Annotated in this window: 175 protein-coding genes and 1 pseudogene; 103 read left to right on the top strand and 73 right to left on the bottom strand. The window is 64.4% G+C overall.

From position 1 onward, the window contains the following. Nucleotides 1–101 precede the first annotated feature (101 nt). From GL300_RS14520 to GL300_RS26700, 7 genes and pseudogenes are all read right to left on the bottom strand, one after another. Nucleotides 102–539 carry a hypothetical protein gene (locus GL300_RS14520; protein WP_246195189.1) on the bottom strand — a complete coding sequence of 146 codons (438 nt, stop codon included), beginning with the start codon at nt 537–539 and terminating at the stop codon, nt 102–104. 76 nt (nt 540–615) lie between these two features. After that, complete coding sequence (locus tag GL300_RS14515) at nt 616–1,875, bottom strand: glycosyltransferase (RefSeq protein ID WP_155040369.1); 1,260 nt, start codon at nt 1,873–1,875, stop codon at nt 616–618. Continuing rightward, nucleotides 1,872–3,440: a hypothetical protein gene (locus tag GL300_RS14510; RefSeq protein ID WP_155040368.1), complete on the bottom strand. Its 1,569-nt coding sequence runs from the start codon at nt 3,438–3,440 to the stop codon at nt 1,872–1,874. Before GL300_RS14510 ends, GL300_RS14515 begins: the two co-directional genes overlap by 4 nt. Before the next feature lie 55 nt (nt 3,441–3,495). Then, nucleotides 3,496–4,047 (bottom strand): hypothetical protein, encoded by a 552-nt coding sequence (locus GL300_RS14505; protein WP_155040367.1) that lies wholly within the window; start codon nt 4,045–4,047, stop codon nt 3,496–3,498. Beyond that, nucleotides 4,047–6,719, bottom strand: coding sequence for a glycosyltransferase (locus GL300_RS14500; RefSeq protein ID WP_155040366.1), 2,673 nt, complete (start codon nt 6,717–6,719; stop codon nt 4,047–4,049). The genes GL300_RS14505 and GL300_RS14500 overlap by 1 nt, the downstream gene beginning before the upstream one ends. Further along, entirely contained in the window at nt 6,716–8,128 is a 1,413-nt protein-coding gene (locus tag GL300_RS14495) for a DUF6212 domain-containing protein (protein WP_155040365.1), read from the bottom strand. Before GL300_RS14495 ends, GL300_RS14500 begins: the two co-directional genes overlap by 4 nt. A gap of 711 nt (nt 8,129–8,839) precedes the next feature. Continuing rightward, nucleotides 8,840–9,214: pseudogene (locus GL300_RS26700) on the bottom strand (transposase); the annotation flags it as partial. Nucleotides 9,215–9,492: 278 nt separating this feature from the next. On the opposite strand from GL300_RS26700, the gene GL300_RS14485 reads away from it, so the two are divergent. Continuing rightward, entirely contained in the window at nt 9,493–9,945 is a 453-nt protein-coding gene (locus GL300_RS14485; RefSeq protein ID WP_155040363.1) for a hypothetical protein, read from the top strand. Nucleotides 9,946–10,420: 475 nt separating this feature from the next. On the opposite strand, the gene GL300_RS14480 is transcribed toward GL300_RS14485, so the two are convergent. Continuing rightward, the gene (locus GL300_RS14480; RefSeq protein ID WP_155040362.1) at nt 10,421–11,509 is read right to left on the bottom strand and encodes an AI-2E family transporter; all 1,089 of its coding nucleotides are present in this window, start codon (nt 11,507–11,509) and stop codon (nt 10,421–10,423) included. 24 nt (nt 11,510–11,533) lie between these two features. Further along, entirely contained in the window at nt 11,534–12,637 is a 1,104-nt protein-coding gene (locus GL300_RS14475) for a porin (RefSeq protein ID WP_155040361.1), read from the bottom strand. Nucleotides 12,638–13,129: 492 nt separating this feature from the next. Between GL300_RS14475 and GL300_RS14470 the strand changes: the two genes are divergently transcribed. From GL300_RS14470 to GL300_RS14450, 5 genes are all read left to right on the top strand, one after another. Next, nucleotides 13,130–14,851, top strand: a complete 1,722-nt coding sequence (locus tag GL300_RS14470) for an amidohydrolase (RefSeq protein ID WP_170297674.1) — start codon at nt 13,130–13,132, stop codon at nt 14,849–14,851. Between the two features lie 141 nt (nt 14,852–14,992). Next, nucleotides 14,993–16,492, top strand: a complete 1,500-nt coding sequence (arfA, locus tag GL300_RS14465; RefSeq protein ID WP_155040359.1) for an arabinosylfuranosidase ArfA — start codon at nt 14,993–14,995, stop codon at nt 16,490–16,492. Nucleotides 16,493–16,496: 4 nt separating this feature from the next. Then, nucleotides 16,497–17,564, top strand: coding sequence for an ABC transporter ATP-binding protein (locus GL300_RS14460; protein WP_155040358.1), 1,068 nt, complete (start codon nt 16,497–16,499; stop codon nt 17,562–17,564). A 45-nt stretch (nt 17,565–17,609) separates the two neighbouring features. Then, on the top strand, nt 17,610–18,890 hold the full coding sequence (locus GL300_RS14455) for an extracellular solute-binding protein (protein WP_155040357.1): 1,281 nt from the start codon (nt 17,610–17,612) through the stop codon (nt 18,888–18,890). A 60-nt stretch (nt 18,891–18,950) separates the two neighbouring features. Continuing rightward, complete coding sequence (locus GL300_RS14450) at nt 18,951–19,835, top strand: carbohydrate ABC transporter permease (RefSeq protein ID WP_155040356.1); 885 nt, start codon at nt 18,951–18,953, stop codon at nt 19,833–19,835. Here GL300_RS14450 and GL300_RS27445 read toward each other — a convergent pair. Then, nucleotides 19,805–20,038: an autoinducer binding domain-containing protein gene (locus tag GL300_RS27445; protein WP_394207360.1), complete on the bottom strand. Its 234-nt coding sequence runs from the start codon at nt 20,036–20,038 to the stop codon at nt 19,805–19,807. The genes GL300_RS14450 and GL300_RS27445 overlap by 31 nt on opposite strands. On the opposite strand from GL300_RS27445, the gene GL300_RS14445 reads away from it, so the two are divergent. After that, a complete protein-coding gene (locus GL300_RS14445; RefSeq protein WP_394207359.1) occupies nt 19,925–20,662 on the top strand; it encodes a carbohydrate ABC transporter permease in 738 nt (245 codons plus the stop codon). The two genes, GL300_RS27445 and GL300_RS14445, sit on opposite strands and share 114 nt — an antisense overlap. On the opposite strand, the gene GL300_RS14440 is transcribed toward GL300_RS14445, so the two are convergent. Next, nucleotides 20,652–21,422 (bottom strand): FadR/GntR family transcriptional regulator, encoded by a 771-nt coding sequence (locus tag GL300_RS14440; RefSeq protein ID WP_170297673.1) that lies wholly within the window; start codon nt 21,420–21,422, stop codon nt 20,652–20,654. The two genes, GL300_RS14445 and GL300_RS14440, sit on opposite strands and share 11 nt — an antisense overlap. A gap of 285 nt (nt 21,423–21,707) precedes the next feature. Here GL300_RS14440 and GL300_RS14435 point away from each other — a divergent pair, with 285 nt between their 5' ends. From GL300_RS14435 to GL300_RS14410, 6 genes are read left to right on the top strand one after another with little or no spacing between them, the layout of a single operon-like run. Further along, nucleotides 21,708–22,850: an amine dehydrogenase large subunit gene (locus GL300_RS14435; RefSeq protein ID WP_155040353.1), complete on the top strand. Its 1,143-nt coding sequence runs from the start codon at nt 21,708–21,710 to the stop codon at nt 22,848–22,850. Then, nucleotides 22,850–23,380: a MauE/DoxX family redox-associated membrane protein gene (locus GL300_RS14430; protein ID WP_155040352.1), complete on the top strand. Its 531-nt coding sequence runs from the start codon at nt 22,850–22,852 to the stop codon at nt 23,378–23,380. Before GL300_RS14435 ends, GL300_RS14430 begins: the two co-directional genes overlap by 1 nt. A gap of 13 nt (nt 23,381–23,393) precedes the next feature. Beyond that, entirely contained in the window at nt 23,394–23,984 is a 591-nt protein-coding gene (locus GL300_RS14425) for a thioredoxin domain-containing protein (protein WP_155040351.1), read from the top strand. A 20-nt stretch (nt 23,985–24,004) separates the two neighbouring features. Then, the gene (locus tag GL300_RS14420; protein WP_155040350.1) at nt 24,005–24,529 is read left to right on the top strand and encodes a methylamine dehydrogenase light chain; all 525 of its coding nucleotides are present in this window, start codon (nt 24,005–24,007) and stop codon (nt 24,527–24,529) included. Further along, nucleotides 24,529–24,996, top strand: a complete 468-nt coding sequence (locus GL300_RS14415; RefSeq protein WP_155040349.1) for a c-type cytochrome — start codon at nt 24,529–24,531, stop codon at nt 24,994–24,996. The genes GL300_RS14420 and GL300_RS14415 overlap by 1 nt, the downstream gene beginning before the upstream one ends. Beyond that, a complete protein-coding gene (locus GL300_RS14410; RefSeq protein ID WP_155040348.1) occupies nt 24,996–25,430 on the top strand; it encodes a c-type cytochrome in 435 nt (144 codons plus the stop codon). The genes GL300_RS14415 and GL300_RS14410 overlap by 1 nt, the downstream gene beginning before the upstream one ends. Before the next feature lie 35 nt (nt 25,431–25,465). Here the strand turns inward: GL300_RS14410 and GL300_RS14405 are convergent, their stop codons facing one another. From GL300_RS14405 to GL300_RS14385, 5 genes are read right to left on the bottom strand one after another with little or no spacing between them, the layout of a single operon-like run. After that, on the bottom strand, nt 25,466–27,247 hold the full coding sequence (locus tag GL300_RS14405; protein WP_155040347.1) for an acetyl/propionyl/methylcrotonyl-CoA carboxylase subunit alpha: 1,782 nt from the start codon (nt 27,245–27,247) through the stop codon (nt 25,466–25,468). Then, the gene (locus GL300_RS14400) at nt 27,244–28,800 is read right to left on the bottom strand and encodes a 5-oxoprolinase subunit B/C family protein (RefSeq protein WP_155040346.1); all 1,557 of its coding nucleotides are present in this window, start codon (nt 28,798–28,800) and stop codon (nt 27,244–27,246) included. The genes GL300_RS14405 and GL300_RS14400 overlap by 4 nt, the downstream gene beginning before the upstream one ends. 2 nt (nt 28,801–28,802) lie before the next feature. Then, nucleotides 28,803–29,594, bottom strand: coding sequence for a putative hydro-lyase (locus GL300_RS14395; RefSeq protein ID WP_343043054.1), 792 nt, complete (start codon nt 29,592–29,594; stop codon nt 28,803–28,805). Next, the gene (locus GL300_RS14390; protein WP_155040344.1) at nt 29,591–30,361 is read right to left on the bottom strand and encodes a LamB/YcsF family protein; all 771 of its coding nucleotides are present in this window, start codon (nt 30,359–30,361) and stop codon (nt 29,591–29,593) included. Before GL300_RS14390 ends, GL300_RS14395 begins: the two co-directional genes overlap by 4 nt. A gap of 55 nt (nt 30,362–30,416) precedes the next feature. Next, nucleotides 30,417–31,646: an NRAMP family divalent metal transporter gene (locus GL300_RS14385; RefSeq protein WP_155040343.1), complete on the bottom strand. Its 1,230-nt coding sequence runs from the start codon at nt 31,644–31,646 to the stop codon at nt 30,417–30,419. A gap of 276 nt (nt 31,647–31,922) precedes the next feature. Between GL300_RS14385 and GL300_RS14380 the strand changes: the two genes are divergently transcribed. Continuing rightward, entirely contained in the window at nt 31,923–32,567 is a 645-nt protein-coding gene (locus GL300_RS14380; protein WP_155040342.1) for a GntR family transcriptional regulator, read from the top strand. Here the strand turns inward: GL300_RS14380 and GL300_RS14375 are convergent. Further along, a complete protein-coding gene (locus GL300_RS14375; protein ID WP_155040341.1) occupies nt 32,564–32,953 on the bottom strand; it encodes an ACT domain-containing protein in 390 nt (129 codons plus the stop codon). The two genes, GL300_RS14380 and GL300_RS14375, sit on opposite strands and share 4 nt — an antisense overlap. Nucleotides 32,954–33,331: 378 nt before the next feature. Between GL300_RS14375 and GL300_RS14370 the strand changes: the two genes are divergently transcribed. From GL300_RS14370 to GL300_RS14360, 3 genes are read left to right on the top strand one after another with little or no spacing between them, the layout of a single operon-like run. Beyond that, nucleotides 33,332–34,915 carry a flavin monoamine oxidase family protein gene (locus tag GL300_RS14370; RefSeq protein WP_155040340.1) on the top strand — a complete coding sequence of 528 codons (1,584 nt, stop codon included), beginning with the start codon at nt 33,332–33,334 and terminating at the stop codon, nt 34,913–34,915. A gap of 11 nt (nt 34,916–34,926) precedes the next feature. Further along, nucleotides 34,927–35,319, top strand: coding sequence for a c-type cytochrome (locus GL300_RS14365; RefSeq protein ID WP_155040339.1), 393 nt, complete (start codon nt 34,927–34,929; stop codon nt 35,317–35,319). A gap of 25 nt (nt 35,320–35,344) precedes the next feature. Continuing rightward, nucleotides 35,345–35,827, top strand: a complete 483-nt coding sequence (locus tag GL300_RS14360) for a RidA family protein (RefSeq protein WP_155040338.1) — start codon at nt 35,345–35,347, stop codon at nt 35,825–35,827. 203 nt (nt 35,828–36,030) lie between these two features. Here the strand turns inward: GL300_RS14360 and GL300_RS14355 are convergent, their stop codons facing one another. The 7 genes from GL300_RS14355 to GL300_RS14325 form a co-directional block, all read right to left on the bottom strand. Further along, nucleotides 36,031–36,279 carry a DUF1127 domain-containing protein gene (locus tag GL300_RS14355; RefSeq protein ID WP_155040337.1) on the bottom strand — a complete coding sequence of 83 codons (249 nt, stop codon included), beginning with the start codon at nt 36,277–36,279 and terminating at the stop codon, nt 36,031–36,033. A 126-nt stretch (nt 36,280–36,405) separates the two neighbouring features. Continuing rightward, nucleotides 36,406–37,473, bottom strand: a complete 1,068-nt coding sequence (locus tag GL300_RS14350) for an HlyD family secretion protein (RefSeq protein WP_155040336.1) — start codon at nt 37,471–37,473, stop codon at nt 36,406–36,408. Next, on the bottom strand, nt 37,470–39,086 hold the full coding sequence (locus tag GL300_RS14345; protein WP_155040335.1) for an MFS transporter: 1,617 nt from the start codon (nt 39,084–39,086) through the stop codon (nt 37,470–37,472). Before GL300_RS14345 ends, GL300_RS14350 begins: the two co-directional genes overlap by 4 nt. After that, nucleotides 39,083–39,514, bottom strand: coding sequence for a MarR family winged helix-turn-helix transcriptional regulator (locus GL300_RS14340; RefSeq protein WP_155040334.1), 432 nt, complete (start codon nt 39,512–39,514; stop codon nt 39,083–39,085). Before GL300_RS14340 ends, GL300_RS14345 begins: the two co-directional genes overlap by 4 nt. Before the next feature lie 120 nt (nt 39,515–39,634). Beyond that, a complete protein-coding gene (locus GL300_RS14335; protein ID WP_155040333.1) occupies nt 39,635–40,972 on the bottom strand; it encodes a sensor histidine kinase in 1,338 nt (445 codons plus the stop codon). Then, nucleotides 40,969–41,631 carry a response regulator transcription factor gene (locus GL300_RS14330; RefSeq protein WP_155040332.1) on the bottom strand — a complete coding sequence of 221 codons (663 nt, stop codon included), beginning with the start codon at nt 41,629–41,631 and terminating at the stop codon, nt 40,969–40,971. Before GL300_RS14330 ends, GL300_RS14335 begins: the two co-directional genes overlap by 4 nt. Nucleotides 41,632–41,634: 3 nt before the next feature. Continuing rightward, nucleotides 41,635–41,985, bottom strand: a complete 351-nt coding sequence (locus GL300_RS14325) for a PepSY domain-containing protein (RefSeq protein WP_155040331.1) — start codon at nt 41,983–41,985, stop codon at nt 41,635–41,637. A gap of 106 nt (nt 41,986–42,091) precedes the next feature. Here GL300_RS14325 and GL300_RS14320 point away from each other — a divergent pair, with 106 nt between their 5' ends. The 9 genes from GL300_RS14320 (at nt 42,092) to nadC (ending at nt 52,329) form a co-directional block, all read left to right on the top strand. Beyond that, nucleotides 42,092–42,331, top strand: coding sequence for a PepSY domain-containing protein (locus GL300_RS14320; protein WP_170297672.1), 240 nt, complete (start codon nt 42,092–42,094; stop codon nt 42,329–42,331). A gap of 148 nt (nt 42,332–42,479) precedes the next feature. Further along, nucleotides 42,480–43,481, top strand: coding sequence for an iron-siderophore ABC transporter substrate-binding protein (locus GL300_RS14315; protein WP_155040329.1), 1,002 nt, complete (start codon nt 42,480–42,482; stop codon nt 43,479–43,481). Then, nucleotides 43,478–44,518 carry a FecCD family ABC transporter permease gene (locus GL300_RS14310; protein WP_155040328.1) on the top strand — a complete coding sequence of 347 codons (1,041 nt, stop codon included), beginning with the start codon at nt 43,478–43,480 and terminating at the stop codon, nt 44,516–44,518. The genes GL300_RS14315 and GL300_RS14310 overlap by 4 nt, the downstream gene beginning before the upstream one ends. Further along, nucleotides 44,515–45,552 (top strand): FecCD family ABC transporter permease, encoded by a 1,038-nt coding sequence (locus GL300_RS14305; RefSeq protein ID WP_155040327.1) that lies wholly within the window; start codon nt 44,515–44,517, stop codon nt 45,550–45,552. Before GL300_RS14310 ends, GL300_RS14305 begins: the two co-directional genes overlap by 4 nt. After that, nucleotides 45,549–46,358 carry an ABC transporter ATP-binding protein gene (locus GL300_RS14300; RefSeq protein WP_155040326.1) on the top strand — a complete coding sequence of 270 codons (810 nt, stop codon included), beginning with the start codon at nt 45,549–45,551 and terminating at the stop codon, nt 46,356–46,358. Before GL300_RS14305 ends, GL300_RS14300 begins: the two co-directional genes overlap by 4 nt. A gap of 161 nt (nt 46,359–46,519) precedes the next feature. Continuing rightward, entirely contained in the window at nt 46,520–48,670 is a 2,151-nt protein-coding gene (locus tag GL300_RS14295; RefSeq protein WP_155040325.1) for a TonB-dependent siderophore receptor, read from the top strand. 205 nt (nt 48,671–48,875) lie between these two features. Beyond that, nucleotides 48,876–49,928, top strand: coding sequence for a quinolinate synthase NadA (gene nadA / locus GL300_RS14290; protein ID WP_155040324.1), 1,053 nt, complete (start codon nt 48,876–48,878; stop codon nt 49,926–49,928). Then, on the top strand, nt 49,925–51,481 hold the full coding sequence (locus GL300_RS14285; protein ID WP_155040323.1) for an L-aspartate oxidase: 1,557 nt from the start codon (nt 49,925–49,927) through the stop codon (nt 51,479–51,481). Before nadA ends, GL300_RS14285 begins: the two co-directional genes overlap by 4 nt. Next, a complete protein-coding gene (nadC, locus tag GL300_RS14280; RefSeq protein ID WP_155040322.1) occupies nt 51,478–52,329 on the top strand; it encodes a carboxylating nicotinate-nucleotide diphosphorylase in 852 nt (283 codons plus the stop codon). The genes GL300_RS14285 and nadC overlap by 4 nt, the downstream gene beginning before the upstream one ends. A gap of 30 nt (nt 52,330–52,359) precedes the next feature. On the opposite strand, the gene GL300_RS14275 is transcribed toward nadC, so the two are convergent. The 5 genes from GL300_RS14275 to rocF form a co-directional block, all read right to left on the bottom strand. Continuing rightward, nucleotides 52,360–53,835, bottom strand: a complete 1,476-nt coding sequence (locus GL300_RS14275; protein ID WP_155040321.1) for an amino acid permease — start codon at nt 53,833–53,835, stop codon at nt 52,360–52,362. Nucleotides 53,836–53,879: 44 nt separating this feature from the next. Then, nucleotides 53,880–54,605 (bottom strand): GNAT family N-acetyltransferase, encoded by a 726-nt coding sequence (locus tag GL300_RS14270; protein ID WP_343043053.1) that lies wholly within the window; start codon nt 54,603–54,605, stop codon nt 53,880–53,882. Next, nucleotides 54,602–55,726, bottom strand: a complete 1,125-nt coding sequence (gene menC, locus GL300_RS14265; protein ID WP_155040320.1) for an o-succinylbenzoate synthase — start codon at nt 55,724–55,726, stop codon at nt 54,602–54,604. Before menC ends, GL300_RS14270 begins: the two co-directional genes overlap by 4 nt. A gap of 64 nt (nt 55,727–55,790) precedes the next feature. Next, nucleotides 55,791–56,840, bottom strand: a complete 1,050-nt coding sequence (locus tag GL300_RS14260; RefSeq protein WP_155040319.1) for an ornithine cyclodeaminase — start codon at nt 56,838–56,840, stop codon at nt 55,791–55,793. 6 nt (nt 56,841–56,846) lie between these two features. Beyond that, entirely contained in the window at nt 56,847–57,773 is a 927-nt protein-coding gene (gene rocF, locus GL300_RS14255; protein WP_155040318.1) for an arginase, read from the bottom strand. A gap of 108 nt (nt 57,774–57,881) precedes the next feature. Between rocF and GL300_RS14250 the strand changes: the two genes are divergently transcribed. From GL300_RS14250 to GL300_RS14240, 3 genes are all read left to right on the top strand, one after another. Beyond that, on the top strand, nt 57,882–58,316 hold the full coding sequence (locus GL300_RS14250) for an Lrp/AsnC family transcriptional regulator (RefSeq protein ID WP_155040317.1): 435 nt from the start codon (nt 57,882–57,884) through the stop codon (nt 58,314–58,316). Between the two features lie 579 nt (nt 58,317–58,895). Further along, nucleotides 58,896–59,102, top strand: coding sequence for a cold-shock protein (locus tag GL300_RS14245; RefSeq protein ID WP_155040316.1), 207 nt, complete (start codon nt 58,896–58,898; stop codon nt 59,100–59,102). 52 nt (nt 59,103–59,154) lie between these two features. Next, nucleotides 59,155–59,364, top strand: coding sequence for a hypothetical protein (locus GL300_RS14240; RefSeq protein ID WP_155040315.1), 210 nt, complete (start codon nt 59,155–59,157; stop codon nt 59,362–59,364). Between the two features lie 59 nt (nt 59,365–59,423). Here the strand turns inward: GL300_RS14240 and GL300_RS14235 are convergent, their stop codons facing one another. Continuing rightward, entirely contained in the window at nt 59,424–60,029 is a 606-nt protein-coding gene (locus GL300_RS14235; RefSeq protein WP_155040314.1) for a pyridoxamine 5'-phosphate oxidase family protein, read from the bottom strand. Between the two features lie 86 nt (nt 60,030–60,115). Beyond that, the gene (locus GL300_RS14230) at nt 60,116–60,358 is read right to left on the bottom strand and encodes a hypothetical protein (protein WP_155040313.1); all 243 of its coding nucleotides are present in this window, start codon (nt 60,356–60,358) and stop codon (nt 60,116–60,118) included. Nucleotides 60,359–60,590: 232 nt separating this feature from the next. Here GL300_RS14230 and GL300_RS14225 point away from each other — a divergent pair, with 232 nt between their 5' ends. Both GL300_RS14225 and GL300_RS14220 read left to right on the top strand, forming a co-directional pair. Further along, nucleotides 60,591–61,802, top strand: coding sequence for an efflux RND transporter periplasmic adaptor subunit (locus GL300_RS14225; RefSeq protein WP_155040312.1), 1,212 nt, complete (start codon nt 60,591–60,593; stop codon nt 61,800–61,802). Nucleotide 61,803: 1 nt separating this feature from the next. Then, a complete protein-coding gene (locus GL300_RS14220; RefSeq protein WP_155040311.1) occupies nt 61,804–63,732 on the top strand; it encodes a MacB family efflux pump subunit in 1,929 nt (642 codons plus the stop codon). Nucleotides 63,733–63,784: 52 nt separating this feature from the next. Here the strand turns inward: GL300_RS14220 and GL300_RS14215 are convergent, their stop codons facing one another. Further along, nucleotides 63,785–64,216 (bottom strand): hypothetical protein, encoded by a 432-nt coding sequence (locus GL300_RS14215; protein WP_155040310.1) that lies wholly within the window; start codon nt 64,214–64,216, stop codon nt 63,785–63,787. A 244-nt stretch (nt 64,217–64,460) separates the two neighbouring features. Between GL300_RS14215 and GL300_RS14210 the strand changes: the two genes are divergently transcribed. Next, on the top strand, nt 64,461–65,174 hold the full coding sequence (locus GL300_RS14210; RefSeq protein ID WP_155040309.1) for a response regulator: 714 nt from the start codon (nt 64,461–64,463) through the stop codon (nt 65,172–65,174). A gap of 4 nt (nt 65,175–65,178) precedes the next feature. Then, nucleotides 65,179–66,423 carry an ATP-binding protein gene (locus tag GL300_RS14205; protein WP_155040308.1) on the top strand — a complete coding sequence of 415 codons (1,245 nt, stop codon included), beginning with the start codon at nt 65,179–65,181 and terminating at the stop codon, nt 66,421–66,423. Here the strand turns inward: GL300_RS14205 and GL300_RS14200 are convergent. Both GL300_RS14200 and GL300_RS14195 read right to left on the bottom strand, forming a co-directional pair. Then, nucleotides 66,420–67,301: a dihydrodipicolinate synthase family protein gene (locus GL300_RS14200; protein ID WP_155040307.1), complete on the bottom strand. Its 882-nt coding sequence runs from the start codon at nt 67,299–67,301 to the stop codon at nt 66,420–66,422. The genes GL300_RS14205 and GL300_RS14200 overlap by 4 nt on opposite strands. A 66-nt stretch (nt 67,302–67,367) precedes the next feature. Further along, the gene (locus GL300_RS14195) at nt 67,368–68,879 is read right to left on the bottom strand and encodes an ABC transporter substrate-binding protein (protein WP_343043052.1); all 1,512 of its coding nucleotides are present in this window, start codon (nt 68,877–68,879) and stop codon (nt 67,368–67,370) included. Between the two features lie 309 nt (nt 68,880–69,188). On the opposite strand from GL300_RS14195, the gene GL300_RS14190 reads away from it, so the two are divergent. Genes GL300_RS14190 through GL300_RS14180 form a run of 3 tightly spaced genes read left to right on the top strand, consistent with a single transcriptional unit; the run spans nt 69,189 to nt 72,468 of the window. Continuing rightward, on the top strand, nt 69,189–70,385 hold the full coding sequence (locus GL300_RS14190; RefSeq protein ID WP_155040305.1) for a sialidase family protein: 1,197 nt from the start codon (nt 69,189–69,191) through the stop codon (nt 70,383–70,385). Continuing rightward, complete coding sequence (gene pdxA / locus GL300_RS14185; protein WP_155040304.1) at nt 70,382–71,332, top strand: 4-hydroxythreonine-4-phosphate dehydrogenase PdxA; 951 nt, start codon at nt 70,382–70,384, stop codon at nt 71,330–71,332. Before GL300_RS14190 ends, pdxA begins: the two co-directional genes overlap by 4 nt. Before the next feature lie 23 nt (nt 71,333–71,355). Beyond that, a complete protein-coding gene (locus GL300_RS14180; RefSeq protein ID WP_155040303.1) occupies nt 71,356–72,468 on the top strand; it encodes an iron-containing alcohol dehydrogenase in 1,113 nt (370 codons plus the stop codon). Nucleotides 72,469–72,471: 3 nt separating this feature from the next. On the opposite strand, the gene GL300_RS14175 is transcribed toward GL300_RS14180, so the two are convergent. From GL300_RS14175 to GL300_RS14145, 7 genes are all read right to left on the bottom strand, one after another. After that, nucleotides 72,472–73,191, bottom strand: coding sequence for a FadR/GntR family transcriptional regulator (locus GL300_RS14175; RefSeq protein WP_155040302.1), 720 nt, complete (start codon nt 73,189–73,191; stop codon nt 72,472–72,474). Next, complete coding sequence (locus GL300_RS14170) at nt 73,191–74,213, bottom strand: four-carbon acid sugar kinase family protein (RefSeq protein ID WP_155040301.1); 1,023 nt, start codon at nt 74,211–74,213, stop codon at nt 73,191–73,193. The genes GL300_RS14175 and GL300_RS14170 overlap by 1 nt, the downstream gene beginning before the upstream one ends. Nucleotides 74,214–74,402: 189 nt before the next feature. Further along, entirely contained in the window at nt 74,403–75,407 is a 1,005-nt protein-coding gene (locus GL300_RS14165) for a LacI family DNA-binding transcriptional regulator (protein WP_211595095.1), read from the bottom strand. Nucleotides 75,408–75,475: 68 nt separating this feature from the next. Beyond that, nucleotides 75,476–76,981 (bottom strand): tripartite tricarboxylate transporter permease, encoded by a 1,506-nt coding sequence (locus GL300_RS14160; protein WP_155040300.1) that lies wholly within the window; start codon nt 76,979–76,981, stop codon nt 75,476–75,478. 3 nt (nt 76,982–76,984) lie between these two features. Beyond that, complete coding sequence (locus GL300_RS14155) at nt 76,985–77,446, bottom strand: tripartite tricarboxylate transporter TctB family protein (RefSeq protein ID WP_155040299.1); 462 nt, start codon at nt 77,444–77,446, stop codon at nt 76,985–76,987. A gap of 63 nt (nt 77,447–77,509) precedes the next feature. Beyond that, nucleotides 77,510–78,487: a Bug family tripartite tricarboxylate transporter substrate binding protein gene (locus GL300_RS14150; RefSeq protein ID WP_155040298.1), complete on the bottom strand. Its 978-nt coding sequence runs from the start codon at nt 78,485–78,487 to the stop codon at nt 77,510–77,512. A 272-nt stretch (nt 78,488–78,759) separates the two neighbouring features. Then, entirely contained in the window at nt 78,760–79,323 is a 564-nt protein-coding gene (locus GL300_RS14145) for a nuclear transport factor 2 family protein (protein WP_155040297.1), read from the bottom strand. A 400-nt stretch (nt 79,324–79,723) separates the two neighbouring features. Here GL300_RS14145 and GL300_RS14140 point away from each other — a divergent pair, with 400 nt between their 5' ends. Genes GL300_RS14140 through GL300_RS14105 form a run of 8 tightly spaced genes read left to right on the top strand, consistent with a single transcriptional unit; the run spans nt 79,724 to nt 86,412 of the window. Beyond that, entirely contained in the window at nt 79,724–80,872 is a 1,149-nt protein-coding gene (locus tag GL300_RS14140) for an amidase (RefSeq protein ID WP_155040296.1), read from the top strand. Further along, nucleotides 80,869–82,014, top strand: coding sequence for an acyl-CoA dehydrogenase family protein (locus GL300_RS14135; protein ID WP_155040295.1), 1,146 nt, complete (start codon nt 80,869–80,871; stop codon nt 82,012–82,014). The genes GL300_RS14140 and GL300_RS14135 overlap by 4 nt, the downstream gene beginning before the upstream one ends. Nucleotides 82,015–82,036: 22 nt before the next feature. Continuing rightward, nucleotides 82,037–82,399, top strand: a complete 363-nt coding sequence (locus tag GL300_RS14130; protein WP_155040294.1) for a hypothetical protein — start codon at nt 82,037–82,039, stop codon at nt 82,397–82,399. Between the two features lie 14 nt (nt 82,400–82,413). After that, complete coding sequence (locus tag GL300_RS14125) at nt 82,414–83,679, top strand: aromatic ring-hydroxylating oxygenase subunit alpha (RefSeq protein ID WP_155040293.1); 1,266 nt, start codon at nt 82,414–82,416, stop codon at nt 83,677–83,679. 5 nt (nt 83,680–83,684) lie between these two features. Further along, nucleotides 83,685–84,173, top strand: coding sequence for an aromatic-ring-hydroxylating dioxygenase subunit beta (locus GL300_RS14120; RefSeq protein ID WP_246195188.1), 489 nt, complete (start codon nt 83,685–83,687; stop codon nt 84,171–84,173). Nucleotides 84,174–84,184: 11 nt separating this feature from the next. Continuing rightward, nucleotides 84,185–84,931 (top strand): SDR family NAD(P)-dependent oxidoreductase, encoded by a 747-nt coding sequence (locus GL300_RS14115; RefSeq protein ID WP_246195187.1) that lies wholly within the window; start codon nt 84,185–84,187, stop codon nt 84,929–84,931. A gap of 8 nt (nt 84,932–84,939) precedes the next feature. Next, nucleotides 84,940–85,905 (top strand): PDR/VanB family oxidoreductase, encoded by a 966-nt coding sequence (locus GL300_RS14110; RefSeq protein WP_155040290.1) that lies wholly within the window; start codon nt 84,940–84,942, stop codon nt 85,903–85,905. 12 nt (nt 85,906–85,917) lie between these two features. Next, complete coding sequence (locus GL300_RS14105) at nt 85,918–86,412, top strand: flavin reductase family protein (protein ID WP_155040289.1); 495 nt, start codon at nt 85,918–85,920, stop codon at nt 86,410–86,412. A gap of 6 nt (nt 86,413–86,418) precedes the next feature. Here the strand turns inward: GL300_RS14105 and GL300_RS14100 are convergent, their stop codons facing one another. From GL300_RS14100 to GL300_RS14090, 3 genes are all read right to left on the bottom strand, one after another. Next, nucleotides 86,419–86,904, bottom strand: coding sequence for a MarR family winged helix-turn-helix transcriptional regulator (locus GL300_RS14100; RefSeq protein WP_155040288.1), 486 nt, complete (start codon nt 86,902–86,904; stop codon nt 86,419–86,421). A gap of 87 nt (nt 86,905–86,991) precedes the next feature. After that, nucleotides 86,992–87,375 (bottom strand): VOC family protein, encoded by a 384-nt coding sequence (locus GL300_RS14095; RefSeq protein ID WP_155040287.1) that lies wholly within the window; start codon nt 87,373–87,375, stop codon nt 86,992–86,994. Between the two features lie 24 nt (nt 87,376–87,399). After that, nucleotides 87,400–87,915, bottom strand: coding sequence for a MarR family winged helix-turn-helix transcriptional regulator (locus GL300_RS14090; protein WP_155040286.1), 516 nt, complete (start codon nt 87,913–87,915; stop codon nt 87,400–87,402). Between the two features lie 476 nt (nt 87,916–88,391). Between GL300_RS14090 and GL300_RS14085 the strand changes: the two genes are divergently transcribed. From GL300_RS14085 to GL300_RS14055, 7 genes are all read left to right on the top strand, one after another. After that, nucleotides 88,392–89,582 carry an acyl-CoA dehydrogenase family protein gene (locus GL300_RS14085; RefSeq protein ID WP_211595089.1) on the top strand — a complete coding sequence of 397 codons (1,191 nt, stop codon included), beginning with the start codon at nt 88,392–88,394 and terminating at the stop codon, nt 89,580–89,582. Beyond that, nucleotides 89,579–90,079 (top strand): V4R domain-containing protein, encoded by a 501-nt coding sequence (locus GL300_RS14080; RefSeq protein ID WP_155040284.1) that lies wholly within the window; start codon nt 89,579–89,581, stop codon nt 90,077–90,079. Before GL300_RS14085 ends, GL300_RS14080 begins: the two co-directional genes overlap by 4 nt. Nucleotides 90,080–90,116: 37 nt before the next feature. Continuing rightward, nucleotides 90,117–91,064, top strand: a complete 948-nt coding sequence (locus GL300_RS14075; RefSeq protein WP_155040283.1) for an ABC transporter substrate-binding protein — start codon at nt 90,117–90,119, stop codon at nt 91,062–91,064. A 4-nt stretch (nt 91,065–91,068) separates the two neighbouring features. After that, nucleotides 91,069–91,860, top strand: a complete 792-nt coding sequence (locus tag GL300_RS14070) for an ABC transporter ATP-binding protein (protein WP_155040282.1) — start codon at nt 91,069–91,071, stop codon at nt 91,858–91,860. Beyond that, on the top strand, nt 91,857–92,663 hold the full coding sequence (locus tag GL300_RS14065; RefSeq protein WP_155040281.1) for an ABC transporter permease: 807 nt from the start codon (nt 91,857–91,859) through the stop codon (nt 92,661–92,663). The genes GL300_RS14070 and GL300_RS14065 overlap by 4 nt, the downstream gene beginning before the upstream one ends. Before the next feature lie 88 nt (nt 92,664–92,751). Continuing rightward, entirely contained in the window at nt 92,752–93,669 is a 918-nt protein-coding gene (locus GL300_RS14060; RefSeq protein ID WP_170297671.1) for a LysR family transcriptional regulator, read from the top strand. Nucleotides 93,670–93,732: 63 nt separating this feature from the next. Next, entirely contained in the window at nt 93,733–94,650 is a 918-nt protein-coding gene (locus GL300_RS14055; protein WP_155040279.1) for a LysR substrate-binding domain-containing protein, read from the top strand. Here the strand turns inward: GL300_RS14055 and GL300_RS14050 are convergent. The 11 genes from GL300_RS14050 to GL300_RS14000 all read right to left on the bottom strand — a co-directional run bounded on the left by GL300_RS14050 (nt 94,619) and on the right by GL300_RS14000 (nt 105,153). Further along, nucleotides 94,619–95,248 carry a glutathione S-transferase family protein gene (locus GL300_RS14050; RefSeq protein ID WP_155040278.1) on the bottom strand — a complete coding sequence of 210 codons (630 nt, stop codon included), beginning with the start codon at nt 95,246–95,248 and terminating at the stop codon, nt 94,619–94,621. The genes GL300_RS14055 and GL300_RS14050 overlap by 32 nt on opposite strands. A gap of 3 nt (nt 95,249–95,251) precedes the next feature. After that, nucleotides 95,252–96,424, bottom strand: a complete 1,173-nt coding sequence (locus tag GL300_RS14045) for a muconate/chloromuconate family cycloisomerase (protein ID WP_155040277.1) — start codon at nt 96,422–96,424, stop codon at nt 95,252–95,254. 62 nt (nt 96,425–96,486) lie between these two features. Then, nucleotides 96,487–97,359, bottom strand: coding sequence for a dioxygenase family protein (locus GL300_RS14040; RefSeq protein ID WP_155040276.1), 873 nt, complete (start codon nt 97,357–97,359; stop codon nt 96,487–96,489). Nucleotides 97,360–97,514: 155 nt separating this feature from the next. Continuing rightward, nucleotides 97,515–98,120, bottom strand: coding sequence for a flavin reductase family protein (locus GL300_RS14035; RefSeq protein ID WP_155040275.1), 606 nt, complete (start codon nt 98,118–98,120; stop codon nt 97,515–97,517). 10 nt (nt 98,121–98,130) lie between these two features. Beyond that, entirely contained in the window at nt 98,131–99,120 is a 990-nt protein-coding gene (locus tag GL300_RS14030; protein WP_155040274.1) for a 3-hydroxybutyryl-CoA dehydrogenase, read from the bottom strand. Continuing rightward, a complete protein-coding gene (locus tag GL300_RS14025) occupies nt 99,117–100,211 on the bottom strand; it encodes an NAD/NADP-dependent octopine/nopaline dehydrogenase family protein (protein WP_155040273.1) in 1,095 nt (364 codons plus the stop codon). The genes GL300_RS14030 and GL300_RS14025 overlap by 4 nt, the downstream gene beginning before the upstream one ends. Nucleotides 100,212–100,239: 28 nt before the next feature. Next, entirely contained in the window at nt 100,240–100,995 is a 756-nt protein-coding gene (locus GL300_RS14020) for an ABC transporter permease (protein ID WP_155040272.1), read from the bottom strand. Further along, nucleotides 100,992–101,759 carry an ABC transporter permease gene (locus tag GL300_RS14015; protein ID WP_155040271.1) on the bottom strand — a complete coding sequence of 256 codons (768 nt, stop codon included), beginning with the start codon at nt 101,757–101,759 and terminating at the stop codon, nt 100,992–100,994. Before GL300_RS14015 ends, GL300_RS14020 begins: the two co-directional genes overlap by 4 nt. Further along, on the bottom strand, nt 101,756–102,526 hold the full coding sequence (locus GL300_RS14010; protein WP_155040270.1) for an ABC transporter ATP-binding protein: 771 nt from the start codon (nt 102,524–102,526) through the stop codon (nt 101,756–101,758). The genes GL300_RS14015 and GL300_RS14010 overlap by 4 nt, the downstream gene beginning before the upstream one ends. 30 nt (nt 102,527–102,556) lie before the next feature. Further along, entirely contained in the window at nt 102,557–103,561 is a 1,005-nt protein-coding gene (locus tag GL300_RS14005; RefSeq protein ID WP_155040269.1) for an ABC transporter substrate-binding protein, read from the bottom strand. A gap of 314 nt (nt 103,562–103,875) precedes the next feature. Beyond that, entirely contained in the window at nt 103,876–105,153 is a 1,278-nt protein-coding gene (locus tag GL300_RS14000) for a solute carrier family 23 protein (RefSeq protein WP_155040268.1), read from the bottom strand. A 179-nt stretch (nt 105,154–105,332) separates the two neighbouring features. Between GL300_RS14000 and GL300_RS13995 the strand changes: the two genes are divergently transcribed. Further along, nucleotides 105,333–105,728, top strand: a complete 396-nt coding sequence (locus GL300_RS13995) for a hypothetical protein (RefSeq protein WP_155040267.1) — start codon at nt 105,333–105,335, stop codon at nt 105,726–105,728. Here the strand turns inward: GL300_RS13995 and pdxR are convergent. Continuing rightward, nucleotides 105,725–107,203: a MocR-like pyridoxine biosynthesis transcription factor PdxR gene (gene pdxR / locus GL300_RS13990; protein ID WP_155040266.1), complete on the bottom strand. Its 1,479-nt coding sequence runs from the start codon at nt 107,201–107,203 to the stop codon at nt 105,725–105,727. The genes GL300_RS13995 and pdxR overlap by 4 nt on opposite strands. A 139-nt stretch (nt 107,204–107,342) precedes the next feature. Between pdxR and tauA the strand changes: the two genes are divergently transcribed. The 8 genes from tauA to GL300_RS13950 all read left to right on the top strand — a co-directional run bounded on the left by tauA (nt 107,343) and on the right by GL300_RS13950 (nt 116,103). Next, entirely contained in the window at nt 107,343–108,371 is a 1,029-nt protein-coding gene (gene tauA, locus GL300_RS13985; protein WP_155040265.1) for a taurine ABC transporter substrate-binding protein, read from the top strand. Between the two features lie 62 nt (nt 108,372–108,433). Then, a complete protein-coding gene (locus tag GL300_RS13980) occupies nt 108,434–109,249 on the top strand; it encodes a taurine ABC transporter ATP-binding protein (RefSeq protein WP_155040264.1) in 816 nt (271 codons plus the stop codon). Beyond that, entirely contained in the window at nt 109,242–110,069 is an 828-nt protein-coding gene (locus GL300_RS13975; protein ID WP_155040263.1) for an ABC transporter permease subunit, read from the top strand. The genes GL300_RS13980 and GL300_RS13975 overlap by 8 nt, the downstream gene beginning before the upstream one ends. Before the next feature lie 99 nt (nt 110,070–110,168). Beyond that, a complete protein-coding gene (locus GL300_RS13970) occupies nt 110,169–110,579 on the top strand; it encodes a nuclear transport factor 2 family protein (protein WP_155040262.1) in 411 nt (136 codons plus the stop codon). Between the two features lie 9 nt (nt 110,580–110,588). After that, nucleotides 110,589–111,980: an NAD(P)/FAD-dependent oxidoreductase gene (locus GL300_RS13965; RefSeq protein ID WP_155040373.1), complete on the top strand. Its 1,392-nt coding sequence runs from the start codon at nt 110,589–110,591 to the stop codon at nt 111,978–111,980. Between the two features lie 12 nt (nt 111,981–111,992). Then, nucleotides 111,993–113,774: a sulfoacetaldehyde acetyltransferase gene (gene xsc / locus GL300_RS13960; RefSeq protein ID WP_155040261.1), complete on the top strand. Its 1,782-nt coding sequence runs from the start codon at nt 111,993–111,995 to the stop codon at nt 113,772–113,774. Nucleotides 113,775–113,895: 121 nt separating this feature from the next. Next, on the top strand, nt 113,896–115,008 hold the full coding sequence (locus GL300_RS13955) for a YeiH family protein (protein WP_155040260.1): 1,113 nt from the start codon (nt 113,896–113,898) through the stop codon (nt 115,006–115,008). 114 nt (nt 115,009–115,122) lie between these two features. Then, entirely contained in the window at nt 115,123–116,103 is a 981-nt protein-coding gene (locus tag GL300_RS13950; RefSeq protein ID WP_155040259.1) for a phosphate acetyltransferase, read from the top strand. Here the strand turns inward: GL300_RS13950 and GL300_RS13945 are convergent. Beyond that, nucleotides 116,088–117,485, bottom strand: a complete 1,398-nt coding sequence (locus tag GL300_RS13945; RefSeq protein ID WP_155040258.1) for a helix-turn-helix domain-containing protein — start codon at nt 117,483–117,485, stop codon at nt 116,088–116,090. The genes GL300_RS13950 and GL300_RS13945 overlap by 16 nt on opposite strands. A gap of 113 nt (nt 117,486–117,598) precedes the next feature. On the opposite strand from GL300_RS13945, the gene GL300_RS13940 reads away from it, so the two are divergent. The 5 genes from GL300_RS13940 to GL300_RS13920 all read left to right on the top strand — a co-directional run bounded on the left by GL300_RS13940 (nt 117,599) and on the right by GL300_RS13920 (nt 125,802). Beyond that, nucleotides 117,599–119,131 (top strand): acyl-CoA carboxylase subunit beta, encoded by a 1,533-nt coding sequence (locus GL300_RS13940; protein WP_155040257.1) that lies wholly within the window; start codon nt 117,599–117,601, stop codon nt 119,129–119,131. 47 nt (nt 119,132–119,178) lie between these two features. Next, a complete protein-coding gene (locus GL300_RS13935) occupies nt 119,179–121,176 on the top strand; it encodes an acetyl-CoA carboxylase biotin carboxylase subunit (protein WP_155040372.1) in 1,998 nt (665 codons plus the stop codon). Between the two features lie 14 nt (nt 121,177–121,190). Continuing rightward, the gene (gene scpA, locus GL300_RS13930) at nt 121,191–123,326 is read left to right on the top strand and encodes a methylmalonyl-CoA mutase (protein ID WP_155040256.1); all 2,136 of its coding nucleotides are present in this window, start codon (nt 121,191–121,193) and stop codon (nt 123,324–123,326) included. Between the two features lie 8 nt (nt 123,327–123,334). Then, the gene (mce, locus tag GL300_RS13925; RefSeq protein ID WP_155040255.1) at nt 123,335–123,751 is read left to right on the top strand and encodes a methylmalonyl-CoA epimerase; all 417 of its coding nucleotides are present in this window, start codon (nt 123,335–123,337) and stop codon (nt 123,749–123,751) included. A 152-nt stretch (nt 123,752–123,903) separates the two neighbouring features. Further along, nucleotides 123,904–125,802, top strand: a complete 1,899-nt coding sequence (locus tag GL300_RS13920; RefSeq protein ID WP_155040254.1) for a tyrosine-protein phosphatase — start codon at nt 123,904–123,906, stop codon at nt 125,800–125,802. Between the two features lie 40 nt (nt 125,803–125,842). Here GL300_RS13920 and GL300_RS13915 read toward each other — a convergent pair whose 3' ends face one another. Further along, a complete protein-coding gene (locus GL300_RS13915; RefSeq protein ID WP_155040253.1) occupies nt 125,843–126,520 on the bottom strand; it encodes a GntR family transcriptional regulator in 678 nt (225 codons plus the stop codon). A 140-nt stretch (nt 126,521–126,660) separates the two neighbouring features. Between GL300_RS13915 and GL300_RS13910 the strand changes: the two genes are divergently transcribed. The 11 genes from GL300_RS13910 (at nt 126,661) to GL300_RS13860 (ending at nt 139,525) form a co-directional block, all read left to right on the top strand. Next, the gene (locus GL300_RS13910) at nt 126,661–127,287 is read left to right on the top strand and encodes a flavin reductase family protein (RefSeq protein ID WP_155040252.1); all 627 of its coding nucleotides are present in this window, start codon (nt 126,661–126,663) and stop codon (nt 127,285–127,287) included. A 1-nt stretch (nt 127,288) separates the two neighbouring features. Then, nucleotides 127,289–127,990, top strand: coding sequence for an aspartate/glutamate racemase family protein (locus GL300_RS13905; protein ID WP_155040251.1), 702 nt, complete (start codon nt 127,289–127,291; stop codon nt 127,988–127,990). A gap of 345 nt (nt 127,991–128,335) precedes the next feature. Next, nucleotides 128,336–129,304 (top strand): ABC transporter permease, encoded by a 969-nt coding sequence (locus GL300_RS13900; protein ID WP_155040250.1) that lies wholly within the window; start codon nt 128,336–128,338, stop codon nt 129,302–129,304. 14 nt (nt 129,305–129,318) lie between these two features. Continuing rightward, on the top strand, nt 129,319–130,254 hold the full coding sequence (locus GL300_RS13895) for an ABC transporter permease (protein ID WP_155040249.1): 936 nt from the start codon (nt 129,319–129,321) through the stop codon (nt 130,252–130,254). Between the two features lie 3 nt (nt 130,255–130,257). Further along, nucleotides 130,258–131,451, top strand: a complete 1,194-nt coding sequence (locus GL300_RS13890; protein WP_155040248.1) for an amidohydrolase family protein — start codon at nt 130,258–130,260, stop codon at nt 131,449–131,451. Further along, nucleotides 131,448–132,959 (top strand): amidohydrolase family protein, encoded by a 1,512-nt coding sequence (locus tag GL300_RS13885; RefSeq protein WP_155040247.1) that lies wholly within the window; start codon nt 131,448–131,450, stop codon nt 132,957–132,959. The genes GL300_RS13890 and GL300_RS13885 overlap by 4 nt, the downstream gene beginning before the upstream one ends. Beyond that, nucleotides 132,952–133,938: an ABC transporter ATP-binding protein gene (locus tag GL300_RS13880; protein WP_155040246.1), complete on the top strand. Its 987-nt coding sequence runs from the start codon at nt 132,952–132,954 to the stop codon at nt 133,936–133,938. Before GL300_RS13885 ends, GL300_RS13880 begins: the two co-directional genes overlap by 8 nt. Further along, nucleotides 133,935–134,897 carry an ABC transporter ATP-binding protein gene (locus GL300_RS13875; protein ID WP_155040245.1) on the top strand — a complete coding sequence of 321 codons (963 nt, stop codon included), beginning with the start codon at nt 133,935–133,937 and terminating at the stop codon, nt 134,895–134,897. Before GL300_RS13880 ends, GL300_RS13875 begins: the two co-directional genes overlap by 4 nt. Before the next feature lie 47 nt (nt 134,898–134,944). Further along, entirely contained in the window at nt 134,945–136,522 is a 1,578-nt protein-coding gene (locus GL300_RS13870) for an ABC transporter substrate-binding protein (RefSeq protein ID WP_155040244.1), read from the top strand. Between the two features lie 59 nt (nt 136,523–136,581). Continuing rightward, nucleotides 136,582–138,048: a chlorohydrolase family protein gene (locus GL300_RS13865; protein WP_155040243.1), complete on the top strand. Its 1,467-nt coding sequence runs from the start codon at nt 136,582–136,584 to the stop codon at nt 138,046–138,048. 13 nt (nt 138,049–138,061) lie between these two features. Further along, nucleotides 138,062–139,525 carry an amidohydrolase family protein gene (locus GL300_RS13860; RefSeq protein WP_155040242.1) on the top strand — a complete coding sequence of 488 codons (1,464 nt, stop codon included), beginning with the start codon at nt 138,062–138,064 and terminating at the stop codon, nt 139,523–139,525. Nucleotides 139,526–139,547: 22 nt separating this feature from the next. Here the strand turns inward: GL300_RS13860 and GL300_RS13855 are convergent, their stop codons facing one another. From GL300_RS13855 to GL300_RS13830, 6 genes are all read right to left on the bottom strand, one after another. Next, on the bottom strand, nt 139,548–139,874 hold the full coding sequence (locus GL300_RS13855) for a GNAT family N-acetyltransferase (protein WP_155040241.1): 327 nt from the start codon (nt 139,872–139,874) through the stop codon (nt 139,548–139,550). 36 nt (nt 139,875–139,910) lie between these two features. Continuing rightward, nucleotides 139,911–141,332: a flagellar biosynthesis protein FlgA gene (locus tag GL300_RS13850; protein WP_155040240.1), complete on the bottom strand. Its 1,422-nt coding sequence runs from the start codon at nt 141,330–141,332 to the stop codon at nt 139,911–139,913. Then, nucleotides 141,329–142,846, bottom strand: coding sequence for a tripartite tricarboxylate transporter permease (locus GL300_RS13845; protein ID WP_155040239.1), 1,518 nt, complete (start codon nt 142,844–142,846; stop codon nt 141,329–141,331). The genes GL300_RS13850 and GL300_RS13845 overlap by 4 nt, the downstream gene beginning before the upstream one ends. A 12-nt stretch (nt 142,847–142,858) precedes the next feature. Next, nucleotides 142,859–143,356, bottom strand: a complete 498-nt coding sequence (locus GL300_RS13840; protein WP_155040238.1) for a tripartite tricarboxylate transporter TctB family protein — start codon at nt 143,354–143,356, stop codon at nt 142,859–142,861. Between the two features lie 69 nt (nt 143,357–143,425). Beyond that, nucleotides 143,426–144,418: a Bug family tripartite tricarboxylate transporter substrate binding protein gene (locus tag GL300_RS13835; RefSeq protein WP_155040237.1), complete on the bottom strand. Its 993-nt coding sequence runs from the start codon at nt 144,416–144,418 to the stop codon at nt 143,426–143,428. 76 nt (nt 144,419–144,494) lie between these two features. Beyond that, nucleotides 144,495–145,538: a 4-hydroxythreonine-4-phosphate dehydrogenase PdxA gene (locus GL300_RS13830; RefSeq protein WP_155040236.1), complete on the bottom strand. Its 1,044-nt coding sequence runs from the start codon at nt 145,536–145,538 to the stop codon at nt 144,495–144,497. Nucleotides 145,539–145,646: 108 nt separating this feature from the next. Here GL300_RS13830 and GL300_RS13825 point away from each other — a divergent pair, with 108 nt between their 5' ends. The 8 genes from GL300_RS13825 to GL300_RS13790 all read left to right on the top strand — a co-directional run bounded on the left by GL300_RS13825 (nt 145,647) and on the right by GL300_RS13790 (nt 155,813). Then, on the top strand, nt 145,647–146,321 hold the full coding sequence (locus tag GL300_RS13825; RefSeq protein WP_155040235.1) for a GntR family transcriptional regulator: 675 nt from the start codon (nt 145,647–145,649) through the stop codon (nt 146,319–146,321). A 187-nt stretch (nt 146,322–146,508) separates the two neighbouring features. Further along, a complete protein-coding gene (locus GL300_RS13820; protein ID WP_155040234.1) occupies nt 146,509–147,243 on the top strand; it encodes a FadR/GntR family transcriptional regulator in 735 nt (244 codons plus the stop codon). Nucleotides 147,244–147,294: 51 nt separating this feature from the next. After that, complete coding sequence (locus tag GL300_RS13815) at nt 147,295–148,803, top strand: ABC transporter substrate-binding protein (protein WP_155040233.1); 1,509 nt, start codon at nt 147,295–147,297, stop codon at nt 148,801–148,803. Nucleotides 148,804–148,920: 117 nt separating this feature from the next. Further along, entirely contained in the window at nt 148,921–149,868 is a 948-nt protein-coding gene (locus tag GL300_RS13810; RefSeq protein WP_155040232.1) for an ABC transporter permease, read from the top strand. Beyond that, nucleotides 149,865–150,734, top strand: coding sequence for an ABC transporter permease (locus GL300_RS13805; RefSeq protein ID WP_155040231.1), 870 nt, complete (start codon nt 149,865–149,867; stop codon nt 150,732–150,734). Before GL300_RS13810 ends, GL300_RS13805 begins: the two co-directional genes overlap by 4 nt. A 15-nt stretch (nt 150,735–150,749) precedes the next feature. Next, nucleotides 150,750–152,531 (top strand): gamma-glutamyltransferase family protein, encoded by a 1,782-nt coding sequence (locus tag GL300_RS13800; protein WP_155040230.1) that lies wholly within the window; start codon nt 150,750–150,752, stop codon nt 152,529–152,531. A 1-nt stretch (nt 152,532) separates the two neighbouring features. Beyond that, nucleotides 152,533–154,344, top strand: a complete 1,812-nt coding sequence (locus GL300_RS13795) for an ABC transporter ATP-binding protein (protein ID WP_211595086.1) — start codon at nt 152,533–152,535, stop codon at nt 154,342–154,344. A 134-nt stretch (nt 154,345–154,478) separates the two neighbouring features. Beyond that, nucleotides 154,479–155,813 carry a metal-dependent hydrolase family protein gene (locus tag GL300_RS13790; RefSeq protein ID WP_155040228.1) on the top strand — a complete coding sequence of 445 codons (1,335 nt, stop codon included), beginning with the start codon at nt 154,479–154,481 and terminating at the stop codon, nt 155,811–155,813. Between the two features lie 39 nt (nt 155,814–155,852). Here the strand turns inward: GL300_RS13790 and GL300_RS13785 are convergent, their stop codons facing one another. The 3 genes from GL300_RS13785 to GL300_RS13775 form a co-directional block, all read right to left on the bottom strand. Beyond that, nucleotides 155,853–156,482 (bottom strand): YiaD family glycine zipper/OmpA-like lipoprotein, encoded by a 630-nt coding sequence (locus GL300_RS13785; RefSeq protein ID WP_155040227.1) that lies wholly within the window; start codon nt 156,480–156,482, stop codon nt 155,853–155,855. A 71-nt stretch (nt 156,483–156,553) separates the two neighbouring features. After that, complete coding sequence (locus GL300_RS13780) at nt 156,554–157,930, bottom strand: M20/M25/M40 family metallo-hydrolase (protein WP_155040226.1); 1,377 nt, start codon at nt 157,928–157,930, stop codon at nt 156,554–156,556. Between the two features lie 66 nt (nt 157,931–157,996). After that, nucleotides 157,997–159,802: an SLC13 family permease gene (locus GL300_RS13775; RefSeq protein ID WP_155040225.1), complete on the bottom strand. Its 1,806-nt coding sequence runs from the start codon at nt 159,800–159,802 to the stop codon at nt 157,997–157,999. Between the two features lie 442 nt (nt 159,803–160,244). Between GL300_RS13775 and GL300_RS13770 the strand changes: the two genes are divergently transcribed. The 6 genes from GL300_RS13770 (at nt 160,245) to GL300_RS13745 (ending at nt 169,034) form a co-directional block, all read left to right on the top strand. Further along, nucleotides 160,245–161,756 (top strand): AbgT family transporter, encoded by a 1,512-nt coding sequence (locus tag GL300_RS13770; RefSeq protein ID WP_155040224.1) that lies wholly within the window; start codon nt 160,245–160,247, stop codon nt 161,754–161,756. A 42-nt stretch (nt 161,757–161,798) separates the two neighbouring features. Continuing rightward, nucleotides 161,799–162,893 carry an efflux RND transporter periplasmic adaptor subunit gene (locus GL300_RS13765; protein WP_155040223.1) on the top strand — a complete coding sequence of 365 codons (1,095 nt, stop codon included), beginning with the start codon at nt 161,799–161,801 and terminating at the stop codon, nt 162,891–162,893. Next, nucleotides 162,890–165,946 (top strand): efflux RND transporter permease subunit, encoded by a 3,057-nt coding sequence (locus tag GL300_RS13760; RefSeq protein WP_155040222.1) that lies wholly within the window; start codon nt 162,890–162,892, stop codon nt 165,944–165,946. The genes GL300_RS13765 and GL300_RS13760 overlap by 4 nt, the downstream gene beginning before the upstream one ends. Next, nucleotides 165,939–167,141, top strand: coding sequence for an MFS transporter (locus GL300_RS13755; protein ID WP_343043048.1), 1,203 nt, complete (start codon nt 165,939–165,941; stop codon nt 167,139–167,141). Before GL300_RS13760 ends, GL300_RS13755 begins: the two co-directional genes overlap by 8 nt. A gap of 89 nt (nt 167,142–167,230) precedes the next feature. After that, nucleotides 167,231–168,232: a glutaminase A gene (glsA, locus tag GL300_RS13750; RefSeq protein WP_155040220.1), complete on the top strand. Its 1,002-nt coding sequence runs from the start codon at nt 167,231–167,233 to the stop codon at nt 168,230–168,232. 103 nt (nt 168,233–168,335) lie between these two features. Next, entirely contained in the window at nt 168,336–169,034 is a 699-nt protein-coding gene (locus GL300_RS13745) for a glycosyltransferase family protein (protein ID WP_155040219.1), read from the top strand. Nucleotides 169,035–169,049: 15 nt separating this feature from the next. On the opposite strand, the gene GL300_RS13740 is transcribed toward GL300_RS13745, so the two are convergent. Beyond that, nucleotides 169,050–169,781 (bottom strand): hypothetical protein, encoded by a 732-nt coding sequence (locus tag GL300_RS13740; protein WP_211595084.1) that lies wholly within the window; start codon nt 169,779–169,781, stop codon nt 169,050–169,052. Between the two features lie 70 nt (nt 169,782–169,851). Between GL300_RS13740 and GL300_RS13735 the strand changes: the two genes are divergently transcribed. Then, nucleotides 169,852–170,805: a glycosyltransferase family 8 protein gene (locus GL300_RS13735; RefSeq protein WP_170297670.1), complete on the top strand. Its 954-nt coding sequence runs from the start codon at nt 169,852–169,854 to the stop codon at nt 170,803–170,805. Next, entirely contained in the window at nt 170,795–171,643 is an 849-nt protein-coding gene (locus GL300_RS13730) for a hypothetical protein (RefSeq protein WP_211595082.1), read from the top strand. Before GL300_RS13735 ends, GL300_RS13730 begins: the two co-directional genes overlap by 11 nt. Here GL300_RS13730 and GL300_RS13725 read toward each other — a convergent pair. Next, complete coding sequence (locus GL300_RS13725) at nt 171,640–172,029, bottom strand: cupin domain-containing protein (RefSeq protein ID WP_155040216.1); 390 nt, start codon at nt 172,027–172,029, stop codon at nt 171,640–171,642. The genes GL300_RS13730 and GL300_RS13725 overlap by 4 nt on opposite strands. Nucleotides 172,030–172,170: 141 nt before the next feature. Here GL300_RS13725 and GL300_RS13720 point away from each other — a divergent pair, with 141 nt between their 5' ends. From GL300_RS13720 to GL300_RS13680, 9 genes are all read left to right on the top strand, one after another. Next, nucleotides 172,171–172,671 carry a cell wall hydrolase gene (locus GL300_RS13720; RefSeq protein WP_155040215.1) on the top strand — a complete coding sequence of 167 codons (501 nt, stop codon included), beginning with the start codon at nt 172,171–172,173 and terminating at the stop codon, nt 172,669–172,671. A gap of 93 nt (nt 172,672–172,764) precedes the next feature. After that, complete coding sequence (locus GL300_RS13715) at nt 172,765–173,727, top strand: AAA family ATPase (RefSeq protein ID WP_155040214.1); 963 nt, start codon at nt 172,765–172,767, stop codon at nt 173,725–173,727. Continuing rightward, nucleotides 173,724–174,569 carry a DUF58 domain-containing protein gene (locus tag GL300_RS13710; protein WP_343043047.1) on the top strand — a complete coding sequence of 282 codons (846 nt, stop codon included), beginning with the start codon at nt 173,724–173,726 and terminating at the stop codon, nt 174,567–174,569. Before GL300_RS13715 ends, GL300_RS13710 begins: the two co-directional genes overlap by 4 nt. After that, nucleotides 174,556–174,894 carry a hypothetical protein gene (locus GL300_RS13705; protein ID WP_155040213.1) on the top strand — a complete coding sequence of 113 codons (339 nt, stop codon included), beginning with the start codon at nt 174,556–174,558 and terminating at the stop codon, nt 174,892–174,894. The genes GL300_RS13710 and GL300_RS13705 overlap by 14 nt, the downstream gene beginning before the upstream one ends. Beyond that, nucleotides 174,891–175,817: a VWA domain-containing protein gene (locus GL300_RS13700; protein ID WP_155040212.1), complete on the top strand. Its 927-nt coding sequence runs from the start codon at nt 174,891–174,893 to the stop codon at nt 175,815–175,817. Before GL300_RS13705 ends, GL300_RS13700 begins: the two co-directional genes overlap by 4 nt. Next, nucleotides 175,814–176,695: a VWA domain-containing protein gene (locus GL300_RS13695; protein ID WP_155040211.1), complete on the top strand. Its 882-nt coding sequence runs from the start codon at nt 175,814–175,816 to the stop codon at nt 176,693–176,695. The genes GL300_RS13700 and GL300_RS13695 overlap by 4 nt, the downstream gene beginning before the upstream one ends. Then, complete coding sequence (locus GL300_RS13690; RefSeq protein WP_155040210.1) at nt 176,692–177,303, top strand: hypothetical protein; 612 nt, start codon at nt 176,692–176,694, stop codon at nt 177,301–177,303. Before GL300_RS13695 ends, GL300_RS13690 begins: the two co-directional genes overlap by 4 nt. Then, a complete protein-coding gene (locus GL300_RS13685; RefSeq protein WP_155040209.1) occupies nt 177,297–178,448 on the top strand; it encodes a BatD family protein in 1,152 nt (383 codons plus the stop codon). Before GL300_RS13690 ends, GL300_RS13685 begins: the two co-directional genes overlap by 7 nt. 66 nt (nt 178,449–178,514) lie before the next feature. Next, nucleotides 178,515–178,790, top strand: coding sequence for a hypothetical protein (locus tag GL300_RS13680; RefSeq protein ID WP_155040208.1), 276 nt, complete (start codon nt 178,515–178,517; stop codon nt 178,788–178,790). 3 nt (nt 178,791–178,793) lie between these two features. Here GL300_RS13680 and GL300_RS13675 read toward each other — a convergent pair whose 3' ends face one another. Further along, the gene (locus GL300_RS13675; protein ID WP_155040207.1) at nt 178,794–179,183 is read right to left on the bottom strand and encodes an amino acid-binding ACT domain-containing protein; all 390 of its coding nucleotides are present in this window, start codon (nt 179,181–179,183) and stop codon (nt 178,794–178,796) included. A gap of 7 nt (nt 179,184–179,190) precedes the next feature. After that, nucleotides 179,191–179,535 carry an antibiotic biosynthesis monooxygenase family protein gene (locus GL300_RS13670; protein ID WP_155040206.1) on the bottom strand — a complete coding sequence of 115 codons (345 nt, stop codon included), beginning with the start codon at nt 179,533–179,535 and terminating at the stop codon, nt 179,191–179,193. Nucleotides 179,536–179,636: 101 nt separating this feature from the next. On the opposite strand from GL300_RS13670, the gene GL300_RS13665 reads away from it, so the two are divergent. Continuing rightward, complete coding sequence (locus tag GL300_RS13665; protein ID WP_155040205.1) at nt 179,637–180,302, top strand: ArsR/SmtB family transcription factor; 666 nt, start codon at nt 179,637–179,639, stop codon at nt 180,300–180,302. Here GL300_RS13665 and GL300_RS13660 read toward each other — a convergent pair. Further along, nucleotides 180,259–182,163, bottom strand: a complete 1,905-nt coding sequence (locus GL300_RS13660; RefSeq protein ID WP_155040204.1) for a sigma-54-dependent Fis family transcriptional regulator — start codon at nt 182,161–182,163, stop codon at nt 180,259–180,261. The two genes, GL300_RS13665 and GL300_RS13660, sit on opposite strands and share 44 nt — an antisense overlap. A gap of 259 nt (nt 182,164–182,422) precedes the next feature. On the opposite strand from GL300_RS13660, the gene GL300_RS13655 reads away from it, so the two are divergent. Continuing rightward, nucleotides 182,423–184,225, top strand: a complete 1,803-nt coding sequence (locus tag GL300_RS13655; protein ID WP_155040203.1) for an NAD(P)/FAD-dependent oxidoreductase — start codon at nt 182,423–182,425, stop codon at nt 184,223–184,225. An 87-nt stretch (nt 184,226–184,312) separates the two neighbouring features. Here the strand turns inward: GL300_RS13655 and GL300_RS13650 are convergent. Next, a partial coding sequence (locus tag GL300_RS13650) for a carbohydrate kinase family protein (RefSeq protein WP_246195186.1) occupies nt 184,313–184,663 on the bottom strand: 351 nt, incomplete at its 5' end.

Here is a 184,663-nt window from a genome sequence, read left to right as displayed (position 1 = left end):
GACCATCCAGAACCGCCGCTTGAACCATCAGCGTCAGGCGGCATAATCTCAAACCGGTGCGCCAGGACCCTCTCGTCCAAAATCAGGCCGCCTGTTCCAAATCATTCGACGACGGACAGCCCACGCGTATAGATGTTCTGGATGCCGAAGCGCTGGCCATTCTCGATCAGCACGTCCAGCCAGGCGCGCGTCCCCTCGGTCAGTTCGACGTCCGAGTCGAAGCCCTTGGCCTGAGCGCCAAGACCGATTGCGACGATCGGCTTGTTCACCTGCGCAAGATTTTTTGCCAACCCGCCCAGATCGGTATGCTGACCCAGTTGGTTCGCACAGGGAATGACCACGAAATCGACGTTTTCATTCAGCACTTTCGGGCTGACATGCCAGGGATAGTACTGGATCTCTGCCTGGATCTGGCTGCGTACAGCATGCACGAATGCCAGATTGCCGTTGTTATGGCCAATCTGCCGATAAAGCGTGTCAAAGGCGGCGTTCGAGTAGAGACCGCAATCCTTGCTTTCCCAGAGTAGTCCGATCTTCATGAACCTGCATTCCTTTTACTAAGTGCTGTGAGCGCTAACTTCATTGAGGTTTTGCTGCCGTGGGGCCCGAAAGATTTCAGGCCCCGACGAGCTTTCTTGCTTTGACGGACTTGCGCAATTCGCACGCTTCCATCCACTCTGCGGCGAATTCCTCCAGTCCAAGCGGTGGTGTGATGCGGGATTTATGGACCAGCAGCGCATCCGGCTGGCCATGGACCGACATGATGGCCGAAGCCAAAGCGGCCGGGTCACCGACACGGAACTGCAGGCCCCAGCCTGCGGTCTTTTCTGCCATGCCGCCAATGTCCGAGGCGATCATGGGCGTACCTGCGGCGCGCGCCTCCTGGATCACCACCGGCGAGTTTTCCCACCAGACCGAGGGAATGATGATCCAGCCATAGCCACGCATGATGTCGACGCAATCCTGCGGGCGGTAGCGGCCGCGGAAGTGGATGCAATCGGGAATTTCCAGATCGGGCCACATGCGGGTGAAACTGTCCTTGTCCACGCCGTGGATCTCGATGCTCAGTGGCAATTCCGGGGCCTCGTCCCGTGCCTCGATCAGCGCGGCCGCGCGGATCAGAACATCCAGACCCTTGGTCGGCGTCGCCTGCCCGAAGAAGGCGAAGCGACCGGATTTGGCCAGAAGCTCGGCCTCGGTCTCGGGACGGAAGCTGGCATGGTGGTCCAGACCGTTCTCGATCACCGCGATCCGGCCCTTGGGCACGCCCCAATCCTCGAAGCGTTCGCGCAGGAATTCACTTGGCGAAAGCAAGTGGTTGAACAGGCCCAGCATCTCCAGCATGCGCGTCTTGCGCAGGACGAAATCGATCGGCGGACGCGCGACGCAGGCGGCGCAGGCGACCTCGCTGGACGCGTAACAAAGCTCGCCCGAACGCTTCACCATCTGGCCGTGGTTGGCGCAGATCGCGGTCAGTTCATGCAGCGTGCAGATGAACTTCGCTTTCGGCAGCGCCGCACGCAGGCGGCGGATGGTGCCCGCGCCGATGTTCCAGAAGTGGTGGAAATGATAGACATCGCCCTGCAACGCCAGCAGAAATTCAAAGATCCAGTCCTCGTCGCGGACCTCGGCATGTTCCATGGTAAAGGAATCCATACCACGCCCGCGCAGACAGAAATCGCGCGGACCAAAGCTCAGGACCTGCTGGCTGGGACCGAAGAACTTGGCGCTGTCCTCGGGGCCAATGGTTGAGCCGACGAAAATGACATCCTCGTCCTGCGCCAGCAAGTGTTCGAACTGACGATAGGCTGCAACCTCGCCCCCACCATAGCGCAGGTTCGGATGTGAATGGGACACGATGACCGTGCGGCTCATGCGCTGGCCTCCTCGATCAGCTGGCGGCTATGGGCGTCGAAGGCATGCCAGTCGCGGCCATCGACGAAGTTTTCGCAATGCGGGCCCGATTTGCCCTCGAAGTAGCGATAGATATCAGCGCGGGAGAGCTCGGCCGCGCCCTGCAGGACCAGCGCCTCGGCCAGCAGCCGCAAGCGCGCCTCTTCGGTCAGGAAGCATTCCGGGACCTGACCCAACTGCGCGAAAAACTGCGCGGCGGGCATCGACAGGGCGAAGGGCAGCAGATCGCGGGCAAAGCGCTCGGCCTGAGCGGTGCGGGTTGCCAGAACCGTGCCGATCGGGTCCAGCAAGGTGACGCGCGCGCATACGGGTTCGCGGGCGAAGATCGGTTTCAGGTCGAACTGGAAAAGCACCGAACTGCGCGCAAAGACGACGCGGTCGGGCATCACCTCCGGCCGGGCGATGTTCAGCGAAACCTCCTGCAGGTCCAACCCGGCGGAGATCTCGCGCGCAGCGCCGTTGATGGCGTTCTGCAACACGCCGGTCAGGCGCGGGCGCAACAGTTGCAGGCTCAACCGGCCCGGAAGATGCGGCCCGATGCGGCGCAGCACGTCGCGCAGATCGCCGTCGGCCAGATCATGGTCGAGGATCAGCAGGGTCTCGCCGTCGCCCGGTTTGTCGTCCTCCGTCTCAGTCGGACGCGGCATGGACAGCATATGAGGCAGCATTGCGCGGCGCAGGCGATCGCGATCGGAAATGTCGTCGATCCCCAGCGTGGCCAGCGTCACATGCTGGGCCAGATCGGCAGCAGGGACGGTTTCGATCGGGACCAGAACGCCGGGCAGGAAATCCTCGCCCGGAACCATCAGCAGCAAGCGCGCCGCACCCGAGGGAGGGCTGGGGAATCGCCAGCCACCGCAATAACCGTCATGGCCGCTGAAACGATAGCGCGGCGCGTAGGCTGATAGATCGGCGCGCGCCATGCTGCCGGGCAGCAGATCGACGGGCACAATCGTTTCGTCCTCGATGGCAAGCGCGCAAAGCGGCTCGGCCGAGGCGTTTGCCGGCAGGAACCAGCCGATGACCGCGCCCTGCCCGGATGCGGTCATCTGGCAACGATCAATCGCCAGAACATGTTTTTCGGTTTCGCGCGCGGCCGAAGGGGCCACGCGCAGGCGAGCACAGATATCGCGCCCGAGCCGTTCATCGGACAGCACCAATCGCCGTTGGGCGATCAGGCGCAATAGCGCAAAGAACACTTCGTCCACGCCGACTTCGACCAGATGGGACGCATCTTCGATCAGCCGAGGATGGTGGATCTCGGTGAAGTCATAGCCGTCGGCCAAGTGGATGCTGGCTTTTTCGAAGCCACTTCCCCCGCTCAGTTGGGACAGGTCGAAAAGCGCGACCAGTCCCATCGGCTCATTGCTGCGCAGATCGCGGCGGACATGCCGCGTGACCGCGATCGGGGTCAGGACCTTGTCATCGACATGCAGGCGCAGATGGGGCCGGGGCTGGGTGGTCCAGCCCGCGACCGCCACGATGCGTGCATCGTCCATGAAGCAGAAATCCAAGTTCATCTGCATGGCTGAAAGCCTTTCGCGTTGCAGAAGGTCTTTGTCGCTGTCGGCATCGGACCGGTCAGGTCAGGGTGATGGCGAGACGGTCGAGGATGAGGCGCGCCGCAGGCTGACGCAGGTGAATGATCACGCGGCGGCTGGTGACGTCATCCTCGATCTCGGGCAACGGCAGCTTGCAGACCGAGACCGCGTCCAGATCCAGATGGCATTCCAGATGGCCCGAGTCGCGCACCGACCCGTCTTCGATGAACTCGCGCAGGAAGACGTCTGCGATCTGCGGCCGATCAGAGGTGACCTGCATTTCGATGTAGCAAAGCTCGGCGGGGACCGGCTCGGCCAGCGTTCCCTCAAGGGTAAGCCAGTCGATGCCGGTGCAGCGCAGCTCGACCCCGGTGCCGCTGTCGGCGATCAGCAATTCTGCCCGGCCATTGGTCGGCAGGCAGGCACCGAATGTCGGCGTCACGTCATTGTAGCCCCCGCTCAGGGCCAGACGGGGCCGACCGATCAGGCCGCTGCGGGCCTCGCCGACCAGGTCGAGACGTGTGGATTGAAGTGCTTCCAGAATATCTGCGGCCGCCTGGAAGTTTCGCATCGCGGCTTCATAAAGGGTCATTACATCTTACTCCTGCAAACATCAAATTCTCCCATCTCGTCCCTCTCGGCGGTCAAACCGCCCTCCTGCCTTTTCAACCAGGCCAGCAAGGGTGCGACGGCCAGTGACCAATCGCGCGCCATGCGTGAGGCATTCTGCGAGACCTGCCCCAGAAGGGACCGGTCCTCGTCCAGGGTCATAATCATATGGACAAAGCTGTCTTCGCATCCGATCTCGGGCAGGACGAAGCCTGTGCTGCCATGCTGGATCGCCTCATCCATGGCACCGACATCCGTGGCCAGCACCACGACCCCGCAACGCTGGGCTTCCAGAACGGACAGCGGCAGGCCCTCGTAATGCGAGGGCAGAACCATCACGTCCGTCGCGGCCAGCAGCCGGGTCAGCGCCTCCTGACCACGTACCGGACCCAGCATCTGGGTCTCATGCGGGAATGAGAAATCGGCCTCGGCCGTATCGACGACCGAGCCACCGGCGATGGTCAGGCTGATCTGAGGCGCATGCAGCGCCAGCCCGTGATAGATCGCCGACAGGCGGTGCACGCCTTTTTGCGGGTCCAGCCGCCCCATGAACAGGACGCGAAGCGGTGCCTCGGGATCACGCTTGGCGCGATCCTCCATGACCGTGCGAGCGGTGCCGGCGGGCAGCGGATAGCCCGGCGCATTGACCACCGCCATCAGCTTCTCTCGCGGGATGCCGTGGCCATGCATCCAGATCCGCAGCGCCTCGGAGCAGGTGATGATCAGGTCATAGGCATATTCGTAGGCCAGGGCCAGTTTCGGCGGACCATAGCTCCGGCCATAGGTGCTGCGTTCCAGCAGGTGTTCGTGATCGATCATCGTGATCCCACGACGGCGCAGGTGGTCGGCCACCTTGTGCAGCGCGCCGGAATGGGCGTTGATCACCACGTCCATCGACGAGAGCAGCCCCATCAGATCGGCTTTTTCATCCCCATTGCCCCAGCTGGGCTCCGACGTCCCCAGGAACTCGGTGCCGGTCCAGTCGATGGCGCTGGGATCGGGCATCCAGTTCACGGTGGTGAACGCCTGCAACGCCCAGCCATCAGGATGGATCGGCCGGTCGCTGACCACGACCAGATGGCAGCGATAGCCGTTCTGCGCCAGTTCGCGCGCCATCGAGGCCACGACCTTTTCGACGCCGCCGAAATCGAAGATCGGCAAGACAAAGGCGATGTCGCGGATGCCGGGCCGCTTGAGCAGCGGAAAGACCACGCCCCCGCCCGAGATCTTGCGCGGGATCTGGACCGCCGTGCCGCGATCAATGGCACCGCCCTGCTCGCGCCATTCCCAGCGCTGCCCCAGCGCATTGCGGAACCGGCTGCGGCTGAGCTGCAGAATGAAGCTGCGCAACAGTTCGGGTCCGCTCGCGGACTTGAGATCGAGCCGCGCCATATGCTCGAGCGACATCGACCAGCTGCGCACGCGGAAGCCCGAGGAGGTCTGATCGATGCGCCGCAGCGCCTCTTCGTCCGAGCTCATGAACAGGTCATAGACCGCATTCAGGTCGATCACGATCCCGTCCGCCAGACGGTCGGGAGTGCCGCGGTCATTGCTGATCCGATGGCCGCTGGCCGAGGTCTCCAGATAGAACAGATCGAAGCTGGGCCGCTTCTCGGCCCGCGCCCAGCGACGCTCGGCATTCCAGAAGAAGCTGTGTAGCAGCCGATTTTCCAGCAGCCGGGCCGAGACGCCCTCACGCAGGAAGACCAGATAGGCGGGCGCGTGATTGGCAAAGGGCTCGGCGAAATGCGCCATGATCTGGCGCTCAAGCTCTTGCGGGGTGATCTCGCGGCTCTGGTCGGGATCGGTCTGCAGTCGGACGGTGCTTCCGTGGCCCTCGATCACCGCGAAGCGCGGGAAACGCGCGGCCTCGAGTGCAAGCAGCTTCGGGGTGTTGAACAGCCACGCATGTTTCTGTTCCAGATAACGGCGCAGATCGGCATCGGCATCATGCGAGTTGCTCAGCATGCTGACGGGGCGCTTGCGGTAAAGCAGCAGGGGCTGGGCCGCGGACTGGCCGCTGAACCCGGCCTGCGCCGCCGAAAGCCAGAAATCCCAATCCTCGTAGCCGCGCTTCATATCCTCGTCGAAACGGATGCCCGCATCGAAGACCCGGCGACGGATCAGACTGCCCGCCTCGCAGATGTTGATCTGGGCGTGAAACAGCAGCTCATGATTGCGGTCCGTAATATAGTGACCATTCTGCCCGAAGAAATCGAAATCGGGATAGAACCAATCGGCCTGCGGGTGGCTCTTGAGCAGGCGACGCATGGCCTCGCCCGCGTCCGGCGCCAGAATATTGTCAGCATCCAGCAGGAAAACCGCATCCAGCTTGGGATCGGCCTTCAGCGCGGCGTCAATCCCACGATTGCGGGCCGCGCTCAGTCCGGCGTTACGACAGTGAAGAACCTGCATCCCCTTGCCCAGCAAGGCCTGCCAGGCGGCCAGGCTCTCCAGCGTTTCGGCATAGCTGCATCCGTCGTTCACGACGATCAGCCGCTGGATGGTCCCGGCCTGAATGTCACGCTGCACCGATGCGATGGCATCGTCGAGCAGCACCGGATGGCCCTTGATCGGGATGACCACGCTGATGGCCGTTCCCTTGCGGCTGCCCGCCGCGCTGACCGAACTGAGAGTGCGTTTGCCGCGGCTCATGCTTGCCCCGCATAGGCTGGAGTTGCCTGCTGCTGCCAGGCGCTTGCCTGGTCGCCGCGTGAAAAGCGGAAGCCCCGGAACAGACCCCAGCTCAGATCATTCGGCACATCGGTCGCCAGCGAGACCGCCAGCAGGATATCGGCCTTGCCGGTGATCGGCTCGACCGGGATGCAATGCGCCTGTCCCCAGCCGCGGGGTGGCATGCCCGTCACCCACGACCCCATGCGCCGCTGCCAGAAACCATCCTCGTCGACCAGCCCGTGCGGGGCGACGCCGACGGCAAAGTTCAGGCTGGGCGCGCGGACATGGCCCACGGTCACCAGCGCCGAAATATGCGACAGTCCCGCCAATTCGACGCCACGGATGATCGCGCAGGCCGGCCCGCTGCGGGACGGGTGGACAAGGATTGCATCCTCGTTTTCCCAGAAAGCCGTTGAAACATGATCCGCTGCCATCATCGGCAGGGCGAATAGCTCGGGCACTGGCAATGCCGAAGGCCCGACGAACTCGGCCTCGCGTATGGACAGGCCGCGGCCCCTTGAATAGGCGGGGGCACAGCTGGGCAGGCGCACGCCGCCAAGCGACTGCCAGACCCGGATCGCAAGCGTTGAGTCGGGCGAGGTCCCGGAGTTCAGCGTGGCCCGGAAACGATAATCCGGGACAGGTTGTCCCAACCCAAGGGTGATGGTGCCGCTGCCGGTCCAGACAAGCCGCAGACGGCAGTCCCGGCCTGCGCCCGCAATCGGCTCGGGCAGAGCGAAGCGCATCCAGCCGGTTTCGATCCCCATGTCGGGACTGACGGCCTGCATCGGGTAGATCTGGCCTGCGGCATCCTCAAGCGTGACCTCCAGCTCATCGATCACAGGCAGGACAAGATGCGGGAACCACAGATCGACAGCGGTCAGGCTGACCGCGTTGATCGGCAGAACCTGAAAAGCCGATTGCCCCTTGGCCAGCACCAGCATGCTGCCGGTCGGCTGCCAGGCCAGAGCATTGGACAGCTGCGGGTTGCCCAGACTGTAAAGCAGGTTCTCGATCTCGCGCAGGCGCGTCTTGACGCCGATGCTCTCCGAGCGCAGCTGCGCGGCAATCGAACGCGCCTCGCCGACCTCGCGATGCGAGGCGGTCAATTCGTTCATCAGCAGCCGTAGCAATGCCCCTGACGCCAGATCGGGCTGGGCGGGGTCAAGTTCCACCAACCCAAGCTTGGCAAAAGGCCCATCGGCCAAGGCCGCACGCAACTTTTCCGTGTTTCCGGCCAGTGCGATTGCACCGGTCACCGCACCGCTGGCCGGGTACGCAATTTGTTCCTGATCGCGCTTCAGATCGAGCGCTGCAATCTCGACGTTTTCGGGCAGAAGGCCACGAGCAAGATCCAGCGCATGGCTATCGACGATGAACGTAGGCATTCCAACTCTCTGTGCATAATATATTCCATTAAAAACAACATACTAATAAACGAGGTCGTCGACCTCTTACATATGGACGCTTAGGACGACAGGGATATGACAACTTTCCCTGGTCGTATGACACGGTCTAGCTGGACAATCGGGATAGCTTGACCCCCTCCCCCTACCGAGAAAGTTAACATCGCGCTAGAGGCGAGCGACCGAAGATGTGACGATCAAAATTAAAAAGCTAAAATATAAGCAAAAAAAGTTTTTCCTGCCTGTCGAAATAAGCGTCAGCGGCTTCCGGAGCGTGGAACATATGCTAGGTTGGCGCGGCTCAGTCCGGTCCTTTGGCCGAAAAGGAGCCATGGCAAGACGGCTCGCAGGGGGCGCGTCTTGGTGAAGCCCATGATTGTTGCCGACTTTCTGTGCGAATAGGACAAAGGACGGCGCGGTGCAGTAAGGTTGCGGAATGTATGGCCAGAGCAGCCGCCTTTGCGCGTCGTTTCAGTCGCCGGGCGTCAAATTGAGCCGCTTAAACGGGCTTTTGGTTCCCCGAGCGCCCCCCCTCACCCGCACGGGCACCATGGTCAGACCGGGGCCAGCTTCTGAAGCCGTCCCGGTCCGATTAATTCCCCCCGCACCGAAAACGCTTTGAAAATCGCGGCCATCGCGCGGAATTGGCAGGGCGTTTCCACGCTTTTGGCAAGGCTTCAGATTCATTGAATTTCAGAGCCAGAACATGAGGGTGGCAGCGAGGGGGATGGCTGAAAACGATTGATCGTAGCGGGTGGCGATCTGTCGCCAGTCCTTCAAGCGACCGAACATGATCTCGATCCGGCTGCGCCTTTTGAAGCGTCGCTTGTCATATTTCAAGGGTTTCTTGCGGGATTTTCGGATCGGGGATGCAAACTTTTATCTCTTTGTCTTTCAAGGCTTTCCGCGGGAAGTCGGTGTGATAACCACGATCTGCCAAGAACTACTCTGCCTTCGGCACGCTTCCAGAGGAATCTCCGCGCCGGTGTCGTCGCCAACCAGGTCGGCAGATATGAAGAACCAGACTGAGGCCCCCTCGGCGCGGGTGACGGCGCGCAGCTTGGTATCGTTGTGGGGAAACCTCAGTCTCACGGGCCACACGCCTTACAGCGTTTCACATCCGGGACCCGCTGGAACCCTTTCTGCTCGACTTCAACATCGAGCCGGAAACCTTTCGCGCCGGCGACCCATATGAAAGGCCATCTCTGCGAACTCACTTGTGAGTCGCCGATGGACATTTTTAACAACACGCTCGATCGGTCGGATTGGCGCATGGCTAGGGTTGGCTAAAAGAGATTACGATGCAACCTGCGTCGGCCCAACCAAGCCGTGCCTGCCCTCTATGCTTGGCAGACGATGACGCGTCGGGTTATTCGGCAGCGCTGCGATCTGCTGATCTGGTGGATCGCAACAGTTCGGACCTGCTTCCGGCACAGCTTGCCGCTCATCACGCGGCGAAAGGCGCGGGCGACCACAATGCGCCCGGGAATCTCGTTGAGGAATTTACTGATGGTTGTGGCGAGCTTCGGATGATGGCCTCCAGTTTAAAGAAACGACCGGTGTCTCTCCTTCAGAACTACGTCATCCGGCGGCTCGGGCGACACCAAGGGTTGGCATGGCTCGATACTCAAGCCCTTGATGCAGCCATCCGCGCAGCTGAAATGCTGGGAACTCTCGCCGAGTTCGGCAGCGGGGGTCACCTCGACGACCAATCTGAGACAGAACGGGACGTCGCCTCGATCTCTGCTGTCAGGATCACAGCGAGCGGTCAGGTCAGAATGTTGAGTTCGTCGGCGTGATGAACGCAACCCATCAGATCGTCCAGCGCGAACTTCAGCGTAGACTCGATAGACGTCGCGACGCGGCCCGCTCGAACCGCGGGACAGTCCCCCGAGGCATTCGAAAGCCGCGTTCGAATGCAATCGAAGCGAGAACTATGCTCGGCGGGGCATATTGCGTTGCCTGCAGACCGCAGCATCGCGACACCAAGGGGCGTCTATCAAGTGACTTCTGCCAAAGCCTGAATATCCGACTTATCCGGTCGCAACGCCAATCTGAGAACGGTCGCAACCGATATTTTCCGCATTCCGCCTGTTGGCAGGTCTGTCCGACCCAATGACGAGCTACATCACTTGAAGACCGCCCTTCGGGCGGCTTCTTTCGTTTTGTGGCCACCCTTTTGGTAGGCATTTGAAATGTGGAGAACAAACAAGTTATGTTGAATGCAGTATTATAAATATCAATGCGTTAGTTGTGAAAATCGCCACTCAAAAGTCATTTAATGTGTGGAGTTCCATCCTCTGGCTCATATTGCAGCCAGGTCATCAGCAGGTCGTGGAAGACCGCGAGTACCACCGGACCCAGAAATAGCCCGGTCAGGCCAAAGCTGAGCGTGCCGCCCACCAACCCCAGGAAAATGACGAATGTCGGCGTGGACAGACCCCGGCCCATCAGCATCGGTTTGAGCACATTGTCCAGAAAGGTCAGCGGCAGCAGGATGACGGTCAACAGCAGCGCATGCCCCGTCGTGAACGAAAACCATGCCCAGATCAGCAGTGGCAGCACGACCAGCGCCGGGCCAAGCTGCAGGATGCACAGGATCAGGATCACCAGCGCCAGCAGCCCGGCACTGGGCAGCCCCGCCAGTTGCAATACCAGCCCGATCAGGCTGGCCTGCACCATCGCGACCCCTACCACCCCGCGCGAGACGTTGCGAACTGTCACTGTAGCCAGATCGACGAACTTGTCGCCACGCGGGGCGACAAGGCGGCGGGCCACGCGTCGTCCCCAGATCGCCAGCTCGGGGCCGGGAACCAGCAGCAGCCCGGCCATCACGATCGAGATGATGAACTTGATCAGATCGAAGCTGAGTTCGGATACCCGGCCAATCGCCCTTGCGCCAAACGGCGCGATGAACTCGCGATAGCGGACCAGGAAGGTTTCGAGGCCGGTTGAGGCATGGCCCCAGAACTCGCGGATCTGCGCGCCGATCAGCGGCAGGTCCAACAGGCGTTGCGGCGGTTTAGGCAGGTGCAGGCTGCCGGTGCGGAAGCCCTCGACCAGTTTGTGGACGGTCTCGAACAGGCTGCCCATCAGCGCGGCAACCGGCCCCAGGACCATGGCCAAAGCGGCCAGAGTCAGCAGGATCGCCGCCAGCTTGCGCCTGCCGCCCAGCAGCTGGGCCAGCCATACATGCAAGGGGGCCAGCGCCACGGCCAGCACGATCGCCCAGATGATGATCGGCAGAAATGGCCGCAGCATCGCCAGCGCCAGTATGGTGAAAAACCCCAGCAGGACCAAGCGGATGACCAGATCGGTCACCCGCGCGTCAAACTGTTCCGGCCTGTCCTTTGGGTTGTCCAACCGGCGTCTCCTTGTGGGGCGCGTTTAGAATTTCCAACGCGTTCCCAGCAGCAACGCGCTGATATCCTGATAGTCTGCGCCGGTATCGTCGTCGAATTGGTACTCGCGATAGCCCAGATAGGCCTCGAGATTGTAATCGTCGAATTTCTGGACCGCCTGAATGCCCCAGGATTTCGAATCCGACCCCGAAATCACGTAGTCAGAGCCGTCGAAATAGTCGATGGACACGGCGGTGCTGCCGTAATCGATCAGGTCGCCCGCCCAGCCCAGCTTGATATAGCCGTAGCTGCCATTGTCATCCCGCCCGTCCCCCGCAGCCAGCGTCGCGCTAAGGCCCGTCGGCAAATGCTGGATCGAGGTCGAGGCGACCAGCTGTTCGGTATCGTCGTCATCGTCGCTTTTCCACGCATAGCCGATCCCGGCAGCGGCCTTGTAGACGTCGGTGTCATAGGCATAGCGCAGAGCCACGTCGTAGTAGGTGGCGTCGTCATCCTCGGCCAGAATTTCCTCGCCATAGGCGGCCGAGAAGGTGAAGCCGGAAAACTCGGGCGTGTCATAACGGACGCGGAAACGCCGCGAGCCGTCGAAATCCTTGAAGGTGTCCCCGATCGAAACGCCGGACAGGGTATCGCCATCGCGGAATTCATAGCCACCGGCGGTATCGGGCAGGTTGGCGTAGCCGACAACGCTGGTGCCGGAATTGTCGATCTCGGCCACGCCATCGGTGGCCATGCTGCCCTGACCAATCCAGACCGAGCCGAAGTTCGCAATATAGACCGCCTCGAATTTCCGCAGATCGGTCCTTTGCCAGTCGATCCAATCGGGATCGTCGATCTGGTTGGTATCCGAGGTGGTTTTGAAGCCCAGCCCGGTTTCAAAATTGAAGCGCAGCTTGTTTTCACCCATCGGCACGTCGACCCAGAAGCCCAGACGGCTGACCGAGTTGCCGTTGTCGACGAAATCGTCAAAGGACTCCTCGCCATCATCGACGCGCTGATAGGTCAGGTTCAACTGGCCATAGAAGGTCGCGGTCGCGCCCGAGGGATGGGTGAAGGTCAGGTCCTCGGCCCAGCCCGGCAGCGCGGCAAGGCAGAGACCCGGAGCAAGTATAAGAAGCTTCTTCTGCATCACTGTTCTCCGTTTCTGATGTCATCGCCTTGCCGAGGGCGGGCATCCCCTGCCCCTGCAAGGTGAAATCACGGCTTCCCTCGCAACATGAGGAACTTCTGAACAAGGACGGTCCGGGCCTTGGCTGTCGCCGGGTCGAAGGGACCGGATATGCGCGTGTCGTTTCGGTAAGCCACGGTCAGCTTGCGGTGCCACGCCTGAGTTGTGGATTCCGGGCTGACGTTTGGTGCCGCCTCCTATGATACCTGAATATAGTGCGAAAATCAGCGTGTGATGCGTTTGGAAAAAGGTCACGCCCGGCTGTAACCGCCGAAGCACACCCCTTCCGATATGGACCCGTTTGCAGGGTAGGCCGCATGACGCTGCGGCACGGCGCCGTTCCATTCCATCCGGATGGCGCATGGAGCCAAGGCAGTGACGCAGCAGTCCAAGACGGCTGGCCCAAGGATCGGCATTCATGTCGTCAAAACGTCATCTTCAGGGAAATTATCCATGATCTCGCGATCCCGCCTTCGGGCCGCATTTTTGACTTCGGCCATGGGCGCGGTCATTGGCTTTGCGCCGCTGGCTGCAATGGCAGCCGAGGAAGCGGCTTTGGTCCTGAAGGGTGGCCGCGTCCACACCCCCGCCGGTGTCGAACAGGCCATTGCCGTCGATGCGCGCGGCCAGATCATGGCCATCGGGGACGATGCCGTAATCGCACCCGCGATAGGAGCCGCGACCAAGATCATCGAACTCAACGGTCGCACGGTGATGCCGGGCCTGCATGATATGCATGTTCATTCGCTTTCTGCCGGGATCGAAAGCCGGAACTGCAACTTCGCCCCCGATGCGACGGTAGAAACCGTGCTGAAGGCCGTCGCCGATTGCGCCAAGACCCGCAAGGAGGGCGAATGGATCGTCGGCGGCTACTGGAACGAACCCGCGCTTGGCGAGAAACCCACGCGCGCGCATCTGGACAGCGTCGCGCCGAACAACCCGGTGGTGCTGCGCGACACCAGCGGCCATAACCGCTGGGTCAACTCGAAGGCGCTGGAACTGGCGGGTTATGCCAAGGACACGCCGAACCCCGAGGACGGCATCATTGAGCGCGACGCCAATGGCGAGCCTACCGGCATGTTGCTGGAACGCGCGGGCTATCTGGTCGACCGTCTGGTTCCGGCACCGAACAACGAAGAACTGGCCGCCGCGCTGAAATGGTCGCTGAACGAGATGCTGTCCTATGGTATCACCTCGTTCACCGAAGCCTCGGCCGGGTCCGAGCGTGGTGAGGCCGAGCTTGCCGCTTGGGCCGAAGCCGCCGATAGCGGCGTGCTGAAGCAGCGTGCGCAGCTTTGCCTGAACTGGCATCCCGCCGAGGCCGCGGCCTCGGACGCGCTGCTGGCGCATCGCAACCGCTATGCCCGCGACAAGGTTTCGCCCAATTGCGTCAAGCTGTTCCTCGACGGCGTGCCGACCGAGGGTCACACCGCCGCCATGCTGGAACCCTATGCCGATGCCGATCCGAAAGCTCATGACCATGCCGGGACGCATGGCATGTTGCTGATCGAGCAAGACGAGCTGACCGCGCTGGTCAAGCGCTTCGACGCGATGGGGCTGAAGGTCAAGATGCACGCGGCGGGCGACGGCTCGGTCCGGGCCGCGCTGAACGCCATCGAGGCGGCGCGCCAAGCAAATGGCTTTGGCGGCACGCTGCATGACGTGGCCCATAGCAATCTGGTCAAGCCCGAGGATATGGCCCGCGCCAAAGCGATGGGCGCGACCTTCGATGTCTCGCCCTATTTGTTCGCCCCTGCCCCGATCAATGAAAGCATCATGACGGCGGTCGGCCCTGATCGCGCCAACCAGTCTTGGCCGGTGCGCGCGCTGATCGATACCGGCGCTCTGGTCATTCCCGGCTCGGACTGGCCGGTGATCCCCTCGGTCAACCCGTGGATCGGCATCGAGACCATGGTGACGCGCGAGGTCGAGGGCGGCAGCGCCGAGAAATTCGCGGCCGCCGGTGCGGTGACGCTGGAAGAAGCCATTGACCTTTACACGATCCGTGCCTCGCGCGGCAAAGGCCTGTCGAACCTGACCGGCAGCCTTGAGGTCGGCAAGGCCGCCGACATGATCGTGGTCGAAAAAGATCCCTTCGAGGTCCCGCTGCGCGATGTCCACGCCACCAAGGTCGATCAAACCATCATCGGCGGAGAGATCGCATATAGCCGCTAACTATTTAATAAAACTGTAAATTCTACTGACGGCCGGCCGATCCATGATCGTGCCGGCCGCTTCTTTTTCCTCATCGTCAGATTCCCTTTGACAGCGCTTGGGTCGCTTTCTATTTGTAGGACAAATAGAGGGGGAGTGAGCATGCGGGTTAACGCCGCCATCCATCGCGATTTCGCGATTTCCAACATTGATGACCGGCTTTATGCGGCTTTCATCGAACATATGGGCCGCGCCATCTATTCCGGCATCTATGAGCCGGGACATCCGCAGGCCGACCAGCACGGTTTCCGCCGCGATGTGGCGCAGTTCGTCCGCGATCTGAAAATCCCGGCGATCCGCTATCCGGGCGGCAATTTCGTCTCGGCCTATAACTGGGAAGACGGGATCGGACCCAAGGCGGACCGCCCGGTGCGCCTTGACCTTGCATGGCGCAGCAAAGAGTCCAATCAGGTTGGGATCAACGAATTCGCCACCTGGGCCAATGATCTGGGCATCGACATGATGCTGGCGGTTAACCTTGGTTCGCGCGGGATAGAGGAAGCCCGCAACTTCATGGAATATGTGAACCATCCCGGTGGCACCTATTGGTCGGATCTGCGCCGCAGCCACGGGGTCGATAAGCCCTACAACGTCAAGATGTGGTGCTTGGGCAATGAGATGGACGGCCCGTGGCAGATCGGTGCCAAGCCCGCCCGCGAATATGGCCGTCTGGCCGATGAGACCGCGAAGGCGCTGCGTGCGATGACGCCGGATGCCGAGCTGATCGTCTGCGGATCGTCCAACGACCAGATGCCGACCTATCCCGAATGGGAGCGCTCGGTGCTGGAGGAATGCTACGAGCATGTCGATTACATTTCTTTGCACAAGTATTTCGGCAATTCCTCGCGCGATACGCTGAACTTCTTTGGCAAGATCGAGGAGACCGGCCGCTATATCAACGCGATTGGCGGCGTCATCGATTTCGTCAAGGCCAAGAAGCGGGCCAAGAACGACGTCCATATCTGCTTTGACGAATGGAACGTCTGGTATCATCGCCGCGAAGAGGACTCGCGGCGCTGGCGGACATGGGACTGGCCCGAGGCCCCCGATCTGCTGGAGGAAAACTACACCTTCGAGGACACGCTGTTCGTCGCGGGCCTGCTGAACGAATTCATACGCCGTTCGGACCGGGTCAAGATCGCCTGCATCGCGCAGCTGGTGAACGTGATCGCCCCGATCCGCGCCGACAAGGGCGGCAAGGCGTGGCGGCAGTCGATCTACTGGCCCTATCAGCTGGCCTCGCTTTACGGGCGTGGCACCGCGCTGCGGGTCGCGGTGGATGGGCCGAAATACGATTGCGAGGTCGCCTCGGATGTCGATTTCCTGGACATCAGCGCGGTTACGAAAGACGGCACGGTGACGGTGTTCATCGTCAACCGCCACCTGACCGAGACGCTGGACCTGCGCCTGTCGCTGACCGGCTACAAGGATGCCTCGATCGAGTTCCACAAGGTGATCGAGGGCCATGACCTGATGGCGACGAACGGCCCGGATGCCGAGCCGATTGCCCCCGCCGACGGCAAGGGGCTGGCGGTCGATGACGGGACCCTGGGCGGCAAGCTGGCCCCCCTGTCCTATCACGTCGTCCGGCTGAAGGTCTGAGCCGATGTCGGGCGTGGTCCTGCGCAATGTGCGGAAATCCTTCGGCGCGGTAGACATCATCAAGGACGTGTCGCTGACCGTGCAGAAGGGCGAGTTCGGCGTCTTTGTCGGCCCTTCGGGTTGCGGCAAGTCCACGCTGCTGCGGATGATCGCCGGGCTTGAGGACACGACCTCGGGCATGATCGAGATCGGCGGCCGCGATGTCACCGCGGTCGAACCGTCCCGACGCGGGGTCGCCATGGTCTTTCAGTCCTACGCGCTTTACCCGCATCTGTCCGTGGCCGAGAACATGGCCTTTTCCTTGCGGCTGGCCAAAAAATCGCGGGCCGAACGCGAGGAGAAGGTGCGCGAGGCCGCCCGCATCCTGCAACTGACCGATCATCTGGAGAAACGCCCCGCCCAACTTTCGGGCGGGCAGCGCCAGCGCGTCGCCATCGGCCGCGCCATCGTGCGCGAGCCCGAGGTATTCCTGTTTGACGAACCGCTGTCGAACCTTGACGCGGAACTGCGCGTGCAGATGCGGCTGGAACTGTCGCGCCTGCATAACCAGATCGGCGCGACCATGATCTATGTGACCCATGATCAGGTCGAGGCGATGACGCTGGCCGACGACATCTTCGTGCTGAAGGGCGGCGTCGTGCAGCAATCTGGCGCTCCGCTGCGACTATATGATGATCCGGACAACCGCTTTGTCGCGGGGTTCATCGGCTCGCCGTCGATGAACTTCCTGAGCGGGACCGTGACCGGGCACAGCGCGCAGGGCATCGTGGTGGCAAGCGAGGAAGGTGCGCTGGAAGCACACCTTACGGAACGTCCCGCTCTGGGCACCACGGTCATCCTTGGCGTCCGTCCCGAACATTTGGCCCCGGCCGAAAGCGGGATTCCCGTCACCGTCGAGATGGCCGAGGAACTGGGCGGCAACGCCTATGTGCATTGCCGCCTGAATTCGGGCGCGGACATCGTGTTCGAGCGGCGCGGGCTGCGCGACCGGCTGGATGGGCAGCGGGTCCGCCTCTCGGCCGATCCGTCACAGATCTACTGCTTCGCACCCGAGGGGCTTCGGCTGCGCTGATTTGAACCGGACTGGGAGGTCCGGCCAATGGAGGAGGGAAGAAAAATGAAACTGTTTACCTCGCTGGCCATGGCGGCACTGCTGTCGGGTGCGATGCCGGTCATGGCGCAGCAACAGACGATCACCTGGTGGGATTTCTTCGCCGGCGGCGACGGCGCGCGGATGAAGGCGCTGATCCAGCAGTTCAACGACGAAAACCCCGACATCAAGGTCAATGCGACCACGCTGGAATGGGGCACGCCCTTTTATACCAAGGTGCGGACCTCGGCCGCTGTGGGGCAAGGCCCGGATGTGATGACCTATCACCTGTCCCGGCTGCCGATGGGGTTGAAGGAAGGCATCCTGACCCCGATCACGGACGCCGACCTGCAGATAGCGGGTCTGGCGAAGGACGATTTCTACACCCCTGCGCTGGAGGCCGCCAAGGGTCCGGATAGCACGCTTTACGCCGTGCCGTTCGACATCCATTCGACGGTTCTGTTCTATAACAAGAACCTGCTGAAGGGGACGCCCTTCCTTGACGCCGAGGGCAACCTGACCGGCATCGACTCGCTCGAGAAATTCGAGGCCGCCCTTGCCGCCGCCAAGGCCAATGGCTCGACCGCGCCGATTTCCTACGCGACCGGCGACGATGGCGGGGTCTATCGCGTCTTTTACACCCTGCTGGCCCAACAGGGCGGAGAGCTGATCTCGGCCGATGGGCAGGTCCTGCCCGGCGACAGCGCCGACAAGGCCGTGCGCGCCGTCGAGATCATGACCAAATGGGCCGAAAATGGCTGGCAGCCGGAACAGGCGCTTTACGAGGCTTCGGTCGCGCTGTTCACCTCGGGGAAGTCGGCCTTCTTCTTCAACGGCGCGTGGGAGGTTCCCACCATGGTCGATCTGTCGGCCAAGAATGAGCTGGGCTTTGAATGGGGCGTCGCCGAGATCCCGACCCTGCTGGAGAAGCACACCAACTGGGCCGACAGCCATGGCTGGGCCGTGCCGATCCAGGGCAAAGCCGAAATGGCCCCGGAAAAGCGCGAGGCCGTGATGAAGCTGATCGGCTGGATGGAGAAGCACTCGCTGGACTGGGCGGCGGCGGGCCATATTCCGGCCTATAAGCCGGTGGCGACCTCGCCGGAATTTGCGGCGATGAAGCCCAATTCCAACTATGCGGGCCTGGCCGACCGCGCCACTTATGATCCGCGCAGCCCGGTCGCGGGCGTGGCCTCGCCCACCTATGACGCGGCGGTCAATATCATCGCGCCGGCGATCCACGGCTATATGCCCGCCACTGACGCCGTCGACCAGCTGCGCGCCGAGCTGGAAAAGGCGATGAAGTAACGACACTCGCGGCCCCCGGACATCGCTCCGGGGGCCGCGCGCCTTCGGAAAGGACCCTTCATGGCGATGATACGCAACCAGCGACGCCACCGGCTTGTCGCCTATTCCCTGATCCTGCCCTTTGTCGCGATCTTTTCGCTGGTCTTTGCCTATCCGATCGTCGAGGTCATCCGGCTAAGCTTCACCAATGCCACGCTGATCGGCGGCGGCGAATGGGTGGGCCTGCAGAACTACCGCGAGCTGCTGTCCGACAAGCTGTTTTATACATCATTGAAGAACAACGGCTATTTCGTCCTTCTTACAGTTGTTCCGACCACCGCCATCGCGCTTGGCATCGCGCTGATGGTCCAGCGCCTGTCGGGGCGCTTGCAGGCCTTGGCGCTGGCGCTGTTCTTTCTGCCCTACATCCTGCCGGTCTCGGTCGTGACCCAGATCTGGGCATGGATGCTGGATTTCCAGTTCGGCGTGCTGCAACCGGTTCTTGAACTGATCGCCGGCAAGCCGATCCCGGTCTTCAAGAACCCGCATTGGGTGATGCCGATGGTCGCGCTGGTGACGATCTGGTGGACCAACGGCTTCAACGTGCTGCTGCTGCTGGCCGGGCTGCGCAATATCCCGCAGGACCTGTATGAAGCCTCGGCGCTGGACGGGGCGAACCGCCGCCAGCAATTCGCCCGCATCACCTGGCCGCTGCTATGGCCGGTCGTGGCGCTGGTGCTGACGCTGCAACTGATCCTGCAACTGAAGCTGTTCGATCAGGTCTACCTGCTGTCCGAAGGCGGGCCGTTCAATTCCAGCTATGTGCTGCTGCTGATGGTCTATCGCGAGGCGTTCCAGCAGAACAACGGCGGCTATGCGGCGGCGATCTCGCTGGTGGTGTTCCTGCTGATCGTGACGGTCTCGGTCCTGCAATATCAGCTTCTGCGCATCAGGGGGCGCAAATGATCGCTCAAAAACGCATCGAGAACGCGGCGCTGACCGCGCTGACGCTGGTCGCGGGCGCGATCTGGATCTTTCCACTGTATTGGGCCTTCGTGACCTCGATCCGCACGGAAAACCGGGTCGTGTCGGATCAGGCCGGGCTGTTGCCCGATGAATTCAACCTGAGCGCCTATCACGACGCGCTGTTCAATTCGAGCCTGGTGCATTGGTATGTGAACTCGATCGGGACGTCCCTGATCATCACCGCCATCGTGCTGCTGACCGGGATGATGTGCGCCTATGCCATCAGCCAGATGAACTTTCCGGGGCGGCGGCTGCTTTACGGCGTCGTGCTGGGCAGTTTCATGGTTCCGGCGCAGGTGCTGGTGGTGCCGCAATTCATGCTGATGAACGATCTGGGCCTGATCAACAAATGGGGCGGGATCATCCTGCCGCAGCTGGTCGTGCCGGTGGTGATCATCGTCTACAAACAGTTCTTCGACGCCGTGCCCAAGGAAATGAAAGAGGCCGTCGTGCTGGACGGGGGCAGCGATTACACCATGCTGTTCAAGGTCTATCTGCCGCTGAACTGGGGCATCACCACGGCGCTGGCCATCATCACCTTCATTTCCTCGTGGAACGCCTTTCTGTGGCCCTTCCTTGTCATCACCACCGAGGACATGATGACCATTCCTGTCGGGCTGACACAGGTGAACGACGCCTTTGGCGTGGCCTATGCGCGGCTGATGTCGGTGGCGCTGCTGGGCGCGGCCCCGGTCGCCATCGCCTATCTGATCTTCCAGAAGCGGGTGACCGAGGCGGTGATGATCTCATCCGGCGTCAAGGGGTAAGCTGGCGCAGGTCGAATACCGTCCGCCCCGAGGTATCCAGCAGCGCCGTATCGGCCAGTTCGGCCATCAGGCGCTGCGCCCCCTCGGCGTCGCGGGCCTCGATCCGCTCAAAGACAGCGGCATGTTCCTCGACCGGGTTTCGGGTGTGGGGATTGGGCATGTCGCGGTAACGGAAGGCGGTGGTGAAGGCCACCGCCGCACAAATTCCAGCCTCAAGCGTCGCCAGAATGGGATTGTGCGAACTGCGCAAAAGTGAGCGGTGGAAGCTGGCATCGGCCTGATGCCAGCTTGTTTCCGTCATGTCGCAGGTCCGCATGGCATGCAGCGCAGTGCGGAACGTCGCCAGATCCTGTTCGGTCCGCCGTCCCGCCGCCAGCGCTGCGGCAGGTGGTTCGACCATGGCGCGCAATTCGTAAAGCGAGGTGATGAACCAGTCGGGCGGCGTGCCCGATTCAAAGAACCAGCGCACCACGTCGGGGTCCAGCAGCGTCCAGTTCTCGCGCGGGGCGACACGGGTGCCGCTGCGGGTGCGGCTGATCAGCATGCCCTTGCCCGCGACCTGACGCAGCGCCTCGCGGTAAGCCCCGCGCGAGACCCCGGCATGTTCGCCGAACTCCATCTCTTTCGGCACCGGCTCACCCACGGCCAGCGCGCCCGAGACGATCTGGCGGCCCAGCCAGTCCGCGATCGAGCCATGGATGCGGCGCGTCGAATGGGTCGAAAAGACGGGCGGGGCGTCGGAATGCACAGAGATTTTCATGTCCCTTGTGATAGCCGATCCCGGCGCAAAGTTCAGCGAAAATAATCGACTGCGGCGGCAATTCGCTGTGGACGCCCACGGTTTTCGCACGACCAAGCGGATTTCACCGCGCGGTGTCCGGCAATCTTGGGATGGCGAAAACTGTGGCAGCACACGCCACTGCTGGCAGCAGGCTGCAATCTGGTATGGCAGGCGTGTATTTCTGCGCGTCCTGCCCCCTCGCCATGGATGAAAATCGCACGGGCGACTGCTCTGGATCGAGATAGTCAATTCTAGGAGCAGTAAATGAGATCCTGCACGGTCCTGCCATTCATCCTGGCAAGCCTTGCCCTGCCTGCGGCTGCGCAAGACACCTTCACGCCCGAAAAGCTGGGCGTCGAAGCCCATATTGCCGAGGGGCCGAACGTCCTTGTCCTTGACCAGTCATGGAACGGTCCCAGCAAGATCGACGTGCTGGGTGCCGATGAGGGCCTGAAGATGAAGGGCAACATGGGCCCCGGCACCACCGCCCAGATGGTGCTGAGCCGCGACGGCAAGTCGCTTTATACCGGCTCGGTCTATATGCAGCGCTTCGTCTATGGCCCGGTCACGGTGATCTTGCACGAATGGGATCTGGCGACCTTGTCGCGCAAGCGTGAATTCGAGATCCCGACCAAGTTCGCCCATGTCGAAAGCCAGCCCGGCCTGTTCGCGCTCAGCGATGACGAAGCCTATCTGCTGGCCCAGAACGCGACGCCCGCGACTTCGGTTTCGGTCATCGACCTCAAGGCCGAAAAGGCGATTGCCGAGATCCCGACCCCCGGCTGCTGGACCGCCATTCCCGCCACGGGCATGAAATTCACCACGATCTGCGGCGACGGCACGCTGGCCAGCTATGCCTGGGCCGCGGACGGCAGCTTTGCCGAGCCCAAGAAATCCGCCAAGATCTTTGATCCCGACGCGGACGCGCTTTTCGCCAACCCGGTCCGCGCCGAGGGCAAGCTGATCTACCTGTCCTTCAACGGCAACCTGTATGTCGTCGATGACAGCGGCGAAGCCCCGGTTCTGGCCGAAACGGTCAAGCTGACTGACGGCGTCATCGGCAAATGGGCACCGGGCGGGTCCGAGGCCATCGCCTATAATGCCGCCACCGGCAAGCTGTTCATCCTGATGCATTCCGGCGCCAAGGAAGGCAGCCACAAGGACCCGGCTCAGGAAATCTGGACCGTCGATCTGGCCTCGAAGAAGGTCGTCGGCCGCTCGCCCGCGCATCACGAAAACACGCTGGCGGTCAGCAAGGGCGACGCGCCCGTCCTGTTCGCGGCGTCCGAGGAAGGCAACCTGACCCGCTACGCCTATGCCGAGGCCGATGGCGAGGTGACGCTGACCAAGGCTGGCGAGTTCGAAGGTCTGTCGAGCTTCCCGGCGCTGATCACCACGGATTTCTGATGATGACGCAGCTTGCCCCGATCACGGCGGTTGCCTGCTCGACCTTCGTGGCGCTGATCCTGATCCGTTCGGTCTGGCATAAAAGCCATGCCTTTCTGGAGACGGTCGGCTTTGCGCAGGGTTATGGGCTGGTCCCAGATGCTTGGACACCCGCCATCATCCGCGCCCTGACCGTGGTCGAGGCCGCCACGGTGCTTGGGCTGCTGATGCCCGGCACCCACGCATGGGCGGGCTGGGCGGCTGCGGGGATCTTCGCGGGATATGGTCTGCTTATGGCGCTGGCCTTGGCTCGTGGCCAGACCCGGATCGATTGCGGATGCGGTGGCGCACCGCAGCGCATCTCGGGCCTGACGCTGGGGCGCAATGCGGGTTTCACCGCGCTGGGTCTTGGCATTGCCCTCCTGCCCTCGGGCGGGCTGGGGCCGCTGGCGGTGCTGACCGGCATCGCCATGGGACTGACTTTCGCTGCGCTGCAAGCCGTGGCCGAGCGTCTGGCCGCGCATCTGCCGAATATCCGCCGGGCAAGCTGAGAAAGGAAAAGCAATGGAAATCATGACATTCGCCCTGATCGCGCTTTGGGTCGTGGTGCTGGTCCAACTGGCCCTGACCTATGTCCTTGCCCGCCAGATCGGCATCCTGTTCGAGCGCGTCTCGCCGGTCGGCGCGATGATCTCGAGCAGCGGGCCGGAACTGGGCAGCCCGGTTCCGGCACTGGCGCTGCCGAACCTGAATGGCCCCGGCCTGACACTGGGCAATTCGGGCAAGGCGCAGCTGGTGTTCTTCCTGTCCACCACCTGCCCGATCTGCAAGGTGCTTCTGCCCGTGCTGGCCGGGATCCGCGAGGATGAAGGCCGCTGGCTGGACGTGATCCTTGCCTCGGACGGGCGCGAGGCGCTGCATCGCCGCCTGATCGAGACCGAGCGCCTGCAGGACTTTCCCTATGTCCTGTCCTCGGAACTGGGGATGAGCTTCAAGGTCGCGAAACTGCCATTTGCCGTGCTGATCGGGCCGGACGGAACCGTCCGCGCCAAGGGCCTCGTGAACTCGCGCGAGCAGCTCGAAAGCCTGTTTACCGCATCTGAAACCGGCGTGCCCTCGCTTCAGGCCTCGATGGGCCTGAACGCCGCCGCCTGACACCCCTTCAAGGAGCAATCATGCCCCGTTTCATCGACAACCTGTTCAAATCCATCGACAAGGCCGCCGAGGGCCGTGTCCGCGGCGCGGCCCGGACCCATGGCCGCCGCAGCTTTCTGGCCAAGGCCGGGATCACTCTGCTGGGTGCCGCAGCCGCGACCCCGATCCTGCCCTTTGACCGCCGCGCCAATGCTGCGACCCCCCTGCCCGAGGACGATTGCGGCTACTGGAAGCACTGTGCGCTGGACGGCAACCTGTGCTCGACTTCGGGCGGTTCGCTGACCACCTGTCCGCCGGGTTCGTCGGCATCCTCGGTGTCATGGGTCGGGACCTGCACCAACCCGGATGACAACAAGGATTATCTGGTTAGCTACAACGACTGCTGCGGCAAGCCTCAGGTCAATTCCGCGAAATTCTGCTACACCTCCAAGGGCGAACGTCCGGGCTATCGCATGGGCCTGTATAACGACATCAACTGGTGCATGGCCAATACCGACAAGGGTTATCACTGCACCGTCTCGGTCGTGGTCGGGATGGCCGAGTGATGCGGTTTGCCAGAATTCGCCCGATGGCGGTTCCGGCCCTGCTGGTGGCGGCCTTTGCCGCCCCGGCTTTGGGGCAGGACGCGACGGGTGCCCAGCTTTTCGCCGATCACTGCGCCGCCTGCCACAATGAGGGCGGTGCGGGGAATCCCGGCCTTGCGCCGGCGCTGAACCGTCCGGGTTTCTGGGATGCCTTTGGCGACAAGGGGCCGGATTACCTTGCGGGCGTGATCGCCTCGGGGTTGATGGGAACGATCGTTGCTGGGGACGAGACCTATGCCGGGCTGATCATGCCACCGCAATCGGGCCTGAGTGACATCGAGGCCGCCAGCGTCGCCAACTGGGTGCTGCTCGAGGTGGGTCGCGATGCACCGGGCGCAGGACCCAAGGTCACGCCAGATCTGATCGCCGCGACCCGCGCTGCCGCCCCCGCCGCCCATGACCTGATCGCCATGAGGCCCGAAGGCTGATGCTGCGCCCCGTTTCGCTGGCCGCCATGTTGCTGACCCTTGCCGCCCCTGTCGCCGCTGCGGATGGCAAGGCGCATCGCGACTACATCCTGCGCTGCGCGGGTTGCCACGGCATGGACGGCGTGGGCACGGTCGAGGGCGGCATCCCGACCTTTCCCAACTCGGTCGGGGTGATCGCCGCCGATGATCTGGGCCGCACCTACATGATGCATGTGCCGGGGGTGGTCTCGGCCTCGCTTGACGATGCCGAGATTGCCGAGGTGATGAATTACGTGCTGGGCGAATGGGCGCCGGGAGAGGCCGAGCCCTTTACCGCCGCCGAAGTCACCCGCCTCCGAGCTGTGCCGGTGGCCGATGTCGTGGCCTTGCGCCGCGATGTTGCGGCCAAGCTGATGGCCAAGGGGCATCGGATCGCCGATTACCCCTGGCCGTGACGAAATCCCGGCCCGAATGACGGGCCGGGGGCATTTCAGACGATCCGGGCCAGTGCTGCTGCAAAGCCCAGCACCGTCCCGGCCTCGGCCAGACGGGTCAGACGCCCGGCGCGATGCGCCTCGATCCGGGTCTCCATCTTCATCGCCTCGATGACGGCGATGACCTGCCCGGCCTCGACCTGCGCGCCTTCTTCGGCTTGCCACAGGGTCAGCGTGCCTGCGACCGGGGCGGTGACGGCGGCCTCGTCGAGTGCCTCGGTTTCGGCGACTGGCAACGCGCCGCCGCCCGCGGGCAACGCCGCCAGCAGGTTCGCGGGCAGGCCCAGTTCGACCCGCTTGCCGTCGATTTCAACCGCAAGACGCAGCATCGGCGCGGTGGCTGCCGGGGTCACGCGAGCATGGGGTGCCATCGCGGCGGTCAGGGTGTCGGCGAAATCGGTCTCGATCCAGCGGGTATGGACGCGGAAATCGCCATCCTCGGCACGGAAATCCGGCTGCTCCAGCACCAGTTGGTCGAAAGGCAGGACCGAGGCCACGCCCTGAATGCGGAATTCGCGCAGGGCACGGGCGGCACGGGCCAAAGCCTCGGCACGGGTCGCGCCAGTGACGATCAGCTTGGCCATCATGGAATCGAAACTGCCCGGCACCACCGACCCCGAGGCCACGCCGCTATCCACGCGGATGCCCGGACCCGAGGGCGCGTCAAAGACCTCGATCGGGCCGGGCGTGGGCAGGAAGCCGCGCGCCGGGTCCTCGGCATTGATACGGAATTCGATGGAATGGCCGCGCGGTTCGGGCACCGTTTCGTCGGTCAAACGTGCGCCCTGCGCCACCCGGATCATGCCGCGCACCAGATCGATGCCGGTGGTTTCCTCGGTCACCGGATGCTCGACCTGCAGGCGGGTGTTGACCTCGAGGAAGGAGATCGTGCCATTGGCCGAGAGCAGGAATTCCACCGTGCCCGCCCCGCTGTAACCGGCATGGGCGCAGATCGCGCGGGCGGAATCGTGGATGCGCGTGCGCTGTTCGTCGGTCAGGAAGGGGGCGGGGGCTTCCTCGACCAGCTTCTGGTTGCGGCGCTGCAGCGAACAGTCACGCGTGCCGATTACCTTGACTGTGCCGTGCTTGTCAGCCAGCACCTGCGCCTCGATATGACGGGGGCGGTCAAGGAACTGCTCGATGAAGCATTCGCCGCGACCAAAGGCGGTCAGGGCCTCGCGCGTGGCGGATTCGAACAACTCCTCGACCTCTTCCAGACGCCAGGCGACTTTCATGCCGCGACCGCCGCCGCCAAAGGCGGCCTTGATCGCGATCGGCAGGCCATGCGCCTTGGCAAAGGCCAGCGCCTCGGCCGGGGTCTCAACGGGTCCGGGCGTGCCCGTGACCAGCGGCGCGCCCACGGCCTCGGCGATGCGGCGGGCCTCGATCTTGTCGCCCAAGGCCTCGATTACCTTCGGATCGGGACCGACCCAGATCAGCCCGGCATCCTGCACGGCCTGCGCGAATTCGGCGCGTTCGGAAAGGAACCCATATCCGGGATGGATCGCATCTGCACCCGCTTCGCGCGCGATGGCGATGATCTTGTCGGCGTTCAGATAGCTGTCGGCGGGCTTTTCGCCCCCCAGCGCATGGGCCTGATCGGCCATGCGTACGAAAAGCGCATCGCGGTCGCTATCGGCAAAAATGGCGACCGAGGCGATGCCCTCATCGCGGCAGGCGCGGATGATGCGGACGGCGATCTCGCCGCGGTTGGCGATCAGCAGGCGCTTGATCGGGCGCTCGGGGGCAGCGTCGGTATTTGCGGCGAAAAGGGTCATGCGGACCTCGCAGGGGTAATCGGGACAAAATCTTGGGCGGCGGTAAAGCGGATGCGGGCGCCGGGCGGGATCTGGCCTGCCAGATCCAAAGCCTGTGGCAGCAGCGTCGCGATCACCGGATAGCCGCCGGTCAGCGGGTGGTCGGCCAGAAACAGCACAGGCTGGCCTGAATGGGGGATCTGGATGGCGCCGGTCTCGGTCCCTTCCGAGGGCAGCTCCAACGCATCCTCGCGCGTCATCGGCTGCGCCCCTTCAAGGCGGATCCCGACCCGAGAGCTTTGCGGCGTCACCAGCCATTCCTGCGTCAGGAAATGCTGGACCATCTGCGGCGTGAACCAATCGGTGCGCGGTCCCAGAGTCACTGGCAGCGTGACCAGATCGCCAGCCTTCGGCAATGCAGGCTGATCCTGCGGCTCGGCCACCGATGTCGCGGGGCGATTGGCGCAACCCAGCACCGCGCCGGGCTTCAGCGGATCAGGGCCGACAAAGGCCAGCGTATCGGTGGCGGCAGAGCCCAGCACCGGGGCGATATCGAAACCACCGCGCAGGGCCAGATAGCTGCGCATCCCGGTCTCGGGTGGCAGGATCGTCAGTTCATCGCCCGCATCCAGAGCGAAAGCTGCGCCTTGGGGTTGGGGAATGCCCGCGACACTGGCGGAGGCCGCGCCGGTCAATGCCAGCGTCACCGGCTGGTCTGCGCGCAACCGGACCGGGCCAAGAGTAATCTCCAGCGCAGGCGTATTCGACGGGTTGCCGACCGCGCGGTTCGCTCGGTGCAGCGCCCCCATGTCCAGCGCGCCCGAGGCCGAAACCCCCTGCCCGCCCTGTCCCGGTCGGCCATCATCCTGAAAGACAATCGGAAAGGCCGAGGAGAGGACGGTCAAGGCAGGCTCGGTGACCGGCGCAGGGATCGCCGCCGAGCGGTGGAAATCCGCCGCGCCTTCGACAAAGCGTGCGCGGACGCCCGGACGCAGCAGCGCGGGCGGGTCGCGGCTCAGGTCCCACATCGGGACTTTGGTCGTGCCGATCAGCTGCCAGCCGCCGGGGGTTTCCTGCGGATAGATGCCACAGAAGCGTCCGGCCAGCGCGACCGAGCCCGCCGGAATCTTTGTGCGCGGCGCAGGACGGCGCGGCAAGTCAAAGCGCGGATCGTCGCAGGTCATATAGGCGAAGCCCGGCGCAAAGCCGCAAAATGCCACCTGCCACGTCGTTGCCTGATGGGCGGCGATGACCTCGGGGACGGTCAGGGCCATCAGCCGTGCGACATCGTCGAGGTCCTCGCCGCTATAGATCACCGGGATCTCGACGGTCTCAATCGGGCCTTCCTCGCGCCTTGTGCCGGGGGCAGGTTGGCGGGCCACCACCTGCCCGGCCAGCACCGCATCGGCGGCAAAGCCGGGGCTCATGCGGATCATCAGGGTACGAGCGGCGGGCACGATCTCGGCCACGCCCTCGATCGGGTCGGCCAGCAGCGCATCGAACAAAGCCAGCGTCTGGTCGAGATCGGCCAGTTCGACCAGAACGGTGCGGGGACCGACGGGAAGGAAGCGCATGGTCACACCTGCCATTGGCTGTCGGGCACGTCGGTAATGAACATGTGTCCCGGCGCATGGGTAATGGCGAAAGGCGGCTTCGAGGCCATGACAGCGGCCTGCGGCGTCACCCCGCAGGCCCAGAAGACCGGGACCTCACCGTCGCGGATCTGCACTGGGTCTCCGAAATCGGGTTTGGACAGATCCGCAATGCCCAGGGTTTCAGGCGAGCCGATATGGACCGGTGCGCCGTGAACGGCGGGGAAGCGGGCGGTGATGGTCGCGGCCTCGGCCACGCGGTCGGCGGGGACCGGGCGCATCGACACGACCATCTGCCCGTGCAAGCGGCCCGCCGGGCGGCAATCGCGATTGGTCAGATACATCGGCACATTGCAGCCCTGCGCGACATGGCGGACCTCTATCCCGGCCTGCATCAAGGGGGTTTCAAAGGTGAAGGAGCAGCCGATCAGGAAGGTGACCAGATCGGCATGCTCGGCCCAGACCTGGGTCGCGTCAGCCAGTTCCTCGGTCAGAACGCCATCGCGCCAGACGCGGTACAGCGGCAGGTCGCGGCGCAGGTCGGCATCAGGCGCAAGCGCCGTGCGATGGCTGCCGGGATCGGTCACGTCCAGCACCGGGCAGGGCTTCGGGTTGCGCTGCCCGTAAAGCAGAAAGTCCCATGCCCAATCGCGCGGCAGCGAGATCATGTTGCATTGAGTGAAACCGGGGGCCATGCCTGCGGTCGGCGCGATCAGCCCGCCCCGGCATTGCAGGCGGGCCGCGGCGGCGGTGGCGGGATCGGGACGCAGCATTATTTGGTCTCCGTGAAAGGGGTGATGGACACGCCAGCGGCCAGCAACTCCTCGCGGATGCGGCGGGCCATGTCGACGGCGCCAGCGCTGTCGCCATGGACGCAGATGCTGTCGGCGTGCAGTCGCAGGGTCGAGCCGTCAATGGCCTCGATCACGCCTTCGGTCGCCAGCCGCACCATGCGGGCCGCGACCAGTTCCGGGTCATGCAGCACCGCCCCCGGATCGCGGCGCGAGACCAGCTGGCCCTCGGGTGTATAGGCGCGATCGCCAAAGGCCTCGGCCACGGTTTTCAGCCCGGCGGCCTTAGCGCGCTCAAGGATCGGCGCGCCCGCCAGACCCATCAGCACCAGCGACGGGTCGATGGCCTTGATGCCCGCGATCACCGCATCGGCCTGCCGGGCGTCATTGGCGATGGTGTTGTAAAGCGCGCCATGCGGCTTGACGTAGCTGACCCGTGTGCCGACCGAAGCCGCCAGCCCCTGCAGCGCGCCGATCTGATAGATCACGTCTGCGGTAAGTTCGGCCGAGGTCACGTCCATCGGACGGCGACCGAAACCCACGCGGTCGGGATAGGACACATGCGCCCCCACTGCGACACCTCGGGAAACCGCGTCGCGCAGCGTGGCAAGGATCGTCAGCGGATCGCCCGCGTGAAAGCCGCAGGCCACGTTGGCCGAGCTGACAATCGCCAGCATCGCCGCATCATCGCCCATGGTCCATGCGCCATAGCCTTCGCCAAGGTCGCTGTTAAGGTCGATCTGGTGGGTCATGTTGTCCTCCGAAATTCCAGAATGCGGCGGCCATTTCGGGCCGCCGCGAGGGTCATCAGGCGCCGAGGAAGGCGAAGATCGGGCCGACCGACTTGATCCCCATATACCAGGTCAGGGCACAGACGATGGCCGAAAGGGTCAGCAGCACCCGGTTGTAGACATGGCCGCCCATCAGGTCGGGCCGGGCAAAGCCGACATAGGTGAAGATCGTCAGGCCGATGGGCAGGATCAGTCCGTTGAAGCCGCCGACAAAGATCAGGATTGCCGCCGGGGCCGTGCCGATCGCCATGTAGACCGCCAGCGAGAAGGCGATGAAGATCACCGTCGCGATATTGCGGCTGCGCTCGGTCATGGTCGAGAACACGTTGAGGAAGCTGACCGAGGTATAGGCCGCCCCGATGACCGAGGTGATGGCCGCGGCCCAAAGCACCACGCCAAAGATCCGCATGCCCGTGTCGCCAAGTGCCGCGGCAAAGGCCTGCGCGGCGGGGTTGGCGGCCTGGCTCGACAGGTCCAGCGTCACACCCGAGGCGACGACGCCCAGGATCGCCAGGAACAGCACGAAGCGCATCAGCCCGGTCACCGCAATCCCGGTCAACGAGGCGCGTGTGACGGCGGCAAGATTTTCCTCTCCGACCAGACCCTTGTCCAGCAGGCGATGCGCGCCGGAATAGGTGATATAGCCGCCGACCGTGCCGCCGACGATGGTGGTGATGGTCGGGAAGTCGATCACATCGGGCAGGATCGCCTGACGCATCGCATCGCCCACCGGCGGGTTCGAGGTGATGGCGACGACCAGCGTCATCGCGATCATCAGGACGCCCAGACCGATCAGCGAGCGGTCCAGCAGCAGCCCCGCGCGTTTCGACAGGAAGACGCCGATCGCCAGCAGCGCCGAAATCGCGCCGCCGATCTTGGGATCAAGGCCGAACATCGCGTTCATGCCCAGACCCGCACCCGCGATATTGCCGATGTTAAAGGCCAGCCCGCCGATCAGGATCAGCACCGCCAGCAGATAGCCCGAACCGGGAATGGCCGCATTGGCCGTGTCCGAGGCATTGCGCCGGGTCAGCGCGGTGATGCGCCAGATGTTCAACTGCACCACGAAATCGATCAGGATCGAAGCGAGGATGGCAAAGGCGAAAGCCGCGCCCAGTTTCTGCGTGAAGGTCGCCGTCTGGGTAATGAAGCCCGGACCGATGGCCGATGTGGCCATCAGGAAGATTGCCGCCAGAAACCCGCCACGAAGGCTGGCATTGGCAGCGGTGGGAGCGGAATCGCTCATTCTGACATGCTCCTGTTGGAATATTTCTGATCTTGGATGACGGGACTGTGAGATTGGTATGGCAGTACGTCAACGATTATTTGACACTTGGTATATGATTGTCGAACAATCATATCAGTTGAAGGGGACGATCTGCCCGTCAATCAGGCAGAATGCACCCCGGATGACATTTGAAACGGCAAAATGGCGGGCGCAGGATGGCTCGAATCATCCGCGCCCGCTTGTGTGGGATGGCCGGCCTGTGGAATATGCCCGGCACTTCAGACGGAACGCCCCATGAGCTCAGAACCCAGCCTGACCGAAGAAATCGCCTCGCAATTGCGCGATCAGGTGACGGGGGGCGCGTTGACCCCCGGCCAGCGCCTGTCCGAGGCGCGGTTGGCCGCTGATCTGGACATCTCGCGCAATACCTTGCGCGAGGTATTTCGTCTGCTGACCCGTGAAGGGCTGTTGCGCCACGAACCCAACCGCGGGGTGTTCGTCGCCGTGCCCTCGATGGCGTCAATCCTGGACATCTACCGGGTGCGCCGCCTGATCGAGGTTCCGGCGCTGGCGCAGGCCTGGCCCCGGCATGAGGGCGCAGGCCGGATGCGTGCCGCGGTCGTACGCGCCAAGAACCTGCGCGACATTGGCGATTGGCGCGGCATCGGCAGCGCCAATATGGAGTTTCACGCGGCGATCGTCTCACTCAGCGACAGCCCGCGGCTGAATGCGTTTTTCGCCCAGATCATCGCGGAATTGCGGCTGGCCTTTGGCCTGCTCGACAGCCCCGAGATGCTGCACGCCCCCTATATCGACCGTAACGCCCAGATCCTTGAGCGGCTGGAAGCGGGCGATGCGGCGACGGCTTCGGTGATGCTGGACGAATATCTGGGCCAATCCGAGCGGGTCGTGCTGCAGGCCTTTGCCCGGCTGGGCTAGTTTACAGCAATCTCGGCCAGAATCTGCATCGCCTCGGCCGCGCGCGGCTCGGGGACGAACAGATGGTCGTGATGGAAGCCCGAGACCGGATTGACCGCAATGCCGCGCCGGGCCAGTTCCGTGGCGATGCGGGCCATAAACCCCACCGCAGATAGCGAGGAATGCACCTCCAGCGTGATCATCCGGCAGGGAAATTCCCAAGGCAGGCCCAGCCTGTCCGCCTGATCGCGCAAAAGGATCATGGTGATGCCCTCGGCCTCGTGAAAGATCATGCGCGGATGCAGGCCGGACGGAAGCTCGGCCACAGTGACAAAAACATAGAGCCCGTCCTCCATCCGCGGTGAAAGCGTGGCCAGAAGCTGTCCCAGATCCGTTTCCCCACTCATCTTCGCCCCTTTTGCGACCCAGCCAGCCTAGACATGTGTGCTGTCGAAACCCGAGGGAAATCATCGCGCGATCCGGTTCCGCAGCACAGTACCGAAAAACGCGATGCACTCTGCGCTGCCCGCCAATCATGCGGCCCGTGCCGAATTTCTGCTCAATCAGCTCGTATGGTAGTCAACCAGTTTCCCGCATGACGCGAGATGTTGCCGCGCTATGGCCAATCCTGCGCGCCACAGTTGTAACGGTCGGCATGGACCCACGGCCGTATCCGACCCGGTCCAAGCTTCGATGATGACCTGCCTGCACGCCCGCCCTTGCCAATCTGGCAGGCGGGAACGGGCTAACAACTGCCACAGGCCCAGCCTGTGCCGGAGGAAGATATGAGCAGTCAACCAAAGGGCATGTCGCGCCGCGATCTGCTGGCAATGGTCGGAATGGCCGCCGGCGCTTCGGCCATGTATTCGGCGATGGCCGGGATGGGCTATGCCGGGACCTCGGACTACAAGGGGCCGGTCAAGCTGGAGGGCGACCCCAAGGGTGCCTCGGTTCTGGTGCTGGGCGCGGGGCTGGCGGGAATGACCGCCGCCTATGAACTGCGTCGCGCCGGCTACAAGGTCCAGATCCTTGAATACCGCGAAAAGGCAGGTGGACGCTGCTGGACGCTGCGCAGCGGCGACAGCTACACCGAACTGGGCGGCTACACGCAAAAGGTCGGCTTTGCCGAGGGCAATTACCTGAACCCCGGCCCGTGGCGCATCCCCTCGGATCACTATGCGGTGCTGGATTACTGCAAGCGTTTCGGCGTCAAGCTGGAGCCCTTCATGCAGGTCAACTACAACGCCTATGTCCACAATACCGAAGCTTTTGGCGGCAAGCCCCAAAGGTTCAAGGAAATTCAGGCCGATTACCGCGGCCAGATCGCCGAACTTCTGGCCAAGGCGGTCAAGCAGGACAAGCTGGATGAGGCGGTCACCGACGAGGATGCCGAACTGCTGGTCGCCTCGCTCAAGCGCTACGGCGTACTGAACGACGATCTGGAATATGTGAAATCGGAAAAGGTATCGGAACATCGCGGCTGGGAAAAGCAACCGGGCGGTGGTGTCGGGGCGGAACCCGTGCCCTCAAACATCATCTCGCTGTCGGACATCCTCAAGGGGAAGCTCTGGAACAACCTGATCACCGGCGAATCCATCGACCATCAGGCGGCGATCTTTCAGCCGGTCGGCGGGATGGACATGATCGCGCAGGCCTTTGAGCGCGAGGTGAAGGACCTGATCACCTATAATGCCAAGGTCATCCGCTATGAGGGCGGCGAAAACGGCGTCACGGCCACCTATGTCGACGCAAAAGCAGGCGGCGCGGAACAGACGGTCTCGGCCGATTACTGCATCTGCACCATCCCCTTCTCGGTTCTGGGCCAGATCGAGCATAATTTCTCGGCCCCGATGACGGCGGCGATCGAGGATGTGTATTACGAAAGCTCGATCAAGGTCGGGCTGGAGTTCAAGCGCCGGTTCTGGGAACAGGACGACCATATCTATGGCGGCATCAGCTATACCAACCTGCCGATCACGCTGATCTCCTATCCGTCGACGAATTTCTTCAGCGACGGGCCGGGGGTGCTGCTGGGCACCTATTCATGGGGTGCTGCCGCCTATCAGTTCAACGCCATCGCGCCGGAAGCGCGGATCGAAAAGGCGCTGGAATTCGGCGCACAGATCCATCCGCAATATCGTGACGAGTTTTCGAATGGCGTCGCCGTCGCATGGCATCGCGTGCCGTGGACTTTGGGCTGCTATGGCGAATGGCGCGACAAGGAAAAGCACTATCCTGCGGCGACCGCCATGGACCAGCGCACCTTGATGGCGGGCGAGCATATCTCATTCCTGCCGGCATGGCAGGAAGGGGCGATCCTCTCGGCGCTGAACGCCATCGAGCGTCTTCACAAGCACATCATCGGCTGAGGTTCCCAGACATGAAACGCCACCTTGCACAGGCCGCTGTCGCGGCTGCCCTGTCGCTGGCCGCCCCGGCATTCGCACAGGATTTCGTCACCACCTCGGCTGCCAAAACCATTCCCGGCACCGAGGGCAAGGACATCTACAACGCCATCTGCTCGGGCTGCCACATGCCGGATGGCACCGGTGCCACCGGCGCGGGGCATTATCCGGCGCTGGCCGGCAATGCCATGCTGGAGGGGCCGGACTACCCGATCCATATGATCATCCATGGGCAAAAGGCGATGCCTCCGGTCGGCGATGTCATGACCGACGACCAGATCGCCGCCGTGGTGAACTATATCCGCCACGATCTGGGCAATGCCTTTGAAGGCGAAACCACCGCCGCCGACGTCGCCGCGGCCCGCTGAATCCCCCACTAACAGGAGTTTACCAATGAAACCATTCGTTTTTGCCGCGGCCCTTGCCGCCCTGCCGATGATCGCACAGGCCGATGACGTCATCCGCCACAAGACCCCCGGCTCGGACTTCCCGATCGCCCGTGCGGTCGAAATCCCCGCTGGCAAGACCACCGTCTATGTCAGCGGCATGGTGCCTTCGGTCGCGGATGAGGCCGCCGACAAGAAGACCCCGGCAGCCTGGGGCGATACCAAGACCCAGACGCTGAGTGTGTTGGGCAATATCGACACCGCGCTGAAGGATATCGGCCTGACCATGGGTGACGTGGTCAAGATGCAGGTGTTTCTGGTGGCCCCCGAAGGTCAGCCCGCCGATTTCGCGGGCTTCATGGAGGGCTATACCCAGTATTTCGGGACCGAGGCCCAGCCGAACCTGCCCGCCCGCTCGGCGATGATCGTCGAGAAGCTGGTCAATCCGAACTGGCTGGTCGAGATCGAGGTCACGGCGGTCCGCCCGTAAATCCCACCACCGGGGGGCCACGGGTCGTCCTGTGGTCCCTCATCCGTGGCGGTGGGGGCGAATGCCCATGGCCACCGATCGAAGCGCGGACCGGATCACCGGTCTAAAGGCGCTTCGCAATCATTCCGACACCGCCCTTTTGGGCAGTCATCGTCCGCATTCCGGGTCGGCGCCTTCTGACGCGGCCCGGTCGTTCTGCCGGTTCAGGCCGACAGGAACTTTTCGGCGGCCTGACGACCGGCCAGCGCGGCGATGCGCGGAACGTCGTAGCGGCTCAGACCCAGATCGGCCAGTTCGCGGTTGGTGGTCATGCCCAGTTCTTCCAGCGTGCGACGCTCAACCCGGCGGCCAGCGAAATAGGCGCGGACGCGAAGAAGAAGGCCGTGGTTGGTGTTGTTGGCGGCGGTGGTGGTCCGGCTGCGGGCCGGGCCCGAGAGTGCTGCTGCGTGCATTGTCTTGCTCCTTATGTTTGCGCTACCAATCTAGACGCCGCAGCGCAGCATTTGCAGACCCGTTTCTGTCATTGCAGCTATGTCGTCACGTGATGGCAGAACCGGAAAGGGTTATGCCCCAACGCGTTAACCGTTGCCTTTCGTGCCCTGCCCCTGCGCGACCGAGGTTTGATCGACGGTCACGACCACCGACAGGCCGGGCTCCAGCAACTCGGACAGCTCCTGCCCCGGATCGATGTCGATGCGCACCGGCAGGCGCTGCGCGACCTTGGTGAAGTTCCCGGTCGCGTTCGACGCCGACAGCAGGCTGAACTCGGACGCCGTAGCAGGCGAGAAGGAGGCGACCGTCCCGGTAAAGGCCCGCCCCTGCAGCGCGTCCACCGTAAAGCGCGCCTGATCGCCGACCTGCATGCCGTGCAGCTGCGTTTCCTTGAAGTTCGCGATCACCCAGACCTGCGGCGAAACCAGACTGACCAGCGAGGTGCCAGCAGACACATATTGCCCCAGCCGCACGCCGACCTGACCCAGCCGCCCATCGGCAGGGGCACGGATCTGGGTATTGGCCAGATCGATCCCGGCCAGTTCGACTGCAGCCTGCGCCGAGGCGATGTCGGCATTGCTGGCATTGATACCGACCCGCGCGCCGTTCAGATCCTCACGCGCCACGTCGATGGCGCTGCTGGCCTGAATCATCGCCGCCTCGGCCCGGCGCAGGGCCAACTGGCTTTCATCGGCCGAGCTTTGCGGGGTGATGCCGCGTTCATGCAGCTTGCTCGTGCGGGTCCAGTCCTGCTGGGCGGTGTCGCGCACGGCCTCGGCGGCGCGCAGCGCAGCTTCGGCCGATTGCAGTCGGGCCTCGGCGGAATTGACACCCTGTTCCTTGATCTTCAGCGCGGCCTCGGCCCCTTGCAACGCGGTCTGGGCTTGCGCCAGCTTCTGGCGATATTGGCGGTCGTCGATCCGGGCAATGACCTGCCCCTTGGTCACGGTCTGAAAGTCCTGCACCTCGACCTCGGCGACATAGCCCGAAAGCTGCGGCGCAAGCGTCGTGACCTGCCCGCGGATATAGGCGTTTTCCGTGCGCGGACTGGCCGGGGCAAAGGGCGGCAGATGCCATGCGAACAGCATGATCAGGATGCCTGCCAGCCCGGCAAGCAGGGCGATGACGGTCGGGATGATCTGGGACTTGGTCATTTGAGGGGCTCGGGAACATGAGGGGAGGTCAGGGGCCAGCGCGCCGCCAGCCAGTCGCGGAACAGGTGCAGGAGCAGCGCGAAAAGCGCCCCCGCCGCGACAAGGAATGTCAGGAAATAGGCATCGTTATAGGCCATGACATAGGCCTGCGCCGAGGCGTCCTGCGCGATGGCCGCCATCGCCTGCGCGCGGGCCAGCGCGGTGTCGGGAAATTGCCGGATCAGGGTGGCAGCACGGCTGGCAATATCCTGCATCAGCAGGGGATCGGTGGTGGCCAGATCCTCGCGCAGAACCTGCAGATGCAGGGCCTGCCGATGGTTGATGAAGCTGGAAAACAGCCCCGACCCCGCGGCACCGCCGATGCTTTGCGTCGACAGGAACACGATGACGAAGGACAGGATGTAGTTCGGCCCCCGCGCCATCGCGGCCATTAGCCCGCGCATCATGGCCGGGGCCATGAACAGCGACCCGGCAAAGGCGATCAGGGCCTGACTGGCCATCATTTGCGCCGGGCGGGTATCAAGGGTCGAATTGCTGTCCATCCATGCCCCCGCCGCGATCATCACCAGCGCGACCACGTGAAAGCGCGCGACGCGTCCCGGCTTCATGAAGGGGACCAGCGCCAGCCCGCCCAATATGGTCGCGGCCGAGATCACCGCAAACAGCGGCACAAGCTGGCCCTGCGTCACCCCCAATTGCTGGAACATCCGCGGTGCGCCGGCGCTTTGCTCGGACAGGATCAGTCGGAACAACAGCAGCGTGATGGTCAGATGCAGCATGGCGGGACTGACCAGCCAGCGGATATCGACCAGCGGCGCGGCGCGGTTCAGTTCGATCGCGACCGCCAGGGTCAGACAGGCAATCGACAGCGCCATCAGCCAACCCAGCCACGGAACCTCGGTCCACCAATGGATCGGGCCCATGACGAAACCCACGATCAGCCCGCCGAACCCGACCGAGATCAGCACCCAGCTGACCAGATCCAGTGGCGCGATGACCTTGATCTTGGGCGGCGATTGCAGCGGCAGGGCATAGACCAGCCCCAGCGACACCGCCGCCATCCCCAGCCCCATCACATGCAGCCCCTGCCAGCCCGCATCGCCCATCAACGCGGGAGAGATCACCCGCGCCAGATGCGAGCCGACGGCAATCACGCTCAGCGACAGCGGCAGGCCAAGGCGCAGCTTCCATGCAGGCGGCAGCGGCTCCAGCATGTAAAGAAAGGCCAGCGTCGACAGCGGGGCCGAGGCCATGCCTGCAAAGAACTGCCCGGTGATCGCCGAGCGCAGGTCAAAGATCGAAAACGACATCAGCGCCACCGCCAGATAGATCACGATGGCGATTTCCGCGAAACGGCGCAGGCCGTATTGGGTGCGCAGCTTGATCAGCAGCAACGGCATGGTCGCGCGCGGGATCAGATAGGCCGCCATCAGCCAGCTGGCCTGCGTGGTGGTCGCCCCCAGATCGCCAGCGATCTGCGGGATATTCGTGCTGATGAAACCCTGCGCAAGACCCTGGGTCAAAGCGATGACCGTAGACGCGCCGATATAGGCCAATGCCCGTGGCAGGGGCATCAGCGGCGCGGGTGCAGGTGTGGCGGGCGCGTCGCTCATTCCCGGCGCAGCTTTTCGGCGTTCACCGTCATCCGGCCCAGAACGCGGCGCGCGGCGGCAAGGTCCTCGGGCGCGATGCCCTCGACCAGTGCGGCCTCGACCTCGTCACGGAAACGCAGCAGCGGCTCGATCCGGGTGGTGTCGGTCAGAAAGATCGCGTGCTTGCGGGCGTCGCCCTCAAGCGGGCGGCGCTCGGCCAGACCCTGCCCTTCAAGGGCGTCCAGCAGGCGTTTCAGGGTCGGCGTCTCGATCTCGAGAGCCGTGGCGAGTTCGGACTGACTGGCACCCGGATTGCGGCCGATGGTGGTCAGCAGCCGGGCGCGGGCAAAGGTCAGGTCCAGCTTCTTGACGCGCAGGTCGAAGCCCGCGCGGATCGAGCGGGTCAGCGTGACGAGTTCGTCGAACAGGGTAAGGGGACGGTCGGCCATATCAATTATGTTAGCTTGCTAATGATCTTGGTTAGCAAGCTAACAATACCGCGCGAATAATCAAGGCCCCGCGCGCCGGGCCTGATGAAATATCGCGAGGGGTGGCAGAGTTTGGCCGGTTTAGCCGCTGGTCGCCCGCCAAAGCGTCAGGGTGACGCGGAAACCGGGGGTCAGGTTTTCAAGCGTCAGGTCGCCATCGGCAGCATGGACGATGTCCATGGTCAACGACAGGCCAACCCCGGTGCCGCCCGTATCCAGATAGCTGCCGCGCCGCGTCACCTGATCCAGTTGCTCGGGCGGGACGCCCGGCCCGTCATCCTCGACGATCAGCTTCACCCGGCGGCCCTGCGGCACGGCGCGGATGATGACCTTGGCACGGGCATGACGCAGGGCGTTTTCGGCAACGCTGCCAATGGCCTCGGTCAGGTCATAGGGGTCGATCCGCACCCGTAATTCGGGGGGAATCTCGGTGTCGATGGCAATATCCTCACCCCGCGCGGTCCGCTTCAGGACGGCGACGATCTTGGCGACGACCTCGGCAGGATCGGCCTGTCCCTCGGCCCCGATGCGGGCCCGGCCCAACTCGCGGTCGACGCTGGAGCGCACGGCATCGGCGATCTGGTCGATGGAATCGGCGGCTTCAAGCTGGCCCGACTGGCGCAAACGGCTGGTTTCGCCGCGCAGCGCCTGCAGCGGAGTTTTTAGCGTATGGGCCAGATCGGCGGCGCGGTGGCGGGCGCGCTCGATCCTTTGGTCGCGGTCATCCATCAATTCGTCGATGGCGGCCGCCAGCGGGCGGACCTCCAGCGGCAGGTCCTGACCCAGCCGTGCCAACTGCCCGTCCTGCAACGCGCTGACCTTGCGATGAACATGGGCAAAGGCCCGCATCCCGATCGCGACCTGCACCACCGAGGCCAGGGTCAGCAGCACTCCAAGGACCAGCAGCGCCGGGACCAGATCCCGCGCGAACAGCTTCTGCGCCTCGTCCAGCTGGGCGCGGCTGACTGCAACCGCGATCCGCACCGGATGCGCGTCTGCGCCGACAAGGATCGAGCGGTCAAGGATCAGCAGGCGCTGGCTATCCGGCCCCTCGCCGCCATAAAGCGCGACCTTGCCGCCAGCCGGCGCGGCAGCGGCCAGTGGCAGCACCGTGTCCCACAGCGATTGCGAACGATAGCTGCGCCCGTCCATCTCGATCTGCCAATACAGGCCGGAATAGGGCTGCAGATAGCGCAGATCGCCGCCGATCTGATCATGAGGTGCGGCGGCGGGCTGGTCACCCTCGAACCCGGCGACAAGGGCCAGACTTTTCGCGTCCAGCTCCTGATAGGTCAGGCGAGTCACTTGCCGGTTGAACATCACGCTTAGCGCAAGGCCCGCCAGCAGCAGTGCCAACGCGATGGCAAGGATCGCGCCGATGCTCAGCCGCAGGCGGATCGAGCCGCGCGAAGCGTTCAAGGCGACTGCTCCAGAAAATAGCCAAAGCCGCGCCGCGTCCCGATCACCCCCGGCCCGGTCTTGCGCCTGAGCCGGGCAATCACAGCCTCGATGGCGTTCACGTCGCGGGAATCGTCATCGCCATAGATTTGCTCCAGCAATTCGACCGGCGGCACCACCCGCTCGGCATTCATCACCAGACAGGAGATCAGCCGGAATTCCAGCTGGGTCAGGTTGAGCATGCGCCCGTCGATCGAGACCGTCTGCCGGTTGGTGTCCAGCGCCAGCCGCCCGACCTGCTGGACCGGATTGACCCGCCCCGAGGCGCGCCGGACCAGCGCGCGGGCCCGCGCCACCAGTTCCTCCATACGGAAAGGCTTGGGCAGGTAGTCGTCGGCACCGGCATCGATGCCCTCGACGCGCTCGTTCCAGCTGCCGCGCGCGGTCAGCACCAGCACCGGAATATCGACGCCCTCGGACCGCCAGCGCTTCAGCACGGTCAGCCCGTCGATCCGCGGCAGGCCCAGATCCAGCACGATCAGCGCGTAATCCTCGGTCCCGCCCATGAACCACGCGGATTCGCCGTCCGCCGCATGTTCGGCGCGAAAGCCCGCCTGCTCCAGCGCCTGCGCGATATCGGCGGCGATGCGGGCGTCATCTTCGACTATCAGGCAGCGCATGGGTCAGTCGTCATCCTCATCCTCGACCTCAAGGATCTTGCCGCTTGCCGCGTCGATTTCCACCTCGAAAAGGCGTCCGTCGGGGCTGAGGATGTCGAATTCATAGGTCAGAATGCCCTCCTCCAGCTCCAGCTGGATCTCGACGATCTGGCCGTCGAACTCGGCGCGCAGGATCTTGAGGATCTGGTCAAGGGGCAGGATCTCGCCGCGCAGGACGGCACCGCGGGCGAATCCGGCATCCAGCCCGTCCTCGGGTTCAAGCTGCGGCAGGGCCTGCTGAGCCATGGGGGCGACGGCGGGCGCCAGAAGGGCAAGGGCGGCGCAGAAAAGGATTGAGACGGGGCGGGTTGTCATCGCGCGACCCTAGCCCATGTCCGCTGACAATTCCCTGACAGACGCGGTCAGGCCGGTGTCAGTGGACTTGTGCAAGACCGGCAAAAACAATCCTCGGAGCCGCAACATGATCCGCATCACCCTTCTGTCCGCGCTTGCCGCCGTGCCGCTTGCGGCGAATGCCGCCCCGATCCGCCCGCTTTCGGTCAGCGTCACCGATTTTGAAAGGCGTGGCTATATCGTGCGCAGCGCCGAGGATGACGGACGCACCCATGAGATCGAGGCCATCGCCCCTGACGGGCGCCGGATCGAGGCCGTGATCGAGGCTGCCACCGGCGAGGTCCTGACCGAGCGGCCCGATGACTGACCCAATGGTGCCGCAGCTAAGATCTGCCGCCTTAGGTCTGAGCATCGATGATGGCGTCAATCTGCTGCAGGGGCATCAGGCCGGCTTTGGCTTGACGTGACGGACAGAAAGTGAAAAGCCGACATAAATTGTCAGCCGTCGGTCCGTGATGAAAACTGCATCCTTCTCAACTCTTTCCGCCTTTGGCCTGCTGCTGGCGACGGCGATGCCCTTCAGCGCATGGGCACAGGATGCGGGCGCGCAATTCCCGATCAAGATCGAACATGCCTTCGGCACCACCACGATCGACAAGAAGCCCGAACGAGTGGCGACCGTAGCCTGGGCCAATCACGAAGTGCCGCTGGCGCTTGGTGTCGTTCCCGTGGGCTTTGCCGCTGCCACCTTTGGCGATGATGATGGCGACGGGCTGCTGCCTTGGGTCAGTGAAAAGCTGAAAGAGTTGGGTGCCAAGACCCCGGCCCTGTTCGACGAAGGCGACGGCATCGATTTCGAAGCGGTCGCGGCATCGGACCCGGATGTGATCCTCGCGGCCTATTCCGGCCTCAGCCAATCCGACTATGACACCCTCAGCCAGATTGCCCCGGTCGTGGCCTATCCGGAATCGCCCTGGGCGACCGACTGGCGCGAGATGATCTGCCTGAACAGCGCCGGGCTGGGCATGCAGGCCGAAGGCGACGCACTGATCACCCGGATCGAGGCGCAGATCGCCGACGCCGCCGCCAAGCACCCCGAGATCCGGGACAAGAAGGCGATGTTCATCACCCATCTTGATCCGACCGATCTCAGCCTTGTGCGCTTCTATACCGCCAATGACACGCGGGTTAAATTTTTCGAGGATCTTGGCCTCAAGTCCCCGAAAAGCGTGATGGAAGCGACGAAGCCCGGCCAATTCTCGGGTGAGGTCAGCGCCGAGCAGATCGACCAGTTCAACGATGTCGACATCTTTGTCACCTATGGCACGCCGGAACTGCTGGCGCCGCTGAAGACCGACCCGCTGGCCTCCAAGATGACCGCGATCGCCAATGATGCGGTGGTCATGCTGGGCGGCAATCCCGTCGCCACGGCGGCCAACCCGACGCCGCTGTCGATTTCCTGGGTGCTGGACGACTATGTCGCCATGCTGGCCGAGGCGGCGCGCAAAGCGCAATGACGGAACGGACGGTAGATAATGGCGCGCGGTCCGGATCGGGCCGCGTCCGGCTTTTCCGGGGCGCGGGTCTGGCGATCTTGGCGTTGATCGTTCTGGGGTTGTGCTTCCTGTCGGTCGCCATCGGCACACGCTCGGTCGCATGGGCCGATATCTGGGCCGGGCTTCAGGGCCAGACCGAGACCATCGGGCAGGCCGCCGTCGCCGTGCGCATCCCGCGCACGATCATGGCCGCCTTGGTCGGGGCGGCGCTGGGGTTGGCGGGGGCGATCATGCAGGGCGTGACGCGCAATCCGCTGGCCGATCCGGGCATCCTTGGCGTCAACATGGGTGCCTCGTTGGCCGTGGCGATCGGGCTTGCATGGTTCGGGATGGACATGGCGCAGCTATATGTCTGGACCGCGATCTTTGGCGCGGGGGTGACGGCGGCATTCGTCTATGTCATCGGCTCGCTGGGCCGGGGCGGCGCAACGCCGCTGAAACTGGCGCTGGCCGGGGCGGCGACCTCGGTTGCGTTTTCCTGCTTCACCATCGCCGTCATCCTGCCCCGCAATGATATCGCCGGGGGCTTCCGGTCGTGGCAGATCGGCGGCGTCGGCGGCGCGACATTCGACGGCATCCGGCTGGTCCTGCCGTTCCTGCTGGTCGGTTTCGCGGTCTCGCTGCTGTCGGCGCGCAAGCTGAACTCGCTGGCACTTGGCGATGATCTGGCCGCCGGATTGGGCGAAAACGTCGCCGTCGCGCGGGGCATGGCGGCATTCGGGGCGATCCTGCTTTGCGGCGCGGCCACGGCGGCCTGTGGTCCGATCGGCTTTGTCGGGCTGATGGTGCCGCATCTGTGCCGCCTGCTGGTCGGGGTCGATCACCGCTGGCTGCTGCCTTTCTCGGCGCTGACCGGAGCTGGGCTGCTGATACTTGCCGACGTGCTGGGCCGCATCATCGCCCGGCCAAGCGAGCTGGCCGTGGGCATCGTCACCGCCTTTGTCGGCGCACCCTTCTTTATCTGGATCGTCCGTCGCCAGCGGGTGCGCGAGCTATGACATCTGAAACCCTTTCCCTGACCGTCACTGCCAACCGCCATGCCCGCGCCCGCCGCTCGCGACGCGTGGTAGCCGCGCTGGCGCTGGTGCTGCTGGCGGGTTTTGCCCTGACGCTGATGCTGGGCCAAAGCTTCACCCCACCCGGCGACGTCCTGCGCGTCCTGATGGGCGGGGACGTGCCGGGGGCCAGCTTCACCGTCGGCCAGTTGCGCCTGCCGCGTGCGGTCATGGCGGTGCTGGTCGGGCTGTGCTTCGGCATGGGGGGCGTCGCCTTTCAGATCATGCTGCGCAATCCGCTGGCCAGCCCCGACATCATCGGCGTCAGTTCCGGGGCCAGCGCGGCGGCGGTCTTTGCCATTGTCGTGCTGTCGCTGGACGGGCCTGCGGTGGCGGGCTTTTCGGTGGTAGCCGGGCTGGCCATCGCGCTGTTGGTCTTTGGCCTGTCCTTCAGGAACGGCGTCGCCGGAACCCGGCTGATCCTTGTCGGCATCGGCGTCGCCGCGATGATCGACAGTTTCATCGCCTATCTGCTGTCCCGCGCGCCCTCATGGGACCTGCAAGAGGCGATGCGCTGGATCACCGGCAGCGTCAACGGCGCCAAGCTGGATCAGGCTGTGCCAGTGCTGGCGGCTCTGCTGCTGTTCGGCGGCATCCTGCTGTCCCGCGCCCGCGATCTTGAGGCCCTGCGCATGGGCGACGACACCGCCGCAGCGCTTGGCGTCAGGGTGGGCGCGACTCGGATCATCGTCATGCTGTCCGCCGTCGGAATGATCGCCATCGCCACCGCCGCCGCCGGACCCGTGATGTTCGTGGCCTTCCTGTCCGGACCCATCGCCTCGCGTATTGTCGGGCCGAATGGCTCGATCCTGATCCCCTCGGCGCTGGTGGGGGCGGTGCTGGTGCTGGCGGGCGATTACATCGGGCAATTCGCTTTGCCCAGCCGCTACCCGGTCGGCGTCGTCACCGGGGCGCTTGGTGCCCCCTACCTGATCTATCTGATCGTGCGCGTGAACCGCGCCGGAGGTTCGCTATGACCGCCCAGCACAGCCTGATCGCCGAGGATCTTGCCGCAGGATATGGCGAAAGCCTGATCCTTGACGGGCTGGATCTGCAGGTTCCTTCCGGCCAGATCACCGCCATTGTCGGCGCGAATGGCTGCGGCAAGTCCACGCTGCTGCGCACCATGTCGCGCCTGCTGCAACCCAGCCGGGGCCGCGTGCTGCTGGACGGGAAATCCGTCCATCACCGCCCGACACGCGAATTGGCGCGCACCTTGGGACTGCTGCCGCAATCGCCCATCGCGCCCGAAGGCATCACCGTCGCCGATCTGGTCAGCCGGGGCCGCCACCCCCATCACGGACTGATGACCCGCTGGAGCCGCCATGACGATCAGGCGGTGGCCAACGCCCTTGAGGTCACCAAGACTGCCGATCTGGCCGAGCGCGCCGTGGACGAGTTGTCCGGCGGCCAGCGTCAACGCGTCTGGATCGCCATGGCCCTTGCGCAGGAAACCGAACTGCTGCTGCTGGACGAACCGACGACCTTCCTTGATGTCTGCCATCAGGTCGAGGTGCTGGACCTGCTGACCGACCTGAACCACTCGCGCGGCATCACCATCGTCATGGTCCTGCATGACCTGAACCTTGCCGCGCGCTATGCCGATTGCCTTGTCGCCATGGCCAAGGGCCGCCTGCACGCCCATGGTCGCCCTGAGGAGGTGCTGACCGAGGAAAACGTGCTGGGCGTATTCGGCCTGCACAGTCGGGTCATCCCCGATCCGGTTTCTGGAAAGCCGCTGATTTTGCCGATCGGCCGCCACCGGTTGAAGAGCGCGAACTGAACTCTCGGGTTTTGGATGACGCCAGTTGCAGTTCGGCAACAATCCGACAAGATACATTAAAATAGTCAGACTATTTCCCGCGCGTTTCTTGATCCCGCGCCGGCACAGGGATAACGCCCCTGTGACAATTCATACTATAACACTAAGGTAAAGGGACAAGTATGGCCGAGAACCAACTCGCCGGCCTCGCGCGGATGTCGCGCGGCTGCCTGACCACGCTTCTTCTGGGATGCACCGCGCTTGTGGCAATTCCGGCATATGCACAGGATGCAACCGAGGCGACCCCCTACCGCCTGAACCCCGTCACGATCCAGGCACGCGGCAATGCCGATGACGATCAGAACACCATCGTCGCGCGTGAGATCTCGGTCGGTGGCAAGGTCGCGACCAGCATTCTGGACACGCCGGCCTCGGTCTCGGTGATCACCGCCAAGGAAATCGAAGTCCGCAATGCCGAGACGGTCGAGGAAGTCCTGCAATACTCGCCGGGCATCGTCACCGACTTTTACGGCAGCGATGACCGCAACGACTATTTCCTGGTCCGCGGCTTCCAGGCGACGACCTTCCGCGACGGGCTGACGCTGGGTTCGATGCGCGGCGTGCGCGAAGAGCCCTTCGCCTATGAGCGTGTCGAGGTCCTGCGCGGCGCGAACTCAACCCTGTTCGGCGTCTCTGATCCGGGCGGCTCGGTCAACTTCGTGACCAAGACCCCGAAATTTGAGCGCATCGCCGAAGCCTATCTGTCCTATGGTTCGTTCAACCATGCCGAGGTCGGGGTCGATTACGGCGACGTGCTGAATGCCGACCAGACCCTCGCCTATCGCTTCACCGCCAAGGTGCAGAACAGCGATCTGGAATACGACCATTCGCGCGACGACGAGACCTTCCTGATGGGCGGCCTGACCTGGCAGCCGACGGACGCGACCTCGCTGAGCGTCGTTGTCGATTATCTGGACCGCGATGGCACCCCGAACAGCGGCGGTTACCCGAAAGATCGGGAATATGACCGCAGCGACTTCTTTGGTGAGTCGGATTTCAACTACCACGATGTCGAGCGCACCAGCCTTACCGCGCTGCTGTCGCATGATTTCGGCGACGGCCTCAGCCTGCAGGCCAACATGCGCTACAGCGATCTGACCGATAATTACGGCTATCTGTATCTCAACGACTATGTTGGTCGTGCCGGAACCGTGGTGCCGCGCGATGCCCTGAGCTCGGACAGTTCCGCCAAAGAGCTGATCGGCAACGCAATCCTGAAATACGACACGAGCTTCGACCGTTGGGACAGCAGCACGCTGGCCGGGATCGAGTTCCGCGACGCCTCGACCGAGAACGTGTCGAACTATGGCTCGGCCAGCCCGATCGATATCGCCAATCCGGTTTACAGCGGCGCGCCGAGCGCAGTTGATCCCTATCAGACGCGGAACACCGACTATTCGACGCAATCGGTGTTCCTGCAGCAGAACCTTGCCTTTGACGATCGCTTCATCGCGACCATCGGCGTTCGCCACGACTGGCTGGACATCGAAACCAGCGGTGCCGACAAAGACTGGAGCACCGGGGCCATGGTCCCCTATGCGGACAGCGATGATTTCTCGGAAACCTCGTGGCGCGGCGCTCTGACCTACAAGGTCACGCCCGAGATCTCGACCTATTTCAGCTATGTTGAATCGGTTGCCCCGCCGTCCATCGGCGTCGAACCCGAGCGCGGCGAGCAGTACGAAATTGGCGTGAAATATGAGCCCGCCGGGACCAACGCGCTGCTGTCGGCCTCGATCTATGACCTGACCAAGAACAACGTCACGGTCGCGGTCGTTCGCGATGACGGTGTGATCGAACAACAGCTGGTCGGCAAATCCCGCGTCCGTGGTCTTGATCTGGAAGCCAAGGCCGAGCTGAACGACAGCATCGACGTGCTTGCCTCCTATTCCTATCTGGAATCGGAAGTCGTGCGCTCGGGCCCGATCTATGGGGTCGATGTCGAAGGAAACGAATTCGCCTCGACGCCGAACCATCTGGCCTCGATCTGGGTGAACTACACCGTGCCCGGAACCGAAACCCGTGGCGACATGACCTTTGGTCTGGGCGCGCGTTACACTGGCTCGTATTACTTCAACCTCGCCAATGACAGCGGCAAGAGCGAAGCGACGACCCTGCTGGACTTCGCCTTTACCTATCAGGTGCAGGAAGCCACCGATCTCGCGTTGAATGTCAGCAACCTGCTGGACGAACAGCATGTGGTCGGTTCAGGTACCGCCAACTACTACAACCCCGGCCGCACCATCTCGGCCACGCTGCGTCACCGCTTCTAAGCGCTGCATCTCCCATCCGCCGACTGCGGGTGGGAGACCCTTGACCGGGGTCTGACCACCCCAAGCTGCGGTGCGGCATCCAAATGCTGCCTTTCCGCGCAAAGATCTCCAAAATTTACACCCTTTTGCGCAATCATGTTGCCCCGCCCGTTCCGCGACGATAAGGAGCGCCCACTTGGAAGGGGCGGCAAGGGAGGGAGCACTCATGCTGGACATGACCGATATCCGCAGCGAGTTGCGGGCGCATTACGATCTTGAGCCGTCGCTGGAACTGGCACAGGAAATGTCCGATATCCATGCGCGCATGGGACGGGTGATGCCGATCGTCGACTGGGCCATCCACGCCCCCTATGTCCGCGCCATCAATGCGCTGAAGAAGCAACGCAATGCCGTCGTGCTGGCGCATAACTACATGACGCCGCAGATTTATCACGGCATCGCCGATGTCGTCGGCGACAGCCTGCATCTGGCGATCAAGGCGACCGAGGTCGAGGCCGAGGTGATCGTGCAATGCGGCGTGCATTTCATGGCCGAGACCTCGAAGATCCTGAACCCCGCCAAGACCGTGCTGATGCCCGACATGGATGCGGGCTGCTCGCTGGCCGAAAGCATCACCGCCGAGGGCATCGCCCAGATGCGCGCCATGTATCCCGGCGCGCCGGTGGTCAGCTATGTCAACACCACCGCCGAAGTGAAGGCGGCATCTGACATTTGCTGCACCTCGGCCAATGCGGCCCAGATCGTCGCGGCGATGGACAGCGACACCGTCATCATGACCCCCGACAAATGGCTGGCGCAGAACGTCGCCAATCAGGTGCCGCAAAAGCGCGTGGTCTGGTGGGACGGCGCCTGCATCGTTCATGAGCAATTCACCGCCAAGGATCTGCGCGATTTCCGCGACTGGAATCCCGGGCTGAAGATCATCGCCCATCCCGAATGCCCGCCCGAAGTCGTGGCCGAGGCCGATTACGCGGGCTCGACCGCGAATATTCAGGGCTGGGTCGAAACCGAGCGCCCGAAACAGGTGATGCTGGTCACCGAATGCTCGATGGCCTCGAACATCTCGGATGCGAACCCGGATGTCGAGTTCCTCGGGCCCTGCAACATGTGCCCCTATATGCAGAAGATCACGCTGGAAAAGGTCCTGTGGTCGCTGCATTCCATGACTGGCGTGGTCGAGGTCGACCCAAGCGTCGCCGAACCCGCGCGACTGGCGGTGCAGCGGATGATCGACCTGTCGCGGCGGCTGGCGGGATGAAGGCGCTTGCCACCGGGCGCGTCGTCATCCTTGGGGCCGGGCTGGCGGCGCTGACCGCCGCCTTGCGGCTGGCGCCAAGACCGGTGCTGCTGATTTCGCCCGAGCCGTTGGGTCAGGGCGCAAGCTCGGCCTGGGCGCAGGGCGGCGTTGCCGCTGCCATGGACCCCAGCGACAGCCCCGAGGCCCATGCCGAGGACACCTTGCGCGCCGGGGCCGGGCTGGTCGATGCGGCGGTCGCGCATCTGGTCACCGCTGCTGCGCGCGACGAGATCATCGACCTGACCGATTTGGGGGCGCCCTTCGACCGCACCGCGACAGGCGGCTATGTCCTGTCGCGCGAGGCGGCGCATGGCGCGGCGCGCGTGGTTCGGGTCAAGGGCGATCAGGCCGGGGCCGAAATCACCCGCACCCTTGTCACAGCCGTCCGCGAATGCGCATCGGTGCAGGTGCTGGAAGGCGTGTTGGCGACCGGTATGCACATGACCGGGGATCGGGTCAGCGGCGTGCGGCTGGCCCTGACCAGCGGCTCTGAAGAAATCCTGTTGACCGCGCCCGCGGTGCTGCTGGCGGCGGGTGGCTCGGGCGGGCTTTACGCGGTCACGACCAATCCTCCGCGCATCTCGGGTCAGGCCATCGGCATGGCAGCACGGGCGGGGGCGGTGATCTCGGACCCGGAATTCGTGCAGTTCCACCCGACCGCGATGGATGTCGGCATCGATCCCGCGCCGCTGGCCACCGAGGCGCTGCGCGGTGAAGGCGCGCATCTGCTGAACCGTCTGGGTGAGCGGTTCATGCTGGCCGAGCATCCCGATGCCGAGCTTGCGCCCCGCGACGTGGTGGCCCGCGCCGTCTATCGGCAATCTCAGGCCGGGTTGCGACCGGCGCTGGACACCCGCGCCTGCCTTGGCCCCCGGATCGTGACGGATTTCCCGGCTGTTGCGGGGGCGTGCGCGCAAGCGGGGATCGACCCCGCATGCGCGCAGATCCCGGTGGCCGCCGCCGCGCATTATCACATGGGTGGGGTGGAAACCGATGCGGATGGCCGGACCAGCCTGAAAGGCCTTTGGGCCTGTGGCGAGGCAGCCTCGACCGGGCTGCATGGCGCGAACCGCCTGGCCTCGAACGGGCTGCTTGAGGCGCTGGTCTTTGCCGGGCGCTGCGCGGGTTCGATCGCCGCAGAAATCCCGATGGGCGACACGGCCCCGGTGTCACTGCCCGAATTGGCCCCCGCCGCCCCGCCCGATCCGGCGCTGGTCCTGCGCTTGCGGCAGGCGATGACCGCAGGAGCAGGTGTCGTCCGCGATGCAACGGGCCTGACGCGATGCCTGCACGAGATTGCCGCGATCGAGGTCTCGCAGCCCGATTGCGCGCCACTGCTGAACATGACCGCGACCGCCACCCTGATCGCCGCCGCAGCATTGGAGCGGCGCGAAAGCCGCGGCGCGCATTGCCGCAGCGACTATCCGCAAACCGAAGGGCAGACCGGCACGCGCAGTCGCCTGACGCTGGATCAAGCCCTTGCCTTGCGACCCTGCCTTGAGGAAACGCCATGAATGCCCAACCGAATTTCCCTGACCTGATCCTCGAGCCGCTGGTCCGCGCCGCGCTGTCCGAGGATCTGGGCAGCTATGGCGACCTGACCACCCGCACCGTCATTCCCGCCGGGACCCGCTATGGCGCCTGCATCGTCGCGCGCGAGGCTGGCATCGCCTCGGGGATGCAACTGGCGGCGATTGCGTTCCGCCTTGTCGATCCGGCGCTGGCCTTCCGCCTGCATGTTCCCGATGGCACCCCCTTCAAGGCGGGCGCGGTTCTGGCGGAAATCTCAGGCGATGCGGCATCCATCCTGACCGGAGAGCGGGTGGCGCTGAACTTCGCCGGCAGGCTTTGCGCGATTGCCACCATGACGGCCGGGTTCGTTGCCGAGACGCAGGGCACGCGCACCCGCATCACCTGCACCCGCAAGACCACGCCGGGCCTGCGCATTGTCGAAAAACAGGCGGTACTGCATGGCGGCGGTTTCAACCACCGTTTCAGCCTGTCCGATGCGATCCTGATCAAGGACAACCATATCGCAGCGGCAGGTGGCATCCGCCCGGTGCTGCAGGCGGTCAAGGCGCGGGCCTCGCATATGGTTCGGGTCGAGATCGAGGTCGACCGGCTGGACCAGCTGGCCGAGGTGCTGGACGAAGGCGGTGCCGATGTCGTGCTGCTGGACAATATGGATACGCCGACCCTTCGCGAAGCGGTGGCGATGACCGACGGGCGGCTGGTGCTGGAAGCCTCGGGGAACATGCGGCTGGAACGCATTGCCGAGGTGGCAGCGACCGGGGTGGATTACATCTCGGTGGGGGCGCTGACCCATTCGGCGGGAACGCTGGATCTGGGTCTGGACTTCTGAAGCGGCGGGCCTTGCGGCCCGCCTTTTTCGTTACTCGGCCGGGTCCATCCCCGCCTGATCGCCCCGCTCCAGCGCCGAATTCCGCGAGGAATAGGTCACATAAAGCAGCGCGGCCAGAACAGCCCAGACCGCCGTCAGCTTGAAGACAATCGAGGACAAGCTGGAGATCAGGTAAAGACAGCTGACGATGCTGAGGATCGGCAGCAAGGGGAACAGCGGCACCGTGAAACCGCGAGGCGCGTCCGGGCGACGATAGCGCAGAATGATCACCCCGGCCGAAACCACCGTAAAGGCGATCAGCGTGCCCATGCTGGTCAGATCCCACAGCACGGCCGAGGGCATGAAGGCGGCAATGGCCGCCACGGCGGTCGCCACGATGACGGTATTCGCGGCGGGTGCCTTGGTCCTTGGGTTCACGCGGCTGAAGATCTTGGGCAGCATCCCGTCGCGCGACATCGCGAACAGCACCCGCGTCTGGCCGTAAAGCACCACCAGCGTGACGGAAAACACCGAGATCACCGCCCCCGCCGACAGGATCACCGACGGAATGGCCGAGCCAGTGACGTTCTGCAGGATCACGGCCAGACCGGCCTCTTGCCCCTCGAACATGAATTGCGGCTGTGCGCCAAGCGCGAACAAGGCCACCAGCAGATAGAATGTCAGCACGATCACCAGCGCCATGAGGATGGCACGCGGCAGGTTGCGACGCGGGTTTTCGACCTCTTCGCCCGCCGTCGACACCGCATCCAGCCCGACAAAGGTGAAGAAGATCGACCCCGCCGCCGCACTGATCCCGGCAAAGCCATGCGGGGCAAAAGGCGTCAGGTTCTGGCCGTCATAGGCGGTCATTGCAAGGGCGATGAACAGCGCCAGCACGCCCAGCTTGACGATGACCATGATCGCATTGGCGCGGGCAGATTCCTTGGAGCCTCGCATCAGCAGGATGCAGCACAAGAACACCAGCACCGCCGCCGGCAGGTTGATCAGCCCGTCGCCGCCGAAATGCAGCGAGTAGCCCTCGGCGACCAAGGGGGCGTGCAACAGCGCCCGCGGCAGTTCCAGCCCGGTGGTGATCAGCAGCAGATTGTGCAGATACTCGCTCCAGCCGACAGCGACTGCGGCAGCAGAAACGCCGTATTCCATCACCAGACAGGCCGCGACCAGAAAGGCCAGCCCCTCGCCCAAGGTGGCATAGGCATAGGAATAGCTGGAGCCCGCGACCGGGATCATCGAGCTCATCTCGGCATAGCACAGCGCGGTCAACGCGGCGGCAAATCCGGCGATCAGGAAGGACACCAGCACCGCCGGTCCGGCAACGGGCACCTGTTCGGCCAGAACGAAAAAGATGCCGGTGCCGATGGTCGCACCGACACCGAACATGGTCAGTTGAAACAATGAGATATTGCGCCTGAGGCCGTCACCCTCACGCGACCGGGATTCGGCCAGGAATTGCTCGATGGGCTTTCGGCGCAATAGGCGCTGCCCAAGGCTGGGCTCTGTGTTCATTCGTCCTCCCTTGAATTTCGTTCCCCGCTCTTGCGGGGCAATGTTCAGTCGGGCCGATCCGGCATGGGCCGGTTCAGCAGGTATTCCGCGGTCTCGGGGACAAAGCCGGTTATGGCCAGCCCTTTCGCAAATGCTGTGGTCAGGCCGTCGCGCAGGCTCAAACGAGCCTGCAGCGCGGCCTGCGCGTCGTCGCGCATCATCGCATCGATGTCCTTGGGGATGGCGATGCGTTGGGCGGTGGGGTCGGGATCGGGGCGATGACCTGCGGCGCGGGTGGTGACCGGGGTGCTGTTCAGATCCCAGTCCAGCAGCAAGCGGTCCGAGGGCAGGCCGGCGTTGATGCCCTCCATCGCGCCGTAATAGTCGTTCAGGTAGGTCGCGGACGTCGCCCCCAACGCGCCGATATTCAGCCCGGCATTGACCGCGCGCAGCGGATCAAAGGTCCAGCGCACGCGGGTGATACCGCGTACCAGACACCAGTCGCGCTGGAACCATTTCAGCCGCAGGCCCAGCTTTAGCCCGCGCGCCTGCGGCAGCACCGCCAGGCGGTGCGAATGCTGCACCCCCGGCGTGGCGCTGGGAAAGGCGAACAGGAAGGCCAGCATCTGCGGCCCCTCAAAGGCGCCGGCGACCAGCCCGCCCTCATGCTGGATCGCCAGCATCAGGTCGGCATTGTCGGCCGGATCATCCGCGCCCCAGACCGCGCGTTGCAGGTCCTCCGAGGCGCGCAGTTCGGCCAATGAGGCCAGTTCGCGTAAGGTCACACTCACCGGAAGTCCTCGCGCGCGCCGGTGACCTGATCGAGGAAGCTGCGATCCAGCGTCACCCCCAAGCCCGGCCCATGCCGCGGCACCGCCATCAGGCCGTTATCGGACTCAAGCTGCTGCTCGGTGATATCCCTTGCAAAATAACGGCTTGCGGATGATGTATCACCCGGTTTCGAGAAATTCGGCAGGCTGGCCAGATGGATATTCTGCGCCCGGCCAATGCCCGATTCCAGCATGCCGCCGCACCAGACCGGCACGTCGAAGGCCGCGCACAGGTCATGGATGGCGCGGGCCTCGGCAAAGCCGCCGACCCGGCCGACCTTGATGTTGATGACCCGTGCGGCCTCGGCCACCAGCGCCTTGCGCGCATCCGTGGCCGAGCGGATGCTCTCATCCAGACAGATCGCCGTGGTCAGCCGCGCCTGCACCTTGGCATGATCGTGGATGTCGTCGAAAGCCAGCGGCTGCTCGATATAATCCAGCCCGAAACGGTCCATCTGCGCCAGCAGCGGCAGGTCCGGCAGGCGGTAATCGGTATTGGCATCGACGGTCAGCTTGATGTCGGGGAAACGCCCGCGCACCGCCTCCAGCAGTTTCAGGTCGTGGCCGCGCTTGATCTTCAGCTTGACCCGGCGATAGCCCGAGGCAACGGCGGTCTCGACCCGTTCCAGCGTGGTCGGGATATCGGCAATGCCAAGGCTGACGCCAACCTCGACCGCATCGCGCACCCCGCCCAGCAGCGCCGAAAGCGGCTGGTTCAGCGCCTTGGCCCACAGGTCCCAGAAGGCCATCTCGACCATGGCCTTGGCCATGCGATGACCGCGCCACGGGGCAAGCTCGGCCGCAATCTCGGCGGGGTTCGAGAAGCACCGCCCGATCAGCCCCGGCAGCACCGCCTGCCGCAGGAAGTCCAGCGCGCCGCCTTGAGTTTCCTCAAGATAGTCGGGCAGCACGTCCATGACGCCCTCGGCGTAGCCCTCCAGCCCCTCGCCGCGCAGCGTCAGCAGCGGGAACACCTTCTCGGTCATCGTCCCGGTCGAGATCACGAAAGGCGTCAGCAAAGGCAGCCGCACAAGCCGCAATTCCGCCGAGTCAATGCGAAGGCCAAGGGGGGAAGTCGTCATATTGTTCTCCGCTGGGGGAAATGCGGCGCGAAGGGGCTCGATGCCCCGCCGCGCCGCGGCCTTGTCAGGCGGATTGCGCGCGCAGGATCATCCCGAACAGATCGCGCGGATCATCCGGGTCGGCGATCATGTCCAGATCGACGAACAGGCCCGATTCCTTCAGGCGCGAATGAACGTAGCGCAAAGCCGAGAAGTCCTCGATCGCAAAGCCCACGCTGTCGAACAGCGTGATCTGGCGTTCGTCCTTGCGGCCTTCAGCGGCGCCGGTGATGACCTCCCACAGCTCGGTGACGGGATGGTCGGCGTCCAGCTGCTGGATTTCGCCCTCGATCCGGGTCTGCGGCGGGTATTCGACGAAGATCCCCGAGCGCAACAGGATGTCGCGATGCAGTTCGGTCTTGCCGGGGCAGTCGCCGCCGACCGCGTTGATATGGACGCCGCTGCCGATCATGTTGTCGGTCAGGATCGTCGCATATTGCTTGTCGGCGGTGCAGGTGGTGACGATCTGCGCGCCCAGCATCGCCTCTTCCGAGGTTTTGCAGGACACGACATTCAGGCCCAGCCCCTGCAGGTTGCGGGCGCATTTCGCGGTCGCCGCCGGGTCGATGTCGTAAAGACGGACCTCGGTGATGCCGCAGACGGCCTTGAAGGCCAGCGCCTGGAACTCGGCCTGCGCGCCATTGCCGATCATCGCCATGGTGGTCGAGCCCTTGGGCGCCAGCCATTTCGCGGCCATCGCGCTGGTCGCGGCGGTGCGCAAAGCCGTCAGAATCGTCATCTCCGACAACATCAGCGGATAGCCCGTCGCCACATCGGCAAGCAGGCCGAAGGCGGTCACGGTCTGCAGCCCGCGCTTGGTGTTCGACGGGTGGCCGTTCACATATTTGAAGCCATAGGTCTCACCGTCCGAGGTCGGCATCAGCTCGATCACCCCGATATCGGAATGGCTGGCGACGCGCGGCGTCTTGTCGAACAGCGGCCAGCGGGCAAAGTCGGCCTCGATCTCGGCGGCCAGCTCGGTCAGCATCTTTTCGATGCCGACATGCAGGACCAGCCGCATCATGTTCTCGACGCTGACGAAGGGGACGTAGGCGGTTTGGGAAGGTTTCAGCATGATGCCTCAGAGAAAGCTGCGGGTGGGGAGGTCGAACACCTTCTTGCCGAAAAGCGAGCCGGCAAGATCGACCATCAGGCGCGCGGTACGGCCGCGCTCATCCATGAACGGGTTCAGCTCGACCAGATCGAGCGAGGTCATCAACCCGGATTCATGCAGCAATTCACAAACCAGATGCGCCTCGCGGAAGGTAGCGCCGCCGGGAACGGTCGTACCCACGGCAGGCGCGATCGAGGGGTCAAGGAAATCCACGTCAAGGCTGACATGCAGCATACCATTCGCGGCGCGCACGCGGTCAAGGAATTCGCGCAGCGGCGCGACAATGCCACGTTCGTCCAGAACCCGCATGTCGTTGACGGTGATCTTGGTCTCGCGTAGCGCCGCATGTTCCGCAGCATCGACCGAGCGGATGCCGAACATGCAGATATTCTCGGCCGGGATCGGGGCCGGGAATGCCGGGAAGGCGTCGAAGCCCTCGCGACCGGCGATATAGGCGACCGGCGTGCCATGCAGGTTGCCCGACACGGTGGTCAGCGGCGTGTGGTAATCGCTATGCGCATCCAGCCACAGCAGGAACAGCGGCCGTCCGGCCTGCGCGGCATGCTGCGCCGCACCCGCGACCGAACCCAGCGCAAGGCTGTGATCGCCACCCATGACCACCGGCATCGTGCCACCATCCAGCGCGTCGGCGACGCGGGCGCGCAGCGCGCGGGTCCAGCCCAGCGTCTCGGGCAATTGGTCCACGGCGGGGTTCGGGCATTCGGCCTGCGGCAGTTCGCCGGGTGCGACATCGCCCAGATCGGTTACCTCATGGCCCAGCTCGGCCAATTCGCGTTCGATCCCGGCGACGCGATACGCGATCGGTCCCATCAGGCAGCCGCGGCGGCGTTGCCCGGAATCCACCGGCGCTCCGATCAGTGAAATTCTGTTCATTCCAGTCTCCTTCGTGGAAGGATTTCCCGCCGCTTCGTGGTGACTTCAATGAGAATTTCGACTAATTTGGTAAGTCGACTGACCAAACTGGAAAGCATAACTGCCGAAATGGACGAACTGGACCACGGAATGATCGCCGAGCTGCGCCGCGACGGACGCGCCTCGATCTCGGAACTGGCCGAGCGGCTGAAGGTCAGCCGCGCCACCATCCGCACGCGGCTGGAGCGGTTGAAATCGACCGGAGAGATCGCGGGATTCATGGTGTTGACCCGATCGGACGTGTCCGTCGCGCCGGTCCGCGGGCTGATGATGATCGGGATCGAAGGGCGCGGCGGCGACCGCATCACCGCGCGGCTGACTGGGATGCCCGCGGTGATGGCCGTGCATTCGACCAATGGCAAATGGGACATGATTGTCGATCTGGCGACGGATTCGCTGGCCGATCTGGACGAGGTCATTCGCCGCATCCGCAACATGGATGGCGTGATGACATCCGAGACGAACCTGATCCTGTCGACCCGACGCGCCAGCGGCTCTCGTTGAACGCCAAGTGGCGAGACCTTGCAACACAGCCGCAAGGTCCTGAAAACGCTTATCCTGCATCAGCACACGCCCGGATATGATCGTCCCCATCGTGGCCGTCCCGCGCTGATGGATCTCGCAGCGCTGATGGATTGCTGAGGCTTTAGCGCCGAGGATCGGCCGATCCATACTTCGCTGCCGCGAATTTGACCTTCCCGTCAGAGGCAACAATTATTTTCCTGACCATATCCTATGCCTAGAAACTTATAGCGCAGGGTTCCTGGGGCGGCCGGGAATGGCCGTTTCCGACACTCCGGAAAGCGGAAAATATTGAGAAACACATCATATCATATTATTTTTAATAATAAAATTAACTCATCCTCGCTTGTTGAGAGGCCGTGGGTAAAGCAGCCTCACAGCTCCAATCCGACCTGTCCATGACAACCAGACTTGAAAGACGACCGCGCACATCCCATCTTACCTGAGCAACGTTTTTTCCCTTTGCATCCTGTCTCCTTTCGGGGCTGCAGTCTGCGGTTTGATCTGACTGTGCCTGATCGCCGCATGTTGCGGGCGATATCCACTAAAGGAGACATCACGATGGCCAATGGCACCGTGAAATGGTTCAACACCACCAAAGGCTTCGGCTTTATCGCACCCGCAACTGGCGGCAAGGACGTGTTCGTCCATATCTCGGCCCTTGAGGCCGCGGGTATCCGCCAACTGAATGACGGTCAGACCGTGACCTTCGATATTGAGACCAACCGCGACGGCCGTGAGTCCGTGCGCAACCTCGCCATCGCCTGATCCTGCTGCTTGGTCCGGCCGATCATGGCCGGACCAAATTTCGGAGGCCCGCATGGCACCCAAGGATAAGTACAATAAGATTTTCAGTCCGCAGGCGCCGCAAACCGCGCTGGACCGGACAACGACCGAAGCACGTCTGATCATTGCCGATCACAACCAGCGCCGTGACGAGCTGACCGCAAGCCTCAAGGAAGCGCGTCTGGCCAAGGAAGCGGCCGAGCTTGCACAAGGCAAGCCAGCACCCACAAAGCGCAAGAAATAATGTAACTTGCGGCCACGGGCCATCACCAAAGTCATAGGGGCGTCGGTGAACCGGGGCCCCTATTTTTTATCGCCCGTCGCTGGCGCGCGTGGCGGCACGGCATCGCGGAATTCGTCAAAGCCTTTCCAGGCAGGTTCAATCGGGGGCACGCCCGGACGCGGCGCATAGATCGAGGGGCCGTCCTGACCCGGAATATAGCGCGGGCAGTTCGGAAAGATCGCCTGCGCCTCGACACGGATCAGCAATTGCGCACCGATGAAGTCACCGATCAGCGGATCGTCGCGGTTGATCCGGGCGGTGCCGTTGACCCGCAGGCGGCGCGGCGCTTCCCCCATCGCGATGAACAACATCCCCACCGCCGGATTGACCGCGATATTGCCAAGGCTTTTGAACATGCCGTTGCCGTCGTAATCGGGAAATGCCAGCTCGGACGGACCGACCACCCGGACAAAGCCCGGCATCCCGCCCTTGAACGAACAATCCGGCCTTCCTTGCGCATCTGCGGTGGCCAGAAAGAAGAACCCGACGCCCTCGATGAAGGCGCGGTCGCTGTCGGTGAAGGCCGCGCGCAGGGTCACGCCCTCAAGCCGGTCGGCAATGCGGCGGCTGTCGAACATGTCCTGCAGTTCCCGATTGCCACGATGATAAAGCCGGGTCGTTTCCATCACGCCAGCCTCGCTGCATGACTCTGTCAGACCGGCAGAGTCGCGGGCATGATTATACCACTTTGCGCGCGAAAACGCGAAAGGGCTCAGGCCGGCGGCAGACGCTTGGCAAGAGTAATGCAGTCGCGCAGGGCCTCGGCCACCACGGGGTTCAGCGACAGATCCAGCAGCCGCCCCTGCCCGTCGACGAACCGCACGCGCAGCCCGTCAGCATCCAGACCCAACAGGCAGAATGACACGGCCTCCAATCGGTTCGTCCCGGTCGTGTCAGAGCGCGGCACCGAAAGCAGCATACGGCGCCGGGCAATGGCCCTTTCGCAGTCGGTCATGTCCCGGCCCCCTTCTGTGACCGTTCGATGATGCCCGCGCCGCGGGGTGGGCCGCACCTGCGGATTTGTAAGGAAATGTTGCCAGGCCAGCCGTGGCAACATTTCCTTACAAATTTCCCCGACGTGGAAACACTTGCTCACCCACAGGACCTAACCACGACATGTCCCCTGCCTAGATCATGATCGACGTGGCAGCCGCACGATGCGCGCTGCCCTGCATGGGAAAGGACATATGCGCAAAACCGTGACCATCCTTGCGGTGCTGGTGGCTTGCCTGCTGACCGGGGGCGGCCTGCTGCGACTTAGCGGGATCACGCCGGGCCTTGCCGCGACGCCCAGCTATCAGACCGCCATGGTGACCCGTGGCGATGTCGAGGAAACCGTCATGGCCGAGGGGCAGTTGAAGCCCGAGCGGCTGGTGGCTGTGGGGGCGCAGGTCTCGGGGCGGATCACGTCGCTGGCGGTCGAACTGGGCCAGCAGGTGAAGCAGGGTGACCTGATCGCCGAGATCGACTCGGTCACGCAGGAAAACGCGCTGCGCACGGCGCAATCCTCGCTGGCGAATTATCAGGCCCAGAAGGCCGAACGTCAGGCCGCGCTGGATCTGGCCGAAAAGACCCTGTCCCGCCAGCAACGCCTGTTGAAGACCAACACCACCGCCCATAGCGATTATGACAGCGCCGCCGAGGAAGTGGCCGCCGCCAAGGCCCAGATCGACGCGCTGGACGCGCAGATCGACGGCGCGCAGGTGGCGATCGAGACTGCTCAGGCCAATCTGGCCTATACCCGCATCACCGCCCCCAGCGATGGCACGGTTCTGGCCATCGTCAATCAGGCCGGGCAGACGGTGAACGCGGCGCAATCCTCGCCGACCATCGTGGTGCTGGGACAGCTGGACCGGATGAGCGTCCATGCCCAGATTTCCGAAGCCGACATCACCAAGGTGGCACCGGGCCAGAAGGTGCGCTTTCACCTGCTGGGCGATACCGCGCGAACTTACGAATCCGTGCTGGGCGACATCGCCCCCGCGCCGCAAAGCATCGTCAGCGACAGCGCCATCGACGCGGACAGCACCTCGGACAGCACCAGTGAGGCGGTCTATTACACCGGCCTGATCCCGGTCGAGAATCCGGACGGCAAGCTGCGCACCTATATGACTGCGCAGGTCAGCATCATTCTGGGCGCGGCCAAGGACGCGCTGACCATCCCCTCGGCGGCGCTGGTCGCGGGGGCTGACGGCCAGCAGGTCCGCGTCCTTGGCCTGAACGGCAAGGTCGAGACGCGGCAGGTCAGCATCGGATTGAACGACAAGGTCTTGGCCGAGGTGCTGTCCGGGCTGACCGAGGGCGAGCAGGTCGTGACCGGAGAGGCCAGCGCCACCACCACGCCCGCAACTGCTGGCCCCGGCGGCATGATGGGCGGCCCGCCCCCGATGGGAGGCTAGGATGGAACCGCTGATCCGACTTTCCGGCGTCACCCGCAGCTATCCATCCGGCGATGGCGACCTGACCGTGCTGCATGGCATCGATCTGGATATCGCACAGGGCGAATTCGTCGCGATCATCGGTGCCTCGGGTTCGGGGAAATCAACGCTGATGAACATCCTTGGCTGTCTGGACCGGCCCAGTGGCGGCAGCTACCGTCTGGATGGGCGCGAGGTCGCGACGCTCGATCCGGGCCAGTTGGCCGGGCTGCGCCGCGAGTTCTTTGGCTTTGTCTTTCAGCGCTATCACCTGCTGTCGGAAATGACCGCCTTGGGAAATGTCGAGGTTCCCGCGATCTATCGTGGCATCCCATCATCCGCGCGACGCGACAAGGCGGCGGCGCTGCTGGGGCGGTTGGGCATGGGCGACCGGCTGGGCCACCATCCGGGCCAGCTTTCCGGTGGCCAACAGCAGCGCGTGTCGATCGCGCGGGCGCTGGTCAACGATGCCCGCGTCATTCTGGCCGATGAGCCGACCGGTGCGCTGGACAGCCGCAGCGGCGAGGAAGTTCTGACGATCCTTGAGGAACTCAACGCCGAGGGCCGCACCGTCATCCTTGTCACCCATGACCCCAAGGTCGCGGCCCGCGCCCGCCGCGTCATCGAGATCGCGGACGGTCGCATCCTGTCGGACAGTGCGGATAGCGTTGTCGCCACCCCTGCCCCGCAACCCGCCACTCCCTCGGGCGTGCCGCGCATCGGGCGGCTGGCCGAGGCGCTGCGCATGGCCGTGCTGGCGATGCGCGCCAACAAGCTGCGCAGCTTTCTGACCATGCTGGGGATCATCATCGGCATCGCCTCGGTCGTGTCGGTGGTGGCGCTTGGCGAAGGCTCGCGCCAGCAGGTGCTGGAAAATATCTCCGGTCTGGGCACGAACACGCTGCAGATCTATCCGGGGCAGAATTTCGGGGATACCCGCTCGGGCAAGGTCACGACGCTGGTGCTGGAGGATGGGGTGCAACTGGCGCGACAGGCGCATGTCGCCTCGGTCAGTCCGACAGTCAGCACCAGCCAGACCCTGCGCCACGGCTCGACCGAGGCAACCGCCCAGATCAGCGGCGTGGGCGAGCAGTATTTCGACGTGGCGGGCGTGACCCTGACCCAAGGGCGTGCTTTCGACGCGGCTGATGTGACCGCGATGAGCCAGGACGTGGTCATCGACGAAAACACCCGCCAAAGCCTGTTCCCGACGGGCGACCCGCTGGGTCAGACCTTCATGGCGGGCAAGGTGCCGCTGCGGGTGATCGGCGTGGCCGAAACCCAAAGCCGCGGTCCGGGCGGCAGCACCAGCCTGACCATCTATGCCCCCTACAGCACGGTGCAGGCGCGCTATCTGGGTTCGACCAGCGTCAGCGGACTGACGTTGCGCGTGGCCGATGATGCCGATATGACGATTGCCCAGCAGACGGTCACCGATTTCCTGACCCAGCGCCACGGCACCAAGGATTTCTTCATCGTCAACAATGACGAGATCCGCCAGACGATCACCAGCACTACCCAGACCATGACCATGCTGATCGCGGCCATCGCGGTGATCTCGCTGTTGGTCGGCGGGATCGGGGTGATGAACATCATGCTGGTTTCCGTGACCGAAAGGATCGGAGAGATCGGGCTGCGCATGGCGGTGGGTGCACGGCGCTCTGACATCCGGGCGCAGTTCCTGATCGAGGCGGTGCTGGTCTGCCTGATCGGCGGCGTCGCGGGCGTGCTGGCGGCCTTGGGCTTTGGCGCGATCTTTGCGCAGGTCGGGGGCAGTTTCCAGCCGGTCTATTCGACCGCCTCGATCATGGCGGCGATGGCCAGCGCCTGCGGGATCGGGCTGGTTTTTGGCTATATGCCCGCGGTCAGCGCGTCGAAACTGGACCCGGTCGCGGCACTGTCGGCGGGCTGACAAGAAAACGGCGGCCGGGTGATCCGGCCGCCGCATACCGCATGTCGCGAATTTACTGGCGTGGCGCGGGACCGATGACCCGCACGATCTTCTTGTCCTTCTTATTCACCAGAACCAGCTTGTCGTCGATGACGCGGTATTCCTTGCCGCGCGGGGCTTTCTCCAACCGGCTGTCGCGGCCGGGCTTGAAGACGCGGCCGTGATCACCCACTTCGGCGCGGCGGATATGTTCAGGGCCGTCACCATGGCGCGGGCCACGATGGGCCTGATCATTGCCACGCGTCTCGGCGGGTGGCGGCGGGCCGCGACGGTCTTCGCGCGGAGCGTCCTTGCGCGGCTTCACGCCATGCGGCGCTTCGGGGCATTTCTTCTGGTCAGGCCGGCAGACCGGGGGCGGGCCATCGGGCCGGGCATCGGCCTGCGCGACCTGGGCCGCGCCCAGGGTGGTTGCCGCGATCGCGGTCATCATCAGAAATCGACGCATCCGTCATGTCCTTCATACTGCTCTTTGGTTGTACCAGCCCGTCTTGGGGAACAGGCTGGCCAGCCCAGCCTTACGGACGGGTCATGTCGCACTTAGGTCCGCGATGTGACGAAAGGTCTCTGGCGGGGCGGGATTTGTAACCGGGCGTTTCCGCGCCTGTGGCAGCAAAGTTTCGTCACAAATTTGGCGCAGCGCGACGGCGGAAACCGGGCTAGAAACGACCCGAAGCCCCAAGGTGATGGCAATGAAGCATATCCTGATCGTCGACGACGATCCCGAAATCCGCAACCTGCTGCGCCGCTATCTTGAGGGGCAGGGCTTTCGCATCTCGGTCGCCGCCGACCGCCGTGAATGCGAGGCGCGGATTGCCGACAGCCGCCCCGACCTGATCGTGCTGGACGTGATGCTGCCCGACGGCTCGGGTCTGGATATCTGCCGCGCGCTGCACGAGCACCGCCCGGACCTGCGTGTGATTCTGCTCACCGCGCTGAAAGAGGATGTCGACCGTATCGTCGGCCTGGAACTGGGTGCGGACGATTATCTGGGCAAACCCTTCAACCCGCGCGAACTGGTCGCCCGGATCAAGGCCGTCCTGCGCCGCGCTGGCCCCGAGGAGCCCCCCGCCCCCGAAGCCCGCGTCTATGGTTTTGCCGGTTTCGAGGTCGATCCCGGCCAGCGCCGCGTCATCGCCGCCGACGGAGCCGAGGTCGATCTGACCGGGGCCGAATTCGACCTGCTGCATGTGTTTCTGGAACGTCCCGGCAGGCTGCTGTCGCGTGACCAGCTGCTGGACCTGACCCAGGGCCGGGGCCGCGATCCGCTGGACCGCTCGATCGACGTGCTGATGAGCAGGCTGCGCCGCAAGCTGGCTGAAAAAGAGCCCGGCGCGATCTTTCGCACCGTCCGCAATGGCGGCTACCAGCTGGCGGTTTCGGTGACTGTCGGGACCGGTGGCTGAGCCGATGAACTCGCTGACCACCCGCATCGCCGCGCTGCTGATCATCGCCATCGTCTCGGTCGCGGTGCTGGCGACCTTTACCGCGACGCAGGTGATGCAGCCGCCCTCGCCGCAATCGACGATGGAGCCGGTGGCGCGGCAGATCCACATGACCCTTGCCCTGATGGGTCAGGGGCGGTCGCAGGATCTGCCCGCGCCTTTGCAATCCGGTCCGGCTGATGGTGTCGCCGATACAAGGATGACGGATTTCCTGCGCCATGCGCTGGAACGGACCGGCGATCCGGTCGCCGTGGTCGTGACCCATGTTCAGGGGCAGGCCGCGCCTCTGGTCTCGGTCCCGCTGGCCGAAGGGGGCTGGCTGATCCTGCCGATCCCCGATCTGCGCCCGCCGCCCGGCCAATGGAAGGTGCTGGCGGTATGGCTGTCGCTGATCGGGCTGGGCAGTGCCGCCATCTCGATCCACGCGGCGCGGCGGCTGACCCGGCCGCTGCAACTGATCGAGGATGCCGTGGACAAGATCGGCCCGGACGGGGTGATGCAACCCATCCCAGAAACCGGACCGGGCGAGGTGCGGGCAGCGGCCCGCGCCCTGAACCGGCTGTCACGCCAGTTGGGTCAGGCGATGGAAAGCCGGATGAGGCTGGTCGCGGCGGCGGGCCATGACCTGCGTACCCCGATGACCCGGATGCGGCTGCGCGCCGAGTTCATCGAGGATGACGAGGAACGGGCGAAATGGCTGTCCGACCTTGAGGAACTGGACCTGATCGCCGACAGCGCCATCCGACTGGTCCGCGAGGAGGTCGGCGCCGTCGAGACCGAACCGCTGCGCCTTGACCGCCTGCTGACCGAAATCGCGCGCGAATTGCAGGCCCTTGGTCAGCCGGTCACGCTGGCCGCCCTGCCCCCGACCGAGGTGATCGCCGGGCCGCTGGCCCTGACCCGCGCCTTGCGCAACCTGATCTCGAACGCCGCGACCCATGGCATGGGGGCTGAAGTGTCGCTGACCCGACAGGGCAATAACGCGGTGATCCGCATCCTCGACAACGGCCCCGGCCTGCCCGAGGACATGCTGTCCCGCGTCTTTGAACCCTTCTTCCGCGTCGATCCGGCCCGGCGCAAATCCGTGCCCGGTGCCGGCCTGGGACTGGCCATCGCGCGCGAGATCATCGAGCGTCATCAGGGCAGCATCACCATCCGGAACCGCGAACCGCGCGGGTTGGAGCAAGTCTGCACCCTGCCCCTTGCCTAGATCAACGCGTAACGCTTCAGGATCTCGGCGATCTGCGCGTCCTGCGCGGGATCGGGCAGCAGCGCGGGCTGGCGGCTGGCCCCGACGGAATTGTCCATCAGATACAGCGCCCGCTTGACCAGCGCCGGGGGATAACCCAGCCCATACAGGTCCTTGCGGAAATCTCCAAAGATGCCCTGCTGGCGCGCGGCCTCGGCCTGATCGCCGGCATTGAAGGCGCGGATGATCGCGGCCAGCACATGCGGCATGACATTGCCCAACCCCGAGATGCAGCCCGCCGCACCGTTTTGCAGCGACCAGTGGACCAGATGGTCCGGGCCGGAATAGACCGCGAAATCACCGACTTCTTGGCCAACCTTCAGATAGGCCTCAAGCGTATCCTGCGCGCCGCCTGAATCCTTGATCCCGGCGATATTGCCATGCGCCGAGAGCTGGCGGGCGGTCTCGGGCTCGATATGGTTCTGGGTGCGGGCGGGGATGTCATACAGATAGACCGGCGTTTCAACCGTATCCGCCACGGTCGAGAAATGCCGCACCAGCCCGTCCTGCGTGCAGGCGATGAAGAAGGGGGTGATGACCGCGATGCCATCGACGCCGATACGGTCAAACTCGCGGGCCAGCTTCACCGTCTCGAAGGTGGCGGGCATCCCGGCGTTCACGATCACCCGCGCGCGGCCCGCGACCTCATCGACCACGGCCTCGGTCAGGGTGACTTTCTCGTCATAGGTCAGGGCGGTGAAATCGCCATTGGTGCCCGCGCACATGATGTTGTTGCCAGCGTCCACCTGACGGCGCACCTGCGCGCGGGTGGCATCAAGATTGAGCGTCTCGTCATCGTTGAAACAGGTGACCAGCGCGACAAAGGCTTCTTTCGTCATCAGGGAGCTCCGGCATAAAAGACGCGGCGGATCGCTCCGCCGCGCAGGGAAGGGAGGGGTCGTGCGTTACTTGAAGCCGATATGGGACAGCTGCAGCTGGCCGTTGGTGGCGATATTGGGCTTGAAGTCCAGACGTTCGCCGACGCGGCTATAGCTGACCATGTGGAACAGCGGGATGTCGGCAGCCAGGTCGTCATGCACATAGGCCGCCAGTTCCGACCACAGCTTGGCGCGTTCGTCGCCGGTCGCGGCCGAGGCCTTGGCGATCAGATCATCCACCTTCGGGTCCGAGATCCCAGATTGCCGGCCGTCGCTGGCATATTTGAAATACATGGTGAAGACCGGGTCGCCCTTGTTGTTGTCATGCATGGCGGCCAGCATGTAGACGCCCTGATCGGTCGGATAGGGTTTCGAGTAGTATTTCTCATGCTCGGCGACCTCGTGGAATTCCAGCTTCACGTTGAAGCCCACATCGGTCAACATCTGCTGCACGGCCTCCATCACCTCGGTGACCTTGGGGAAGTTGGCGGTGCGGGCGATCAGCTTGATTTCAGTATCGACGGGGACGCCGGCTGCCTTGGCCTCGGTCAACAGCTTCTTGGCCCCTTCGGGATCAAAGGCGGGAACCTTGATATCGGGGTTCCAACCGGCAGTGGTCGGCGGGAACAGTGCCACGGCCAGTTCCGTGCCCTCGGGCAACAGCGTGCCGATAAAGGCCTGCCGGTCGATGGCCATGTTCAGCGCCTTGCGCACCCGCAGATCGCTGACCGGCGCGACCGAGCTGTCGAGGCGGATATAGACGGTTTCCGAATCCAGATAGGTGAAGTCGGTGGCAGGGGTATTCGCATCCTCACGCGCGATCGAGGGGGCGATATCGGCCTCGCCGGTGGCAACCATGGCGGCGCGGACGGAAGGATCGGTGCGGAACAGATAGGTCGCCTGCGTGACTTTCGGGGCCTCGCCCCAGTAATCGTCGCGGCGCGACAGCACGATCTGCTGGCCGGGCTTCCAGTCGGTCAGCGCATAGGGGCCGGTGCCGATCGGGCTGCGAATGAACTCGATCGGGGTTTCCTCGGGGACGATGGTGACCAAGGACAGCAGCAGGGGCAGGATCGGCTGAACCGGATCGGCCTTGAAGTCGATGGTCAGGTCGTCGACCACTTCCGGGGTGACGGTCATGCCGCCGAAGTAACGCTGGGATTCACAGGTGATCTTGTCGCTCATCACCCGGTCGAAGGAATGCTTCACGTCTTTGGCGTCAAAGGTCGTGCCATCCGAGAACTTCACCCCCTCGCGCAGCTTGAACCGCCACGAGCCGTCGGGCTGCTGGCTCCAGCTTTCGGCCAGACGCGGCATCAGGCCCTTGCCATTGCGGGTGTCGTATTCGGTCAGGGTCTCGCTGACATTCTCCATGATGACCCGGCCGATATTCGAGCGCGTCGCCATGCAGGGTTCGAGCAGGTCCAGATCCTCGCTGAGGACAATCTTGATATCGGTATCGGCGGCGTAAGCGGGCAGCACCGCCCCACCAAGCCCCGCCGCAAGGATCACGGCGCCAAATCTCAGAGCATTCTTCACTTCGCGTCCTCCCCAAGGATGATAAGCGGATCGGGACGCCAGCTTCCGGCCTGCCCCCTCCGCCCGTATCGGCCGCTCCCCCGGCCTTCTGTGGGCAGGATTGTCCAGAGCAGACAAAGTTGTCAATGAAAGTTTGACTAATGGCGCCGAAGAATTTTTTGAATCGAGCATATCCCCCGAGTTTATTGGAATTTTTTACGTATTGAGGGGCCGATTGCTGGCCCATTCATTCAATCATCAACTTGACAACTGAATGAACATGCGGCGAATGTCCGACCGACAGAACGGTCACCGGCAAGGGAGGGCAGGATGACACCGGCAGAAATCGCCGCCGCGATGACGGGCAGGCTTCACCCGGTCGGGGAGGACCGCAGCGAGGCCATGCTGCCCTCGCCCATGATCCAGAACCACGCGGCCTTCCTGCATCTGCTGCCCGATGGCGCGCTGGTCTGCGCATGGTTTGGCGGCACGCTTGAGGGGAAATCGGATATCTCGATTCATGCCTCGGTGCTGGTGCCGGGGGCAGATAGCTGGGGCCCTGCCCTGCGCCTGAGCGATGATCCCGCGCATTCCGAACAGAACCCGGTGATCTTTGCCGCGCCGGATGGCGGGCAGTGGCTGTTTCACACCTCGCAGCCTTCGGGCAATCAGGATGAGTGCCGCATCCGTATGGCCCCGCTGACCCGCGATCCGCAGGACCCGCTGCAGCTCAGCGCCGGGACGGGCCGCTATCTGGACGAATTGCCGCGCGGTTGCTTCGTTCGCGGGCGGGTCACTTTGCGCCCTGACGGGGCGTGGCTGTTGCCGATCTTTCGTTGTGTCTCGCGGCCGGGGCAGAAATGGAACGGCAGCCATGACACCGCATCGGTTGCGGTTTCGACCGATGGCGGCGCAAGCTGGCGGCTTGACGACGTGCCTGACTCCATCGGCTCGGTCCATATGAGCCCGGTCGAGGGCCGCGAGGGTATCATCCCGGCCTTTTACCGCCGCAGGCAGGCCGATGCCGTGCATGTCAGCCTGTCGCGCGATGGCGGGACAAGCTGGTCTGCGCCGCAGCCGACCGATCTGCCGAACAACAATTCCTCGATTGCCGCGATCCGGATGGCGGATGGCCGCATCGCGGTGATCTGCAACCTTTCCTCAGCGGCAAGCTCGACCGACCGCCGCGCCTCGCTTTACGACGAGCTGGGCGAAGACGACGCCCGCCCCGATGCCGATCCGACCGGCGGCTGCGTGCCCGTCTGGGGCGTGCCGCGCGCCCCGGTCGCCGTCTGCCTGTCCGAGGATGGCGGCCACACCTTCCCGCTGCGGCTGGTGATCGAGGACGGGCCGGGCACCTGCACTTCGAACGACTCGACCGACGGGCGCAACAAGGAACTGTCCTATCCCTGGCTGCTGGAAGCCCCGGATGGCAGTCTGCATATTGCCTATACCTATCACCGGCGGGCCATCAAATATGTCCGACTGTCGCCCGGCTGGGCCCAATCTGCACGGAGCATGACATGAGCGAGATCATCGGCATCACCATGGGCGACCCGGCCGGGGTCGGGCCGGAAATCAGTGTCCGCGCCTTGGCCGAGATGTCCCCCGAGGATCGCGCCCGCACCCGTATCTATGGCAATCTGGTGACGCTGGAAGCGGCCAAGACGGTCAGCGGCCTTGATCTGGACCTGACCGGCCATGTCGTTGATCTGTCCATTGATGGCGCGCCCCTGCCCTGGGGACAGCTTTCGCCCGTTGCTGGAGATGCCGCGTTTCGCTTCATCGAACGCGCCGTTCAGGACGCGCAGGCGGGCCGGATCGGCTGCATCGTCACCGCGCCGATCAACAAGGAGGCGCTGAATCTGGCCGGGCATCACTATGACGGCCATACCGGAATGCTGCGCCGCCTGACCGGCTCGAAGGCGGCCTATATGCTGCTGGCATCCGAGCGGCTGAAGGTCATCCATGTCTCGACCCATGTGTCGCTGAAAGAGGCCATCGCACGGGCCACCACAGAACGGGTGCTGGCGACGATCCGGGCGGGCCACGCCCATTTGCAACGCATCGGCTATGACAGCCCGCGCATCGCGGTGGCGGGGATCAACCCGCATTGCGGTGAAAACGGTCTGTTCGGCTCGGAAGACGACGACCAGATCACCCCCGCCGTCGCTGCCGCCCGCGCCGAGGGCATCGACGCTTACGGCCCGATTTCGGCCGATACGGTGTTCCACCGCGCCTACTCCGGCAGCTTCGATCTGGTGGTCGCGCAATATCACGATCAGGGCCATATCCCGATCAAGCTGGTGGCTTTTGACACGGCGGTGAATGTCTCGGTCGAGCTGCCGATCGATCGCACCTCGGTCGATCATGGCACCGCCTTTGACATCGCCGGCAAGGGCATCGCGAACCACGGCAATATGAACGAAGCCATCGCCTATGCCCGCAAACTGGTCGCCGGCAAGCGCAGCTGACCCACCCATCGAAGGAGAGCCGCATGTCTTTGGCACGAAACATTACCCTGCATATGCCCAAGCGTCTGGAAATCGGCGCCGGTGCCATCGCAAGGGTCGGGGAATGGGCGGGCGATGCCGGACGGGTGCTGGTGCTGGCCTCGCCCCATACCGCGGGCTTAGTGGACCGGCTGGGGATTTCGGGCCATGTGACGGTCTTTGACGCCATTCCGGGCGAGCCTGATATCCCCTGCCTTGAAGCCGCACTGACGGCGGCACGTGACGCGCAGCCCGATCTGGTGGTCGGGCTTGGCGGCGGCTCGGTCATGGATCTGGCCAAGCTTGTTGCGGCGATGTGGGACGGCGAACAAGGGCTGGCCGATGTCGCCGGGCCGAACCGCGTCGCCGGACGTCGAAGCCGCCTTGTTCAGGTCGCTACCACCGCCGGCACCGGGTCCGAGGCCGGCATCCGTGCCCTGATCACCGATCCCGTCGCGGGCAACAAGATCGCGGTGGAAAGCCCGCATCTGATCGCCGATCTGGCGGTGCTGGACCCGGAACTGACCTTCAGCGTGCCGCCCGCCGTCACCGCCGCCACCGGGATCGACGCCATGGCGCATTGCGTCGAGGCGTTTACCAACCGCAAGGCGCATCCCGTCATCGACGGCTTCGCCCGCATGGGCGTCGATCTGGTTGGCCGCTACCTTGCCCGCGCGGTGCAGGACGGGTCCGACACCGAAGCGCGCGAAGGGCTGATGCTGGCCTCATTCTATGGCGGGATCTGCCTTGGGCCGGTCAATACGGCGGCGGGCCACGCGCTGGCCTATCCGCTGGGCACGCTGCTGCATCTGCCGCATGGGTTGGCCAATGCGATCATCTTTCCGCATGTGCTGGCCTTCAATGAAAGCGTGGTGCCGGAAAAGACTGCCGAGGTCGCCCGCGCGCTTGGCCTTGATCCCGCAGACGGTTTGCTGCCCGCAGCACATCGCTTCTGCGCCGATCTGGGGGTCGAGATGCGGCTGTCCGCGCATGGCGCAAGCCCCGATCAGCTTTCGCGCTTCGCCAGCGACGCCCATGCCATCCGCCGGTTGATGGACAACAACCCCCGCGACATGTCGGTCGAGGAGGCGCTGGCGATCTATCACGCCGCTTTCTAGGGGTTATTCATCGCCGGGCGCAGGCTTCCTGCGCTCAAACAGGCGCTCGCGCGAGCCGGACAGATGGTCATGCATCAGGCTTTGCGCCAGCGCCCCATCGCCCCGGCTGATCGCATCATAGATCCGGGCATGTTCGTCAAAGACCCGAACCAGCCCGGTGCTTTCACGCTTCACCGAGGCCCCGTGAAAGCGCATGCCGACGGCGATATGTTCCTTCAGCGCCTCCATCGCGGTCGAGTAATAACTGTTTTCGCTGGCCCGGGCGATGGCAAGGTGGAACTGGAAATCGGCATCCTCGCGATGCGACTGGCGGTTGGTCGCGTCCCGCATCAACTCCAGCGCGGCGGCGATGGCGGAAAGCGTCTCGGGGTCGTGACGCTTGGCCGCGCAGGCGGCGGCGGCAGGCTCCAGCGTCAGGCGGAATTCGTAGCAGTTCAGCAGGTCGGCGACGTTTTCCAGCTGGCCAAAGCCCAAGGGCTGCTTCAGCCCGACCGAGCGCACGAAACTGCCCGCCCCGCGTCGCGAATAGATTAGCCCCTGTTCGCGCAACCGACGCAGCGCCTCGCGCACGATGGGGCGCGAGACTTCGAACTCGGCGGCCAGCTCATGTTCGGTCGGCAGGCGTTCGTCGGGCGCGAAGGCCCCCGATTTGATCGCACGATGGATGCGGTCAAAGACGATATCGCCAAGGCTCTTGCGGCCCGCGGGTTTTTCCAGTGCCATCAGCCTTCCTCGCCGATCAAGCCCGCCAGACGGATCAGGCTGTCATCCGTTCCGAAACCGCCGGATTTCGTGACGATCGTCAAGCCACCCGCATCCGAGGCCACCAGCCCCGGCAGGCATTCCCCCCGGATCGTCAGGAAGGGAACGGCGCGGTGGCGCAGCACTGCCTCGGCGGTGGCGCCGCCGGTCAGCAGCGCCGTGCCCATGCCCGGTCGCAGCAGGGGTGCGACGGCACAGGCCAGATGCACGCCGACCTCATGCCCCGATGCCGGGGCCGCGCCCGGCTGCGCCTGCACCAGCAGCCGATCCGCATCCGGCAGGGATCGGTCCGGCGTGCCATTCGGCGCATCGACATGCAAAAAGCCGCCTGCCTCACGCAGGCGCGCCACCTGCTCCAGCGTGATCGGATCGCGCGAGCCGATGACGAACAGCGCAGCCGGCCCCGGCAATGTCGCAGGCGCACCGGCCGCGCGGCCGGTCATCTGGACGGCCAGCGCCTCGGCCAATCCGCGCGCACCGATCAGCAGGTCAGCCGAGGTGCCTTCCAGCGCCGCGCGCATCTGCTCGGCAGTCTCGGTATCGGGAATTTCGGCCTGTGCCGCATGACGACCGAGGCTGGTCGCCACCGGGATCGGCACCGGGACGCCAAAGCCCATCAGGCAACCGCCCCGGACGATGCGCCCGAATTCCGGGATTGCCGGGGCCATCAGCGCGCGACGGAAGGGGATGGGGTCAAGTTCGGCCGCGACGTGGCCCTTGAGGCGGCTGTCCACCTTCTTGAAGATCCGCACCGCAGGCAGGCCCGCGACCGCGCGGCGCACAGCGTCAGTCGCGGCATCAGCGGGGATTTCCCGGCTGCCGGTGGTCACGGCGATCACATCGGGCTGGGCGGCCAATGCCAGCGCCAGATGCTCGGCCCCCAAGGCCACGGTCACGCGCAACCCGCGCCCGGCAAAAGGCGCCGAGGAATCCAGCGCCCCGGTCAGGTCATCGGCGATGATGGCAAGTTGCGGCCCGCTCATCCACGCACCCTGTCTGTCGTTGGTCCGGCCATGATCCATTCCCGGTTTTTGTTCCGGCCAGTCTGGATCAGTCGGAATATGTTGTCAAATAGGCGTACGTCCTACGGCGCGATGCATTGCAATAGTTCATCAAATCAAGGTCGAACCTTGGGTGTTTTGCGGAGCGCATTTCTTTACAACAAGCATAGATCAGGCGGTATCGCGGGCGATGATTCCGAAACCGATATCGATGCGGGCGGGCGTCGCCTCTCTGCCCTCGATCCGGGCCAGCAACAGCCGCGCAGCCTCTTCGCCCAGCCTTTGCCGGTCGATCTGCACCGAGGTCAAGGGCGGCATGATCTCGGCCGCGAAATCCTGATCGCCAAAGCCCATGACCGCGATGCGGCCGGGGACGTCGACGGCGCGCCGGGCCGCCTCGATCAGCACGCCATGGGCGATGATGTCCGAGCTGCAGAAGATCGCGCCCTGGTCGAAGCCACTTTCCAGAAGCGCCCCGAAAGCGGCCTTGCCCTGCCCGATGCTGGCCGAACTGGGCAGGTCCACGCGCCGTGGCAGTTCCAGCCCGGCGGCAGCGAGGGTCTGGGAAAAGGCCTCGCGGCGGCGATAGGCGCGTTCGTCATTGGCGGAAATCACCGCGAAACGGCAGTGCCCCTTGCCGATCAGGTAGCGCGCGGCATGGCGGGCGGATTCGTCATGCGAAAAGCCGACGCACAGGTCGATCGGATCGTCTGCCAGATCCCAGACCTCGGCCACCGGGATCGCGGCGCTGCGAAGGTGGCGGCGGCAGGTCTCGGAATGGGTGGCACCGGTCAGCAGGATGCCATCGGGTCGACGGGCGATGGCCATTTCGACCAGACGCTCCTCCTCTTGCAGGGAAAAGCCGCTTTCGAACAGCATGGTCTGATAACCCGCCTCGCGCATTCGCGCCGTAAAGGGCTTCAGGAACGAGGAATAGACCACGTTGCTCAGCATCGGCACGATCGCCGCCAGCAGCCGGGTCCGGCTGGAGGCTAGGCTGCGCGCCACCATATTCGGGACATAGCCGGTCTGGTTGACCGCCTGCATGATGCGTTCCAGCGTTTCGGGTTGCAGCATCTCGGGGTGGTTGAACGCGCGCGAGACCGTGGGCTGGGTGACGCCCGCCAGTTGCGCGATCGTCGCCATCGTCACCTTTTGCTGGATCGTGTCGCTCATGCTGCGCCCCTGCCTGACACAGACTTGTCGCCAAGGGCGGGCCGCAGCGCAAGCCCGCCCGGACAGGATCAGTCCTCTTCCTGAAATGCCTCCTCGCGCTTGCTGCGGATGGCGGGCAGCAGGATGCTGATCAGCAGCGCCACCGCCAGCGCCAGCAGGGTCGCGCTGATCGGGCTGGTCAGGAAGCCGGTCGGATCGCCCTTGGAAATCAGCATGGCGCGGCGCAGGTGTTCTTCCAGCATCGGGCCAAGGACGAAGCCCAGCAGCAGTGGCGCCGGTTCGCAATCCAGCTTGCGCAGGATGTAGCCCGCGACCCCGAACAGCGCCATCAGCCAGATGTCGAAGGTGGCGTTGTTGATGCTGAACACCCCGATCACGCAGAAGAAAATGATGCAGGGATACAGGAAATGATAGGGAATCCCGATCATCCGCACCCATAGACCGATCAGCGGCAGGTTCAGCACCAGCAGCATGACATTGCCGATCCACATCGACACGATCAGCCCCCAGAACAGCGCCGGCTGATCCGAGATCACCCCCGGCCCCGGCTGGATGCCCTGCATGATCATCGCCCCGATCATCAGCGCCATCGTCGGATTCGACGGAATCCCCAGCGTCAGCATCGGAATGAAGCTGGTCTGGGCCGCGGCATTATTCGCGGATTCCGGTCCGGCCACGCCTTCGATCGCGCCGTGGCCGAAGCGTTCGGGCGTGCGCGACACCTTCTTTTCCAGCGCATAGGCCGCAAAGGACGCCAGCATCGCCCCGCCCCCCGGCAGGATACCCAGAAGCGAGCCGATGCCGGTGCCGCGCGCCACCGGGGCCATGATCCGGCGCAGATCGGCGCGGGTGGGCATCAGCCCCTCGACCTTGCGGGCAAGGATGCTGCGGCTGGCTTCGCTTTCCAGATTGGACAGGATCTCGCCAATGCCGAACATGCCCATGGCGACGACGACAAAGCTGATGCCGTCGGCCATCTCATCCCGGCCAAAGGTATAGCGCATGACGCCCGAATTCACGTCGGTCCCGATCAGGCCCAGCAGCAGGCCCAGCACGATCATCCCCACCGCATGCAGCAAGGAGCCGCTGGCCAACACGACCGAGGCCACCAGCCCCAGCACCATCAACGAGAAATATTCCCGCGGGCCGAAAGCCAGCGCGACCTCGGCCAAGGCGGGTGCGATCAGGGCGATGACGACCGTCGCCACCGTGCCCGCAATGAAGGACCCGATGGCCGCGGTGGCCAGCGCCTTACCAGCATGGCCCTGCCGCGCCATCTGGTAGCCGTCGATGGCGGTGACGACACTGGAGGATTCACCCGGCAGGTTCACAAGGATCGCCGTGGTTGAGCCGCCATATTGCGCGCCATAGAAAATCCCCGCCAGCATGATCAGCGCGGTTTCCGGCGACAGGCCGAAGGTCACCGGCAGCAGCATGGCGATGGTCGCGACCGGCCCCAACCCCGGCAGCACGCCGATGGCCGTGCCAAGGAAAACGCCGATCAGGCAATAGGCAAGGTTGGCGACGCTGAAGGCGGTGGCAAAGCCAAGGCCCAGATTTTGGATCAGCTCCATGCGTCAGCCTCCGAACAGGCTGCCAAGGATCGGCAGCGGGACGCCAAGCCCCATTTGAAAGACGATGGTGCAAAAGGCGGTCAGCAGCGCCAGCCCGACCAAGGCGGGGACGGTGATGCGAAACATCCGGCTGGCCGAGGCCGCCAGAAGCCCCATCAGCGGCACGGCGATCACGGTGCCCAGATAGCGCACGCTGGCTGCAAAAATCAGCGTCGATCCGACGATCAGCAACATCGGGCGCAGCTGGATGCGTTCCACCCTTTCCCCGGGCTGCAGGAATGCCCGCAGGATCGAGGCCAGCCCGATCAGCATCAGCAACCCACTGAGTACGCGCGGGAAATAACCCGCGCCCATGCGGGCGGCAGTGCCCATTTTATAATCCTGCGCAATCAGGATCGCCGCAAGGCCGATCGCCACATAGACGCATCCGGCCCAGAAATCCTTGGTCTGGTAAGTCGATTTCATTCTGTCCTCGCAAGCCGTGCAGATGGTCCGTGCCGCCACGGTCGGGCGGCACGGAAGGCAGGCTTACTGCTCGGGCTTGATGTCGCCGTCCTTGACGACCTTCGACCAGCGGTCGATTTCCGCCGCGACAAAGGCATCGGCCTCGGTCGGATCATTGGCGACGACGGCAAAGCCCATCTTGCCGAACTGCTCGGTGACGGCAGGGGATTTCAGCGCGGCGGTCAGACCCTCGGCCAGCTTGGCGCGGATCTCTGGCGGGGTGCCCTTGGGCGCGGCAAAGGCCTGCCACGAATAGACCTCAAGCCCGTCGAAACCCAGCTCCTTCATCGTCGGCACGTCCGGGAAATCGGGCGAGCGCTGGTCGGCGGTGATCGCCAGCATCTCCATCTTGCCCTCGCGGACATAGTTGGCGATGTTGCCAAGGTTCTGGAAGGATACGTCGGCATGGCCGCCCATCAGGTCGGTCTGGGCCGGCCCGCCGCCCTTGTAGGGAACGTGGATACCCGAGGTCTGGCTGGTTTGCCAGAACAGCTCGGCAGTCAGGTGGTCCGAGGACCCCGTCCCCGACGAGGCAAAGGTCAGCGTGTCCGGCTCGGCTTTAAGTTTCGCCACCAGCTCCTCGACCGTCTTGACGCCAAGACCGGGGCGCGTGACCAGCGCGTTGGGCGTGCGGACCGCGATCGTCAGCATGTCCAGATCCTTGCGCGGATCGTATTCCAGATCGGAACGCAGCGCCGGGTTGATGCCGAAAGTCCCGATCGAGGCCGCGATCAGCGTGTAGCCATCCGGCGCGCTGCGGGCGACCGAGGCGGCGCCAATTGCGCCATTCGCGCCCGGCTTGTTCTCGACCACGATGGATTGGCCGAAACCCTCCTGCATGGCTTGCGTGGTGACGCGGCCAATGGTGTCGCTGGCCCCGCCCGGCGGAAAGGGCACGATCAGCGTGACGGGTTTGGCGGGGTAATCCTGCGCCATGACCGGACCGGCAAGCGCACCGAAAGCAACGGCGAAACCCGCCGCTGCAGTAATGAATTTGTTCATGTCTTCCTCCCTGAATGCGCTGCAATTCCCCGTATGCATGCGCATGCATGAAGTTTCGATCAGCCCGACCGACTCCGTCAAGAACTTTCGTTTCTGCTATGGGCACCATGCCCAAAACTGAACGGTCGCGGACGCAACTCATGGCGCATCCCGTCAGCGACGGCCCAAATTTTTATGGCTGGCCCAGCATACGGGCCAGCCATCGGCATTCGATCTGTAGCGCCCGCTATGTTGATGCGGTCACAACAGCCTTAGGGCACGTATTCCCCGGATCAGGGCTTCATCAGCACCGATGCGCGCGGATAATCCGATGCCCAGCCCGGCGAGAGCGGCGCGATGAACACGTTCTCGGTCCGCGTCCGGGTGATCAGCCAGCGGCCGTCCTGCTTGCGGAAGGTGTTGTTCAGCCGCGAGGAGCGCAGCAGCGCCTTGCCGTCGGAAAACAGCCAGGGCTGCATATGGACCCATTGCCCATCCGCCGTGTCACCATGGACGTGGATCTGTTCCGAGGTCAGGTAATGGCAGTTCAGCAGCAGCTCGGGCTCTTTCTTCTCGCCCCAGAAAGCCTCGAAATGCTTGCGGATGGCGGGGGCGCCGACCGCCTGCCCGAACTGGCCCTGATAGTATTCGCCGACGCCTTCCCAGATGGCATCCTCGGCATACAGCTCCATGATCAGGTCGATCCGCTCGGCATCGGTGGTCACGCCGAATTCCGGCATGGGCGTGTCGCACAGGAACATGTAGCGCGCCTGAATGCGGCGAATCTCGGCCTCGGCCTCAAGCACCTCGACGCGGGCGATCAGGCTGGAAAGCCTGCTGTCTTCCATAACGGACATGGGATTCTCCGGGGTTTCGGGATGATGCGGACAGGCTAGAGCGCGAGTTCATCACGAATCAAGCGGTAATTTTCACGCGATTAGTGAATTAATTTCGCGCAGGCGTGGCGTTTGCACAGGCAGAACCGGAAACCAGCGCCAATGCGCAAGATTCTTATTGCGTGAAAAGGAATGTAATGAGTAGCATAAGGACAGGCAGGTCATGCGCCCGCCCCTTCATGCCATGCCGCATGTCACGCACCCTCTTCAGGGCGGCGGAAAAATCACATTCAACGTACTGATAATAAATCATTATTTTCGTTTCCGATAACGAATCTGCGTTGACCGATTCCTTTTTTGCGGTAATTTTCACGTAACAAGTGAAGTCACCGCGACCCGTGGTCGCACCCAAGGAGCTGTCATGGCGACCCAGGCACACTTTCCCGATCACGCGCTGGTGGCGCGTTTCACGCTGGGCGGCGATGGTCCCAGCCTTGTCGTCAAGGACTGCATCGACATCGCGGGCATGGTTTCGGGCTGCGGCTCGGCGGCACTGGCGGATGCGGCCCCAGCGGCTGCCCATGCCGAGGTGGTGGAAGCCGTTCTGGCCCAAGGCACGCGCATTCTGGGCAAGGCCAATATGCACGAGCTGGCCTTCGGCATGACCGGGGTGAACGCCTTTACCGGGACGCCGCTGAACCCGAACTGGCCCGACCGCATTCCCGGAGGCTCGTCCTCGGGTTCGGCGGTGGCGGTGGCGGCTGGCACAGTCGATTTCGCCATCGGCACCGATACCGGTGGCTCGATCCGCCAGCCCGCGATCTGCTGCGGCATTGCCGGGCTGAAACCCAGCTTTGGCCGTATCTCGCGCAAGGGGGCAACGCCCGCCGACAGCTCGCTGGACTGCATCGGCCCCTTTGCCCGCGATGCGGCGGGGATCGAGGCCGCGATGACGCTGATGGACCCGACCTTCCGTCCCACAGCCCTGACCCACGCCCCGCGTCTGCGCCGCATCGCGGTCGCGTCGGATGCGAATATCGACGCGGCCTTTGCCCCGGTGGGTGATCTGGCGCTGGATGCCGCCACGCTGTCGCTGCTGGATCAGGCCTTTGCCGCGGGTATGACCGTGATCGCCGCCGAAACCGCCGCCGCCTTTGCCCATCTGCCGCAGCACCTGATCGGTGCCGACGTTCGCACCCGGATCGCAGGTGGGGCCAAGGTTTCGGCTGATGCGGTCGATGCCGCGCGCGAAATCGGCCGCGCCTTTGCCCTTCAGGTCGATGCCGCGCTTGAGGGCTGCGACGCGCTGATCCTGCCCGCTCTGCCCGTCGTGCCCCCGACCCTGGCCGAGGCGACGGACCCGAATACCGTCCTGCCGCTGACCCGCTTCCTGCGGCCCTTCAACCTGTCGGGCCATCCGGCGCTGGTCCTGCCGATCCGCACTGCGGATGGCCTGCCTGCCGGGGTCCAGATCGTCGGCCGGATGCATGACGACGCCCGGCTTTGCGCCATCGCCCGCTGGCTTGAACCGCGACTGACCGCCCTTGCGACCAAGGAACTGACCGCATGAATGAAGTCCTCAGCCTTAGGCCCGCAGCCCATGCCGGCCTTGCCGACCTGCTGGCCCAGATCCGCGCCCGGCGCGGCGAATTCGAAACCCTGCGCCATATCCCCCGCGATATCGTCGAGGGTTTCCGCCGCGCCGGCATCTATCGCGCCTTCGTGCCCTCCCGTTTTGGCGGGGACGAGATCTCTCCGGCCGCCTTCCTGCGGATGATCGAGACGATTTCGACCGCCGATGCCTCGGCTGGCTGGGTCGCAAGCTTTGGCGTGTCCTCGACCTATCTGGCCGCCCTGCCGGTCGAGACCTATGCCACGATCTTCCGCGCCGATCCCGACACGGTCTTTGCCGGTGCGATGTTCCCGCCGCAACCCGCGCGCCGGGTCGAGGGCGGCTTCGAGGTCTCGGGGCGCTGGCCCTATGGCTCGGGCTCGATGGCCGCCGACCTGATCGGCGCGGGCATCAAGATCGAGGGCGAGGATGCGCCCCTGCCCCGCACCGCCGTCATGCCACGCGCCCTCGTGACCATCGATGAGACATGGGACACGATCGGTCTGACCGCCACCGGCAGCCATGACATCGTCGTCGACAAGGTCGTCGTCGCCCCGGAATGGACCTTCGTGCGCGGCGCTAAATCCGCGATGGAGGACCGCATCTTCCGCTATCCGGCCATGGCCTTGGCCGCGCAGGTGCTGGCAGTGGTGGGTCTGGGCACCGCGCGCGAGGCGCTGGACTGGGTGCGCTCGGACGCCGCCAACCGCGCCTCGATCACCGGGGCCCCCAGCCCCGGCGCGCGCCCGCATGTGCAGGAAAGCCTTGCCCGCGCCGAGGCCCGTCTGGCCGGTGCCCGCGCCCAGTTCTTCGACATCATCGAGACGGCATGGGACCAACTGGCCCATGCGCCCTCGGTCGACCGCGAGACCCATATCCGCCTGCGCATGGCGGCAACGCATGCCGCCGAGGAAGCCGCCGAGATCGCCCGCATGGCCTTTGTCATGGGCGGCACCGGCGCGATGGTGCGCGGACACCCGCTGGGCCGGATCATGGTCGATGCAGCCTGCGTCGCCCAGCACGCCTTCATGGCCGCGGGGACATGGACCGCCGCCGGCGCCGCCATGTTCGGCGAAAAGACGCCCCCCGGCTTTCCCTGAAATTCAGAACAAGAGAGACAAGATGACCGAGAAAGCCCCGATCCGCACGCTGCTGTGCTTTGCCATGCAGCCCGCCTTTTTCGACCTGCCCTTCGACAAGATCGGCCCGGTTTGGAAGGCCACGCAAACGCTGATGGCCGAAGTCGCCAAGATCCCCGGCACCACCGTCCTTGGCACGCTGGATGACGACCAGACGCAGGTCGGCACCTCGCCGTCCTTCCCGCCGACCTGGTACATCATGGCCGATTTCCCCGACCGTGAGGCCGTGATCGCCGCCTGCAACCTGCTGCGCACGATCCAGACCGACGACCAGAACCACCGCCTGTGGAAATACATGCGCGTCGAGGCCCGGATGGGCCGCGCGCTTGAAATCCCCCAACTCTGATCCGCGAGGCAGCCATGACGCTGGATACCCCCGTTTACGATCTGGACGCGCTTTACGACAACGCGCAGGTCGCCACCTCGATGTATGAAGACCCCGCGCTGTTCGATGTCGAGATGGAGCGCATCTTCAAGAACACCTGGGTCTGGGTCGCCCATGACACCGAGGTCCCCGATAAGGGCAGCTTCAAGCTGTCCTCGGTCGGCAAGGAGCCGGTGATCGTCGTGCGCGACCGCAAGGGCAAGGTGCATGTGATGGTCAACCGCTGCCGCCACCGCGCGGCGACGGTCTGCGAGGTCAAGAAGGGCAAGACCAGTTCCTTCCAGTGCCCCTATCATGGCTGGGGTTACGGGCTGGACGGCAGCCTGCGCGCGCTGCCCTATCCGGAACAATACGGCGACGATTTCGACAAGGCCCAGCACGGTCTGCAGCGCCTGCATACCGAAACCTACAACGGCATGATCTTCGCCACCTTCAACGAGCAGATCGAGCCGCTGGTCGATTTTCTCGGCCCGGTGACGAAATGGATTGACCTGTTCATGAAGCAGGGCGGCGGCTTCCCGGTCAAGGTTCTGGGCGAGCACCAGTTCAAAGTGCCGATGAACTGGAAGGTGCAGCTGGAAAACACCACCGACGCCTATCACTTCCCGGTCGTCCACAAGTCCTTCATGCAGTCGCTGGACGGCGAGACCGAAGAGATGTTCGAGTTCCTCGAAACCGGCAAGGGCTATGTCGAGGATCTGGGCAATGGCCATTCGGTCATGGTGATGATCCCCGAACTGGTCGATCTGGACGACAATCTTGACGCGCCGATCCCGGAACGCTTCACCGAACTGGCGCAGGAACTGCGCGACGAGGGCTATCCCGAGGATCAGGTGAAAAAGATCGTCCGCGCCGTTGGCGGGGCGGGCTTCAACCTGAACCTGTTCCCGAACGTCTCCTTCTCGCTGGCGTTCTTCCGCGTGCTGCGCCCGGTGAATGTCGAGGAAACCGAAATCCGCCACATCGCCATCGGCATGGAGGGCGGACCTGCGGCGGCAAACCGTGCCCGTCTGCGCCTGCACGAACACTTCCAGGGCCCGATGGGCTTTGGTTCGCCCGACGATGCCGAAGTCTGGGAACGCGTCCAGCGCGGCACCAAGGGCGGGCATGATCTGAAGATCCTCGTCAATCGCGGGTTGGTCGATGAACGCCCCGGCCCGGACGGTCCCTTGGGCCATATCTCGGCCGAAACCGGCATGCGCGCCGCCTATGACATGTGGAAAAGGATGATGTCGAAATGAACGACATGAGCAGGATCTCCAGCACGCTTCTTACCGATGTCACGGGCTTTCTGTGGCACGAGGCCGATCTGCTGGACCGCAAGGATTACGACGCATGGCTGGCGCTGTGGTCGGGCAAGGGCCATTACGTCCTGCCGATCGGCGACACGCCGGACGCGGAATTGGCCGATGCGCTGAACCTTTGCTACGACAATGACAAGATGCGCCGCGACCGGATCGCGCGGTTTCAGGCGGGCTTCTCGATTTCCTCGGCCCCGCCTGCGGAAACCATCCGCACGGTGTCGCGCATCGTGATCGACCTGGCCGAGGGTGATCGCCTGACCGTCCGCAGCGCCGAGCATGTGATTGAGGACAAGTTCGGCCGCCAGCGCGTCTGGGCCGCCAATGTCACCCACCGGCTGGTCCGCGTGGATGGCGGCTTCCGCATTCAGGACAAGATCGTCCGCCTGCTGAACTCTGACGGGATGCTGAATTCGTTCAGCTATCTGTTCTGATGGCGGCGCCCTTGCCCGAAGCGATCCAGACCGCCGTGGTGACGGGCGGGGCGAATGGCTTTGGCGCCATCGCCACCCGCGCCTTGCACAAGGCCGGTTTCCGGGTCGTCATCGCCGATATCGACCAAGGCCCGGCGCAGGCGCTGGCCTCGGAACTGGACCTTGCCGGTGAAACGGCGGTGACCGCGACGCTGGACGTCTCCAAACCTGAAGACTTTCAGGCGGTTCTGGACAAGATCACCGAACGCTGGGGCTCGTGCGAGGTGCTGGTGAACAACGCCGCCGCCACCGCCGTGCAGCCGGTGCTGGAGATCGATCCGCTTGAGTTCAACCGCATCATGGCGGTGAATGCGGGCGGGACCTTTGCCGGCTGCCAGATCTTTGGCCGCCATTTCAAGGAACAGGGCTACGGCCGGATCGTCAACATGGCCTCGCTGGCGGGGCAGAATGGCGGTACGGCCACCGGGGCGCATTACGCGGCCTCGAAGGGCGCGATCCTGACCCTGACCAAGATCTTTGCCCGCGACCTTGCCGCCCATGGCGTCACCTGCAATGCGATTGCCCCCGGCCCGATGGACACGCCGATGGTGCGCGCGGTTCTGGGCGACAATCTGGAGAAAGCGGCGGCCGCGATCCCGGTCGGCAAGCTGGGCGAGCCGGTCTTTGTCGCCGATCTGGTGGCCATGCTTTGCGGGCCTGCGGCCTATTTCGTCAACGGCGCCTGTTGGGACGTCAATGGTGGGATCTACATGCGATGAGCCTTGATATGACCCAAACGACCATGAGTCTGATCCTTGATCGTCGCATCGACGAGCCGGGCAATATCGCCCGGCTGCGTCTGCGGGCGGCGGACGGCGCGGCCCTGCCCGCCTTTACCGCCGGCGCGCATCTGGACATCCGCGTTCAGGACGGCGCGACCGATCTGTGGCGGCAATATTCGATCTGCTCGGACCCGTCCGAGACCGGCTTTTATGAAATCGGCGTCCTGCGCGATCCCGAAAGCCGGGGCGGTTCGGAAACGCTGCACCGCATCGCCATTGAGGGCGCTCGGTTCGACATCGAAGGGCCGCGCAACCTGTTCCCGCTGGCCGAGGACGCGCCGCAAAGCATCCTGTTTGGCGGCGGCATCGGCGTCACCCCGATGATCGCCATGGCGCGCAGGCTTCAGGCCTTGGGCCGCGACTTCCAGCTGCATTACTGTACCCGCTCGGCCAGCGTCACCGCCTTTGGCGATGAGATCGCCGCCAGCGGCTTCACCGCTCGGGTCATCCACCATCATGACGACCAGCCCGAAACCAAGCTGGACATCGCGGCCGCCCTGCCCCCGGCAGCGTCAGGCGCGCATGTCTATGTCTGTGGGCCGCAGGGCTTCATGGATTGGGTGATCGCCTCGGCCGAGGCGGCGGGCTATCCGAATGACCGCATCCACCGCGAATATTTCTCGGCCGAGGTCGACGCCACCGGCGACAGTTTCGAAGTCGTGGCCGAGCGTTCGGGCATCACGGTCACCGTCGGTCCGCAGGACACCATCGCCAAGGCCCTGGCCCGCGCCGGGATCAAGGTCACCGTCAAATGCGAGGAAGGCGTCTGCGGCACCTGCGTCACCGACGTGCTGGACGGCGAAATCGACCACCGCGACCGCTTCCTCACCGATGAGGAGCGCGAGGATGGCGACCAGATCTGCGCCTGCTGCTCTCGCGCCTGCGGGGCGCGACTGGTGCTGGACATCTAGGAGGACAGGGACATGAGCCAATCGTCTGAATCCACCGCCTTCCGCGAGGGGATGAGCCGTCTGGGGGCCGCGATCACCGTGCTGACCTCGGACGGTCCGGCGGGTCGGCACGGGATGACCGCCTCGGCGGTGGTGTCGGTGACCGACAACCCGCCGACGCTGATCGTCTGTGTAAACCGGCAAAACCGTAGCCACGACCTGTTCGTCGAAAACGGTGTGGTCGCGGTCAACGTGCTGGGCGGGCGGCATCGCGACCTGTCCGGGGCCTTTGCCGGACGCGGGGCCGAGGACCGTTTTGCCGGTCACGACTGGAAGGTGCTGTCGACCGGCGCACCGGTTCTTGGCGATGCCGAAGTGGCCTTTGACTGCCGCATCGCAGATGTCCGCGAAGTCGGCTCGCATTCCGTCCTGACCTGCGCGGTTCAGGCGGTGTCGCTGTCGCCAGACCGGCCCGAAAGCCTGATCTGGTTCGGGCGCGGCTTCCACCACCTGCATGCGGCTGAATAGCCCGGCCTAGATCTCGTCCAGACGGGTCATCACCTTTTGCAACAGGCCGTTCAGCGCGGCCAGTTCCTCGGGCGTGATATTGATGAAGGACGCGGCCAGGATGCGCTCTGCCTGCTGCAGGGCCAGGCCGCGCATGCGGTCGCCTTCGGGAGTCAGAGTGACCTCGGTCACGCGGCCATCGCTGGGGCTGACACGGGTGGTGACCATGCCGTCCGCCGTCAGCCGCTGCACCACCTTGGTCGCCGTGTTCAGCCGCATCACGCTGTGTTCGGCGATCTGCGAGACGCTGAGATATTCCTCCTCATACAACGAGATCAGCACCCGCCAGCGCGGCATGTCCAGACCGATCGGCTTCAATCGCCGCTCAAGCACCTGCACATAGCGGGCGTTCACGCGTGAGATCCAGTAGAAGGGCCAGTTCTTCTTCATGTGCCGGACCTGCCCGCTGATCATTTCGGGCTCGGCGCGGTGAAGGGGGGCTTGGTCTGTCATCGGACACCCTGATAGGCGGTAAGGCACAGCTTGGGCACGGCGCTGGCGCCCAAGCTAGACGTGACGAATTGATGGGGCAAGCGGCCCTTAGCCACGCGGATCAAGAGCCCGGATTTTCTGCACGGCCTCATTCTTCTGCGGCATGAATTCCAGAAACAACCCGTCGGGCAGCACCATCCAATGCGGCCCCTTTTCGGTCGAGCGTCCGCCATGCGCCAGCGTGGCCTCGATCGCGGCGGGGACATCTTCGCAGACGATGCCCAGATGGCCGAAGCGGCCTTCATTACCGTCGAAATGCGGGTCCTCGATCATCTGCACCCCGCCCAGCAGCCAGACCTGACGCGGCGCGGCCGGATCGCCGTCCACCTGCGTCACGGTCATGCCCAGCACATCGCGGAAATAGGTGACCAGCGGCGCGATGGCGCGCACGCGAAAGGCGGTGTGTTCGACATAGGCATGGGTTGCAGGCATCAGGGTTTTCCGTTTCCTAAGGGATCATTTCCGGCCGCGCCGCGAGGCGGGATCGGCATCGCCGAGCCGGTCGAAGACCTTTTCCAACAGCTCGTTCAGACCGGCAAGGTCATCGGCGTCATTGGTGCCAAAGGCACTGGCCAGGACGGCTTCGGCATGCTCGCGGGCGCGCAGTCGCAGCAGGTCGCCCGCCTCGGTCAGCCGCACATCGGTGACGCGGGCGTCATTGGTGCGCGGACTGGTCGTGACCAGACCGTCCTGCGCCAGCCGCTGCACGATCTTGGTCGTCGTGCTCAGCTTCAGCACCGCGAAATCCGCGATCTCGGATACGCTGAGTTGCTCGTCCTCATGCAGCGACATCAGCACCCGCCAGCGCGACACGTCCAGATCCAGCGTCCGCAGCCTTGCCTGCAAGGTATCGGCATAGCGCTGGTTCACGCGCGATATCCAGTAGAACGGCCATTGCGGCCGCATCCTCCCCACGCCCAGAAGCCGCTCGGCACCCGAGTCGGGAAGGGGCAAGGGATCGCTTGCGCGCATGATGCGTTTGCTCCGGCCAGCAGGTTGGATCGGTCATGAGACCAGACCGCGCGCCATGAAATTCAGGCGGTTAACGAAGAATTAAATGAAGTGGAACGTAAAGCAAAGCGCATTCGCGCAGGGCGCGGGCAAATAAACCGGCCGCGGAACAGGGTCACCGGCCTGCCCCGATCCTATGCAACGCATAGCGAATGGGCAGCGAAATCGCGCATCACGAACGGTATCGCGTCATACCTTGCCTGATCCTGAGGCAGCGGGTCTGGCGTAGCCCGCGCTACAAAAACACCACTTTTCACGTTAAAATACAAAGCAATGGAGGGGGTTTCTTAGGCTTTAGATAACTCCCGCGTACCACCCCCATGCATCACATTCATGACTGGATTACGAATTATTAATTGGACCCATCCGTCACTTGGCTTTTTCGATGGCAGCAAGGCGCGCCCTGCCAACTTCAACTTAGCCCTTGGATGCAGCCCATGTATCTTTCTGACAACGTAACGACCGCGGCGGGACCGATTACCCCTGCCGCCACCCGCGAAGACAGCACCGAGGCCGAGTTTCGCGCGCTTCTGGATATGGTGCAGGCACGCCGGGACGAATTCGACCGCCTGCGGCATGTGCCCCGCGACGTGATCGCCCAGATGAAGCGGGCGGGGATCTTTCGCGCCTCGACGCCCGCCCGTTTCGGCGGCGACGCGCTGGCCCCGCATCTGTTCCTGCCCATGGTCGAGCGGATCGCGCAGGTCGATGGCTCGGCCGGATGGGTCGCGGCTTTTGGCTCGGCCAATACCTATATCGCGGCGCTGCCGCCCGAAACGCAGGCGGTGATCTATGCCGAAGGGCCGGATCAGGTCTATGCGGGCGGGCTTTATCCGCTGCACCCCGCCACCCGCGCCAATGGCGGCTGGACGGTCAGCGGCCATTGGCGGTTTGCCAGCGGCTGCATGGGCGCGGACTGGATCGGCGTCGGCATGTCCATTCCCGGCGCGGATGGCGCAGCAACCGTCGCCCAGATGGCGGTCTGCCCGGCGGATCAGGTCGAAATCGTCGAAAGCTGGAACGTCATGGGCATGCAGGGCACCGGCAGCCATGACGTCAAGGTCGTGGACAAGTTCTTTGCCGATGACTGGATCTGCGGGCGCGGCGCGGCCTCGACCATAGACGAGCCGCTCTATCACTATCCCGCCCTTGCCTATCAGGCGCAAGTTCATGCGGCGGTGAATATCGGGCTGGCGCGGGCGGCACTGGACCTGACGACGCAAATGTCAGGCGGGGCCAAGATCATGCCTAATGCCGCGCGGCTGGCTGATCGCGCCTATTTCCGCACCCATCTGGCACAGGCCGAGGCCCAGTTCCGCAGCGCCCGGCTGTTCTTCTATGACAGTGCCGAACGGGCATGGGATTTCCTGCTGGCGGGTGATCCGGTTCCGCTGGATCTGACGAACCAACTGCGGCTGTCCGCGACCCATGCCGCCCATGCCTCGGCCAAGGTGGTGCAGGATTGCTACCGCATCGCCGGCATGGCCGCGGCGCAGCGCAGCCACCGGCTGCAACATATCCTGCGTGACGCGATGGTGGTGACCCAGCACGCGGCCCTGTCCGAGGCGACGCTGGAACAGGCGGGCGCGGTGCTGGCGGGTCTGCCCGCCCCGGCGGGCTATCCATGAGCGCGGGCTTTCGCGAGCGGCTGGTGATCGATTCCCCGCGCGGTGAACTGCGCGATGGGGCGATCCGCTACCTGACCATGCGCCCGGACGCGCTGATGGGGATGTTCGACCGACTGCCCGTCCCCGCCCGCCATCAGGCGCTGACGGCGCTGGCGGCCTCGGTCGCGGAATTCGGCGGCCGCTCGCTGGCCGCCTACAAGGCCAGCGCACCGGGAGACATGGCCGCCTTGGTCCAGACCGTCATCGCCACCTCGGCCGAACTGGGCTGGGGCGTCTGGGCCATGACCCCGCGCGACGGCGGCGGCTTCGACGTCACCGTGACCAACAGCCCCTTCGCCGCCGGACTGGCCGCGCCCTCGGACGGGCCGGCCTGCGCCCCGATCCTTGGCATCCTGACGGCGCTTGCGACCCATGTGATCCCCGGCGGGGTCGTCGTGGCCGAAACCAGCTGCGCCGCGCAATGCGGCGGGGCGGAATGCCGCTTCACCCTCAGCTGACCCCAGAAAACCAACAATGACCAACAAGGAGACGCGCATGAACATTCCCACCATCAACCGCCGCCAGATGCTGGCCGCGACGGCAGGTCTGGCCAGTCTGGCTTTCGCCGGACGCGCCGCTTTCGCACAATCCGCCCCGATCCGCATCGGCGTGGGCTCGGACCCGGTTTTCGCGGCCTTCTTCGTCGCCGCACATGAAAAGCTGTTCGAGGCGGAGAATGTCGCCGTGAACCTGCAAACCTATACCGATGGTGGCGAGGCGATGAACGCGCTGGTCGCCGGGCAGGTCGATGTGTCCTGCGCCTCGGAGCCGACCTCGATGATCCGCCTGACCCGGGCCGAGCTGCGCCCGCTGGCCGTGGTCTATCAGTCGGGGAAATACATCAAGCTGGCCGTCCGCGACGGCATCGAAGACCCCAAGCAGATCAAGAAGTTCGGCGTCGTGCTGGGCTCGATCAGCGAATATTCGACGCGGCTGGCGATGACCAAGCTGGGGCTGGACGAGGCGGCGATCGAATTCGTCCCCTCGGGCCCGCCGGAACTGCCCGCGCTGCTGGCCCGCGGCGATATCGACGCCTTCTTTGCATGGGAACCCTGGCCCGCCATGGGTGTCCTGCAAGGCGGCAAGACCCTGATGACCAGCGCCGAAGTGGGCTATGTCGACACGCAATGGCTGACCGCATCCGCCGCTGCGCTGGACAGCCGCCGCGCGGATTGCGAAGCCGTGCTGCGGGCGCTGGCCAAGGGGGCCGAGGTGGTGCGCAGCGACCCCGAACGCGCCGCCGAGGCCGTCAAGGCCGTCACCGGCATCCCGACCGCCACCAGCCTGAAGGCCCTGGGCGATTTCACCGCCATCGTGCGCGACTTCACCCCGGACGATATGACCAGCTATGACCAGATCGCGGCCTTCCTTGCCGACAAGAAGGTGACCGATGGTGTCGTGGCCTATCGCGACGACATGCAGGTCGGCTTCTTCAAGGGGTAAGGCGATGACCGGCGCATCCATCAATCTTGAACATGTCGGCATTGCCTTCGGTACGGCGCAGATCGTCTCGAACGTGAACCTGACCATCCAGCCGGGCGAGTTCATCTGCCTGCTGGGCCCCTCGGGCTGCGGCAAGTCCACGCTACTCAATGCCATTGCGGGCTTCACCCCGGTATCCGGGCGGATCACCGTGGATGGCGTGCCCGTCACCGGTCCCGGCCTTGACCGCGGCGTGGTCTTTCAGTCATCCGAGGTGCTGTTTCCCTGGCTGACCATCCGCCAGAACGTCGAATATGGGCTGAAGCTGCGCGGTACTCCTGCCAAGGAGCGGCGCGAGAAAGCCGACCGCTATCTGGCGATGGTCGGCCTGTCCCACGCGCTTGACCGTTTTCCGGCGCAGCTTTCGGGCGGCATGCGGCAGCGGGCGCAGATCGCGCGGGTGCTGATCAACGAACCCTCGGTCGTGCTGATGGACGAACCCTTCGGCGCGCTCGACGCCCAGACGCGCGAGGTGCTGCAGGCGGAACTGGCGCGGATCTGGCGCGCCACCGGCTGCACCATCGTCTTTGTCACCCATGACATCTGGGAGGCCGTTCTGCTGGCCGACCGCGTGGTGGTGATGACCGCCGGTCCGGCAGCCGGGATCAAGACGGTCGAGGAAATCACCCTGCCCCATCCCCGCGATCAGGGCGATGCGCAGGCTCTGACCCTGTTTCGCCGTCTTCGCGACGATATCGGCGCCGAGGTCCGGCGCGCTCTGGCCCAGCAAGGCCTGTCCACGGAGGCCGCGGAATGACCGACATGTCCAACGAAGGCGGCAAGATCGCAGCCACGCCCAGCCCGTCGCAATCGCTGCGCAAGCTGGCGAAATACGCCATTCCCGTCATCGCCATCCTTGGCGGGGTGCTGATCTGGCATATCGCCTCGACCTTCACCTCGCCGCTGTTCCTGCCCTCGCCCGCGATGGTCTGGGGGGCGGCGGTGGAAATGGCGCTGGATGGGTCGCTGGCCGGGTCCATTGGCGCTTCGGCATGGAGGATCTTTGCCGGATGGGCGGCGGGCGTCATCCTTGGCGTGCCGCTGGGCCTGTTCATGGGCCGCTTTGCCATCGTGCGCCTGCTGGCCGATCCCTATATCGAGTTCTTCCGCTTCATCCCGCCCATCGCCTTCGTCACACTGGCGGTGATCTGGTTGGGGCCGGGAGAGATCACCAAGATCGCGCTGATCTTCTACACCACGATCTTCATCGTGACGCTGAACACCATCGCCGGGGTCGAATCCGTCAACCCGCTGCGCCTGCAGGCGGCACGCAGCCTTGGCGCGACGCGCATGCAGGAAATGACCACGATCATCCTGCCCTCGACCGTGCCCTACATGGTGACGGGCGCGCGGATCGCGATGGGGAACTCGTTCCTGACGGTGGTTTCGGCCGAGATCGTCTCGGCCCAGCAGGGGCTTGGGTCACTGATCTGGACGGCGCGGAACTTTGCCCGCACGGATTGGGTCTTTGTCGGCATCATCGCGCTTGGCTGCCTTGGCTTCGTCTTTGACCGCATCTTCCGCATGGTGACGAACCGGACGCTGCGGCGCTTCCTGTAACCATGGCGCGCGGACCGGGGCCCGCCTTGGTCCGCGCCCGACCAATGCCCATTGCGGCCAAGGCTAAGAGTGCGCTCAAATGCGGTCCATGAACACGGAACTGCACAAATTCGACCTGAACCTGATGAAGGTCTTTCTGGCGATCTGGGAGCTGCAAAGCGTCACCGCCGCCAGCGAAAGGCTGGGCCTGACCCAGCCCGCCGTCAGCCATGGGCTGCGTCGGCTGCGCGAGCATTTTCAGGACCCGCTGTTCACCCGTGTCGGCCATGTCATGGCCCCCACCGCCACTGCGGCCGAACTGTACAAGGCCTTCGATCAGGCGATGCAGACCATCGGCCAGTCGATGCAGCAGCAGCGCCAGTTCGACCCGGCCACGACCGCCCGCGTCTTCCGCATCGCGATGTCGGACGTATCCGAGTTCTATTTCCTGCCCGCGCTTCTGGCCCATCTGGAAACCCGCGCCCCCCGCGCCCGCGTCGAATCCGTGCCCTTGTCGGGCGATACGACCGAGGCCGCGATGCGCGCGGGCCAGGTCGATCTGGCGTTGGGATTTACCCCCGAACTCAGTGCGGAATGCCACGCCCGGCCATTGTTCGACGACCGCTTCATCTGTCTGGTCCGCCGTGATCACCCTTTTGCCGGGGAAAGCCTGAGCGCGCGGGACTTCTCGGGCCTGACCTATGTCGATGCCTCGACGCAGGCGCCGGGATACCGGCTGATCGACCAGCGGCTGCAATTGATCGGCGCGCGCCGCACGGTGATGTCGCGGCTGGTGCATTTCACCGTCGCCCCGGAAATCGTGCGCCATACCGATCTGGCGACGCTTTATCCGCTCAGCGCGGCGCGGCGGGTCAATCTGGACGGGCGTTTCCGCATCCTGTCGCTGCCTTTCGATCTGCCCAGCATCCCGATCAGCCTGAGCCTGCATCAAAGCTTTCTTGAGGATCGCGCGATCCGCTGGCTGGCCGATGTGATCGCCCAGAACTGCGTCGCCCCCGAGGTCTGATCCCGCCCTTTAACCTGTCCCGCCCCTTGCTATAATCGGCGGAAATCACATGCGGAACCGTCCTTGGAACTCAAGCGCCTGACCTATTTCCTTGCCGTCGCCGAAGAGCTGCATTTCGGTCGCGCGGCGGCGCGTCTGGACATGGCCCAGCCGCCGCTGTCGCGCCAGATCGCCGCGTTGGAAACCGAACTAGGCGTGCTGCTGTTTGACCGCAGCCGCAGCCAGATCCGCCTGACCCAGGCCGGAGAGGTGTTTCGCGATCATGCCCGCCACATCCTTGAACGGCTGGACACCGCCTGTCGCGACACCCGCGCCATCGGGCTGGGCGGTGCGGGACGGCTGCGCATCGCCTTTGTCGGCTCGGCCTCGCACGGGCTGCTACCGACGCTGATCAAATCCTTCCGCTCGCATTACCCCGAGGTCGAGCTGGCGCTGTCGGCAATGAACAATGCCGAATTGCACCGCGCCCTTGTCAGCCGAGAGATCGACGTGGCCGTGGCCCGCCCCGCGCTTCAGGATGACGAATTCCGCAGTGAGCTTCTGTGCCGCGAAAAACTGATCCTTGCGCTGCCGGACAACTCACCGCTGGCGGGGCAGTCGCGGATTACCTTTGCCGATCTGGCTGACCAGACCTTCGTGCTGTATCCACGCCGCCCCCGCCCCAGCTATGCCGATGTGGTGCTGGGTATCTGCCAGCGAGAGGGCTTTACCCCCGCGAAACTGGAACTGACGCAGGATTTCCAAAGCGCAATCAGCCTCGTCTCGGTCGGCGTGGGCCTGTCGGTGGTGCCGGAATCGGTGGCGCGGACGCAGCGACCCGGCGTGGTCTATCGCCCCTACGAGGGGGATAACCCCGGCACGGCCCTGACCATCCACGCGCGGTTGGACAACCGCGCGCCGCAGGTGGTGAATTTCCTTGAGATCACCCGCAAATTCGCGCGCAGCACGCTTACGCCGCCTGCGGCCTCGGATCGTCCCTGAAGGTGGTCGCATCGACCGAGGGGCGCGCGGCAAAGCCCGCATGCCATTCGGCCAGCTTGGGCCGACCCGCTCGCCAGTTTTCCGCATCAAAACGGAAGTCCAGATAGCTGAGCGCCACCCCGATGCTGAGATGCCCGATATCGAAGGGCCGGGCCTCAAGCGCGGGGACATGGCCCTCAAGCCAGTCGGTCACCCGGTTCATCTTGGTGCGATAGACGGCGGCCAGTTCGGCCGAACGCTGCGCCTCGGGGCGCAGGCGGGTTTCGACCAGCCATGGCAGGGCAATGTCCAGCAAACCGGTGCCAAGCGCCTCGTCGCGCTCGGCCATCGGGTTTTCGGGAAACAGATGCGGCCCCGAGACGCTGGTGCGGTCGGCCCAGCGGCAGATCACATGGCTGTCGAACAGGACCGAGCCGTCATCCAGTTCCAGCGTCGGGATCTTGGACAGCGGGTTAACCGCCATCAGCCCCTCATGCGGGATCATCGGATCGGCATGGGTGCGGACCGTGCGGACCGATCCGGCCAGCCCCTTTTCATGCAGCGCCACCATGACTTTGCGGACGTAGGGCGAGCGCGGCGACCAGTGCAAAAGCGGCATGGATCAGGCCTTTCGCGTCATGGCGGCCAGCGCGTCTTCGTCAACCTGAACGCCTAAGCCCGGCCCGGTCGGGCAATGGATGTGGAAATCGCGGAAGGTCAGGCTTGGACGGATCAGGTCGGTTTTGACGATGCGCGGGCCGAAATGCTCACAGCCCCATTCGAGGCTGGGCAGGGTCGAGAAGACCGCCAGATGCGCGGCAGCGCCAAGCCCGGTTTCCAGCAGGCAGCCGCCGTAAAGCTCCATCCCGCAGGCCTGCGCGATGCCGCCCGCGCGTTTCAGATCCATCAGCCCGCCGCTTTTCACCAGCTTCAGCGAATAGACGCTGCCGGCAGCGGCGGTGGCCTGCGCGACGATCTCGGCACCGGTAAACGCCGCCTCGTCGGTCATGATCGGAATGGCACTGCGCCGCGCGATGCGGGCGGTGGCCTCGACCAGACCGGGACGAAGCGGCTGCTCGATCAGCACGATGCCCAGTTCAGCCATGCGCGGCAGGTAGCGGATGGCGGTGGCCTCGGACCAGGCCTGGTTCACGTCACAGACGATCTCGCAGCCCGGCAGGGCCTCGACGATGCGGGCCAGGCGGGCCATGTCATCGGCGGGGGCGTGAAAGCCCAGCTTGATCTTGAAGCGGCGATGTTCACGGGCGGCCAGCTTGCCGCGCGCCTCCTCGATCTCCTGATCGGCATCGCCCGAGGCCAAGGCCCACAAGACCTCGATCCGGTCGCGGACCGCGCCGCCCAGAAACTGGCTGGCGGGCAGGCCAAGGGATTTCCCGGCAGCATCATAAAGCGCCGCATCGACGGCGGCGCGGGCGGCATTATTGCGACTGGCGGCGCGTTTCATCGCAGCCGAGTTCGCCTCGAAATCCAAGGCGTTCGCTCCCAGAACGGCTGGGGCCAGATAGGTGTCGATATTGGCCTTGATCGCCTCGACGCTTTCCTCGGCCCAGCGGGGACCGCCCAGCGTCGCGGCTTCGCCATATCCCACCGTGCCATCCGACAGCGAGGCACGGGCGATGACATAGGATTGGTGTGTCACCTCGGTATTCGACAGCCGGTGCCGGCGGGTCGTCGGCACATCGACGATGGTGGTTTCAACCGCGACGATCCGGCGGCCCTGCCGATGGTCGGCCAGTTCCGAGGAGGCGAGTCCGGCGATGCCCGGCTTGTTCATGGCAGCAGTCCTTGCAGATCGTGTGAGAGTGCCGCGCCCCTTATGGGACGCGGCATTGGGCCTTATTCGGCGGCCATGGCCTGCGCCTCGGTGCGGGGCAGGATGAAGTCGAAGCGCAGGACCAGATCGGTATCCGCACCTGCCGGGGCCTTCTGGAATTCACCGATCAGCTCTTCCTTGACCGCGAAGACCGAGTCGTCGTCCAGATGCGCGCTGCTCGAGTCGTAGATCTGCGAGATCAGCGGGCGGAAGCCCTCTCGCGCCACCATCATGTGGATATGGCCGGGGCGCATGCAGTGATGGCCCATGTAGCGGATCAACTCGCCTGCGGTCTCATCGCCGGGGATCGGATAGGGCACCGGGCGGATGGCCTTGAAGGCGTAATGGCCGTTTTCGTCCGATTCAAAGCGGCCGCGCAGGTTGTAATCGGGCTGGTCGGGATCGTGGTTTTCGTACAGCCCGTTCGGCGCGTCCTCCCAGACATCGATGATCGCGCCAGCGATCGGCGTGCCGTCGGTGTCGCGGACATAGCCCTCGACATGGACCGATTCCTCGCCCTCGAAATGCTTCTGCACAGTCGAAGCGCCCTTGGGCATGACCGGAGCGTTTTCGCGGAAGAACGGGCCCAGCACGGTCGAGGTGGTTTCATTCCCGGCGATCGGGTTCGACAGCATGTCGACAAGGACTTCGACGCCCAGAATATCGCCCAGCAGGATGAATTCCTGACGCTTGTGCGAACACATCGCGCCGGCGCGGCCCAGATAGTCGCAGGCGGCCAGAAATTCCGAATGGGTCAGGCTGACATCCTTGCAGAAGCCATGCAGGTGGCGGATCAGCGCCTCCATGATTTCGCGCTGGCGGGCGTCGATCGGGGCATGCTTGCCCAGCGATGCGATGACGACATCGGTGACGTTGTCGATGGTGACGTTGCTCATGTTTCTCTCCTCCTTGAAGCGGCTGGTCCGGGCGCTGTTCAACAGATGCGGCGGATCGGTCGCTGATGTCCGTGATCTTGCATCCGGCAGGGGGTATCTGCCAGACGGGCGGCAGGTATCGTGCGATACCCGACCGTGCCGCCGGACGGTCGGGATCAGGTCGAAGCCACCGCGAACAGGTCGCGGGTGCTGCAGTAATTCTTGCCGCCCAGCCGCCCGATGGCGTCGATTTGCCTCGGGTCGATATGCAGCCGGTCGCCCACCGCTTCAGCGCGGATAAAGGCCGCGCTGATCCGCCCGATCAGGATTTCGCGGGTGGTGGAAATCGGAACGGTGCTGTGCAGATGGCATTCCAGCGCCACTGGTGCCGACAGGATACGCGGGCTGGCGACGGTCTGGCCGGGTTGATGTTCCAACCCCGCCAGCGACAATTCGTCGATCTCGGGACCGACGGGGCTGGCCGTGATCTCGACCGCCTCGGCCAGCGCCCTATCGGGGATATGGACGATGAATTCGCCGGTTTCGCGGATATTCGCCACCGTATCCTTCAGCCGCCCGTCCGGGTGGCGCGAGATCCCCAGCGCCACCACGGCCGGATCATGGTCCAGCACGCCGAAAAAGCTGAAGGGCGCGGCATTGGGCCGGCCTTCGGCGTTCAGCGTCGTCACCAGCGCGATCGGGCGTGGCAGGATCGCGCCGCTGAGGATCTTGTAGCGGTCGAGCGGGTCCAGCCCCGCAAAGTCGAAGAAACGGTGGCTCATGGGTGGTTCCTTACGCGGCGGGGGGCGTGGCCAGCCCCAGATCGCGCAGCCGCTCGACAAAGGCGCCCAGCCGCGCCTTGCGATAGGCGGGAACGTCCATGCGGCTGTAATCAAGGAAGCCCGCTCCGGTCTTCAGCCCGATCCGGCCTTCGGCCATGTTGCGGCTGATGACCTCGGGCGCGGCATAGCGGCTGTCCTGCGTGGCGTCGGCCAGATAGCGGCTGGCATGGTGCAGGATGTCGCCCCCGCCCCAATCGATGAACTCCAGCAGCCCCAGCACCGAGAAGCGGAAGCCAAAGCCGTATTTCGCCGCCTTCTCGATATCCTCGACCGAGGCCACGCCCTCTTCGACCAGACGCGCGGCCTCGTTCATGGCGACGGTCTGCATGCGCGGCACAATAAACCCGGGGGTTGCCGCGCAGGTGACCGGAACCTTGCCCACCGTTTCCAGCAGCTCGGTCATCCGCCGCGTCGTCTCATCCGCCGTGTCGCGGCCGGGCGAGATCTCGACCAGCGGCACGATGAAGGCCGGGTTCAGCCAATGCGCGTTCAGGAAACGCGAGGGGTTGCGCACCCCCGGCGACAGGTCGTCGACAAGGATGGTCGAGGTGGTCGACGCGATGATCGCATCGTCCCGGCACAGGGCGGAGGCCTCACGCAGCGCGTCCAGCTTGAGGTCAAGGATCTCGGGGAAGCCCTCAAAGACCACATCCGCCCCAGCCAGCGCGGCGGCGGCCCCGGATTTCGGCAGGACCCGGATGCGATCGGCGATGCGCTCGACCGCGCCTGCATCCGCGAACATGCCCAGATCATGCAGCATGGTCAGCGTCTGCCGGATCTCGGCCATGGCATCGCCGGCGACCTCAAGGAACTGCTCGGGCGAGCGTTCCTTGAAGTCGATCAGCGCGACCGGATGCCCGGCATAGGCAAAGACGATGGCGATGCCGCGCCCCATCCTGCCCGCGCCAAGCGCCGCGATGGTCTGTTTCGCCCCGCTCATGCGGCAAAGCCCGATTGCATGGTTTCCCGAAGTTCCTCGGGCGACATTCCGTCAAGCCCGACGGCGGCCAGGGGACGGCCAGTTCGCATGAAGTCTTCGTCGCAAATGCTTGAACCGACAGCCAGAAGCCCCTCGGCCACCGGAACCGAGACCCCCGCCAGATGCGCGGCGGAAACCAGCAGCGACAGGCCAAAGCGCACATCTTCCAGCATGTAGCGGTGCTGGGTCAGGACGATTTTTTCGCGCCAGTCGCCGGAATCGGTCAGGTCGGAATGGGCCTTGCGGCCATACATCCATTCCTCGCCATCCTCGCTGTAATGGTCGGCCAGCGGGAAATGCGGCGCGCCGTATCCCAGCGCCTCGCGCACCTTCATACGTTCGGCGTCCAGCGCATCGGTGACGCGGCGGATCGAGGGCTGAGTGCCTTCGTTATGAATGTCCCAGGCCGGGAAATGCTCCAGCGGGCCGGCATTCATGGTGATCAGCGGCGGGTGGATGATCGGACCCGCATTCATCAGCGCCCCCGATAGCGCATCGCCGCAGGCCTCGACCGCGCCGGGAAAGGCAAGGCCGATGACCTCAAGCGCGTGATCCTGCAGCGTCAGCGGGAAAACCCCTGTCGGCAGGCGGGTGGTCCGGCCCGAGATGACCATCTCGTTGAAGCCGTGCTTGCGCACCAGCCAAGGCAGCGTGCCGGATTCGGCAAAGGCCACGCCCTTGACCGTCCCCGCCGCCTGAGCGGCACGGGCAAAGACCAGCGAGCCCATGGTGCCCGGCGGCAGATGCACCACTTGACCAGGGCGCAGATGCGGCGCAACGCGGGCGGCGATGTCGGCATGGGCGGGGGCGGGGACGGGGCAGAAGATCAGCGCCGCCCCCTCCATCGCCTCGGCCAGATCGGTGGTGACAAGGGCAAGTTGGGCCTCGTGACGGCCCTTGCCGTCGCGGATGACCAGCCGATTGCCCAAGTCGCGATGCTGGGCCACCTCGGCCTCACCGCGCCGCCACAAAGCGACCTCATGACCACCCAGGGCGAAGTCGGCGGCAGCCGCCATCGACCCGTTCCCGCCACCAAGAACAGCGATACGCATGATTTATCTCCCGGTTTTATTTATGTTTTCAAGCTTGAGGATAGCCGGTCAGCAGCCGCTTGCGCAGCGCGGACAGACCCGCGCCAAGGCCAAGGCCAAGGGCCGAGATCAGGATGATCGGGACGAACATGTCGATGGTGCGGAAATTCCGCGCGGCATCGATCAGCACGTAGCCCAGACCCTCGGTCGAGGACATCATCTCGGACAGAAAGACCACGATGCAGGAAATCACCAGCGCCACCCGCGCCCCGGTCAGGATTGAGGGCGCGGCAGCTGGCAGCATCACGAACAGCAGGCAATGCAACCGCGATGCCCCGGCCGAACGTGCCGCCCAGATCAGCTTCTGATCCACGTTGCGCATACCCTGATATGTCGCCAGATAGATCGGAAAGGCAGCCTCGATGGCGACCAGCGCGATCTTGGAGCTGTGGCCGAAGCCAAGGATCAGGATCATCGCCGGATACAGCGCGATCTTGGGCAAGGGCGCAAGGATGCGGACAAAGGCATTGACCGCCGTCTGCGTCACTTCACTCGAGGCCGACAGGATCGCCAGCGCCGTCCCCGCGACCAGCGCGATCAGGAAGCCCGTGACCAGCCGAAACAGCGTCGTCGCGATATGCGCCCAGAAATCCCCCTGCCCCAGCAGTTCGACCAGCCGCTGCGCGACAGCGACGGGGGACGGCAGCAGCGCCTTGGGTGCCATGCCCGAGGCTGCCAGCCAACCCCATAGCAGGATCAGCCCGGCAATGGGCAGTAGGCCCAGAAGTTTCGAATCCCGGCTCATCCGACGGCCACCTGTATCTGGTCCTGCTGATCGGACCAGCGCAGGAAACGACGCCTGATCGCTTCAAAGATCAGGTCCAGCGCATAGCCCATGGCAGCGATGATGATGATTGCGGCGAACATGCGGTCGTAAAGCGCCATGTCCATCGAGTTGAACAGCAGGTTGCCGATGCCATTGCTGCGGGCGACGATCTCGCTGACGACCATGGTGATCAGCGCAAGGATCAGCCCGGTGCGCAGCCCGATGAAGATTTCCGGCAGCGCCGCGGGCAGCACGATCCTGAACAGCCGCTGCGCCCGGTTCATGCCCATGGCGGCCGCGCTCCAGACAACGATCTGGCTGACCGAGCGCCCGCCCTGCCAGGAATGATAGATGATCGGCAGGCTGGAGCCGAGAAAGATGACAAGGATCTTCGACATGTCGCCAATGCCCAGCCAAATCATCAGGATCGGCATCAGCGCCGCCTTGGGGATCGGATAGATCATCATGATCAGCGGGTTCAGCAGGCGTTCGGCCAAGGGGCTGGTGCCCATCAGCAGGCCAAAGCTGATCCCGAAGGCGGCGGCCAGCAGATAACCTGCCGCCATCCGTTGCAGCGATTGTCCGATATCATAAAGCGCATCCGCGTCCGAGATCAGCTCTGGCAGCGCTGCAAAGGCCGCCATCGGCCCCGGCAGGCCCGACAGGCCAAAGGACAGATGCGCCAGTTGCCACATCAGCAGCAGGACCAGACCTGCGCAGATCGAGGGAAGATGACGGCTCATGCGGCAGCCGCCTCAAAGGCGTCGATCATGCCCTCGATCTCGGTGATGTATTCCTGATAGCGGCGGTCGAACATCAGCTCGCTGCGCTGGCGCGGGCGCTCCAGTTCGATCGGGATGATGCGGGCGATGCGGCCCGGACCCGCCGCCATGACGATGACCCGGTCCGACAGATAGACCGCCTCTTCGACGCTATGGGTGACGAACAGAACGGTCTTGCGGTGCTCCTCCCAGATCCGCAGCAGGTCGCGTTGCAGATGGGTGCGGGTATGGGCGTCAAGCGCGCCGAAAGGCTCGTCCATCAGCAGGATTTCCGGGTTGTAGGCCAGCGTCCGCGCGATGGCGACGCGCTGCTTCATCCCTCCCGACAGTTCCTTGGGGTAGAAATTCGCGAAACGCTCAAGCCCGACCATGCGCAGAAGGACGCGGGCGCGCTCCTCGGCCTCGGGCTTGGATTTGCCCTGCAGACGCAAGCCATAGGCAATGTTCTGCAGGACGGTCTTCCACGCGAACAGCGCGAATTCCTGAAAAACCGGGCCGCGATCCGGCCCCGGTCCGGTCACCGGCCTGCCGTCGATCAGGATCTTGCCGTCGGATGCCGGGACAAAGCCGCCGATCATGTAAAGCAGCGTCGATTTCCCGCAGCCCGAAGGCCCGATGATCGACACGAATTCGCCGCTTTGCAGCTCCAGATTGATGTCGGACAGCGCAAGATGGTCCTTGCCCGCAGCCGTCTTGAAGCGTTTCGAGAGATGCTCGATCGCGATCATGGTCGTATTCCTGTCGGAAGGGATGTCAGGTCAGTTCAGCGGGGCCGCGATCTGCGCGTGATGGAAGCTTTCGGCATCCAGCTTGGCGGGGATCATCCCGGCGTCGTGATAAAGGTCCAGCATGGCCTGCAGCACCTTGAAATCGACCGCCGCACCCGGAGCGCGCTCAAAGTCCTGTCCGTCCTTCATGTAGAAGCCGTCCAGCACCTCGGCGGGGGCCTTCGTGACTTCTGAAGCGACCTTGATCGACTCGGCCCGGTCAGCCAGCGCCATGTCCATGCCGCGTGTCAGGTCACGCACGTAATTCGCTGCCAGTTCGGGATTTTCATCGACGAAGTCCTTCCGGCAGACCTCAAAGATCTGCAGGCTGTTCGGGGTCACGTCATTGATGGTGAACAGCTTGCGGATGCCGCCTTTGGCCTCGGCCTTGGCGGCGAAGGGCTGGTTCATCACCGCCGCATCGACACGGGCGGCGCGCAGCGCGTCCTCGGAACCGGGGAAGCCGGTCTCGACCAGCTTGATGTCTTTTTGCGGGTCCAGCCCCGCCGCCTTCAGATACAAATAAAGCTGCCCGTAAAGGCCCGAGCCCAGCACGTTGATGCCGACGGTCTTGCCCTTCAGATCGGCCCCGGTCTTGACCTCGCTATCCTCGGCCACCGCCCAATAGGGCGAAAAGCTGTCCGGTGCCGTGCCCAGATGCGAGGCGACGACATAGGAGTTCAGCCCGCCCTGCAGATGGCCATTGGCCAGTGACAGCGCACCTTGGGTCGAACAATCCAGCGCACCGGCGATCATCGCCTGCACCATCGGAGCGGTCCCTTGGAACTGCACCCATTCGACATTGTAGGTCTTGCCAAGCGCCTCGAATTTCTCGGGACGCTTCATCATCCAGTATTTCGAATCTTCGCCCGGCATGGTCCAGCCGACGCGGATGGTCGGAATGTCCTCGGCCTGAGCGGGCATGGCATGGACCAGAGAGGCCAGAGCTGCCGCCAGAATTGCGCCTTTGTGAAGTCGGGTGCTGCGAATGGTCATGATGTTCCCGTTGGCTATGTCGTGCATCGCTATTCTTGGAAAGGCAGCAGAAATCCGTCCCGCGCGGGTCAGTGGCGTGGTGCCGGATGTCCCCTTTCAGATTCGAGGCTAGCGACAAAATGTCGCCATTGTCACGTGAAAAATCACCTAACAAATCATGCAAATTTCGGCATGTCTGCTGCGCCCATAATTTGGGCGGGCCGCCATGAAGGGTGGTCAGATTGCGATGTAGGGAAAAATCCGGCCCGGGATCAGGGCCTTGGGACGCAAATCGCATGCCGGGCAGAGGACTGCCCGGCAGCAAGGATCATCGATCAGCTGCGGCGCGTCAGGCCCAGCAGCTGATACAGCACCAGCGCCGCCAGCGTCGACGTGCCGATTCCACCCAGCGCGAATCCGCCAAGGTTCACGGTGAAATCGCCGGCGCCAAAGATCAGCGCGACGCCCACGGTGAACAGGTTGCGTGGGTCCGAGAAGTCGACCTTGTTGTCGACCCAGATCCGCGCCATGGCCGAGGCGATCAGGCCAAAGACCGAGACCGCTAGCCCGGCCAGAACCGGCGCGGGAATCGTCTGCAGGATCGAGCCGAATTTCGGCGACAGCCCCAGCAGGATCGCAATGACCGCGGCCATCGGGAAGATCAGCGTCGAATAGACCTTGGTCATCGCCATGACGCCGATATTCTCGGCATAGGTGGTGACGCCAGTACCGCCGCCCGCACCCGCCAGAATCGTCGCCAAGCCGTCGCCAAGGAAGCCGCGGCCGATATAGCGGTCCATGTTCTGCCCGGTGATCGAACCCAGCGCCTTGATATGGCCCAGATTCTCGGCCACCAGCACGATGGCCACCGGGGCGATCAGCCCGATCGCGCCCCATTCAAAGCGCGGCGCGGTAAAGTTCGGCACGCCAAACCATTTCGCGGCAGCGACCGCGCTGAAATCGATCCCCGGCACAAGGCCCATCCCGTTGCCCAGGACCAGCACCAGCGCATAGCCGAACAGCAGCGCGATCAGCACCGCGATGCGTCGCGTCGCGCGCCCGCCATAGACCGACACCGCTGCCATGCAGCCGACCGTCGCCAGCGCGATGCCCAGATGGGTGAAGGTCCCGGCAAGTTGCTTGACCGCGACCGGGGCAAGGTTCAGGCCGATCGCCATCCCGATCGCACCGGTCACCGCTGGGGGCATCAGCCTTTCGACCCAGCCCGACCCGATGGCCATGACCACCAGCCCGATCAGCGCATAGATCACCCCCGCGGCAATGATCCCGCCAAGGGCCACGGCGATGTTCGGGTTCGGACCGCCTCCGGCGAATCCGGTCGCGGCCATGATCACCGCGATGAAGGCAAAGGACGAGCCCAGATAGCTGGGAACCCGCCCTCCGGTCACGACAAAGAACAACAGCGTCCCGATCCCCGAAAAGAAGATCGCGACATTCGGATCGAAGCCCATGATCAGGGGCGCAAGGATGGTCGAGCCCGACATCGCCAGCAAATGCTGCAGGCTCATCGGCAGGGCTGCGGCCAGTGGCAGTTTCTCGTCCGGCAGGACAGTGGCGCCCGTCGCGGGCCGCCATCGCGGAAAATAGCTCATCACGTCTCTCGATAAACTTTCATGGCCCGCTCATGCGCGCATGAGGGACGAAATACCAGCGCCGCAGCGGGTTTTCCGGTTGTGACGCCTCGGCAATCTTTCGCCGGTCGCGGCGCGTCATGCAACTGTCGGGCGCGTCCATGCGCTATTCTGGAAAGCGCAATCAGAGGACAACGGGCATGAAGCAGATTTTCACACACGCGGCGCTTGTTGCGGCCATCGCCGTCATCGCCGCCGGGCCGGTGGCAGCCGATCCGGGTCACGGGAAAAAGAACAAGCACCACGACCGCGACCATTACAGCCGCTACAGCAATTGCCCGCCGGGACTGGCCAAGAAGAACCCGCCCTGCGTCCCGCCCGGACAGGCCAAGAAATACGACATCCGCTATGGGACCCGCGTCGGCGACCATCTGCGGATCGGCAATTACACCGTGATCCGCGACCCGCGCCGCTATGATCTGGAGCAGCGCCGGGGCTGGGATTACTATCGCGACAATGACAGCATCTACCGTGTCGATCGCGGCACCCGGCGCATCCTGGCGGTGATGGAACTGATCGACGCCTTTTCGAACTAACGCCGCAGCCGCGACGCGGCACGGTCGATGCGGCGAATGCCGTCGGCGATCATCTGGTCCGCGATGGTGCCATAGCCCAGCCGAAAGAATGGGCATGGTTCGGGCGGGCGTTCAAAGAACACGTCTCCGGGTTCGATCAGCACGCTCTCGGTGCGCAGACGCTCGGCCAGCAGCCCGCTGTCGGCGCCTCCGGTGCTGACCCAGATGCTGGAGCCGCCCGCTTGCGGTGCGCCGGCGATCTGCAATGCGCTGTCGTTCAGCGCCGCCTCGATCAGCCCGCGGCGGCGCTTCAGCGCCTCGCGCAGGCGGACGATATGCGCGTCGTAATGCCCCAGCGCCAGAAAATAGGCAGTGATGCGCTGCAAATGGCTGGGTGGGTGGCGCAGCATGATCGAGCGCAGCGCCCGCGCCTGCCGGATCAGCTCGGCCGGGGCGACCATGTAGCCGATGCGCAACCCCGGAAACAGCGACTTCGAGAAGCTGCCGATATAGATCACCCGCCCCGCATCATCCAGCGACTTCAGCGCCGGCAATGGCGGGGCAAGGTAGGACATCTCAAAATCGTAATCGTCCTCGATGATCAGGAAATCCTGCGCGGCGGCCCGGTCCAGCAATTCGCGCCGCCGCGCCAGCGGCATGGTGCCGCCGGTCGGGATGTGATGGCTGGGGGTGGCGATGACCAGCCGCGTCGCCTCGGGCAGATCCGCGGGATTCAGCCCGCCATGATCGACGGGCAGAAAGGTGGTCGGGCTTTGCGCGCGGCGCAGGGTCTCGGCAAAGTCCGGATAGCCGGGGTCTTCGGTCACGGCCAAGCGGTCGGCGCGGGCCAGCAGTTCCACCGCCAGAAACAGCGCGTTCTGCGCGCCCAACGTCACCAGCACCTCATCGGGCCGCGCATGCACCCCGCGCCGCGCCAAGGTATTCGAACAGATATAATCGACCAGCAGCGGATCATCCGCGCCGTAGCGATCTGATGCCAGATCCGCGAAATCCCGCGTCCCCAGCGCCTGCCGCGCGCAGTCCCGCCACGCGTTATGGTCGAACAGACTGGGATCAGCCTGCCCATAGATGAAGGGATAGCGATATTCGCGCCAGTTCGCCGGCTTGCGGATGACCCGGCGCGGCAGATGGTGATCGCTTAGCCAGTCCTGCCAGTCAGGGGGCTTGCCCTGACCCGGCTGCCGCACGCCCGAGACCCGCAAGCGCCGATGCGGCACCGTCGCCGCCACCGCAATTCCCGAACGCGGCAGCGTCGCAAGATACCCCTGCGCAACCAGATCCTGATAGACCAGCGTTACCGTCATCCGTGAAATGCCAAGCGCCGTGGCAAGGCTGCGGCTGGAGGGGAGCCGTGTCCCCGGTCGGGCGCGGATTTCAAGGATTGCCCGCACGATCGCCGCGGCCAACCGGCCCTGCAGCGTCGGTGCCTCGTCTTCGCGCAGCAGGATGATTTCGGCTGGAATGCGGCTGGACATCTGGACCTAAACTCGGACTCAACTGGACATATCCGGCAGCCCCCCGATCTGCAACATTCGAATTCGCGACGTGCCGCAAGATGCACGCGCCGATATGGCTCGCGAGCCTCGCGGGACCGTTACACAGGGAGTAATTGGAATGACAATGACCCTTGCCGGGCGGCGACTTGCTGCCCTGACGACCGCAGCTCTTCTGATGGCCGGGACCGCATCGGCGGAAACGGTGGTGGTCGGCTACCAGCAGATCGTCGGCCCCTTCGTCGCCGCCATCGCCGATGGCCGTCTGGACGAGGCCGCCAAGAAAGCCGGCGTGACCATCGACTGGCGCCAGTTCAGCTCGGGCGGTGACATTTCGACCGCGCTCGCCTCGGGCAATGTGCCGATCGGGGTGATCGGCTCGACCGGCACGGCTGCTTCGGCCACGCGCGGCGTCGACCTGCAGCTGTTCTGGATCCTCGACAATATCGGCAAGTCCGAGGCTCTGGTCGTCCGCAATGGTTCGGGCATCGAAAAGCCGCAGGACCTGGTTGGCAAGAAGGTCGGCGTTCCGTTCGTATCCACCTCGCATTTCCACCTGCTGGTGGGCATGGACAAGGTCTGGAACATCAAGCCCACCGATGTGCAGATCTTGAACATGAAGCCGCCGCAAATCGTCGCCGCTTGGCAGCGCGGCGATATCGACGCCGCCTATGTCTGGCCGCCGGCGCTCAGCCAGCTTCTGGCCGACGGCAAGATCATCTCGGACAGCGAACAGATCGGCGCGGCCAGCGTGCCGACCTTTGACGGGCTGGTCGTCGACAAGGCCTTTGCCGAGAAGAACCCGGAATTCATGACCGAATTCACCAAGGCGCTGGCCCAGTCCTATGCCGATTACAATGCCAACAAAGCGGCATGGACCGCCGATTCCGAGCCGGTCAAGGGTATCGCCCGCATGATCGGCGGCGAGGGCAAGGACATCGTCGAGGCGCTGAACATGCTTTCCTTCCCGAATGCCGCCGAGCAGGCCTCGGATACCTGGCTGGGTGGCGGTGCAACCCGCGCGCTGACCGACAGCGCCGCCTTCCTGGTCGAGCAGAAGCAGATCGACAAGGCCCTGCCCGATTACGCGCCCTATGTGAACGCCAGCTTCGCCGAAACGGCGGCCAAGGCCGAGCAGGCATCGAACTGATCGCCGGCGGCCGCGACATGCGCGCGACCGCTCTTCCCTCCCTCCTGACGATGAGAACCCAGATGCAGACACTCGACGTATCCGATGTCAGCCTGATCTATCCCGGTCAGATCAAGGGCCGCGATATTGTCGCGCTCAAGGGTGTCGACCTGACCATCAACAAAGGCGATTTCGTCGTGGCGCTTGGCGCGTCTGGCTGCGGCAAGACCACGCTGCTGAACCTGCTGGCGGGCTTCATGGCCCCGACCTCTGGGCAGATCACGCTGGGCGGTCAGCCGGTCATGGGCCCCAGCGCCGAACGCGGCGTGGTCTTTCAGAAACACGCGCTGCTGCCCTGGCTGAACGTCATCGACAATGTCGAATTCGGCCTGAAACTGCGCGGCGTTGATGTGAAAACCCGGCGCGAACGCGCGGTCAACAACCTCGCGCTGGTCGGGCTGCAGGATTTCCACCAGCACATGATCTATCACCTGTCGGGCGGCATGCAGCAGCGCGTCGGCATCGCCCGCGCTTTGACCTGCGACCCGGCCATGCTGCTCATGGACGAACCCATGGCCGCGCTGGATGCGCTGACCCGCGAGACGGTACAGGAACTGCTGCTGAAGATCTGGCAGGTCACCGACAAGATGTTCTTCTTCATCACCCATTCGGTCGAAGAAGCGCTGTTCCTTGGCTCGCGCCTGATCGTGATGTCGCCCCGCCCCGGTCGCATCACCCACAGCTATGAGCTGGATTTCAACAAACGCTTCCTTGCAGAGGGGAATGCCCGTGCAATCAAATCAAGCCCCGATTTCATCCGCATGCGCGAACAGATCCTTGGCATCATCTATGGCGACGAGCGCGCCGGCCAGCAGGAACAGGAACGCCTCCATGCTTGAGCGCCTGTCGCGCGCCCGCCCCGCCCGCGCGGGGACCAGCTATGGCGCGCCCGGCGCAGGCAACAGCGCGCTGATCAGCCTGGCCACCGCGGCCGTCCTGATCGCGCTGTGGTTCCTGATCACCGGCATGGGCTGGATCAAGCCCTTGTTCCTGCCCTCGCCCGGCGCGGTCTGGAGCAAGTTCGTCCAGTCGATGACCGAGGGCCTGTCGAACTCGACCCTGTGGCAGCACATGCTGGCCAGCCTTGGCCGGGTTCTGGGCGCGTTCTTCCTGGCGCTGGCCGTCGCCGTGCCGCTGGGCGTGCTCATGGGCGTGAACCGCTGGGTGCGCGGCATCCTTGACCCGATCATCGAGTTCTATCGCCCGCTGCCGCCGCTGGCCTATCTGCCGCTGATCATCATCTGGCTGGGCATTGGCGAATTCCCCAAGGTCTTCCTGATCTTCCTTGCGATCTTTGCCCCCATGGCCATCGCCGCCCGCGCCGGGGTGCGTTCGGTCTCGACCGAGCAGATCCACGCCGCCTATGCGATGGGCGCGACCAAGATGCAGGTGATCTTCCACGTGATCCTGAAAGCCGCCCTTCCCGAGATCTTCACCGGCATGCGCATCGGCATCGGCGTCGGCTGGACCACCCTTGTCGCGGCCGAGATGGTCGCGGCCTCGCGCGGGCTTGGCTTCATGGTGCTGAACTCGGCCGAATATCTGGCCTCGGACGCGGTCATCATGGGCATCATCGTCATCGGCGTACTGGCCTTTGCCTTCGACCTGCTGATCCGCCGCATCGAAAAGGCGATGATCCCCTGGAAGGGCAAGATCTGACACCACGGTTCCGGCCCACGGGCCGGACCCCACCCAAAACCGTCCCGAACCACAGCCAGCCGAAGGGCATGCCCTTCGCCCTGACGGAGTATACCCGAAATGTCCGCCACCCTGACCGCAGCCAAGTTGACCGCCGATGACCTGAAGGCCACTTTCGACGCCTTCAACCGCCATGACATCGACGCCGTGATGGCCCACTTTGCCGATGACTGCGTGTTCTTCACCGTCGCCGGCGACCACGAATACGGCAACCGCATCGAGGGCAAGGCCGCCATCGCCAAGGCCTTCACCGGCGTCTGGACCGCGATGCCCGACGTGCAATGGGCCGATCACAGCCATTTCATGTCCGAGGACGGCAGCCGCGGCGTCTCGCAATGGACGTTCGGCGCCACCAATCCCGACGGCACCCGCATCGAAGTCCAGGGCGTCGACCTGTTTCGCATCCGGGACGGCCTGATCGTGGAAAAGCAGGCTGTCCGCAAACAACGCCCGGCCATTCCGGCAAAGTGAGACCCGATGATGCAGCCCATCGCCAGACGCACGGGTTCCCTGCCCTTCGACCCGCTTTACGACCCGCTGCATGCGCGCGGCCTTGGCCCGCGCAGCGACTACGCGCCCACCTACTGGATCGGCACCGCCGGTCCGGCACCGCAGGATGACGGCCCCGTCACCGGCGACATGGATGTGGACGTGGCGATCATCGGCTCGGGCTATACCGGCCTTTCGACCGCCATCCATCTGGCCAAGGCGCATGGCATCAAGGCCGTGGTACTTGAGGCGAATGGCGTGGCCTTCGGCTGCTCGACCCGCAATGGCGGTCAGGCCCAGATCAGCGCCGGGCGCCTGAAGCGCAGCCAATGGATCGACCGCTGGGGCCTGAACGTCGCCCGCGGCCTGCATGCCGAGATGGTCGAGGCCTTCGACCTGTTCCGCGGGCTGATCCGCGACCATGCCATCGACTGCCAGCCGCAAGAGGGTGGGCATTACTACATCGCCCACAAAGCCGCGCTGATCCCGACGCTGGCCAAGGAAGCGGCACTTCTGAACGACAGCTTCGGCTACCGCGCCCGGATGCTGTCCCGTGAGGAGGTCATCGAAACCGTCGCCCACGACCACGAAGCCCAGGGCGCCATGTGGGAGCCGGACGGCACCGGCATCCATGCCGCGAAGCTGGCCTTCGGCTATCTGCGCACCGCCCGCGAACTGGGAGCACGGGTCCATACCGACAGCCCGGTGCAGGGTTGGGAGTTCAGGGGCGGTGTCCACCACCTGCGCACCCCCGGTGGCATTGTCCGCGCCCGGCGCGTGGCGGTGGCGACGGCGGCCTATGCCCCGCGCGGGCTGCATCCACGCCTGCGCGACCGGCTGATGCCGATCATGTCGAACAGCGTCGTGACCCGCGTGCTGACGCCTTCGGAACTGGACGCGATCGGCATCCGCACCGGCGCGCCCCTGACCGATACCCGCACGCTGCGCCATTACTACCGCCTGCTGCCGGACAACCGGCTGCAGATCGGCTCTCGGGCCGCGATCACCGGCAAGGATGCGGCGAATCCCGCCCATCTGCAGGGCCTGCTGGAGGGCATGGCCCGCAAGTTTCCCGCCTTGCGCGGGATCGAGCTGGATTATTCATGGTGGGGCTGGGTCGATGTCAGCCACGACATGATGCCCCGCATCACCGCCATTCCCGATCTGCCCGGCGCCTTCTATGCGCTTGGCTATGGCGGCAACGGGGTCATGTATTCCGCCATGGCTGGACGGCGCATGGCGCAGCTGGTGGCCGGGGAAACCCTGCCGAACCTGCCGATCTTCAATTCCGAACTTCCCCATGAGGGCTGGAAGACGCCCTTCCGCCGCCTCGGCCAATGGGGCCTCTATCACCTTTATCACTACCGCGACGAACGCGCATAAGGAGCCATAACCATGAAAATGACGACCGAAGAAGCCTTCGTCAAAGTCCTGCAACTGCACGGGATCGAACATGCGTTCGGGATCATCGGCTCGGCCATGATGCCGGTCAGCGACCTGTTCCCGAAAGCCGGGATCAAGTTCTGGGACTGCGCCCATGAAACCAATGCCGGGCTGATGGCCGACGGCTTCACCCGCTCGACCGGCAAGATGTCGATGGCGATCGCCCAGAACGGGCCGGGTGTCACCGGCTTCGTCACCCCGGTCAAGACCGCCTATTGGAACCACACGCCGCTTCTGCTGGTCACGCCGCAAGCCGCCAACAAGACCATCGGTCAGGGCGGCTTCCAGGAAATGGAGCAGATGCGCCTGTTCGCCGATTGCGTCTGCTATCAGGAGGAAGTCCGCGACGCCTCGCGCATCCCCGAGGTGCTGAACCGCGTCATCATGCAGGCCTGGCGCAACTCGGCCCCGGCGCAGATGAACATCCCGCGCGACATGTGGACGCAAGTCATCGACGTGGACCTGCCGCAGGTCGTGGCCTTTGAGCGCCCCTCGGGCGGCGAAAAAGCCGTGGCCGAAGCCGCCAAGCTGCTCTCCGAGGCCAAGTTCCCGGTGATCCTGTCGGGCGCGGGCGTCGTCCTGTCCGGCGCGATCCCGGATCTGGTCAAGCTGGCCGAGCGTCTGGATGCCCCGGTCTGCTCGAACTACCAGCATAATGACAGCTTCCCCGGCTCGCATCCGCTGGCGATGGGCCCCCTTGGCTATAACGGCTCCAAGGCCGGGATGGAGATCATCCAGAAGGCCGATGTCGTGCTGGCGCTGGGGACGCGGCTGAACCCGTTCTCGACCCTGCCCGGCTATGGCATCGACTACTGGCCGAAAGAGGCCAAAGTCATTCAGGTCGACATCAATGCCGACCGCATCGGCCTGACCAAGAAAGTGACCGTCGGCATCCAAGGCGACGCGGCCAAGGTCGCGCGCGGGATTCTGGCGCAGCTTTCCGACAATGCCGGCGACACCGGTCGGACCGAGCGCAAGGCGCTAGTCGCGCAGACCAAGTCCCGCTGGGCGCAGGAACTGTCGAGCCTCGACCATGAGGACGACGATCCGGGCACCGAATGGAACTCGGGCGCCCGTACCCGCGAAGCCGAGCTGATGTCCCCCCGTCAGGCTTGGCGCGCGATCATGCAGGCGGTTCCGGCCACGGCCATCGTCAGCAGCGACATTGGCAACAACTGCGCCATCGGCAATGCCTATCCCAGCTTCGAAGCGGGTCGCAAATACCTTGCCCCCGGCCTGTTCGGTCCCTGCGGCTATGGTTTCCCGGCAATCCTTGGTGCCAAGATCGGCAACCCGGACACCCCGGTGATCGGCTTTGCCGGCGACGGTGCTTTCGGGATCTCGATGAACGAGATGACCGCCTGTGGCCGCGAGGATTGGCCAGCGATCACCATGGTCATCTTCCGCAACTACCAATGGGGCGCGGAAAAACGCAACACGACGCTGTGGTATGACAACAACTTCGTCGGCACCGAACTGGATCGCGGCACCACCTATGCCGGGATCGCGCAGGCCTGTGGCGCGAATGGCGTGCAGGTCCGCTCGGCCGAGGAACTGACCTCGGCCCTGCACGAGGCCGTCGATCGCCAGCTGAAGAACAAGGAAACCACCTTCATCGAGGTGATCCTGAACCAGGAGCTGGGCGAGCCCTTCCGCCGCGACGCGATGAAAAAGCCGGTCGTGGTCGCGGGGATCGATCCCGCCGACATGCGCCCGCAAGTGGCGATGGCCTGATCCAGAACCGGCCGGGCGGTTGCGCCCGGCCAATCCCTGCACCTCCCCCCGGCCCGTTTGGGCCGGGGCCGGATAGCTGATGCCCTGATCCGATACCCGTGGTCCGCCACGAGGAGAGCCCATGTCCCTGACCAGCACCGATCTGCGCCACGATCCCGCCCCTGTTTCCGGCCCTTCCCCCGCCGTCAAGCAACCGCCCTCGTTCGGGGCGGCAGACAAGCTGTTTACCCGCCTGTCGGGCGGCCTGACCCTTGGCCAAATCTTTCCCGGCCTTGCGGTCTCGGTTCTGGTGGCGGCAACGGCGCAGTTCCTGTCCGAGCATTACGGCGCGCCTGCCATGCTGATGGCCCTGTTGTTGGGGCTGGCGCTGAACTTTCTGGCCGATGAGGGCTCGCGCACCGCGCCCGGCATCGGCTTCACCGCCCGCACCGTGCTGCGGCTGGGGGTGGCGCTGCTGGGGGCGCGGATCTCGGTCGAGATGCTGGCGGGTCTGGGTGGGGCGGCGATCGCGCTGGTCGTGGCGGGGGTGGTGCTGACCATCCTGTTCGCGCTGGCCGTCACCCGGCTGATCGGGCGTGACTGGCGCTTTGCCCTGCTGACCGGCGGCGCGGTGGCGATTTGCGGTGCCTCCGCCGCCATGGCGATTGCCGCCGTCCTGCCCCGGCACGAGAAATCCGAGCGCGATCTGGTCTTTACCGTGCTGGCGGTGACGGTGCTGTCGACCGTGGCCATGGTGATCTATCCGATGCTGGCGCAGGTCTTTGGGCTGGACGCCCGCGATGCCGGGGTCTTCCTGGGTGGCACCATCCATGACGTGGCCCAAGTGGTCGGCGCGGGCTTTTCGATCAGCCCCGAGGCCGGCGAGACCGCGACTCTGGTCAAGCTGATCCGGGTGTCGATGCTGGCCCCGGTGGTGCTGGTGTTTTCGCTGGCGATCCGGGCGCGCGGGCTGGCCGATCAGGTCGAGGGTCAGCGCCCGCCCTTGCTGCCGGGCTTTGTGCTGGGCTTTCTGGTGCTTGCCGCCGTCAATTCGGCCGGGCTGATCCCGGTCTGGCTGGCCGATGCCGCGGGCGCGCTGTCCCGCTGGGCATTGCTGGTCGCCATTGCGGCGGTCGGGATCAAGACCTCGCTGCGCAAGATGATGGAGGTCGGGCCCACCGCAATCGCGCTGTTGGTCGCCGAGACGCTGTTCCTGGGATTGTTCGTGGTCGGGGGCATCCATTGGATCGGTTGAGCCGCGCCATGGGGCTCTGCCCCGATCCCTGCGGGATCTCCCCGGGATATTTGAACAAGAAAGAATATCGGGCCTGTGCCAGCCCACCCACCCTTCCTCATCCATGAGCCACCGATGAAACCGCTGGACCTGATCTATCAATCCGCCCGCGAAAATCCCCGTCACATCATCCTGTCCGAGGGCCGCGATCCGCGCGTTTCCGAGGCCGCCATCCGGCTGGCTGGCGAAGGGCTGGCGCGGGTGACGCTGATGGACGGGCCCGCGCTGCCCGGTGTGGTGTCGATGAGTTCGGCAGATGCCCCCGATCTGGTCGAGCTGTCGATCCACTGGCATCGGCTGCGCGCCGGGCGGGGCATGACGGCCGAGCGGGCCTTGGAGGAGATGCGCGACCCGATCCGGCAGGCGGCGATGCGGGTCCGCTTGGGGCAGGCCGATGGCACGGTCGGTGGCGCCGTTGCCACCACTGCCGACACGGTGCGCGCCGCCATTCAGATCATCGGCAAGGCGCCCGAGGCCGGGATCGTGTCCAGTTTCTTCCTGATGCTGGCCTGCGAGAACGGTGCCGCGATCAAGGGCGGCATGATCTTTGCCGATTGCGGGCTGGTGATCGAACCCGATGCCGAAGAGCTTGCGGCCATCGCGCGCTCGGCCGCGCAATCCTGCCGGCAGGTGCTGCGCGAGACGCCGCGGGTGGCGCTGCTGTCCTTTTCCACCGCCGGCTCCGCCGAGCATCCCTGCCTGCACCGCATCCGCGAGGCCCTGCGCCTGATCCGCGAAGCCGAACCGGATCTGGAGGTCGATGGCGAGTTGCAATTCGACGCCGCGCTGGACGATGCGATCCGCGCGAAGAAAGCGCCGGGCAGCCGGTTGACCGGACGGCCGAATGTCTTTGTCTTTCCGGATCTGGCCTCGGGCAATATCGGCTACAAGATCGCGCAGCGTCTGGGCGGGATGACCGCCATCGGCCCGATCCTGCAGGGTCTGGCCAAACCCGCCAACGATCTGTCACGGGGCTGTTCGGCCGAGGATATCGTGGCGGCGGCGGCCATCACCTCGGTTCTGGCAGGATCAGGCGACGCTCAGCGGATTTCGTAGGGCACGATCATGCGCTGGTGGTGATCGACACCGATGCGGCCCTTGATCGGTGGCCAGGCGCGGTTCGGGCAGCGGACGCGTTCGCAGATCCGGCAGGACACCCCGATCGGATCGTATTTGACCACCGCGCTTTCCAGAAGGTCATCGGCATAGACAAAGGCCTCGGCGTTGCTGCGCTCGCAGCCGAAGGCCAGCGCATAGGTGATTTCATGGCCGCGAAACCCGCCTGAACGCTTGGCCACCTGCAATGCCAGTGACAGATACTGTCCGCCATCGGGGGTTTCCGCCATCTGCCGGATGATCCGGCCCTGCGCCTCGAAGGCCTGATGCACGTTCCAGACCGGACAGGCCGCGCCGAAACGAGCGAATTGCAGCCGGGTGGCGCTGTGGCGCTTGGTGATGTTTCCTGCCCGATCGATGCGGGCAAAGAACATCGGCACGCCCTTTTTCCCCGGTCGTTGCAGCGTCGAGAGCCGGTGGCAAACCTGCTCGATCGAGCAGTTGAAGCGTAGAGCAAGCAATTCGACATCGTGGCGCAGCTGGGCGGCGGCTTCGAGGAACTGGCCATAAGGCATCAGCAGCGCCCCGGCGAAGTAGTTCTGCAAGCCGATCTTGCAGATCTCGCTGGCCTCGGGGGTGCGGAATCCGGCGGCGGTGATGATGGCCGCAATGGCCTCGCCTGCCTCAAACTGGGCCAGTTGCACCGCCATCTGGAATTGCTGGGTCTGGGCGGGCGAATAGGTGTTCAGGTACAGGATCGACGCACCCGCATCGAAACTGCGCAGCGCCCCTTCATCGGCGCGGAAGCGCACCCCGACCCCGTGCCGTTCCAGCTTGCGCTTCAGCGCGACCAGCGATTCCTCGGGCAGCCCCATTTCGGAGGCCAGCCGTTCCGCAGCCAGATCGAGGTCATGGATGTAATTGTCGACGAAATGGAAATAATCCCGGACTTCCTCATAGGGCGTCGCCTCGGACATGCCGCGGGCCAGTTCCTCATCTATACCGGCCAGCCGCTCGGTGCTGCGGCGATAGGCCTGATGGGCAAGGATCAAGGCATGGGCGACGCTGGGGGCATTCTGCGCCACCAGCTTCAGGTCCTGAACGCTAGGCGAAATCCCCTCGAACAGCGGATCGGTCAGGGCCTCGGAAAAAGCCGAAAGCAGGCGGTCGCCCTCACCCCCGGAAATCTCGGAGACCTGCAGCTGGAACTTGTCGACCAGCGCCAGCAGCACCGTCGCCGAAACCGGGCGGTTATTGCTTTCGATCTGGTTGAGATAGCTGGTGGAAATCCCCAACCGCTCAGCGAATTGCGATTGGTTCAGTTTGCGCGACAGCCGCAGCTCGCGCACGCTTCTGCCGATGAAGAGCTTGCCGATCGCCATTTTTGCATTTTCACAATTTCATATTACTGATTTTGTAAATTCCCCTGTATTCATGTTCAACACTTTTTGCCGGATCGCGCTAAACTTAAGACATCTTCCGAAGGAGAGGGTCCATGCAGCGAGTTCTGGAAGAGTTGGAAGACCGCCGTGCCCAGGCAAGACTGGGTGGCGGGCAAAAGCGCATCGAGGCGCAGCATGCCAAGGGCAAGCTGACCGCGCGCGAGCGGATCGAGGTCCTGCTGGACGAGGGCTCCTTCGAGGAGTTCGACATGTATGTCACCCATCGCGCCACTGATTTCGGCATGAGCGACCAGAAGGTCGCGGGCGACGGCGTCGTCACCGGCTGGGGCACGATCAACGGTCGGCAGGTCTATGTCTTTTCGCAGGATTTCACCGTGCTGGGCGGGTCCCTGTCCGAAACCCATGCACAGAAGATCTGCAAGATCATGGACATGGCCGTGCGGGTCGGCGCACCCGTCATCGGGCTGAACGATTCCGGCGGCGCCCGCATTCAGGAAGGCGTGGCCAGTCTTGCAGGTTACGCCGAGGTTTTCCGCCGCAATGCCGAGGTCTCGGGCGTGATTCCGCAGATCTCTGTTATCATGGGCCCCTGCGCGGGCGGCGCGGTCTATTCGCCGGCGATGACCGATTTCATCTTCATGGTCCGCGATTCCTCGTACATGTTCGTGACTGGCCCGGACGTCACGAAAACCGTCACCAATGAGATCGTCACCGCCGAGGAATTGGGCGGCGCTAGCACCCATACCCAGAAATCCTCGGTCGCGGATGCGGCCTTTGAGAATGACATCGAGGCGCTTGAGGCCGTCCGGCAGCTGTTCGATTTCCTGCCGCTGAACAACCGCGAAAAGCCTCCGGTCCGTCCGTCGCATGACGATCCCGCGCGTATCGCAAATCGGCTGGACACGCTGATCCCCGACAGCGCCAACAAGCCCTATGACATGAAAGAGCTGATCCTCGCGCTGGCCGATGAGGGCGATTTCTTTGAAATTCAGGAAGCTTACGCCCGCAATATCATCACCGGATTCATCCGGCTTGAGGGGCAGACGGTGGGTGTCGTCGCCAACCAGCCGATGGTGCTGGCGGGCTGTCTGGATATCGACAGCTCGCGCAAGGCGGCGCGTTTCGTGCGCTTCTGCGATGCGTTTTCCATTCCGCTGCTGACATTGGTGGATGTCCCCGGCTTCCTTCCGGGCACGGCGCAGGAATATGGCGGGGTCATCAAGCACGGGGCGAAGCTACTTTTCGCCTATTCCGAGGCCACCGTGCCGATGGTGACGCTGATCACCCGCAAGGCCTATGGTGGGGCCTATGACGTGATGGCGTCAAAGCATATTGGGGCCGATGTCAACTACGCCTGGCCCACGGCCGAGATCGCCGTCATGGGGGCCAAGGGCGCGACCGAGATCCTGTATCGTTCCGAACTGGGCGACCCCGACAAGATCGCGGCACGGACCAAGGAATACGAGGCCCGTTTCGCCAATCCCTTTGTCGCCGCCGAGCGTGGCTTCATCGACGAGGTGATCCTGCCGCATTCCTCGCGTCGCCGCATTGCCCGCGCCTTTGCCGCGCTGCGCAGCAAGCAGGTGACGACGCATTGGAAAAAACACGACACGATCCCGCTATGACCGGGCCCGCTATGACCGGCAACATCCTGAACCTCGACGGGAAGACCATGTTCAAGAAAATCCTGATCGCCAACCGGGGCGAGATCGCCTGCCGGGTCATCAAGACGGCGCGGAAAATGGGCATTCAGACGGTCGCGGTCTATTCCGACGCCGATCGCGACGCCCTGCATGTCCGCATGGCCGACGAAAGTGTCCATATCGGCCCGGCGCCTTCCAGCCAGTCCTATATCGTCATCGACCGCATCCTTGAGGCGATCCGCCAGACCGGCGCCGATGCGGTCCATCCGGGCTATGGCTTCCTGTCGGAAAACGCGGCCTTCGCCGCCGCGCTGGAAAAGGCGGGCGTGGCGTTCATCGGCCCGCCGGTCTGGGCGATCGAGGCGATGGGCGACAAGATCACCTCGAAGAAGATCGCGGCCGAGGCTGGCGTCAGCACCGTTCCCGGCCATATGGACCTGATCGAGGATGCCGATGAGGCGGTACGGATCGCGTCATCCATCGGTTATCCGGTCATGATCAAGGCCTCCGCCGGCGGCGGCGGCAAGGGCATGCGGATCGCGTGGAATGACGCCGAGGCCCGCGAAGGTTTCCAGTCCTCGCGCAATGAGGCCAAATCCTCGTTCGGCGATGACCGCATCTTCATCGAGAAATTCGTCACCCAGCCCCGCCATATCGAAATTCAGGTTCTGGGCGACCAGCATGGCAACACACTGTATCTGGGTGAGCGCGAATGTTCGATCCAGCGCCGCAACCAGAAGGTCATCGAGGAAGCGCCCTCGCCCTTCCTTGACGCCGCCACCCGCAAGGCCATGGGCGAACAGGCAGTCGCGCTGGCCAAGGCGGTCGGATATTTCTCGGCCGGGACGGTAGAGTTCATCGTCGATGGCGACCGGAATTTCTATTTCCTCGAAATGAACACCCGGCTGCAGGTCGAACATCCGGTGACGGAACTGGTGACCGGCATCGATCTGGTCGAACAGATGATCCGGGTCGCCGCGGGCGAGACGCTGAGCTTTGCCCAGAGCGATGTGAAGCTGAACGGCTGGGCCATCGAGTCGCGGCTATATGCCGAGGACCCCTATCGCAACTTCCTGCCCTCGGTCGGGCGGTTGACGCGTTATCGTCCGCCGGTCGAGGGGCGGCGCGATGACGGCTCGGTCATCCGCAACGATACCGGGGTGTTCGAGGGCGGCGAGATCTCGATCTATTACGATCCGATGATCGCGAAGCTGTGCACATGGGCCAAGGACCGCCCCCGCGCCATCGCCGCCATGGAAGCAGCACTTGACGATTTCGAGGTCGAGGGCTGCGGCAACAACCTGCCTTTCCTGTCTGCGGTCATGGGTCAGGAACGCTTTCAGGCCGGGCGCCTGACCACCGCCTATATCGCCGATGAGTTCCCCGACGGTTTCACCGGCGTTCAGCCGACGCCCGAGGACCATCGCAAGCTGGCCGCTGTCGCCGCGCTGATCAACCAGACCCTGCGCGCGCGGGCGACCGAGATTTCCGGCACGCTGCATCGCCACAATCCGGGCCGTGACTGGGTCGTGACCTTTCCCGGCGGTGAGCAGGCGTTGAAGCTGGACACCTCGGCCGATGGTCTTTCGGCGCGGTTCAGCGACGGGACCAGCCTGTCGGTTTCGGGCCGCTGGATTCCCGGTCATAGCCACGGGACGTTCCTGGTCGATGCGGTGCCGATGGGGGTCAAGGTCGATCTGATCGGCTCGGCCATCCGGTTGCGCTGGCGCGGCATCGACACCCGCGTCCATGTCCGCAGCCCGCGCATCGCGGAACTGGCGCGGCTGATGCCGGTGAAAACACCACCCGATACCTCGCGGATGCTGCTATGCCCGATGCCGGGGATCGTCACCACTGTGGCCGTCTCCGAAGGTGAACAGGTCGAGGAAGGCCAGACCCTGGCCACGGTCGAGGCGATGAAGATGGAAAACATCCTGCGTGCCGAGCGCCGGGCCATCGTCAAACGCATCGCCGTCAGCGCGGGCCAAAGCCTTGCCGTGGACGAGCTGATCATGGAATTCGAATGACGAAGGGGCCGACCATGTCCAAGAAAAACCTCAACGACTGGGACGCTCTGGCCGAACGCGAATTGAAGGCGTCGCCGGAAACGCTAGTCTGGAACACGCCCGAAGGAATCGCGGTCAAGCCGCTTTACACCGCCGAGGATCTGGAGGGCATCGGCCATCTGGACAGCCTGCCGGGCTTTGCCCCCTTTGTGCGCGGCCCGCGCGCGACCATGTATGCGGGCCGACCTTGGACTATCCGGCAATATGCCGGGTTTTCCACTGCCGAGGAATCGAACGCCTTCTACCGCCGCAACCTTGCCGCCGGGCAGAAGGGCCTGTCGGTCGCCTTCGATCTGGCCACCCATCGCGGTTATGACAGCGACCACCCCCGCGTCGAGGGCGATGTCGGCAAGGCGGGCGTCGCCATCGATTCCGTCGAGGACATGAAGATCCTGTTCGACGGCATTCCGCTGAAGGACATGTCCGTGTCCATGACCATGAATGGCGCGGTCATCCCGATCCTTGCCAGCTTCATCGTCGCGGGCGAGGAGCAGGGCTGCCCGCGCGCCGCCCTGTCCGGGACCATCCAGAACGACATCCTCAAGGAGTTCATGGTCCGCAACACCTATATCTATCCGCCCGAGCCTTCGATGCGGATCGTGGCCGACATCATCGAATACACCGCGCGAGAGATGCCGCGCTTCAACTCGATCTCGATTTCCGGCTACCACATGCAGGAAGCGGGCTCGACGCTGGTGCAGGAACTGGCCTTCACCTTGGCCGACGGGCGCGAATATGTCCGGGCGGCGCTGGCCAAGGGGTTGGATGTCGACGAATTCGCCGGGCGGCTGTCGTTCTTCTTCGCCATCGGCATGAATTTCTTCATGGAAGCGGCAAAGCTGCGCGCCGCCCGCCTGCTGTGGTCGCGCATCATGGCCGAATTCCAGCCGAAAAAGCCGTCCTCGCTGATGCTGCGCACGCATTGCCAGACCTCGGGCGTGTCGCTGCAGGAACAGGACCCCTACAACAACATCATCCGCACCGCCTATGAGGCGCTGTCGGCGGCGCTTGGCGGCACGCAATCGCTGCATACCAATGCGCTGGATGAGGCGATCGCGCTGCCCACCGACTTTTCCGCCCGGATCGCCCGCAATACCCAGCTGATCCTGCAGCATGAAACCGGCGTCACCAATGTCGTCGATCCGCTGGCTGGCTCCTATTACGTCGAAAGCCTGACCAACGAATTGGCCGAAAAGGCCTGGGCGCTGATCGAGGAAGTCGAGGAGATGGGCGGCATGACCAAGGCCGTGACCGAGGGCCTGCCCAAGCGCCTGATCGAACAGGCCGCGACCCGCCGTCAGGCGGCGGTCGACCGGGGCGAGGAAGTCATCGTCGGCGTCAACAAATACCGGCTGGATAACGAAGAACCCATCGACATCCTTGCCATCGACAATACCGCCGTCCGTGACGCGCAAATCCGGCGGTTGGCCGATGTCCGCCGCCAGCGCGACCCGCAAAAAGTCGAAGCCACGCTGGAGGCGCTGACCGAAGTCGCACGCAGCGGTCAGGGCAATCTGCTGGCCGCCGCGGTCGATGCCGCCCGCGCCCGCGCGACGGTGGGCGAAATCTCGAACGCCATGCGGCAGGTCTTTGGCGACCACTCGGCCCTGCCCGAGGTGGTCGGCGGCGTCTATGGCCCCGCCCATGACAACGACCCCGAATACAAGACGCTGACCACGCGTCTGGACAGCTACAGCCGGAATGCGGGCAAACCCAAGGTGATGATCGCCAAGCTGGGTCAGGACGGCCATGATCGGGGCGCCAAGGTCATCGCTTCGGCCTTTGGCGACATGGGCTTTGACGTGGTCGCCGGGCCGCTGTTCCAGACCCCAAGCGAGGCCGCCGATCTGGCCATCCGCGAAAAGGTGCAGGTGGTCGGCATGTCCTCGCTCGCGGCGGGGCACCGGACGCTGGCCCCGCAACTGATCGAGGCGCTGAAACAGAAGGGCGCAAGCCAAGTCATCGTCGTCGTCGGCGGGGTCATCCCACGGCAGGACTATGATTTCCTGCTGGAAAACGGCGTCGCGGCGGTCTTTGGCCCCGGTACCAACGTGCTGGATGCGGCGAATAAGGTGATCGACCTGCTGGAAGGCAAGATCCGCAACAATTGAGGCTTTCGATGATCAAGCGCGTCAATCACATCGCCATCGCGGTCCCCGATCTGGAGCTTGCCGCCCAGACATGGCGCAATCTGGGCGTCACCGTCTCGGAACCGCAGACCCTGCCCGAACATGGCGTCCGTGTCGTTTTTCTTGAGTTCGGCAACGTCAAGCTGGAGCTGCTGGAGGCCTATGGCGAGGGCTCTCCGATCGGCAAGTTCATGCAGAAGAACCCTTCGGGCGGGATGCATCACGTCTGCTTCGATGTGGACGATATCGGGGCGACCTCGGCCAAGTTGCAGGATGCGGGCATCCGCGTGCTGGGCGGCGGCCAGCCCAAGATCGGGGCGCATGGCAATCCGGTGCTGTTCGCGCATCCCTCGGACCTGTTCGGAGTGCTGACCGAATTCGAGGAGCCCCATTCGCCCGAAAGCTAGGCCGCCGAGGACGTCGTGACCCTGCGTCACGCATCCCCGGACAAGCGAATTCATCAAAGCTTAACAAAACGGCCACTTGGCTGTCATGGTTCGGCACATATTCCGCCCTCCGGAAATACCCCTGAATTATCAGGGACCTATCTGGAGAAATTATGCTTTCCCTCAAGACCTCGGTTTCTGCGACAGCCCTTGCGCTGGCATTTCTCAGCGCTCAGGGCGTCGCTGCCGAGACCCTCAACACGCCGCGCCTGTCCAGCGCGGACAACTTCCGCGACATTGCCGGCACGACCACCGCCTATAGCACCGCCCGGAACGGCGTCATGCGGCAGGGCGTGTTCTATCGCTCGAACGCTTTGACGCTGTCGGATGCGGATCTGGCGACGGTCAACACGCTGGGCATCAGCGATGTCTATGACCTGCGCACGCCCGGAGAGGTCGCCACGGCACCAGACCGGGTCCCGACCGGCGCGAGCTATACCAATGTCAACCTGATGGGCAATGCCAGCGTCCATTTCAACCCGACCACCGCCGATGAAGCCCGCGCCTTCATGCAGGACGGCGAGCGCGCCTATGTCAACAACAGCGACATGCGGGGCCGTCTGGCCGGAATGCTGAACGACATGGCAGCAGCCGACGGTGCATCGCTTTTCCATTGCACGGCGGGCAAGGACCGCACCGGCTGGACCGCGGCGGTGCTGCAAAGCCTCGCAGGGGTCAGCGACGCCGATATCATGACGAACTATCTGGCCACCAACGACTATACGGCCGACCGGGTCGCGGCGACGATGGCTTACCTGAACGCCACCAACCCCGCCTATGCCGAGATCATGGGCCCGGTCATGGGCGTCGAGGCGAGCTATCTGCAGGCCGGTCTGGACGAAGTCGCCAGCCAATACGGCACGATGCAGAACTACCTGACCGAAGGTCTGGGCCTGTCGCAGGAAACGATCTATGTCCTGCGCGGCAAGATGGTCCGCTACGAACTGCCGGGACAGCAGGACATGACCGGCAACGCCGCCGCCGGGGCCGAGGTCCTGAGCGCGCTGCAGGACAGCGACCTGTCCGGCCGCTACACCGACTACAACTATTACCTGCAATCGGCGATCGACGCGGGCACGCTGGGCGGGGTCGAGGCGACAGTCGGCGGTCAGGTCCATGCCGACGCGGCCAGTTCGCTGCTGCGTGAAATCGGCCTGATCGACAGCGCCCTGCCCTATGCCACAGGTCGCGCGATGGCGGATGGCCAAAGCCAGTTCTGGACCAAGGGGCTTAGCTTTCAGGACGATCAGGACGCGCGTTCGGGGATTGCCAGCAGCGACGGCGATGTCAACGGCTTCATGATGGGGATGAGCAAGCGTTTCGACGGACAGATTGCGGCCTATGCCGGGGCGGGCACGCTGCAAGGGTCGACCTCGTCGGCCGAGGGTCAGGCCGACACCGATCAGATCTTTGTCACGGCGGGTGGCCGCTATGGCTTTGACAGCCTCGATCAGGGGACGTTCGTTTCGGCCAACGTGACCGCCGCGCAGTTCGACTATGACAGCACCCGCCAGATCGGCGGCGGTCTGGGCACGGCCAAGGGCAGCACCGACGGCAACCTTTACGGGGCCAGCCTGAAACTGGGCTATGACCATGTGACGGCGGACTATCGCGTGACGCCGACCGTCGGCATCCGCTTCAGCCATCTGAAGCGCGACGGCTTTACCGAGACCGGCAGCGAAGTGGCGCTGGATGTCGACGCGCTCAGCGAAAGCCGCCGCGACCTGCTGCTGGGGGTCGAGCTTGAGGCGAAGCCGACCGCCATGGGCAACTGGAGCGTCTCTCCGGCACTGAATATCGGTTACGAACATGCGCTGGACGATGCTGCCACCAGCAGCACCGGCCGGATCGAGGGGATTCCGGTCGAACAGGTCTCGGCCTTTGACAGCCGCGACGTGTTCCGGGCGGGCGCATCGATCAGCGCGAAACTTGACCGGCTGACGCTGTCTGCCGAAGGGAATTATCAGGACGGGAATTCCGGCGGGATGCTCTCGGCCAGCTATTCCTTCTAAGAAAGCGGCCTCCGGCAGTTCTTGCCGGGGGCCATACCCGCTAGGCCCCGCCCAGCAGCGCGTCCTTCAGGCTTTTCGCGGCCTCCCGCTCGCCAGACAGGCGCAGTTCCTTTTCGACATGGTCAAGGTGATGCGCCATCGCCTTTTTCGCCGCCTTCACGTCGCCGCTGCGCAGATGGGTGATGATCTCCTCATGCTCGTCCGGCCCGCAATTATACTTGTCGGAATCGCGGAAGGCGGCGGTGATCAATGAGCTGCGCCCGATCAGGTCGCGCATCAGCCCGCACAGGAAATCGGCCTGCGCCATTTCGGCCAGCATCATGTGAAAGCCGCCCGACAGCTTGATGATCGCGCGCTGGTCGTTTTCGGCATTGGCGACGCGCTCTTGTTCGACATGCGCGACCATCGCATCCAGCTTGCTTTCGTCCAGCCGGTCCATCAGTCTTTCGATGACCCGTTGTTCGACCGAGCGGCGGATATGAAAGATGTCGCGCGCTTCCTCGACATTGGGTTCGGCGACGAAGGCACCCTTGTTAACTTCGCTGGTAACCAGCCCCTCGCGTTCCAGCATGGCCAGAACCTGACGGACACGGGCGCGGCTGATGCCAAAGACCTCGGCCAGCTCGGCTTCCTTCAGTCGCATTCCGGGGCGCAGGCGGCGTTCTGCGATCGAGAGCCAGATCCGCTCGGCAATCTGTTCGGCGGTAAGCGCGTCCATAGGTGTCCTGAATAACAATGCAATACCGAAACTAGCCGATTTTTCCTCTTCTGGTCCAGAAGAAATGCTGGCATCATTGTCGACAATATAGTTGACATTTATAGCGAACGAACTGTCGCAAAGGGGTTCAAAGATCCACCATGGAATTTGATTTCACCAAGATCGAGCCGATGGATCGCTATCGGCTGCTCACGAATTTCATCGGGCCAAGGCCGATTGCACTGGTCACGACACGCGCGGTCGAAGGCCATGACAATGGCGCGCCGATGAGCTTCTTCAACGTCTTCTCGCATGATCCGGCGATTGTCGTGCTTGGCATCCAGCCACGCGCGGATGGGCGCGAGAAGGATACCGTCGCCAATATCCGGCGCACTGGTGAGTTCACCGTCAACATGGTGGACATGGCCCTGTCGCAGACGATGCTGATCTGCGGGCTGGGCGCGGAAAGCGATGTGGATGAACTGGCCCTTGCGGGCGAGACGGTGTCGCCGGGCGTGCAGGTCGGCTCATCCTGGATCCCCGCCAGCCCCTGCGCCATGGAATGCCGGGTCGAGCGGCTGATCGAGTACCCAAAGCGCGTGTTGGTGCTGGGCGAGGTCGTCCATATGCATGTCCGCCGCGATTGTCTGGACGCCGAGGGCCGCTATGTGGATCCCCAGACCTATCAGCCCATCGCGCGGCTGCATGCCGATAATTACATCGTTTCGGACCAGCAATTCGTGCTGAAGCCGCCACGTCTGGAAGATCTGCTGAGGCGGGTGGATTAAGATGCATGTCTTTGTCATCAACCCGAATTCCACCGCCTCCATGACCGATACGGCGGTTGAAAGCGCCCGCCGTGTGGCCGGGCCGCTGACCGTGATCGAGGGCGCGACCGGCATCGGATCACCCGCCAGCATTGAGGGTTTCTCGGATGAGGCGCTGTCCGTGCCGTCAATGCTGGCGCAGATTCGCATGGCCGAAGCGGGCGGCGCACAGGCCACGGTGATCGCCTGTTTCGACGATCCCGGCCTTGATGCCGCGCGCGAGATCGCCAGCGGTCCGGTCATCGGCATCTGTCAGGCGGGCGTGCAGGCGGCGATGGTGCTGGCGAAGCGATTCTCAATCGTGACGACGCTGCCGCGCTCGGTCCCGGCGATCGAGGATCTGGTGCATCGCTACGGGGCCAGCCAGCATTGCCGCCGCGTGCGCTGCATCGACCTGCCGGTGCTGGCGCTGGAAACCGAAACCCAGCACGCCTTCAGCCTGCTGGTCGCCGAAATCGAACGCGCCCGCGACGAGGACGGTGCCGAAGCCGTCGTGCTGGGCTGCGCCGGCATGTCCGAGATGACCGACGATCTGACCAAGGCCACCGGCGTGGTGGTCATCGACGGCGTCATCATCGCCACCAAGATGGCCGAGGCGCTGATTGGCAGCGGGCTGAGAACGTCCAAGGCCAATGCCTATGGCTTCCCGCGGATCAAGGACTGACTGGCGCGACCGGACGACAATATGACCGTATCAGGGCCGCCTACAGGGCGGCCCTTTTTTGCATCGCCTGCTCAATCCGAGGACATCTGGTAAACTATTGTCGCCCTTATTGTCGACAAAATGATTGACAGACATGCCGACACCGTTAGGGTCGTGATCAAAGCTGCAGCAACATGCAGACCAAGGGAGCGACAAGATGAAACCGGGATATCTTCCTCTGGCGCGGTCAGCGCCTTCGCAAGCTGGCGTGTGTCCGGCCTCGGTTCCCACCTGATGGCCGGTCGTGACGCAATGGCCGCCCGCCAATCGCTTCGGCTAAAGCGCCTGACCGGACGGGGGTGACGCATGCTGGTTTTCATCATCAAGAAACTGGCCAATGCCGCGATGGTCATGCTGGCCGTCGCCTTTCTGGCCTTTCTGATCTTCCGCCTTGCCGGCGACCCGGTCGACATGATGTCCACCGAGCAGACGACCGAGGCCGACCGCGCCCTGATGCGCGAAAATCTGGGTCTGAATGACAGCTTCGCGGTTCAGTACGCCCGCTTCGTGGCCAATGCTGCGCAAGGCGAATTCGGGATTTCCTACCGCAACGGCCAGGAAGTGCTTGGCCTGATCGCCGAGCGTTTTCCCGCCACGATGGAACTGGTGATCGTCGCGACCATTCTTTCCTTGCTGATCGGCCTGCCTTTGGGCGTGCTGACCGCGATCCAGCGCGGGAAATGGTATTCGGAATTCCTGCAATTCGGCTCGATCATCGGGGTCTCGCTGCCCAGTTTCGTGGTCGGCATCCTGCTGATCCTGGTGTTTTCGGTGACGCTGGGCATCTTTCCGGCCTTCGGGCGCGGCGATGTCATCGACTTGGGCTGGTGGTCGACGGGCTTTCTGACCAAGACCGGGCTGATGGCGCTGGTCCTGCCCTCGATCTCGCTCTCGCTTTATCAGGTGACGCTGATCATGCGCCTTGTCCGGGCCGAGATGCTTGAGGTCATGCGCTCGGATTACGTGAAATTCGCCCGCGCCCGGGGCATCAGCCGCCACAGGATCTATTTCCGCCACGCGCTGCGCAATTGCCTGATGCCCGTGGTGACGCTGACGGCGATGAATATCGGCACGCTGATCGCCTTCGCCCTGATCACCGAGACGGTGTTCCAGTGGCCGGGCATGGGGATGCTGTTCATTCAGGCGGTGACCTTCATCGATATCCCGGTGATGGCGGCCTATCTGTGCATCGTCGCCTTCATCTTCGTGTTCCTGAACACCATGGTCGATATCGCCTATGCGGTCATTGACCCCCGCCTGCGCAGCGCCAAGTGAACGGGAGGCCAATCATGACAACCACCGCAACCACCCGCCCTTCGCGCCTGCAACGCATCCGGCAAAGCGACCTGTGGTGGAGCTTCACCCATTCATGGTCGGCACGGATCGCCGCCTGCCTGCTGATCCTGCTGATCGGAACGGCCTTCTTTGCTCCGGTCTTTGCCCCGCAGAACCCCTATGACGCGGCAAGCCTGGACATGTGGAAATCCGAACTGCCGCCGATCTGGCAGGAGGGCGGAGAGATGCCCTATCTGCTGGGCACGGACACGCAGGGACGCGACATGCTGTCGGTGCTGCTCTACGGCACCCGGATTTCGGTCCTGATCGGCTTTGCCTCGGTCATCCTGTCGCTGGTGATCGGCCTGTCTCTGGGTCTGGTCGCGGGCTATTTCGGCGGCATCGCCGATAACCTGCTGATGCGGGTCGGTGATGTCGTGCTGTCCATCCCGACCATCCTGATCGCGATCCTTGTTTCCGCCGTGGTGCGACAGATGCTGCCACCGGGCCTGCGCGAGGTCGGGGCCTCGGCGGTGCTGGTGCTGGCCATCACCCTGTCGGGATGGGTGCAATATGCCCGAACCGTGCGCGCCCAGACCATTGTCGAGCGTGGCAAGGAATACGTGATGGCGGCGAAGCTTTTGAACGTGCCCAAGCGCCGGATCATGTTCCGCCACATCCTGCCCAATACCCTGACCCCGGTGCTGGTCGCGGCCACGCTGTCCTTTGGCATGGCGATCCTGACCGAGGCGACGCTGTCCTTCCTTGGCATCGGCATGCCGCCCGGCCAGCCCTCTCTGGGGACGCTGATCCGCATCGGCAACCAATATCTGTTCTCGGGCCTCTGGTGGATGGTGATCTTTCCGGTGGTGCAGCTCTCGCTTCTGGTCATTTCGGTGAACCTGCTGGGCGACTGGCTGCGCGATGCCCTCAATCCGAAACTGAGGTAACCCATGTCCAACCTGATCCTGCGCAATGTCCGCCCGCTGGGCGGGGCGGCAGCCGACATCCTGATCCGTGACGGCGTCATCGCCGAGATCGGCCAGATCGCCGAGCAGCCCGGCATCGCCACCGAGGACGGTCAGGGCGCGATCCTGTGGCCCGGCCTGATCGACGCCCATACCCATCTGGACAAGACCACATGGGGGATGGACTGGCACGAGAACAACCGCGCCGCCATCCTGCGCGAACGCATCGACTTTGAGCGCGAGAACCGGCTGCCCTTGGGTCTTGATCCGCATCGCCAGTCGATGCGCCACGCCATCGGGCTGGCCGCGCATGGTGCCAGCCACATCCGCAGCCATGTCGATATCGACCCGACCCACGGGTTGCGGCTGGTCGAAGGCGTCCAGCAAACCCGTGAGAAACTGCGCGGTATAATCGACATCGAAATCGTCGCTTTCCCGCAATCGGGCGTCATGGTTGCGCCCGGCACGGTGGAACTGCTGGACGAGGCACTTGCCAATGGCTGCGAAGTCTTGGGCGGCATCGACCCCTGCGGCATCGACCGCGACCCCAAGGGCCAGCTTGACCTGCTGTTCGCCTTGGCTGGCAAGCATGGCGTGCCAATCGACATCCACCTGCATGAGGCCGGAGAGCTGGGCGCCTTCACCATGGAGCTGATATTTGAACGGGTCCGCGCCAATGGCATGCAGGGCAAGTTCGTCATCAGCCATGCCTTTGCGCTGGGAATGAACGACCACCTGCGCGTCGGCAAGCTGATCGAGGAAATCGCCGATCTGGATATCGGCATCGCCACCACCGGGGCGCCCTCGGCCACGGTGCCTTCGGTCAAGCGCCTGCGCGAGGCGGGGGTTCGGGTCGGCGCGGGCTGCGACGGCATCCGCGACACTTGGGGGCCGTGGGGCCTGCCCGACATGATGGACCGTGCCCGGATCATCGGCATGAAGAACGGCGTGCGTTCGGATATCGATCTGCGCCACATGCTGGACATTGTCAGTCAGGGCGGGGCCGATCTGATGCGGCTTGAGGGCTATGGCGTGACGCCCGGCTGCAAGGCCGATTTCACCCTGCTGCAAGGCCAGACCATCGGCCAGGCCGTCGTTCAACCCTCGATCCCGCCGCTGGTCGTCAAGACCGGCCGCGTCATCGCCCGCGCGGGCAAATGTATTGTGGACATGCCATGACCAAAGCCATCCCCGCAAAACAGGCGCTTGCTGGCCTGTCGCTAGGCGCGCGCCCTTCGGGTCGGACGCTGCTGACCGCCAAATGGGTTCTGGCGCATGAGAACGGCAGCCATGCGCTGCTGCGCAACGGCGAAATCGTCATCGAAAACGGCACAATCATCTTTGCCGGTCATGATTTCCCCGGTGAGGTCGCCCGCCGCATCGATTTCGGCCAATCGCTGATCTCGCCCGGTCTGGTCGATCTGGATGCGCTGTCCGATCTGGATACGACCATCCTTGGCATCGACCATTTCCCGTCATGGAAAAAGGGGCGCGTCTGGCCGCTGTCCTATGTCCAGAACGGCCCCTATGAGATGTATTCCCCCGACGAACTGGCCTTTCAGAAGCGCTTCGCCTTTGGCCAGTTGCTGCTGAACGGGATCACCACCGCCGCGCCCATCGCCTCGCTGTTCTATCGCGAATGGGCGGAGACCGTCGCCGAATTCGACGCTGCGGCGCAGGCGGCAGGTGATCTGGGGCTGCGGGTGTTCCTGTCCCCGGCCTATCGTTCGGGCGGCATGGTCCTGCACGCCCCCGGCGACATGCGCGCCCATTTCGATGAGCCACGCGGCTTGCGCGGGCTGGAGCGCGCCGCCGACTATATCGCGCGGCAGTCCGGACGTTTCGACGGGCTGGTGCAGGGCATGTTCGCGCCCGACCGGGTCGAGACCTGCACCGCGGGGCTGCTGCGCGCCACCATGGAACGCGCCGAGGAGATGAACTGCAAGGTCCGCCTGCACATGGCCCAAGGCGCGATGGAGGTTGAAACCGTCCGCAATCTGCATGGCGCGACCGCTCCGGTCTGGTTGGCGCGCGAGGGGCTGCTGAACGACCACCTGATCGCGCCGCACGCGACCGAGGCGACGCCCGAGGATCTGGAGCTTTACGCGCAAAACGGCGTCTCGGTCGTGCATTGCCCGCTGGTTTCGGGTCGGCATGGCGGCAGCCTGAACAGCTTCTCGAAGCTGCGCGATCGCGGCATCAACATCGCGATGGGGACGGATACGACTCCGCCCGACATGCTGCTGAACCTGCTGGTCGGGTTGATCGCCTGCCGAATGAACGATGGCGGGCCGGAACGGGTGATGACCCGCGATTTCTTCGATGCAGCCACCCTCGGCGGGGCCAAGGCACTTGGTCGCAGCGATCTGGGTCGGCTGATGCCTGGCGCGCGGGCTGATATCGCGGTCTTTGGGCTGGATGATGTCACCATGGCCCCTTCGATCGATCCGATCACCACGCTGGTCGCCGGTGGGTCGGGTAAGGTGACCAAGGCGGTCTTTGTCGACGGTCGCCTGTCGATGCGCTTCGGTCAGGTCGCGGGCATCGACATGCAGACGGCGCGGGATCAGGCGCAGGCGCAGTTTGACCGGCTGATCGCCCAATACCCCGCCCGAACCTGGGACCATCCCCCGGTCGAGGAGATCTTCCCGCCCAGCTACCCCCTTCGGGAGAAAGCCGATGCTTGACGCCACGGATGCCTGTCTTGAGGTCCGAAACCTTGTCGTGGAATTCCCGAACCGGCATGGCACGGTCACGGCGCTGAACGATGTTTCATTGCAGATCCGACCCGGAGAGATTCTGGGCGTGGTCGGCGAATCCGGCGCGGGCAAGTCGATGACCGGGCTGGCCATTCAGGGGCTGCTGGAGCGTCCCGGACATATCGCCTCGGGCGAGGTCTGGCTGTCGGGTCGCCGCATCGACAAGTTGACCGACCGCCAGATGGAACAGATCCGCGGACGCGAGATCGGTGCGATCTTTCAGGACCCGCTGACCTCGTTGAACCCGCTGTTCACGGTGGGCGCGCAGCTGGTGGAAACCATCCGCCAGCACATCCCGCAGATGGGCAAGCAGGCCGCGCGCGACCGCGCCATCGGCCTGCTGCAAGAAGTCGGCATCCCCGGTGCGACCGAGCGGGTCGACCATTACCCGCACCAGTTTTCCGGCGGCATGCGCCAGCGCGTGGTGATCGCGCTGGCCCTTGCGGCCAACCCCAAGCTGATCATCGCCGATGAGCCGACGACGGCGCTGGACGTGTCCATTCAGGCGCAGATCACCGGGCTTTTGCGCAGGCTGTGCAAGGAACATGGCACCGCGGTGATGCTGGTCACCCATGACATGGGGGTGATCGCCGAAACCGCCGACCGCATCGCCGTCATGTATGCCGGTCGCCTGATCGAGATCGGCCCGGTCGAGACCGTCCTGAAATCGCCCGCCCATCCCTATACCAAGGGGCTGATGGCCTCGATCCCGGCGCTGGGGGCGCGGGTCGCGCATCTACACCAGATCGACGGGGCGATGCCGCGCCTGAACGCCATCCCGCCGGGCTGCGCCTTCAATCCCCGCTGCACCATGTCCGGCCCGCGTTGCAGGCGCGACCGGCCCGATCTGGCCCCGACCGGAACCGGCCTGGCCGCCTGCTGGCTTCATGATGGAGGTGTCGCATGACCGCGAACCAGACCGCCGCGCTGGAAGTATCCCGCCTTGACCGGGTCTTCGATGTCTCGCCACCTTTTCTGAACCGACTGCTTTACGGGCAGAAACGCAAGTCGCTGCATGCCGTCAACGATGTCAGCTTCAGCGTGCCGATGGGCGGCTGCCTTAGCCTTGTCGGCGAATCCGGCTGCGGGAAATCGACCGTGGCGCGGCTGGTTACCGGGATCTATCCGCCGAGTTCCGGCCAGATCCGCTTTGCGCCGGGGAAATCCGGTCAGCCCTTGTCGGCGCAGATGATCTTTCAGGACCCCTACGCCTCGCTCAATCCGCGCTGGCGGGTCAAGAACATCATCGCCGAACCGCTGCGAGAGCTGAAGCTGATCGACAATGATGCCGGGATACAGGCCCGCGTGGCCGAGTTGCTGGGCATTGTCGGCCTGGCCGCCAGCGATGGCGAGAAGTTCCCGCATGAGTTTTCCGGCGGGCAACGGCAGCGCATCTCGATCGCCCGCGCCTTGGCATCCGAGCCCGAATTTCTGGTCTGCGACGAACCGACCTCGGCGCTGGACGTGTCGGTGCAGGCCCAGATCCTGAACCTGATGCGCAAGCTGCAGGACGAATTGGGGCTGACCTATCTGTTCATCAGCCATGACCTGTCGGTGGTGCGCCACATGTCCGACCGGATCGCGGTGATGTATCTGGGCCGCGTGGTCGAAGAGGCCGATACCGAAACCCTGTTCGCCGACCCCAAGCATCCCTATACCCGGCTGCTTTTGCAGACGATCCCGAACGTCAACGCCCCCCAGCGCAACCGCGAGATCGCGGCGGGCGAAGTGCCCAGCCCGCTGGCCCCGCCGCCCGGCTGCACCTTTCACACGCGCTGCCCTTTGGCGCAGCCGCGCTGCAAAAGCGACCGCCCCGAACTGCTGCCCAAGGCGGATGGCGCGCGGGTCGCCTGCCATCTGGCCTGACCAACCGACTTACCAACCACAAAACCGAACATCTGCAGGAGAGGTTCATGCCTAACATCTCGAAGCTTGCCGTCACGAAACTTGCCGCAGCGCTCGCGCTGTCGGTCAGCGCCTTTGCCGCTCAGGCGGAAACCGTCAAATGGGCGTCGCGCGCCGACATCTATTCGCTGGACCCGAACTCGATCCCCTCGACCTCGAACCTGGCCTTCTTGAACCACATCTATGAGGGGCTGGTGCGCTATGACAAAACCTTCGGGCTGGAGCCGGCGCTGGCGACCGAATGGCAGCTGGTCGACAACAAGTTCTGGCGCTTCAAGCTGCGCGAGGGCGTGAAATTCCATGATGGCGCGGATTTCACCGCCGATGACGTGGTGGCCTCGTTCAAGCGCGCGGCGGACCCGACTTCGCCCTTGAAAGGCAACATGCCGCTGTTCAAGGACGTCCGGAAGATCGACGACCATACGGTCGAGATCGACGTGACCTCGCCCTCGTCGCTGTTCCTGAACGACATCACCAATATTTTCATCTTCGACGCGGGCTGGCTCAAGGCCAACAATACCGAATTGCCGACCCGCTATGATGAGGGCAAGGAAGGCTACGCCACCAGCAACACCAACGGCACCGGCCCGTTCAAGCTGGAAAGCCGCAAGCCTGACGCGATGACCGTGCTGCTGGTCAATGACGGCTGGTGGGATGAGAAAAAGCACAATATCGACCGGCTGGAATTCATCCCGATCACCTCGGCGGCGACCCGGATTGCGGCGCTGCTGTCGGGCGAGGTTGATATCGTCGACAGCGCGCCCATTCAGGATCTGGAACGCCTGAAAGCCGACCCCAGCGTCAAGGTCCTTAATCAGACCGAGCTGCGCACGGTGTTTGTCGCCTTCAACCGCCGCGACAAGCTGCCCAGCGGCGCCGAAAACCCGTTCAACGACATTCGCGTGCGTCAGGCCTTTGAACTGGCCATCGACCGCGACATGATCAACAAGCGGGTGATGCGCGGGCTGGCGCGGCCTTCGGGCTCGCTGATCGCGCCCGATATCGCGGGCTATTCGGCGGAACTGGACACCTACCAGCCTGCCGACCCGGAAAAGGCGAAAGCGCTGCTGGCCGAGGCCGGCAAGGAAGGCCTGCCGCTGACCTATACCTGCATGAACGACGAAAGCATCAACGAAGAGGATTGGTGTCAGGCGATCTCGAACCTGCTGTCGCGCGCCGGCTTCCAGCCCTCGATCGACATGGGTCCGCGCGCTGTCCAGTCGCCCAAGCGCTCGAAGGGCGATACCGAGGTCTTCAACCTTAGCTGGGCGAATGAGCCGACGCTGGACGCCTTCAGCCTGCTGTCGCAGGTGCTGGCGACCAAGGAAGGCACGTTCGGCGTCTCGAACTATGGCGGCTGGTCGGCCCCTGCCCTTGACGCGCTGGTCAAGCAGGCCGCCGAGGCAACCGATCCTGCCGAACGCCTGAAGCTTGAGGCCGAGGCACTGAAAATCGCCAAGGACGAGGTGCTGATGATCCCGCTGCACCAGCAGCCGATCGCATGGGCCACCAATGCCTCGATCGAGGCGATCGACCTGCGCGCCGACAACAAGCCGCGCCACTGGTTCACCGTAGTCGGCGAGTAAACCCGCCTTATGCGCCGCCCGTAACAGCGGGCGGCGCAGCATTTCTATCCGAGGGGATCATGGACACGCTTGATGAACTGACCCTGGGCCTGCGCCCCAAGGGCCGCAGCCTGCTGACGGCCGACTGGCTGCTGGCGCATCGCGACGGCGGCCATGTCCTGCACCGGCGCGGCGAATTGGTGATCGAGGGCAACCGTGTCCTTTATGCCGGGCCGCGTTTCGACGGGCCGGTGGCGCGGCGCATCGATTTCGGCGCGGCGCTGATCTCTCCGGGGTTGATCGATCTGGACGCGCTGTCCGATCTGGACACTTACAGCCTTGTTCTGGACAATCAGCCCGGCTGGTCGCGGGGCCGCATCTGTCCCGAAACCTACACCCCCTACGAGATGTATTCGCAGGGCGAACTAGCCTTTCAGAAGCGCTATTCCTTTGCGACGCTGCTGCTCAACGGGATCACCACGGCGCTGCCCATCGCCTCGCTTTACTATCGCGAATGGGCCGAGACCGCCGCCGAATTCGATGCCGCCGCTGATGCCGCGATCGATCTGGGGCTGCGGGTGTTTCTTGGCCCGGCCTATCGTTCGGGCGGAACGGTCGTGGACCGGGACGGCGCTTTTCACATGCGTTTCAATGAGACGCGCGGCTTTGCCGGGCTGGCCGTCGCCCGCGATTTCATCCGTCGCCGGGCGGGTGATGGTGGCGGGCTGGTACAAGGCCTGCTGGCCCCCGACCGGGTCGAGACGAACACCCCCGCCCTGATGCAGGCCACCATGGTCGCGGCCGAGGATCTGGATGTGCCCGTGCGGTTGCACATGGCGCAAGGCAAGCTTGAGGTCGAAACGATGCGCCGTCTTTACGACGCGACGGCGGCGGAATGGCTGGTCTCGCTGGGCTGCTTCAATTCGCGCCTGATCGCACCCCATGGCACGCATGCCACCGACAGCGATATCGGGTTTTATGCTGACAATGGCGTGACCATCGCGCATTCGCCGCTGGTCTCGGCCCGCATGGGATCGGTGCTGAAAAGCTTTGCCGGCATCCGCAAGCGCGGCGTGAATATCGGCATGGCGACCGACACCGCACCGCCCGACATGTGGATGAACATGCTGGCCGGGCTGATCGCCTGCCGGATCGCGGACGGGGCTTCGGACGCGGCGCTCAGTGCCGATTTCTTCGACGCGGCGACCCTTGGCGGGGCGCGGGCGCTGAAGCGGCCCGATCTGGGGCGGCTTGAGGCCGGGGCGCTGGCCGATATCGCCATTTTCCGGCTGGACGATCCCCGGATGGTGCCGACCGTCGATCCGATCACCACGCTGGTTCTGGGCGGAAACGGAAAGATCACCGAGGCGGTCTTTGTCGATGGCCGTCTGTCGATGTGCCGCGGTCAGGTCGCGGGCATGGACATGGTTCAGGCCCGCGCGCAGGCACAGGCGCAATTCGACGGACTTGTCGCGAAATATCCCGAACGCAGTTGGCGTCATCCGCCGCTGGAACAGCTTTTCCGCCCCTCATTCCCGATCATCTGACACCGAGGCCCCGATGACTGCCACGATCTTTACCCATGGCACCGTTCTGACCATCGACCCGCAGCGCCGTATCATCGAGGATGGCGCCGTCCGCATCATCGGCGACCGTATCGCCGCCGTCGGGCCCGCCTCCGAGATCCTGCCTGAACCCGGCGACCACGTTATCGACTGCCGCGGCAAGCTGATCCTGCCCGGCCTGATCGACGCCCATGGCCATGCCGGGCACTGCCTGATCCGCGGCATCGGCGCGGATACCAGTCCGCTGTGGATGAAGATCGTGACGCCGACCTACTGGCATCAGACGACGCGTGAATTCTGGGCCGCCGAAGGCATGGTTTCGGGGCTGGAGCGGCTGCGCGCCGGGGTGACGACCGGGGTCAGCATCATTTCCTCCATGCCGCGCAGTGACGATCCCGAATTCGCGGTGAACCACGCCCGCGCCTATGACCGGATCGGACTGCGAGAGATCATCTGCACCGGCCCGGCGGGTCTGCCTTGGCCGCGCGAGGTCACGCGCTGGGAAACCGGCTCACCCGTCCGCCGCTCGATCACCTTCTCTGAGATGATGGAGGGGGCCGAGGCGGCGATCCAGACGCTGGACGGCAGCGCCGATGGGCGGATCAAGGTATACCTGACGCCCTTCACCATCGTGCCTTCGATCGATCCGTCCAATATCTCGACCCCGGATCAGGCGGTGCGGCTGACGCAGGACGACCGCGACCATGCCCGCGTGGTGCGCGAACTGGCGCGAAAATACGGGGTTCGGCTGCATTCCGATGCTTTCGCTGGCCATATCCGGATGGCGGCACAGGATACCGAAAACGCGCTGCTTGGCCCGGATATCCATCTGCAGCATTGCTGGGGAATCTCGCCGCAAGAGATTGATATTCTCGCCGAAACCGGAACATCCGTGACCCATGCCCCACCCGGCCGATCAACTCCTGTGATCGAGATGATGGCACGCGGTATCAATCTGGCCGTCACCACCGACGGCACCGCACCGAACCGCTATTTCGACCTGCTCCAGACCGCGCGGCTGTTCCAGTCGGTCCAGCATGTGCTGCGCGGCCATGACCGCTACTTCTTCCCGCCGGGCAAGGTGCTGGAGATGATCACCATCGACGCTGCCCGCGCCCTTGGGCTGGATCACGAAATCGGCTCACTTGAGGCAGGCAAGAAGGCCGATGTGATCGTCCTCGACATGCGCGCGCCGCATCTGACGCCGGACTGGCAACCCGTCCATCGCCTGATCGCGCAGGCCGTGGGGCATGACGTCGAAACGGTCATGGTCGATGGCCGCATCATCATGTCCGACCGCCGCGCCCTTCAGGTCGATGAGGCCGAGGCCATCACCGAAGGCAACCGCGTCGCCCGCGAACTGGTCGCGCGGGCGGGTCTGGAAAAGCATCTCTGCGAGCCGGGCTGGGGGCAGCTTTACCGCCACTTCGACGAACCGGTCAGCCTGCCGCAATGGTGATGCGGGGCTGACAGGCCGAATCTCAGGGCTGAGCCGGATCCTCGCCCGGGGCGGTGGTGAACAGATCGGCCCATTCCGGGTGGCGCGCATATTGTCCGCGGACATAGCGGCACAGCGGAATGATGCGGAAACTTTCCTCGCGCGCGTCCTGCAGCAAGCGTGCCAGCAGCGCCCCGGCGACGCCCCGACCTGCCATGCTTTCGGGTACGCCGGTATGGTCGGCGCTGATGACGCCCGGCCCGCGCCGGGTAAAGGTGATCTCTCCCTCGCCCTCGACCCCTTCGATGCGGGCCACGTAGCGGCCGGTGCGGGGGCCGGTTTCCTCACGCGTGATGGTGGTCTCGGTCATGCCAGTCGTTCCCTTGCAAGCGCATCTGCCGCAACTCTAGGCGCGGCGTGCAAGCCGGTCCACCAAGTCTGCCTGCAACATCACGCGGTCCTGCAGACGGCGCAGCGACAGCAGCGCCGATGCCTCATCCAGTTCGACATCGCCGCACAGGATCGCGGAGCCGGCAGGCACATCGCTTAGCAGCCTGCGTCCGGCGGCAAGGTAATAGGGGATGGGCGCGTCATCGGACAGCACCATCGCCGGGGTCATCCGCCCCGAGACATCGGCAATGCTGTGATGATGCCCCTGCGCGTGCAGGATCGTCCCAGCCTTCAGGTCCCGGTCGGCATGAGCGGTCAGGTCGATGACCGGCTGCGGGTTGAGACCGCCGGATGAGCGGCCCAGCAGTGCTGCCTCGAACACCGAGGTCGCGGCCTCAAGCCCCAGCAGATGGCGCGGCAGACCCAGCATCGCGGTGCGCCCATTGCGGGCCACGACATGCCCCTTGTCGCGCAGCATGTCCCAGGTGTCGCCATCCTCGCAGCGAACGGTGACATAGACGCCGCCCGCGAAACTGGGTTCATCGGGCAGGCGCAGGCAGTGGAACACATCCAGCTGTCCCCGCCCCCGCAGCAATCCGCCATCGGCATTCAGGGCCATCAGGTCCGCGATCTCGGGGATACGGGCGATGGGGGCATGCAGATCGGCCCGGTCAGGCATCATGCCAAGAGCATTGGCAACCACGGTCATCTCGCACAGGTCCGGCACGGCGCGCTGCGGCAAGGCCGATGCCAGCCGCGCGCGGGCCGCCGCGACCTGCGCCCAAGAGCGATCCCCGGCGGCAAGCCAGTCGGAAAAGTCGGGGGCCGCGATGCTCCTGCCATTGCTGGTGATCGTTCCCTGCGCGGGATCGAAGACGAAATCGTATTCGCTGGATTTCCCCGCCGACACGACGCTTAGCCCCACCACCTGCGCCCATGTCACCAAACCGATCAGCAGGCTGGGTTGATCGCCATCGACCGGCGTCACCACCCGGCCCCGTTCGGTGGCCAGCCGGGCCAGAATGGGACCGATGACACTGTCGGTCTCTTTCGTGACCATCACGACGTGGCGGTCGGCGATGATGGCGATCAGGGCATGACGGGCACCAGCCTCGGGGTTTCCCGTCGCCTCCAGCAGGACCTCGAAGGGCAGGTCCGCCACATGCGCCAGATCGGCGGCGGCGATGGCCTTGCCCTGATCCCAGGCCACGCGGGCCGAGGCGGCATCGCTGCATTCCGCGATCTCGGCCGGATTGATCCCGACCGAGGCCAGCACGCGGGCGGCAATCGCGGCATCGACATCCACCGCGATGCGGCATGACAGTCCCGGCACGCGGCGCGCCTGCGCCAGAAAACTGCGTCCGAAACCGCCCGTCCCCGTGATCGCGCATTCGACGCGGCGACTGTCACGGGTGGCGAAATAGCTGTGATGGTTCATCGGATTTCCTGACTGGCCGGGCGGCGCCCACGTAGGCGCGCGCCGATATGCAGCAATTTCGGGACGATCAGCAGCGCCAGCGCGATTACCATGATCGAGCTGACCAGCGGATTGGCAAAGAAGATCCCCAGTGAACCATCCGACAGCACCATCGACTGGTAAAAGGCGTTCTCGGCCTTGTGGCCCAGCACCATCGCCAGAACCAGCGGCGCCAGCGGATATTCCAGCCGCGACAGCACATAGCCCACCAGCCCAAAGACCAGGACCAGCCACAGGTCAAAGGTCGCGCTAGAGACAGTATAGGCCCCGACAAAGCAGATCGCGACGATCATCGGCCCGATGATCGAGAACGGAACCCGCAGCAGCGCCGCGAACAGCGGCACGGTCAGCAGGACAAGGATCACGCCAACGATGTTTGACACATACATGCTGGCGATCAGGCCCCAGACGAAATCCGGTTTGGTCGCGAACAGCATCGGACCGGGCGTCAGGCCCCAGATCATCAGCCCGCCCATCATCACCGCCGCCGTGGCCGAGGACGGTACGCCTAGCGCCAGCATCGGCAGCATGGCGCAGGTTCCGGCGCTGTGGTCGGCGGTTTCAGGGGCGATGATGCCTTCCGGCCGACCCGAGCCAAAGGCCGCACCCTTGCGCGAGGCCTGCCGCGCGATGCCATAGCTCATGAAGGATGCTGCCGTCGGGCCGCCGGGGGTGATGCCCATCCAGATCCCGATCAGCCCCGAACGCAGCGTCGTCGCCCAGTAGCGCGGCAGTTCCGCAATGGTGCGCAGCATGTCGCGCAGGTCGATGCGCGAGGACACGCCACGGAAACGCAGCCCCTCTTGCACGGTGGCCAGAAGCTCACCGATGCCGAACAGGCCGATCACCACCACCAGAAAGCTGATCCCGCCCAGCAGGTCCGAGAAGCCGAAGGTCAGGCGCACTTCGCCTGTGACATTGTCCATCCCGACCGAGGCCAGCAACAGCCCCGTCGCCAGCGACACCACCGTCTTGACCGGCGATGCGCTGCCCATGCCGATGAACGCCGCGAAGGCCAGAAAATACACCGCAAAATATTCCGGCGCGCCAAAGCGCAGCGCAAAGCGAGAGGCCCAGCCCGCCAGCAGCGTGATCACCACGACGCCGATCAGCGCCCCGATCCCCGCCGACATGAAGGCCAGTGTCAGCGCCCGCGTCGATTGCCCCGACCGCGCCATCGGATAGCCGTCGAATGTCGTCGCGACCGAGCTTGGCTCTCCGGGGATGTTGAACAGGATCGAGGTGGTCGAGCCGCCAAACAGCGCACCCCAATACATCGAGGACAGCAGGATGATGGCCGAGGTCGGGTCCAGCGTAAAGGTCAGCGGGATCAGCAAGGACACGCCATTGGGCGCGCCAAGCCCCGGCAATACGCCCACAACCAACCCCAGCAGCACGCCCACGACCATCAGCATCAGGTGAAAGGGCGTGATCGCGATGCCGAAGCCATGCATCAGAAGGTCAAAGTTCTCCATCTCGCGCGACCCTCAATAGATGCCCAGAAGCGGCTCGATCGGCCCCTTCAGCAGGGGCACGAGGAAAGCCACTTCAAAGACCAGATAAAGCGCCACCGAAAAGCCGCAGCCGATCGCCAATGCGACCCATGCGCGATAGCCGCCCGACCGCCACGCATTCCACGCGACATAGCTGGCCGCACCGACATAGATGCCCATGACCACCGTCAGGATGACGAATGCCAGCATCGTGCCGATGAAGCGGCCCAGACGGAGAAGACGCTCGCGGTCAAGGAAAAGCTCGGCACCGTCATCGCCCTGTGCTGTCTGTCGCGCGACAATGGCCGCACCCAGATTCCACAGGCTGGCAAGGATCAGGATCACTCCGACATAGAACGGGAAATAGCCCGATTCAGGGCCGGATTCCGACCAGCCATGACCCAGCTCCAGCGCTCCGATCACCGCAGCGGCACCCAAAGCGCCGGTGCCAATCGCGGTCGCCACCTCGGCATGAAAACGTCTGACGGTCATAGCTTCTCCCCCTGCCCCCGCCTGATCCGAAAAGGCCCGCGACAATCGGGTCGCGGGCCGGTCTTTGGCTTATTCGGTCGACCAGCCCTGCGCCTTGAAGACGGCGACGGTCTTGGCCTCGCTGCCGTCGATAAAGGCTTGCAGCGCGTCCCCGGTCAGCAAGGTGCCGCTTTGCGAGGTCTTGGTCAGGTATTCCTGCCATTCGGGGGATTCAAAGACCGATTTTAGCGCCTGCTGGTAGAAAGCGACGGCCTCGGGCGGGGTATCGGCGGGCAGCCAGACCGTGCGCGGCATCTGGTAGCTTTCGATATTCAGCCCCTGCTCCTTGCAGGTCGGGATGTCGTGCCAGCCCATTCCGTCATGGATCGCGGCACTTTTGGCCATACGCTGAGGGGCAAAGACGCAAAGCGGCCGTACCGCGCCCGCTTGCCATTGGCCGGCGTTTTCATTGGGATTGTTGACGTTGGCCGCGATATGGCCACCCGCCAGCTGCACGCCGACCTCGCCGCCACCATTGAAGGGAACGTATTTGAAATCGGCACCGGTCGTGTCCTCGATCAGCGCGACCAGGGTTTCGTCGGTGTCCTTGGACTGGCTGCCGCCGAAGGGGATCTTGCCGGGATCGGCCTTGGCGGCGTCGATCAGGTCGGTGACGGTCTTGTAGGGCGCGTCGGCCTTGACCCAGACGATGAACTCATCCATCGCCAGCGCCGCAACCGGCTGCAGATCCTTGGCGGTATAGGCCAGCTTCGCAACATGCGGCAGCAGGTAGACGTTGTTCGTGGCGAAGATGACCTTGTTCGGGTCGGCCTTGTTCTGCTTGCCGTAAAGGAAGGCCTCGGCCCCCGATCCGCCGCCCTTGTTCAGCACGACGATGGGCTGATCGACCAGCTTGCCGCGCGTCAGAACCGACTGGATGGTGCGCGCGAAATTGTCGGTCCCACCGCCCGCGCCCGAGGCGACCACGAACTCTACCGGCCGTTCGGGGCTCCATTCAGCCCAGGCAGGCACCGATAGCAGCATCAGCGACGCGACGGACGCGCCGATTGCTTTCTTCATCATCTTCTCTCCTCCACTGAATTGGACCGCGTCCTCCACGCGATCTTGTCTCCGGGCCGGGTTGGCGACCCGAAAAACGCTATCCTTCCACAGCCGCCGTGGCCCAATCGGGTGCCAGCGCCGCCTGTGCATCGCGACGGGGATTCATGCTGGCCAGATCGATACCAAGGCGCGCGGCAGCGCGGGTCGCGCCCAGATCGGCGCGGCCCTGCCCGGCAATGTCATAGGCCGTGCCATGCGCAGGCGTGACAATCGGGAAATCGTAGCCAGCGATCAGCGTGACCCCCCGGTCAAAACCCAGCAGCTTGATCGCGATCTGGCCCTGATCGTGATACATGGTCAGCACGGCATCGAATTCCCCCCGGATCGCCCGGACGAACACCGTATCCGAGGGGATCGGCCCCTTCACGTCGAAACCCTCGGCCACGGCCAGGTCGACGGCGGGGGCGATGATGTCTTCGTCCTCGTCGCCGAAATTGCGGCCATCGCCCGCATGCGGGTTCAGCGCGGCGACGCCGATGCGCGCGCCGGGCTTGCCCGCCGCAGCCATCACTTCCGATGTCAGCCGGATGCTGGACAGGATGCGGTCGATACTCAGCCGGTCCGCCACCGCCCGCAGCGGCACATGCGAGGTGACGCGGGCATTCCAGACCTCTTCCAGCACGTTGAATTCGCGGCCGCTGCGCTCGGCACCCAGCACCGCATCGATAAACCCGATCTCATCGACATAGGCAGGACGGGCAAGGCGCATCGAATGCTTGTTGAAGGGCGTGAACATGACCGCATCGACCAGCCCGGCCTGACCCAGCCGCAAGGCGGCGGCGAAATTCTGCAGCGATGCCTCACCCGCGGCGGGGTTCGAGCGGCCGATGGTGATCCCGTCCGGCGCGCAATTCGCCAGATCGACCAGTACGTGACGCGCCGGCAGCGTCTGGCACAGATCATCAGCGGCTATCACTGTGACGTTCAGGTCAACCCCGGCATGTTCGATGCCCATGTTCAGGACATTCTCGGCGCCGATGGCGATCACCTCATGATCCTGCAGATCGGGATGGGCCATCAATCTGGCCGCCAGTTCCGGCCCCACACCACCTGCATCCCCCAGCGCCAGCGCAATCCGCATCGCCTCGATTCCTTCCCCTCGATCCAATATTGAATTTTGTATACAATATTTCGTATCGCGTCCACTTGGATTTCGCGCTAGAAATGAACTGTCGCTTGGAGTGCGCAAATGGATCTACAGAACGATACGGTCGGCACGCTGCGCGTCGACAAGGCCACGCTGCACGATCAGGTCGTTGCGCGGATACGCGACCTGATCGTCGAGGGCGCGTTGCTGCCCGGCTCTCGCATCGACGAATCCGCGCTGATCGAACAGCTGGGCGTCTCGCGCACCCCGTTCCGAGAAGCGCTGCGCACCCTTGCCGCCGAAGGTCTGGTCGAGATCCGCCCGACCCGTGGCAGCATTGTGCGCAAGCTGACGCCCGATGAGGTCTTCTCGATGCTGGAAGTTCTGGCGCAGTTGGAACAACTGGCCGCCGAGCTGGCCTGCAAGCGCGCAAGCGATGCCCAGATCGCCCAGATGGTCGCGATCCATGAGCAGATGCTGGAGTTCTACGCCAAGCGCGAACGCATGCCCTATTTCAAGCTCAACCAGGAATTCCATCGCGGCATCGTCAGCCTGTCCGCCAATCCCGTGCTGATCGAGATCCACGGCAACCTGCATGCCCGGCTGAAGCGCATCCGCTTTGTCGGCAATCGCGGCCCGGACTTTTGGGCCGATGCCGTGTCCGAACACGAGGAAATGGCCCGCGCCCTGCAAACCCGCGACGGCACCCTTCTGGGCGAGATCGCAGCCCGCCACCTGCTGAACACCTGGACGCGGGTCCGGGATGCGGTGACCTGAACCAATCCTGCCAGGATCGCGCGCAATTGGTCCCCCGGTGCAACCTCTTGCGCCGGGGAATAACGCTTACTGCGTGAATAATCGCCATTCTGCGCATCTTTGGACGAATTTAGGCTGACGCCAAACTGAACCATTTACGAATCCAATTTCCTGAGATTGACTGAGCCAATCGCAAATTGGTCCCGTCATGCCCGCATCGGAACTGCTTCGCCCCAACGACCCCGAACGCCGTGCCGAGGATGGCAATTCGGCCTATGCGCTTGAGCGCCTGCGCCGCTATCTGGATGCTGGCGAAACGCGGTCCGGCGGTCGGATGCCGACCGAACGCCAATTGGCCGAAACGCTTGGCATCGGCCGCCGCGCCGTGCGCCGCGCGCTTGAGGTGCTTGAGGCCGAGGGGCTGATCTGGCGGCGTCAGGGCTCGGGAACCTTTGCCGGTCCCTTGCCCGCCGAGAACAGCGCCGAGCAGATTGCCACCACCGACTTCCTTGAGATCATGGAGGTGCGGCTGCGGTTGGAACCGCAGCTTGCGGCACTGGCCGCGATGCGCGCCAAACCCGCGCAGATCGCCCGCATGCATGAACTGGCCGACCGGATCGTCCAATGCGAGGATGCCGACGCCCGCGAGCTATGGGACGGGACGCTGCATCGTCAGATCGCGCAGGCGGCGGGCAATGCGCTGTTCCTGTCGCTCTTCGACACGGTGAACCGGTTGCGTCAGGACGAGGCCTGGCAGGCGATCCGCGAACGCGCGCGCGGTGGCAATGGCACGCGCGACATCACGTTGCGCCAGCATCACGCCATCATCGACGCCATCGCCGCCCGCGATCCGCAGGCGGCCGCCAATGAAATGCGCCAGCATCTGCTGATGCTGCAGGAAAAGCTGATCCGGCAGACCTCGCTGGACGGTTCGGAAACTTGAACCACGCAGAAACCGGACAAACCGGTCGCGACAGTCAACATGGGAGATGAAATGATCACCAAGACATTGCTTTCTGCCGCTGCCCTTGGCGCGCTTCTGGCCATTCCGGCCAGCGCCAGCGAATTGCGGATCGGGCTTCAGGACGATGCCGACGTTCTGGACCCGCACCAGTCGCGGACCTTTGTCGGTCGCATCGTCTATACCGGGCTTTGCGACAAGCTGGTCGATCTGGACAAGGACGTGAAGATCGTCCCCCAGCTTGCCACCGACTGGACGACCTCGGATGACGGCTTGAAGCTGGTGATGAACCTGCGCGACGGCGTGGTCTTTCACGACGGCACCCCTCTGGATGCCGAGGCCGTGGTCTACAATATCGACCGCGCGATGACCCTGCCCGAGTCACGGCGCAAGTCCGAACTGTCCTCGGTCGAGAAAATCGAGGCGACCGGTCCGCTGCAGGTGACCTTCACCCTGAAGGCCCCGGATGCGTCACTGCTGGCGCAGCTGACCGACCGGGCGGGCATGATCCTGTCGCCGACTGCGGCCAAGGCGTCCGGTGCAGATTTCGGCGCAAACCCCATATGCTCGGGCCCATTTAAGTTCGTCGAGCGGATCTCTCAGGACCGGATCGTGCTTGAGAAATTCGCGGATTACTACGATGCAGACCGCGTCAAGATCGACCGCGTGGTCTATCTGCCGATCCCAGACACCACCGTCCGTCTGGCGAACCTGCGCTCGGGCGAGCTGGATATGATCGAGCGCGTCGCCGCCAGCGATGTGGCGGGGGTGCGCGAAGACGCCAACCTGACCTCGCAGGAATCCGTCGGGCTGGGTTACATGGCAATCTATGTCAACATCAAGAACGGCGACCGCGCCGCCAACCCGGTGGGTCAGGATGCCCGGATCCGGCAGGCCTTCTCGCTGGCCATCGACCGCGAGGCGCTGAACCAAGTCGTGTTCGAGGGGACGGCAAGGGCCGGAAACCAGCCTTTCGCCCCAACCTCGCCGTGGTTCAACGCCGCGCTCCCGGTCCCCGCGCGCGATGTCGAGGCGGCCAAGGCGCTGCTGGCCGAAGCCGGGGTCGAGCGTGTCTCGATCGAGTTGCAGCATGCCAACAACCCGGTCGTGACGCAGATGATGCAGGTGATCCAGTCGATGGTCGCCGAAGCCGGTTTCGACGTCTCGCTGCAGGCCACGGAATTCGCCACGCTGCTGTCGGAACAGACGGCGGGGAATTTCCAGATGTCGCGCTCGGACTGGTCGGGACGGCCTGACCCGGACGGGAACCTTCACCAGTTCGTCACCTGCGAGGGCGGCATCAACGACCCGAAATACTGCAATCCCGAGGTCGACACCCTGCTGAACGAGGCCCGCGCCACCAGCGACGTCGCCATTCGCAAGCAGAAATACGACGCGGCGGGCGCGATCCTGAACCGGGACATGCCGATCATCTATCTGGGCCATCAGACCTATGTCTTTGGGATGGACAAGGGCATTGAGGGCTTTCAGGCCTATCCCGACGGGATGATCCGGTTGAAGGACGTGACCGACGCCGACTGATCTTCGCGTGGGCGCGGCGGTTGCTGCCGCGCCCGTTCCTTTCCGGCTGCACGCGACAGGCGGGGTCCCGAAATGCCGGGTGCCGCCCACCCGCGTGACAACCAAGGCAATCCGTCCATGCTGATCCATATCGCCAAGCGCATTCTGGTCGCGCTGCCCACGCTGCTGATCGTCTCGGTCCTGGTGTTCTCGCTGCAAAAGCTGCTGCCCGGCGATCCGGTTCTGGCGCTTGCCGGAGAGGAGCGCGACCCCGCCACGCTGGCCGCCCTGCGCGAGAAATACCACCTGAACGACCCGTTCCTGATGCAGTATCTTCGCTGGCTGGGCGGTGTATTGACCGGGGATTTCGGCGTCTCGCTGCGGACCGGGCAGCCGGTGTTGGAGCTGATCGGCCAGAAGCTGCCCGTCACCATCCAACTGGCCTTCATGTCGATGTTCTTCGCGTTGCTGATTGGAATCCCTACAGGAATCCTTGCCGCGGTGAAAAAAGGCACAGTGCTGGACTGGCTGGCGAATGTGATTGCCCTGTCCGGCCTGTCGATCCCGAATTTCTGGCTGGGGATCATGTTGATCCTGCTGGTTTCTGTGCAACTGGGCTGGCTGCCAGCCTCGGGCTATGAATCGCCCTTTGTCGATCCGCTGCGCTCATTCCAGACCATGCTGATGCCGTCCTTCGTGCTGGGCACCGGGCTTGCCGCGACATTGATGCGCCATACCCGCTCGGCCATGCTGGGCGTGCTGAGCGCCGATTACATCCGCACCGCCCGCGCCAAGGGGCTGGGAAGCCGCGAGGTCATCATGACCCATGCCTTTCGCAACGCATTGCTGCCCGTCATCACCCTGACCGCGCTGCTGTTCGGAGAGCTGCTGGCCGGGGCCGTCCTGACCGAGCAGATCTTCACCATCCCCGGTTTCGGCAAGCTGATCGTCGATGCCGTCTTCAACCGCGATTACGCCGTGGTGCAGGGCGTGGTCCTGTGCACGGCGATGGGCTTCCTGCTGATGAACCTTGTCGCCGATGTACTTTACGTCCTGCTTAACCCCCGCATGAGGACCGCGCTATGACCGCTGCCGAAACCTCGCTGGCCCTGCCCGCGCGCAGCCAAGCGCGGGTCTGGTCCAAGTTCCGGCGCAACCGCTCGGCCTTGGTCGGGGCTTGCATCGTGGGCTTTTTCGGCCTTCTGGCGCTGCTGGCCCCGCTTCTGCCCATCGCCGATCCGCTGGCCACCAGCTGGAGCGCGATCCGCAAGCCGCCCGCACCGGAGTATCTGATGGGCAGCGATGAGATCGGCCGGGACATCCTGTCGCGGATGATCTGGGGGGCGCAGGCCTCGTTGCTGGCCGGGGTGATCTCGGTGGTGATCGCCATGCTGACCGGCGTGCCCATCGGGCTGATCGCCGGATATTTCGGCGGCTGGACCGATACCGTCATCTCGCGCTTCACCGATGCGCTGCTGGCGATGCCCTTCCTTATCATGGCCATCGCGCTGGCGGCGTTTCTGGGGCCAAGCCTGAGCAATGCGATGATCGCCATCGGGCTGTCGGCCATGCCGGTCTTTATCCGGCTAACGCGCGGGCAGGTCCTGTCGGTCAAGACCGAGGATTACGTCGAGGGCGCCCGCGCCGTCGGGCTGGGGCATCTGGACATCATGCGCCGATACATCCTGCCGAATGTCGTCCCTCCGATTATCGTGCAGGCAACCCTGACCGTCGCCACCGCGATCATTGCCGAGGCCTCGCTGTCCTTTCTTGGTCTTGGCCAGCAGGCCCCTGCGCCCAGCTGGGGTTCGATGCTGAACGTCGCCAAGAACTTTCTGGGCCAGGCGCCATGGATGGCGATCTGGCCGGGCGCCGCAATCTTTCTGGTGGTGATCGGCTTCAACCTTCTGGGCGACGGGCTGCGCGATGCGCTGGACCCGCGCGAACACTGATCAAAGGAACGTACCATGACCAGCTTCACCACCCGACCCGAAATTCTGGGCACCTTCGGGGTCGTCACATCGACCCATTGGATCGCCACGGCGGTCGGCATGGGCATTCTGGAACGCGGCGGCAATGCCTTTGACGCGGCGGTGGCGACCGGCTTTGTGCTGCAAGTGGTGGAACCGCATCTGAACGGACCCGGCGGCGATCTGCCCGCGATCATCCATTCGGCAGCAACCGGCCGAACCGAGGTGATCTGCGGCCAAGGCCCCGCCCCCGCTGCAGCGACCATCGCGCATTACCGGGCCGAGGGGATCGATCTGATCCCCGGCAACGGGTTGCTGTCGACCGTCATTCCCGGCGCTTTCGACGGCTGGATGCTGATGCTGCGCGACTATGGCACCATGGCCCTGCGCGATGTGCTGGAACCCGCGATCCATTACGCCGAGCACGGCCATCCGATGCTGGCGCGGGTATCCGCGACCATCGGCGGCCTTGCCGATTTCTTCCGTCAGGAATGGCCGACATCCGCTGCAACTTGGCTGCCGGGAAATGCGGTCCCCGCCGCCGAGGCGCTGTTTCGCAACCCGGTGCTGGCCGAAACCTGGAAGCGCATTCTGACCGAAGCCGAGGCCGTGCCGGGTCGTGAAGCCGGGATCGAGGCCGCCCGCAACGCCTTTTATCGCGGCTTCGTCGCCGAGGCGATCGACCGCTTCTGCCGCGAGACCGAGGTGATGGACGGATCGGGCGCGAAGCATCGCGGCGTCCTGACCGCGCAGGACATGGCGGGCTGGCAGGCCACGGTCGAGGCACCCCTTTATGGCGATTACCACGACTGGACCATCGCCAAGACCGGCCCTTGGGGTCAGGGCCCGGTGCTGCTGCAGGGGCTGAAGCTGCTGGAAGGCTTCGATCTGGGCGCGATGGACCCGAACGGACCGGACTATATCCATACGGTGATCGAGGCGATGAAGCTCGCCTATGCCGACCGTGAGGTCTATTACGGCGACCCGGATTTTCATGACGTTCCGATGCAGGCGCTGCTGTCGGATACCTATGCCGCCGAACGTCGCGCGCTGATCGGCGACACCGCTTCGCTTGACCTGCGGCCGGGCCTTGTTCCGGGCTTTGAAGGTCAGCGCGACCGTACCCTTGCCATGCTTGGCCGTATGGGGACCGGCGCGGTTTATGAACCAACCATGTCGCATCTGTCGGAGAAGCGCGGTGATACCGTCCATATCGACGTGATCGACCGCTGGGGCAACATGGTCTCGACCACGCCGTCGGGGGGCTGGCTGCAAAGTTCGCCGATCATCCCCGAACTGGGTTTCTGCCTGAATTCGCGCGCGCAGATGTTCTGGCTGGAGGAAGGGCTGCCGACCTCGCTTGCGCCGGGCAAGCGGCCCCGCACCACGCTGACCCCCTCGTTGGCGCTGCGCAACGGCAAGCCGGTGATGGCATTCGGCACGCCGGGCGGCGACCAGCAGGACCAGTGGCAACTGGCCTTCTTCCTGCGCTATGCCCATCACGAAGGCAACCTGCAGGCCGCGATCGACGCGCCGCTGTTCCATTCCACGCATTTCCCGGCCTCGTTCCATCCCCGCACCTCCTCGCCCGGCGGCATGCTGATCGAGGGTCGCGTGGGCGAGGCCACCATCGCCGAGTTGCGCCGCCGCGGTCATCAGGTCACCGTCGCCGGCGATTGGGATATTGGCCGGCTGACTGCGGCACGGCGCGATCCGTCGGGGCTGCTGCGCGCCGCCGCCACCCCGCGCCTGATGCAAGCCTATGCGGCGGGGCGCTGACATGACCCCATCCGTCCTGTCGGTCGAGAACCTGACCACAGCCTTCCAGACTGGCGACGGCTGGGGCGAGGTCGTGCGCAATGTCTCGTTCACCGTTAAACCCGGCGAGACCGTGGCCATTGTCGGTGAAAGCGGGTCGGGAAAAAGCGTCACCTCGCTGTCGATCATGCGACTTTTGGACCCGAAGCGGGCAAGGGTCTCGGGCCGCGTCATGCTGGAGGGCACGGACCTTCTGTCCCTGCCCGAAAGCGCCATGCAGCAGATCCGTGGCAACCGCGTCGCGATGATCTTTCAAGAACCGATGACCTCGCTGAACCCGGCCTTTACCGTCGGCCGCCAGATCGGCGAGGTTTTGGCCCGGCACACCGATCTTGGCAAATCTCAAATCCGCGCCGAGGTGCTGCGCCTGATGGAGCGGGTCCGCATTCCCAATGCCGCAAGGCGCATCGACGAATACCCGCACCAGTTTTCGGGTGGAATGCGGCAGCGGGTGATGATCGCCATGGCGCTCGCCTCAAGGCCCCGGTTGCTGATTGCGGATGAGCCAACGACGGCGCTGGACGTGACCATTCAAGGTCAGATTCTGGATCTGATCAAGGAGTTGCAGCAGGAAACCGGCATGGCCGTCCTGTTCATCACCCATGACATGGGTGTGGTCGCGGAAATCGCCGACCGCACGGTGGTCATGTATCGCGGCGATTGCGTCGAAACAGGGTCGACCGAACGCATCTTTGCACAGGCCGAGCATCCCTATACCCGCGCATTGCTGGCGGCAGTGCCGCGGCTGGGTTCGATGGTGGGTCAGGATCATCCGCTGCGCTTCCCGCGGGTCGAGATGGACAGTGGCAGGGTCAATGCCCTGCCCCCGGTGCTGAACCCGGTCGACCGGCAGGGGACGCCGGTACTCTCGGTGCGCAACCTTACCACGCGCTTCGCTGTCGGCTCGGATCTGCTGGGCCGACCCCATGGCCATGTCCATGCCGTCGAAAACCTGTCCTTCGACCTGTGGCCGGGCGAGACGCTGAGCCTTGTCGGCGAATCCGGCTGCGGCAAGTCCACCACCGGGCGTTCGATCCTGCGCCTGATCGAGCCGCAATCGGGCGCGATCCAGTTGGACGGATTCGATGTCCGCGACCTTGGGGGCAGTGATCTGCGCCGGATGCGGCGCTCGGCGCAGATGATCTTTCAGGACCCGTTCTCAAGCCTGAACCCGCGCATGACCGTGGGCCAGACCGTGGCCGAGCCGATCCTGAAGCATGGCATCGCCAAAGGGCATCAGGCCCGCGCCATGGCAGCCGATCTACTGGCTCAGGTCGGGCTGAGCCCCGCCATGATGGACCGCTATCCGCATGAGTTTTCGGGCGGGCAGCGCCAACGCGTTGCCATCGCGCGGGTGCTGGGGCTGGGTCCCAAGCTTATCGTGGCGGATGAAAGCGTCTCGGCGCTGGATGTCTCGGTCAAGGCGCAGGTCTGCAACCTGCTGATGGATCTGCAGGAGCGGTTGGGCATCGCCTATCTGTTCATCTCGCATGACATGGCGGTGGTCGAACGGGTCAGCCACCGCGTCGCCGTCATGTATCTGGGCGAGATCGTCGAAATCGGGCCGCGCGAAGCGGTCTTTGGCAATCCGCAACATCCCTATACGCAAAAGCTGATCGCCGCGGTCCCCATCCCTGACCCCAGCCGCCGCGGACTGCGCCGCGCAATGGCCGCAGAGGAACTGAAAAACCCGATCCGCCCGCGCGGTTATGTGGCACCGCGCCGGGACTGGCAGGATCTGGGGCGCGGACATCTGGTGATGAATACGGCCTGAAACCCCGATCGCATCGCAGACGCTAGCCCAATGGCCGCAAATCGTTAACATGAGGCGAAGGAAGGTTTGACGACCGGACAGATATAACTGTCCCGGATTTGCGCGGTCAGTTCATCACGAAAGGAATGAACCTGATGTTTCCCTTCGCTCGGCTTTTCTCGACCATATTTCTGTGCGGTGCGCTTTGCCTGTCCTTGCCCCTGGAGGGGCGGGCCGACGTGCTGTTCCGCAATGTCCGGATTTTCGACGGCCATGCCGCGCAGCTGTCCCAGCCTTCGAATGTGCTGGTCACCGGCAATGTGATCGCCACCATCTCGGCCGATGCCCCGGAACCCGCCGGGGCGACGGTCATCGACGGTGCGGGCATGACCCTGATGCCGGGGCTGATCGACGCGCATTGGCATACGATGCTGGCGCGCCCGACCGCTGATATGGCGATGCTGGGCGATTATGGCTTCCTCAATATTCTGGCCAGCGTCGAGGCGCAGGCCACATTGCTGCGCGGCTTCACCACCGTGCGCGACATGGGCGGACCGGCCTTTGGCCTGAAACAGGCGGTCGATAGCGGGCTGGTGCCGGGACCGCGGATCTATCCCTCGGGGGCGATGCTGACCACGACAGGCGGGCATGGCGATTTCCGTTTCCTGACCGAATTGCCGCGCCATGGGGGGGAATTGACCCGGTCCGAGGAAATCCATGGCAGCATGATCGTCGACAGCCCTGCCGATGTCCGCATGCGGGTGCGCGAGCAGCTGATGATGGGCGCAAGCCAGATCAAGCTGACGGCGGGGGGCGGTGTCGCCTCTCCTCATTCGCCGTTGGATGTGTCGACCTTTACCGAAGAGGAATTGCACGCCGCGACCGAGGCGGCTGGAAACTGGGGCACCTATGTCGCCGTCCATGCCTATACCCCCGAAGCGATCAAACGGGCGATCGACAGCGGCGTAAAGGTGATCGAACACGCGCATCTGATGGACGACGACAGCGCCAAGCTGATGGCCGAGCGCGGGATCTGGCTGTCGACGCAACCCTTCACCGGTCAGGCCGAGGACTGGGCCGGACTGACCCCGGATTCGCGGGCAAAGCTGGCGCAGGTCCTGCATGGCACCGACGCCATGTATGCCTTGGCCAAGAAATACGGCATCAAGACCGCCTTCGGCACCGACATCCTGTTTGATGCGGCGACCGCGACGCAGCAGGGGGCGTGGCTGGCCCGAATGCAGAAATGGTACACCCCTGCCGAGGCGCTGGAGATGGCGACCGCGACCAATGCCGAACTTTTGCAACTGACCGGGCCTCGCAACCCCTATCCCGGTCGGCTAGGCGTGGTCGAGGAAGGGGCGCTGGCCGATCTGCTGCTGGTCGAAGGCGATCCGACCGCCGATCTGGATCTGGTCGCGGATGCCGCCACCAACTTCAAGGTGATCATGAAGGACGGCAAAATCTTCAAGAACACGCTGGGACAGTAGGCAGCGGGCGCGACGAAACTGCTGTCGCGCCCAAAGCAATCAGTTCGGGCGGACGATGATCTCGACCCGGCGGTTCTGGGCACGACCCTCTGGCGTGTCATTCGAGGCGATCGGACGCGTCGGGCCCTGACCGACCGCAGTGATACGCTGCGGCGCAAGGCCACCCGCGACCAGCGTACCGGCGACGGCGCGGGCGCGATGCTCGGACAGGGTCTGGTTGTAGCTGAGCGAGCCAGAACTGTCGGTATGGCCGATCACGACGACGCTGCCGGGCCGGGTCTGCATATGCGCGGCCAGCTGCCGCAGGTCCTGCTGTCCGACCGGTGACAGCGTGGCCGATGAGGTGGCGAACAGCAGCGCATTCGGGAAGACCACGATCAGGTTCTGCCCATCGTTCCTGACCGCGACATTCGGGTCATTGATGGCCCGCCGCATCGCGTTCTGCTGGTCCGCGATGGACCCCACCACCGCGCCGACCGAGCCGCCGACCACCGCGCCCCTGACGGCATCGCTGGCCGAATTGTTGCGCGATCCCGCGATCAGCGCGCCCGCCGCCGCGCCACCGATGGCCCCTTGCGCGGTATGGCCGGGCTCACCGCCATCGGGCGCGCAGGCCGCCAATGCGCCGATCAGGACCAACCCGACGGCGATAGTCGAACGTGATGACATCTTCCCCTCCTTGGCTTCGGGCGGGCACGGATCGCACCGGCCAGCCCGTCTGGAACGTCGATCAGATCGGGTCACAGCGCGGCCAGCACCCGTGCCCATGACCGGATGCCCTTGTGAAAACTGGTCAGGCTGTATTTCTCGTTCGGGCTATGGATGCGGTCGTCACTTAGACCAAATCCCGCCATGACCACATCCATGCCCAGCATTTCCTTGATCATGGTGGTGACGGGAATCGAGCCGCCGCCGCCGACAAAGGCCGCCTCCTTGCCCCATTCGTCGCTCAGCGCCTGCTGGGTCTTCTGGAAGACCGGGGCCGAGACCTCAAAGGCCACCGCCCGACCCGAGCCGAATTCGGTGAACTCGGCCCGGCAATCCGCAGGCAGGCGCGCTTTCACGAAGTCGCGGAAGGCGGCGCGGATCTTGTGCGGGTCCTGATCAAAGACCAGCCGGAAACTGATCTTGGCCGAGGCGACCGCCGGGATCACCGTCTTGAAGCCGTCCCCGGTATAGCCGCCAACCATGCCATTGACCTCGCAGGTCGGGCGCGACCAGGTCTGCTCCAGCACCGAGCGGCCCTTTTCGCCCGCCGGGACCGACAGGCCGACCTCGCCCAGAAACGCCGCTTCCGAGAAATCGAGCCTGTCCCAGCTGTCGCGCAGCGATTGCGGCAGGTCGGGCACGCCGTCATAGAAGCCGGGCAACGTGATGCGGCCGTCGGCATCGCGCAGATCGGCGATGATCCGGGCCAGCACATGGTTCGGGTTCGCCGCAGCCGAGCCGTAGAAGCCCGAATGCAGGTCACGGTCGCTGGCATGGATGAAGATTTCTTCGGCGCAAAGCCCGCGCAGGCTGGTGGTGATCGCCGGGGTTTCCTTGTCCCACATGTTGGTGTCGCAGATCATTGCGACATCGGCGCCCAACTCGGACTTGGCCGCCTCAAGGAAGCCGGGCAGGTTCGCACCGCCCGATTCCTCCTCGCCCTCCAGCAGGATGGTGATCGGGATCGGCAGCTTGCCGGTGACGGCCTTCCATGCGCGGCAGGCCTCGACAAAGGTCATCAACTGGCCCTTGTCATCCGACGCCCCACGGCCACGGATTTCCTTGCTGCCGTCGGGAAGGGTGGCAATTTTCGGCTCGAACGGGTCGCCATCCCACAGCTCCAGCGGATCGGCGGGCTGCACGTCGTAATGGCCGTAGAACAGCACCTTGGTCCCGGTCGCGTCATGGTTCTTGGCCAGCACGATCGGGTGGCCGGGGGTGTCGCGGACCTCGGATGCAAAGCCGATCGCGGCCAGATCCTGCGAATGCCATTCGGCGCAGGCGCGGGTTTCGGCGGCATAGGCGGGATCGGTCGAAATCGACTTCATCCGCACGGTCTGAAACAGCCGATCAAGCGCATTGTCGAAATCGGCGTCGATATGGGCAAGGACTTTCTCAAGATCGGACATCAGCGGAACCTCCCTAGAATCAGATACAGGTTACTGCCTCTGGCGGACCGCAGCCGCCGGGGCGTCTCAGAATGGCCAGATCAGTGGCACAAGGAAAACGGCGATGACGAAGAACCAGATCAGCATCGGCAGGCCGAGCTTCCAGTAATCGCCAAACTTGTAGGCGCCCGGCTCCATCACCATCAGGTTGGTGGCGGTCGCGACCGGGGTCAGAAAGGCCCCGGCGCAGGCCACGCAGACGCACATCAGCACCGGCTGAACCGAAATCCCCATTTTCTCAGCGGCCACCACCGAAATCGGGATGATGATCAGCGAGGTCGCGGTGTTTGAAATGATCTGGCCCAGCACCGCCGACAGCACGAAAAGCCCAGCCAGCAGCGGATAGGGACCCATTTCGCCAACGCTGTAGACCAGCCCATCGGCCAGCAGCGCAGCACCACCGGTTTCCTGCATGGCCGTCGAAAGCGGCATCAGCGCAGCCACAAGGATCACCGTGGTCCAGTTGATCGAGCGGTAGATCTGTTCGACGCTCAGCACGCCCGAGATCAGGATAATCCCCGCCGCCAGCAACCCGGCGACGGCAGGCGGCACCAGCCCCGTTGCCAGCAGCAGCACCATGATCGCCAGCGCGGCCAGCACCGTCTTGGAGCCCGGCCCCATCGGCAGCGCCTGACGACGCACCAGATCGGGTTCGTTGACGACGATGACTTCGGGCTGTTCCAGCCGTCTGTCCAGCGCGCTCCATGTGCCTTGCAGCAACAGCGTATCGCCACCGGCCAGAACTGCGCCGGGCTTGGTGTCCTCGCCCTGACGCTGAATGGCCAGCACGATCAGATCGCCGCTTTCGGTCACCATGCCGGGAAAGAACCGCGTCCCGATCAGCGGCGAGCGCGGCGGGATCAGCACCTCGGCCAGACCGGATTCGCGGTTGAACAGCATGTCGGAAATCCCCTCGGTCGGGCCATCCTCGCTGAAGGCCAGACCCATCTGGCTGGCCAGTTGCGCGGCCTGATCGGCAGGGCCGCGTACGACCAGCAGATGCCCCTCGCGCACGATATCCTCGCGGGTGGGCAATCCGTTCGTGCCCTTGAGCGTGACGAATTTCAGATCTGGCTGTTCGTAAAGACCCACGACCTCGCGCTGTTTTCCGATTACCGGCGAGTCCGCACGCACGCGCAACTGATGCACGTCCTTGGACAGGCGATATTGTTCGAAGAGCGTCGTGGCATGACGGCTAAGGTCGGGCGGCAGTGTTTTGCTGGTGCGTTCAGGAAGCAGCTTTTGCCCGAGCAGCACGACGATCGCGATACAGCCAAGCACGATCGGAACGCCGACCAGCGCGAATTCGAAATAGCCGAACCCCCCGCCCCCGGAATATTCCGAGGCCTCGTCCACCAGAACGTTCACCGGGCTGCCGGTCAGCATCAGCTGCGATCCGGCATGCGCACCAAACACCAGCGGCATCAGCAATTGCGAAGGCGAGCGGCCCAGCCGGATCGCCATGACGATCACCACCGGCAACAGCGCCGCCACCGCGCCATTCACGCTGATCAGCGCCGACAGAACCCCGACAAAGCCCATCATCAGCACGATCAGCCGGGTGCGGCTGGCACCGGCCTGGCGGATCAGCAACTGTCCCGCCCATGCGGTAACGCCCGAAACCTCAAGCCCTGCGCTGACCACGAACAACGCGGCGATGAAGATAACCGCCGGATCACCGAAGCCGCCAAGCGCCTGTTGCAGCGTCAGGATGCCCGTCGCCCAAAGCGCCAGCGCCGCGCCCACGCAAACCGCGATGACGGGCAGTCTGTCCCAGATGAAAAGAACGACGATTGCCGCAACAATGGCAAAAACAATCCATATATCCGTCAACGAGGAACCTCATATTCAGGGATAGACTGGCCTTTGACGAACGCGGCAATAAATCAGAGAAAGTATCTGTGAAAAGCTTGTTGCAACGCAAAGCCTTGCGCGGCTTTCATTGAAGTCCTTAGCAGGCACGTCCTTCACCGAATCCGATAACGTGCATGGCGAAAATGAACATCGCCATTTTCTCAGATTCTTTTCGAATATGAACAGTTTTCCACGGGGACGCAATACGCAGCATCCCTGTCGCGGGCAGACTCGAATGTCGGAAAACTTCGTGGTATCGTCTTGCTACGAAACTACGTTTTCATAACCAGCTTATAATCGTCCTTCACGTATTGCCTCGGTCAAAACCTGCGGATTCGTCCGCGGAATTTAGCGAAATTCGGAGGGAATGGTGGCGAATCAATCCGGTAATAATGCAATGCCCGAGGAACCTCAGGCAGGAATGTCTGGCTTTCTGGGCACGATCGAGCGGGTGGGAAATATGGTCCCGCATCCCGCCATCATCTTTTTCATCCTGATTGGCATCGTGATCATCCTTTCGGTGATCTTTTCTGCCATGGGAACCTCGGTCACTTATGAGGGCTATGACCCGGTAATCAGCGACATCGTCACGCAGACCTCATCGGTACGCAGCCTGCTGTCGCCCGATGGCATCCGCTTCATGGTGACCTCGCCGGTTGCGAACTTCCTGGGCTTTACCGGGGTCGGCGTGATCCTTGTCGCCATGATCGGGGTCGGTCTGGCCGAGGAATCGGGACTGATCGCCACATTGGTGCGCAAGCTGGTGGCGGCGGCGCCGCGTTCGATCTTTACCTTCATGATCGTCATGGTGGGGGTGCTGTCCTCGATCGCCGCCGATGCCGGTTATCTGGTGCTGGTGCCTCTGGCCGCGGCGGCCTTCCACAGCATGGGGCGGCATCCGCTGGCCGGTCTGGCGGCAGGCTTTTCCGGGGTCGCGGCAGTGTTTCTGGTCAACGTCTTTGTCACCCCGACCGATGCGCTGCTGGTCGAGGTCACAAACGACTCGATCCGCACCGTCAACCCGAACGCGCAAATCACCGTGGTCGGCAACCTGTTCTTCATGATCGCCTCATCCATCCTGATGGGCATCATCTGTACCATCCTGACCGAGAAATTCGTCGAACCCCGCCTTGGGCCCTATTCCGGCGGACTGCCCGTTGAGGCCTCGACCGAACTGTCCGAGGCCGAGCAGCGCGGGCTGAAATACGCAGGCCGGGCGCTGCTGATATTCGTGCTGGTGCTGGCCGCACTGACCGCGCCGCCGCTTCCCTGGGGCATTCTGCGCAATCAGGAAACCGGCGGAATCATGGCCGGATCGCCCTTCATGAGCGGATTGATCGTGCTGATCAGCCTGCTGTTCATGTGCATCGGCTATGCTTACGGTCGCGGCGCGGGCACCATCGCCAATGTCACGGCGGCGATCGGGCTGGTGGTCAAGACCTGGAGCAACCTTGCCGGGATGATCTTCCTGCTGTTCGTAATCGCGAATTTCATCGCCTTCTTCAACTTCACCAACCTCGCCACGGTGTTGGCCGTCAACCTGGCCGATTTCCTGCAGACCACGCAGCTGGGGGCGACCAGCTATATCATCCTGTTCGTCATCGTGGTCGCGATCATCGACATCATCCTGACCGGCGCGCTGGCGAAATGGGCGATCCTTGCCCCCGTCTTCGTGCCGCTGTTCATGCGGCTGGGGGGCGACCCGAACCTTGTGCTGGCGGCCTATCGCGTCGGCGACAGCCCGATGAACGTGATCACGCCGCTGAACGTCTATCTGGCGGTCATGGTGGGCTTTGCCCAGAAATACCAGAAGGATGCCGGGATCGGCACCATCGTCGCCCTGATGCTGCCCTACACGATCGTCCTGCTGGTCCTGTGGACGCTGCTTCTGGTCGCTTGGTACGGCTTCGGCCTGCCGCTTGGCCCGGCCTGAGACCATCAACACAACGCCACGTCCCCCGACAGGAGAATGCCGATGATCTCGCACATTCCCCCGCATCTGATCCGGCTGGCCTGTGTCCTGGCACTGGCCGGGTTTCTGGCCGGTTGCGACGAATCCGAGGATGAGCCTCCGGCCCAGCCGCGCCCGGTTCGCACCGTCACCGTCGAGGAACGGCTGGCGGGCGAGACGGTCTCGCTGGCGGGAACCGTCGAAAGTCAGACGCAGGTCGATCTGGGGTTCCGCATCGGCGGGCGGATGGTCGAGCGGCTGGTGAATGTCGGCGACACGGTCGAGGCCGGGCAGGCGCTGGCCAGCCTTGACCCGATGGATGAGGAAAACGGCCGCCGCGCCGCCGAGGCGAACCTGACCGCCGCCGAGGCGCAGCTGTCCGAGGCCCGCGCCACCCATAACCGCCAGCGGCAACTGTTCGACCGCGGCCTGCTGGCGCGCGCCGGTCTGGAACGGGCCGAGGCGGCACTGGCATCGGCCAATTCCGCCACCGATGCGGCCGCGGCGCAATTCGCCATCGCCACGCGGCGGCTGAACGATACCGCGCTGTTTGCCGATGCGCCGGGCGTGGTGACCGCGGTGGGGGCCGAGCCGGGCGAGGTCGTGGCCAGCGGGCGCATGATCGTGCAAATCGCCCGCGATGGCGGGATGGACGCGGTCTTTGACGTGCCCGCCGCGCTGATAGAGACCAGCCCCGCCGATCCCGAAATCACCGTCGCTTTGTCCCAGACCCCGACAGTCAGTGCCCGTGGCCGCATCCGCGAGGTCGCGCCACGCGCCGATACCGTCACCGGCACATTCCGGGTCCGGGTCGGGCTGATCGAGCCCCCGCCGGAATTGCGGCTTGGCTCAACGGTGACCGGCCGCGCGGTCTTTGGCGAGATCAGCTCGATCCAGATCCCAGCCTCGGCGCTGACCAGCAACGATGGCGCGCCCGCCGTCTGGATCGTCGATCCGGCCAGCTCGACCGTGGCCCTGCACCCGGTTCAGGTCGAACGCTATCTTCCTGCTTCGGTCGTGATCGCGGGCGGGCTTTCTCCTGGCGATATTGTGGTTACGGCAGGCGTTCAGGTCCTGCGCCCCGGACAGTCCGTGCGTCTGCCCGAGGCAGAATCATGATCGGACCGAACCTTTCGGAATGGGCAATCCGGTCCCGTCCGCTGACCATCTACATGATGATCGTCGCGGTCATCATGGGGGCGTTCGCCTTTTTGCATCTGGGTCGGGACGAGGACCCCAGCTTTACCATCAAGACCATGCTGGTCACCGCCGTCTGGCCCGGTGCCACGATGGAGGAAACCCAGACCCAACTGACCGACCGGCTGGAGCGGCGGCTTGAGGAAACCACCGGGCTGGACGCGATCCGCTCGATCACCCGGCCGGGGATCGTAACCATCTATGTCGATCTGGACGGCCAGTTTCCCCCTGATCGCGTCAGTGATGTCTGGCAAGAGGTCAGGAACGGCGTCGGCGACATCCGCCACACCCTGCCGCCGGGCGTGCTGGGGCCGTTCTTTACCGACAATTTTGGCGATGTCTTCGGGATCATCTACGGATTCACCGCAGACGGCTTCAGCGACCGGGAATTGCGCGACCATGTCGACAGCGTTCGCTCGGACCTGATGCGACAGGTCGACGGCATCGCCAAGATCGAATGGATCGGCACGCAGGACGAACAGGTGCTGCTGGAGTTCCAGCCCGACCGCGTGGCAGCCATGGGGCTGGATTACAGCCAGATCTTCAACGCCATCGCTGCGCAGAACGTCGTGCGACCGGCAGGCGTCATCACCACCGGGGCCGAGAATCTGGCCGTGCGGGTCAGCGGCGCCTTTGACAGCGAAGCCGACCTGCTGGACGTGTCTCTGGTGGCGAATGGGCGGACAATCCGGCTGGGCGATATCGCCACCGTGCGCCGCGCCCTGTCCGAGCCGCCGCAGCCCTTGCTGCATATCAACGGCCAGCGGGCGATTGCGCTGGCGATCTCGATGGCCGAGGGCGGTGACATTCTTGAACTGGGCAAGGCCGTGACCAAGGCCATGGCCGGCATCACCGCGAACCTGCCCATCGGGATCGAGCCGATGCTGATTTCCGACCAGCCCAAGGTCGTCGATCTGGCCATCGGCGATTTCACCACCTCGTTGATGCAGGCCGTCATCATCATCCTTGTCGTCAGCTTCCTCAGCCTTGGCGCGCGGCCCGGATCGGTCGTCGCCATCGCCATTCCGGTGACGCTGTCGGTGGTGTTCCTGGTCATGCGGGCGCTGGAGATCGACCTGCACCGGGTTTCGCTGGGGGCGCTGATCATTGCCCTGGCGCTGCTGACCGACGACGCGATGACCACGGTCGATGCGATGCTGCGGCGACTGGCCGTGGGCGATACGGTCGATAAGGCCGCGACATTCGCCTATCGCACGCTGGCCGCACCCATGCTGACCGGGACGCTGATTACCATCGCGGGCTTCGTGCCCATCGGCTTCGCGCAAAGCCAGGCGGGCGAATACACCATCTCGCTGTTCCTGGTGGTCGGCATCGCGCTGATCGCGTCGTGGTTCGTGGCGGTGCTGTTCACGCCGATCATCGGCTCGGTGATCCTGAAGCCTCCCGCCGCAGGGGCGACCCAGCAGCCCGGACCGATCCTGCGCGCCTACCAGCGCTTCCTGAGCCTTGCGCTGCGCTTTCGCTGGATCACACTGGCCGTCACCGCGGGTTTGTTCCTGATCGCCCTGCTGGGCTTGCAACGGGTCGACCGGCAGTTCTTTCCGGCCTCGGACCGCAATGAGCTGATCGTGGATTTCCAGCTTCCCGCCTCAAGTTCGATCTATGCCAGCGAGGACGCGATCCGGGGCATCGAGGCCTTTGTCGCCGGCACCGGCGAGGCGCAGTTCTTTACCTCGTATATCGGGCGGAACGTGATCCGCTTCTACCTGCCGCTGGCGATCCAGCCGCCCAGCGACCACCATTCGCAGATCGTGGTCATGGCCCGCGATCTGGAGGCGCGGGGTCGGTTGCAGAAATCGCTGGAGGAATTCCTTGACGAGACCTACCCGCAGGCGATCAGTCGCGTCAGCCCGCTGGAGCTTGGCCCGCCGATCGGCTGGCCGCTGCAATACCGCCTGACCGGCCCGGATATCGAAACCCTGCGCAGTCGCGCGCTGGATCTGGCCGGTGTCGTCGCCAGCAATCCCCATGCCCGAGAGGTGCATTTCGACTGGATCGAGCCTGCGCGTCAGTTGCGCATCGAGATCGATCAGGACCGTGCCCGCCGTCTGGGTCTGACCAGCGGGCAGATCGCCGCGATCCTGAACACAGCCGTATCGGGCGCGACCGTGTCGCAACTGCGCGACGGCATTTACCAGATCCCCATCGTCGCCCGCGCGGCCGAGGGCAATCGCGTCTCGCTGGACACGATCTCGACCTTGCAGGTTCCGGTGCCGGGTGGACGCACCGTGTCCTTGGGTCAGTTCGCGAATTTCAGCTATGATCAGGAGCAGCCCTTCCTGTGGCGGCGCGACCGGTTGCCAACGCTGACCGTTCTGGCCGATGTCGCCCCCGGCTCTACGCCCGAGGCCGTGGCCGCCGCGCTGGAGGATGACATTGCCGCCCTGAACGCGTCCCTTCCCAACGGCTATGCCGTCAATCTGGGCGGCACTGTGGAAACCAGCGCAGAAAGTCAGGAATCCGTCTTTGCCGTCATTCCGGTGATGATGTTCCTGATGGTGACGCTTCTGATGGTGCAGTTGCAAAGCTTCCGCGATGCCGGAATGGTGCTGCTGCTGCTGCCGCTGGGACTGATCGGGGTGGTCGCAGCGCTGCTGTTGTTCCAGCGCTCGCTGGGTTTCGTGGCGATTCTTGGCATCCTTGCGCTGATCGGCATGATCGCAAAAAACGCCATTATCCTGATCACCCAGATTACCGAGGATCGTGCCTCGGGCCTGTCCGTGGTCGATGCCGCGGTGCAGGCCGCGACCAGCCGCCTGCGGCCGCTGATGCTGACGGCCTTGTCGACGATCCTTGGCTTGTTGCCGATTGCGCCGACGCTGTTCTGGGGACCGATGGCCTTCGCGATCATGGGCGGGCTGCTGATCGCCACGTTGCTGACGCTGGTCTTCCTGCCGGTGCTTTACGTGACCGTGCATGGCGGGGCCGCCGACCCAAAACCCGCCCGTGCCTGACAGGCCCGGCACGCTGAGCTGGAGTGGGGTCAGCGACAAGCCCAGCTATTATCGGCTGTTCGCGGGCTATGTGCTGGCGCAATTCGCGACCGGCATCGCCACGGTCGGGCTGGCGTTACTGGCCTTTGATCTGGCGGGTGAGGAATCCGGGGCGGTGATCGGGACGGCGCTGTCGCTCAAGATGTTGTCCTATGTCCTTGGCGCGCCGATCCTGACGGTGCTGACCAATCGCCTGCCGCGCAAGGCGCTGCTGGTGGCGTTGGACCTGATCCGCGCCGCCAGCCTGATCCTGCTGCCTTTCGTGTCGTCGGTCTGGCAGATCTACGCCCTGGTCATCGTCTTTGCCACGGCCTCGGCCAGCTTCGGTTTCGTCTATCTGGCCGTGGTGCCCTACCTGCTGGGCAGCGAAAAGGACTATGCCCGCTCGGTCGCGCGCTCGCGCATTGCTTCCGATGTCGAGGGGCCGGTCAGCCCGCTGCTGGCGGCCGGGCTGATGGTTTTTCTGGGGGCAAGCGGCATCTTCCTGCTGGCGGCGGGGGCCTTTGCCGCCTCGGCGCTGCTGGTTCAGGCGGCGCAGCTGCCACAGCATCTGGGCGCACCCTCGGGCGGGCTGTGGCGCAAGCTGACCTATGGGCCAAGGCGCTTCGCCGCCATCCCCGAACTTCGCGGCGTCATCGCACTGGATGTGACCGTTGCGCTGGCCTCGGCCATGGTCATGGTCAATACCGTGGTGATCGTGCAGGGCCTGTTTGACCTTCAGCGCGATGCGGCGGCCATGGCGTTTTTTGCCTTTGGTCTGGGGTCGATCCTTGGCGCAGTTCTGCTGCCGCTGGCCCTGTCGCTGGTCGAGGAGCGCCGACTGATGATGACAGGCGCGGTAATCGCAACGATGGGCCTGCTGATCGGCACGGTGCAGGATGGGCTGACCGGCCTGCTGGCGCTTTGGGCACTGTTGGGACTGGGGGTGGCATGGGCGCTGACGCCGGCCACCTACCTGATCCGGCGCATTGCCGCGCCCTCGGACCTGCAGGCGCTGTTCGCGGCACAGGTGACGATCGCCAATGCCTGCCTGCTTCTGGCCTATCCGCTGGCGGGCTGGCTGGGCGCGACATTGGGCATGGGCGCAACCTTCGCTATTCTGGGCGCAATGGCCGGATCAGCGACCGCAGTCGCTTGGCACATGTGGCGCGGCTGAGCGATGGCCAGCTTTGTCTTTCGCCCCCGACTGGGATAAAATCGCGGGCATTCCCACAGCCCGCATCACGTCACGTAAGGCGGCTTTCGATGGAATTACCCGATCCCGTTCAGACTGAGACCCATATCTCGACCGGCAGCCTGCCTGCCAGCCATCGCGTCGCCCAGCTGATGACTGAGGCGCATCGGCGCTTTTCCAGCGTGGATCAGGGCGCGGTCTCGCAGGTCTATCCGGCGCTGGCCCAGATGCCCGCGCATCTGTTCGGCATCTGCGCCGTGGGGGTGGACGGTCAGACCTACGCCGTGGGTGACGCGCTGCATGAATTCACCATCATGAGCGTGTCGAAACCCTTTGTCTTTGCGCTGGTCTGCGACCTGCTTGGTCCGACGGGTGCGCGCGAAAGGCTGGGGGTCAATGCGACCGGCTATCCCTTCAACTCGCTGGCCGGGATCGAGCGCCTACCCGGCGGCCGCAGCAATCCCATGGTCAATGCCGGCGCCATTGCCACGACCAGCCTGCTCCCCGGCGCGACGATTGACGAAAGGTGGGCGTCGCTGCGCGATGGCCTGTCCCGTTTCGCGGGGCGCGAATTGACGGTCAACGATGAGGTGCTGGCCTCGGCCTTGGCATCCAATTTCCGCAACCGCAGCCTTGCCTGGATGCTTCAGGGCTTCGGCAGCATCTATTCCGATCCGGCCGAGGCGCTGGAGCTATATACACGGCAATGCGCGCTGCAGGTCAGCGCACGCGATCTGGCGATCATGGGCGCGACTTTGGCCAATGGCGGCTTCAATCCGATCACGCGCGAACAGGTGGTGAAGCCCCAAACCTGCCACCACACCCTAGCCGTGATGCTGACTGCGGGACTGTATGAGACCTCGGGCGATTGGCTTTACGAAATCGGGCTGCCCGGCAAAAGCGGCGTCAGTGGCGGCATCGTCACCGTGGCCCCCGGCAAGGCCGGGCTTGGCCTGTTCTCGCCGCCTTTAGACGAGGCCGGGAACAGCGTGCGCGGGCAGCTGGTCGCGCAATTTCTGTCGCAGAGACTCGGGCTGGATATGCTGATCTCGGCCCCGTCCGAGGCGCGCTGATTCATCCTTGACCGCCGATGCAGGTTGATCATGATCTGCATGAAATGCCCAGCATCTCAAGCCAGGCATGCAATACGGCATCATTACAGGCGAGAGAGGGTTCATGTCCGACCTGACGGTGTTCATTGGCTGGGATTCACGCGAAGATATTGCCTATCAGGTGGCCCGCGCCTCATTGCTGGAACATGCCTCGATCGACGTCGATATTCGTCCGATCCGGTTGCAGGATTTGGTCGATGCCGGGGCTTATACGCGTCAGGTCGATCCGTTGGCCTCGACCGAATTCACCTATTCCCGGTTTTTCACGCCCTACCTTGCCGGATACAAGGGCTGGGCACTGTTCTGCGATTGCGACTTCCTGTTTTTCGGCGATGTAGCCGAATTGTTGGCACGCCGTGACGACAGCAAGGCCGTGCTATGCGTCCATCACGATTACACCCCCAAGAACGAAACCAAGATGGACGGCAAGGCGCAGACGACTTACCCCCGAAAGAACTGGTCGTCCTTCATGCTGTTCAATTGCGCGCATCCGGCGACTGCAAAACTGACTCCGGAATTGATCAACCGTGAAAGCGGAGCCTATCTGCATCGGATGCAATGGGCGAGCGACGACCAGATCGGTGCTATCCCCGAGGAATGGAACTGGCTTGAGGGCTGGAGCGAGAAGCCCAAGAGTGGCAATCCCAAAGCCGTGCATTACACCAATGGCGGGCCTTGGTTCAAGAATTGGCAAGACGTGGAATATGCCGATGAATGGCTGAAATCCGCTCGCGCCATTGATCCGGATTTTCACCCGGTGTGAATGGTCGCGGCAGCGCTATTGACCCTGCCATAATGCGATTCCCGTTGCCTCGGCAACATGGGGATCTGCAGTAAAGACCGGATATCTTTTGGCGCGAAACAGATGCAACGCCTCAAGATCGGCCGAGGCATGCAGCCGCGCCAGCCCCAGATTATTATAGGCGTGGCCCGCCGATAACGGGTTTATTCCCGTCAATATCACCCGCTCGGCCCCGCTTTTCAAAGCCAATGCCGCGCCGGTAATGCCATTCGACCACTTGCTTGCAGCGTCCAGTTCAAGGTTCAGTTTCCCAGTGCATTCGCGCATCAGGGCAATACGCTCATATCGGCTCATCAGGCTCAACTGGTCATAGCCATAGCCAAACGCAGCAATTCCCCGTTCCAATCGCGGCAAATCATGACGCCAATGCATGATGACCAACCTGCCGGTGCTTTTGCCCTGCAAGACCCGCCGGACCTCAATTGCCTGCGGGTTTTGTCCTTCGATCTGGTTGAATTGCATCAGCGTGATATCGGGCCGTTCCAACAGCCAGCCGCTGGCCGCAGATTGCGAGGCATTGATCGCGATCACCCGAAACGAGGTATCCCAGCCGATGGGCCGCGTCGAAGACGGTGCCGAGCCGACAACCACGGCCGTCCTTCCCTGCAAAATATCGCTGAACTGTGGCACCTGAGGTCTTAGGAATTTATATTTTACAAAGCGATACGCGTATTTCCTGCCGTCAGTGATCGCCTTGAGAATTGGCACGATTGATATCCCTTCGCGGGGCTGTAGTCTGGTTGTCACGATTCTGCAGATGTGCAGGGATGGCGCAAGAATGGAAGATATCGACCCCAAAAATGACCTTGCCGTCATCACCTGCGCCGACCGCAACATGCTTGCGGCGGGCTGCTGCACCCTGCTTTCGGCACGCGATAATCTGGGTAAATCCGCCTCCTTTCATCTGGTCGCACTGGATATCTCGGATCGCGACCGGGCAGCCGTCGAGAAATTCTGCGCGCTGCGAAATCTGACGATTCACATCCACCCGTTCGAGAGTGCACTGCTTCCGAAACTATCGAAAGGGCGCTGGTCGCCTGCGGCATTGACGCGATTGTTTCTGGACCAGATCGGCTTGCCGAATTTTCGGCGGATGCTTTATCTTGACGCCGATACGCTGGTGGTCAGGTCGATGTCTGCCCTTGCCCATCTGGATCTGCATGGCAATATAGCTGCGGCGGTTGATGATTACATCGTGCCTTTCCCCAAGAAAATTGCGACGCGCCGGGACAAGTTGGGGCTTGGCCCGGACAGTTCCTATTTCAATTCGGGTGTGATCCTGTTTGACTGGCAGTCCTGCCTGAAATCCGATCTGCTTGGACAGGCGCGGCAAAATGTTGAAAATCGGCATTCTGCCTATCACGCACTGGATCAGGATGCGCTGAACGCGGCGCTGGATGGAAAATGGGCGCGACTTCATCCGAAATGGAATGCCCAGACCGGATTTTTGCCAGACATCCGCGATCCGATTATCGTGCATTTCACCGGACGGCGAAAGCCGTGGCAAAACGGCGCGGCGTGGGTCCATCGGGAATATTCGAGGAAATATGCGGAATATCTGGCGGGAACGGATTGGCCCGGATTTTGCGCGAACACGGCGATTTCGGGAAAGCTTGCCAAATATGCCCTGCATCTGGGTAAGAAGCTTGAGGGCCTGCCCAAGGCCGGCAAGATCCGCGCCTTTCTGAAGGCCAGCAACGATGCACGTATCTGGAGAGGCGATGACATCTGAACTGACCTTTAGCGGAGAGGAATGGCGCGGCTTCTTTGCGCCCTATACCGACATCGTCCTTGTCGCGAATAATGACGAGGTCGATGCCGAAGAACTCGCCTCGACCTTCCCCGAAACGACGTTGTTCATCTTTTTCAACAAGGTTTACAAGGTTCTACGCGCGCCCTTCCGGCGGCCCGCACTGCTGGCTTGCCGCAGCGGAACCATGGGCGCGAATGTCGTCCATCGCCGCGAGGTCGCGGATGTCTTGGGCTATTTCGACCCGGCCTCGTTTCTGGGTGTCGTCAATGTCGCCATCATGGCGACCGAGCGCTTCAGCCCGACCGAGGCTTTCGGCGGCGTTCCGGTCCGTCATCTGCATCTGGGTCAGATGATCCTGGGCTATTACCCCAAGGACAAGTTCCCGACGACCGGCTTCGGCCTGTGCATGTGGCTACAATCCTTGGATCTGCCCGCACAGGTTCATCTGGCCGGATTTTCCTCAAAGCGCAGCGAGCGCTGGAAAGTCTTTGACGTCCACGACTGGACATTTGAGCAAGTCCTGCTGCGCCTGCTGTCCCGCGAGGGCAAGTTCCGGATCATCGGCGGTGCGCCGGAAAATCCCTACCTGTCGATCGCCACGCATTTCCCGCAATTCTCGACCACCGACATCGCGCTGACCGCCGATGAGGTTCTGTCCGAGCGCATGCTGGGCCTCAGCTCGATCGTCGACCGCCTGATGTCCGTGACCAAGGTGTTGCGGTTCTTCGACAACTCCTTCCGCAGGATCCGCCCCAAGACCCGCAAGCAGAAATTCCTGTCCAAGTCGCAGACCGACGCGCCCCCACCGTCACCCTAGTCCAGATCGGTCTGGATCCAGCGCGGTGCGTGGTGAATGTCGATGGTCTGCAGCCGTCCCGGCCCGATATTCACGAACCGATGCGGCACGCCCTTCGGTCCCAGCACCACTTCGCCTGCCCCGGCCTCGATCACCTCATCCCCGACAAAGAACCGCGCCCGGCCCGCAATGACGATGAAGGTTTCGTCATAGGGGTGGACATGCAGGCGCGGCCCCGCGCCGGGGGTGTCATTGCCATAGGCCAGCACAGTGACCGGACCGCCCAGAAGTTCGCCGGGAATATTGCCGCGCCATGGGCCGTCGCCCGAGGCATCGTAAAGCGGCCCCTTGGCCGCAGGGCGTCCATCGGGACGGACCGTTTCGGGATCAAAATCCTTGCGTGCCATGCTGGCCTCCGTGCTCGTCACCGGATTGTGGGGTGCTGCGCATTCCCGCGCAAGCTGTGCGCGCGGTGTTGAGCCAGCCCGCCGCCTGCTGTTAAGAATTCAGAACAAGAAGCGCCGCACGAGCGCCATGAGGGACCGAGCATGAATCTTTCGAACTCGAAACTGGGGATCGCAGTCTGCTGCGCCTCGGCACTGCTGCTTCTGGCGGGCTGCGGGATGCCCCGGCGGCACAGCGAACTGGAATGCATGGAGCGCGCCATGTATTTCGAATCGAACCAGTCCAGCCGTGACGGCATGATCGCCGTCGGCAGTGTGGTGATGAACCGGGTCGAATCCGGGCAATACCCGCGATCCGTCTGCGGCGTCGTCGCGCAGAAGCGCCAATTCGCGCCCGGCGTCATGACCCGCAAGATGAAACCCTCGCCGAAGCTGACCGAGGCCGCCCGATCGGTCATGCGGGGTGAGCGTCATCCGATGATCGGCAATGCGATGTTCTTCCATCATGCCGGCAGCCGCTTTTCCTACGACAACATGCATTACGTGCTGGTGGCGGGGGGCAACGCCTTCTACGAAAAGCGCAAGAACTATCTGGTGACGCAGCCCTATCCGCCGCAGCCGCTTGAAGGGATCACCCGCCGCTAGGGCGCGCCCTTCCGCCCTTTGTCTGATGTCCGCCAGAATTCCCTTGGAGAAGTTGCCCGCCCTCGGGTCAACTTCCCGCAGGGGAGAAGGACAATGACACAACTCGAACCGATTACCGCGGATCCGGTCACCCGGCTGGCCGCCGATGTCGCCAGCGGTCTTGTCGGCCATGAACGGCTGGTCGAGCGGCTGGTCATCGCGCTGCTGGCCGGGGGCCATGTGCTGCTGGAAGGGCCGCCCGGCATCGCCAAGACGCGCGCGGTCAAGCGGCTGGCGGCGCATCTGCCGGGCAGCCATGCCCGCATCCAGTGCACGCCCGACCTGCTGCCCTCGGACCTGACCGGCACGCAGGTCTATCGCGCCGAAAGCGGCAGTTTCGATTTCGTGCCCGGTCCGGTCTTTCACACGCTGGTTCTGGTGGACGAAATCAACCGTGCCCCGCCCAAGGTGCAATCGGCGCTGCTGGAGGCCATGGCCGAAGGTCAGGTCACCTCGGGTGGGATCACCCGCCCCCTGCCCGATCCGTTCATGGTCGTTGCGACCCAGAACCCCATCGAGCATGAGGGCACCTTCCCCCTGCCCGAGGCGCAGATGGACCGTTTCCTGCTGCATCTGTCGCTGGACATGCCCGATGCCGAAACCGAGCGTGGCATCCTCGATCTGGTCGAGGCCGAGCTGGCAGCACCGCCCACCGCGCGCGCCCTGCCGATTGCGCTGGACCAGATCCATGCCGCGCGCGAGGCCGTGGCCCGCGTCCATCTGGCCCCGGCGCTCAAGGATTTCATCGTTCGACTGGTGATGGCGACACGGCCCGGCGGCGCGGTCGCGCAATGGGTCGAACATCCGGTGTCGCCGCGCGGCACGCTGGCGTTGGCTGCCGCCGTGCGCGCGCGCGCATGGCTTCAGGGCCGCGACCATGGCCTGCCCGAGGATGTCGAGGCCCTGACCCAGGACGCGCTGGCCCACCGCCTGATCCCGAATTGGCAGGCCCTGTCCGAGGGCCGCACAGGGCGCAGCCTGATCGCCGATGTCCTGCGCGAGGTCCGGCCGTGGTGACATTGCCAAGGGCGCTGGACCATCCCGGCCTGCGCCTGACCGAAGCCGAACTTCTGGCGCTGCGCCCCCCGGCCCATACCGCCCGCCTGCGGCCCGCCAGCCGACGACCCGGCGCATTGCCCGCCCGGATCAGCGGTCAGGGCATCGACCTGCGCGAGATCCGCGCCTTTGCCGATGGCGACGATCCCCGCCGCATTGATCCTGCCGCATCGGCGCGCACCGGGCATCTGCATGTCCGCAGCTTTCACGAAGACCGCGACGACAGCACGCTGCTGATCGCCGATTTCCGCAGACCGATGCTGTGGGGCACGGGGACGGCGCTACGCTCGGTCCGGGCGGCACGGCATCTGGCGATGCTGGGCTGGCGGGCCATTGATCGGGGCGGCTCGGTCGGGTTGCTGGTCGCCGGCGACGCGGCCCCGGCCAGTCTGGCCGCCAGCGCAGGTCAGGCGCAGATGCGCCAGCTGGCCCGGCTGCTGACCCATAGCCATGACCTTGCGCTGGTCCGGCAGACGGATCACGGTCCCGCGTCGCTGGCCCCGGTGCTTGCGCTGGCGCTGCGCCAATCCAGCGCGGGCGGGCGTGTGCATCTGGCGACCGGCCCCGAGGCGCTGGCAGGGATCGAGCCTGCCTTGGGCCAACTGGCGCGCAGCAGGCGGGTCGAGATCCACCTGATCCTCGACCCAGCCGAGACCCAACCGCCGCGCCCGGCGTTGGCGGTCACGGATGGCGCGGCCAGCCGTTTCGGACGGATTGCAGCCCTTGATCCTCAGCCCCTGCTGGCGCATCTGCGCAAGCTGGGTGCGACCCCGCATCTGGTTTGGCCCGATGACGCCGGATGAGTTGATCGCGGCCCTTGCCCCCAGCCGCCTGCCCGCCAGCGTGCTGACCGCAGGCTGGCGCGAATTGCTGGCCGCCTTTGGTCTGGGCCTGCTGCTGGGACTGCTGCTGGCCATGATCCTGTCGCCACTGCTGACGCGGCGCGTGTCGCAGCGGGCTCAAGTCCGGGCCACGCGCGGTCTGGCCCCGCAGCAACGTCTGCTGGCCATCGCGCGCATTCTGGGCCATCTGCCCGAGGCCCTGCGCCCCGCCGCCTATGGCGCGGCCCCTGCCCCGGATGAGGTCACCGTGGAACGCATCGCCAACCGGCAAAGGCGGGCGCGATGACCTTGACCTTTCCCTTGGCGCTGCTGCTGTTGCCGCTGCCGTTTCTGGTCCGCCTGCTGCCCGCCTCGGCCGCGCGGGGCGGCCTGCGCGTGCCGGGTCATGTCTTTGCTGCGGTCAACCCCGCCCAAGCGGGTAAGTCAGGCCACGCCTTGGCCGCGCTGGCATGGGTCGCGCTGGTCGTGGCGCTGGCCGGTCCGGCGGTGCAGCGTGACAGCTCGGCCCTGCCCGCATCGGGGCGCGACATCGTGCTGGTGCTGGACCTGTCGGGCAGCATGGAGAAGCAGGATTTCGCCCTGGACGGCCAGCCCATCTCAAGGCTGGATGCGGTGAAACGCGTCGCCTCGCGTTTTGTAGCCGCACGCAAGGGTGACCGGATCGGGCTGGTGATCTTTGGCGACCGCGCCTATTTCGCCCAGCCGATCACCTTCGACGTCGATGCCGTCGCCCGCGCCATAGACGAGGCGCAGATCGGCATTTCCGGTCGGGCCACGGCGATTTCCGACGGTTTGGGGCTGGCCACCCGCCGTCTGGCGCAGAGCGAGGCGCCGACACGGGTGATCGTGCTGCTGTCGGACGGCGTCGACACCTCGGGCAAGGTCGGCGCGGTGGACGCGGCACGGCTGGCGGCAGGTCACGGCATTCGCACCCATACCATTGCCCTTGGTCCCGACGATCTGGAAACCAGCCCGGAATCGCGGGATGCGGTGGACGCCAAGACCCTGCGCGAGATCGCCGAGGCCACGCAGGGCACCAGCTTTCGCGTGCGCGGGATGGAGGATCTGACCCAAATGGCCGCGACGTTGGACCGGTTGGAGCCCAACCCCTCGGACCGCCCGCCGCTGCGCTATCTGCAATCGCTGTGGATCTGGCCTGCGCTATTGGCGCTGGCAGCCTTGCTGGCCTTGGCATGGAGGCGTGGATGATCCTGCTGCGTCCATGGTGGCTGCTGGCCCTGCCTCTGATCGCAGCTTTGGCGCTGTGGCTGTGGCGACGCGGCCCGGATGCGGGCGGCTGGCAAACGGTGCTGCCCGCACCGATGCTGGGCGGACTGGCGGCGCTTGGCTGGCTGGACCGGCAAGGCGGACGGGCGCATCTGGCGCCGTTGGCCGGGGCGGCGGCACTGGCCCTTGGGCTGGCCGGTCCGGCCCTGCCCCGCGCCGACATGCCGGTCTTTGCCCAATCCGACGCGGTGCTGCTGGCGCTGGACATGTCGCCCTCGGTCACGGGTGGGGCCAATGCCAGCGGCCTTGCCGATGGGCAGGCCGCAGCCGCGCAGGTCATCGCCGGGCTGGCCGGTCGACCCGTCGGCCTGATCCTATTCGCGCGAGAGGCCTATGCCGCCAGCGCCCCCACTACCGACCCGCAGGTGCTGGACAGCCTGATCGCCGTGCTTGACCCGCAAACCTTGCCCGATCGCGGCAGCAATCCCGCCGCCGCGCTGGCCTTGGCCGGGCAGATGCTGGCCGGAACTTCGCGGGCTGATCTGGTGCTGATCTCGGACGGCGGCGGCGCCGACCACCCCGCCGCCCTGGCCGAGGCCGAGCGCCTGCGGCAGAAGGATATCGGCCTGTGGTCGCTAAGCGTCGAGGGCACGCGCGGAACGGATACGGCAGCACTGACGGGTCTTGCGCCGCAGGGCAGCGCCGACGCGACCTCACCCGCGCCGGTGATCGCGGGACTGACCCGTTCGGGGCTGACCAAAGATACCCAGTTGACCATGCTGCGCTATCGCGATCTCGGCCCGTGGATCGCGGCACTGGCCCTGATCCCGCTGCTGATGCAATTCCGGAGACAGGCATGAGACGCTGGCCGCTTCTTGTCCTTGCGCTGACCTGCCTAGCGATTGCCGGGCCGCAGGCGCTGGGACGACTGGCACTGCGCGTCGACCTACCCACGCTGGCGCTGCCCTTGCTGCGCGACCCAGCCGAGCGTGGCGTGGCGCTTTACCGTTCCGGGGATTTCGCCGGGGCGGATGCCGCCTTTGCGGTGGCAGGCGGATCGCAGACCTATAATCGCGGTCTCAGCCTGGCCGCGACCGGGGATTACCTGCTGTCCAAGGCCTATTTCGAGGCCGTGCTGTTTTCCAACCCCGCCGATGCCGAGGCCCGCGCCAATCGCGATCTGGTCGCTGCGATGGTCCCGCCGGAATCCGGGGACAGTCTGGTGCCGGGCCGCATCGCTGCCTCGGGGGGATTGGGTCCGGGCGGGCCTCAGGAAAACACCACGGCGGGAGTTCTGGCGATCCACTGGAAACGCGATGTCGAGGCGCGCGGCATCGCCGCCAGCGACGACTGGCTGGCCTCGATCGGCGACGATCCGGGTGAGTTCCTGCGGCTGCGGCTGCAGGCGGAACATGACCGCCGCGCCGCGCTTGGCCTGATCCGCCCGGCCGAGGGCGACCCATGGTGATCCGCCATCTGCTTATATTCATTGCCCTGCTGCTGGCGTGGCCCGCATGGGCGCAGGACAGCCTGCGCCTGATCCTGCCCGACACCCGCCCCGTCACCGGCGAGATGATCCCGGTCACCATCCGCGGCGAATATACCGGCGCGATCACGCTTGAGGATATGCGCTTTCCCGATTCCGCCGCCTATGACTGGATCCAGCTTGGCCCGGACGACTGGCATGACGAACGCGTGGACGGCAAGCAGCGCCGGGTCCTCCAGCGCCACATCGCGGTCTTTGCCCGCAAGCCCGGCAACCTGACCATCGGCCCGGTCACGCATGTCCTGACCAAAGCCGAGACCAACAGCCGCAACCGGGTCGAGGTCACCGCGCCCCCGGCCAGCATCCCGATCCAGCCCTATCCCGCGCCGGGTCGCCCGACGGTCGCGCGCAGCTTGAAGGTCACGGATGAACTCTCGGGCGATCCGGCCCGCATCCGCGACGACCAGACCATCCTGCGCCGCATCACCCTGACCGCCGAAGGCACGATGGCGCATCTTTTGCCCGCACGCCCCGAACTGCGCGAGCCGTGGCTGATCAGCTTCACCTCCCCCGAACGCCGCGAGACCCGGCTGACCGAGCATGGCCCCGTGGCCTTCGTGCAATGGGAATGGCACTTGCGCCCGATCACCGGCGAACAGGGCACGCTGCCGCCCATGCGCTTTTCATGGTTCGACACCAATAAGCGCGAATTGCGCGGAGAGATCACCCCGCCGATCCCCTTCGGTTATGGCAAGCTGAACCAGAATATCGGCGGAACGGCGAAACCCGGCGGCGCGCAAGGCTGGCTGCTGGCGGCGCTTGCGACGGGGGGCGCGCTGGGGCTGATCGCAATGCTTTGGGGGAAAGGCGCGCGGCCACTAAGCGCGTTGGCGCAGCATTGGCACAGGCTGCGACCGAACCCGGCCTTGCCCGCCCTGCGCCTCGCCGCAGGCCAGCCCGACCTTTTTGCCCTACGCCGCGCCGCCGAGGATTACGCCCGGGCCGAGCAGGCCGCCGGACGCGCCGCGCCGCGCGCGGCACTCGCCCGACTGGACCGGGCGTTGTTCGGCCCGGCGCCCACGGATTTCGACAGCGCAGCCTTCCTGCGCGAGCTGACCGGACGCTGAAGACGCTGTGCCCAAGGCGCAACGGGTGCTAGGCTTGGTCGTGACGTTTCTGTCAAAGGGACAACCATGCGCCCCGCCCTGATCCTTTTGTCCTGCGCGCTGCTTTCGGCCTGTACCGAGCCTGCCGCAGCACCGCCCGACGACCTGCGCGCCCGACAAGAGGCCGCCTGCACCGCCACCATTGCCGCCCATATCCACCGCCCCACGACCGAGATCACCGCGCGCTGGATCTCGCAGACCGGCGGGATCGCCAAGGTCGAAACGCGGGACGGCAACCGCCTGCATCTGTGCGATGTCGATGCCTCGGGCCGGGTGCTGGGCTATACCCATCCGGGGGCGTAAAGCTCATCCGGCATCCGCCCAACTGGCCGTCGCTGTAGCAGATTTTTCAGGCTCGTCGCAGATCAGGATCAGCCGATTGTCATGATCTGAATACTGGCAAAGGATGTTCACCCCAGCCTTGGCCAGCGCGCGGGAAATCTGGCCCAGCTGGCCGGGCGTGCCCTGTTTCAACCGGCAGATCAGCGGTTGTCGCAGGGCCACGACGCGGATGCCCGCGACCTCGGCCACCTGTCGCGCCGCCTGACCGTCCCGAAACAGGAAATGCGCAATGGCGCGGTCGCCGTGGGCAAAGACCCCGCCGCCCTCAAAGGCGATACCGGCGCGGCCCATTGCCTCGCCCAGATCGGCCAGCGCGCCGGGAGTATTCGGCAGATCAAATTCCAGATCGTCCATGACCGTCCTACCCATGCGCGCGACGGCTATCGGTCGGGGCTTCATCGCGCGCCGCCATCCCGTAATCGCGGGCGACATGGGCGATCCGCAACCGGTAATCGGCAAAGACGTGATCCCGCCCTGCCGCCTGCGCCTGACGATGCGGGGGCAAGTCGCGCCACTGCGCCAAGGCGGCCTCGTCGCGCCAAAAGGACAGCGACAGCAACTTTTTCGGGTCGGTCAGGCTCTGGAACCGCTCGATCGAGATAAAGCCGTCGATCCCGTCAAGCAGGGGCCGCAGCCCCGCCGCGAGGTCCAGATATTCATCCCTGCCGTCGGGGGCCAGTTCAGCCTCGAAGATCACCGCAATCATGGGCGCGCTTTCGGAAAACGGGGTGTCATCACATGCCTTTCCTTGGGTTCGGGCCAGCATAACCGATTGGCCGCGCGCGACGCTTCGATTAACATCGAACCATGCGAGAAGGTCCCGATATCGCCCGTATTGCCGCGCTGGTCGCCGATCCCGCCCGCAGCGCCATGCTACTGGCGCTGATGGATGGGCGGGCGCTGACCGCAAGCGAGCTGGCCCAACTTGCCGGCATTACCCCGCAGACCGCCAGCAGCCATCTGGCGCGGCTGGTCGATGGCGATGTCCTGAGCCTTGAGGCACAGGGTCGCCACCGCTATTTCCGCCTGTCCGGTCCGCATGTCGCGGCCATGTTGGAAGCGCTGATGGTGTTTTCCAGCGATGCGGCCCCGCCGTTGCGAACCGGCCCGAATGATCCCGCCCTGCGCAAGGCCCGCATCTGCTACGACCATCTGGCGGGCGAAATGGGCGTCGCGCTTTACGACCGCATGCAGGCGGATGACTGGCTGGACCGCGATCTGGCGGTGACGGACCAGGGCTGGGACCGGCTGGCCGGGATCGGGCTTGCGCCCGCCCAACTGCCACGCAGCAACCGCCCGCTATGCCGCGCCTGTCTGGACTGGAGCATGCGCCGCCCTCATCTGGCTGGGCTGGTCGGAAAGCTGGTGCTGGACCGGCTGCTGGCCCTGTCTTGGGCGCGCAGGATGCCTTCCTCGCGCGTGGTGCTGTTCACGCCCGAGGGCGAAAGACGCTTCCACGACTGGCTGTGCTAGGGGCCGCACGGCTTAGCCCATAGCGTCGGATCTGACGATGGACGGTCGTGCGATCCACCCCCATCTCCCGCGCGACGGCCGAAACATTCCAGCCATGTTCGGTCAGCAGATGATGCAGGATGGCAGGACTGTCGGAGCGCACCGCGTCGCCAGTCGACAGATGCGGCGACAGATGCGGCGACAGTTGCGCCAGACCCAGCGTGATCCCCGATCCCGGTTGCGACCCGCAGGTCGCGGCGAGCATCTGCGCCAATGCGGCCAACTGATGCAGGTTGCCTGACCAGTCATGGTTTGCCAGCGCCGCTGCCGCCGGGGCGTCGAACGCGACCGGAACGCCAAAGGCGCGGGCAAAGACCCGGCTGGCAAGGGCGACGATGTCCTGTCGCTTCGCCAGTGGCGGCAGCACCAGCCGCGCGCCGGACAGCCGGTGGATCAGGTCGGCCCGCAACCCGCTGCCCGCCAGTCCGTGACTGGTCGCAATGATCCGCGCTGTCGCAACCCGCTCGCGCAGCGCGCCGACCGGGCGGAAGCTGTGTTCACCGATAAGGGGCAGCAGCCGGGCCTGAATCCGGGGCGGCAGTTCCTCGATATTCTCAAGGACCAGCGTTCCGCCCTCGGCGGCGTCGATCAGGCCGGGAACATGGCCGCGCGGATCGCCGCGGCCGAAAAGGACCGCAGCCTCGTCCTCGGCAAGGGAATCGCAGGCCACGGTGACAAAGGGGCCGCGCCGACCGACCGCATGGACCAAGCGGGCAAGGCTGGTTTTTCCCGTGCCGCTGTCCCCCTCGATCAGCAGGGGCATCCGGCCCGGGGCCAAGGCCGCAGCGCGTTCGACCAAAGACCTCATCGCGGGATCGCCGCCCGCGAATTCGCGCAGTTCCGAGGGGATCGCCCGCGCCCGCGCCACCTGCGGCGGGGCCGCACGGCGCGGTTCTATCGCATGGGCAAACAATCGATAGCCGTCGCGCGTCTCGATCAGGCGGTCGCGGGCGGCCCGCTGACGGGTCAGACCTTCAAGCGTGTCCAGATCCAGGTTGAACACCTCGGAGACATGGCGGCCAATCAGACCCGTCCCCCGCCGCCAATCCTGCCCTAAGGCCCGCGCCATCAACCGCGCCGCACCATTGGTCATGCCGATGACGCGCCCGCCCGCATCCAGCCGTAGCGCCGCCTGCGGATCGACATCCAGAAAATCCGGGCTGCCCGCCAGCCGCAACACCCAGTCGCTGCGGCTTTCGGCCATGATATTGGCCATCTCGATCCGCCGCGCGGTCTGGCGCACCAGATTCAGCGCCAGAAACTGACTGGCCCGCGCCACGGGCGAGGACAGCAGCGAAATGTCCAGCACCGCTGCCAGCCGACCCGCCGTGTCATAGATCGGCGCGGCGGTGCAGGACAGCCCGCCATGGGTCACGTCGAAATGGTCGCTTTGATGGATGATCAGCGGCTCGCCGGTTTCGATGCAGGCGCCCAATGCACAGGTGCCGGCGCGCGCCTCGGACCATTCCGCACCCAGATACAGGCCGCTCAGGCGCAGATCGTGTTTCTGGGCTTCCTCTCCCAGATATTCGACGGTCACGCCAGCGCTGTCGGACAGCAGAAGGACATAGTTTTGTCCCGCCACCAGCTTGTACAGATCGTCGATCCCCGAGCGCGCGATACGGATCAGATCCTCGGAGCGCTGGCGGTGCTGGCGCAGCGCGGCATCGGGCAGAATATAGGCCTGCGCCCGCGCGGCAGGGTCCAGCCCATGCTTGTCCAGACAGCGCAGCCAGCTTGCCACAACCACCGGATCGCGCGCGCCGTGGCCCTGCTGCGACACGCCCTCGATCTCGCGGATATGCTCGATATCGGTTTGCATCCCGTCCCCCCGCGTCCTGCCCTCCCCGGCCGGAACAGCCCGATCCTAGCCGAGTATCGGTGTTTGCAGAACCAAGACCTGTGCATGACGCCGGTCATCGGCGCGGACCCGCGCGACTGTGGCGGGGTCGTGCCACAGGTGTGGCGGGCGATGCCACAGGGGGTCTGGCTAAGGGCCTGAAATCTTTGGCGTCGATTTTCGCATTTTGACGGTGTGGCGCGCGGGTTCACCGTGATCGGACGTTCGAGGAGGAGAACACATGCTTGACACCACAGCCCATGCCGCGCTGACCGCGCTGGTGGCCGATCTGGAACGCGCGCTGGTCGCGCAGGATGCCGATGCCACAGCCGAACTGTTCCTTGAGACCGGATTCTGGCGCGACCTTGCCGCCTTTACCTGGAACCTGAAGACCTGCGAGGGACGCGGCCAGATCGCCGAGATGGCGCGCGCGCAACTGCCCAGGATCGTGCCTGTCTCCTTGTCCCTAGACCCGACCGAGGCCGTCGGCGACGGCGATGGCGTGACGGAAGGATGGCTGCTGATCGAGACCGCGACCGGGCGCGGACAAGGCCATATCCGCATGAAGGACGGCAAGATCTGGACGCTTCTTACCACCTTGCATGAGCTGAAGGGCCATGAGGAACCGCGCAAGCTGCGCCGTCCGATGGGGGCCGAGCATGGCCATGACCCGGACCGCAAGACCTGGAAGGAAAAGCGGCTGGATGAGGCCGCGCGCCTTGGCTATCAGGAACAGCCCTATGTTCTGATCATCGGCGGCGGACAGGGCGGTATCGCGCTGGGGGCGCGGCTGCGGCAATTGTCGGTCCCGACCATCGTCATCGACAAGCATCCCCGGCCCGGCGACCAGTGGCGCAACCGCTACAAGTCGCTGTGTCTGCATGACCCGGTCTGGTACGACCACCTGCCCTATATCCCCTTCCCCGACAATTGGCCGGTCTTTGCCCCCAAGGACAAGGTCGGCGACTGGCTGGAAATGTATACCAGGGTCATGGAGCTGAATTACTGGTCCTCGACCACCGCGACATCGGCCAGCTGCGATGAGGCGAAGGGCGAATGGACCGTCACGGTCCAGCGCGACGGGCAGGAAGTGGTGCTGCATCCCAAACAGCTTGTGCTGGCGACCGGCATGTCGGGCAAGGCGAATGTGCCGGTGATCCCCGGACAGGATATCTTCAAGGGAGAGCAGCAGCATTCCAGCCAGCATCCCGGCCCCGACGCCTATCGCGGCAAAAAGGTGGTGGTGATCGGGGCCAACAACTCGGCCCATGACATCTGCGCGGCGCTTTGGGAACATGGCGCGGACGTGACCATGGTGCAGCGCAGCTCGACCCATATCGTCAAGTCCGACAGCCTGATGGAGGTCTGCCTGAGCGGGCTTTATTCCGAACAGGCAGTGGCGAATGGCATCACCCATGACAAGGCCGACATGATCTTTGCCTCGGTCCCTTACCGGATCATGGCCGATTTCCACGTCCCGCAATATGACCAGATCAAACGCCGCGACGCCGAGTTCTACGCGGCGCTGGAAAAGGCCGGCTTCATGCTGGATTTCGGCGATGACGAAAGCGGGCTGTTCATGAAATACCTGCGCCGCGGCTCGGGTTATTACATCGATGTCGGGGCCTGCGACCTGATCATCGACGGCTCGATCAAGCTGCAATCGGGCAAGGGCATCAGCCATCTGAGCGAAACCGCCGTGGTGCTTGACGACGGCACGGAACTGCCTGCCGATCTGGTGGTCTATGCTACCGGCTACGGTTCCATGAATGGCTGGGCCGCCGATCTGATCAGCCCCGAGGTCGCGGACAAGGTCGGCAAATGCTGGGGTCTTGGCTCGGACACCACCAAGGACCCCGGCCCCTGGGAGGGTGAGCAACGCAATATGTGGAAGCCGACGATGCAGCCCGGCCTGTGGTTCCACGGCGGCAACCTGCATCAATCCCGGCACTACTCGCGCTACCTGTCGTTGCAGTTGAAGGCGCGACATGTGGGACTCGATACGTCGGTCTGGGGCCTAGAGGCGCCTCACCACCTGCGCTGAGATCGAGTGCCGCCGCACCGGGATCGGCGCGGCGGCATTCATATGCAGGTCGGAACCGAAGGCGACATGCCTGAAGCGCCAGAAGGCTCAGGCGCTTAACCTGTTCTGGTTTTTTTGGATCCAGTTTTTGACATTTTGTGGTGTTGTTCGACCGCTTCGGGGTCCGTGTTGGGTGACGGAGCGGGAGGCGGCGGCGACGGCGAAGGCCAGGGTGTCTTGCAGGGTCCAGCCCTGTTCCAGCCCATGGACCAGAGTGCCGCCGAAGGTGTCGCCGGCACCGGTGACATCGGCGACCTCGACCGCATAGCCGGCCGCGGTTAACAGGGTGCCGTCCTGCATGGCGGTCGCGCCCTCGGCGGCGGCGGTGCGGATCAGGGTGCGGATTTGGTTTTGCGCCATCCAGGCCTGCGCGCAGCGGATGTCGTCCTGACCGAAGGT

This window comes from Paracoccus litorisediminis (assembly GCF_009711205.1).
Classification (GTDB): Bacteria; Pseudomonadota; Alphaproteobacteria; order Rhodobacterales; family Rhodobacteraceae; genus Paracoccus; species Paracoccus litorisediminis.
The sequence above is the reverse complement of the archived record's forward strand: the minus strand, read 5'-3'. Positions and strand labels throughout refer to the sequence as shown.

Bases quoted from the DNA above. Each gene is read 5' to 3' on its own strand.
- GL300_RS14420 (WP_155040350.1), top strand. From the start codon at position 24,005: ATGCCCCGTTTCATCGACAACCTGTTCAAATCCATCGACAAGGCCGCC.
- GL300_RS13770 (WP_155040224.1), top strand. From the start codon at position 160,245: ATGTCTGGCTTTCTGGGCACGATCGAGCGGGTGGGAAATATGGTCCCG.
- GL300_RS14470 (WP_170297674.1), top strand. From the start codon at position 13,130: ATGATCTCGCGATCCCGCCTTCGGGCCGCATTTTTGACTTCGGCCATG.
- GL300_RS14475 (WP_155040361.1), bottom strand. From the start codon at position 12,637: ATGCAGAAGAAGCTTCTTATACTTGCTCCGGGTCTCTGCCTTGCCGCG.
- GL300_RS14100 (WP_155040288.1), bottom strand. From the start codon at position 86,904: ATGACAGACCAAGCCCCCCTTCACCGCGCCGAGCCCGAAATGATCAGC.
- GL300_RS13725 (WP_155040216.1), bottom strand. From the start codon at position 172,029: ATGGCACGCAAGGATTTTGATCCCGAAACGGTCCGTCCCGATGGACGC.
- GL300_RS13860 (WP_155040242.1), top strand. From the start codon at position 138,062: ATGACTGCCACGATCTTTACCCATGGCACCGTTCTGACCATCGACCCG.
- GL300_RS14380 (WP_155040342.1), top strand. From the start codon at position 31,923: ATGAGCTCAGAACCCAGCCTGACCGAAGAAATCGCCTCGCAATTGCGC.
- GL300_RS14235 (WP_155040314.1), bottom strand. From the start codon at position 60,029: ATGGAAACGACCCGGCTTTATCATCGTGGCAATCGGGAACTGCAGGAC.
- GL300_RS14400 (WP_155040346.1), bottom strand. From the start codon at position 28,800: ATGCGCTTCCTTCCCGTCGGTCCCCGCACCGTTCTGGTCGAACTGGCC.
- glsA (WP_155040220.1), top strand. From the start codon at position 167,231: ATGGAATTACCCGATCCCGTTCAGACTGAGACCCATATCTCGACCGGC.
- GL300_RS13915 (WP_155040253.1), bottom strand. From the start codon at position 126,520: ATGGACGCGCTTACCGCCGAACAGATTGCCGAGCGGATCTGGCTCTCG.
- GL300_RS14430 (WP_155040352.1), top strand. From the start codon at position 22,850: ATGATGACGCAGCTTGCCCCGATCACGGCGGTTGCCTGCTCGACCTTC.
- GL300_RS13900 (WP_155040250.1), top strand. From the start codon at position 128,336: ATGCTGGTTTTCATCATCAAGAAACTGGCCAATGCCGCGATGGTCATG.
- GL300_RS14060 (WP_170297671.1), top strand. From the start codon at position 92,752: ATGAACACGGAACTGCACAAATTCGACCTGAACCTGATGAAGGTCTTT.
- GL300_RS14070 (WP_155040282.1), top strand. From the start codon at position 91,069: ATGACCGGCGCATCCATCAATCTTGAACATGTCGGCATTGCCTTCGGT.
- GL300_RS14315 (WP_155040329.1), top strand. From the start codon at position 42,480: ATGAAAACTGCATCCTTCTCAACTCTTTCCGCCTTTGGCCTGCTGCTG.
- GL300_RS14170 (WP_155040301.1), bottom strand. From the start codon at position 74,213: ATGAGCGGGCCGCAACTTGCCATCATCGCCGATGACCTGACCGGGGCG.
- GL300_RS13795 (WP_211595086.1), top strand. From the start codon at position 152,533: ATGACCCCATCCGTCCTGTCGGTCGAGAACCTGACCACAGCCTTCCAG.
- GL300_RS14350 (WP_155040336.1), bottom strand. From the start codon at position 37,473: ATGACCAAGTCCCAGATCATCCCGACCGTCATCGCCCTGCTTGCCGGG.
- GL300_RS14385 (WP_155040343.1), bottom strand. From the start codon at position 31,646: ATGAGCGATTCCGCTCCCACCGCTGCCAATGCCAGCCTTCGTGGCGGG.
- rocF (WP_155040318.1), bottom strand. From the start codon at position 57,773: ATGAACAGAATTTCACTGATCGGAGCGCCGGTGGATTCCGGGCAACGC.
- GL300_RS13810 (WP_155040232.1), top strand. From the start codon at position 148,921: ATGCTGATCCATATCGCCAAGCGCATTCTGGTCGCGCTGCCCACGCTG.
- GL300_RS14000 (WP_155040268.1), bottom strand. From the start codon at position 105,153: ATGAGCTATTTTCCGCGATGGCGGCCCGCGACGGGCGCCACTGTCCTG.
- GL300_RS13890 (WP_155040248.1), top strand. From the start codon at position 130,258: ATGTCCAACCTGATCCTGCGCAATGTCCGCCCGCTGGGCGGGGCGGCA.
- GL300_RS13785 (WP_155040227.1), bottom strand. From the start codon at position 156,482: ATGTCATCACGTTCGACTATCGCCGTCGGGTTGGTCCTGATCGGCGCA.
- GL300_RS14165 (WP_211595095.1), bottom strand. From the start codon at position 75,407: ATGAGCGACACGATCCAGCAAAAGGTGACGATGGCGACGATCGCGCAA.
- GL300_RS14310 (WP_155040328.1), top strand. From the start codon at position 43,478: ATGACGGAACGGACGGTAGATAATGGCGCGCGGTCCGGATCGGGCCGC.
- GL300_RS14355 (WP_155040337.1), bottom strand. From the start codon at position 36,279: ATGCACGCAGCAGCACTCTCGGGCCCGGCCCGCAGCCGGACCACCACC.
- GL300_RS14095 (WP_155040287.1), bottom strand. From the start codon at position 87,375: ATGCCTGCAACCCATGCCTATGTCGAACACACCGCCTTTCGCGTGCGC.
- GL300_RS14005 (WP_155040269.1), bottom strand. From the start codon at position 103,561: ATGACCATTCGCAGCACCCGACTTCACAAAGGCGCAATTCTGGCGGCA.
- arfA (WP_155040359.1), top strand. From the start codon at position 14,993: ATGCGGGTTAACGCCGCCATCCATCGCGATTTCGCGATTTCCAACATT.
- GL300_RS13735 (WP_170297670.1), top strand. From the start codon at position 169,852: ATGGAAGATATCGACCCCAAAAATGACCTTGCCGTCATCACCTGCGCC.
- GL300_RS13845 (WP_155040239.1), bottom strand. From the start codon at position 142,846: ATGGAGAACTTTGACCTTCTGATGCATGGCTTCGGCATCGCGATCACG.
- GL300_RS14460 (WP_155040358.1), top strand. From the start codon at position 16,497: ATGTCGGGCGTGGTCCTGCGCAATGTGCGGAAATCCTTCGGCGCGGTA.
- GL300_RS13920 (WP_155040254.1), top strand. From the start codon at position 123,904: ATGCTTTCCCTCAAGACCTCGGTTTCTGCGACAGCCCTTGCGCTGGCA.
- GL300_RS13720 (WP_155040215.1), top strand. From the start codon at position 172,171: ATGAATCTTTCGAACTCGAAACTGGGGATCGCAGTCTGCTGCGCCTCG.
- GL300_RS13935 (WP_155040372.1), top strand. From the start codon at position 119,179: ATGTTCAAGAAAATCCTGATCGCCAACCGGGGCGAGATCGCCTGCCGG.
- GL300_RS14390 (WP_155040344.1), bottom strand. From the start codon at position 30,361: ATGACCCACCAGATCGACCTTAACAGCGACCTTGGCGAAGGCTATGGC.
- GL300_RS14085 (WP_211595089.1), top strand. From the start codon at position 88,392: ATGTATCTTTCTGACAACGTAACGACCGCGGCGGGACCGATTACCCCT.
- pdxA (WP_155040304.1), top strand. From the start codon at position 70,382: ATGAGCGAGATCATCGGCATCACCATGGGCGACCCGGCCGGGGTCGGG.
- GL300_RS13695 (WP_155040211.1), top strand. From the start codon at position 175,814: ATGATCCTGCTGCGTCCATGGTGGCTGCTGGCCCTGCCTCTGATCGCA.
- GL300_RS14210 (WP_155040309.1), top strand. From the start codon at position 64,461: ATGAAGCATATCCTGATCGTCGACGACGATCCCGAAATCCGCAACCTG.
- GL300_RS14200 (WP_155040307.1), bottom strand. From the start codon at position 67,301: ATGACGAAAGAAGCCTTTGTCGCGCTGGTCACCTGTTTCAACGATGAC.
- GL300_RS14135 (WP_155040295.1), top strand. From the start codon at position 80,869: ATGAATGAAGTCCTCAGCCTTAGGCCCGCAGCCCATGCCGGCCTTGCC.
- GL300_RS14515 (WP_155040369.1), bottom strand. From the start codon at position 1,875: ATGAGCCGCACGGTCATCGTGTCCCATTCACATCCGAACCTGCGCTAT.
- GL300_RS14500 (WP_155040366.1), bottom strand. From the start codon at position 6,719: ATGAGCCGCGGCAAACGCACTCTCAGTTCGGTCAGCGCGGCGGGCAGC.
- GL300_RS13895 (WP_155040249.1), top strand. From the start codon at position 129,319: ATGACAACCACCGCAACCACCCGCCCTTCGCGCCTGCAACGCATCCGG.
- GL300_RS14065 (WP_155040281.1), top strand. From the start codon at position 91,857: ATGACCGACATGTCCAACGAAGGCGGCAAGATCGCAGCCACGCCCAGC.
- GL300_RS13865 (WP_155040243.1), top strand. From the start codon at position 136,582: ATGGACACGCTTGATGAACTGACCCTGGGCCTGCGCCCCAAGGGCCGC.
- GL300_RS14370 (WP_155040340.1), top strand. From the start codon at position 33,332: ATGAGCAGTCAACCAAAGGGCATGTCGCGCCGCGATCTGCTGGCAATG.
- GL300_RS14110 (WP_155040290.1), top strand. From the start codon at position 84,940: ATGACCCAAACGACCATGAGTCTGATCCTTGATCGTCGCATCGACGAG.
- GL300_RS13950 (WP_155040259.1), top strand. From the start codon at position 115,123: ATGAAACCGCTGGACCTGATCTATCAATCCGCCCGCGAAAATCCCCGT.
- GL300_RS14230 (WP_155040313.1), bottom strand. From the start codon at position 60,358: ATGACCGACTGCGAAAGGGCCATTGCCCGGCGCCGTATGCTGCTTTCG.
- GL300_RS13670 (WP_155040206.1), bottom strand. From the start codon at position 179,535: ATGATTGCGGTGATCTTCGAGGCTGAACTGGCCCCCGACGGCAGGGAT.
- GL300_RS14305 (WP_155040327.1), top strand. From the start codon at position 44,515: ATGACATCTGAAACCCTTTCCCTGACCGTCACTGCCAACCGCCATGCC.
- GL300_RS14030 (WP_155040274.1), bottom strand. From the start codon at position 99,120: ATGAGCGGGGCGAAACAGACCATCGCGGCGCTTGGCGCGGGCAGGATG.
- GL300_RS14285 (WP_155040323.1), top strand. From the start codon at position 49,925: ATGAAGGCGCTTGCCACCGGGCGCGTCGTCATCCTTGGGGCCGGGCTG.
- GL300_RS14215 (WP_155040310.1), bottom strand. From the start codon at position 64,216: ATGCGTCGATTTCTGATGATGACCGCGATCGCGGCAACCACCCTGGGC.
- GL300_RS14440 (WP_170297673.1), bottom strand. From the start codon at position 21,422: ATGAAAATCTCTGTGCATTCCGACGCCCCGCCCGTCTTTTCGACCCAT.
- GL300_RS13905 (WP_155040251.1), top strand. From the start codon at position 127,289: ATGCATGTCTTTGTCATCAACCCGAATTCCACCGCCTCCATGACCGAT.
- GL300_RS14015 (WP_155040271.1), bottom strand. From the start codon at position 101,759: ATGAGCCGTCATCTTCCCTCGATCTGCGCAGGTCTGGTCCTGCTGCTG.
- GL300_RS13850 (WP_155040240.1), bottom strand. From the start codon at position 141,332: ATGAACCATCACAGCTATTTCGCCACCCGTGACAGTCGCCGCGTCGAA.
- GL300_RS14190 (WP_155040305.1), top strand. From the start codon at position 69,189: ATGACACCGGCAGAAATCGCCGCCGCGATGACGGGCAGGCTTCACCCG.
- GL300_RS14220 (WP_155040311.1), top strand. From the start codon at position 61,804: ATGGAACCGCTGATCCGACTTTCCGGCGTCACCCGCAGCTATCCATCC.
- GL300_RS13940 (WP_155040257.1), top strand. From the start codon at position 117,599: ATGCAGCGAGTTCTGGAAGAGTTGGAAGACCGCCGTGCCCAGGCAAGA.
- xsc (WP_155040261.1), top strand. From the start codon at position 111,993: ATGAAAATGACGACCGAAGAAGCCTTCGTCAAAGTCCTGCAACTGCAC.
- GL300_RS14145 (WP_155040297.1), bottom strand. From the start codon at position 79,323: ATGTCCGTTATGGAAGACAGCAGGCTTTCCAGCCTGATCGCCCGCGTC.
- GL300_RS14320 (WP_170297672.1), top strand. From the start codon at position 42,092: ATGATCCGCATCACCCTTCTGTCCGCGCTTGCCGCCGTGCCGCTTGCG.
- GL300_RS13765 (WP_155040223.1), top strand. From the start codon at position 161,799: ATGATCTCGCACATTCCCCCGCATCTGATCCGGCTGGCCTGTGTCCTG.
- GL300_RS14330 (WP_155040332.1), bottom strand. From the start codon at position 41,631: ATGCGCTGCCTGATAGTCGAAGATGACGCCCGCATCGCCGCCGATATC.
- GL300_RS13875 (WP_155040245.1), top strand. From the start codon at position 133,935: ATGACCGCGAACCAGACCGCCGCGCTGGAAGTATCCCGCCTTGACCGG.
- GL300_RS13745 (WP_155040219.1), top strand. From the start codon at position 168,336: ATGTCCGACCTGACGGTGTTCATTGGCTGGGATTCACGCGAAGATATT.
- GL300_RS14435 (WP_155040353.1), top strand. From the start codon at position 21,708: ATGAGATCCTGCACGGTCCTGCCATTCATCCTGGCAAGCCTTGCCCTG.
- GL300_RS14405 (WP_155040347.1), bottom strand. From the start codon at position 27,247: ATGACCCTTTTCGCCGCAAATACCGACGCTGCCCCCGAGCGCCCGATC.
- GL300_RS13995 (WP_155040267.1), top strand. From the start codon at position 105,333: ATGAAGCAGATTTTCACACACGCGGCGCTTGTTGCGGCCATCGCCGTC.
- GL300_RS13870 (WP_155040244.1), top strand. From the start codon at position 134,945: ATGCCTAACATCTCGAAGCTTGCCGTCACGAAACTTGCCGCAGCGCTC.
- GL300_RS14125 (WP_155040293.1), top strand. From the start codon at position 82,414: ATGACGCTGGATACCCCCGTTTACGATCTGGACGCGCTTTACGACAAC.
- GL300_RS13880 (WP_155040246.1), top strand. From the start codon at position 132,952: ATGCTTGACGCCACGGATGCCTGTCTTGAGGTCCGAAACCTTGTCGTG.
- nadC (WP_155040322.1), top strand. From the start codon at position 51,478: ATGAATGCCCAACCGAATTTCCCTGACCTGATCCTCGAGCCGCTGGTC.
- GL300_RS14345 (WP_155040335.1), bottom strand. From the start codon at position 39,086: ATGAGCGACGCGCCCGCCACACCTGCACCCGCGCCGCTGATGCCCCTG.
- GL300_RS14325 (WP_155040331.1), bottom strand. From the start codon at position 41,985: ATGACAACCCGCCCCGTCTCAATCCTTTTCTGCGCCGCCCTTGCCCTT.
- GL300_RS14225 (WP_155040312.1), top strand. From the start codon at position 60,591: ATGCGCAAAACCGTGACCATCCTTGCGGTGCTGGTGGCTTGCCTGCTG.
- GL300_RS14520 (WP_246195189.1), bottom strand. From the start codon at position 539: ATGAAGATCGGACTACTCTGGGAAAGCAAGGATTGCGGTCTCTACTCG.
- GL300_RS14240 (WP_155040315.1), top strand. From the start codon at position 59,155: ATGGCACCCAAGGATAAGTACAATAAGATTTTCAGTCCGCAGGCGCCG.
- GL300_RS14130 (WP_155040294.1), top strand. From the start codon at position 82,037: ATGACCGAGAAAGCCCCGATCCGCACGCTGCTGTGCTTTGCCATGCAG.
- GL300_RS13790 (WP_155040228.1), top strand. From the start codon at position 154,479: ATGTTTCCCTTCGCTCGGCTTTTCTCGACCATATTTCTGTGCGGTGCG.
- GL300_RS14375 (WP_155040341.1), bottom strand. From the start codon at position 32,953: ATGAGTGGGGAAACGGATCTGGGACAGCTTCTGGCCACGCTTTCACCG.
- GL300_RS13655 (WP_155040203.1), top strand. From the start codon at position 182,423: ATGCTTGACACCACAGCCCATGCCGCGCTGACCGCGCTGGTGGCCGAT.
- GL300_RS14050 (WP_155040278.1), bottom strand. From the start codon at position 95,248: ATGCCGCTTTTGCACTGGTCGCCGCGCTCGCCCTACGTCCGCAAAGTC.
- GL300_RS14505 (WP_155040367.1), bottom strand. From the start codon at position 4,047: ATGACCCTTTATGAAGCCGCGATGCGAAACTTCCAGGCGGCCGCAGAT.
- GL300_RS13840 (WP_155040238.1), bottom strand. From the start codon at position 143,356: ATGACCGTCAGACGTTTTCATGCCGAGGTGGCGACCGCGATTGGCACC.
- GL300_RS14120 (WP_246195188.1), top strand. From the start codon at position 83,685: ATGAGCAGGATCTCCAGCACGCTTCTTACCGATGTCACGGGCTTTCTG.
- GL300_RS13855 (WP_155040241.1), bottom strand. From the start codon at position 139,874: ATGACCGAGACCACCATCACGCGTGAGGAAACCGGCCCCCGCACCGGC.
- GL300_RS13715 (WP_155040214.1), top strand. From the start codon at position 172,765: ATGACACAACTCGAACCGATTACCGCGGATCCGGTCACCCGGCTGGCC.
- GL300_RS14260 (WP_155040319.1), bottom strand. From the start codon at position 56,840: ATGCTGAAACCTTCCCAAACCGCCTACGTCCCCTTCGTCAGCGTCGAG.
- GL300_RS13825 (WP_155040235.1), top strand. From the start codon at position 145,647: ATGGATCTACAGAACGATACGGTCGGCACGCTGCGCGTCGACAAGGCC.
- GL300_RS13705 (WP_155040213.1), top strand. From the start codon at position 174,556: ATGACGCCGGATGAGTTGATCGCGGCCCTTGCCCCCAGCCGCCTGCCC.
- GL300_RS14175 (WP_155040302.1), bottom strand. From the start codon at position 73,191: ATGGCACTGGAAAAACCCGCGGGCCGCAAGAGCCTTGGCGATATCGTC.
- mce (WP_155040255.1), top strand. From the start codon at position 123,335: ATGATCAAGCGCGTCAATCACATCGCCATCGCGGTCCCCGATCTGGAG.
- GL300_RS14075 (WP_155040283.1), top strand. From the start codon at position 90,117: ATGAACATTCCCACCATCAACCGCCGCCAGATGCTGGCCGCGACGGCA.
- GL300_RS13780 (WP_155040226.1), bottom strand. From the start codon at position 157,930: ATGTCCGATCTTGAGAAAGTCCTTGCCCATATCGACGCCGATTTCGAC.
- GL300_RS13675 (WP_155040207.1), bottom strand. From the start codon at position 179,183: ATGGACGATCTGGAATTTGATCTGCCGAATACTCCCGGCGCGCTGGCC.
- scpA (WP_155040256.1), top strand. From the start codon at position 121,191: ATGTCCAAGAAAAACCTCAACGACTGGGACGCTCTGGCCGAACGCGAA.
- GL300_RS14510 (WP_155040368.1), bottom strand. From the start codon at position 3,440: ATGCAGATGAACTTGGATTTCTGCTTCATGGACGATGCACGCATCGTG.
- GL300_RS13980 (WP_155040264.1), top strand. From the start codon at position 108,434: ATGCAGACACTCGACGTATCCGATGTCAGCCTGATCTATCCCGGTCAG.
- GL300_RS14450 (WP_155040356.1), top strand. From the start codon at position 18,951: ATGGCGATGATACGCAACCAGCGACGCCACCGGCTTGTCGCCTATTCC.
- GL300_RS14180 (WP_155040303.1), top strand. From the start codon at position 71,356: ATGTCTTTGGCACGAAACATTACCCTGCATATGCCCAAGCGTCTGGAA.
- GL300_RS13680 (WP_155040208.1), top strand. From the start codon at position 178,515: ATGCGCCCCGCCCTGATCCTTTTGTCCTGCGCGCTGCTTTCGGCCTGT.
- GL300_RS27445 (WP_394207360.1), bottom strand. From the start codon at position 20,038: ATGCACCAGGCTCGAATTGAACAGCGCGTCGTGATAGGCGCTCAGGTT.
- GL300_RS14365 (WP_155040339.1), top strand. From the start codon at position 34,927: ATGAAACGCCACCTTGCACAGGCCGCTGTCGCGGCTGCCCTGTCGCTG.
- menC (WP_155040320.1), bottom strand. From the start codon at position 55,726: ATGACGACTTCCCCCCTTGGCCTTCGCATTGACTCGGCGGAATTGCGG.
- GL300_RS13820 (WP_155040234.1), top strand. From the start codon at position 146,509: ATGCCCGCATCGGAACTGCTTCGCCCCAACGACCCCGAACGCCGTGCC.
- GL300_RS14090 (WP_155040286.1), bottom strand. From the start codon at position 87,915: ATGCGCGCAAGCGATCCCTTGCCCCTTCCCGACTCGGGTGCCGAGCGG.
- GL300_RS13835 (WP_155040237.1), bottom strand. From the start codon at position 144,418: ATGATGAAGAAAGCAATCGGCGCGTCCGTCGCGTCGCTGATGCTGCTA.
- GL300_RS14250 (WP_155040317.1), top strand. From the start codon at position 57,882: ATGGACGAACTGGACCACGGAATGATCGCCGAGCTGCGCCGCGACGGA.
- GL300_RS14080 (WP_155040284.1), top strand. From the start codon at position 89,579: ATGAGCGCGGGCTTTCGCGAGCGGCTGGTGATCGATTCCCCGCGCGGT.
- GL300_RS14410 (WP_155040348.1), top strand. From the start codon at position 24,996: ATGCTGCGCCCCGTTTCGCTGGCCGCCATGTTGCTGACCCTTGCCGCC.
- GL300_RS14105 (WP_155040289.1), top strand. From the start codon at position 85,918: ATGAGCCAATCGTCTGAATCCACCGCCTTCCGCGAGGGGATGAGCCGT.
- GL300_RS13885 (WP_155040247.1), top strand. From the start codon at position 131,448: ATGACCAAAGCCATCCCCGCAAAACAGGCGCTTGCTGGCCTGTCGCTA.
- GL300_RS14245 (WP_155040316.1), top strand. From the start codon at position 58,896: ATGGCCAATGGCACCGTGAAATGGTTCAACACCACCAAAGGCTTCGGC.
- nadA (WP_155040324.1), top strand. From the start codon at position 48,876: ATGCTGGACATGACCGATATCCGCAGCGAGTTGCGGGCGCATTACGAT.
- GL300_RS14360 (WP_155040338.1), top strand. From the start codon at position 35,345: ATGAAACCATTCGTTTTTGCCGCGGCCCTTGCCGCCCTGCCGATGATC.
- GL300_RS14425 (WP_155040351.1), top strand. From the start codon at position 23,394: ATGGAAATCATGACATTCGCCCTGATCGCGCTTTGGGTCGTGGTGCTG.
- GL300_RS14455 (WP_155040357.1), top strand. From the start codon at position 17,610: ATGAAACTGTTTACCTCGCTGGCCATGGCGGCACTGCTGTCGGGTGCG.
- GL300_RS14140 (WP_155040296.1), top strand. From the start codon at position 79,724: ATGGCGACCCAGGCACACTTTCCCGATCACGCGCTGGTGGCGCGTTTC.
- GL300_RS13665 (WP_155040205.1), top strand. From the start codon at position 179,637: ATGCGAGAAGGTCCCGATATCGCCCGTATTGCCGCGCTGGTCGCCGAT.
- GL300_RS14025 (WP_155040273.1), bottom strand. From the start codon at position 100,211: ATGCGTATCGCTGTTCTTGGTGGCGGGAACGGGTCGATGGCGGCTGCC.
- GL300_RS14040 (WP_155040276.1), bottom strand. From the start codon at position 97,359: ATGAGCAACGTCACCATCGACAACGTCACCGATGTCGTCATCGCATCG.
- pdxR (WP_155040266.1), bottom strand. From the start codon at position 107,203: ATGTCCAGCCGCATTCCAGCCGAAATCATCCTGCTGCGCGAAGACGAG.
- GL300_RS14300 (WP_155040326.1), top strand. From the start codon at position 45,549: ATGACCGCCCAGCACAGCCTGATCGCCGAGGATCTTGCCGCAGGATAT.
- GL300_RS13830 (WP_155040236.1), bottom strand. From the start codon at position 145,538: ATGCGGATTGCGCTGGCGCTGGGGGATGCAGGTGGTGTGGGGCCGGAA.
- GL300_RS13690 (WP_155040210.1), top strand. From the start codon at position 176,692: ATGAGACGCTGGCCGCTTCTTGTCCTTGCGCTGACCTGCCTAGCGATT.
- GL300_RS14035 (WP_155040275.1), bottom strand. From the start codon at position 98,120: ATGAGCCACCGTTTCTTCGACTTTGCGGGGCTGGACCCGCTCGACCGC.
- GL300_RS14155 (WP_155040299.1), bottom strand. From the start codon at position 77,446: ATGAAATCGACTTACCAGACCAAGGATTTCTGGGCCGGATGCGTCTAT.
- GL300_RS13660 (WP_155040204.1), bottom strand. From the start codon at position 182,163: ATGCAAACCGATATCGAGCATATCCGCGAGATCGAGGGCGTGTCGCAG.
- GL300_RS14205 (WP_155040308.1), top strand. From the start codon at position 65,179: ATGAACTCGCTGACCACCCGCATCGCCGCGCTGCTGATCATCGCCATC.
- GL300_RS13970 (WP_155040262.1), top strand. From the start codon at position 110,169: ATGTCCGCCACCCTGACCGCAGCCAAGTTGACCGCCGATGACCTGAAG.
- GL300_RS14150 (WP_155040298.1), bottom strand. From the start codon at position 78,487: ATGAACAAATTCATTACTGCAGCGGCGGGTTTCGCCGTTGCTTTCGGT.
- GL300_RS13815 (WP_155040233.1), top strand. From the start codon at position 147,295: ATGATCACCAAGACATTGCTTTCTGCCGCTGCCCTTGGCGCGCTTCTG.
- GL300_RS13910 (WP_155040252.1), top strand. From the start codon at position 126,661: ATGGAATTTGATTTCACCAAGATCGAGCCGATGGATCGCTATCGGCTG.
- GL300_RS14010 (WP_155040270.1), bottom strand. From the start codon at position 102,526: ATGATCGCGATCGAGCATCTCTCGAAACGCTTCAAGACGGCTGCGGGC.
- GL300_RS14160 (WP_155040300.1), bottom strand. From the start codon at position 76,981: ATGGAGCTGATCCAAAATCTGGGCCTTGGCTTTGCCACCGCCTTCAGC.
- tauA (WP_155040265.1), top strand. From the start codon at position 107,343: ATGACAATGACCCTTGCCGGGCGGCGACTTGCTGCCCTGACGACCGCA.
- GL300_RS13955 (WP_155040260.1), top strand. From the start codon at position 113,896: ATGTCCCTGACCAGCACCGATCTGCGCCACGATCCCGCCCCTGTTTCC.
- GL300_RS14340 (WP_155040334.1), bottom strand. From the start codon at position 39,514: ATGGCCGACCGTCCCCTTACCCTGTTCGACGAACTCGTCACGCTGACC.
- GL300_RS14275 (WP_155040321.1), bottom strand. From the start codon at position 53,835: ATGAACACAGAGCCCAGCCTTGGGCAGCGCCTATTGCGCCGAAAGCCC.
- GL300_RS13800 (WP_155040230.1), top strand. From the start codon at position 150,750: ATGACCAGCTTCACCACCCGACCCGAAATTCTGGGCACCTTCGGGGTC.
- GL300_RS13945 (WP_155040258.1), bottom strand. From the start codon at position 117,485: ATGGCGATCGGCAAGCTCTTCATCGGCAGAAGCGTGCGCGAGCTGCGG.
- GL300_RS13965 (WP_155040373.1), top strand. From the start codon at position 110,589: ATGCAGCCCATCGCCAGACGCACGGGTTCCCTGCCCTTCGACCCGCTT.
- GL300_RS14045 (WP_155040277.1), bottom strand. From the start codon at position 96,424: ATGAACAAGCCGGGCATCGCCGGACTCGCCTCCTCGGAACTGGCCGAC.
- GL300_RS13730 (WP_211595082.1), top strand. From the start codon at position 170,795: ATGACATCTGAACTGACCTTTAGCGGAGAGGAATGGCGCGGCTTCTTT.
- GL300_RS14415 (WP_155040349.1), top strand. From the start codon at position 24,529: ATGCGGTTTGCCAGAATTCGCCCGATGGCGGTTCCGGCCCTGCTGGTG.
- GL300_RS13700 (WP_155040212.1), top strand. From the start codon at position 174,891: ATGACCTTGACCTTTCCCTTGGCGCTGCTGCTGTTGCCGCTGCCGTTT.
- GL300_RS14295 (WP_155040325.1), top strand. From the start codon at position 46,520: ATGGCCGAGAACCAACTCGCCGGCCTCGCGCGGATGTCGCGCGGCTGC.
- GL300_RS14020 (WP_155040272.1), bottom strand. From the start codon at position 100,995: ATGAGCCGGGATTCGAAACTTCTGGGCCTACTGCCCATTGCCGGGCTG.
- GL300_RS13760 (WP_155040222.1), top strand. From the start codon at position 162,890: ATGATCGGACCGAACCTTTCGGAATGGGCAATCCGGTCCCGTCCGCTG.
- GL300_RS14495 (WP_155040365.1), bottom strand. From the start codon at position 8,128: ATGCCTACGTTCATCGTCGATAGCCATGCGCTGGATCTTGCTCGTGGC.
- GL300_RS13685 (WP_155040209.1), top strand. From the start codon at position 177,297: ATGGTGATCCGCCATCTGCTTATATTCATTGCCCTGCTGCTGGCGTGG.
- GL300_RS13975 (WP_155040263.1), top strand. From the start codon at position 109,242: ATGCTTGAGCGCCTGTCGCGCGCCCGCCCCGCCCGCGCGGGGACCAGC.
- GL300_RS13805 (WP_155040231.1), top strand. From the start codon at position 149,865: ATGACCGCTGCCGAAACCTCGCTGGCCCTGCCCGCGCGCAGCCAAGCG.